This is a genomic window from Janthinobacterium sp. PC23-8, assembly GCF_002250505.1.
Classification (GTDB): Bacteria; Pseudomonadota; Gammaproteobacteria; order Burkholderiales; family Burkholderiaceae_D; genus Janthinobacterium.
Map to the genome: position 1 here is coordinate 235871 of NZ_NJGY01000002.1, position 225626 is coordinate 461496.

The 225626-nt window shown below is 63.1% G+C and carries 208 protein-coding genes and 5 pseudogenes (2 of these 213 running past the window's edge); 96 read left to right on the top strand and 117 right to left on the bottom strand.

The genetic code is table 11. The features are described from left to right. On the bottom strand, nt 1–323 hold the 5' end (the start) of the coding sequence (locus CD932_RS16155) for a polysaccharide deacetylase family protein (protein ID WP_094443828.1). 613 nt of this gene lie to the left of the window's left edge; the window shows 323 of its 936 coding nt (coding positions 1–323); it begins with the start codon at nt 321–323; the stop codon falls past the left edge of the window. Continuing rightward, complete coding sequence (locus CD932_RS16160) at nt 320–1621, bottom strand: putative O-glycosylation ligase, exosortase A system-associated (protein ID WP_094443829.1); 1302 nt, start codon at nt 1619–1621, stop codon at nt 320–322. The genes CD932_RS16155 and CD932_RS16160 overlap by 4 nt, the downstream gene beginning before the upstream one ends. A 152-nt stretch (nt 1622–1773) precedes the next feature. Between CD932_RS16160 and CD932_RS16165 the strand changes: the two genes are divergently transcribed. The 6 genes from CD932_RS16165 to CD932_RS16190 all read left to right on the top strand — a co-directional run bounded on the left by CD932_RS16165 (nt 1774) and on the right by CD932_RS16190 (nt 10230). Next, nucleotides 1774–3840: a glycosyltransferase gene (locus CD932_RS16165; RefSeq protein ID WP_254926628.1), complete on the top strand. Its 2067-nt coding sequence runs from the start codon at nt 1774–1776 to the stop codon at nt 3838–3840. Nucleotides 3841–3855: 15 nt separating this feature from the next. After that, a complete protein-coding gene (locus CD932_RS16170) occupies nt 3856–5331 on the top strand; it encodes a lipopolysaccharide biosynthesis protein (RefSeq protein ID WP_094443830.1) in 1476 nt (491 codons plus the stop codon). Nucleotides 5332–5340: 9 nt separating this feature from the next. Then, nucleotides 5341–6420: a glycosyltransferase gene (locus CD932_RS16175; protein ID WP_094443831.1), complete on the top strand. Its 1080-nt coding sequence runs from the start codon at nt 5341–5343 to the stop codon at nt 6418–6420. Continuing rightward, nucleotides 6410–7939: an MBOAT family protein gene (locus CD932_RS16180; RefSeq protein WP_094443832.1), complete on the top strand. Its 1530-nt coding sequence runs from the start codon at nt 6410–6412 to the stop codon at nt 7937–7939. Before CD932_RS16175 ends, CD932_RS16180 begins: the two co-directional genes overlap by 11 nt. Before the next feature lie 2 nt (nt 7940–7941). Next, on the top strand, nt 7942–9153 hold the full coding sequence (locus CD932_RS16185; protein ID WP_094443833.1) for a hypothetical protein: 1212 nt from the start codon (nt 7942–7944) through the stop codon (nt 9151–9153). A gap of 78 nt (nt 9154–9231) precedes the next feature. After that, nucleotides 9232–10230 (top strand): 2-hydroxyacid dehydrogenase, encoded by a 999-nt coding sequence (locus CD932_RS16190; RefSeq protein ID WP_094443834.1) that lies wholly within the window; start codon nt 9232–9234, stop codon nt 10228–10230. Here the strand turns inward: CD932_RS16190 and CD932_RS16195 are convergent. The 15 genes from CD932_RS16195 to CD932_RS28895 form a co-directional block, all read right to left on the bottom strand. Continuing rightward, entirely contained in the window at nt 10227–10574 is a 348-nt protein-coding gene (locus tag CD932_RS16195; RefSeq protein ID WP_094443835.1) for a TfoX/Sxy family protein, read from the bottom strand. The genes CD932_RS16190 and CD932_RS16195 overlap by 4 nt on opposite strands. Before the next feature lie 118 nt (nt 10575–10692). Then, nucleotides 10693–11505 (bottom strand): class I SAM-dependent methyltransferase, encoded by an 813-nt coding sequence (locus CD932_RS16200; protein WP_094443836.1) that lies wholly within the window; start codon nt 11503–11505, stop codon nt 10693–10695. 22 nt (nt 11506–11527) lie between these two features. After that, on the bottom strand, nt 11528–13972 hold the full coding sequence (locus tag CD932_RS16205; RefSeq protein WP_094443837.1) for a glycosyltransferase: 2445 nt from the start codon (nt 13970–13972) through the stop codon (nt 11528–11530). After that, entirely contained in the window at nt 13969–15216 is a 1248-nt protein-coding gene (locus CD932_RS16210; protein ID WP_094443838.1) for a TIGR04063 family PEP-CTERM/XrtA system glycosyltransferase, read from the bottom strand. Before CD932_RS16210 ends, CD932_RS16205 begins: the two co-directional genes overlap by 4 nt. 30 nt (nt 15217–15246) lie before the next feature. Continuing rightward, entirely contained in the window at nt 15247–17175 is a 1929-nt protein-coding gene (locus CD932_RS16215) for an XrtA/PEP-CTERM system amidotransferase (RefSeq protein ID WP_094443839.1), read from the bottom strand. 10 nt (nt 17176–17185) lie between these two features. Continuing rightward, nucleotides 17186–18391 (bottom strand): TIGR03088 family PEP-CTERM/XrtA system glycosyltransferase, encoded by a 1206-nt coding sequence (locus tag CD932_RS16220; RefSeq protein WP_217907302.1) that lies wholly within the window; start codon nt 18389–18391, stop codon nt 17186–17188. Further along, the gene (gene xrtA / locus CD932_RS16225; protein ID WP_094443840.1) at nt 18381–20009 is read right to left on the bottom strand and encodes an exosortase A; all 1629 of its coding nucleotides are present in this window, start codon (nt 20007–20009) and stop codon (nt 18381–18383) included. The genes CD932_RS16220 and xrtA overlap by 11 nt, the downstream gene beginning before the upstream one ends. Next, a complete protein-coding gene (locus tag CD932_RS16230; protein WP_094443841.1) occupies nt 20006–21301 on the bottom strand; it encodes a TIGR03087 family PEP-CTERM/XrtA system glycosyltransferase in 1296 nt (431 codons plus the stop codon). Before CD932_RS16230 ends, xrtA begins: the two co-directional genes overlap by 4 nt. A 2-nt stretch (nt 21302–21303) precedes the next feature. Continuing rightward, complete coding sequence (locus tag CD932_RS16235) at nt 21304–22398, bottom strand: FemAB family XrtA/PEP-CTERM system-associated protein (RefSeq protein ID WP_094444436.1); 1095 nt, start codon at nt 22396–22398, stop codon at nt 21304–21306. Further along, entirely contained in the window at nt 22398–23246 is an 849-nt protein-coding gene (locus CD932_RS16240; RefSeq protein ID WP_094443842.1) for an XrtA system polysaccharide deacetylase, read from the bottom strand. Before CD932_RS16240 ends, CD932_RS16235 begins: the two co-directional genes overlap by 1 nt. Continuing rightward, the gene (gene wecB / locus CD932_RS16245; RefSeq protein ID WP_094443843.1) at nt 23243–24388 is read right to left on the bottom strand and encodes a non-hydrolyzing UDP-N-acetylglucosamine 2-epimerase; all 1146 of its coding nucleotides are present in this window, start codon (nt 24386–24388) and stop codon (nt 23243–23245) included. The genes CD932_RS16240 and wecB overlap by 4 nt, the downstream gene beginning before the upstream one ends. 9 nt (nt 24389–24397) lie before the next feature. Further along, nucleotides 24398–25921 (bottom strand): TIGR03016 family PEP-CTERM system-associated outer membrane protein, encoded by a 1524-nt coding sequence (locus CD932_RS16250; RefSeq protein ID WP_094443844.1) that lies wholly within the window; start codon nt 25919–25921, stop codon nt 24398–24400. Further along, a complete protein-coding gene (locus CD932_RS16255) occupies nt 25905–26744 on the bottom strand; it encodes an XrtA-associated tyrosine autokinase (RefSeq protein WP_094443845.1) in 840 nt (279 codons plus the stop codon). Before CD932_RS16255 ends, CD932_RS16250 begins: the two co-directional genes overlap by 17 nt. A gap of 19 nt (nt 26745–26763) precedes the next feature. After that, nucleotides 26764–28293, bottom strand: a complete 1530-nt coding sequence (locus CD932_RS16260) for an XrtA system polysaccharide chain length determinant (protein WP_094443846.1) — start codon at nt 28291–28293, stop codon at nt 26764–26766. Then, complete coding sequence (locus CD932_RS28895) at nt 28281–28451, bottom strand: hypothetical protein (RefSeq protein WP_176461012.1); 171 nt, start codon at nt 28449–28451, stop codon at nt 28281–28283. Before CD932_RS28895 ends, CD932_RS16260 begins: the two co-directional genes overlap by 13 nt. 58 nt (nt 28452–28509) lie before the next feature. Between CD932_RS28895 and CD932_RS16265 the strand changes: the two genes are divergently transcribed. Next, nucleotides 28510–29133 (top strand): XrtA/PEP-CTERM system exopolysaccharide export protein, encoded by a 624-nt coding sequence (locus CD932_RS16265; protein WP_094443847.1) that lies wholly within the window; start codon nt 28510–28512, stop codon nt 29131–29133. 196 nt (nt 29134–29329) lie between these two features. Continuing rightward, nucleotides 29330–30076 carry a long-chain N-acyl amino acid synthase gene (locus tag CD932_RS16270; RefSeq protein WP_094443848.1) on the top strand — a complete coding sequence of 249 codons (747 nt, stop codon included), beginning with the start codon at nt 29330–29332 and terminating at the stop codon, nt 30074–30076. Nucleotide 30077: 1 nt separating this feature from the next. Here CD932_RS16270 and CD932_RS16275 read toward each other — a convergent pair whose 3' ends face one another. Genes CD932_RS16275 through prsT form a run of 3 tightly spaced genes read right to left on the bottom strand, consistent with a single transcriptional unit; the run spans nt 30078 to nt 36052 of the window. Beyond that, nucleotides 30078–30848: a serine protease gene (locus CD932_RS16275; RefSeq protein WP_094443849.1), complete on the bottom strand. Its 771-nt coding sequence runs from the start codon at nt 30846–30848 to the stop codon at nt 30078–30080. After that, complete coding sequence (locus CD932_RS16280; protein ID WP_094443850.1) at nt 30845–33286, bottom strand: hypothetical protein; 2442 nt, start codon at nt 33284–33286, stop codon at nt 30845–30847. The genes CD932_RS16275 and CD932_RS16280 overlap by 4 nt, the downstream gene beginning before the upstream one ends. A 3-nt stretch (nt 33287–33289) precedes the next feature. Further along, a complete protein-coding gene (gene prsT, locus CD932_RS16285; protein ID WP_094443851.1) occupies nt 33290–36052 on the bottom strand; it encodes an XrtA/PEP-CTERM system TPR-repeat protein PrsT in 2763 nt (920 codons plus the stop codon). 218 nt (nt 36053–36270) lie between these two features. On the opposite strand from prsT, the gene CD932_RS16290 reads away from it, so the two are divergent. Together CD932_RS16290 and CD932_RS16295 are read left to right on the top strand one after the other, a co-directional pair. Then, entirely contained in the window at nt 36271–37563 is a 1293-nt protein-coding gene (locus tag CD932_RS16290; protein ID WP_094443852.1) for a nucleotide sugar dehydrogenase, read from the top strand. Continuing rightward, nucleotides 37563–38627 (top strand): SDR family oxidoreductase, encoded by a 1065-nt coding sequence (locus CD932_RS16295; protein ID WP_094443853.1) that lies wholly within the window; start codon nt 37563–37565, stop codon nt 38625–38627. Before CD932_RS16290 ends, CD932_RS16295 begins: the two co-directional genes overlap by 1 nt. On the opposite strand, the gene CD932_RS16300 is transcribed toward CD932_RS16295, so the two are convergent. From CD932_RS16300 to CD932_RS16325, 6 genes are all read right to left on the bottom strand, one after another. Further along, nucleotides 38624–40045, bottom strand: coding sequence for a SpoVR family protein (locus CD932_RS16300; RefSeq protein ID WP_094443854.1), 1422 nt, complete (start codon nt 40043–40045; stop codon nt 38624–38626). The genes CD932_RS16295 and CD932_RS16300 overlap by 4 nt on opposite strands. Beyond that, nucleotides 40042–41208 carry a DUF444 family protein gene (locus tag CD932_RS16305; RefSeq protein ID WP_094443855.1) on the bottom strand — a complete coding sequence of 389 codons (1167 nt, stop codon included), beginning with the start codon at nt 41206–41208 and terminating at the stop codon, nt 40042–40044. The genes CD932_RS16300 and CD932_RS16305 overlap by 4 nt, the downstream gene beginning before the upstream one ends. Further along, a complete protein-coding gene (locus CD932_RS16310) occupies nt 41205–43196 on the bottom strand; it encodes a serine protein kinase (RefSeq protein WP_254926629.1) in 1992 nt (663 codons plus the stop codon). Before CD932_RS16310 ends, CD932_RS16305 begins: the two co-directional genes overlap by 4 nt. Before the next feature lie 157 nt (nt 43197–43353). Beyond that, nucleotides 43354–44790 (bottom strand): catalase, encoded by a 1437-nt coding sequence (locus CD932_RS16315; protein ID WP_094443856.1) that lies wholly within the window; start codon nt 44788–44790, stop codon nt 43354–43356. Between the two features lie 76 nt (nt 44791–44866). Then, nucleotides 44867–45559, bottom strand: a complete 693-nt coding sequence (locus CD932_RS16320; RefSeq protein WP_141213273.1) for a tetratricopeptide repeat protein — start codon at nt 45557–45559, stop codon at nt 44867–44869. Between the two features lie 10 nt (nt 45560–45569). Continuing rightward, nucleotides 45570–47666, bottom strand: coding sequence for a bifunctional 2',3'-cyclic-nucleotide 2'-phosphodiesterase/3'-nucleotidase (locus CD932_RS16325; protein ID WP_094443857.1), 2097 nt, complete (start codon nt 47664–47666; stop codon nt 45570–45572). Between the two features lie 150 nt (nt 47667–47816). Between CD932_RS16325 and zigA the strand changes: the two genes are divergently transcribed. Then, nucleotides 47817–49061 (top strand): zinc metallochaperone GTPase ZigA, encoded by a 1245-nt coding sequence (gene zigA / locus CD932_RS16330; protein ID WP_254926630.1) that lies wholly within the window; start codon nt 47817–47819, stop codon nt 49059–49061. Continuing rightward, complete coding sequence (locus CD932_RS16335; protein ID WP_094443859.1) at nt 49061–50119, top strand: GTP-binding protein; 1059 nt, start codon at nt 49061–49063, stop codon at nt 50117–50119. Before zigA ends, CD932_RS16335 begins: the two co-directional genes overlap by 1 nt. On the opposite strand, the gene CD932_RS16340 is transcribed toward CD932_RS16335, so the two are convergent. The 8 genes from CD932_RS16340 to CD932_RS16375 all read right to left on the bottom strand — a co-directional run bounded on the left by CD932_RS16340 (nt 50091) and on the right by CD932_RS16375 (nt 58472). Next, entirely contained in the window at nt 50091–50513 is a 423-nt protein-coding gene (locus tag CD932_RS16340; RefSeq protein ID WP_254926631.1) for a Fur family transcriptional regulator, read from the bottom strand. The genes CD932_RS16335 and CD932_RS16340 overlap by 29 nt on opposite strands. Nucleotides 50514–50610: 97 nt before the next feature. Beyond that, a complete protein-coding gene (locus tag CD932_RS16345; RefSeq protein ID WP_094443861.1) occupies nt 50611–51933 on the bottom strand; it encodes an alpha/beta hydrolase in 1323 nt (440 codons plus the stop codon). A 99-nt stretch (nt 51934–52032) separates the two neighbouring features. Beyond that, the gene (locus CD932_RS16350; RefSeq protein ID WP_094443862.1) at nt 52033–52911 is read right to left on the bottom strand and encodes a proteasome-type protease; all 879 of its coding nucleotides are present in this window, start codon (nt 52909–52911) and stop codon (nt 52033–52035) included. 91 nt (nt 52912–53002) lie between these two features. Continuing rightward, a complete protein-coding gene (locus tag CD932_RS16355) occupies nt 53003–53812 on the bottom strand; it encodes a transglutaminase family protein (RefSeq protein ID WP_094443863.1) in 810 nt (269 codons plus the stop codon). Then, nucleotides 53812–54756: an alpha-E domain-containing protein gene (locus CD932_RS16360; protein WP_094443864.1), complete on the bottom strand. Its 945-nt coding sequence runs from the start codon at nt 54754–54756 to the stop codon at nt 53812–53814. The genes CD932_RS16355 and CD932_RS16360 overlap by 1 nt, the downstream gene beginning before the upstream one ends. Continuing rightward, nucleotides 54756–56198: a circularly permuted type 2 ATP-grasp protein gene (locus tag CD932_RS16365; RefSeq protein WP_094443865.1), complete on the bottom strand. Its 1443-nt coding sequence runs from the start codon at nt 56196–56198 to the stop codon at nt 54756–54758. Before CD932_RS16365 ends, CD932_RS16360 begins: the two co-directional genes overlap by 1 nt. Before the next feature lie 182 nt (nt 56199–56380). Further along, nucleotides 56381–57514 carry a sensor histidine kinase KdpD gene (locus tag CD932_RS16370; RefSeq protein WP_141213274.1) on the bottom strand — a complete coding sequence of 378 codons (1134 nt, stop codon included), beginning with the start codon at nt 57512–57514 and terminating at the stop codon, nt 56381–56383. A 73-nt stretch (nt 57515–57587) separates the two neighbouring features. After that, on the bottom strand, nt 57588–58472 hold the full coding sequence (locus CD932_RS16375; protein ID WP_094443867.1) for a hypothetical protein: 885 nt from the start codon (nt 58470–58472) through the stop codon (nt 57588–57590). Nucleotides 58473–58629: 157 nt separating this feature from the next. Between CD932_RS16375 and CD932_RS16380 the strand changes: the two genes are divergently transcribed. The 3 genes from CD932_RS16380 to CD932_RS16390 all read left to right on the top strand — a co-directional run bounded on the left by CD932_RS16380 (nt 58630) and on the right by CD932_RS16390 (nt 61514). Then, a complete protein-coding gene (locus CD932_RS16380; protein WP_141213275.1) occupies nt 58630–59280 on the top strand; it encodes a hypothetical protein in 651 nt (216 codons plus the stop codon). Nucleotides 59281–59355: 75 nt separating this feature from the next. Then, complete coding sequence (locus tag CD932_RS16385; RefSeq protein WP_094443869.1) at nt 59356–60312, top strand: 2-hydroxyacid dehydrogenase; 957 nt, start codon at nt 59356–59358, stop codon at nt 60310–60312. Between the two features lie 11 nt (nt 60313–60323). Next, the gene (locus CD932_RS16390; protein WP_094443870.1) at nt 60324–61514 is read left to right on the top strand and encodes a low temperature requirement protein A; all 1191 of its coding nucleotides are present in this window, start codon (nt 60324–60326) and stop codon (nt 61512–61514) included. Between the two features lie 4 nt (nt 61515–61518). On the opposite strand, the gene CD932_RS16395 is transcribed toward CD932_RS16390, so the two are convergent. Further along, nucleotides 61519–62418, bottom strand: a complete 900-nt coding sequence (locus tag CD932_RS16395; protein ID WP_094443871.1) for a LysR family transcriptional regulator — start codon at nt 62416–62418, stop codon at nt 61519–61521. Between the two features lie 63 nt (nt 62419–62481). On the opposite strand from CD932_RS16395, the gene CD932_RS16405 reads away from it, so the two are divergent. Further along, nucleotides 62482–64017: an MFS transporter gene (locus CD932_RS16405; RefSeq protein WP_094443872.1), complete on the top strand. Its 1536-nt coding sequence runs from the start codon at nt 62482–62484 to the stop codon at nt 64015–64017. 29 nt (nt 64018–64046) lie between these two features. Here the strand turns inward: CD932_RS16405 and CD932_RS16410 are convergent, their stop codons facing one another. Together CD932_RS16410 and CD932_RS16415 are read right to left on the bottom strand one after the other, a co-directional pair. Then, a complete protein-coding gene (locus CD932_RS16410) occupies nt 64047–65414 on the bottom strand; it encodes a serine hydrolase (protein ID WP_176461013.1) in 1368 nt (455 codons plus the stop codon). A gap of 65 nt (nt 65415–65479) precedes the next feature. Continuing rightward, nucleotides 65480–66382, bottom strand: a complete 903-nt coding sequence (locus CD932_RS16415; RefSeq protein ID WP_094443874.1) for a DUF535 family protein — start codon at nt 66380–66382, stop codon at nt 65480–65482. Between the two features lie 162 nt (nt 66383–66544). On the opposite strand from CD932_RS16415, the gene CD932_RS16420 reads away from it, so the two are divergent. Further along, nucleotides 66545–67195 carry a hypothetical protein gene (locus CD932_RS16420; protein WP_094443875.1) on the top strand — a complete coding sequence of 217 codons (651 nt, stop codon included), beginning with the start codon at nt 66545–66547 and terminating at the stop codon, nt 67193–67195. A gap of 18 nt (nt 67196–67213) precedes the next feature. Here CD932_RS16420 and CD932_RS16425 read toward each other — a convergent pair whose 3' ends face one another. Further along, complete coding sequence (locus CD932_RS16425) at nt 67214–68233, bottom strand: DNA-binding protein (RefSeq protein WP_254926632.1); 1020 nt, start codon at nt 68231–68233, stop codon at nt 67214–67216. Between the two features lie 221 nt (nt 68234–68454). On the opposite strand from CD932_RS16425, the gene CD932_RS16430 reads away from it, so the two are divergent. Then, nucleotides 68455–69465 (top strand): tyrosine-type recombinase/integrase, encoded by a 1011-nt coding sequence (locus CD932_RS16430; protein WP_094443877.1) that lies wholly within the window; start codon nt 68455–68457, stop codon nt 69463–69465. Further along, nucleotides 69462–69707, top strand: a complete 246-nt coding sequence (locus tag CD932_RS16435) for a hypothetical protein (protein WP_094443878.1) — start codon at nt 69462–69464, stop codon at nt 69705–69707. Before CD932_RS16430 ends, CD932_RS16435 begins: the two co-directional genes overlap by 4 nt. Here CD932_RS16435 and CD932_RS16440 read toward each other — a convergent pair. Then, a complete protein-coding gene (locus CD932_RS16440) occupies nt 69691–70128 on the bottom strand; it encodes a PaaI family thioesterase (RefSeq protein WP_094443879.1) in 438 nt (145 codons plus the stop codon). The two genes, CD932_RS16435 and CD932_RS16440, sit on opposite strands and share 17 nt — an antisense overlap. After that, the gene (locus tag CD932_RS16445) at nt 70115–70636 is read right to left on the bottom strand and encodes a MarR family winged helix-turn-helix transcriptional regulator (protein WP_176461014.1); all 522 of its coding nucleotides are present in this window, start codon (nt 70634–70636) and stop codon (nt 70115–70117) included. The genes CD932_RS16440 and CD932_RS16445 overlap by 14 nt, the downstream gene beginning before the upstream one ends. 365 nt (nt 70637–71001) lie before the next feature. Here CD932_RS16445 and CD932_RS16450 point away from each other — a divergent pair, with 365 nt between their 5' ends. The 4 genes from CD932_RS16450 to CD932_RS16465 all read left to right on the top strand — a co-directional run bounded on the left by CD932_RS16450 (nt 71002) and on the right by CD932_RS16465 (nt 74231). Next, nucleotides 71002–71478 (top strand): helix-turn-helix domain-containing protein, encoded by a 477-nt coding sequence (locus CD932_RS16450; protein ID WP_094443881.1) that lies wholly within the window; start codon nt 71002–71004, stop codon nt 71476–71478. A gap of 56 nt (nt 71479–71534) precedes the next feature. Continuing rightward, nucleotides 71535–72179, top strand: coding sequence for a nucleotidyl transferase AbiEii/AbiGii toxin family protein (locus tag CD932_RS16455; RefSeq protein WP_254926633.1), 645 nt, complete (start codon nt 71535–71537; stop codon nt 72177–72179). Nucleotides 72180–72318: 139 nt separating this feature from the next. Further along, nucleotides 72319–72663 (top strand): DUF2946 domain-containing protein, encoded by a 345-nt coding sequence (locus tag CD932_RS16460; RefSeq protein ID WP_254926634.1) that lies wholly within the window; start codon nt 72319–72321, stop codon nt 72661–72663. Nucleotides 72664–72803: 140 nt separating this feature from the next. Continuing rightward, a complete protein-coding gene (locus tag CD932_RS16465; protein ID WP_094443884.1) occupies nt 72804–74231 on the top strand; it encodes a PepSY domain-containing protein in 1428 nt (475 codons plus the stop codon). 184 nt (nt 74232–74415) lie between these two features. Here CD932_RS16465 and CD932_RS29405 read toward each other — a convergent pair whose 3' ends face one another. After that, entirely contained in the window at nt 74416–74550 is a 135-nt protein-coding gene (locus tag CD932_RS29405) for a hypothetical protein (RefSeq protein ID WP_254926635.1), read from the bottom strand. Between the two features lie 101 nt (nt 74551–74651). On the opposite strand from CD932_RS29405, the gene CD932_RS16470 reads away from it, so the two are divergent. Then, complete coding sequence (locus CD932_RS16470) at nt 74652–76157, top strand: MFS transporter (protein WP_094443885.1); 1506 nt, start codon at nt 74652–74654, stop codon at nt 76155–76157. A gap of 13 nt (nt 76158–76170) precedes the next feature. Here the strand turns inward: CD932_RS16470 and CD932_RS16475 are convergent, their stop codons facing one another. Continuing rightward, entirely contained in the window at nt 76171–78507 is a 2337-nt protein-coding gene (locus tag CD932_RS16475; RefSeq protein WP_094443886.1) for a cation-translocating P-type ATPase, read from the bottom strand. Nucleotides 78508–78605: 98 nt separating this feature from the next. Here CD932_RS16475 and cadR point away from each other — a divergent pair, with 98 nt between their 5' ends. Beyond that, nucleotides 78606–79037: a Cd(II)/Pb(II)-responsive transcriptional regulator gene (gene cadR, locus CD932_RS16480; protein WP_094443887.1), complete on the top strand. Its 432-nt coding sequence runs from the start codon at nt 78606–78608 to the stop codon at nt 79035–79037. A gap of 34 nt (nt 79038–79071) precedes the next feature. On the opposite strand, the gene CD932_RS16485 is transcribed toward cadR, so the two are convergent. The 3 genes from CD932_RS16485 to CD932_RS16495 form a co-directional block, all read right to left on the bottom strand. Then, complete coding sequence (locus CD932_RS16485) at nt 79072–79455, bottom strand: hypothetical protein (protein WP_141213276.1); 384 nt, start codon at nt 79453–79455, stop codon at nt 79072–79074. A gap of 93 nt (nt 79456–79548) precedes the next feature. Continuing rightward, nucleotides 79549–80100 (bottom strand): DUF4142 domain-containing protein, encoded by a 552-nt coding sequence (locus CD932_RS16490; RefSeq protein ID WP_094443889.1) that lies wholly within the window; start codon nt 80098–80100, stop codon nt 79549–79551. 96 nt (nt 80101–80196) lie between these two features. Further along, nucleotides 80197–81114 (bottom strand): LysR family transcriptional regulator, encoded by a 918-nt coding sequence (locus tag CD932_RS16495; RefSeq protein WP_094443890.1) that lies wholly within the window; start codon nt 81112–81114, stop codon nt 80197–80199. Nucleotides 81115–81216: 102 nt separating this feature from the next. Here CD932_RS16495 and CD932_RS16500 point away from each other — a divergent pair, with 102 nt between their 5' ends. After that, nucleotides 81217–82653 carry an amidase gene (locus tag CD932_RS16500; RefSeq protein ID WP_094443891.1) on the top strand — a complete coding sequence of 479 codons (1437 nt, stop codon included), beginning with the start codon at nt 81217–81219 and terminating at the stop codon, nt 82651–82653. On the opposite strand, the gene CD932_RS16505 is transcribed toward CD932_RS16500, so the two are convergent. The 4 genes and pseudogenes from CD932_RS16505 to CD932_RS16520 form a co-directional block, all read right to left on the bottom strand. After that, nucleotides 82650–83075, bottom strand: a complete 426-nt coding sequence (locus tag CD932_RS16505) for a DUF2061 domain-containing protein (RefSeq protein ID WP_094443892.1) — start codon at nt 83073–83075, stop codon at nt 82650–82652. The two genes, CD932_RS16500 and CD932_RS16505, sit on opposite strands and share 4 nt — an antisense overlap. A 213-nt stretch (nt 83076–83288) precedes the next feature. After that, nucleotides 83289–84230, bottom strand: a complete 942-nt coding sequence (locus tag CD932_RS16510) for an SMP-30/gluconolactonase/LRE family protein (RefSeq protein ID WP_094443893.1) — start codon at nt 84228–84230, stop codon at nt 83289–83291. Nucleotides 84231–84233: 3 nt separating this feature from the next. Further along, on the bottom strand, nt 84234–84863 hold the full coding sequence (locus CD932_RS16515; protein ID WP_094443894.1) for an MFS transporter: 630 nt from the start codon (nt 84861–84863) through the stop codon (nt 84234–84236). A gap of 172 nt (nt 84864–85035) precedes the next feature. Continuing rightward, a pseudogene (locus tag CD932_RS16520) lies at nt 85036–85263 on the bottom strand (MFS transporter); the annotation flags it as partial. 66 nt (nt 85264–85329) lie between these two features. On the opposite strand from CD932_RS16520, the pseudogene CD932_RS16525 reads away from it, so the two are divergent. Then, nucleotides 85330–85581: pseudogene (locus CD932_RS16525) on the top strand (transposase); the annotation flags it as partial. Between the two features lie 380 nt (nt 85582–85961). On the opposite strand, the pseudogene CD932_RS16530 reads toward CD932_RS16525, so the two are convergent. Both CD932_RS16530 and CD932_RS16535 read right to left on the bottom strand, forming a co-directional pair. Next, a pseudogene (locus CD932_RS16530) lies at nt 85962–86897 on the bottom strand (ArsA-related P-loop ATPase); the annotation flags it as partial. Further along, a complete protein-coding gene (locus CD932_RS16535; RefSeq protein WP_094443896.1) occupies nt 86855–87106 on the bottom strand; it encodes an arsenic metallochaperone ArsD family protein in 252 nt (83 codons plus the stop codon). The pseudogene CD932_RS16530 and the gene CD932_RS16535, both read right to left, overlap by 43 nt. 215 nt (nt 87107–87321) lie before the next feature. Between CD932_RS16535 and CD932_RS16540 the strand changes: the two genes are divergently transcribed. Genes CD932_RS16540 through CD932_RS16555 form a run of 4 tightly spaced genes read left to right on the top strand, consistent with a single transcriptional unit; the run spans nt 87322 to nt 91321 of the window. Beyond that, nucleotides 87322–87684 carry a PepSY domain-containing protein gene (locus CD932_RS16540; RefSeq protein WP_094443897.1) on the top strand — a complete coding sequence of 121 codons (363 nt, stop codon included), beginning with the start codon at nt 87322–87324 and terminating at the stop codon, nt 87682–87684. Next, entirely contained in the window at nt 87681–88151 is a 471-nt protein-coding gene (locus CD932_RS16545; RefSeq protein WP_094443898.1) for a DUF2271 domain-containing protein, read from the top strand. The genes CD932_RS16540 and CD932_RS16545 overlap by 4 nt, the downstream gene beginning before the upstream one ends. Before the next feature lie 10 nt (nt 88152–88161). Beyond that, nucleotides 88162–90381: a PepSY domain-containing protein gene (locus tag CD932_RS16550; protein WP_094443899.1), complete on the top strand. Its 2220-nt coding sequence runs from the start codon at nt 88162–88164 to the stop codon at nt 90379–90381. Next, a complete protein-coding gene (locus CD932_RS16555; RefSeq protein ID WP_217907303.1) occupies nt 90365–91321 on the top strand; it encodes an FAD:protein FMN transferase in 957 nt (318 codons plus the stop codon). Before CD932_RS16550 ends, CD932_RS16555 begins: the two co-directional genes overlap by 17 nt. Nucleotides 91322–91337: 16 nt before the next feature. On the opposite strand, the gene CD932_RS16560 is transcribed toward CD932_RS16555, so the two are convergent. Beyond that, nucleotides 91338–93887 (bottom strand): cation-translocating P-type ATPase, encoded by a 2550-nt coding sequence (locus CD932_RS16560; RefSeq protein ID WP_176461016.1) that lies wholly within the window; start codon nt 93885–93887, stop codon nt 91338–91340. Between the two features lies 1 nt (nt 93888). Then, the gene (locus CD932_RS16565) at nt 93889–94335 is read right to left on the bottom strand and encodes a cation transporter dimerization domain-containing protein (protein WP_094443900.1); all 447 of its coding nucleotides are present in this window, start codon (nt 94333–94335) and stop codon (nt 93889–93891) included. Nucleotides 94336–94428: 93 nt separating this feature from the next. On the opposite strand from CD932_RS16565, the gene CD932_RS16570 reads away from it, so the two are divergent. The 3 genes from CD932_RS16570 to CD932_RS16580 all read left to right on the top strand — a co-directional run bounded on the left by CD932_RS16570 (nt 94429) and on the right by CD932_RS16580 (nt 96292). Next, the gene (locus tag CD932_RS16570; protein ID WP_141213277.1) at nt 94429–94959 is read left to right on the top strand and encodes a hypothetical protein; all 531 of its coding nucleotides are present in this window, start codon (nt 94429–94431) and stop codon (nt 94957–94959) included. A gap of 69 nt (nt 94960–95028) precedes the next feature. Next, entirely contained in the window at nt 95029–95640 is a 612-nt protein-coding gene (locus tag CD932_RS16575; protein WP_094443902.1) for a hypothetical protein, read from the top strand. A gap of 103 nt (nt 95641–95743) precedes the next feature. Continuing rightward, nucleotides 95744–96292 (top strand): autoinducer binding domain-containing protein, encoded by a 549-nt coding sequence (locus CD932_RS16580; protein ID WP_094443903.1) that lies wholly within the window; start codon nt 95744–95746, stop codon nt 96290–96292. Here CD932_RS16580 and fabD read toward each other — a convergent pair. The 5 genes and pseudogenes from fabD to CD932_RS16605 form a co-directional block, all read right to left on the bottom strand. Beyond that, nucleotides 96246–97121: pseudogene (gene fabD, locus CD932_RS16585) on the bottom strand (ACP S-malonyltransferase). The gene CD932_RS16580 and the pseudogene fabD sit on opposite strands and share 47 nt — an antisense overlap. Before the next feature lie 261 nt (nt 97122–97382). After that, nucleotides 97383–98642, bottom strand: coding sequence for a hypothetical protein (locus CD932_RS16590; RefSeq protein ID WP_094443904.1), 1260 nt, complete (start codon nt 98640–98642; stop codon nt 97383–97385). Nucleotides 98643–98644: 2 nt separating this feature from the next. Beyond that, a complete protein-coding gene (locus CD932_RS16595) occupies nt 98645–99427 on the bottom strand; it encodes an outer membrane lipoprotein-sorting protein (RefSeq protein WP_094443905.1) in 783 nt (260 codons plus the stop codon). A gap of 46 nt (nt 99428–99473) precedes the next feature. Further along, nucleotides 99474–100877 (bottom strand): ABC transporter permease, encoded by a 1404-nt coding sequence (locus CD932_RS16600; RefSeq protein WP_094443906.1) that lies wholly within the window; start codon nt 100875–100877, stop codon nt 99474–99476. Beyond that, a complete protein-coding gene (locus CD932_RS16605; RefSeq protein ID WP_094443907.1) occupies nt 100874–101581 on the bottom strand; it encodes an ABC transporter ATP-binding protein in 708 nt (235 codons plus the stop codon). The genes CD932_RS16600 and CD932_RS16605 overlap by 4 nt, the downstream gene beginning before the upstream one ends. Nucleotides 101582–101797: 216 nt before the next feature. On the opposite strand from CD932_RS16605, the gene CD932_RS16610 reads away from it, so the two are divergent. Then, nucleotides 101798–102157, top strand: a complete 360-nt coding sequence (locus tag CD932_RS16610; protein ID WP_141213278.1) for a hypothetical protein — start codon at nt 101798–101800, stop codon at nt 102155–102157. Nucleotides 102158–102253: 96 nt separating this feature from the next. Here the strand turns inward: CD932_RS16610 and CD932_RS16615 are convergent, their stop codons facing one another. The 3 genes from CD932_RS16615 to CD932_RS16625 form a co-directional block, all read right to left on the bottom strand. Beyond that, on the bottom strand, nt 102254–103819 hold the full coding sequence (locus CD932_RS16615) for a diguanylate cyclase (protein ID WP_094443909.1): 1566 nt from the start codon (nt 103817–103819) through the stop codon (nt 102254–102256). Nucleotides 103820–103953: 134 nt separating this feature from the next. After that, nucleotides 103954–104589 carry a pyridoxamine 5'-phosphate oxidase family protein gene (locus tag CD932_RS16620; protein WP_094444441.1) on the bottom strand — a complete coding sequence of 212 codons (636 nt, stop codon included), beginning with the start codon at nt 104587–104589 and terminating at the stop codon, nt 103954–103956. 144 nt (nt 104590–104733) lie between these two features. Next, a complete protein-coding gene (locus CD932_RS16625) occupies nt 104734–106536 on the bottom strand; it encodes a methyl-accepting chemotaxis protein (RefSeq protein ID WP_094443910.1) in 1803 nt (600 codons plus the stop codon). A gap of 252 nt (nt 106537–106788) precedes the next feature. Between CD932_RS16625 and CD932_RS16630 the strand changes: the two genes are divergently transcribed. The 3 genes from CD932_RS16630 to CD932_RS16640 are packed head-to-tail and all read left to right on the top strand — an operon-like array spanning nt 106789 to nt 110505. Continuing rightward, complete coding sequence (locus CD932_RS16630) at nt 106789–108357, top strand: ATPase domain-containing protein (protein ID WP_094443911.1); 1569 nt, start codon at nt 106789–106791, stop codon at nt 108355–108357. After that, the gene (locus CD932_RS16635; protein ID WP_094443912.1) at nt 108354–109598 is read left to right on the top strand and encodes a sensor histidine kinase KdpD; all 1245 of its coding nucleotides are present in this window, start codon (nt 108354–108356) and stop codon (nt 109596–109598) included. Before CD932_RS16630 ends, CD932_RS16635 begins: the two co-directional genes overlap by 4 nt. Nucleotides 109599–109602: 4 nt before the next feature. Then, nucleotides 109603–110505 (top strand): alpha/beta hydrolase, encoded by a 903-nt coding sequence (locus CD932_RS16640; protein ID WP_094443913.1) that lies wholly within the window; start codon nt 109603–109605, stop codon nt 110503–110505. 2 nt (nt 110506–110507) lie between these two features. Here CD932_RS16640 and CD932_RS16645 read toward each other — a convergent pair whose 3' ends face one another. The 14 genes and pseudogenes from CD932_RS16645 to CD932_RS16710 form a co-directional block, all read right to left on the bottom strand. Beyond that, the gene (locus CD932_RS16645; protein ID WP_094443914.1) at nt 110508–110948 is read right to left on the bottom strand and encodes an alpha/beta fold hydrolase; all 441 of its coding nucleotides are present in this window, start codon (nt 110946–110948) and stop codon (nt 110508–110510) included. A 25-nt stretch (nt 110949–110973) separates the two neighbouring features. Further along, nucleotides 110974–111426: pseudogene (locus CD932_RS16650) on the bottom strand (cryptochrome/photolyase family protein); the annotation flags it as partial. Further along, on the bottom strand, nt 111426–111869 hold the full coding sequence (locus CD932_RS16655) for a GNAT family N-acetyltransferase (RefSeq protein ID WP_254926636.1): 444 nt from the start codon (nt 111867–111869) through the stop codon (nt 111426–111428). The gene CD932_RS16655 and the pseudogene CD932_RS16650, both read right to left, overlap by 1 nt. Before the next feature lie 9 nt (nt 111870–111878). Then, nucleotides 111879–112937 carry an AI-2E family transporter gene (locus CD932_RS16660; protein ID WP_094443916.1) on the bottom strand — a complete coding sequence of 353 codons (1059 nt, stop codon included), beginning with the start codon at nt 112935–112937 and terminating at the stop codon, nt 111879–111881. Between the two features lie 82 nt (nt 112938–113019). Beyond that, nucleotides 113020–114783, bottom strand: a complete 1764-nt coding sequence (gene ggt / locus CD932_RS16665; RefSeq protein ID WP_094443917.1) for a gamma-glutamyltransferase — start codon at nt 114781–114783, stop codon at nt 113020–113022. A 91-nt stretch (nt 114784–114874) separates the two neighbouring features. Beyond that, complete coding sequence (locus tag CD932_RS16670) at nt 114875–115324, bottom strand: hypothetical protein (protein ID WP_094443918.1); 450 nt, start codon at nt 115322–115324, stop codon at nt 114875–114877. Further along, the gene (locus tag CD932_RS16675) at nt 115306–115728 is read right to left on the bottom strand and encodes a hypothetical protein (protein ID WP_094443919.1); all 423 of its coding nucleotides are present in this window, start codon (nt 115726–115728) and stop codon (nt 115306–115308) included. The genes CD932_RS16670 and CD932_RS16675 overlap by 19 nt, the downstream gene beginning before the upstream one ends. Nucleotides 115729–115740: 12 nt before the next feature. Next, nucleotides 115741–117795, bottom strand: a complete 2055-nt coding sequence (locus CD932_RS16680; protein WP_094444443.1) for a TonB-dependent receptor — start codon at nt 117793–117795, stop codon at nt 115741–115743. A 65-nt stretch (nt 117796–117860) separates the two neighbouring features. Further along, the gene (locus CD932_RS16685; RefSeq protein ID WP_254926637.1) at nt 117861–118247 is read right to left on the bottom strand and encodes a DUF2946 domain-containing protein; all 387 of its coding nucleotides are present in this window, start codon (nt 118245–118247) and stop codon (nt 117861–117863) included. Between the two features lie 40 nt (nt 118248–118287). Further along, entirely contained in the window at nt 118288–119487 is a 1200-nt protein-coding gene (locus tag CD932_RS16690; protein WP_094443921.1) for a PepSY domain-containing protein, read from the bottom strand. An 8-nt stretch (nt 119488–119495) separates the two neighbouring features. Then, a complete protein-coding gene (locus CD932_RS16695) occupies nt 119496–121895 on the bottom strand; it encodes a TonB-dependent siderophore receptor (protein WP_176461017.1) in 2400 nt (799 codons plus the stop codon). Nucleotides 121896–121995: 100 nt separating this feature from the next. After that, nucleotides 121996–123009 (bottom strand): FecR domain-containing protein, encoded by a 1014-nt coding sequence (locus CD932_RS16700; protein ID WP_094443923.1) that lies wholly within the window; start codon nt 123007–123009, stop codon nt 121996–121998. After that, the gene (locus tag CD932_RS16705; protein WP_094443924.1) at nt 123006–123539 is read right to left on the bottom strand and encodes a sigma-70 family RNA polymerase sigma factor; all 534 of its coding nucleotides are present in this window, start codon (nt 123537–123539) and stop codon (nt 123006–123008) included. The genes CD932_RS16700 and CD932_RS16705 overlap by 4 nt, the downstream gene beginning before the upstream one ends. Before the next feature lie 262 nt (nt 123540–123801). Next, the gene (locus CD932_RS16710) at nt 123802–124746 is read right to left on the bottom strand and encodes a LysR family transcriptional regulator (RefSeq protein ID WP_094443925.1); all 945 of its coding nucleotides are present in this window, start codon (nt 124744–124746) and stop codon (nt 123802–123804) included. A gap of 138 nt (nt 124747–124884) precedes the next feature. Here CD932_RS16710 and CD932_RS16715 point away from each other — a divergent pair, with 138 nt between their 5' ends. The 12 genes from CD932_RS16715 to CD932_RS16770 all read left to right on the top strand — a co-directional run bounded on the left by CD932_RS16715 (nt 124885) and on the right by CD932_RS16770 (nt 134960). Continuing rightward, a complete protein-coding gene (locus CD932_RS16715; protein WP_094443926.1) occupies nt 124885–125661 on the top strand; it encodes an SDR family NAD(P)-dependent oxidoreductase in 777 nt (258 codons plus the stop codon). A 28-nt stretch (nt 125662–125689) separates the two neighbouring features. Beyond that, nucleotides 125690–126676 carry an aldo/keto reductase gene (locus tag CD932_RS16720; protein WP_094443927.1) on the top strand — a complete coding sequence of 329 codons (987 nt, stop codon included), beginning with the start codon at nt 125690–125692 and terminating at the stop codon, nt 126674–126676. Between the two features lie 37 nt (nt 126677–126713). After that, nucleotides 126714–127640, top strand: coding sequence for a Gfo/Idh/MocA family protein (locus CD932_RS16725; RefSeq protein ID WP_094443928.1), 927 nt, complete (start codon nt 126714–126716; stop codon nt 127638–127640). Between the two features lie 66 nt (nt 127641–127706). Then, nucleotides 127707–128282, top strand: coding sequence for a DJ-1/PfpI family protein (locus CD932_RS16730; protein WP_094443929.1), 576 nt, complete (start codon nt 127707–127709; stop codon nt 128280–128282). Nucleotides 128283–128319: 37 nt separating this feature from the next. Continuing rightward, entirely contained in the window at nt 128320–129390 is a 1071-nt protein-coding gene (locus CD932_RS16735) for a serine hydrolase (RefSeq protein WP_176461018.1), read from the top strand. A gap of 306 nt (nt 129391–129696) precedes the next feature. Continuing rightward, entirely contained in the window at nt 129697–130470 is a 774-nt protein-coding gene (locus CD932_RS16740) for a ferredoxin--NADP reductase (protein ID WP_094443931.1), read from the top strand. 210 nt (nt 130471–130680) lie between these two features. Then, nucleotides 130681–131004: a hypothetical protein gene (locus CD932_RS16745; protein ID WP_094443932.1), complete on the top strand. Its 324-nt coding sequence runs from the start codon at nt 130681–130683 to the stop codon at nt 131002–131004. Continuing rightward, nucleotides 131004–131360, top strand: a complete 357-nt coding sequence (gene tnpB, locus CD932_RS16750) for an IS66 family insertion sequence element accessory protein TnpB (protein WP_094443933.1) — start codon at nt 131004–131006, stop codon at nt 131358–131360. Before CD932_RS16745 ends, tnpB begins: the two co-directional genes overlap by 1 nt. A 21-nt stretch (nt 131361–131381) precedes the next feature. Next, on the top strand, nt 131382–133028 hold the full coding sequence (locus CD932_RS16755) for an IS66 family transposase (protein ID WP_141213279.1): 1647 nt from the start codon (nt 131382–131384) through the stop codon (nt 133026–133028). Further along, nucleotides 133025–133534: a hypothetical protein gene (locus CD932_RS16760; protein WP_254926638.1), complete on the top strand. Its 510-nt coding sequence runs from the start codon at nt 133025–133027 to the stop codon at nt 133532–133534. Before CD932_RS16755 ends, CD932_RS16760 begins: the two co-directional genes overlap by 4 nt. Before the next feature lie 459 nt (nt 133535–133993). Further along, a complete protein-coding gene (locus tag CD932_RS16765) occupies nt 133994–134653 on the top strand; it encodes an OBAP family protein (RefSeq protein WP_254926639.1) in 660 nt (219 codons plus the stop codon). A 58-nt stretch (nt 134654–134711) separates the two neighbouring features. After that, a complete protein-coding gene (locus tag CD932_RS16770) occupies nt 134712–134960 on the top strand; it encodes a DUF3297 family protein (protein WP_065308447.1) in 249 nt (82 codons plus the stop codon). Between the two features lie 74 nt (nt 134961–135034). On the opposite strand, the gene CD932_RS16775 is transcribed toward CD932_RS16770, so the two are convergent. The 5 genes from CD932_RS16775 to CD932_RS16795 all read right to left on the bottom strand — a co-directional run bounded on the left by CD932_RS16775 (nt 135035) and on the right by CD932_RS16795 (nt 140879). Next, a complete protein-coding gene (locus tag CD932_RS16775) occupies nt 135035–135871 on the bottom strand; it encodes a DNA-binding domain-containing protein (protein ID WP_176461019.1) in 837 nt (278 codons plus the stop codon). Further along, on the bottom strand, nt 135864–136772 hold the full coding sequence (locus CD932_RS16780) for a DUF692 domain-containing protein (RefSeq protein WP_094444446.1): 909 nt from the start codon (nt 136770–136772) through the stop codon (nt 135864–135866). The genes CD932_RS16775 and CD932_RS16780 overlap by 8 nt, the downstream gene beginning before the upstream one ends. 17 nt (nt 136773–136789) lie before the next feature. Beyond that, a complete protein-coding gene (locus CD932_RS16785; protein ID WP_094443936.1) occupies nt 136790–138844 on the bottom strand; it encodes a ferritin-like domain-containing protein in 2055 nt (684 codons plus the stop codon). Nucleotides 138845–139117: 273 nt separating this feature from the next. Further along, nucleotides 139118–139936 (bottom strand): glutaminyl-peptide cyclotransferase, encoded by an 819-nt coding sequence (locus CD932_RS16790; RefSeq protein ID WP_094443937.1) that lies wholly within the window; start codon nt 139934–139936, stop codon nt 139118–139120. 25 nt (nt 139937–139961) lie between these two features. Further along, on the bottom strand, nt 139962–140879 hold the full coding sequence (locus CD932_RS16795) for a LysR substrate-binding domain-containing protein (protein WP_094443938.1): 918 nt from the start codon (nt 140877–140879) through the stop codon (nt 139962–139964). A 98-nt stretch (nt 140880–140977) separates the two neighbouring features. Between CD932_RS16795 and CD932_RS16800 the strand changes: the two genes are divergently transcribed. From CD932_RS16800 to CD932_RS16845, 10 genes are all read left to right on the top strand, one after another. Further along, nucleotides 140978–141439: a CidA/LrgA family protein gene (locus CD932_RS16800; protein WP_094443939.1), complete on the top strand. Its 462-nt coding sequence runs from the start codon at nt 140978–140980 to the stop codon at nt 141437–141439. Beyond that, complete coding sequence (locus CD932_RS16805) at nt 141436–142125, top strand: LrgB family protein (protein WP_094443940.1); 690 nt, start codon at nt 141436–141438, stop codon at nt 142123–142125. The genes CD932_RS16800 and CD932_RS16805 overlap by 4 nt, the downstream gene beginning before the upstream one ends. A gap of 64 nt (nt 142126–142189) precedes the next feature. Then, nucleotides 142190–143290 (top strand): tRNA 2-selenouridine(34) synthase MnmH, encoded by a 1101-nt coding sequence (gene mnmH, locus CD932_RS16810; RefSeq protein ID WP_094443941.1) that lies wholly within the window; start codon nt 142190–142192, stop codon nt 143288–143290. Between the two features lie 5 nt (nt 143291–143295). Next, entirely contained in the window at nt 143296–144351 is a 1056-nt protein-coding gene (selD, locus tag CD932_RS16815; RefSeq protein WP_094443942.1) for a selenide, water dikinase SelD, read from the top strand. A 33-nt stretch (nt 144352–144384) separates the two neighbouring features. Then, a complete protein-coding gene (locus tag CD932_RS16820; RefSeq protein ID WP_094443943.1) occupies nt 144385–145248 on the top strand; it encodes a putative selenate ABC transporter substrate-binding protein in 864 nt (287 codons plus the stop codon). Nucleotides 145249–145321: 73 nt separating this feature from the next. Further along, on the top strand, nt 145322–146134 hold the full coding sequence (locus CD932_RS16825) for a phosphonate ABC transporter ATP-binding protein (RefSeq protein WP_094443944.1): 813 nt from the start codon (nt 145322–145324) through the stop codon (nt 146132–146134). Beyond that, a complete protein-coding gene (locus CD932_RS16830; RefSeq protein WP_094443945.1) occupies nt 146128–146958 on the top strand; it encodes an ABC transporter permease in 831 nt (276 codons plus the stop codon). The genes CD932_RS16825 and CD932_RS16830 overlap by 7 nt, the downstream gene beginning before the upstream one ends. Beyond that, entirely contained in the window at nt 146955–147752 is a 798-nt protein-coding gene (gene phnE / locus CD932_RS16835; RefSeq protein WP_094443946.1) for a phosphonate ABC transporter, permease protein PhnE, read from the top strand. The genes CD932_RS16830 and phnE overlap by 4 nt, the downstream gene beginning before the upstream one ends. 161 nt (nt 147753–147913) lie before the next feature. Continuing rightward, entirely contained in the window at nt 147914–148555 is a 642-nt protein-coding gene (locus CD932_RS16840; RefSeq protein ID WP_094443947.1) for a hypothetical protein, read from the top strand. Beyond that, entirely contained in the window at nt 148552–149040 is a 489-nt protein-coding gene (locus tag CD932_RS16845; RefSeq protein ID WP_094443948.1) for a GNAT family N-acetyltransferase, read from the top strand. Before CD932_RS16840 ends, CD932_RS16845 begins: the two co-directional genes overlap by 4 nt. A gap of 147 nt (nt 149041–149187) precedes the next feature. Here the strand turns inward: CD932_RS16845 and xerC are convergent, their stop codons facing one another. The 8 genes from xerC to cyoA form a co-directional block, all read right to left on the bottom strand. After that, entirely contained in the window at nt 149188–150285 is a 1098-nt protein-coding gene (gene xerC, locus CD932_RS16850; RefSeq protein ID WP_094443949.1) for a tyrosine recombinase XerC, read from the bottom strand. Between the two features lie 257 nt (nt 150286–150542). After that, on the bottom strand, nt 150543–151079 hold the full coding sequence (locus CD932_RS16855) for a response regulator transcription factor (protein WP_094444447.1): 537 nt from the start codon (nt 151077–151079) through the stop codon (nt 150543–150545). 1 nt (nt 151080) lies between these two features. Then, on the bottom strand, nt 151081–152430 hold the full coding sequence (locus tag CD932_RS16860) for an ATP-binding protein (RefSeq protein WP_094443950.1): 1350 nt from the start codon (nt 152428–152430) through the stop codon (nt 151081–151083). Next, nucleotides 152414–153235: an SURF1 family protein gene (locus CD932_RS16865; RefSeq protein ID WP_094443951.1), complete on the bottom strand. Its 822-nt coding sequence runs from the start codon at nt 153233–153235 to the stop codon at nt 152414–152416. The genes CD932_RS16860 and CD932_RS16865 overlap by 17 nt, the downstream gene beginning before the upstream one ends. Beyond that, nucleotides 153232–153636 (bottom strand): cytochrome o ubiquinol oxidase subunit IV, encoded by a 405-nt coding sequence (gene cyoD, locus CD932_RS16870; protein WP_094443952.1) that lies wholly within the window; start codon nt 153634–153636, stop codon nt 153232–153234. Before cyoD ends, CD932_RS16865 begins: the two co-directional genes overlap by 4 nt. Then, on the bottom strand, nt 153633–154268 hold the full coding sequence (gene cyoC / locus CD932_RS16875; protein ID WP_094443953.1) for a cytochrome o ubiquinol oxidase subunit III: 636 nt from the start codon (nt 154266–154268) through the stop codon (nt 153633–153635). Before cyoC ends, cyoD begins: the two co-directional genes overlap by 4 nt. Next, nucleotides 154261–156264, bottom strand: coding sequence for a cytochrome o ubiquinol oxidase subunit I (gene cyoB / locus CD932_RS16880; protein ID WP_094443954.1), 2004 nt, complete (start codon nt 156262–156264; stop codon nt 154261–154263). The genes cyoC and cyoB overlap by 8 nt, the downstream gene beginning before the upstream one ends. An 89-nt stretch (nt 156265–156353) precedes the next feature. Beyond that, complete coding sequence (gene cyoA, locus CD932_RS16885; protein ID WP_254926640.1) at nt 156354–157337, bottom strand: ubiquinol oxidase subunit II; 984 nt, start codon at nt 157335–157337, stop codon at nt 156354–156356. 216 nt (nt 157338–157553) lie between these two features. Between cyoA and CD932_RS16890 the strand changes: the two genes are divergently transcribed. From CD932_RS16890 to CD932_RS16920, 7 genes are all read left to right on the top strand, one after another. Continuing rightward, the gene (locus CD932_RS16890) at nt 157554–158900 is read left to right on the top strand and encodes an MFS transporter (RefSeq protein ID WP_094443956.1); all 1347 of its coding nucleotides are present in this window, start codon (nt 157554–157556) and stop codon (nt 158898–158900) included. 210 nt (nt 158901–159110) lie between these two features. Further along, nucleotides 159111–162602 (top strand): response regulator, encoded by a 3492-nt coding sequence (locus tag CD932_RS16895; RefSeq protein ID WP_094443957.1) that lies wholly within the window; start codon nt 159111–159113, stop codon nt 162600–162602. Continuing rightward, the gene (locus tag CD932_RS16900) at nt 162602–163504 is read left to right on the top strand and encodes a protein-glutamate O-methyltransferase CheR (protein ID WP_094443958.1); all 903 of its coding nucleotides are present in this window, start codon (nt 162602–162604) and stop codon (nt 163502–163504) included. Before CD932_RS16895 ends, CD932_RS16900 begins: the two co-directional genes overlap by 1 nt. Further along, nucleotides 163494–164684, top strand: coding sequence for a hybrid sensor histidine kinase/response regulator (locus CD932_RS16905; RefSeq protein ID WP_094443959.1), 1191 nt, complete (start codon nt 163494–163496; stop codon nt 164682–164684). Before CD932_RS16900 ends, CD932_RS16905 begins: the two co-directional genes overlap by 11 nt. Before the next feature lie 2 nt (nt 164685–164686). Continuing rightward, on the top strand, nt 164687–167176 hold the full coding sequence (locus CD932_RS16910) for a response regulator (protein WP_094443960.1): 2490 nt from the start codon (nt 164687–164689) through the stop codon (nt 167174–167176). Between the two features lie 134 nt (nt 167177–167310). After that, complete coding sequence (locus CD932_RS16915) at nt 167311–168216, top strand: alpha/beta hydrolase (protein ID WP_254926641.1); 906 nt, start codon at nt 167311–167313, stop codon at nt 168214–168216. Next, nucleotides 168213–168437, top strand: coding sequence for a hypothetical protein (locus tag CD932_RS16920; RefSeq protein ID WP_094443961.1), 225 nt, complete (start codon nt 168213–168215; stop codon nt 168435–168437). The genes CD932_RS16915 and CD932_RS16920 overlap by 4 nt, the downstream gene beginning before the upstream one ends. Nucleotides 168438–168531: 94 nt before the next feature. Here the strand turns inward: CD932_RS16920 and CD932_RS16925 are convergent, their stop codons facing one another. After that, complete coding sequence (locus tag CD932_RS16925; RefSeq protein WP_094443962.1) at nt 168532–169041, bottom strand: SRPBCC domain-containing protein; 510 nt, start codon at nt 169039–169041, stop codon at nt 168532–168534. A gap of 132 nt (nt 169042–169173) precedes the next feature. Here CD932_RS16925 and CD932_RS16930 point away from each other — a divergent pair, with 132 nt between their 5' ends. Genes CD932_RS16930 through CD932_RS16945 form a run of 4 tightly spaced genes read left to right on the top strand, consistent with a single transcriptional unit; the run spans nt 169174 to nt 173809 of the window. Then, entirely contained in the window at nt 169174–169608 is a 435-nt protein-coding gene (locus tag CD932_RS16930) for a MarR family winged helix-turn-helix transcriptional regulator (protein WP_094443963.1), read from the top strand. 59 nt (nt 169609–169667) lie between these two features. After that, complete coding sequence (locus CD932_RS16935) at nt 169668–171173, top strand: DHA2 family efflux MFS transporter permease subunit (protein ID WP_094444449.1); 1506 nt, start codon at nt 169668–169670, stop codon at nt 171171–171173. Nucleotides 171174–171193: 20 nt separating this feature from the next. After that, nucleotides 171194–172627: an efflux transporter outer membrane subunit gene (locus CD932_RS16940; protein ID WP_254926642.1), complete on the top strand. Its 1434-nt coding sequence runs from the start codon at nt 171194–171196 to the stop codon at nt 172625–172627. Nucleotides 172628–172645: 18 nt separating this feature from the next. Continuing rightward, entirely contained in the window at nt 172646–173809 is a 1164-nt protein-coding gene (locus tag CD932_RS16945) for an HlyD family efflux transporter periplasmic adaptor subunit (protein ID WP_094443965.1), read from the top strand. Nucleotides 173810–173874: 65 nt separating this feature from the next. Here the strand turns inward: CD932_RS16945 and fusA are convergent, their stop codons facing one another. Further along, a complete protein-coding gene (fusA, locus tag CD932_RS16950) occupies nt 173875–175980 on the bottom strand; it encodes an elongation factor G (protein WP_094443966.1) in 2106 nt (701 codons plus the stop codon). A 227-nt stretch (nt 175981–176207) separates the two neighbouring features. Here fusA and CD932_RS16955 point away from each other — a divergent pair, with 227 nt between their 5' ends. Further along, nucleotides 176208–177326, top strand: coding sequence for a phospholipase A (locus CD932_RS16955; protein WP_369679841.1), 1119 nt, complete (start codon nt 176208–176210; stop codon nt 177324–177326). A gap of 57 nt (nt 177327–177383) precedes the next feature. Here CD932_RS16955 and CD932_RS16960 read toward each other — a convergent pair whose 3' ends face one another. The 9 genes from CD932_RS16960 to mltG form a co-directional block, all read right to left on the bottom strand. Continuing rightward, nucleotides 177384–177584: a hypothetical protein gene (locus CD932_RS16960; RefSeq protein WP_094443967.1), complete on the bottom strand. Its 201-nt coding sequence runs from the start codon at nt 177582–177584 to the stop codon at nt 177384–177386. A 153-nt stretch (nt 177585–177737) separates the two neighbouring features. Then, on the bottom strand, nt 177738–177986 hold the full coding sequence (locus tag CD932_RS16965; RefSeq protein WP_094443968.1) for a hypothetical protein: 249 nt from the start codon (nt 177984–177986) through the stop codon (nt 177738–177740). A gap of 100 nt (nt 177987–178086) precedes the next feature. Continuing rightward, on the bottom strand, nt 178087–179010 hold the full coding sequence (locus CD932_RS16970) for a methyltransferase domain-containing protein (protein WP_094443969.1): 924 nt from the start codon (nt 179008–179010) through the stop codon (nt 178087–178089). A gap of 240 nt (nt 179011–179250) precedes the next feature. Further along, complete coding sequence (locus CD932_RS16975; protein ID WP_254926643.1) at nt 179251–179910, bottom strand: ankyrin repeat domain-containing protein; 660 nt, start codon at nt 179908–179910, stop codon at nt 179251–179253. 19 nt (nt 179911–179929) lie between these two features. Beyond that, on the bottom strand, nt 179930–180709 hold the full coding sequence (locus tag CD932_RS16980) for a TatD family hydrolase (RefSeq protein WP_094443970.1): 780 nt from the start codon (nt 180707–180709) through the stop codon (nt 179930–179932). A gap of 97 nt (nt 180710–180806) precedes the next feature. Continuing rightward, complete coding sequence (locus CD932_RS16985; RefSeq protein WP_094443971.1) at nt 180807–181322, bottom strand: GNAT family N-acetyltransferase; 516 nt, start codon at nt 181320–181322, stop codon at nt 180807–180809. A gap of 46 nt (nt 181323–181368) precedes the next feature. Then, the gene (locus tag CD932_RS16990) at nt 181369–182397 is read right to left on the bottom strand and encodes a DNA polymerase III subunit delta' (protein WP_094443972.1); all 1029 of its coding nucleotides are present in this window, start codon (nt 182395–182397) and stop codon (nt 181369–181371) included. A 6-nt stretch (nt 182398–182403) separates the two neighbouring features. Next, entirely contained in the window at nt 182404–183057 is a 654-nt protein-coding gene (tmk, locus tag CD932_RS16995; RefSeq protein WP_094443973.1) for a dTMP kinase, read from the bottom strand. Nucleotides 183058–183079: 22 nt separating this feature from the next. Further along, nucleotides 183080–184066 (bottom strand): endolytic transglycosylase MltG, encoded by a 987-nt coding sequence (gene mltG / locus CD932_RS17000; protein ID WP_094443974.1) that lies wholly within the window; start codon nt 184064–184066, stop codon nt 183080–183082. A gap of 178 nt (nt 184067–184244) precedes the next feature. On the opposite strand from mltG, the gene CD932_RS17005 reads away from it, so the two are divergent. From CD932_RS17005 to CD932_RS17015, 3 genes are read left to right on the top strand one after another with little or no spacing between them, the layout of a single operon-like run. Further along, complete coding sequence (locus CD932_RS17005) at nt 184245–185327, top strand: folate-binding protein YgfZ (protein ID WP_094443975.1); 1083 nt, start codon at nt 184245–184247, stop codon at nt 185325–185327. Between the two features lie 7 nt (nt 185328–185334). Beyond that, nucleotides 185335–185625, top strand: coding sequence for a DUF4936 family protein (locus CD932_RS17010; protein WP_094443976.1), 291 nt, complete (start codon nt 185335–185337; stop codon nt 185623–185625). Then, nucleotides 185616–186353, top strand: a complete 738-nt coding sequence (locus CD932_RS17015) for an NRDE family protein (protein ID WP_094443977.1) — start codon at nt 185616–185618, stop codon at nt 186351–186353. Before CD932_RS17010 ends, CD932_RS17015 begins: the two co-directional genes overlap by 10 nt. Nucleotides 186354–186374: 21 nt before the next feature. On the opposite strand, the gene CD932_RS17020 is transcribed toward CD932_RS17015, so the two are convergent. Then, the gene (locus tag CD932_RS17020) at nt 186375–187187 is read right to left on the bottom strand and encodes an ABC transporter substrate-binding protein (protein WP_094443978.1); all 813 of its coding nucleotides are present in this window, start codon (nt 187185–187187) and stop codon (nt 186375–186377) included. Nucleotides 187188–187390: 203 nt separating this feature from the next. Between CD932_RS17020 and CD932_RS17025 the strand changes: the two genes are divergently transcribed. From CD932_RS17025 to CD932_RS17050, 6 genes are all read left to right on the top strand, one after another. Next, complete coding sequence (locus CD932_RS17025) at nt 187391–188398, top strand: LacI family DNA-binding transcriptional regulator (RefSeq protein WP_094443979.1); 1008 nt, start codon at nt 187391–187393, stop codon at nt 188396–188398. Between the two features lie 30 nt (nt 188399–188428). Beyond that, complete coding sequence (gene xylB / locus CD932_RS17030) at nt 188429–189910, top strand: xylulokinase (RefSeq protein ID WP_217907324.1); 1482 nt, start codon at nt 188429–188431, stop codon at nt 189908–189910. A 12-nt stretch (nt 189911–189922) separates the two neighbouring features. Next, nucleotides 189923–190885: a transaldolase gene (gene tal, locus CD932_RS17035; protein ID WP_094443981.1), complete on the top strand. Its 963-nt coding sequence runs from the start codon at nt 189923–189925 to the stop codon at nt 190883–190885. A gap of 76 nt (nt 190886–190961) precedes the next feature. Then, a complete protein-coding gene (locus tag CD932_RS17040) occupies nt 190962–191897 on the top strand; it encodes an ABC transporter substrate-binding protein (RefSeq protein WP_094443982.1) in 936 nt (311 codons plus the stop codon). Between the two features lie 81 nt (nt 191898–191978). Further along, nucleotides 191979–193478, top strand: coding sequence for a sugar ABC transporter ATP-binding protein (locus CD932_RS17045; protein WP_094443983.1), 1500 nt, complete (start codon nt 191979–191981; stop codon nt 193476–193478). A gap of 24 nt (nt 193479–193502) precedes the next feature. Further along, a complete protein-coding gene (locus CD932_RS17050; RefSeq protein ID WP_094443984.1) occupies nt 193503–194513 on the top strand; it encodes a ribose ABC transporter permease in 1011 nt (336 codons plus the stop codon). Nucleotides 194514–194574: 61 nt separating this feature from the next. Here CD932_RS17050 and CD932_RS17055 read toward each other — a convergent pair whose 3' ends face one another. From CD932_RS17055 to CD932_RS17070, 4 genes are all read right to left on the bottom strand, one after another. Further along, nucleotides 194575–195015, bottom strand: a complete 441-nt coding sequence (locus tag CD932_RS17055; protein ID WP_094444452.1) for a GNAT family N-acetyltransferase — start codon at nt 195013–195015, stop codon at nt 194575–194577. A 58-nt stretch (nt 195016–195073) separates the two neighbouring features. Next, nucleotides 195074–196069, bottom strand: coding sequence for an NADP-dependent oxidoreductase (locus CD932_RS17060; protein ID WP_094443985.1), 996 nt, complete (start codon nt 196067–196069; stop codon nt 195074–195076). Between the two features lie 24 nt (nt 196070–196093). Continuing rightward, nucleotides 196094–196396 (bottom strand): Dabb family protein, encoded by a 303-nt coding sequence (locus CD932_RS17065; RefSeq protein WP_094443986.1) that lies wholly within the window; start codon nt 196394–196396, stop codon nt 196094–196096. 74 nt (nt 196397–196470) lie between these two features. Beyond that, nucleotides 196471–197649, bottom strand: coding sequence for an acetyl-CoA C-acyltransferase (locus CD932_RS17070; protein ID WP_094443987.1), 1179 nt, complete (start codon nt 197647–197649; stop codon nt 196471–196473). A gap of 213 nt (nt 197650–197862) precedes the next feature. Between CD932_RS17070 and CD932_RS17075 the strand changes: the two genes are divergently transcribed. Then, nucleotides 197863–199563, top strand: coding sequence for an MFS transporter (locus CD932_RS17075; protein ID WP_094443988.1), 1701 nt, complete (start codon nt 197863–197865; stop codon nt 199561–199563). Nucleotides 199564–199651: 88 nt separating this feature from the next. Here the strand turns inward: CD932_RS17075 and CD932_RS17080 are convergent, their stop codons facing one another. Further along, nucleotides 199652–199852 (bottom strand): hypothetical protein, encoded by a 201-nt coding sequence (locus tag CD932_RS17080; RefSeq protein ID WP_094443989.1) that lies wholly within the window; start codon nt 199850–199852, stop codon nt 199652–199654. 175 nt (nt 199853–200027) lie between these two features. Here CD932_RS17080 and CD932_RS17085 point away from each other — a divergent pair, with 175 nt between their 5' ends. Continuing rightward, entirely contained in the window at nt 200028–200807 is a 780-nt protein-coding gene (locus CD932_RS17085) for a nucleotidyltransferase domain-containing protein (RefSeq protein ID WP_094443990.1), read from the top strand. On the opposite strand, the gene CD932_RS17090 is transcribed toward CD932_RS17085, so the two are convergent. Then, complete coding sequence (locus tag CD932_RS17090; protein ID WP_254926644.1) at nt 200804–201712, bottom strand: LysR family transcriptional regulator; 909 nt, start codon at nt 201710–201712, stop codon at nt 200804–200806. The two genes, CD932_RS17085 and CD932_RS17090, sit on opposite strands and share 4 nt — an antisense overlap. Nucleotides 201713–201810: 98 nt before the next feature. Between CD932_RS17090 and CD932_RS17095 the strand changes: the two genes are divergently transcribed. Both CD932_RS17095 and CD932_RS17100 read left to right on the top strand, forming a co-directional pair. Beyond that, nucleotides 201811–202050, top strand: coding sequence for a DUF2798 domain-containing protein (locus CD932_RS17095; RefSeq protein ID WP_094443992.1), 240 nt, complete (start codon nt 201811–201813; stop codon nt 202048–202050). A 144-nt stretch (nt 202051–202194) separates the two neighbouring features. Beyond that, complete coding sequence (locus tag CD932_RS17100; protein ID WP_176461020.1) at nt 202195–203031, top strand: alpha/beta fold hydrolase; 837 nt, start codon at nt 202195–202197, stop codon at nt 203029–203031. Nucleotides 203032–203056: 25 nt separating this feature from the next. On the opposite strand, the gene CD932_RS17105 is transcribed toward CD932_RS17100, so the two are convergent. Then, complete coding sequence (locus tag CD932_RS17105; protein WP_094443994.1) at nt 203057–205144, bottom strand: 3-hydroxyacyl-CoA dehydrogenase NAD-binding domain-containing protein; 2088 nt, start codon at nt 205142–205144, stop codon at nt 203057–203059. Nucleotides 205145–205297: 153 nt separating this feature from the next. Further along, nucleotides 205298–206944, bottom strand: a complete 1647-nt coding sequence (locus CD932_RS17110; protein ID WP_094443995.1) for a 3-(methylthio)propionyl-CoA ligase — start codon at nt 206942–206944, stop codon at nt 205298–205300. Nucleotides 206945–207133: 189 nt separating this feature from the next. Between CD932_RS17110 and CD932_RS17115 the strand changes: the two genes are divergently transcribed. The 6 genes from CD932_RS17115 to CD932_RS17140 all read left to right on the top strand — a co-directional run bounded on the left by CD932_RS17115 (nt 207134) and on the right by CD932_RS17140 (nt 211782). Next, entirely contained in the window at nt 207134–208612 is a 1479-nt protein-coding gene (locus CD932_RS17115) for a YdiU family protein (protein WP_094443996.1), read from the top strand. A gap of 9 nt (nt 208613–208621) precedes the next feature. After that, complete coding sequence (msrB, locus tag CD932_RS17120; RefSeq protein ID WP_094443997.1) at nt 208622–209023, top strand: peptide-methionine (R)-S-oxide reductase MsrB; 402 nt, start codon at nt 208622–208624, stop codon at nt 209021–209023. 67 nt (nt 209024–209090) lie between these two features. Next, on the top strand, nt 209091–209720 hold the full coding sequence (locus CD932_RS17125) for a septation protein A (RefSeq protein WP_094443998.1): 630 nt from the start codon (nt 209091–209093) through the stop codon (nt 209718–209720). Beyond that, the gene (locus CD932_RS17130) at nt 209717–210022 is read left to right on the top strand and encodes a BolA family transcriptional regulator (protein WP_094443999.1); all 306 of its coding nucleotides are present in this window, start codon (nt 209717–209719) and stop codon (nt 210020–210022) included. Before CD932_RS17125 ends, CD932_RS17130 begins: the two co-directional genes overlap by 4 nt. A 114-nt stretch (nt 210023–210136) precedes the next feature. Continuing rightward, nucleotides 210137–210916, top strand: a complete 780-nt coding sequence (locus tag CD932_RS17135) for a peptidyl-prolyl cis-trans isomerase (RefSeq protein ID WP_094444000.1) — start codon at nt 210137–210139, stop codon at nt 210914–210916. Between the two features lie 89 nt (nt 210917–211005). Next, nucleotides 211006–211782, top strand: coding sequence for a peptidyl-prolyl cis-trans isomerase (locus CD932_RS17140; RefSeq protein ID WP_094444001.1), 777 nt, complete (start codon nt 211006–211008; stop codon nt 211780–211782). Nucleotides 211783–211848: 66 nt separating this feature from the next. On the opposite strand, the gene CD932_RS17145 is transcribed toward CD932_RS17140, so the two are convergent. The 3 genes from CD932_RS17145 to CD932_RS17155 all read right to left on the bottom strand — a co-directional run bounded on the left by CD932_RS17145 (nt 211849) and on the right by CD932_RS17155 (nt 214579). Beyond that, the gene (locus tag CD932_RS17145) at nt 211849–212196 is read right to left on the bottom strand and encodes a nuclear transport factor 2 family protein (RefSeq protein WP_094444002.1); all 348 of its coding nucleotides are present in this window, start codon (nt 212194–212196) and stop codon (nt 211849–211851) included. Nucleotides 212197–212271: 75 nt separating this feature from the next. Beyond that, complete coding sequence (gene eutC / locus CD932_RS17150; protein WP_094444003.1) at nt 212272–213168, bottom strand: ethanolamine ammonia-lyase subunit EutC; 897 nt, start codon at nt 213166–213168, stop codon at nt 212272–212274. Between the two features lie 19 nt (nt 213169–213187). Further along, nucleotides 213188–214579, bottom strand: a complete 1392-nt coding sequence (locus CD932_RS17155) for an ethanolamine ammonia-lyase subunit EutB (RefSeq protein ID WP_094444453.1) — start codon at nt 214577–214579, stop codon at nt 213188–213190. A 265-nt stretch (nt 214580–214844) separates the two neighbouring features. Here CD932_RS17155 and CD932_RS17160 point away from each other — a divergent pair, with 265 nt between their 5' ends. Further along, nucleotides 214845–215006, top strand: coding sequence for a hypothetical protein (locus CD932_RS17160; RefSeq protein ID WP_176460995.1), 162 nt, complete (start codon nt 214845–214847; stop codon nt 215004–215006). Nucleotides 215007–215118: 112 nt separating this feature from the next. Beyond that, nucleotides 215119–216015 carry a neutral zinc metallopeptidase gene (locus CD932_RS17165; RefSeq protein ID WP_094444005.1) on the top strand — a complete coding sequence of 299 codons (897 nt, stop codon included), beginning with the start codon at nt 215119–215121 and terminating at the stop codon, nt 216013–216015. Here CD932_RS17165 and CD932_RS17170 read toward each other — a convergent pair. The 6 genes from CD932_RS17170 to CD932_RS17195 form a co-directional block, all read right to left on the bottom strand. Then, a complete protein-coding gene (locus tag CD932_RS17170; protein ID WP_254926645.1) occupies nt 216012–216752 on the bottom strand; it encodes an ABC transporter substrate-binding protein in 741 nt (246 codons plus the stop codon). The genes CD932_RS17165 and CD932_RS17170 overlap by 4 nt on opposite strands. Nucleotides 216753–216784: 32 nt before the next feature. Then, a complete protein-coding gene (nadC, locus tag CD932_RS17175; RefSeq protein WP_094444006.1) occupies nt 216785–217651 on the bottom strand; it encodes a carboxylating nicotinate-nucleotide diphosphorylase in 867 nt (288 codons plus the stop codon). Continuing rightward, nucleotides 217648–218781, bottom strand: coding sequence for a quinolinate synthase NadA (nadA, locus tag CD932_RS17180; protein ID WP_094444007.1), 1134 nt, complete (start codon nt 218779–218781; stop codon nt 217648–217650). Before nadA ends, nadC begins: the two co-directional genes overlap by 4 nt. Nucleotides 218782–218986: 205 nt before the next feature. After that, the gene (locus tag CD932_RS17185; protein WP_094444008.1) at nt 218987–220585 is read right to left on the bottom strand and encodes an ABC-F family ATPase; all 1599 of its coding nucleotides are present in this window, start codon (nt 220583–220585) and stop codon (nt 218987–218989) included. Between the two features lie 457 nt (nt 220586–221042). Then, entirely contained in the window at nt 221043–221735 is a 693-nt protein-coding gene (locus tag CD932_RS17190) for a DUF3334 family protein (RefSeq protein ID WP_094444009.1), read from the bottom strand. 241 nt (nt 221736–221976) lie between these two features. Continuing rightward, nucleotides 221977–223620: a methyl-accepting chemotaxis protein gene (locus CD932_RS17195; protein WP_094444455.1), complete on the bottom strand. Its 1644-nt coding sequence runs from the start codon at nt 223618–223620 to the stop codon at nt 221977–221979. A 137-nt stretch (nt 223621–223757) separates the two neighbouring features. Between CD932_RS17195 and CD932_RS17200 the strand changes: the two genes are divergently transcribed. The 3 genes from CD932_RS17200 to mntP all read left to right on the top strand — a co-directional run. After that, nucleotides 223758–224627 (top strand): AraC family transcriptional regulator, encoded by an 870-nt coding sequence (locus tag CD932_RS17200; protein ID WP_094444010.1) that lies wholly within the window; start codon nt 223758–223760, stop codon nt 224625–224627. A gap of 68 nt (nt 224628–224695) precedes the next feature. Beyond that, nucleotides 224696–225541 (top strand): undecaprenyl-diphosphate phosphatase, encoded by an 846-nt coding sequence (locus CD932_RS17205; RefSeq protein WP_094444011.1) that lies wholly within the window; start codon nt 224696–224698, stop codon nt 225539–225541. Nucleotides 225542–225600: 59 nt separating this feature from the next. Next, nucleotides 225601–225626 carry the start of a manganese efflux pump MntP gene (gene mntP / locus CD932_RS17210; protein ID WP_094444012.1) on the top strand. The gene runs 547 nt beyond the window's last position, so 26 of the gene's 573 nt are visible here — the first part of the coding sequence; the start codon lies at nt 225601–225603; the stop codon falls past the right edge of the window.

A 225626-nucleotide genomic window follows, 5' to 3' on the forward strand; every position in this document is an offset into this window, starting at 1 on the left:
CGGTCATTCCACATCTGCCCGCCATTGAGGTAGCCGGTGGCGATAAAGAAGGTGGCGTGCAGGCCATATTGTTGCAGCAAGGGCAGGGCATGGTCAGCGTTGTCGGCATAGCCGTCGTCGAACGTGATGCAGGCCGCGCGCGGCGGCAGGCTGCCGTCCTGCAGGCGCTGCAAGGCCAGCGGCAGGGGCAGCACCGCATAAAAACGCTTGAGCAGGCGCAACTGGCGTTCGAACAGCGCACGGTCGACTTCGCCGGGGAACAGCGGATCGGGCCGGGCCAGTACCCGGTGGTAGATCAGGATCGACAGCGCGGCCCCGCTCATGGTTGGCCTGCCATGCTCGATGCTGCCTGCTTGCTGGCTTTGCGCAGCGGCACAGTGCGCTGCGCCTGCACATGCTGCTCGACCAGAATGCGGGTGGCGATCAGCGCCGCCATCAGGTAATACGGCAGGTCGAAATACAGCAGGCTGAGGAAGGCGCCGCCGACCGCAAAGCCGACCATGCTGGCCTGGCACATGGTCGCCAGCCCCAGCGCCCAGGCCAGTTCGGGCTTGCCACGCGACAGTCTGATAATGGCGGCGGCCGTGCGCCAGGTGGCCCAGCCCAGCGCCAGGTAGATCGCCAGGCCCACAAAACCGTGTTCGCCGAGGGCCTGGAAATAAATGCTGTGCGCCGCATGCACGTCCTGCGGGTTGGGCGCATAGCGGGCAAAGATGCCAGGATCGGACACGTCGAAGCCGCCGCCCAGGAAACGGTCGCGCGCCAGGTTCCAGGCCATTTGCCAGGCGTTCAGGCGGCCCTGGGCCGAGCTGTCCTCATGGAAAGTGTTGATGGTGTCCATGCGCTCGGCCCAGCGTTCGGGCATAAAGGCCAGCAACAAGGGGCCGAGCAGGCACAGCAGCGCACCCAGCGCCAACTTTTTGCCGCTCTTGAGCCACATGAACAGACACATGGCGGCAATGGCCAGCAGGCCGCCGCGCGAATACGAGCCGAGCGCGGCCAGGGCGCTGAGCACCATCGCGCCGGTGAGCCCATGGCGCACCCAGCGCTTGGCGCTGCTTTGCTGCAGGTAATACATCAAGGGGATCGTGATGATCAGCGCCAGGGCCAGCGCATTGTTGTCGCCGATAAATGTCGCTTCCGGCCCCCACACCCGCTCCGTGCCGCCGCTGCGGATGGTAAAGATGCCGCCCTTGACGCCGTAAAAGCCGATCGACACCACCAGCACCCACACCAGCCTGACGATATCGGCGCGCGTGCGTATCACCATCATCACCACAAAGCTCATCAGCATGATCTTCATGACCTTGTTCCACTGCACCCATGACGGCCCCGGCAGCAATGCAAACGGCGCCGTCACGTTCATCCACAGCACGAACAGCAGCAGCAAGACGCTGACAGGCGTCATCGGCAGGCTTTTGGGCGTGCGGGACAGCAACATGCTGGCCAAGGTGGTCACGGCAATGATCATCGCGAACGGCAGCTGGGTGGCAAAGCCCCACCCTTGCGTATGGGGATTCATCACGCTGACCCAGACCCACATCAGGGCGCCATAGGCGGGCGCCTTGAAAATGAAGGGGAGGGAGCCGAACACGATCAGGGTAATCAGTATGTCGCGCATGGAGTGTAGTGTTCCTGGCTGGCGGTGTCGCCTAGTGTTATCGCATCGCAGGCACTGAGCATTGACGCCTGTCAACGGCTGGGGAAATTGGCTCAGTACACTGCTCGGTAACCTTGCCTTCCCTGACTACTCTCATCACAGGAGACGCGCGCTTGCTGACCGTACTGATGGCGACCTACAACGGCGCCGCCACCTTGCCTGACGTGCTGCGCGCGTACACGGCGCTGGCCGCGCCCATGGGGGGCTGGCGCCTGGTGATCGCCGACAATGGCAGCGGCGACGATACCGGCGCCATACTGGCCGCCTTCCGCGGGCGCTTGCCCTTGACTACTTTATACGTGGCGCGGCGCGGCAAGAATGCGGCCTTGAACGCCGCGCTGGAACTGGTGTTGCGCGAGGGCGGCGACGGCCAGGAATTATTGGTATTTACCGATGACGATGCGATTCCCCGGCCCGGCTGGCTGCGTCGCCTGCAGCAATGCGCCGCGCGCCAACCCGGCCACGCCCTGTTTGGCGGCGCCATCGTGCCGGCCTGGCGCGTGCCGCCCGCGCCCTGGCTGTTGCAGCACACGCCTGCCGGCTTGACGTGGGGACTGACCGAAGCGGGCTTGCCGGACGGCCCCATCTATCCTGGCCTGGTGTGGGGCGCAAACATGGCGGTGCGGCGGCGCATTTTTGCCGAAGGCCTGCGCTTTGACGACAGCATCGGGCCCAACGGCGCCAGCTACGCCATGGGCGGCGAAGTCAATTTCAACCTGCGCCTGGCGCAAGCGGGCCATCTGGCCTGGTTTTGCCCCAAGGCCTGCGTGGCCCATATCATTCGCGCCCACCAGGTGGCCGAGCCGTGGGTGCTGCGGCGCGCCTGGCTGCATGGACGGGGACGCTTTCGCCAGCAGACATCGGCCAGCGTGCCGCGCTGGATGCTGGGACGCTTCATGCGCGACAGTCTCGGGTGGCTGGCGGCCTGGCTGCGGCGCGACCGGGAACAGGTCTTCGTGCGGCGCTGGGAACTGGCCAATATCGCTGGCTATTGCCAGGAAGCATGGCAAGGCAGGGAGCGGCGCCGCGCGCGCATCCTGATCACCAGTTATTCGGGTGAACTGGGCGGCATGGAGTTGCGCATGGCGCAGGAGGCAAGCATGCTCGACGGCGCCGGTTACCACAGCCTGCTGGCGCTGCGCCGTTTTGCCGGTTTTGAGCGGTGGGCGCAGTTATTGCGGGCCCGGCAGGTGCGCATCAGCGTGTACCAGCCGCCGCTGTTCATCGAGCACTGGCCCTGGCGCCGGTTTAACCTGCTGCGCGCCTGGCTGACGGGCGCCTGGCGCTTGCGGCGCTATCGTGCCGACCTGGTCCATGTGGCGTTTTGCTGGACGGCCTATGGGGCGTCGATCCTGTGGCAGGCCAGCCGCTGCCGATTGCCGGCGGTCATCAGCGTGCACAATGCGTTTCCCCTGGAGCCGTTCAGCGCCTGGCAAAAGCCCCTGCTGGCCAAGGCCATGCGCTGCGTGAAAGGCGTGTATGCGGTGTCGCCGTCGGCGCTCGAGCACTTCATGGACCTGTACCGCGACATGCTGGCCCCTGGCACGCGCCTGGCCGTGATACCGAATGGCGTCGATACTGAACTCTTTATCGTTTCCCCTGCGCGCAGAAGGCAGGCGCGCGAGCAGCTGGGCTTGCCGCAAGACGCGCTGGTGCTCGGTTCGGTGGCCAGGCTGTCGCCGCAAAAGCGCCCCGCCGCGCTGCTGGCGATGTTCTTGCGCCTGCTGCCGCGCTTTCCCCAGCTCTATCTGGTGCTGGCCGGCACCGGGCCGCTGGAGGCGGCGCTGCGGCTGCAGGTGCAGGCGGCCGGGGTTGACGGCAAGGTGATCTTCACCGGCTACCAGGCCCGCATCGAATTGCTGATGCCGGCCTTCGACCTGCATTTGCTGCTCAGTCGCAACGAAGGCTTCGGCATCGCCACCGTCGAGGCGATGGCCTGCGGCGTGCCGGCGGTGGGAACCGATGTGCCCGGCACCCGCGATATCCTGCACGATTGCGCCGGCGGCCTGCTGCTGCCGCTGGACGATGAGTTGGCCGCCTGCGAGGCCGTGGCCGATCTGCTGCAGGATGGGCCACGGCGCGCGCTGATGGCGCTGGCGGCCCGCCAGGAGGCCGAGCAGCGCTATTCGATGCCGCGCCTGGAGCGGCAGTTGCGCCAGTTCTACGCCGGCCTGGTCTGACCGCCGGGATTGACTATGAGCGCCACCCGCCACTCGCTGCTGTTTTCGTTTGCCGAAAAATACACGGTGCTGCTGCTGGGCATCGTTGCCACCATGATCTTGTCGCGCCTGCTCACGCCAGCCGAAGTGGGCGTGTATTCGCTCGGTGCGGTGCTGGTGGCGCTGGCCCAGGTGGTACGCGATTTTGGTGTCGGGCAGTATCTGATCCAGGAAAAGCAGCTCGATATCGTCAAGCTGCGCGCGGCGCTGGGCACCAGCGTGCTGGTCGCCTGGCTGCTGGCGCTGCTGGTGTTGGCCACCAGCGGGCCGTTGGCCGACTTTTACCAGGAACCACGCTTGCGGCTGGTGCTGCAATTGCTGTCGATTAATTTTGTATTGATCCCGTTCAGCGCCCTGGCCATGCCCATGCTGCGCCGGCAGCTGCGCTTTCGCGCCATCTACGCGATCAATGCGGCAAACAGCGTGACCAATCTGGCGGTGGCGGTGGGGCTGGCGCTGCTGGGCTACAGCTACATGAGCATGGTGTGGGCGGCGCTGGCGGGCACGGCGGCATCCCTGTCGGTCAGTCTGTTGCTGCGGCCGCGCGAACTGCCGTGGTTGCCGGGGCGGCAGGGCATGCGCACGGTGGCGGCGTTTGGCGCGTACGCGACCGGAGGCGGGCTGATCGATGAGGCCAGCGTGGCGGCGCCGGACCTGATCATCGGCAAGCTGATCGATATCGAAAGCCTGGCGCTGTTCGGCAAGGCCACCAGCGTGCTCAATATGTTCAACCAGATGATTACCAGCGCCATCTCGCCGGTGGTGTTTCCACTGTTTGCCGCCCACGAGCGTGCCGGCGGGCAGGGCGGTGCCGGGCCGGCCTATCTGCGCACCGTCAGCTATATGACGGCCCTGAGCTGGCCGTTTTTCTTCTTCCTCGCCTGCATGGCTTTGCCTTTGGTCAAATTGCTGTATGGACAGCAATGGATCGCCTGTGTGCCCTTGATCCGCATCATGTGTCTGTCATCGGCCGTCTATAGCATGTTCAGCATGGCACGCTACCTGCTGGTGGCCACCGGCAAGATGCGTGTGCAAGTCGGCATCGATGCCTGGTCCGGCGTGCTGAAGGTGGCGCTGGTGCTGGCGGCGGCGCCGTTCGGCCTGGTGGCGGTGGCGTGGTCGGTGGTGCTGGCGCTGCTGCTGCGCAGCGCGCTCAGCTACCGCTCGCTGCACGCGGCCTGTGGTCTCGACTGGCGATTGCTGCTGCGAACGGTACAAAAAAGCTTGCTGTTGTGTGCTTGCAGTGCGCCGGCGCCGCTGCTGGTGGCGTTCTGGTTGCCGGACGAGCTGCCCCACGCCATGCCCTTGCTGGCGCTGCTGGGCACGGCCCTGGCCACCTTGCTGTGCTGGATCGCCGGCATTTTTCTGTTGAAACATGACCTCGCTGCCGAGTTTTTGCTGCTGCAGCGCAAGCTGGCCGGCAAGATGCTGGCGGCCAGGACACCGCCCTGAAGGAAAACCATGCGAGTCGGCATCCTGTCTTATCCCATGCTGTTCCAGCGCGACGGCGGCCTGCAGATACAGGTGCGCGAAACCGTCGCCGCCCTGAACCGGCTGACGCCCAGCCCCGGGCGGCCGTTGCAGGTGCGGCTGGTGGACGCCAATCACGACCGGCTGGCCGAGTACGATCTGATCCATGTGTTTTCCGCAATTAACGGCAATTTTCGCATCGTTGAAATGGCCCATGAGCTGGGCTTGCCGGTGGTGCTGTCACCGTTGCTGTCGCCGGGCTGGAACCGCGCCACCGCCAGGCGCGCCGAACTGGCGGACCGCCTGGCGGGCCGGCTGACGGACTGGATGGTGCAAACCAGCTATGCCCAGAGCCGGCGCGCGCTGCAGTTGTCGACGCTGGTGCTGGCGCTGGGCGAAGCCGAGCGCGAGGCCATCGTGCAGGGCTTCGGCGTGGCGCACGAAAAGATCCGCGTCTTTCCGAATGGCGTCAATCCGCATTTCTTTACAGCCAATGGCGACCTGTTCCGGCGCGAGACGAGCATTGCCGGGCCGTTCGTGCTGATGGTGGGCAGCATTTCGCCGTACAAGAATCAGCTGGGCCTGGCGCGCGCGCTGGCGGGCGGCGCCTTGCCGGTGGTGCTGATCGGCGCCGCGCCGCGCCACGAATTGCCGTATTTGCAGCAACTGCTGGCCTTGCAAAATGTCACCTGGCTGGGCAGCCTGGAGCACGCCGATCCGTTGCTGGCCAGCGCCTATCATGCGGCCGCCGTGGTGGCCTTGCCCAGCCAGGGCGAGGTGATGCCTTTGTGCGTGCTCGAAGCGCTGGCCGCCGGCACGCCGGTGGTGATGACGTCGCAAAGCGCGCTCGACTTGCCCGATTCGGCCTTTGCGTTGCGCAAGGTGCACTGGGACGACGGTCCCGCCCAGCGACTGGCCATCGAGCAACTGGCGGCCCGGCCGCCTGAACGCGCAACCGTGCAGGCGCTGGTGGGCCAGTTCAGCTGGGACCGGGTGGCCGCGCAGATCGCCGACTGTTATTTCCAGCTGCATGCCAGCAGCGCGCCGGCCGGGAGGCGCCATGCTGTTTAATTCCTTCAGTTTTCTGTTTTTCTACCTGCCCATCGTGCTGGCCGGCTACTTCATGCTGGGGCGATTCGGCAAACCGCTGTTGCCCGCCGCCTGGCTGGCGGCGGCATCGCTGTTTTTCTACGGCTACTGGGATGTGCGCTACTTGCCCTTGCTGCTCGCCTCGATTACCGTCAATTACCTGGCAGGGCGCCTGATCGGCGCGCGCACCGGGCCGGCCAGAAAGCGCGTGCTGGTCGCCGCGCTGGCGGCCAACCTGTGCCTGCTGGCATATTATAAATACGCCAATTTCTTTGTCGACAGCGTCAATGCCTTGACCACTGCGGCTGGCGCTGGCGGGCTGCCGCCGCTCGACATTGTCCTGCCGATCGGCATCTCTTTCTTTACCTTCACGCAGATCGCCTTTCTCGTCGATTGCTACCGGGGCGAGGTGCGCGAATACCGCTTTATCCATTATGTGTTGTTCGTCAGCTACTTTCCGCACCTGATCGCCGGGCCGGTGCTGCACCACCGGGAAATGATGCCGCAATTTGCCGATGCGGCCAATACGCACCCGCATGCCGGCAATTTCGCCATCGGCCTGTCGATTTTTGTCGTCGGCCTGGCCAAAAAGGTGCTGATTGCGGATAATTTATCGCCGATGGCCATCCCCGTGTTTGCCGCCGGCGCCGAACCGACCCTGATCGAAGCGTGGGTCGGCGTGCTGGCCTATACCTTCCAGCTGTATTTTGACTTTTCCGGCTATTCGGACATGGCTATCGGCCTGTCGCGGCTGTTCGGCGTCAAGCTGCCGCTCAATTTCAATTCGCCTTATAAAGCCGTCAATATCGCCGAATTCTGGCGCCGCTGGCACATGACCTTGTCGCGTTTCCTGCGCGACTATCTGTATATCGCGCTCGGCGGCAGCCGCCGCGGGCTGGCCATGCGCTACCGCAACCTGATGCTGACCATGCTGTTGGGTGGCCTGTGGCACGGCGCCGGCTGGACCTTTGTCATATGGGGTGGCTTGCATGGCGTGTACCTGGTGCTGCAGCAAGCCTGGCAGCAGCGCTTCGGCGCGGCGACGGGGCGCTGGTGGCCGCCGCTGTTCACCTTCCTTGCCGTCATGCTGGCCTGGATCTTTTTCCGTGCGCCCGACGTGCACACGGCCTGGGACATCGTCGGCGCGCTGTTCGGCGCCAATGGCGTGAGCCTGCCGCGTGGCCTCGAAACGCTGGCCGCGCCGCTGGCGCGGTGGGGCTGGCAGCCCGCCTTCGACGGCATACGCTGGATACAGCTGGCCGGCCCAGGCCTGCCGGTGCTGTTGCTGGCCATGCTGCTGGCCTTCAGGGCGCCCAATACGCAAGAAATATTTGTTCATTACGAGCCATGTATTGAAAAAATATTTCATGATGGCGGCGTGGGCCGCCGTGCCTGGCACTGGCGCCCCACGCGCCGCTGGAGCCTGGGGTTTGCGGCGCTGTTTGTTGCCTGCATCTTTGGCATGAACCGCGTCACCGAATTTCTCTATTTTCAATTCTGACCATGGATACTGCCGACACCATTTCCGCCCGCCGCTATGTGGCGCTGTTCTGCGGCTGCGCCGGGGCCGCGCTGGCCATCGTCGCCATCCTCAATTACCAGATCGATCCGTATCTGCTGCACCAGTGGGACAGCCCGCTGCTGCAGCGGCTGCAACCGACGCGCGAAAAACTCAGCGTGTGGGGCAAGACCTATGCCGTGGCGCGCTACCGGCCGGCGATCGTGTATATCGGCAATTCGCGTACGGAAATGGGCCTGCCGGCCAGCGTGCACGGGCTGTTCGATGGCAAGACCGTGTTCAACAGCGCCGTCTCGGGCGCCTCCATCGGCGACGCCATGCTGCTGGCACGCCATGCGGCGCGGGTCAGCCATGTCGACACCATGGTGTGGGGCATCGACGCACCCTCGTTTTCCATGGAGCAGGGCTCGGCCGGCATCGAACCGGGCCTGACCGAGGACGGCCCGGCCTTTTTCGTGCGGCGCGCCTTGCTCAATGTCAAGCGCGGCCTGACGGTCGACATGACGCACGACACCCTGCGCTTGCTGCAAGGCAGCTTCGGCAGCGTCTGCCTGTCGAGCCTGGCCTTGCATGGCCAGCGTGACCATCGCTGTTTCAGCGACCGCATCAAGGGCTGGGGCGGCACGGCGCCAGCCATGGTGCCGCGGTTGCAGGAGTTCGGCGCCGGCGCCGGCCCCACGCCGGATGCGCTGCGGGCGTTCGACGCCACCGTAGGCAAGCTGTGCCGCGACGGCACGCGCCTGCGCCTGTATATCAACCCCACCCACGCGCTGACGATGGACGTGCTGTACTGGCGCGGCAAGTGGCCGGCCATGGAACAGTGGCAACGCGACATCACACAGTTGACGGAGCACCACCGCGCCCAAGGTTGCGACCTGCGCCTGCATGATTTTTCCGGCTTTAACAGCATCACCAGCGAAGCGATCCCGCAATTTGGCGGCGCGCGCGAAATGCGTTACTACTGGGAAGCGTCGCACTACCGTGACAATGTGGGCCGCATGATCCTGGCGCGCCTGTTCGGCAGCGGCGATGGCGAGCCCGTGCCGCCCGAGGACTTTGGCATCGAACTGACCAGCGAGAACCTGGCCGCGCATCAACACGCCATGCGCGCCGCGCGCGACCGTTTTCATCAGGAGCATCCACAGGAAACGGCGTTTGTGCGCAAGCTGATCACCTTGCCGCGCGTGCAGCCATAGCCTGTGAACCTGGCGTCGCCGGGCACCGTTGCGCTATGATGGCGTTTTTGTCATCAGTCGCCACAATTGGGAAGCACCATGAAAATCGCCTTCTTTGGCAGCCAGCCCTATGACCGCCGCTTCTTCGATGAAGCCCTGCTGTCACGGTCCGATGCGTCCAGCATCGAACTGGTCTACCACAGCGCCTTGCTCGAAGCGGAGACCGCCATCCTGGCGCAGGGCGCCGAGGCCGTTTGCGTGTTCGTCAACGATGTGCTCGACGCCACCGTGCTGGCGGCCTTGCATGGCCATGGCGTGCGCGCCATCGTGCTGCGCTGCGCCGGCTATAACAACCTGGACCTGGCAGCGGCCAAACGCCTGGGCTTGTTTGTCGCTCGCGTGCCCGCGTACTCCCCGGAAGCGGTGGCCGAACACACCCTGGCCATGGTGCAGACGCTGAACCGCCACACCCACCGCGCCTACGCCCGTGTGCGGGAAGGCAATTTTTCACTGGACGGTTTGCTGGGGTTTAACTTGTACGGCAAGACGGTGGGCATCGTCGGCACCGGCAAGATCGGCCTGGCCACGGCGCGCATTTTCAAGGGTTTTGGCTGCACGGTACTGGGCCATGATCCGTACCCGTCATCGGAATTTTCCCATCTTGGCAGCATGGTCGACTTGCCACGGTTGCTGGCCGAGTCCGACATCGTCTCGCTGCATTGCCCGCTGATGGACAGCACGCGCCATCTGATCGGCGTGGCCACCTTGCCGCAGATGAAGCGCGGCGCCATGCTGGTCAATACCTCGCGCGGCGCCCTGATCGATACGGGCGCCGTGATCGAGGCACTGAAATCGCGCCAGCTCGGCGCCCTGGCGATCGACGTGTACGAGCAGGAAAGCAGCCTGTTCTTCCACGACCATTCGTCCGATATCATCGACGACGATGTCTTCCAGCGCCTGATGACGTTCCCGAACGTGCTCGTCACCGGCCATCAGGGCTTCTTTACCATCGAGGCCCTGCGCGAAATCGCCGCCATCACTTTTCATAATCTCGATTGCTATCGCAATGGCAGCGATTGCGCCAACAGCGTGGACTAGCTTGGCGTCGCTTTCTTTTTCGGTGCAGTTTTCGGCTTGGGCAAAGGCAAGGCGTCGGTGGTGCGCCGTGCCAGCTGGGACAGCCACTCGCGCTCATCCCACTGTTCGCCGCCGATCAGGAACCAGGGCTTCGCTTGTGGATAGGGCGGCGCTTCGTGTGGCGAGCCTATCCAGGCCCGTCCCGCTGCAGTCGGTTTGATGTAGAGCTGGTCGTCGGCGACGATGGCAAACATCTTGCCATCGCAATACAGGCCGGTTTCGCCGAACATTTTCTTTGCCACCAGCGCGCCCGCGCCGGCCATCTGGTCGAGCAGGAAGTCGACCGTGGATTGCTGTGATGCCATCGTTGCTCCTTGAGAGCTTCCAGTGTAGCGTGGAAATCGGCGACACGGCGCCAACATCGTTGCAGGATGAACGCCACCGTCCATCGCCCCATCCAGCGCCGAATGACCATCCTGGCGCTCAGTGCATCTGCGCCAGGATGGTTTGCCGCTGCCGTGGCTCAGGCGGCGCATCGTCGTGCACGGTTTCCTTGACCAGGCGTGCGCAGCCTTTTTCACAGGCCAGCAGCGACTGCCGCAGCAAGGGAAATTCGCTGCGCCAGCGCCGCAGAATGGCTTGCTCGTCGGCGCGCGCGGCGTCGTCGAGGTAGACGGCGGCGCCTGGCGTCAGGCGGGGGAACAGCAGCGGGCCGGCCGGATAGCGGCTCTGCGTGCCGGCCGCCTGCGGCGGGCCGTCGATCACCAGCATGTCGACCGGCAGCCCGTGCGGCAGGTGATCGGTGCTGTACCATGGCCAGGTTTCACCTTGCAGTTGATGCGCGCGCAGCGGCGCGTCGATGACCTGCGCCCAGCCCGACAAGCCGTGGCGCGCCAGTTCGGCGCGCGTGCGCGCCGCATACTCCGGATCGTGCTCCAGGCTGTAGACCTGGCCCGCGCCCTGCAGCTGCATGCAGCGCGCCAGCACCACGGTCGAGGCGCCGCTGCTGCATTCGAGCACCACCTGCGGCCTGGCCGTTTGCGCATGGCGCGCCAGCTCCAGCAGGAAGTCGGGCGAGCCGGCCCAGCCCCGCGTGCGCGGCAGGCTTTTGTCCAGTTTCAGTTCGCGCTGCAAGCCGTCGAGCGCTTCGAGCTGGCGAAACAGGGTGGCCGGCGCGTTGTCGGCCTGGTCGCGCAGCTGGTGCGCCAGCAAATGGATCAGGCGCACCTTGTGCAAGGTCCAGGCGCAGAGCACTGCGGTGAAAGCGAGCAGCAGGACAATGATGTAGTCGGACATGACGGGACCTTTCAGTGAAAAATCAGGTGATCTTGCTGATGACGTAACGGTATTTGCCCGAGGCTTCGGCGGCGATCTCGTCGACCTCTTCGATATCGACCGCCACCTGTGCGCCCAGCCTGGCCTGGAAACCGCTCACGATGGCCGCGCGCGTTTGAGCGTCCAGCGCCGGCAGGCAGGCGAGCTGCACGCGCGTATGGAGCAGGCTTTCCTGGATGATCTTGAAGCCGCGCACCTGCGGCAGTTCGCGCAAGATATATACCAGCGCCAGGCCGTGCATCACGGTGCCGTCGGTGGCAGTGAGAAAATCGGTGCTGCGGCCCTCGATTTTCTGCAGCAGCGGCAAGCCGCGCCCGCAGCGGCAGGCTTCGACACCGAGCGCGCCGACGTCGCCGGTGGCATAGCGGATAAACGGATAGTCGCGCGTGGCCAGATGGGTGACGACGATTTCGCCGAGGCTGCCCGCTGGCAGCGGCTGGCCGGCGCTATCGACGATTTCGACGATGATGTCTTCGGCCGTGATATGCATGCCGCCGTGCGGGCATTCGTGGGCGATAAAGCCGGCGTCGCGCCCGCCGTAGCCGTTGGCCACCGGGCAAGCGAAAGCGGTGGCGATCTGCGCGCGCTGCTCGTCGTAGAGGCGTTCGGAGGTGACGAAGGCGACCTTGACGCCGAGGCCATCGAGCGCCACGCCGTGCGCGCCGGCGTGGCTGGCGAGGCGGCACAGCGCCGAGGGGTAGCCGAACAGCATGCGCGGGCGCAGCCGCCGCAGCCGTTTGACAAAGCCATCGACCGTGGCGGGCGACATGGCGAACGCCGGCAGCAGGGTGCTGCGCAGCAGCCAGTCGCGCAGGCGGCGCAACCGGTCCTGGGCGTGCAGCTCGATGGGCGACCCCCACAACACCACTTCGCGCTCGCCGATATCGACGCCCCACCAGCGCGTGGCGCGCCACTTGGCGGCGATATCGTGGCTGATGCGCCGCCGCCCGAGGAAAAACAGCAGCGGCTCGCCACTCGAGCCGCCGGTGGCAAACGGGCGCAAGCCACTGGCGCGGTCCGACTTGAAGGCCTCGCGCGCGGCGCTGATGTCGCGCTTGCGCAGCAGCGGCAGGCGCGCCAGGTCGGCCAGGCTGCGCACCTGGCGCGGATCGAAGCCGAGGCGCTGGAACAGCGCGCCGTAATAGGGCACGTGGGCGCCGGCATGGCGCAGCAGGCGGCGTAGCCGGGCCAGGCGCCAGCGTTCGAGTTGCTGCGCACTCCACCATTGCGAACGCTCCATGCGGCGCAGCAGGCGCACGCTGTCGTGCCGCTTGAGCTTTTCATGCAGGGGAAACAGCCAGTGGGCCACCAGGCGCGCGTAGCCTGACGGGCGCGGCGCGGCCAGGATGCGCCGGTACAGCGTCGCCAGTTGCGGCGCTACATGCCGCCAGTCGAACTGCGCCGCATGCGCCAGGCCATGATCGACCAGCCGGCGCGCCTGTTGCGGCTCGCGCAGCAGCGCCAGCATGGCCTGCGCCATGGCCGGCGCGTCGCCGGGCGACACCAGCAAGCCCGTCACGCCATGCTGCAGCAAGGCCGGAATGCCGCCGACATTGGTGCTGACCACCGGCACGCCGCAAGCGAGCGCTTCGAGCACGGAAATGGGCATATTGTCGGCCAGGCTGGGATTGAGCACGATATCGCAGGCCTGGTACAGCGCCGGCATGGCGTCGTTGGCCAGCGGGCCGGCAAACCGCACCGCCTCGCTCAAGTCCAGGCCCGCAGCCAGGGCTTCCAGCGCGGCGCGCTCGGGGCCGTCGCCTGCCAGCACCAGGCGCGCGCCAGGATAGGCCTCGCGCACGATGGCAAACGCGCGCACGGCGCTGGCGTTGTCGTACAGCGCCTGCAGATGGCGCGCCACCAGGATCACGGGGCCGCCTTGCGCGCGCTCGTCTTTGGCCGGGGACGGGGCCGGGCTGAATCTGCGCAGGTCGACCACATTGGGCACGATATGGGCGGCATGGCCGCACTGTTCGAAAATTTCCTGCAGAAAGCGCGATGGCACGGCGATGGCGTCGGCGCGCAACAGGCTGGCGTCGACCAGGCGCCGATGGCGGGCAAAGAAGGCGCCGGCCTCGCCGCCACGATAATTGAGCAGCACCGGTTTGCCGCACAGGCTGGCGACCCACAGCGCCGGCGCGCCCTGCAAATGCCAGGACCAGCCCGAGTTGGCCATCACGTGGAACAGGTCGACGGTGCGGCTGGCGCGCCACAAGCGCCACAGGAACACCGGCAGGCGCAGCGCCGCGCGCAGGTAGCGCACGCGCTCGAGCCAGGCTGGCAGCACGCTGGCGTTCACAGCCAGCAGCTGGACCTTGGCCCCCTCGGCGCGCAACAGGGCGGCCAGTTGCGCCGTCTGGTTGGCCATGCCGCCGGCCGGCGGCGCCTGAGGGCCGACCAGGGCGATGCGCATGCCGGAGAGCATCATCTGCTGCGCTCCGCCGGCTGCCGCGCCATGCTGGCGGCCGGGTGCGGCGCCGTCAAGCGTCGGTAGAGCTCGGCGTAGCGCGCCACGCTGCCGGCCCAGCTGCGCTCGCGTTCCACATAGGCGCGCGCCCGGTGGCGCAGCAAGGGCCAGCGGGCCGGCTGGTCAAGCAAGGCCAGCACCGCTTGCGCCAGCGCATCGGTGTCGTTGGCGCGAAACAGCACGCCGGTCTGGCCGTCCCTGATCAGTTCGCGGTGACCGCCCACGTCCGAGGCGGCCACCAGCCGCCCTTGCGCCATCGCCTCCAGCGGTTTCAAGGGGGTGACCAGTTCCGTCAAGCGCATCGGCAGGCGCGGGTACACCAGCACGTCGATCAGCTGATAATACTGCGCCACCAGCTCGTGCGGCACCCTGCCGGCAAACACGACCTGGCCGGCAACGCCCAGTTCAAGGGCCAGCGCGCGCAGCATGGCATCTTGCGGGCCGCCGCCGGCGAGCAGCAGGCGCAGCCGTGGCTGCGCAGCCAGCATGCGCGGCATGGCGCGCAGCAGCAGGGCCAGGCCTTCATAGGCGTAAAACGAACCGATAAAGCCGATCACAAGGTGATCTTCCAGGCCCAGATTGCGTGCCAGGCCCGGCTGCGCCGGTGCGATATTGAACGCTGCGGTATCGACGGCATTGGGAATCACGGTGATTTTGTCGGGCGGCAGGCCGCGCGCGCACAGATCCTGGCGCAAGCCTTCGCAGATGGTGGTGATGGCGTCGGCGCGGCGCAGCGCATGGTTTTCCAGCCAGCGTGTGAGGCGGTAGCGCAGGCCACCGGGCCGGCTGCTGCCATGGTCGGCTGCTGCGTCTTCCCAGAAGGCGCGTACTTCGTAGACCACGGGGATGCCCAGCGCGCGCCCCACCTTCAATGCAGCGAGGGCGTTCAGGGCCGGCGAGTGGGCGTGCAGGATATCGGGCTTCATCTGCTGCGCGAGCTGGCGCAAGCGTTGCGCCAGGCCCCGCACCACGCTCCACTGGCGCAGCACGGGCAGGCGCGCCCACCATTGCCGGCCGGGCGCGGTACGATAAAAGTGCCAGCCGTCCACAAGCTGTTCCTGCTCCTCGGTGCCGCCCTGCTTGGCGCCTGTGAGATGCAGCGTGTCCCAGCCCAGCGCGCGCTGCTGCGCCAGGATGGCCACGGTGCGAAAAGTGTAGCCGCTGTGCAGCGGCAGCGAATGGTCGAGTATGTGCAGGATGCGCATGGGCATTTCCGTGTCAGCGATGGTTGGGTCTCAAGCGGTGGCCAGTTCCCGCACGGTGGCGGCGGGCAGCGGCAGCACCTGGCGCAAAAACGATTCGAACATCAGCAGCGACCATAGCGGCGCGCTATGGTCGCGCCGGCCACTACCATGTTGCTCGATCAGCTGTTGGATATAGTCGATGTCGAACAGCGCGCATTGGGCCATCACCGGGCTGGTCAGCCGTTGTTGCAGGCGTTCGCGCAACGGGCCGCGCAGCCAGTCGGCCAGTGGCACGGAAAAGCCCATCTTCTGGCGGTACAGCAGGTCGTCGGGCAGCAACGGGCGCAGCGCTTTTTTCAGCAGGTATTTGCCGGTGCCGCGGTACAGTTTCAGTTGCGGCGGCAGGCCCGACATCCATTCCACCAGCTCGTGGTCGAGCAGGGGCGAGCGCACCTCCAGCGCGTGCGCCATGCTGGCGCGGTCGACCTTGGTCAGTATGTCGCCGGGCAGATAGGTTTTCAGGTCCAGGTATTGCACTTGCGACAGCGCATCTTGCGCGGGGCTGGCCAGGGCGTGGCGGCGCAGCACCTCTACCGCGCGATAGCCTTGCAGATTGCGCCGCAGTTCCGGGCTGAACAGGCGCGCGCGCATGGCGTCGCCCAGAATGCTGACGCCATGAAAGTAGGCATCGGTGGTGTCGCGCGCCAGGCCCTCGAAGGTGGTCTTGGCGCGCAGGAAGCGTGGCGCCCAGTCGGCCTTCGGGTACAGCCGGCCCAGGGTGCCGAACAGCGACTGGCGCATGCCCAGCGGCAGCATGGCGCGCACTTTTTCTTCGCGCGCATGCAGGTTGTAGCGCCGGTAGCCGGCCAGGCTTTCATCGCCGCCGTCGCCCGACAGCGCCACCGTGACGCGCCGGCGCGCCAACTGGCATACGCGGTAGGTGGGCATGGCCGAACTGTCGGCGAACGGCTCATCGTACAGCGTGGCCAGCAGGTCGATCAGTTCGAAATCGTCGGACTCGACTTTTTGCGCGTGATGCAAGGTGCCATAGCGGCGCGCCACCATGCTGGCGTATTGGGCCTCATTGTAGGCCGGGTCGCCAAACGAAATCGAGCAGGTATTGACGGGGGTGCTGCTTGAGCCAGCCATCATCGCCACCACGGCGCTCGAATCGACGCCGCCCGACAGGAAGGCGCCCAGCGGCACTTCGGCCACCATGCGGATACGCACCGCTTCGCGCAGGCGCGCCAGCAATTCGTCGGCCGCCCGCGCTTCGCTCGCTGGTGGATGTTGCACGAAGGGCACGTCCCAGTACTGGCGTGGCGCCGGCAGTGGCTGGCCGGCGCGGATGGACAACGTGTGGCCCGGGGGCAGCTTGTGCGCGTGGCGAAAGATGCTGCGCGGCTCGGGCACGTAGCCATACGCAAAATAATCCTCTACCGCCAGCGGATCGAGCTCGCGCGGCATGGCCGGATGGGCCAGCAGCGCCTTTAGTTCGGAGCCGAAGGCCAGGGTGCCGTCGGCAAGTTCGCCATAGTACAAGGGTTTCACGCCGAGCCGGTCGCGCGCCAGGAACAGCAGGTGGCGCCGGCGGTCCCACAGCGCGAACGCGAACATGCCGCGCAGGCGCTCCACGCATTGTTCGCCCCATTGTTCCCAGGCGTGCACGATCACTTCCGTGTCGCTGCTGGTGCGGAACTGATGGCCGAACTGGCGCAGTTCGGCCATCAGCGCGCGGTAATTGTAGATTTCGCCATTGAAGACGATGGCCACGCTGCGGTCGGCATTGAACAGCGGCTGCTGGCCGCTGGCCAGATCGATGACGGACAGGCGCCGGTGACCGAGGCCCAGCCCCGGCTCGCGGTGCATGCCGTCCTCGTCCGGCCCGCGATGGCGCAAGCTGTTGGTCAGGCGCGCCAGCAGCTTTGCTTCGATGTCGCGCTGGCCTTGCAGATCAAAGATGCCGACGATGCCGCACATGGAGGTCCTTTCAGGGATAAGTGGAAAGCGAGGAAGGCGCTTCGGCGCCCGTCAAGCGGTCATACACCGCCAGGTAGGCGCCGGCCATGGCGGACAAGCTGTGTTCGGCCAGCACCTGGCGGCGCCCGCGCGCGCCGTGGCGGGGCCCCAGTTCCGGCGAACAGCAGTAATCGAACAGTGCCTCGGCCAGCAGCTCGGGCGCGCGCGGCGGCACCAGTGCGCCGCTCCAGCCCGGTTGCACCAGTTCCGCATTGCCGCCCACCTCGGTCGCCACCACCGGCAAGCCGCTGGCCATCGCTTCGAGGATGGTGTTGGAACTGCCTTCGGCCAGCGAAGGCAGCACGAACACGTCCATGGCGCGCAGCAATTGCGCCACATCGTCGCGCGCGCCCGGCAGCCAGGCCAGGTGTGGCACGCCGGCCTGCGCCAGCAGGTCCAGGCAAGGCTGGCGGCAGGGGCCGTCGCCGATCATCATCAGGCGCAGGCGCGCGCCGTCGCGCGGTTCAAGTTTGCCCAGCAGCAGCAAAAAGGCGCGCACCAGCGACAGCTGGTCTTTCACCGCTACCATGCGGCCCACGCTGCCGATCACATAGGCGCCATGGCACAGGAAGCCGGGGGGGCCGACCAGCGCCGGCGGACCGAGGCGCGGATGAAACCGCACGCTGTCGACGCCATTGTCGATATGGCTGACCCTGGCGGGCGGCGCGCCGATGGCCTGCACCAGCCACTGGCCGAGATCGGCACTGACGGTAATGAACTGCTGGATCAGCGGCAGCATCAGCTTGCGCAGCAGGCGGTGCTTGCGGTTGGCGCCTTGCAGGTCGTTGATCTCGCGCCCGTGTTCGCCATGCACGCGCAGGGGCACGCCGGCGATGGCCGCCAGCAGCTGCGCCTCGATGCAAGCGAGGTTGCGCGTATGTACCAGGCTGGGCCGCAACTGCCGCAGCAGCCGGTACAGGCGCAGATAATGTGCCGGGTCCTTGCCTTCGCGCTTGTCCAGGCTGATGACATCGACTCCCGGCGCGGTCAGGCGCTGGCGAAACGACGTGGCGTTTTTAAGGCAGACGATGGCGTGCCGGTAGCGCCCTGGCGGCATATGGTTGATCAGGTTGACCAGGCCGTTTTCCAGCCCGCCCACGTCAAGCCGGTCGATGACATGCACGATCAACGGCGGCGCGCCGGCCGCCGGAACAGTGGTGTCAGGCTCACGGTGCATGCGGCAACTCCTGTAACGCTTGTTCGATCCCCGGCAGCGCCGCTTGCATGAAAGCTTGCAGCCTGGCGCGTGGCGGCGGCGCCAGCTCGTCGTAGGCGCAGGACACCATGATGTCGGCGCCATCCTGGCGCGTGCCCAGCAGTTTGCCCCTGGCCAGCAGCAGCTTGACCAGCGCCGGCCTGGCCGTCAGCACGCCGCCCTGCTGGTAGCTGCGCCAGACCAGCACCCGTTCGTTGCCGTGCGCCAGCACGGTTTCGCGTAGCTGCAAGCTGCGTCCCGGCAGGCTCAGGCGCCGTATCTGCTGCGCCAGCGGCAGCCAGCGTGTGCCATAGGGTGTCACCTGGTGCGTCAGCAGTTCGGCATGGCGCGCCTGCCGCCCGTACCAAGCCAGTTGCACCGTCACTTGCGCGCTGGCTGGTGTGCTCGTTTGGGTGGTGCTTATTGGCGTGCTCACTTGCGTGCCCACTTGCGCATACGTGGCGTCCAGCCGCAGCGGCGCGCCCGCCAGGCTGGCGCTCCAGTCGGGCGCGGCAGTGTGCTCCAGGCGCCAGCCGGCGGGCGTGGGCATGGCCAGCACCGCTGGCCAGCGTCCGGCCTGCGGCGGCGTTTCTTCGCTGCGCCAGGCCAGCGCCGGCCAGGCGGCGGCGATCAGCACGCAGGCGGCAGCGGCCTTGATGGCGGCCAGCGAGGCGGCGCGCGGTGGTGGCGTTGGCTGGGCGCCAGCGGCCAGGACGAGGAGCGGGGGGTGTTCGCGCCAGCGGCCGGCAAGCAGGAGCAGCAGCAGCATCACCAGGCCGAAGAACAGCCAGCCATACACGAGGTGGTCGACGCCGACTGCCAGGCGCATGTCGCTGTGGTGGCCCAGCATGACGATCAGCCAGGCACGCACGCCGTTGGCCAGGATGGGCACCAGCAGCGCGCAGGCCAGCACGGCCAGACGCCGGCGCATGCTGCGAAAATGCAAATGGGCAAACAACGCGCCCAGGGCCAGCGAGGCGATCACGTAGCGCAGGCCGCTGCACGCTTCGACCACCGACCAGTTGCCAGTCGGTAGTGAAAAGTAATTGCCATCCCTGAATACGGGCACGCCGGACAGATGCAGGGCACCCACCGTGAAGCCGGCCGTAAAGTCGATCAGCGGCGGCAGGAACACTTCGCCAAACGGCACGGCCAGGAAGAGATAGCTTAATGGAAAGGCCAGCAAACGCGCGGCCGGCCAGCCGAGGATGGCCAACACGGCGGCGGGCAGCATGGCGGTAGCCGCGTATTGTTCGGCCACCTGCACATAGGCCAGGTCGGCCAGCAACCAGGCCACTCCAAGCACCAGCAGCAGCAGCCCGCCCGCCAGCGACGGCCGCAGCGGCAGGGCGGCAAGCCGCGCACGCTGGCGCCAGGCCAGCCACAGGCTGATCGGCACGATCAGAAAACCATGAGCAAAGGTCTGCGAGCGCGACCATACCTCCAGCATGCCCCAGAAGGTGGCGTGGTACAGCAGCACGATGGCAGCCAGGGCCAGCAGCAGCGCCGGTACGCCATGCCCGGATGCCGGAAGCGCCGGCGCCGGTGTTGGCGCCGGTGCCGGCATGCTGGTGGCGACCTTGCGCGCGGCCAGCTTCATGGAGCCTCCGGCGCCGGCACCGGCCGCATGCTGCTCGTGGCGGTCGATATGCCGTCGGATACGGCGCCCGGCTTGACGTCGAGCATGGCGCCCAGGTCCTGCAAATTGCGGTCCCAGTGGTAGTCCTGCAAGATCATGCGGCGCGCGCAGGCACCCATCTCCGTGCCCGCAACTTCGCCCGGCCGGGCGGCGGCGGTGCGCAGCACGCGCGATGCATGGTGGATGAATTCGGCCTCGTCGCGCGCCAGCAGCAGCTCGAGCCCCGGCTGGGCGGCGATGCCTTCGAGCGCCTGCGGCGAGGCGAGCACGATTTTTCCCATTGACATCGCTTCAAGCACCTTGTTCTGCACGCCGCGCGCAATGCGCAGCGGCGCCACCGCCAGGGTGGCGCCGGCCAGATAGGGCCGGATATCGTCGACCGCGCCGGTCACGGTCACGCCGTCCACGCTGGCCAATGCCTGCACGCGCGGCGCCGGCCGGCTGCCGACGATATAAAAGGCCAGTTGCGGAAACTGGCGCCGCAGGGCCGGCCATACGTGGCGCACGAACCACCGCACCGCGTCGATATTGGGCCAGTAGTCCATCGCGCCCGTAAACACCAGCACCTGCGCGCCGGGCCGATATGGCGAGGCGGCACAGGCCCCGGGTGCAAAATAGTTGCTGTCGACGCCGTTATTGAAGTGGCGTATCTTGCGCCTGGCCATCGGGGCGCACAGGCGAAACAGGGCTGCTTCGGCTTCCGAGACAAAGCTGGCGGCGGAAAACTGCTGCGCGATATGGCGTTCGTATTGCAGCAGCAAGTGCGCCTCGCGCCGGTACAACTGCGACAAGGGCCACGGTTTGCTGTCGCCATACTGGCGCCATTTGTCGGAGTCGACATCGACAAAGTCGATCACGCGATGCAAATGGCGGCCGGCGCTGCCATCGATGTACTGGGCCATGGGGCCGGAAAACGCCAGCGCGTGGCGAACTTTTCCGGTGGACAGCAGGCCGTTGACCCATTCGAGCAGGCGCGCGTCGCGGTAGTAGTGCACGCTCATGGACTGGCGCGACAGCAATGCACGCGCGGCGCGCCAGCGCGCCGCCATCGGACGCAGGTCGATAAAGCGGCTGCTGGCGCACAGGGCGGCCACCTGGCGCGTATGTTGCCAGTCGGCCTCGTCGTCGATAAAGGCGCCCAGGTGTACGCGGAAATGCCGGCTCAGGTATTGCAGCATGTGCCAGGAACGGATCTTGTCGCCCTTGTTGGGCGGATACGGCAGGCGGTGGGCGAGAAAGAGCAGTTCGCGCATGGCTAGCCCAGCTGCCGCACCAGATGCGGCCCCAGCAGGTTGGCCAGCGGCAGCGGCAGGCGGCGCCAGGCGCGGATGAACAGCGCGTATCTGGGATTGAGCGGATTGACGTCGGGCAGTGCGGCGGCGCCGATCAGCTTGTAGGCATATGGCAGCGGCTGCGCCACAAAGCCCCAGTTCTTCTTGAAGTCAAAGGCGCCGGTACCAACCTTGCTGCGGCCGAAATCGAACTGGCGCACGCCGCGCGCACCGGCGCGGCGCATCAGTTCCCAGTACATGAAGTCGTTGGCGCCGCTGCTGCGCGCCAGCACGCTGCCGGCGCCGTAGTAGGGCAGCACCTCGCCGCGGAAATAAAACGACAGCACGCTGGCCTGCGCCTGCTGGCCCTGGTAGACGGTGAGGATGTCGCAATCGTTGCCAAACACCTTGCGCAGCAGGGCAAAGTGGCGGCGCGCAAACACGGGCGTGCCCAAACGGTGCACGCTGGCCGCATAGAGCGGGAAGAAACGCTCGAGGTCGTAGTCGATGGCGCTGTGCAGGCCGCTCGCGATGGCCTTGCGCACGACGGCGCGCTGCTTGCGCGGGATCGCCAGCAGGTTTTGCTCGTCGTCTGCCAGCAGGGTCTTGCGGAAGGTGGCGTACAGCGGCTTGCCTTGCCAGCCGTCAGGGATGGCGCCGTCGCGCTGGCGGTATTCCAGGTGGCCCACCTGCAACTCGCGCGCCAGGTGCCGGGCCCGCGCGTCGAGCGCCCGCCTGGCCTGCGGATCGACGGCGGCGATGCCGCCATAGACGCAAAAAGGCAGGGAGACGAGCGCCTTGCCGCACAGCAGCCCACGCATGTGCGCCAGCGGCAGCACGCCCAGGATGCGCCCGTTTTGTTCGGCATACAGGAAATGGGAAGCGTGCCCGAAGCCTTGCTCCATGATGGTCTGCCAGCCGGCGCGGTGGAAAAAGGTGGCGTCGGGGCAGCTGTGCACGAAGGCGTCCCAGCGGCCGTGGTCTTGCGGCAGCAAAGTGCGGACCGTGATCGCGCTGCTGCGCTGGGCGGCGGCAATCACTTCCGCCGCGCTGTCGCCAGGGTGCTGTGCCTCATGCATCATGTGCCCTCAAGAAAAATGCGGTCCATGCGGTCCCAGGCAAAATCGCTCGTCAGCCGTGCCAGCCGCGCTTCCATCCGCGCCAGGTTCAGGTAGTGGCGAAAACGGGTTTTCCAGCCCAGGCCGGCGGGTCGCGGTTGCCCGGGATCGAGTTCCCAAGGGTGAAAGTAGAATATGCCAGCTTGCCCGTCGTGCGAATTGATGCGACGCAAAAGCCAGCGCGACAGGGGATAGGGCAGCAGCCGGAAGTAGCCGCCGCCGCCGGCCGGATAGTTGCGGCGGCCCAGGCGCACCGTGCTGACCGGCAATTCCAGCACGCCTTGTACGCCGCGCGGACGCCAGGCAAAGCGCGGCGCGTCGGGCATGCCGTAGTGGTCGTGGCGGATCGGGTAGATGCTGGAACTGTAGCGGTAGCCCGCTTCGCGCAGCACGTCGAAGGCCCACAGATTGGCCGCGCCGATGGAAAAGCTGGGCGCGCGGTAGCCGAGCACGGCCTGGCCCGTCAGTTGTTCGAGGATGGTCTTGCTCAGCACCACATCGTGCAGGAATTCGATGCGCGACTGCTGCGAAGCGCGCAAATGGGCGTGGCCGTGGCTGGCCACTTCATGGCCGGCAGCGGCCACGCGGCGCAGCATGGCCGGATAGCGTTCGGCGATCCAGCCCAGGGTAAAGAAGGTCGCCTGAATGCCCTGTTGGTCCAGCAGCAGCAAGATGCGCTCGACGTTGGCCTCGACCCGGCACGCCAGGTGCGGCCAATCGGCGCGGGCGATATGGGGCGCAAAGGCCGAGACCTGGAAATAGTCTTCGACGTCGATCGTCAGCGCGTTGCGCAATCCGGGCCGCTTCATGGCGCCAGGCGCGCCGCGAACCACTGCGCGGTGGCCGTGGCGATGCGCTCGGCCGCATGGCCATCCCAGTATTGCGGGATGCGCCCGCGCTTGCCGCCCGTGCGCAACACCTGGCGCGCCAGCGAGACAATGGCGACCGGGGCGGTGCCGGCGATGGTATTGCTGCCTTCGTCGACCGTGACGGGGCGCTCGGTATTGTCGCGCAAGGTCAGGCAGGGCACGCCCAGCGCCGTGGTTTCTTCCTGGATGCCGCCCGAATCGGTCAGCACCAGGCGCGCGCCCTGCATCAGGCCCAGCATCTCCAGGTAGCCCAGCGGCGGCAGCGCGACGATGGCGTGCCCGCGCAAGAGCCGCGCCAGCCCGGTCTTTTCCAGCATGGCGCGCGTGCGCGGATGGATGGGAAACAGCAGCGGCAGTTGCGACGACAGCGAGCACATCGATTCCATCAGCGCGGCCAGGCGCGCGCCGTCGTCCACGTTCGACGGCCGGTGCAAGGTCAACAGGGCGTAGGCGGGCGGACAGTCGTGGCCGTGGGCCTGCAGGCTGATGCGCGGCGGCACGGCATCGGGCAGCTGGCGCAGCAGGCTGTCGATCATCACATTGCCGGCAAAATGGATGCGCTCCGGATGGATGCCTTCGCGCAGCAAATTGGCGCGCGCCCCCGTTTCGCTGGTAAACAGCAGCTCGGACAACTGATCGGTCAGCACGCGGTTGATTTCTTCCGGCATGGCCCGGTCACCGCTGCGCAAACCAGCCTCGACATGGATCACCGGCGTGCCCAGCTTGGCCGCCACCAGCGCACAGGCCAGCGTGGAATTGACGTCGCCGACCACCAGCACGGCGTGCGGCGCCAGTTCCAGGTGCACCGGTTCATAGCGGCGCATGATCTCGGCCGTCTGCTGCGCGTGGCTGCCGGAGCCGACCTCGAGGTTGATATCGGGCGCGCGCAGGCCCAGGTCGGCAAACACCCGGGCGTCCATGGCGTCGTCATAATGCTGGCCGGTATGAACCAGGCTGATGCGCACCTGCGGCGCCAGGTGCGAAAAGGCCGCCAGGATGGGCGCCATCTTCATCAGATTGGGCCGCGCGGCCACGATGCACAGCAGATGGGGCCGGATGGACGGCAAGTCGGGGTGTGGCATGGGGCCTCCTTAGAATCGCATGGTGAGCGTGGCGCTGACGCCGTTTTCACGGAAGTCTGCGCCGCGGTTGCTGCGGTGCTGGGTACGGCGCACATCGATGGCTGCCGTCAGGTTTGAACGCAGCACGCGGCTGTAGCCGGCCGAGAACGTCAGGTTGTCGTCGCGCCGCGGCATGCTGAGCGAGCGGGCGCTGGCGTAGCCAGCCTGGACATTGACGCTGCCGCGCGACGAGGCGCGCCAGCTCCAGCCGGCGCTGGCGCCCAGCTGGCGCGTGCGGTCCGACGTACTGAGGTCGATATCGGGCAACAGGCCGCTGTCGACGCCGCTATTGGTCTGGGCGGTGCGGTCGACGGCCGACAAGGCCAGGATCAGCGTGCTTTTCGGCGTGGCGCGCGCCATGTTCAGTTTCAGCTGCTTTTGCAGGTAGTAGCGGTGGCTGAAGTAATTGAAGCCGCCCAGTTGCGGGTCTTGCGCGTTGGCGTAGCGCAAAAAAGCGTCGATGCGCAGGCGCCGCTCTTGCGCGTTGGGAAAAATGCCGCGCCATAGCTGGTCGAGCAGGCCGGCCGCGTCGCTGTCGCCCAGGCGCAAAAACTGCGCCGGCAGGGTGGTGATGTCTTCGCTGTACTGCAGCGACCAGTTGTTATGGCGCTGCAGGAAACGCGCGTCCAGGCTGTAGGTCTGGCCAAAGAAGCGACGGCCCGTGCTGAACGCCACGCTGGTGCGCGGCGACGGCGTCCACACGCCGCCCAGCGACCAGAACCGCCCTTGCGGATTGCGCCCGTTGTTCGCTTCGTAGGTTTCCTTCTCCGTGCCGACGCTGGCCGTGCCCGACCAGGTGCGGCTGAACGGATAGCGCAGGCCAACGCTGGCGCGCTCCTTGCGCTGTGGCGGCAGCATGCTGTCTTCGGTGCGGCGCACGTCATAGCTGGCGTTCCAGGTCCAGCCGCGGCCGCGCGGATCGCCGCCCAGCATCACTTGCAGCTCGTCGCTATGGGTGGACAGCAAGTTGTTTCCGCTGGACACATCGGCGCGCGTATAGCGTGCATCAAAGGTGCCAAGGCCTTTGAAACGGTGGCGCATGTAGGGGCTGACGAGGGTGGCGCGCACGGTGCTCTGGTTGCTGCTGTCGGGCAGCACGTCGATCACGGGTGGGCCGAACGGCGACACGTTCTGGCGGCTGACGCTGGCGTGGCCGTCCAGGTAGAACCAGTCACGCACGAGTTCGGAGTTGGCGCCGGCCTGCAGTTGCACGGTATCGGAATCGGCGCGCTGGCGCGACAGGAACTTGCGCCAGCTGGCGTCGAGGTGCACCTGCAGGCGCGGACCGCTGGCGATGACGGCGATGGCGGGGGCGATTTCGGTGATGAAATCGGATTTTTCCTGGCCGGGCGGGGCCAGCAGGGCGTTGTCGGTATAGCTCTCACGCACGCGCAGCGAGGGTGCCACCAGCCATTCCAGGGCCGACGCCGGTGGCGCCATCAACAGCAGCAGCCACGGCGCCAGCGCGCGGGCCGGGCTAGTCGTAATAGCCATAACCGTAGTAGTCGTTGCCGGGAAATCCCCTGGTCTTGTTATAGATCAGGTTGATATGTTCGCACGATTCGATCTGCCGCAGGGCTTCCTTGACCGCATGCTGGGTGGTGGTTTCCGCCTCGACCACCATCACCACCTGGCCCATCTGGCCCACCAGCGCATGGGCTTCGCTGGTAATGAGCAACGGTGGCGAATCGAAGACGACGATGCGGTCGGCATAGCGGCTGGCAATTTCACTGAGCAGGCGGCTCATGGCGCGGCTGGCCAGCAGTTCCGTGGCGTGCTTGTTGCTGCGCCCGGCCGGCAAAATGCTGAGCGTGGCGACATTGGTTTTCAGGATCACGTCCGACATTTCCAGGCGCTCGTCGAGCAGCACGTCCATCAGGCCCGGTTCGGCCGGCAGGCCCAGCACTTTCAGCACCGACGGGCGCGCCACGTCGGCGTCGACCAGCAGCACCGTCATGTCCATTTCCATGGCGATGCTCATGGCCAGGTTGACGGCGCAATAGGTCTTGCCTTCGCCGGGCATGGCGCTGGTGACGACGATCAGGTTGCCGTGGCGGATGGCGTCTTCGCCCGTGGCGCGGGCGTTGCGCAGCAGCGGGCGCTTGATGATGCGGAAATCTTCGGCCACCGAGGTGCGCCCGCCGTCGTGGGTGACCATGCCCTGCGCCTGCAGCCGGGCCAGGTTCAGCGCGCGGTAGTTGGGCGAGGTTGGCGTGGCGTCCGGCTTGGCGTCGACCTGGTAAGGGATCGCGGCTTCCGCCACTTCCAGCGGGGTGCCGCTTTCAGGTTGCCGTGCGTCGTTGCTGTTGTTATCCATCTTGTCTCCTGTGCAGCATCTAGAATTTGAGCAAGGCGGCCGCCACCACGCCGCCGTACAGCATGAACAGGCTGCCCAGGCAGGTGCTGAAGGCATAGCGGGCGCGGCGCTGGCGCATCTTCTGCTGCTCGGTCCAGTTCATCGCCACCGTGCCCAATACGGTCAGCCCGGTGGCGTCGCGCAATTCGGCAGGGCTGAGGAAAGTCGGCCGGATCTGGCTGATCAACAGGGCGGCGGCCACGCCGGCCACCAGCGCCGCTGCCAGCGCCGCGCTGAACAGCAGCGGGCGGTTCGGGCCGATCGGCGACAAGGGCACGGTGGGCGGATCGATGATCTTGAAGGCCATCATGTCGGTGGTGGAACTGAGTTCGCCCGACAGCTTGGCCGCTTCGCGCCGCCCGATCAGTTTTTCATAGTTTTCCTTGTTGATCACATAGTCGCGGTTGAGCTGGGCCAGTTGCGATTCCACCTCGGGCACGGCGTTGCTGTGCGCCAGCAGGCGTTCGTTGCGCGCCGTATATTCGGCCACGCGCGCCTTGATCGCGGCGACCTTGGCGTCCGCTTCGGTCAGCGCCACTTTCAGCTGCTGCAGCATGGGGCTGTAGTTCTTGCCGGGGTCGCCCGATGCCGAGCGCAGCTTGCTCTCTTCGATCTTGCGCTGTTCCAGCTGGGCCACCAGGCGCTTCGAGGCAACTATGTCAGGATGCAATTCCGTGTATTGCATGCGCAGGCTGTCGAGATTCTTGTTGAGCGTGGCGATGCGCTCGTCGAGCTCGGGATTGCTGATGGCCGAGGCGGTCGGTTCGAGGTCCAGCACCGGCTCGTCGCCCTCGATCTGGCTCAAGATGGCCTTGCGCGCCTGTTCGGCTTCCAGCAGTTCCAGTTTGGCGTTGTCGAGGCTGTCGGACATCATCAATAGCTGGCCGCCATAGTCGATGCCCTGGCGCGGCAGCAGCATATTGTTGCGGATCTTGAAATCTTTCATCAGGTTTTCGGCCGCGCTCAGCTTGTCCTCGTAGTTCTTGATCTGCTCGTCGATGAATTGCACCGCCTTTTGCGAGTCGCCTTTCTTGCCCTGGAAACTGCCTTCGACAAAGATGGTCAGCAGGCTTTGCACCACGTCGCGCGTCACTTTCGGCTGCGCTCCGGTGTAGCTGATGGTGTAGATGTCATAGGCGTTGGTACCGCTGATCTTGATGTTGCGCAGCAGGTCGTCGAGCTGGGCTTCGTGTTCGCGCACGGTGCGCGAATCGAGGTCGAGGTCGACCATGCGCATGACCCGCTCGACATTCGGCCGGCTGAGCAGGGTGCGGCTCATGATGGCCACTTGCTGTTCGGTGTTGGGCACGCTGGTCATGCCGGCCATCAAGGGTTTGAGAATGGTTTGCGTATCGACAAACACGCGCGCCGAGGTCTGGTAGTTGTCGGGCAGGCTGATGACCTTGATAAAGCCGGCGATCGCCACCAGCCAGGCCACCAGCACCGCGTGCCAGCGGTACTTCCAGATGCCTTTCAGGGCCGAGAGCACTTGCTGTATCAAATCCTCCATGTCGCTTCCTTCAGGTAACGGTGCAGGGCGTGGACAAGCAAAAACGGCGTGTTTTCTTGTCGAGTGAACAAAGTATAGGTTGCCGCCGCTACAAAATTTCCCAAGATGATTGCTTCTTGATACTCCTCAAGAGACACCGGGCCGGTTTTCCTAATCATGGGAAGTTCCCGGCCCAGCCTGGATTTTGCACGGCCGCATCTTTTCAAGGAAACCAGCATGAATGCCTTACGTCGCGCCCTGATCACCCGCGTGCTGGCCTGCGCCAGCGCTGCCATTGTGCTTGCCGGCTGCCGCACGCAGCACGCGCTGGCGCCGGCCGAAGACAGTGCCCCGCTGCACGACTACCTGATCGGGCCGGGCGACTCCGTCAATATCCTGGTGTGGCGCAACCCGGAAGTGTCGCTGACGGTGGCGGTGCGCCCCGACGGCAAGATCACCACGCCACTGGTGGAAGACCTGATGGCCAGCGGCAAGACCTCGACCCAGCTGGCACGCGATATCGAGCAGGCGCTGGGCAAGTTCATCCAGCAGCCGGTGGTGACCGTCATCGTCACCAATTTTGCCGGGCCGTATGCGGAACAGATCCGCGTGATCGGTGCGGCGGCCAAGCCGCAGGCCTTGCCTTACCGCCAGGGCATGTCGCTGATGGACGTCCTGATCACCGTCGGCGGCATTACCGATTTTGCCGCTGGCAACAAGGCCAGCGTGATCCGCGTGCGCGATGGCGCACAGCAGCAGATGCGCGTGCGCCTCGATGACCTGTTGCGCGACGGCGATATTTCCGCGAACATCATGATGCGGCCCGGCGATGTACTGCTGATACCGGAAAGTTTCTTTTAAAAACGCAGCCAGCAAAAAAGCTTTTTTATTTTCCAATACATATAAAAAAGAAAATTTATATTTGTATTTAGTCACTATATCGATAACTTCTTCTGGTTTTTCCGTAATTTCAGGGAACTTCTTCAGCTCAGATCTTGTCACATGGCATTGGCATCAGTTCGTCTCACCGGCGAACCGCCGCGACAGTGAGGACAAGATGAGCTTTGAAGATGACCCCATAATTTCCTTTGACAGCCCGGTCGGTCTCAGCGACCTGGTGGTGGGCGAAGGCAAGATCGATCCGGCCATGGAGCATGAAATCGACCTGCAGCGCTTTCATATCCGCATGGCCAACTCGCGCGGCCGGCGCGAGGCCGCCAGCCTGCTGATCCGCAAGATGTACGGCTGGCGCGGCTACGCGGTCGATCCCGGCATCGCCCACGCGCTCAATAAAATCACGCTGTTTGCCGAAACGGCGGGCGACACCGTCGGCACCATGACGCTGTGCCTCGATAACGAGGAAACCGGCTTGCCCGCCGACGACAACTTCCGCGACAAGCTCGACGTCCTGCGCGAGCAGGGCCGGCGCCTGTGCGAACCGTCGCGCCTGGCCATCGACAAGGGCGTGAGCAAACGGGTGTTTGCGGCGCTGATCCATATCTCGTATATCTACGCGCACAATATCCACCGCTTTACCGATTACGTGATCGAGGTCAACCCGCGCCACGTGGTGTTCTACAAGCGCATGCTGGGCTTCAAGGATTTTGGCGGCGAGCGCGAATGTACGCGCGTGGGCGCGCCGGCCGTATTGCTGCGCCTGGACCTGGAGTATATGGGCGAGCAGATCCGCAAATATGGCGGCCTGATGGAACAGCACGGTGGCGAACGCTCGTTTTATCCCTTTTTTTTTCCTACATGGGATGAGCCTGGCATTACCGAACGCCTGCGCCAGGGGCGCAACTGAATTATCGCTGTCGCTGTAGCAAGTCCTGCATGTGGCGCCCTGGAATCGCATAGGCGATGCCGCTCGGCGCGGTAACGGCCGCCTCCTTCAGGCCCTTGACGTAGACCATGTTGACGATGCCGTAGACCAGGCCCGTCTGTGGATCGAACAGCGGGCTGCCGCTGCTGCCCGGATACGCCGTCGCATCGAGCTGGAATACCGTATACGGCGCTTTTTGCAGCTGCGCCAGCCGTTTCGGATCGAGCCGCAGCGCGTTTGCGCTCGGCAGCACCACCGGCGTCAGGGCCGACACTGTGGCGCGGTGCGTCACAGGGTGCAGGCCCAGCAAGGTGCCAAGCGGAAAGCCCGTAAACGCCATGGCCTGGCCTTCGCGTACCTCGGACGCGTCACCCAGCCGCAGGACGGGCAAGGGCGTGCCGGCCAGGCGCAGCAGCGCCAGGTCGTGCTCGGGGTCGAGCGCCTGCACGGTGGCGGCGCGAAACTGCGCCACCTCGCCCTGGCCCGTCAGGATACCGATGGTCTCGCCAGGATTGGCCGCCAGCAGTTTGTCGATCACATGCGCGCAGGTCAGCACGCTGAGGCCATCGCCGGTAACAAAACCGGTGCCGATGAACAGGACAGGCGGCGTGCGCGTTTTCTGGTGGCTGCCGATGCCGACGATGGCCGGCTTGACGCGGGTGATCACCTGCTCCAGCGCTTGCGGCTGGATCTGGGCGTGCACCGGGAGCAGGGCGCATGGCAATAACAAGCTCAACAGCAGAAATGCTTTCATCGTCGTGTTCTTTCCATGGCCGGTGGCGTGGACGGCTGCAGCAACGCGCACAGCAGCAGCATATAAAACAGCAGGGCGATGCGCGGCACGTCGAGCAGGCTGTCGAACACGCCGATCACCATGAAGCCGGCCAGCGCGGCCAGCATGGCGGCAGCGCCATCGGCGTGCGGTCCCTGCGCCGCGCACCGCAGCAGGGACGCGCAGGCCAGCGTAAACAGGCCCAGCACCGAAAGCAGGCCGAACACGCCCGATTCGACATACAAGTGCAGCCACAGGTTCTTGATATGCCAGGGCAGGTGATGGTGGTCGCTGCTGAAAAACCAGTAATCATTGGCCTTGCTAAAGTCGCCATTGGCCAGCAGCTCTTCGCCGTCGGGCGCGCGCAGGCTGAGGTTGTCGACATCGATCAAGGCAGGTTCGGCCATACCGGCGGCCGCCAGTTCCAGTTGCACCGGTGCTCGCAACAGCCAGGCGCCGTCGCCCAGGCGGGCGCTGTCGATGCTCATCTGATAATGCTGCCACTGCGGCTGCCACTGCGGCTGCCAGTGCGGCGCGGCGGTGGCCGGCGGCAGCAAACGCAGGGGAGCTTGCACGCAATATTGCGCGTATAGCAGTTGCCGCTGGCATAACTTCAGCTGCAGCATCGGCATGGGGCCGTGGCGGCGCACGTCGAGCGCCAGCGCGTAGCGGGTGTCGGGTTGGACGCTTACCCGCTGCAGCAGGCGCAGCAGTTCGCCATAGCCGGCGCGGTAGCCAGGACTCGACAGGCGCAGATAGCGATTACCTGCGTCGGCCTCGTCGGCATAAGCCAGGCGCGCCGGCACGTCGCCTACCGTGTTGCGCCAGAAATAGCTGGCCGGAAAAGTTCCAGTACCCATGCCGAAGGCGGTCGTGGCCCAGTCGCCCGGCATCATCGCCAGCGCGCCGCGCCAGTGGCGCAGCCGGCCTTGCCAGTCGCCGGCCGTGGTGGCGAAGCGTTCATTGGCGTAATAGCTGGCCGACACGGGGATGGCCAGCATCAGCAGCAGCCCGGCCGCCGCCGCGACGCTGAGGCTGGCGCGGCCCTTGCGCCACAAGGGCCGGTGCAGCCGGCTGTTAAGCAGCAATAGCAGCGCCATCAGCAGCACCAGCGCTGCCGGGCGCAAGGCGATGGCGCCGGCCCAGTGCCAGCCGATCCAGGCCGTATTGCACGCCATCATGGTCAACGCCATCATGGCCAGCGGCAGCCACTGGCGCCACAGGCTGAATGCTAGCAGCAGGCTCGACAGAAGGAACAGCGCATACGGGGCCTTCAACACGCCATGGACGAGCTCATTCGGCCACAGCGCCGCCAGGGTCGCCTGCGCGGCCAGCGCGCACAGCACGCTGGCCGGCGCCAGGCGCCAGGGCAGCGCTTGCGCGGCCAGCAAAAAAGCGCCCGCCAGCAGCACCATGGCGGCCAGCAAGCCGCGGTAACCGGCGGCATGAAACATCAATGCCAGCAAAGCGGCCGCGCCTGTGCCCAGCAACAGGCCGGCGGCGGCGCGGCGCATGGCGCAGGCCTGCCAGCCTTGCCGGCGCTGCCTGCCTTGCGCCAGCTGCCAGCCAGCCAGGCCGACGATGGCCGCCACGGGCAGGGCCGCATACAGCGCGCGCGAAAACGTGGCCATGGCCGCATGCAGGGCCAGCCCCAGCAGCAGCAAGGCGGCGATGGCCGGGCCGCGGGCGCGGGCGCTGGCCAGCCACAGCACCGCAAACGGCAGCGACATGGCCAGATAACCGTCGAGCGCCGCGCCGCCCGTATGCATGGCCGAAAACGGCGCCGTGATGCGGTAGTCGCTGGCCATATTGAACACACCCGGAAACACGGCCCGTTCCCACAGCGCGCACAAGGCCACCAGTCCCAGGCCGCACAGCATGCCGGGCAGCGCCAGGCGGCGCAAGCCGTCGTTGGCGCAATCGCGCAGCAGCAAGGGCAGCAACAGCATGGCCCAGCACCAGGCCTTGCCCAGGCGCACGGCATTGCAGGGACTCAGGTAATTGTTCCAGGCGTTCAAGCCGTCAGGCGGTGTTTGCACGGACAGCAAGCCGCGCAGCAGCGCCGCCAGCGCCGCCAGGCTGACCAGGGCCAGCCACAGCCGGGCGCCCGGCGCCAGCGTCATCCTTGATGTGCCAGGGCGCCAGCGCCAGTAGCCGCAGGCCACCGTCAGCAACAGCAACAAGTCGATTTCTTCGAAAAAAAACCAGCCGGTCCACGGCGCCAGGTCCAGCACCGGCAGCATGGCGGGCAGGGCGAACAGCCACAGCGCCGGGCGCCAGCATAACAGCAAGAAATAGCATGGCAGCAGGGCGTACAGCAGCCAGACCGGCCAGCCATGGCCCAGCGGATAGTGGCCCAGCGCCCCCAGGCAGGCCAGGCCGGCGGCCAGGGCCAGCAGCCGCGCGGCAAGCATGCTCATGGGCTAGAGCCGGGCCAGCAAGGCCTGGGCCTCGGCGCGCTGCGCAAAGTCCTTGTTGGCGGCCAGCAGTTGTTCGAGCTGTTTGCGCGCGCCCGGCTTGTCGCCGTTGCTGGCCAGCGCCGCAGCCAGGTGGTATTGTATTTCGGCAGATTGCGGCGCCAGGCTGGCGGCGCGCCGCAGCACCTCGGTGGCGCGCTTCGTATCGCCTTGTTCGAGCGCGATCCAGCCCAGGGTATCGAGCACGGCCGGATTGTCGGGCGCCAGCTTGTGTGCTTGCTCGGCGGTGGCCAGCGCGCGGTTGTCCTTGTCTTGCTGGTAAGCCCAGGCCAGGTCATTGAGCGCCACCACATTGCCGGGGTCGCGCGCCACCACCTGCTGGTATTGGACGATGGCGGCGCGGTAGTGTTTTGCCTTCAGCCTGGCGCCGGCCAGGTAGAGCCGCGTCGCCTTGTCGTCCGGCTGCTCCTTGAGCCAGGCCTCGATGCGCGCGTCGGCCTGCTGCTCCATGCCGGCGGCCACGGCGGCGCGGTACAACTGCACCTGCAGCGGGCCGACCTTGCTGATCTGGAAAGCCTGTTCATACCTTTTCAGCGCCTCGCGCGGCTGCTGTTGTTCCATCAACACATCGCCTTCGAGCTTGTAGCCGGCGGCCAGCGCCGGTTGCTGCTGCTGCACCTTGCGCGCCACGGCCAGCGCGTCGCGGGGGCGCTTGAGGTTCAGCAGCAGCGCCACTTCGACCACTTGCGCTTCGAGCAGGCCCGGATCGATCGCCTGCGCGCGCCGCACCGCCTGCAAGGCGCTGTTCGGGTCGCCCAGCGCCAGGTGCAAGCTGGAAATACGCATCTGCAAGGGTGCCGAGGTGGTTTGCAAGGTGGCCAGCTTGTTATAACTGTCGAGCGCGGCGCGCGCCTCGCCGGCGCTGTACTCGACCTGCGCGCGCAGGGCCAGCGCATCGGTATCGGCCGGTTGAACCGCCTGCAAGCTGCGCGTCAGCGCCAGCGCCTTGTCGGTGGCGCCGGTTTTCAGGTAAAAATTGCTGAGCAGCAAGGCCGGCGCGACGGCGTCAGGCTGGTCGGCATGGGCTTTTTCCAGCCAGCGCTGCGCTTCGTCGAGCTTGCCTTGCGAGGCGGCCAGCTTGGCCAGCGCGGCGGCGATATCGGGATTTTTCTTGTCTTTGGCCAGGGCCGCCTCGTAACGCTGCTTTGCGCGTTCCGGTTTTTTCTCGGCCACGTCGATCTGCGCCAGGTTAGTCAAGGCTGGCAGGTAGCGCCCGTCGATGGCCAGCGCCTGCTCGAAGCTGGCGCGCGCGGCGCGCAGATCGTTCAGGGCTAGGTAGACGCCGCCTTTCAGGTTCAGCACCAGCGGATTGCTGCCATGCTGTTTTTCCATCGCCTGCACGGCGGCCAGGGCCCTGGCGTTATCCTTGTTGCGCAGCAAAGTCATCACCAGCATGGTGCCGGCCTGCGGCGTTTTGTCGTCGAGCAGGCTGGCGCGCTCCAGTTCGCTGATGGCGCGCGCGCTTTCGCCCTGGCCCAGGCGGCTCACCCCCAGCGCCGCATGCAGCCTGGCCGTGTCGGGCGCCAGCAGGCTGGCTTTTTCAAAGTAGCCGCTGGCCTTGTCATAGTGGCGCGCGCGCAAATGCGCTTCGCCCACCAGCGACAGCAGTTCCACATCGTCAGGAAAGGCCACCAGCAACGGTTGCAGCAGGTCGATCGCCGCATCGGTGTTGCCACGCCCCATTTCGATCGAGGCCATCATCTTGGTCGCATACAGGTGCCTGGGATGGGCCGCCAGAAACGGTTGCAAGTAATGCTCCGCCGGTTGCGGCGCACCGAGCGCCAGTTGCACGGCGCCCGCCAGCAGCAGCGCCGGCATGTGTTCGGGCGCGGCCTTGAGCACCAGTTGCAGGTTTTCCAGCGCCGCCTTGAATTTACCCTGGCGAAAATCGAGCAAGGCCTGCGCCTGCAGCACGCCAAGATTACCCGGCGCACGCTTGCGCGCGCCGGCCAGTTGCGCGGCCGCATCGGTGAACCTGTTTTCCGTGATATCGAGGTTGGCCAGGTCGATGCGCGCCTGCACCTGGTCGGGCTTGAGCTTGAGTATCTGCTGATAGGCTTGCCTTGCCGCGCCATTATTTCCCTGCAAGCGCTGCACGTCGCCCTGCAGGCGCAGTGCCTCCAGGTTGTCCGGGCTGCCCTTCAATGCTTGCTCGATCAGCAATTGCGCCGCCGCGATCTGGCCCTCGAGCGCGGCCAGCCGGGCCAGGCCCAGCAGCGCCCCGGCCTGGTCCGGCTGGCGTTGCTGCATTCCGGCAAACAGCACGCGCGCCTCGTCGCGGCGTCCCAGGGCCAGCAGGGCGTCGCCGCGCAGGGCCAGCACGGACGCAGGCTGGGCTTGATCGCCGGGCAGCTCTTTGAGCACCCGCTCGAACTGGCCCACCATCAGCCAGGCTTTGCCCAGCAGCGGCAGCACCTCGGCCGGTTTGGCGCCCAGGGTCTGTGCCTTGAGCAATTCTTTTTCCGCCGACAGGGCGTCGCCCGTATCGAGATAGATGCTGCCAAGCAGCAAACGCGCCTGGGCATTGTCCGCTTCCTTTTGCAGCAGGTTTTTCAACTGGATGATGGCGGCGCGCGGTTCGCCTTTTTGCTGGTAGAGCCTGGCGTCGGCCAGCAGGCTCGCGCTGCTCTGGCCGCCGTTGCAGGCGAACAACAGTGCTGAGCTCAGCGACAGCGCGGCGAGACGGATCACGGGATGGGGGTGGCGCATGGAATTCTCCGGTAGCGGCGTTGGCAGGGAAGGGCACAGCACAGGGTAGGAAAGTTGGAGGTGCAGCCTGTTGATGAGGCTCAACACGCTGGCGATTGCATGGCTTGGCGCCGCTCCGGCGCCCGCCATTCTTGTTCCTGCTCAAGAATGGTGCTGGATGCAACCGTAGAATTTCCAGACGGCGGCAGACTGGCCGGCAACCAGATGGAGCGAGAACCATGAACAAGGATGCAGGCGTGGTGGCGGTGGTAGGACTCGGTTATGTGGGATTGCAACTGGCGGTGGCGTTTGGCGCGCACCAGCGCACCATCGGCTTTGATTTGTCGGCCCGCAAGGTGGCCAGCTACCGCGAGGGGGTGGACCCGACCGGTGAAGTGAGCACGGAGCAATTGCGTGCGGCGCAGTGGCTCAGCGTCAGCTGCGATCCTGCCGAGCTGCAACTGGCCGACTTCATCATCATCGCCGTGCCCACGCCCGTCGACAGCGCACACAATCCCGATTTTACGGCCCTGGCCGGCGCCAGCGCCACCGCCGGTCGCCATATGAAACGCGGCGCGATCGTCGTGTTCGAGTCGACTGTCTACCCGGGCGCCACCGAAGAAATCTGCATTCCGCTGCTGGAACAGCATTCCGGCCTGCGCTGGAAGGACGATTTCCATGTGGGTTTTTCGCCCGAGCGCATCAATCCGGGCGACAAGTCGCATACCCTGGCAAGCATCCGCAAGGTGGTCTCCGGCGACGACGCGGCCACCCTGGACCAGGTGGCGCGCCTGTATGAAGGCGTGGTCGAGGCCGGCGTGCACCGGGCCTCGAGCATCCGCGTGGCCGAGGCCGCCAAGGTGATCGAGAACACCCAGCGCGACCTGAACATTGCGCTGATGAACGAACTGGCCATCATCTTCGACCGCATCGGCATCGATACTCTGGAAGTGCTGCAGGCGGCCGGCACCAAATGGAATTTTTTGCCCTTCCGGCCCGGCCTGGTCGGCGGCCACTGCATCGGCGTCGATCCGTATTACCTGACGCACAAGGCCGAAATGCTGGGCTACCACCCCCATGTGATACTGGCCGGTCGCCGCATCAACGATGGCATGGCCAAGTTCGTGGCCGAAAAAACCATCAAGGAAATGGTGCGCGCCGGCTTCAAGCTCAAGGGCTCGCATGTCAATGTGCTGGGCCTGACCTTCAAGGAAAATTGCCCCGACCTGCGCAACTCCAAGGTGGTCGACATGATCCATGAGCTGCAAAGCTACGGCGTGCAAGTCCATGTACACGACCCGGTGGCCGACGGGCGCGAGGCGCTGGAAGAATACGGCCTGGAACTGATGAGCTGGGAACAGTTGCCGCAGGCCGAGGCCATCATCAGCGCCGTGTCGCACCAGACGCTGCTGGCGCGGCCGCTGGCCGATTTCCGCTCCAAGGTGGTCGATAATGGTTGCTTTATCGATATCAAGTCGCATTTCGATCCGCTCAAGCTGACCGAGGATGGCTTGCATGTATGGCGGCTGTAATGTCGGCCAGCGATGTGTATGAGCAGGCCTGTGCGCAGTTGCGACAGGCGCCACGGCGCTGGCTGGTGACGGGCGCGGCCGGCTTTATCGGCTCGCACCTGGTCGAGACCCTGCTGGAACTGGGCCAGACGGTGCGCGGCCTGGACAATTTCAGTACCGGCCACCGGCGCAACCTGGCGCAGGTGCAGGACAGCGTCGGCGAGCAGGCCTGGCGGCGTTTTACCCTGGTCGAAGGCGATATCCGCGATGCGCAAGCGTGTGCGCGCGCCTGCGCCGGCGTCGATATTGTGCTGCACCAGGCGGCGCTCGGTTCGGTGCCACGCTCGCTGCGCGAGCCGCAGCTCTACCATGACGTCAACCTGGGCGGCTTTTTGTGCATGCTCGATGCGGCACGCGCGGCCGGCGTCGGGCGTTTCGTGTATGCCTCGTCGAGCGCCATCTATGGCAGCCACCCGGGCTTGCCGAAGGTGGAAGAGCATATCGGCGAGCCGCTGTCGCCATATGCACTGAGCAAATATGCCAACGAACTGTATGCGCGGCTGTACGGCCGCTGCTACGGCAGCGAGGCGGTGGGCCTGCGTTACTTCAATGTCTTCGGCCCGCGCCAGGATCCGCTGGGCGCCTATGCCGCCGTGATCCCGCGCTGGCTGGCCGCCATGCTGGCCGGCGAAACCGTGCGCATCAATGGCGACGGCAGCACCAGCCGCGACTTCTGCTATGTCGCCAATGCCGTGCAAGCCAATCTGCTGGCCGCCACCACCACTGATCGGCAAGCCGTCAACGAGGTCTTCAACGTCGCCGTCAGCGGGCGCACCAGCCTGCTGCAACTGCATGGCGCCATGCAAGCGCTACTGCTGGAAGCGCGGCCCGGCCTGCACTGCCAAACGCCGCTGCATGGCGATTTTCGTGACGGCGACGTGCGCCATTCTCAGGCCGATATCAGCCGCGCCGCTCGCCTGCTGGGCTACGCTCCCACGCACGACCTGCGCCAGGGCTTGCGGCAGACGGTGGTCTGGTATGCGGCGCAGGAGCTTGCCGCTGCGACAGGTGGCCTGGCGTCCTAACGCGGCAGCGGCGCTGCGCCGCGACTGGCAATGCCGTCTGACTTGCCTTGCAATACGCGCGGCGTGCCGCGAAAGTCTGCCGTGTGCAAGGTGACGGGCCGGCGCCAGACCCTTGTGATATAGCCCAACACCTGTTCCGCCTGTTCCAGCGCCAGACCGCGGCCATCGCGCTGGTGGTCGTGTCGCAGCACCAGGCTGCCGTCGTCATTGAGCAGGGTTGCGGCGATGCACGGCGCGCCATAATGGTATTTGGGCGCCAGGATCGCCTCGCGGATCGCATGCAGGTCGCGGCTAGCCAGCCGGGTTTCGCCATCGTGGCGGCTTTCATGCACAAACAGGCCCAGGCTGTCGGCCAAGGGCGCGTCGAGGTGGTTGCGGACAAAGCTGAAATCGTCGTCGTCGCGGCAGATGCGGCGCGCGCGGTCCAGTCCGTGTTGCGCGATGATCTGTTCCCAGATGGCAAAGCCCAGGTGATAGGGATTGATCGTCAGCGCCGCCTGTCGCTCGCCCGCATGGGGACGCACGACGTCCGAATGCGACTTGAGTGCCGCCAGGTATAGTTGTGGCGGTAAAAAATCTGCTTCGCGCAGCAGTCGCGCATGCCAGTACGAGGCCCAGCCTTCGTTCATGATCTGGCAGGCAAACACGGGATAGAAATAGAACGACTCTTCGCGCACGGCCAGGAAGATATCGCGTTCCCAGTCTTCCAGTTCGGGCGCGTATTGCGCGATAAACCACAGCAGGTCGTATTCCGGGTAAGGCGGCGTCAATGGCCGATCAGGCAGAGCTGCGGGTGGTTCATGTTCGCCCGGCAATTGCCGGTAGCGCGCGGAAAACGGGCCGGTAATGGTTTTTCCAGGCGCAGGCACGGTTGCGGGCGCATACGGCAGGCGATACAGCTCGCCATGGATATCGACATGTTGCTCCAGCGCCAGCGCCGCGTCCAGCACGGCCTCCACCTTGTCCTGTCCATGGGTGTGCCATGCCGCATCGATGCGTTGCGCGCGTGCCGCGCTGTCTTCCAGGATGCGCTTGCCGGTCATGGCACCAAAGCGCGCAAACAGGGCGTTGCGCCTGGCAAAGTCGGCGTGTCCCAGCACATGGGCCGTGACCAGGGTGTTTTCTGCCAGGGTATTGTCCTGCGCCAGATAGGCGTGGCAGGGGTCGCCCGGGAACATGACTTCGAAGATATGCGAGTGGCCCATCTTGCGCTGCATTAGCTGGTGGATGTAGCGCACGCCGAAGGACCAGTGGCGCATGCGCACCGGCAAACCGTAGATGGCGATCTCGGCCAGGAAACTGTTGGGCACCAGTTCGAAGTCGACCGGGTCGAACTCCAGCCCCAGTTGCAGGGCCAGCGCTTCGATGCGTGTGGCGTGGCTGGCCAGCAGCGCGGCATCCGCAGGCCCGGCATTCATGCCATCAGCCCTTGCGCCACCTGTTCATGCTGGAAAAAGCTGCGCAGTGCCGGCCAGACATCGTCTGGCTGGGACAAGGTGCTGGTGTGCAGCGGCGAGCCGCGCCGTGCCTGCTGCGCGCACAGGGCATGGGTTTCCGTTTCCAGCGCGCGCGGCATGCCGGTGACCGTTTCCACATAGCCCATGTAGTTCAACTCGCTTGCCAGCTCGCTCAGCGCCACGCTGGCCGCATTGCGGTCTTCGCTGAAATTCTCGCCATCGGAGGCATAGAACAGATAGGCGTTGTCGCGCCCGCCGCCATGGCGTCCGGCCAGCAACTGGTGGCACAGGCGAAAAGCGCTCGATGCCATGGTGCCGCCCATGCCATGCACCTGGAAAAAAGCGTTTTCCGAAAACGTCCAGGCCCGCGTGGTGTGCGCGATAAAGCGCGTGTCGACGCGCGCATAGCTGCGGCGCAAGCCTTGCAAGGCCAGGAAGAAAAAGGTTTTCGCCAGACGGCGCTGGTCCAGGCCCATGCTGGCCGACACGTCGAGCACAAAGAACACCACCGCGTCAAAGCTGGGCAGCGGGCGCTGCAGCAACTGCCGAAAACGCAGGTCGTCATCCGTGAATGGCACAGGATGCTGCTGCACCGCGCGCCGCTTGATGGCTTCCTTGACGGTGCGGCGGCGGTCGAGGCGCGAGCGGGCACCATGCTTGTCCCAGCCGGCGCGCACCAGTTGCTGCTCGTTGATGGCGCCCAGGCGCCTTGGCTGCAAATAGGGCAGCTTGAAGTAGTCCCACAGCCAGTCGAGGATATCGTCGATGGCAAATTCCAGCAGCAGCCGGATCTCGCCTTCGCCGCCGCCGCCGTCCTGCGCGCCATCGCCTGCAGCTTCATCATCGGCCAAAGCCCGCGCCGGGCGCAGCAGATCGCCGGGCTGGCCATCGCCCTGGCCGGCGCCCGTCACCAGGCGCGGCGCGGCGAGGCGGAAACGGGCATGCTCCAGCAGGCGCACCGGCACTTGCATGTGGCGTCGCCCTTCGCCCGTGATCAGGTCCGGCCCCGCGATCAAGTCGGGCAAATGCGTTTGCACCGCCTCGCGCACCTTCTGGTTGTGGCGCAGCCAGTCGCGCGCGCCGCGCGAAAACAGGTCGTACCAGGGCTGGGTGGCGGCGTTCATTCCTGCGCCAGCAAGGTGGTCACATAGTTGAGCGCTTCGCGCGCGCTATGATCGTCGTAGCCATAGTCGTCGACCAGGCGCCGCTCGACCACCGATATTTTTGCGCGCACATCGTCGTCGGGGCGGCGGCTTGAACTGACCAGGCGCAGCACGTCGCGCCGCTGTTCGAACAGATACTGCTGGACCGCATCGTGCAGCGGCGCGTGACTGGCCAGGCCAAAGGCTTCGCCGCGCTTGAAGGCGCCCATGGCCTTGCGCACCACTTCCTGCCTGAACGACTGCTTGCCCGAGTCGCTGATGTGGATTTTTTCTTCCACTGCGCGCAGGAAGCGCTCGTCGGGCCGGCGCTCGTCGCCGGTGATGGGGTCGCGCATTTGCCGGTTGTCCAGCATGGCTTCGACTTCGTCGAGATATTTTTCCAGCAAGTCCTGCGCCTCCTGCTCGAACGAGACGAACAGGGCCTTGTGTACATCGGCCTTGACCCAGCGGTTATAAAAATCCTTGCGCGCGAGTACCAGGTAATCGATCCACTTGCGCTTGCGGCGCGCTTCGATGCGCGCGTCGTTCTCGATGCTGTCCTTCAGGGCCAGCAGCACATCCATGGTGCTCAGGCTATTGCGGCTGGCGGCGATAATCGCGTGCGACAGCGCATTGATCACGAAACGGGGCGACACGCCCGACAGCGCTTCTTCCTGGCTGGATTTTTCCCGTTCACGCTCGAGCAAGCGCCGCACATCGGCCTGGTTCAGGTCTTCCACGTCTTCGCCGGCATGCAGGCGCAGGCGTTGCACCAGTTCGGTCTCCTTTTCGTCGCCGTCCTGCAAGCGGCTCAGGATGGCGAACACGGCCGCCGCATGCAGCGCATGCGGATCGAGGTGCACGGCGCGAAAGGCGGGCGCCGACAGGACCAGCTTGCGGTAGATGCGCGCCTCGTCCCGGTAATTGAGCGTGTACGGCACTTGCACGATGACCATGCGGTCGAGCAGAGCCTCGTTCTCGCTTTCCTGCACGAATTTGCGAAACTCGGCCAGGTTGGTATGGGCGATAATGGTTTCGTCGAGGTAGATCAGCGGAAAACGCGAGACCTTGACGTTTTTCTCTTGCGTGAGCGTCAGCAGCAGATACAGGAATTCGCGCTTGACCTTGAGGATCTCGATCATTTCCAGCATGCCGCGGCTGGCCGCATATACGGCGCCCGACCAAGACCAGGCGCGCGGATCGCCTTCGTCGCCGTATTGCGCCACCTTGGACAGGTCGACCGAGCCCACCAGGTCGGCCAGGTCGGCGCTGGTCGGATCGTGCGGCGCATAGGTGCCGATGCCGCAGCGGCCAGCCTCGGACAAGACGATGCGCTCGACCGGCATCTGTAAAAAATCGCCCTGGTACTGTTCGTCAAGCCGGGCGCGGCAGTGGGGGCACAGTTCGCCCTGCAGTTCGACGCCATAGCTGTCGCGAAACTCGCTGCGCATGCCCTGCGGCACCAGATGCAGCGGCGACTCGTGCACGGGGCAGCCGGCGATGCCGTACAGCGCGCCATCGTCGCTGCGGCTGTAGGCTTCCAGGCCCCGCTTGAGGAGGATCACCAGGGTGGACTTGCCGCCTGAGGGCGGCCCCAGCAGCAACAGCATGCGCCGTCCCACTTCCGAGCCGGCTGCGGCGGCCTTGAAATAGGCCGCCACCCTGCCGATGGCGGCATCGATGCCGAACAGCTCGTTGTCGAACAGGCTGCAGTGAAATTGGCCGGCGGCGTCTTCATGGCCGCTGGCGCGCAGCATGTCCCAGATATATTGGTGGGCGCTGCGGCCCAGCAGCGCGGCGCGCCCGGGCAGCACCTGAGCCAGGAAGGCGTCGAAGCGGCCACTCCAGCGCACGGCGCGGTGGGCGTCGTTGAAGCCGGCCATGCCACGCAGAAATTGCGCGCGCAGCGCCTCGTCGCCGCTATCCTGAACCGCCACCCCAGCGGCCAGTATCATCCTTGAGCTTGTCATGTTCCCCTTCCATGCGCCATGCATGCGGTCGATGAAAGCAGTATAGGCCGCTGGGCCTGCGGGGATGCCTGATGTCGCTCAATTGAAAAAGCGGAACTATCGTGTCGCGATGATGCCCCGGCGCCGGCCACGACGCGGGCCGGGGCGGGACACGACCTTATTTGCTCAGGCGTGCAATCGCTTCGGCCACGCCCGCGCCATAGGCCGGGTCGCACAGGGTGCAGTTGCCGATATGGCGTTGTTTGACTTCGCTTGATGCGCCCGAGATGGCGCGCGCCGTGTTGTCGAACAGCGCCTGCTGCTGTTCTGGCGTCATCAGCTGGAACAGCGCTTTCGGCTGCGAGTAGTAATCCTCGTCGACCTTGTGATTCCAGTGGTCGGCCGCGCCTTCCAGAGTCAATGGCGGCTCGCGGAAGTCAGGCTGTTCGGCCCATTCCTGCGCGCTGTTGGGCTCGTACGACAGGGTGCCGCCGTGGTTGCCGTCGATGCGCATCTGGCCGTCGCGGTGGTAGCTGTTGAACGGGCATTTCGGCGCGTTGACGGGGATCAGGCTGTGGTTCACGCCCAGGCGGTAGCGCTGCGCATCGCCATACGAGAACAAGCGGCCTTGCAGCATCTTGTCCGGCGAAAAGCTAATGCCGGGCACCACGTTGGCCGGGTTGAAGGCTGCCTGCTCGACTTCGGCAAAGTGATTGTCGGCATTGCGGTTCAGTTCCAGCACGCCCACTTCGATCAGGGGATAGTCGCCGTGCGGCCAGACTTTCGACAAGTCGAACGGGTTGATATGGTAGCTGCCCGCTTCCTGCTCGGGCATGATCTGCACGAACAGGGTCCAGCGCGGAAAATCCCTGTTTTCGATGCTGTCATACAGGTCGCGGTGCGAGCTTTCGCGGTCCTTGCCGACCAGTGCTTCGGCTTCGGCATCGGTCAGGTTCTCGATGCCCTGCTGGGTCTTGAAGGTGAACTTGACCCAGAAACGTTCGTTCTGGGCGTTGAGGAAACTGAAGGTATGGCTGCCGAAGCCGTGCATGTGGCGGAAGGTGCGCGGCAGGCCACGGTCGCTCATCACCACGGTAATCTGGTGCAGCGCTTCGGGCAGGGAACTCCAGAAATCCCAGTTGCTGTTGGCGTTGCGCAAGCCGGTGCGCGGGTCGCGCTTGATGGCGTGGTTCAGGTCGGGAAACTTCAGCGGGTCGCGCATGAAAAACACCGGCGTGTTATTGCCGACCAGATCCCAGTTGCCTTCTTCCGTATAAAACTTCAGGGCGAAACCGCGGATATCGCGTTCCGCGTCAGCCGCGCCGCGCTCGCCGGCAACCGTCGAGAAACGCGCGAACAGCGGCGTTTGCTTGCCAACCTGGCTGAAAATTTTTGCGCGCGTGTAGCGCGTGATGTCATGCGTGACGGTAAACGTGCCGTAGGCGCCCGACCCCTTGGCGTGCATGCGGCGCTCGGGGATCACTTCACGGTCGAAATGGGCCAGTTTTTCCAGGAACCAGACATCCTGCAGCAGCACCGGGCCGCGCGGGCCGGCCGTTTGCGTATTCTGGTTGTCGACGACAGGCGCGCCAAAGGCGGTAGTGAGCTTTTTCATTGGACTCTTTCTTTATTATAAGTTCCCCGATCATACAAGCAGATCCGCAAAAGGGGCCACTCTCCAAAGGTCAGGTTCAAAATCTGTTCCAGTTGTTATGCCGGTGTTCGGTGGCTTCTTTCAGCAAGTGACTGGCGCGCTGCGCATCGCCGGCCTGCACCGTCATCGCCAGTTCCTCGATGGCGGGCGGGTAGTCGTGGTGGGCCGCTTCCTCCAGCAGCGCCAGGCTCTTGGCGGCATCCTGCGCGACGCCACGGCCCTCGCGATACGCGTTATACAGCAGGAACATGGCGTGAGCATTGCCCAGCTCGCTGGAGACGGCCAGCCAGCGCGCCGCTTCGAGCGGGTCCTGGGTCACGCCTTCGCCATTGGCCGCCAGCAGGCCCAGCATCAGCGCCGCCCTGGCGTGGCGCCGCTCTGCCGCCATGCGGTACCAGCCCCAGGCTTCGCCGGGGCTGGCCGGGCGCAGCATCTGGCCCATCTCGTAGGCCGCTTCCGTGTCGCCGGCGCGCGCCGCCTGCTCGAACAGGCGCAGTGCGTCGGTGCGGCGTTCGGGCCTGGTCTGGTAGACCAGGGCAAGTTCGCGCTCGGCCACCGGCATGCCCTTGCCGGCCCAGGCGCGCACGCGCCGCTCGGCCTGCCGGTCGCCGGTCTGGCGCGCATGCATGGCGGCAGCCTCGATTTCTGCCGTCGTCGGCGGTGGTGACGCCTGGCAAGCGGCCAATGCGGCGGCCAGCACCACGGCGGGAAAAGAGAGGGCCGTTTTCATCGTCTGCTCCTTATTTGCTCAAATCGATGGAGTACTTGGCAAAACCGCTCGCGTCCAGAGCGCCTTCGGCCACCACATTGGCGATGCCGCTGCTTTTCGCCAGCGCCAGGTGGCCCGGCGCCGAACGCAGGATCACCGGACCGGCGGTGGCCGTCTTGACAAAACTCCAGCTGCGCGCGCTGCCGTTGTCCAACAAGGTGACCTTGCCGGCACCCTTGCCGGCCAACGCCAGCAGGTAGTTGCTGACCACGGCCTGATTGGCGTCGGGTGACTTGATGATGGTTTTGCTGCCGTCGATGCCGGGCACGGCGCCGCCGCCGCCGGCGCGGTAATCATTGGTGGCGACGATAAAGTCATCGCCGTCACCGACCGCCGCGCCCTTGTAGCGCAGGTTGACGATGCGCTTGCCCACGGGCTTGGTCACGTCGATCTGGTACGTCAGCGCATTGTTTTCCGCATAGAACACGTCATAGTTGTAGATCACGCTGTAGGTGGGCACCAGGTCCTGCTCGGTGCTCAAGGCCGGATCGATCTGGGCGAATTGCCTGGCCGAGGTCTCCAGCCACGCTTTCAGGTCCGAGCCCTTGATTTTGACGGCCTGCAGATTGTTATTGCTGTACAAATACAGGTCACCCGGATTGCGTACTTGCAAGCCGACCGGTGCGGCCGGCGTCGCGCCAGCGGCCACGTCGGTAAAGTCCGACGGCCCGTTGCGGCCCGCCTTGAACGGCGAGCTGCAGGAAATCACGGGGATGTTCTTGTAGCTGGCCAGGGTGGCGTCGGTGCTGGTGGCAATGAAATTTTTCACGTAATCGAGCTGGGCCTGGTTGACCAGCTCGATCGCGCTGACGTCGCCCACCAGTGCGAAATAGGCTGACATCTCGAAATCCGTGCTCACGCCCAGCGGTTTTCTGGCATAGGCGATGGTGGCGTCATGCTCGCTGGCGACCAGTGGCGCGATGGCCGGGTCGGCCTTGACGTTGCTGCCGTCGGCCTGCTTGAAGCCGCGCGACTCGACCGTAGTCTTGTTCTGTTGCACCACCCAGTTGCCGCCCTGGTAGACCATGGTCAAACTGATGATGCCCAGGCGGCGGCCCCAGCTTTGCGCCATGACGGTCGGCACGCCGTTGACAAAACCCTTGTCGCCATCGATTTTCGCGCTGGCCGGGAAGGCCGCGAACGAGGCATCCAGCGCGGCCGCGCCCGCTTCGCGGCCTTTCGGGAAGATCAGGTGCGAGTGGCCGATCATCAGCGCGTCGATGCCGGTGCCGGCCAGGTGATAGCTGCCGTTTTCCATTTTCGGGCTGTAGGCGCTGGGGTCCAGGCCGCCATGCGACAGGGCCACCACCAGATCGGCGCCCTTGGCACGCAATTCGGGTACATATTGCTTGGCCGCTTCCTGCACACCCGTCACGCTGACCTTGCCGGCCAACACTTTTTGATCCCATTCCAGGATTTGCGGCGGCACAAAGCTCATCACGCCGATATTGATCTTGACGTTGAGCTTGCTACCATCGGGCGCCACGGCGGCGAAATCGCGCGGCAGCAGCACATAGGGGTTGAAGATGGGCTTGCCGCTGGCCACTCCGACGACATTGCTCAGCACGGAAGGGATGGTGGGTGCGCCGCAGTTGCCAGCCGGCTTGCTGACGCCGGGAATGCCGAAATCGGTATTCGTGATCTGACTCAAGTAACCGAGGCCATAGTTGAATTCGTGGTTGCCCATGCCGCCCGCGTCGTACTTGAGTGCGTTCATGGCCTTGTGCACGGCCAGGGTCGCGGTGCAGGGCACGGGCGCGGCCACCGCCTGCAGGTCGGCCAGCAAGGTGCCCTGGATCACGTCGCCATCGTCGAGCAGCACATTGTTCGGATTTTCCGCGCGCGCCGCCTGGATCAGGGTCGAGGTGCGTTCCAGGCCCAGGCTGGTGTCTTCGGCCAGCGCGTAGTAATTGTAGCTGAGTACGTTCGAATGGATATCGGTGGTTTCCAGCAGCGCCACGGTGACCGTCGTGCCTTCAGCAATGTTGGCCGGCTTGTTCGAATTGCCGTTGCAGCCCGCCAGGCCCACGCTTGCCAGGGCCGCCATCATGATCCAGTTTGTTTTCATTGCCATTCCCGGAAAGATTCAAAGGACGCGACTGTAGCGCCGCCATATGACGACCGAATGACAGCGGCTGGCGTACCGAGAAAATTTCTTCAAATGCAATTGAGCTGCATTATAATCGCAAAACGCAACTTAACTGCAATAAGGAATATCATGGCCATATCTATGCAGCAACGCAAGCTTCCCGTCACCGTGCTGTCGGGTTTTCTGGGCGCCGGCAAGACCACCTTGCTCAACCATATCTTGCGCAACCGCGAGGGCAAAAGGGTCGCCGTCATCGTCAACGACATGAGCGAAGTCAATATCGATGCGTCCCTGATCCGCGAAGGCACCGATGCGGCCGGCGCAGCCCTCTCGCGCACCGAGGAAAAGCTGGTCGAAATGTCCAACGGCTGCATCTGCTGCACCCTGCGCGACGATCTGTTGCTGGAGGTACGGCGGCTGGCCGAGGAAGACAGGTTCGATTACCTGCTGATCGAATCGACGGGCGTGGGCGAACCGATGCCGGTGGCTGCTACTTTTGATTTCGAGGATGAGGATGGCGTCAGCCTGAACCAGGTGGCGCAGATCGACTGCATGGTCACCGTGGTCGACTGCGCCAACCTGCTGGCCGATTTCGGCAGCGAGGATACGTTGGCGCAGCGCGGCGAGACGGCGGGCGAGGGCGACGAGCGCCAACTGGCCAATTTGCTGACGGAACAGATCGAGTTTGCCAATGTGATCGTGCTCAACAAGGTCGATATGGTGCAGCCAGACGAACGGCTGCGCGTGCTGGCCCTGATCAAGGCGCTGAACCCGGGCGCGCGGCTGATCGAGACCAACCAGTCGGTGGTGCCGCTCGACGCCATCATGGGCACTGGCCGGTTCGACCTGCAGCAGGCGGCCAATATGCCGGGCTGGGCGCAAGAGCTGGCCGGCGTGCACACGCCGGAGACCGAAGCGTACGGCATCACGAGCTTCGTCTACCGCGCCAGGGAGCCGTTTCACGCCCAGCGCCTGTACGACTATATTTCACAGCCGATCTTTGGGGTGGTGCGCAGCAAGGGGTATTTCTGGCTGGCCAGTCGCCCGGAATGGGTGGCCAGCCTGTCCGGCGCGGGCAAGCTGATGAATATTGAACCGGTGGGCTTGTGGTGGGCGGCCGTGCCGCAGGAACGCTGGCCGACGGACTTTGATTCGCTGGAGGAGATAAAGGCAGGCTGGAGCGAGACCTATGGCGACCGCTACCAGGAAATCGTGTTTATCGGCCAGGACATGGACCAAGCCGCCATCGAGGCGGACCTGAAACGCTGTCAGCTCGACCCCACGGAAACGCGCCAGGGCATGGCCGCCTGGCGCGCACTGGCCGATCCGTTTCCGCAGTGGCAGCCCATCGAAGAAATCGAGGAGGTATCGTAATGGACGGCGATCTGATTCCCGTCACCATCATCACGGGCTTTCTCGGCAGCGGCAAGACTACCTTGCTCAAGCGTATTTTGCAGGACAAGCACGGCCTGCAAGGCAACCCTGGCTTGCGCTTTGCCGTGATCGAGAACGAATTTGCCGCCGAAAGCATCGACAACGCGCTGCTGGTGCAGGACAGCGATGAGCAGATCGTCGAAATGAACAACGGCTGCATCTGCTGCAGCGTGCGCGGCGACCTGATCCGTATCCTGGGCGAACTGCAGGCAAAACGCGCGGCCGGCGCGCTGGCCTTTGACCATGTGATCATCGAAACGACGGGCCTGGCCGCGCCGGGGCCGGTGGCGCAGACGTTTTTTGCCGAACCGTCCGTCAGCGCCTTCTATATGCTCGACGCGATCCTGACAGTGGTCGACGCGCGCCATGCCCAGCAGCAACTGAGCGAGCACCGCGAAGCGCAGGAGCAGGTGGGCTTTGCCGACCGTATCTTGCTGTCGAAGACCGACCTGGTCAGCAAGGAGGAACTGGCCGCGCTGCGCCAGCGCCTGCTGGCCATCAATTGCCGCGCCAGCATACAGAAGGTGAGTTTCGGCAATGTGCCGCTGCGCGATATTCTCAATATCCGCGGCTTCAACCTGAACGCCATCGTCGAGCTGGAACCGGATTTCCTTGGCGACATGAAACATCGCCACGGTGACGGCGTGCAATCGTTCGTTTATCACCAGCCACAGCCGCTCGATCTGGTGAAGGTGGAGAATTTTCTCGACGCCATCGTGCAACTGTTCGGCACCCAGCTGATGCGCTACAAGGGGATTTTATATATCGAAGACACGCCGTGCCGCGCCGTGTTCCAGGGCGTGCACATGCTGATGGGCTCGGAACTGGGCGCGCCGTGGCGCGAGGGCGAAACACGGGCCAGCAAGATGGTCTTTATCGGCAGGGGCTTGCCGCAGGACACCCTGATACGGGGCCTGGACCGCTGCGTGGTGGGCTACCAGACGCCGCAAATGGGGGCTGCAATCGCGCCTACTTGCAGCGCGGGCATAGCCCCTTGATCAGGTAATCGACGTCGCCGCCGCTGAAGCCTTCGGGCAGGGCGACGGGGGCGGGCAGCTTGACTTCGTTGAAGCAGGTGACGGTGGCGCATTTATTGCACTGGAAATGAGCGTGCTCGTGCGCCTGGTGGCCGCCGCCGGCGCTGAAGCGCCACACCTGGTCGCCGCCGGCAATACGGTGCACCAGTTCGTTTTCGGTCAGCCATTCCAGCACGCGGTACAGCGTGACGGAATCGATATCGCTGTCCTGCGACAGCGCCTGCTGGATTTCGTGGTGGGTCATCGACTGGCTTTGCGCCATCAGGAAATCGAGCACCTTGACGCGCGTCTTGGTGACGCGGGCATTGGTGCTGCGGATCAGCGATTCAGCTTGTTCGGTAGAAGAAGTCAACATAAGGTTTGCCTGCCTGCGCATGGTCATCAAGCGGCGCGGTCGCCGTGTCTTTGCCATGCCGTAATACCGCATCTTAACATGCCTGCCCGGCTGCCTGTCAGGGCTTGAACGTCCAGTAACGCCCCTCGGGCGTATCGACCGGATCGAGAAAGCGCTGGTCGGCGCGCGCGTTGTTGTGGATCAGATAAAACATGTCGGACAGGGCCGAGCGTTTCTCGGCAAAATAGGAATGCTTGAGAAAACCGGTATCGACGCCGGTGGCGTCGATGGTTTCCACGCCGGCCAGCAGCAGCATGCCGGCGCCGCTGTCGCCCGCGCGCGGGTAGCCATGCACCAGCTTTGACGCCGCCAGCGCCAGGTCCTCCGACGAGGCGTACAGGGTCACCGGATGCGTTGCTGCCGTCAGCCGCGGCGCGATCTCTTGCTTGAATACATCGGCGTCGATATCGGGCGCCGTCAAAATGATGTCGCTGATGCGCCGCGCCAGTTCGGGCTCGCTTTCGATCAGGCCGGCCACGGCGCGCGCCAGGCCCCGGTTGCCCATGCTGTGACCGATCAGATAGACCCTGGTGGCGTGGCTCTGTTGCAGGAAGTCGGCAAGAAACGCCTGCAAATGTGGCGTGCTCCATTCGATATTGTTTTCATCGACCGCATAGTGCGCCACGTCGCCCTGCGAGGGCCAGCTGTAGAACACCGGCGCGCCGTCGAAGCCGAGGTCGTACGCCATCTGGCCCGTGCGCCGCGCTGCATCCTCGAAGCTGACGTTATAACCATGGACAAAGATCAACGCGCTGCCGCTGGCCGACGCCTCGATCTGCGCGCCGACACCGGCAAAGAACTTGGCCTGGTCTTCGACTTCGGTACTGAGCAACACCACATGCCTGGCCGGATCTGAGCGAAATTCCAGTCGCCACAAGGAAGGCGACTCCAGCTCGCCCATGCGGTGGTCGCGCGGGATGCTGATCGCGCAGTGGCCGTAACTGAGGCGCGCGTTATTGCTGCGCTCGTTACTGAAGCGCTGTCCTGCCGGCTTGCCCAGGTCGCGCTGGCGGTCGGTGGCAAAGCCCACCTTGACGACGGCATAATTACTGACGAGTGTGCTTTTTTCGGTCGCTGCAACCGCTTGCGGTGGCGTGTCCTCGGGTGCGTGCAAATGCTGCAGCAGCGCCTGCGCGGCAAACAGCGTGGCCATATCGTCGGGCGCCCCGGCCTTGGCGGCGGCCCTGGACAGCGCCAGGAGCAGCGCTGGCGAATCAGGATGGGTTTCCAGCCGGGCAATCGCCGCCAGCACATCGGTCGCGCCAGCCAGGCGGCCAATGGCCGCTTTCAGGCGCTGGTACAGCTGCTGCACGTCGGCGGGAGCGGCGTCGGGCGCGCCGTTGGCAAGGGCGGCCGCTACCGCCGAAGTGATCAAGTCCATGCGCCACCGGCCTCTCTGTGCAATCTGAATGGTTGTCCAATTCATCTTGCCATAAAAGCACGGCGCGCGCCAGCGTCCGTCAATCTTGTGCGATTGCCGTCAATGCTGCTCGCCGCTGTCGAACTGCTGGGCCAGCGATTGCAGCGGCGCCACGGCGCGGCCATCGCCCCTGGCGTGGTCGGGGATGGCCACGCGCACCGGCTTGCTGTGCATATTGCTTGACGACAGCACATTGCTGGTGGTCTCCGGCGCCGCGTTCCAGACCGGATCGTCGATGCCTTCGAACACCTGTTTCAGCTGCTGGCCCCAGGTGTCGCGGATCATGCGGAAATACTGGTTTTTTTCATCGATGGTGACAAAGCGCGTCACCGCCAGGCGCTCCGTTTCATACACCAGCAAATCGAGCGGCAGGCCGACGGAGATATTCGAGCGCAGGGTCGAATCCATGGAAATAAGGGCACACTTGGCCGCTTCGTCGAGGCCGGTTGCGGGATTGATCACGCGGTCGACGATGGGCTTGCCGTACTTGGCTTCGCCGATCTGGAAATAGGTGTTTTCATCGTGCGATTCGATGAAGTTGCCGGCTGAATAGATCTGGAACAAGCGGCAACGCTCGCTGCCGATCTGGCCACCGAGGATCATGCTGACATTGAAGTCGATGCCGCACTCGGCCAGCGCCTTCGCTTCGCGCTGGTGCACGGTGCGCACGGCGTCTCCGACGATGCGCGCCGCATCATACATGCTGGTCACATTCCAGATGCCGCGCCCGTCGCTGTCCACCTGTTCGGAGACGATCTGGCGGATGGCCTGCGAGATCGACAGGTTACCGGCGGTCATCAGGACCAGCATGCGGTCGCCCGGATTTTCAAACACGCTCATCTTGCGGAAGGTGCCCACCTGGTCCACGCCGGCGTTGGTGCGGGAGTCGGACAGGAAGACCAGCCCTTCGTTGAGGCGCATGCCTATGCAATAAGTCATCGGAAACGATCAATCAAAAGATGCAATTTTACACCAGCCAGGCCGAGCGGCGATAGCGGCAGGCCCCGGCCGGCATCCCCATCTGGCGCATTTATGTCGGTACAATCTGTACGTCCACGCTCATGGTTTCCTTGCCGCCGCCCTGGCGCACGCCGCGCACCGGTGCCGCCGAATCGTAGTCGCGGCCGATGGCCAGCCGGCAGTAGGCGTCCGTCATCAGGCGCGCATGGGTGACGTCGATGCTGACCCAGCCGGCAAAGTCGCTGTCGACCACCCAGGCGTCGACCCAGGCGTGGCTGGCCGCATGGCCGCTGGTGCCGGGATCGATATAGCCCGACACATAGCGCGCCGGGATGCCCCAGGCATGGCAGCAGGCCAGGTACAGATGGGCATGGTCCTGGCACACGCCGCGTCCCAGCGCCAGCGCCGCGATGGCGCTGGTCGTCACCTCGGTGGCGCCGCTTTCATAGGCCACCTTGCCGACGATGCTTTCGGCCAGGTGCAGCAAATGCCGGGTGGTGGCCGGCGTGCCACGGTCGGGCAGGCTGGTGGCAGCCAGCTCGACGATCGTGGGGTCCGCTTCGGTCAGCCGCGTCGGCATGGTAAACAACAGTGGCGAGAGCGTGTCGACCAGGTTCAGCCTGCCCTGGTAAGGGTAAATGGTCTCCACCACGCCATGCACCACCAGTCCCAGCGCCTGATGCTTGCCATTGATGGTCAGCATGTGCGACAGGTTGCCGTAGGCATCCGTGTACGCGTGGCACTGGCCCGGCGTGTTGATGTGCCAGGACAGGGCGCGTTGCTGCGGTTCGATGCGCGGCATCAGGTGCAGCTGCTGTATCGTGTAGGCCAGCGGCCTGCTGTAGTGATAGATGGTTTCGTGACGTATGGTGAGTATCATCAGGCCGCCAATGGAACAAGAAAATCACGGCTGACACGGTTGCCCAGTTCATAGATATTTTCCAGGAACTCGGTCAGGGTATGGTGCAGGCCGGCTTTCAGGATGTCGTCGATATGGCCGAATTTCAGCTCGGCATGCAAGCGGCCGGCGAAACGCTCGGTATCGGCCGACACATCGTTGCGGATATGGTGCAGATTGTCGACCACATCATCCATGCAGGCCAGCAGCGAGCGCGGCATGTCGCCACGTAAAATCAACAGTTCGGCCACGCGCTCGGGCGTGATCACGTCGCGATACACCTTGCGGTAGATCTCGAAGCCCGATACCGAGCGCAGCAGCGCCGCCCAGTAGTAGAAATCGCGCTGGGCGATATCTTTCGAGGCGTCTTTCGCGCCATGGAATTTCACGTCCAGGATGCGCGCGGTGTTGTCGGCGCGTTCCAGGAAGGTGCCCAGGCGTATGAAATGGATGGCTTCGTCTTTCAGCATGGTGCCCAGGGTCACGCCGCGCGACAGGTGCGAGCGGTATTTGACCCATTCGAAAAAGGCGCTCGGATCGGTTTCCAGCAGATTGCTTTTCAGGCGCTTCTGCATGTCGAGCCAGGTGGCGTTCTGGGTTTCCCACACTTCCGTGGTCAAGGTGCCGCGCACGGCACGCGCGTTTTCACGGGCGCCGGTCAGGCAGGCGATGATGGACGACGGATTGTTCGGGTCGCGCACCATGAAGTCGAGCACGTCGCGCGTATGGAAGCGGCCGTACTTCGCATCGTAGGCGCTTTGCAGCTCGGAAATACCCAGGGTGGCGCGCCAGCCTTGCTCGGCGTCCTCCTGCGACTGCGGCAGCATCGAGGTCTGCATGTTGACGTCCAGCATGCGGGCCGTGTTTTCGGCGCGCTCGGTGTAGCGGGCCATCCAGAACAGGTGATCGGCGGTGCGGCTCAGCATTATTTGTCTCCAGCGAAAGATTTTTCCAGTACCCAGGTATCCTTGGTGCCGCCCCCTTGCGAGGAGTTGACCACCAGCGAGCCTTCGCCCAGCGCCACGCGGGTCAGACCGCCCGGCACCATGGAGATGGTCTTGCCGGACAACACGAACGGGCGCAGATCGATATGGCGCGGCGCGATGCCCGATTCCACATAGGTGGGGCAGGCCGACAGGGCCAGGGTGGGCTGGGCAATATAGCCGCTGGGGTTGGCCAGCAGGCGCTGGCGGAAGTCTTCGATCTGCGCCGTGGTCGAGGCCGGCCCGACCAGCATGCCGTAGCCGCCCGCGCCATGCACTTCCTTGACCACCAGCTTGGGCAGATTGGCCAGCACGTAACTCAGGTCGGCCGACTTGCGGCACTGGTAGGTTGGCACATTGTTGAGGATGGGTTCTTCCGACAGGTAGAACTTGATCATGTCGGGAACAAAAGGATAGATCGACTTGTCGTCGGCCACGCCGGTGCCGATGGCATTGGCCAGCGTCACGCGGCCGGCGCGGTAGACCGACAGCAGGCCCGGCACGCCCAGCGAGGAATCGGAACGGAACGCCAGCGGATCGAGGAAATCGTCGTCGACGCGGCGATAGATCACGTCGACCCGTTTCGGGCCGCGCGTGGTGCGCATGTAGACCGAATTGTCATTGACAAACAAATCCTTGCCTTCGACCAGTTCCACGCCCATCTGCTGGGCCAGGAATGCATGTTCGAAGTAAGCCGAGTTGTACATGCCCGGCGTCATCACCACTACCGTCGGATCATCGACGCCCATCGGCGCGACCGAGCGCAGGTTGTCGAGCAGCATGTCGGGGTAGTGGTCGACCGGGGCGATGCGGTTGCGCGCGAACAGTTCCGGGAACAGCCGCATCATCATCTTGCGATCTTCCAGCATGTACGACACGCCGGACGGCACGCGCAGATTGTCTTCCAGTACATAGAATTCACCCTGGCCGGCGCGCACGATATCGACGCCGGCGATATGGGCATAGATGTCGGAGGCGACCGATATGCCCTGCATTTCCGGACGGTACTGCGCATTCTTGTAGATCTGTTCGGCAGGGATAATGCCGGCCTTGATGATGTTCTGCTCATGATAAATATCATGGATAAACATGTTCAGGGCCTTGACCCGTTGCACCAGGCCGGTTTGCATCTGCGCCCATTCATCGGCGGGGATAATTCGCGGTATCGTGTCAAACGGAATCAGGCGCTCGGTACCGGCATCATCGCCATACACGGCGAAAGTGATGCCGACGCGGCGAAACGTCAGGTCGGCCTCGGCGCGCTTGCGCTCGATGGTCTCCGGCGATTGCTGCTCCAGCCATTGATGGAATTCACGATAGTGTTCACGAACCTTGCCTTCCGTGCCCACCGCCTCCGCAGTCATTTCATTGAAAAAAGTCGCCATATTGTTATTTCCCCCTTGAGCCTGATTGTAAGCTTACCTCAGCACTAATGTCAGCAGGAAGTGTGCCAGATAGAAATATCAAAAAAGCCCATTTTTAATGCGCCACTGTGTGCGGCGCACCGCATTGGTGCACTTGCAATGGGCAGGACGGGCGGTATTGGGGATGCGGGAGGGGCAGCAAATCAGGCGGCGGGATCGACGTAGGGACGGCAATCGATGGGCAGATCGAGGATAAACGTGGTGCCGGTGGCGGGCGAACTGTCGACTCCGATGCTGCCGCCATGGCTTTCGGCCACGTTCTGCACATACGGCAGGCCGATGCCCCAGCCCGGCGCGGGGCCGTGGTGTTCGCGCCGCAGATAGTCGAAGATGCGGCTCATCTGTTCGTCGGCGATAAACGAGCCGCTGTTGTGTACGGAAATGCGCACCCGGTCATGCTCGTGCTCGACCAGCACGTCGATGACGCCCTCGTCGCCATACTTGACGGCGTTGCCAAGCAGGTTTTCCAGCGCGCGGCGCAGCGAATTGTCGCACCACCAGCCCGTGACGCCGCTGCCGGTGACCTGGCATTTGTCCGGATGCTGCAGGTTGACCTGGGCGCAGACGGACTGCGCCAGCGGCAGCAGGTCGAACCGCGTCAGCGCCAAAGGCAGTTGCTGGCCCCGGTGGTAGCTGAGCGTATCGAGCAGCTCCTCGATCATGGTGTCGAGCCGCTTGCCGTGCTCGACGATGCGCTGTGTCAGTTCGGTGATTTTTTCCGGTTCCAGCCCGGCGCGGCGTTGCAGCAATTGCGCGCTGATCAGGATCACGGACAGCGGATTGCGCATGTCGTGCGACAGGCCGGCGGCGATGCGGCGCTGGAAGCTTTCATGCATGGCGGTAAATTCGCGTATCGAATCGCGTATGGCGGCGTCGATCGAGGCCTGCAGGATGGCCCAGTCGCGGCGCCGCAAGGACAGGCCGGCCGCCAGCGCCGCCTCGGCAAAGCAGTCGCGGAAGATCTGGTATTCCTGGATCACCTGTTCCGGGCCGTAGTTGGTCATGCGCGCCCGTTCGTTGCCGTGCACGGCCGGCATATTGCTGTTGCTGCCGGCCGTATCGCGCGGATGCTCGCGCGACAGCGCCTCGGCCAGATGGTCGAAAAACGCCGGCAGGGTATTGATCAGTATGGGCGGCAATAATTGCTCGGCACCGCGCACGCTGGCGCGCACGCGGTGCTCCCATTCGTGCAGCACGGCCTCGCGCAGGTCGGCAATGCGCTGTGTGCGCAAGCGTGGCCGCGCCGCAGGGGAAGTTGGGTCGTGGGCAGGTGACAAGCTGGCTCCGCAAGGCTGCACGCAGCGGTGCAGTCCGATGCGCGGTCCTCCAGTATCCTACAAATGCGCGGCCTTATTGGTGCGAGACAGTACCGGCTGGCGGCTCCATGATATTGATCAAATGGGCGATCGATTCTGACCAGGCGGACAGCGAAAAATTCTGCGGATCGTCGTGGCCGTTCGCATAGCCCGTATCGAGCACGGCGTGGAAGGCGGGAATCAGCCAGTGTCCCTTGCGCACGCTGGCGGCGATATACAGCAGAGCCAGCCGTTCATACTGGGCCGGCGTAAAGCCGGGATCGGGCGCCACGCCATCATTGCCGCGCCCGCCGGCAGGATCGGAGCTGCGCGGCTGCACCAGCTCCACATGCAGAAACAGCCCGGTCAGCGAGGGTTTGTCTTTCTCCAGTTTGCTGGCGTAGTTGGCTACCTCAAAACCGTGGACGGTGACCGACTCGCCGAGGCGGTTGACATACACATGGCCTTTCGGACCGCCGCCTCTGGCCGGATTGCGGATGGAGAAATCATTGAAGTCCCAGTCGCGGCTGTCGATGATAGCGGGAATTGGGTCGGCCAGGAAATTCGGATAGCTGGTGTCGTGGATCAGAAAATAGCGCGCGACGGGGGAAGCCAGGCGCCCTTGCGCACGCGACAGCGGCGCCTCGAGCGCGCCGCCCAGGTCGCTTTCGGCGATGTGCTGGCGCGCCAGATAAGCTTGGACAACGCTGCGGCTGAGGGTGGTTTTTTCGCCGACATGGCGATCGAGAAAAGCGGGCAGGGCGCTTGCCTGCCCGATGCGCGCATACCTGCCGACCGGACGCAGCAAGCACGTTGCCTGCGTGCGCGCATTGCCCTGGAAGCCGCTTTTCCAGGCGGCGTAATGGCAAGCGGCCGCCTGTTGGGCGCCGGCGGGCAGCGATAATAGCAAGGAGAGCAGCAGCAATGGACGCGGGTTCATGCTTCCATTGTCGCCGATCAGAAGCCAACATTGGCGGCAAGGGACGCAGTATTTGCCAGGAAAAGGGGCGCCAGACGATACCTTGCCGAATTCTTAATGCACAAAGAAAAGTCTGTCTAGAATGGCGAACCGCGCCCTGGCGCTCACAGGACTGCGCATGCCGCCATTTTCCCGCGTTACCCGCCGCATCAGCCTGAAAAGCGCCGCCGTGGCGCTGATCCTGGCCATGCACGGCCTGGGCCTGTATTTCCTGTTATTGCCGGCCAGGCAACTCCAGCAGTATACGGCGGTGGCCTTCATGACCCTGATCCCGCCACGGCCGCCGCCGCGCAGCCTGGTCTTGCCACTGCCCATGCCCATGCCTATAACGGCGCCGCCGCGCCAAGCTGCCGCGTTGCCGCCAGCGGCCATGATCGTTCCGGCAGCACCGGCCGTAGCGATGACGGCCGCGCCAGAGGCCATCTCTGCCGATACCGCGCCGGCAGCGCCGGCTGACGATCTGCGCAGACGCGTTCTTCTCGCCGCCGGCGCCGTCGACAAGACCCTGCGCGCCGAACGCAAGCAGGGACAGCCGTGGCTGGCGGCGCCTGCGCTGTCCGGCGACAGCAAGTTCTCGACGATGGTAGAGAGCGCCTGGCGTGGCGGACCGTCGATCAGGGTGGAAGACTATATGAGCGCCGACGGCCGGCCCGCCACGCGCGTGGTCTCGCCCACCGGTACCGCTTGCTACGCCATGCAGGCCAATCCGCTCGGCGGCGCCGATCCCGCCGATACGGCCGGCAAGGTGAGACGGGTGCCTTGCCCATAATAACGGCCTGCCCCGGGCGGGCGTCAAATATGCTAAGTTGCGTCTGCCAATGACACCGACCCATTCAGGACCACCATGCTCCCCGACATACTGATACTTGCCGCCAGCCCTAGCGCCGCCGTCAACGAACAGCTCGAACGCGGCTATGCCTGCCATCACGCCTGGCAGGTGGCGCCCGAACAGCGCGCTGCCTGGCTGCGGCAGCGGGCCAGCCGCATCCGCGCCGTCGTCACCACCGGCGCGCTGGGTTTGAGCAGCGAAGCGATGGCGGCCTTGCCGGCGCTGGAAATCGTCGCCGTCAATGGCGTCGGCCTCGATGGGGTCGACCTGGACGCGGCGCGCGCACGCGGCATTGCGGTCACCACCACGCCGAACGTGCTGACCGACGACGTGGCCGACGTGGCGCTGGGCCTGCTGCTGGCCAGCACCCGCCATATCGCCTTGCTCGACCGCTTCGTGCGCGACGGCGGCTGGGAGCGGCGCGAGCCGGTCAAGCCGGCCTCTTGCCTGCGCGGCAAGACGGCCGGTATTTTCGGCTTCGGCCAGATCGGCCAGGCCATCGCGCTGCGCCTGGCCGCCTTTGGCGTGCGGGTACGCTATTACCAGCCGCGCGCCAAGGCCGGCGTGCAGGCGCTGCGCGCCGACTCCTTGCTGGCCCTGGCGCGGGAAAGCGATTACCTGATCGTCTGCGCACCCGGCACGCCGGCCACCCGCCACGCTGTCAATGCCGAAGTGCTGGACGCGCTGGGGCCGCAAGGCACCCTGGTCAATATCGCGCGCGGCGCCTTGATCGATGAAGCGGCGATGATCGCCGCGCTGCGAGAAGGGCGCCTGGGCGCGGCGGGCCTGGACGTCTTTGCCGACGAGCCGCGCGTGCCGGCCGCCTTGCGCGCCTTGCCCAATGTGGTGCTGACGCCCCATGTGGGCAGCCTGACGGTGGAAACGCGCCAGGCAATGGGCCAGCTGGTGGTCGACAACCTGCAGGCGCATTTCGCCGGGCAGCCGCTGCCGACACCTGTAACATTTAAATAAGGAAAAAACTGATGGAATTGAAAACATCGCTGCTGCGCACGCGGGGCAGGGCCGATAGCGGCAAGGTCGGCATGATCGAGCTGTTTTTCGATCTCGTGTTCGTGTTTGCCGTCACCCAGCTGTCGCACGCGCTGCTGGAACACCTGAGCGCCATGGGCTGGCTGCAAACGGCCTTGCTGCTGATGGCGGTCTGGTGGGTCTGGATCTATACCTCATGGATCACCAACTGGCTCGACCCGGAGCGCATGCCGGTGCGCCTGTGCCTGTTCGTGCTGATGCTGGGCGGCTTGCTGATGTCGGCCTCGATTCCCGAAGCGTTCGGCACGCGCGGCCTCGGCTTTGCCGGCGCGTATGTGGCGATGCAGGTCGGTCGGCCGCTGTTCGCGCTGTGGGCCGTGCGCGGAGAAGACCTGGCGCGCCGCCGCAATTTCCAGCGCATCGCCCTGTGGGCGGCGTTCTCCGGCGTGTTCTGGCTCGCTGGCGGCGTCGCCGATCCCGCCGTGCGCATAGGCTGGTGGGCTTGCGCGCTGCTGATCGACCTGGCCGGACCGTGGCTGCTGTTCAAGGTGCCTGGCCTGGGGCGCTCATCGACGGGCGACTGGGATATCGACGGCAACCATATGTCCGAGCGCTGCGGCCTGTTCGTCATTATCGCGCTGGGCGAGTCGCTGCTGGTGACGGGCGCCAATTTCGCCGGCCTGGAATGGAGCGCCGCCAACTGGATTGGTTTTATTTCTGCTTTGCTGGGCAGCATCGCCATGTGGTGGTTGTATTTCGACAAGGGAGCCGAGCTGGGCCATACGAATATCACCGCCTCGAAAGACCCGGGCCGCATCGCGCGCCGCGCCTATACGTATATCCACATGCTGATCATCGGCGGCGTGATCGTCAGCGCCGTGGCCGACGAACTGTCGCTGTTGCATGCCGATGAAACCAGCTTTGCCGGCATTTGCGCCATGCTGGGCGGGCCGATCCTGTATTTGCTGGGCAATGCCCTGTTCAAATGGGCCAGCAGCGGGCGTACCAGTCCGCCGCTGTCGCATCTGCTGGGCATACTGATGATCATGGCCCTGATCCCGATGGCGTTCGGCCGCTTGTACACACCGCTGATCCTGGCGTGCATCACCACCGGCGTGCTGGTCCTGGTGGCGGTCTGGGAACATATGGCGCTGCGCCGGCCGCCGCCGGAACTGGACCCTTGAGTTGTCAAGGCACTGCCGCCGCGCGCAGCTGGGCGATCCAGGCGCGCGCGGCGCTGTTGGCTTCGTGGCGGCGAAACGCCACTGCGATTTCCGATGCAATCGCCGGCCCCGCCAGTTCCCGGTAGCGCACGCCCGGCAGGGTGATGCTGTTCATCACCGCCTGCGGCACGATGGCGCAGCCCGCGCCCAGCGAGACTTGCGCCAGCACCGCCAGCAGGCTGCCCGGGCGCGATGCCACTTGCGGCGCAAAGCCGCCGCGCCGGCCCATTTCCACCGTTCCCCATTCCTGTTCGGGTACGATCAAGGGCAGTTGCGCCAGCGCTTGCGGCGCCACCGCGCCGGCGCCGGCGGCCAGCGCGCCGCCTTCGGGCACGGCCAGCACGAAACGGTCGCGCAGCAGCACCACGCTGTCCAGGCCTTCCGGATAGTGCATCGGCGGGCGCACAAAGGCAAAGTCCAGCTGGCCTTGCTCCAGCATGGCTGGCAGCAGTTCCATCGCCACTTCGCGCGAGCGCAGGGTCACGCCCGGGTGCGTCGCCCGAAAGCGGGCAAACGCCTGCTGCAGCACGCCCGAATACACGGCCGAGCCCACATAGCCGATCTCCAGCCGGCCCAGCTCGCCCCGCCCCGCGCGCCGCGCCACCTCCTGCGCCTGCGCCAATTGCGCCAGCGCGCGCTGCGCCTCGATCACGAACAGCGCGCCGGCACTGGTGATCGCCACGCTGCGCTTGCTGCGCAAGAACAGGCGCGTGCCCAGCAGGCTTTCCGCTTCCTGTATCTGCTTGCTGAGGGCTGGCGGCGAAATGCCCAGCTCAAACGCTGCCCGCGCGAAGTGCAGGCTGTGCGCGACCGCCACCACGCAGCGGTAGTGGCGCAGCTCCAGTTGTTTTTCAGTATTCACCATTGGTGAATTATAAGCTGGTTGAGTTATAACAATAAATAAGCATGGCGCGCTTACACTGGCGCCATGAAACCTGCCGACAAAACCCTGTATGTCTGTTCCGCCGTGTGTGCGCTGATCATGCTCGACACCAATGTGGTGGCCGTTTCGCTGCCCGCCATTGCCCGCAGCTTGAAAGCCAGTTTTGCCGACGTGGAATGGGTGGTCAGCGCCTACATGCTGGCGTTTGCCTCCTGTTTGCTACCGGCCGGCGGCATCGCCGACCGCCTGGGCCGGCGTCGCGTGATGCTGTGGGGCCTGGCGCTGTTTGCGCTGGCGTCCCTGCTGTGCGGCGCCGCCTGGACGCCATTCGTGCTGAACCTGGCGCGCGCCGTCAAGGGACTGGGCGCCGCCTTGCTGCTCACTTCGGCGCTGGCCGTGATCAGCCACACCTTCCAGGGCGAAGCCGAACGCGCGCGCGCCTGGTCGATCTGGGGCGCGGCCATGGGTGTGGCGATGACGGTGGCGCCGCTGCTCGGTGGCCTGCTCACCAGCGCCCTGGGCTGGCGTTGGATTTTCTACCTGAACCTGCCGGTAGTGGCGATCCTGATGCTGCTGGTGTCAAAACAGGTGACTGAATCGCGCAATCCGGCCAGCGCCAAACTGGACCCGCTGGGCGCGGCCCTGTTTTCGGGCGCCCTGTTCTGCCTGATATGGGGCCTGATCGATGGCGCAGTGGCGCGCTGGGCCAGCGCCGCCACCATCACGCGCTTTGTGCTGGCCGCGTTGCTGCTGTTGGCCTTCGTGCTGGTGGAGAAAAGGGGGCAGTCACCGATGCTCGACCTGTCGCTGTTTGGCCGGCGCGCGTTCGTCGGCGCCGTGCTGGGCATGCTGGGCTACGCGGTGTCGGCCCAGGTGATGATGACCTTTTTGCCGCTGTACCTGCAGAACGCCTTCAGCTACTCGGCGGTACTGGCCGGTGGCGCCATGTTGCCGTTTGCCGTGGCGATGGTGCTGGCCTCGCGCCTGGCGCCGCTGCTCGCTCACCGCTTGCATGACCGCGGCATGCTGGTGACGGGCCTGCTGATCGTCGCCATCGGCAATGCGCTTACCGCGCTGGCCGCCGCCAGCCTGGCCTATGGCTCGGTGGCGCTGGGCATGGTGGTGACGGGCGCGGGCGCCGGCCTGCTCAATGGCACCACGCAGAAAGCCATTCTGGCCAGTATCGCCCGCGAGCGCAGCGGCATGGGCTCGGGCATCAGCACCACCACGCGCTTCACGGGCATCGTGCTGGCCGTGGCCGGCCTGGGGGCCGTGCTGGCCCAGCGCACGGGCGCGGCTTTTGAACGCCTGGCCTGGCTGCATGGCGTGCAGACATCTCCGGACATGGTGGGGCGCATCGTGGCCGGCAATGCGATGGAAGCCTTTGCGCAATTGCCGCCCGCCATGCGCGAGGTGGCAGCCGCAGCGGCGCGGCAGGCGTTTGTCGAGGGCTTCGCCGGCGTGCTGTGGCTGGCCAGCGCACTGGCGAGCTTGTCGGCGGCGCTGGTATTGGTATTGGCCAGGCCCGTCTCGAGCATGTCACTGCCCGAGCAGAGCGCGGCGCACCGGCCACGACGGTAGAAGAGTTCGAACCGAGCGCAGTTTGAGTGCTATTTTTTCCGCTGGCCCGGCATCGCCCGGCCGTTCTGGTGCAGCACCAGAGCGGTGATGGCGCCGCTGGCGTCGCGCTGGAACACGATCTGCGCGTCGACCACCTTGTAGAAGAAGGCGTCCTTGCCGCTGGCAAACACCGGCGCTTCCTGCTGGCCGGTGGCGCCCACCAGCAAGCCCTGCGGGCCCTGGCGCACGCTCAGGGAAAAATCCGGCGCCAGCGCGTAGCTGCCCACATATTCGCCCAGCGCTTCCGGTGCGATCGCCACTTCCTGGCTCGGCGTTGGCGCGGTGGCCAGCGGCGCCAGGGTGCCCGGCACCAGGCTGGCCACGCCCAGCGCATCGACGCTGGCCGAGGTATTGGTCAGCACCACCACGCCGCGCTTGCCATCCCGGGTAAAACCGGCAAAGCTGGCGTAGCCGCCGGTCTGGCCGTTATGCCAGACGAATCGCTGGCCCTGGGCCTCGTCGCTTATCCAGGCCAGGCCGATATGCTTGTCGCCGCCAAGGTCTTGCCGCGGCTGCGAGGCCAGCTTGTGGGCCGCATCGGGCCTGTGCATGAACGATTGCAGGTAGGCCACCATGTCGCGCGGCGTCGACAGCACGGCGCCGGCGCCGGCGAGCGCCTGGAAGTTCCAGTGCTGTGCCGGCTTGCCGTCGGCCAGATGGCCGGGTGCCAGCCGCGCGCGCAGGGCCGGCGACAGGATGGTCGAAGTCGAACGCAGGCCCAGCGGGCGGGCGATTTGTGTTTGCAGCAAGCTTTCATACGACTTGCCGGCCTTGGCCGCCAGCGCCGTGCCCAGCAGGCCATAGCCCAGGTTCGAATACTCGAAAGCGGCGCCCGGCGCGCGCGCCAGCACATGGCCCGCCAAAAAGGCGCGCAACTGCGCCTCGCCATAGTCGGCATACGGGTCGTTCAGGTCGGTCGGCGCCGCGTTGTCAGGCAAGCGCGGCAGGCCCGAGTAATGGGTGGCCAGGTCCTGCAAGGTGATGGCGCGGCCCTTTATGGCGGGCATGGTGTAGCCGGGCAACAGGTCTGCCACCGGCTGGGTCAGCGTGACCTTGCCCGCCGCCACCGCCTGCGCCAGCAGCAGGCCGGTCATGGTCTTGGTGACGGAACCGATTTCATAGACGGTATCGGCGCCGGGCAAGGCCCCCTTGCTGGCGCGGCCAAAACCGTAGACGGCGCTGTCCTTGCCCTCGATGACGGCGATCACGATGCTGGCGTGCTGACCATCGCGCGTGAGCGCTTCGGCGCGTTCGCGCACGGCCGGGTCCAGCGTGGGAGCGCCGGCGGCCAGCGCGCAGGTCAGGGGCAAGACGGCGGCGGCCAGCGCGCGCAGGGGCAGGGACGAGGGCAAGGTCATGGACGACTCCATCAGAATGGCAATCAAAATAATCCGGGAAAGTGATGTTACTGGAAAACTTGCAGTTATGTTAATTGTTGTGCCAGGCCTGGCGCCGCCAGCAGCGTGCCGAGCCGGGCGCGCATGGCGCCTGTCATCAAGCCCAGCAATTGTCCGCGTCGGCGCGCATCGGCGCGTTTTCTGGACGGCACATCGGCCAGGTCCGGCATTTGGTACGCCAGGCAGGGCAGATGGTAGTTGCCGTCCGTCATGGCCAGCGCATGCAGTTCGCGCCACGCCTGGTCATAGTCGGCGCCGATCTGGCGCCGGCGGCGGGGATTGAGGGCGACGCGGTTGGCATTGCTGATCAGGAATAGATAATTGCAACAAAAGAAATCGCCGAAGTCGCGCAGCAGGGCCACCAGCAAGTTCTTCGGGCGGCAGCCATGCAGGGCGCGCGTGGTGTCGCGCACCAGTTGCGCGCCCGACTCCGAGCGTAAGCCCTGCAAGGCGCCCAGTTGCAGCGCTACCCCGTCCACGCGCGGCACGAACAAAAAGCCGGCCAGGTAAACCGGCAAGCCATCGCGCAGCAGGCGCAGGCATAGCTCGCCTTCGCGGTAGCTATCGTGAATCGCACTCAGTTGCACCTGGTAGCACGCTCCATCCTTGCCTTCCACCGAGGCCAGCACCAGCGCTTGCCGCGCCGCCTGTTCCACCAGGGCGCGCGCGCCGGCTTGCCACAGGAATCGGTAATGACCTTCCAGCAGGGCCAGCCGGCCGGTGCAGTCGAGCTGGCTGCTGACATAGGGCCGGTACAGCTTGTAGCGCAGGCAGGGATGCAGGCTGGCGAGCTGCGCCATGCCCGGTGTCTGCAGCAGAAAGGCTTGCCAGCGCCTGTGCTGGCGTGGATAAACGAGCGCGCCGAGGGCGGCTTTCAGGCGATGACCGTCGGCGCTGCGGCGCAAGGCGGCCTGGGTGGCATGAATCATCTGGCAAGGCTCCGGTGGGCAGGGCGCAGCACCATGCGCGCCCGGCTGCCTGCATGCTAGTCGCGCAGGGTGAATTTCGCGTGAAGAAGGTGGCAGTTGGTGGCAGAATGCGCTTCAACACAGCCGCCTGCCTCAATCCACCCCATTTCAGGACCTTGTGCCATGTCAAACCGCGTCTATCTGTGCTGCACGCATTTTTCCACGCCGCCCCGGGATACGGACTGGCCGGCGTTTGCCGACGAGTCCGGCACAGAATACGAGGCGGTTTATTGCATCCCGCTGTTCTGGCTGTGCCTGTTCGGGCCGCAGGATGTGCGCCTGGCCCAGGCTGAGGAAGACATGGCCGATACCCCGCGCCATTACGCCTATCTGACCTGCCCGCGCGACGACGGCCTGGCACGGCTGAAAGGGCGCTCGTCGGTCATGCGGCGCGCCCTGGGCGAGGCGCGTCATGTGCTGTACCTCGAGTGGGAGGCGCGCATCGCCCGCGAAAGCTACAACCATGTGCTGGTGCGCACCGAAGAACTCGACATGATGGACGAGGAAGGGCAGTTGCGGCAGGATCTGCTGGCGGCCCTGGCCGACCTCGACGCGGCCTGCGCCAGCGGCACACTGGGCATGAGCCCGGTGCTGGCCAGCCTGGCCGGCTTGCCCTATCCGCCCGAATTGCAGCGCTACAATGCCTTTGTGCTGGCCGGCACGGCCATCAGCGCCGAAGGCTGGCCACCGGCCTTGCCGGAACCGGCGCCCAGAGTGGAGTTCAGTGGTGCCGAGGTCGTTGTCGAAGCGCGGCCATGGTGGAAATTCTGGTAGCGCACGGCGCGCCGCATCTTATTTCTTTTGCGGCTGGCGTTCTTCCAGCAACGCCAGCCGCGCCGCCATGCCCGCGTGTTCGCGCAGCAAAGTATCGCGCTCCTGCTCCAGCTGCCGTGTGCGCTGCACACCCGTTTCGGTCTTGTCGGCCAGCATGGACAACTGCCGATCCTGCGTGGCCAGCGCCACTTTTGACTCGTTAAGGGCCAGCATGGCCGCTTCCAGCTTGGCCAGCAGCGCGTCGGCCGATGCGGCCGCCTGTCCGTACTGATATTCGAACTGGTCGCGCTCGGGGCGCACGATGGCCAGCGCTGCGCGGTCCGCCGCCGCGCTTTGCTCCAGCCGCTGCTGTTCCACTTGTAGCTGGGCCAGGCGCATGTCCTGCTGCACCACGGTGGCCTGCTGGCCTTGCAGGCGCTGCAGCAACTGGGCGTTGTCCTGTTCCAGGCGGCTCAGTTGCTGCTGCTGGCTTTGCCGCTCCTCGCTGCGCTGCGCCGCTGACGCTTCCTGGTAATGGTCGAACTGCGAGCGTACCTGGGCCAGTTGCCGGTTCAGCGCAGCGATTTCCTCGCCCCGGTCGGCCAGGCGCTGCGTCAATCCCGCATTGTCGCTATGCAAGCTGGCGAGGGTCACGGCGCGAAAATGGTGTTCTTCCTTTAACTGCGCCAGCGCCTGCTGGGTGGCGCGCAATTCCTGCGTCAGCGCCGTGCGCACTTCCGTCAGTTTCAGCCGTTCCGCCTCGGTCTTTTTCAATTTTTCCAATGCCGCCTCGAGCTCGACGCGGCTTGCCTGCATCGCCAATTCCAGCTGCTGCGCCACGTCGCGCTGCTGCTTGTGATAGACGCCGCGCATCGCTTCCATCAACTCCGCCGGCAAGCCCGCCTCGGTTTTCACGGCGCCAGCGCCTTGAAACTCTTCCTTCCAGCGCTTGAGCAGGGGCGCGATGGTGCTCTTGCTGCCCGTGCTGCCGAGCGCCTCGCGCACATTGTCGACCGTGGGATTGCGCCCGTCGGCGGTCACGATCTGGGCTGCTTTCATAACATCGGAGTACAAAATGCCGGCGCGAGCCATAAAACCACCTATGAGCGAAATTTAGTAACGTATTACATCATACGTAATATGCGATAATATTACGATATAAATTTCTAAAAAAATGCAGAAAAATATGTCGTGATAAGATCGCTTATCGTGGGTTAAAAGGCCGTTTTACGTGCTATCCTGCGTATCGCCCGGTACACATCCCTGATTTCCCGCATTCCATGGCCCAATACCCCCTGAAACAATCGCCCGCCGCCGCCAACCCTGCCGTGGTGCCGGTACACGGCGCCCTGGTTGACGCCGAACTGGCCGCGCGCCACCAGGCTTTTCTCGCCGCCGCCACCGCCGACAACACGCGCCGCGCCTACCGTTCGGCGATCCGCCACTTTCAAACCTGGGGCGGAGCGCTGCCGGCCGACGAATCGGCGGTGATCCGCTATCTGCTAGCCTACGCGGACACCCTGAATGCGCGCACGCTGGCCTTGCGCCTGACGGCGCTGTCGCAATGGCATGTGTACCAGGGCTTTTTTGACGCCGCCTCGACGCCCACCGTGCGCAAGACCCTGGCCGGTATCGCCCGCCTGCACGGCAAGCCGAAAACGAAGGCCAAGGCGCTGCCTTTGGCCGACCTGGAGCGCATCGTCGCGCGCCTGCATGAGCAGAGCAATGAGCAAGGCACCCTCAAGGCGCTGCGCGACAGCGCCTTGCTGCAACTGGGTTTTTTCGGCGGTTTTCGCCGCAGCGAACTGGTGGCCTTGCACGTGGAGGATGTCAGCTGGGAGCCGCAAGGCATGCTGATCACCTTGCCGCGCTCGAAAACGGATCAGTCGGGTGAGGGTATCGTCAAGGCGGTGCCATATGGGGAAGGATTATGTTGTCCGGCCAGCGCGCTGAGAAGTTGGCTGGCGGCGGCCGGCATCGCCGCCGGGCCGCTGCTGCGCACCGTCAATCAGTGGGGCCATGTCGCCAGCAAGCCGCTGCATGCGGGCAGCATCAATACCATACTGGAAAGTTGCGCCACGCTGGCCGGCCTCGACTATGTGCCCGAACTGTCGAGCCACAGCCTGCGGCGCGGCATGGCCACCAGCGCGCACCGCGCCGGCGCCGATTTCCAGGCCATCAAGCGCCAGGGCGGCTGGCGCCATGACGGCACCGTGCACGGCTATATCGAAGAGGCGGGCCGTTTCGACAGCAATGCGGCCGGCAGCCTGCTGCGCAAGAAAACGGCGTGACGATCTTTTTTGTGATTTCCGGCTACATGATTACCAGCGTTATTCTCCAGCGCTGGGGCAGCTTGTGCAATATCGACATGCGCAGTTTTTATGTGATGCCGTGGCTGGCCTTGTTCGTGGCGGTGTCGGCATTGATCGCCATGCTGGTCAGCCGCCAAGTGTCGGAACCGGCCAACCGGGTCCTGCGCGCATGGTACAGCCGGCGCGCCGGTGCGGCGGTCGCACTCAGGACGGGCGGATAATCATGCAGGTGGCGGTGGCATGTGCATAGATCTTGCCGGCCTCGTCACGGATGGTGCCTTCAGAAATGACCAGGTTGCGTCCCGCATTGATGACTTTCCCTTCGGCAAATAAAACCTGGTCGAACGGCAGCGGCCGGCACATTTTGATATTCAGGTCGGTCGTGCCATAGCTCTCGCCGGCCGGCAACACCGTATGCGTGGCGCACCCGGTGACGGTGTCGAGCACGGTGGCGGCAAAGCCGCCATGCACGCCGCCCATGGGGTTGGTATGGGTCTGGTTGGCAGTGGCAGTAAACATCACGCGGCCATGCTCGATGGATTCCGCCTCCATCGGCATCACGTTGGAAATACCGGGCCGCGGAAACTGGCCCTGGGCGAAAGCCTGCATCAGTTCCAGGCCTGTCATTTCATGTACTTGCATGGTCTTGCTCCTGTGGGGTGGTCGATGGTGGATGATCTTGGTGAAAACGCAGCCCGGCCGCATGAATCAGGAAGCGCGCGACAACGGCCAGCTCTTCTTCGCTGAAACCGTGTTTCAGCTGCGCATTGAGGCTGTCGAGCACGGGCAGGGCGGCCGCCAGCACCTGCTGCCCCCTGGGCGACAGTTGTAACGATCCCGCGCGCGCATCGAGCGCCGACTGGCCACGCACGATCAGGCCGTTCTCTTCCATGCGCGACACCAGGCCCGTGACGGCTGAATTTTTCAGTTGCAACAGCCGCCCCAGGTCCTTCAACTGGCAGCCTTCCTCGCTTTTCAGCACAAACAGCGCGACCACCTGCGTGCCGGAATAGCCAAGTTCGCTGGTAAATACGGCATCGGCCGAACGAAACAGATTCTGGCGCGCCTGACTCAGCAGGTTGAACAGGCGGGGGGAGTGCTTGCCGGTGGGGCCGGTAGAAGCGGCATCAGGGGAAGAGTTGTTACGCATGCGGAGTATACTACTACGCATGTGGAATAAATCAAGTTATATGGAAGTTCAAAAACGACGAAGATACGTACCGAAAATAGTTCTGGGGACAATCAAGGACTGTATCAGAGACGATTTACTGATCTCTTACAGGATGCCAAAACTGGCCGCTGAAGAGATGATGCGGATGGTGCACGAGAAAACTCGGCAGTAATCAGCGACCTGCCGATGATAAATTGTCTTGCCAACACGAGCGCCTGCCTGGTTTCGTACCTGCCGGCATCGGGCTAAAACACCTCTTACACAGTCACAGGCGTAAAACAGCCTTGGAAATTTGGCTATCAGCGCCATAATGTTAAAAATATTTAACATAAATTAGAAAATCCATGAACCTTGCCCAGATCGGTGGTGAAATCCATAGCAAGCGTGTTGAAGCGGGCCTGCTGCAGGAGCACGTGGCCAGGTTTGCAGGGCTCTCCCGTGTGACCATCAATCAGTTGGAAAACGGAACACTGAAGGACCTGGGCTATACGAAACTGAAGGCGGTAATGGATGTGCTGGGCCTCGACATGGAAACCGTGCAGCATTCCGGTCTGAAGAGCGCGCTGGCGATAGCCGCACGCAGTATCAGCACCAGCTATCGGGACGTGATGACGCCCGAGACGTTGTCGATGATACTGCGTTCGGGCATGGCGCCAGAGCAGTTCCAGCCGCACCTGATGGCCTTGCTCGATGAGACGCCGCTGCCGGTGGTCGTCAAAGCGGTCACCGAGGCAGCCACGTCAGAAGTGCCAGCGAAGAAAATCATGAAGCACCTCAGCCTGTGGGCCAAGCAATGGAAAGTATGCAGAACAGTTTGGTGATGGCCGGTGCGGCGGGGATTCCCCGAAATTGAGAAACGCTGTTCTCCCAGGCGTTAGTGGTTATCGGCGAGATAGCCAGGTATGGCCGCGACGATCCTTTCTGGACCTTTGGCGGTGGGACTGTTCTCATGCTGCGCTACGGTCACCGTTTCAGCAAGGACATTGATATCTTCGTTCCCGATCTTCAGTCTCTCGGTTTTGTCACGCCTCGCCTGAGCGACGTTGCCGAGTCGATCACCACGGATTACGTGGAGGCGGCCGGCTACGTCAAGCTGTATCTGCCGGAAGGCGAGATCGATTTCGTGGCCGCGCCGAATCTGACCACACCAGGATTTGAGTTCGAGACGATCCTGGGGCATCCAGTGCGGGTAGAGACGTCGGTTGAAATCATCGCGAAAAAGATGTGGCACCGTGGTGATCGCATCACGGGGCGTGACATTTTCGACTTCGCCCTGATCGCCGAGCGCGAACCTGAAGTGCTTGTGCCGGCGCGTGAATTCATGACCAGGCACGCTGTAGCGGTATTGCAGCAACTTGAGGACCGATACGTCCAGCTGAAGCAACAGTTCGACGCGGTCGATGCACTCAATTTCCATCCGACCTTCCACCAGGCCTGTGACACGCTAAAGAATGCGCTCCTTGCGATGCTCGCATCGCCCGATATGGGGTCCCATGGCGCCGGTTCCAAGCAGACAGTTTGACGCTGGCCTGGATCGCCTGATTGCCCGCCATGAAAAATTGCCCAACGGCATAGCTTGATGATAATCGGTGAGAACTTTCCACTATAATGGCAGGATGATCAGAAAGGCAAAGCGACAAACACTACACATCTGGATCGCCATGCTGGCCATCCTGTTCAGTGCGCTTGCCCCGACGGTTTCGCATGCTTTGAGCGCGATCAACGTCCCATCGGCAACGTTGGAAATCTGTAGTGTCAACAGTTACAAGGCAGTCAAAGCGCCTGACGGCGATAGCAGCAAATCCCCAGCGACGATCAAGCACCGGATGGAGCACTGTGCGTTTTGCGCCACTCACGGCGGCTCTTTCGCACTGCCAGGTTCCCACCCGCTCAGTCTGGTAATGGTTGCCGGCCGCGATATTTATCCGCCACTATTTTATGCTGCGCCGCAATCGCTCCATGCCTGGTCTGCGGCGAACCCGCGCGCGCCCCCCTTGCTCGCCTGAGCTAACCGTCAGCCGCTTGCGCTGACGTGTCCAACTATCCAGTTCCAGTGTGAGTCCGGCGCGCTAATGCCCGCTGCCGCCCCGATCGCTCAAACTTGTTCTCCTTGCCCAGTTACAACATAGACTTTGAAGGTACACCTATGAGTACGGAAAACGTACCCAACACCCTGGCCACATCATCTGGCTTGTATCGGCGCATCTGGCGCTGGCACTTCTTTGCCGGCGTGCTGTGTGTTCCGTTTATTTTTTCGCTTGCCGTTACCGGTGCAATGTACCTGTTTCACCAGCAGATCGACGACCTGGTCTACTCGTCAGAAATGCTGAGGCCGTCGCCGGCAGCGCAGCGGCAAGCGCTGCCGCCGACGGCCTTGATTGCCCAAGCGCTGCTTGCTTATCCTGGACAAGCCAAGGCATACAACGTGCCGCAGGACAGTCGGCGTAATGCCCAGGTCGACGTGATCCGGCCTGACAGCGCCACGCTGCAGGTGTTTGTCGACCCAGTTAGCGGACGAGTAGCTGGCGCGATTGGCGAAAGCGACCGCATCATGACCATCGTCAAGCACGTTCATTCGCTGGCAATCGCCGGTGACGCCGGCAAGGTGCTCATTGAGATCGTCGCCGGCTGGATTATTGTCCTGATGGCCACAGGCGTCTACCTGTGGTGGCCAAGAGGACGAGGCGTGGGCGTGCTGTCGATCCGTCCCAAAGCGGCGGGACGGCTCTGGTGGCGTGACCTGCACGCAGTGACGGGCGCGTTTGCCGGCATCATCATTTTGTTCCTGGCGCTGACCGGGATGCCGTGGTCTGTGTTCTGGGGCAAGAACGTGAACGCCTGGCTGAGCGCACACGATCTCGGCGTGCCCAAGGGCATGTGGAGCGGAGTGCCGAAGTCCACGCTGCCAGCCGCCGAGCTGGGTGAACTGCCCTGGGCCCAGCATCAGGAAGCCGTCCCCGCATCGGATGACCCGCATGCCGAACATCAGGCCATGGCGCGTCGCCACCATGGCCCCGCCAGCTATTCGGTGCTCAACAGTCCAGTGATCGCCAGTCCTGACATGGTGGTGGCCAAGCTTGCCCGCATAGGCATGGTGGGCGGCTACCGCCTGGCACTGCCGCGCGATGCCGGCGGCGTGTACAGCGCGATCCGCATGCCAGGTCAACTGGCTGGCCAGCGCGTGGTGCACATCGACCAGTACAGCGGCAAGGTGCTCATGGATATCGGCGCCGACCGCATCGGCGCCATCGGCCGCATCACCGAATGGGGCGTCAGCGTGCATCAAGGTGGCGAATACGGAACCCCCAACTTGATCGTCATGCTGGCCGGCTGCCTGGCGCTGATTATTCTTTGCTTCAGCGGCATCATCACCTGGTGGAAGAGACGGCCGGCCGGCAGGCTGGCCGCGCCGGCACGCAAAGGCGGCGACCGGCTGGCCAAAGGCGTTCTGGCGATCGCCATGGTGTTGGGCTGTTGCTTCCCGCTGCTGGGCGCGTCGATGCTTGCCGTCTTGCTGTTCGACAGCCTCCTGCAGATGAGGCGCCATTCTTCTGCCCGAGTGAAGTCGCCGTGATGCCTGGCTTGGCCTTGAGCCATCAGCAGCCGATCGGCCTTGCCTCGCAACAGCTTGACCAAGTTGGCAGGCAAATCACACCTCATCTACGGGAATGTTCAATGAAATCCGCATGCAACGGCACCAAAAAAGGCTTGCTTGTGCGGCTTGCTTGCAATGGAAGATTTTCTGTCGACTGTTCAGCTCAGGCGCGCGGACCGTCGCGCAGCAATTCGGCCAGCCGCGTGGTGAGCCACTGGCAAGTGGCGCTCAGTTTCTTGCCGTGCAGGGCCAGCCGCCGCACGGGCAGGCGCGCCAGGGCCAGGGTGGGGCAGGGCACTTCCTGCAGAATTACAGATGGATTTTAACTTGAATGCCTTTCCAGGGCGACATAAACTCGATGCCCTCAATCCATTCGAATAGTTACTTCTGAGCTACAACATGCATCCAGTTAAAAAATGGCTGACCCTGGCCATCGTCTCCAGCGCCCTGTTCCTGATCGTGGTCGACATGACCGTGCTCTATACTGCCTTGCCCTCGCTGACGCGCGAATTGCAGGCATCATCCTCGCAAAAGCTGTGGATCATCAACGTCTATTCCCTGGTGGTCTGCGCCTTGCTGCCTGGCCTCGGTACTCTTGGCGACCGCCTGGGCCACAAATCCGTGTTCCTGGCTGGCCTGGCGGTGTTCGGCATCGCCTCGCTGTGCGCCGCGTTTTCACCCGCGCCGGTGTGGCTGATTTGCGCGCGCATCGTGCTGGCCCTGGGCGCGGCCATGATGATGCCGGCCACCTTGTCACTGATACGCCTGACCTTTGACGATGCGCGCGAACGCTCGTTTGCGATCGGCGTGTGGGCCGCCATTGCCTCGGGCGGCGCCGCCTTCGGCCCCGTGCTGGGCGGCCTGTTGCTGGAACAGTACTGGTGGGGTTCCGTGTTCCTGATCAATGTTCCAGTGGTGCTGCTGACGCTGGTGATGGCGGCCGCCATCCTGCCCCGGCGCGAGGGCAATACGGATAAGCCCTGGGATGTGCTCGGCTCGCTGCAAATCATGCTGGGCCTGTTGGGCGGCGTGTATGCAATCAAGGAAGTGGGCAAGGCCGCGCCGTCGTATGCGGCCGCGCTGCTGGCCCTGCTGGTCGGCGCCGTCTTCATGACGGTGTTTGTGCGCAGCCAGAACCGGCAGGCGCAGCCGCTGATCGATTTCAGGCTGTTTCGCGCCTTGCCGTTTTCCAGCGCGGTGGCCGCCGCCATGGTCGCTTCGGCCTCCCTGATCGGCATGGAACTGGCGCTGAGCCAGCATTTGCAGCTGGTGCGCGCGCTGTCGCCGCTCGATGCGGGGCTGTTGCTGCTGCCCTTGCCGCTGGCCTCCGTGATTGCCGGGCCGCTGACGGGTTTCATGTTGCCGCGCGCCGACAAGGCCCAAGTGCTGTGGGGCTCGTTATTGCTGTCTGGCATCGGCATGGCCAGCTATCTGCTGCTGTATGACGCTGGGCTAGCATGGCAGGTGGCCAGCCTGGTGCTGCCGGGACTGGGCCTGGGCGCCGTGATGACGGCCGCCTCGAGCGCGGTGATGCTGAACGTGCCGCCGCAGCAGGCCGGCATGGCCGCCTCGATCGAGGAAGTGTCATTCGAGCTGGGCGGCGTGCTCGGCGTGACGATATTGGGCACCATCCTGTCGGCCGTCTACAGCGCCACCCTGGTGCTACCAAGCAGCGCCGGAGCCTTGTCCAACGCCCACGACACCCTGGACGCCGCGCTGCAGGCGGCCGGGCAACTGCCGGGCGCGCTGGGGCTGCAGGTGGCGCAACTGGCGCGCGATGCCTTTGACCGGGCATTTGCCACCGTGCTGGCCACTGCTGCCGGCATCTTGCTGGTGGCCGCGCTCGCGATCCGCCAGTTGCACCAGCGCGAGCGCAAGCGTCATGCAGCCAGGGTGATTTTTTGAATTTGCGGCATGCTCAAGCCTTGCTGGCGCGCAACAGCCGCAAGCCATTGGCCACCACCAGCAGGCTGGCCCCCACGTCGGCAAACACGGCCATCCACAAGGTGGCCAGTCCGCCCAGCGCCAGGCCGAAGAAGATGAGCTTGATGCCGAGGGCAAAGCTGATATTTTGTACCAGGATGCGGCGCGTACGACGGCTGAGGCTGATAAATTCCGGCAGCTTGCCCAGTTCATCGTCCATCAGCGCCACGTCGGCCGTTTCAATTGCCGTGTCGCTGCCGGCCGCGCCCATGGCAAAGCCGATCTCGGCTTGCGCCAGGGCTGGCGCATCGTTGACGCCGTCGCCCAGCATGGCCACCACGCCGAACTGCCGCTGCAAAGCAACAATTTCATCGAGCTTGTTTTCAGGCAGCAGTTCCGCCTTGACCATCGTCACGCCCACTTCATCGGCAATGCGCTGCGCCGTCAGGGCGTTGTCGCCGGTCAGCATCACGGTGGTCACGCCCATGGCACTCAAGCGGGCGATGGCGGCGGCCGCTTGTGGGCGCAGCACATCGGCCACCGCAATCACGCCCAGCGCTTCGGTACCGCTTGCCAGCACCATCGCCGTATACGCCTGCTGTTCCAGCCGGGCAATGACCGCTTGCAGTTGCGGCGTCAGCAGCGACAACTCCCGCATCAGCCGCGTATTGCCCAGGTAATAGGTCTGGCCGGCCAGCACGCCTTGCACGCCACGGCCATGCAGCGCGGAAAATTGCGTCACAAGCTGCAACTGGCTGGCCGCCGGCCCGGCCTTGACGATGGCTGCGGCCAGCGGATGGCCGGAGCCGGCCTCCAGGCTGGCGGCCAGCAGCAAGATATCGTCGCGGCTGTAGCCATCGAACGCCAGCACGTCCGTGACGGCAGGTTTACCCATGGTTAAGGTGCCCGTCTTGTCGACAGCGATCGCCTTGATACGGTGGCCGGTTTCCAGGAATTGGCCGCCTTTGACCAGAATGCCGCGCCGCGCCGCCGCCGTCAGGCCGCTGACCACCGTCACGGGCGTGGAAATGACAAGGGCACAAGGGCAGGCGATCACCAGCATCACCAGCGCTTTATAGACCCAGTCCATCAGCGGTTGGCCCAGCAGCAAGGGCGGCAGCACCGCCACCAGGATGGCGCAAACCACCACCGCCGGCGTGTAGTAGCGTGCAAACTGGTCGACGAAGCGCTGGGTCGGCGCCTGCTTGCCCTGGGTTTCCTCGATCACCCTGACGATTTTCGCCAGGGTGCTGTTGCCGCTGTTGGCCGTCACGCGAATGTCGAGCAAACCCAGTTCGTTGATGGTGCCCGCATAGACGACGTCGCCAATGGCCTTGTCCACCGGCATGCTTTCACCCGTGATCGGCGCCTGGTTGACGGCGGACTCGCCGCTGTGAACGATGCCGTCCAGGGCGATACGTTCACCGGGCTTGACGCGCACCAGGCTGCCCACGGCCACTTGCGCCACGGGCTTGCTCAGCCAGTCATTGCCGACCTGCACGGTGGCCACGTCCGGCGCCAGCCGCATCAGGCTGTGTACGGCGTTGCGCGCGCGGTTCAGCGACATGCCTTCGATCAGTTCGGCAATGGCGAACAGGAAGATCACCATCGCCGCTTCCGGCCACTGGCCGATGGCCACCGCGCCGATCACCGCCAGGCTCATCAGGAAATTGATATTCAGTGTAAAACTTTTCAGGGCGATCCAGCCCTTCTTCAGGGTTGGCCAGCCGCCGGTGGCGATCGACAGCAGGGCCAGTGCGATCACCAGAGGGGAATTGTCCTGGTGCGAAGTCCAGGCCAGCGCTTCGGCCGCCACCGCCGCCACGCCGGAGACCAGCAGCAAGCTTTTTTGCATGCCGGACAGCTTGCCTTCATTGGGGTCCGTCACCATGGCCACGCCAGCTTCGACCGGCACGGCTTGCATGCCGATGCCGTGCAGCGCCGCCTCCACCGTCGCCAGCGAGGGCAGGGTATGGTGCACGTCCAGCACCCGGTTCATCAGGTTGAAATCGAGGCCGACCACGCCGTCCATGCCGGAAAGCTTGTTGCGAATCAGCCGTTCTTCCACCGGGCAATCCATATTGGCGATGCGGTATTTGGCAGTCTGCGCGCCGTCTTGCGGCGAACTGGGCAATTCGAATGCTGACGCCGGCGCGGCCACCTCGGCATGGCTGTGGGAACAGCAGCCGCCATGGCCGTGCTCGTGTGCAGGCGCGTGTGGCTGTTTTTCTCCGTGATCCTGGCCGTGATCATGCGAGTGCGAGTGCGAGTGCGCGTTCGACGGCGCGGGCGCGGGCGAGGGCGTAGGGGAGTGGTGGTGATCGTGCGGCATCGCATCATCCTTCAGGGATTGGTGTATGCTTCCATTAGAAACCCTGTAGCCACTACAGGGTCAAGTGGAATTTACACGATTCAATAAAAAGGACTGCCATGCGTATCGGAGAACTGGCCAGGCGTACCCATTGCGATGTCGAAACGGTGCGCTATTACGAGAAAGCGGGTTTGCTGCAGGAGCCGGGCCGCAGCAGCGCCGGTTACCGTGAATACCAGATGGAACACCAGGAACGGCTGCAATTTATCCGCCACTGCCGTTCCTTGCAGATCGGCCTGACCGATATCCGCGCCTTGCTGGAATTTAAGAACAACCCGGCCGAAGGCTGCCAGAGCGTCAATCAGCTGCTCGATCACCATATCGAGCGCATCGCCGAACAGATGGCCACCTTGCAAACCCTGCAGCAGCAACTGGTGAGCCTGCGCCACCAGTGCGACCAGCCCAAGCCGTCACAAGATTGCGCGATTTTGCAGAACCTGTCGGAAGCGGCCAGCGGCAACGATTGCGCCTGCCATACCGAATTGCACTAAGAGAGAGCCATCAAGCAGCCATCAAGCTGTCCACTCACGCGCATTGCGGCAGGGACCAGCCCTCGTAGCCCATGTCGGTGGGATAAATCACGCGCTCCTTGCCCCAGCGGGCATAGTCCTGCAAACCATCTTCATGCAAGTCCAGCACCCATTCGGTGCTTTTCAGCATCTCTCCCTGCTTGTCATAGACGCGGAAAAACGATTGCGTGCTCAGTGAGCGCACGATATTGGAGACCGTTCCGCTGCCGTAGGCAGGCGCGTAGGTGTTGATCACGCATTTGCCGCTGGGACTCCAGGCTTGGGCGTACAGTTTGGCATGCTCGGCGGCATTGATCTTGACCGACAGCCAGACGGCGATCAGCATGGACAGCAGCAGGCCGGCGGCGATCAGCAGGCCTTTCTTGAGGATGGAAGACATGAAAGACATTGAGAACGAGATGGCCACATTGTAAGCCATGCGGGCACCGACCGCGCGCTCGCCGGCACAGCGCCCCCATCTCTTTACCGTCTTTTACTTGCCGAGGCTGGAATGCAGGGCGTTGGCCATGTCCAGGTGATGTTGCAGCGCTGGCAAGATCTTGGCGGCAAAGGCTTTGATATCGGGGTCGGTCGCCTTCTGGCTGGCATCGGTAAACAGCTTGACGGCATCCTTGTGGGCGGCCACGCCGATCCTGGCGGCGTATTCCAGGTCGAACTCCTTGCCTTCCAGGCGATTGAGCTTGGCGATGTCGGCCTTGTGGCGCGCACTGGGCTCGTCGCTGACCGTGATCTGCTTGCTGGCCGCCAGTTGCTTGAGTTCATCGGCGACCTTGGTGTGATCGGTCACCATGGAATCGGCGAATTGCTTCACTTGCGCGTTGGTGCTCCTGGTTTGCGCCACTTTGCTGGCCGCGATCTCGGTGCTGCCGGCATCGGCCGCCTTGGTGATGAAGGTTTTATCGTAGGCGCCAGGAGCATTGGCGGCGATGCTGTTGATCGCCATGCCGCTCAACAGGGCGACGGCGGCGCCGATGGCGATGTTTTTCAGGGCAGGCGTGCGGGAGCTGGTGGTGGTCAGGCGCATAAGAATTCCTTTCGATATGGTTTGTGCAAACTGGCTAAAATAATAAGCCAGTCGCAGAGCCGCACCCATAGGACACACGCGTTACTCCAGGTAGGACTAGTCCTGTACGCTACCGCACAACAGGGCATCCATGATCTGTCCGCGCAGCCAGCGGTGGCCGGGGTCACGGTGCATGCGCTCGTGCCAGACCATTGCCATGTCGTAATCGGGCAGCACCAACGGCGCTTCCCAGGTGCGCAATGCCGTCAGGGCATTTTTCAGCAAGCGCGACGGCAGCAGCGCCACCATGTCGGACTGCGCCAGCAACGGCGGTACAAACAAAAAGTGCGGCACCGACAACACCACACGGCGCTGGCGTCCCTGCAGTGCCAGCGCCGTGTCGACGGCCGTGCGGTAGCCACCGCCATTGGGCGAGACCACCACGAATTCGAGGCTGCAGAAACGGTCGAGATCGGGCTTTGTCTGCAACAGCGGATGGTCGCGCCGGCAAGCGAGCACATAGTGTTCGGTAAACAACACGCGGTGGCGCAAGCCCGGCGGCGCTTCTTCTTGCGCCAAAAATCCCAGGTCGACCTCACCATTTTCCAGCTGGTTGGCCATGCGCGCCGGCACCGCCTCCAGCACGGCCATGCGTGAACGTGGCGCCGATGATCGCAGGCCAGGAAGCAGCGGCAGCAGGATCGCATATTCGGTGGCATCGGCGGCCGCCAGCTTCCAATCCACTTCCGCTGTCAACGGTTCGAATGCGTCTTCCGGCTGCAGCACCTGCTCCAGCTGGGCCAGCGCCGCCTGCAAGGGCGCCAGCAAGGCCAGCGCGCGGGCCGTCGGCAACATGCCGCGCGGGCCGGGCAACAGCAGCGGATCGTCAAATGCAGCACGCAGCTTGCCCAGCTGCACGCTGACCGACGGCTGGCTCAGATGCAGGCGTTCGGCCGCCCGCGTGACATTGCGCTCCACCAGCAAGGCGTCCAGGGTCAACAGCAGATTCAAATCGTGCTTGCGCAAATTGTGCATGACTATACCTGCTATCTTTATTATTCATTTCTACAATAATACCGCAAGCCCTAGAGTAGCTCCTGTGCCTTTGCACGTCTCATCCACTAAAGGAGCAATCTGATGCAACTCCATGACTATGTTCAATATGACGGCCTGGGTTTGGCCGCGCTGGTGCGCCAGGGCCAGGTCAGCGCCGTGCACCTGCAGGCCTGCGCGCTGCAGGCCATCGACGCCGTCAATCCGCGCATCAATGCCGTGATCGAACACTGGCCGGCCGAGCCCGGGCCGTTTGACGCGGCCGCGCCCTTTGCCGGCGTGCCTTTCCTGATCAAGGATATCGCCGTGGCCATGGCCGGCAAGAAAATGGAAATGGGCAGCCGCCTGGCGGCCGGTCATGCAGCCGCCCAGGATACTTTCCTGATGCGCCAGTTCTGCCACGCCGGCCTGGTGACCATCGGCCGCACGACCACGCCCGAAATGGCGTTTGCCACCACCACCGAGGCGGTGCTGTATGGCGCTACGCGCAATCCGTGGAATTTGTCATTCAGCACTGGCGGCTCCAGCGGCGGTGCAGCCGCCGCCGTGGCGGCCGGCATCGTGCCCTTGGCCCATGCGACGGATGCGGCCGGTTCCATCCGCGTGCCGGCCGCGTCCACCGGCCTGTTCGGGTTGAAACCGAGCCGCGGCCGCGTCTCGAACGGCCCGGCCATGGATGAAATTTTCAGCGGCCTGGGCGTGCAACTGGGCCTCAGTCGCAGCGTGCGCGACAGCGCCGCCTTGCTCGATGCCGTGCAAGGGGGCATGCCGGGCGAACCGTATATTACTGCCGCACCCGGCCATAATTGGCTGTCGCAGGTCGACGTGCCGCCTGGCCGGCTGCGCATCGGCGTGATGCGCGCTGCCAGCGACGGCCAGCGTCCCGATGCCGAAACAAGCCAGGCGCTGGACGATTGCGTGCGCCTGCTGGAAAGCCTTGGCCACCATGTGGAAGAGGCTGCACCGAGCCTCGGCGTCTCATGGGAAGCATTTGTTCTGGCCAATGCCCGCATCTGGTGCGCCAACCTGGTCGGCTGGATTGATGGCATGGCGCAAGAGTCAGGCCGCGTCATTTCGCGCGCCACACTGGAACCGGCGACGTTGGCTTGCTACCATTATGGCCAGACAGTCTCGGCGGTCGAGTTCGTTGCTGCGCTGGACGTGCGCAATACCGTCACGCGCCAGGCCGGCGCCTTCTTTGCGCACTACGATGTGCTGCTCTCGCCGACCTTGCCATCGCTGCCATGGCAACTGGGGCGCTATGGAGAAGGCGAGGAATCGATGGACGGTTTTGCCTGGACGGCGCGCCTGTTCCAGCATTCGCCTTACACGCCGCTGGCCAATGTGGCCGGGTTGCCCGCGATGTCGTTACCGCTGGCGATGTCCGGCGATGGTTTGCCGATCGGCATGCAATTCATGGCGGGACTGGGCCGGGAAGGGTGCTTGTTGCAGCTGGCAGGCCAGCTGGAACGGGCCGCGCCTTGGGCGCAGCGCCGTCCGGCCGTATGGGCAGGAAACTAGTTGACTTGCAGCGCGGCGAGACGGATCGCGTCGCGCCGTTCCAGCTTGATGCGCAGGCGCTCCCATACGCCGTCATGGAAAGGCAGCACGATCACATTGCAGATCGGCTCGATCACCGCCAGCACACCGCCAAATGCCGCCGAACCCGTGGCCCAGTACATCAGGGAAAAGGCCACGCCCATGTGCATCAGGGTCTGGCTCAGCTTTTCGCCGGCCAGCGCGGCCACGCCCAGGTGTGCATGACGTTGGCGGATCGCATGCCACAGCTTTTCGTGCAAGGGCAGCAAGGCCACGTTGAGGACCGGCTCGATGATGGCGGCCAGGCCACCAAGGGCGAGCGAGCCTGTCAGCAAGTAAGCGAGGCCAAAGGCGATCGACATGTGGGTGACGACCTGGCTGAATGTTTTGATGGCGGTGAGCAAGGGAGGCTCCTTTCTGAGCTGGCTGATCCTTGACTCATATAGTAATGATTCGCATTTACAATTGGAAGTAAATTCTTTCAACCGGTGCAGTAGCGTGTGGCTATGACTGTTTTTGCGCAATGGGGAGGGGCAGGGAAGCATGCTTGAGACTGCCCCGCCGGCGGGGATGACAAAGCCCGCAATTGCCTTGCGCAATTGCGGCGGATCCGGCAATCAAACGGCGCCGCGGGTGTTCACGTACAGCGAGTACAGCGATGAGCTGGCGGCCATGAAAAGGCGGTTCTTGTGACGGCCACCAAAACATAAATTTGCGCAACGTTCGGGCAAACTGATGTGGCCGATCGCCGTGCCGTCGGGTGCGAAAATACGTACACCGTCCAGTTCGGCGCTACCGGTTCCCCATCCGCACCACAGGTTGCCGTCGATGTCGACACGGAAGCCATCAGTCGTTCCGTCGGCGGCGTCGATCAGCACTCTGCCGTTCTTCAGGGAGTTGCCATTGACCACGTTGTAAGCGACGATGGTGCGGGGCCGAGCCCGGGAGGCGACGACGTACATTATTTTTTCGTCAGGAGAAAACGCGAGCCCGTTAGGGCCGGCGACATCATCGGCGACACAATTGAGAATGCCACTGGCCGGGTCAATGCGGTAGATGCTCGCAGGAAGCTGAGGCGCCGCAATTTGGCCCATGTAATCGCTGACCAGGCCGAACGGCGGACTGGTAAACCAGACCGCACCGTCTGCGGTGACGACGACATCGTTCGGCGAGTTCAGTGGCTTTCCCTGATAACTATCTGCGAGAACGGTAATGCTGCCGTCGTATTCCGTGCGGGTCACGCGGCGGCCGCCATGTTCGCAGGCAATGAGTCGGCCTTGCCGGTCACAGGTCAGGCCGTTGGCTTTGTCGGCAGAGGTGCGGTACGGTGCTACAGAGCCGGTTTCTTCGTCCCATCGCAGAATGTGGCCGTTAGGTAAATCGGTCCACAACAAGGTGCGGCGGTCGCCAAACCATACTGGCCCCTCCCCCCAACGTGAGCCGGTCCACAAGCGTTCGACGGTGGCGTGCGGGAGCCGGTAATGTTCGAACCGTTTGTCCAGGATGCGAATGGCAGGATCGGGTGTGCGCAGGCTGGGCTGCCAGAGTGACGTGGACATGGATTATTCTTCCTTGATGATGGTTTTCAGGATTAGCGTCAGGACGGTGGCGAGTACCAGCATGCTGCCCATACCGATCAGCCCGGCTTTGAAAGAGCCGGTCACATCTTTGAGCCAGCCGACCATATAAGGGCCAAACAGACCGCCAAGACTACCTACTGCATTAATGAACGCCAGTCCGCCTGCTGCTGCCTCTCGGCTCAGAAAGGTGGCGGGGATGCTGTAAAAACACGTTCTTACCGACGATAGTCCGATCAAGGCGACGGTCAGTCCGAGCATCGCCGGCACCAGTGATTCCGACATGACGGAACCGAAGAAACCGATCGCCGCCAGCCCGCAGGTCAGGGCCAGATGTTTCACGTAACGTTGCGATTTGGCAAGAATGCGCGCCCACAACAACATGGCAACGCTGCCAATGATGTAGGGAAGCGCCGTGGCAAAACCGACTTGCGTATCGGAGAGGCGGTAGGTTTTCAGAATGGTAGGCAGCCATACGCCGATGCCAAGAATACCAATGATGTAGCTGAACAGAATGGCGGCCAATAACCAGACGCGAATATCTTTTAGCGATTGCGCGAAGCTGTGCTGCGATCGACCTTGCCGCTCTTTATCGGGCGCATCTTGCAGCGCCAGACGCTCTTGAGGTGTTAAGTAAGTGCCAAGAAATTATTGTGAAATTATGACGAACAGAACCGGATGCGCTGCAAGGCGCCCGATGCGACGCAGTGCGAGCACTGCTAGCAGCGGGCAACGCCGCAGAGCGCCGGTTATGGAAGTCAGAATCCACAAGAATTTATGCGTACTTGCTTAGCCATGCGGCTTTGTCGGGCGTGTCGGTCAGCAATTTCAGGCAAAGCAAGCCCAGAACACAAGCCGGTAATCCCTGAAGAATAAACAGCCATTGCCAGCCATGCAGACCCAGCCAGCCATCCATTTTCAGCATCGATACCGAGAGCGGGCCGCTGACGACGGACGATAAGGGAATCGCCGCCAGGAACCAGGCCATCATGCGGGTCCGGTAATGGGAGGGAAACCTATAGTGGACCCACGGTTTGAGACAGCGGTTTAAGCCATGGTCCTCACGAGAGGATGGCGGCAAATGGCGGAAATAAAGAAGCGAAAAGTGCACAGCGCGGAGTTCAAGGGGAAGGTCGGCCTCGAGGCGGTACGCGGGGTTAAGACGGTGAACGAGATCGCTCAGCAGCATGGCGTTCATCCGGTGATGGTGGCGCAGTGGAAAAAAGAAATTACTTCGCGCGCTGGCACCTTGTTTGAAGGGAAGCGCGGCCCGAAGGCCGAAGCGGAGCACGAAGGCGAGGACCGGCTGTACGGTGAAATTGGGCGCCTCAAGCCGTGCGGCGTCGGAATCAAAGCAGGGGCAGCCATGCGAGTCAAAAAGTACGCGTGGCCAGCAAGTGGCAAAATCGCATTTGCGATTGAGGAAACCGTGAAATAGCAAGTTTTCTCTTTCGATTACTTAACTTCGCATAATTTATATTATGTAAAATAGAGTGTGGGTCAGGTCAGGGGAAACATATTCGATATTGCCGACGTTCGCGTCCATGGTCTTGCTCCTCAATGGTTAATGGCCGCGATGACAACAAGAGACGTACGCCCTCGCTCTTGGTACGCGTCATGCTTTATCTGTGCATGCTGGTATCGATGTCAGGCGTCGTCGCCAGTACCGCCGCCGGTTTTCCGCAGTGGCTGCGCTGGCGCTGTTTGTCAAGGCTATCTGATGGCCTTGTGTTCAGCCGCTACAGCCGGCATGGTCAATTGCTCCAGGTGAGCGACGCCCACAGGATCCTCCGCCAGCAATGGCACTACCGCGTAGCGATGCGCGAGCTGCCGGGCCACTGTCGCGATGTACCCCTGTTCGTTCTGCGCGCGCTGACGCAGCAGAGGCGAGCGCGAGCTGGCCGCGCACAGGCTGTTGTTGATGACCCAGGCCCACGGTTCGATGCCTGCCCTGCGCAGGTCGGCCTGCAGGCCTGTCGCCTCCAGCACCGGGGTCGTCTCGGCCAGTGTGACGATCAATACCTTGGCCTGGTCCTGCAACTGCATCTTGGGCGTTGTGAAGTGCATCTGAGTGTCGGCCATCTGGCGTATCACTTCCCGGTGGTAAGCGCCCGTTGCGTCCAGCAGCAACAGCGTGTGGCCCGTGGGGGCGGTATCCATCACGACAAACTTTCTGCCAGCCTCGCGTATCGCGCGCGAGAACGCCTGAAAGACGGCGATTTCTTCGGTACAGGGCGAGCGCAAGTCCTCCTCCAGCAATGCGCGTCCGGCCGCATCGAGTTTCTTGCCTTTTGTCTCCATCACCTCCCGGCGGTAACGCTCTGTTTCCGCATGCGGATCGATACGGCTCACGCTCAGATGCTCTATTGATCCGCGGAGCGTTTCGGACAGGTTCCCGGCCGGATCCGAGGTCGTCAGATGCACCGCATGGCCGCGCCTGGCCAGCGCCACCGCCACGGCAGCGGCAATGGTGGTCTTGCCGACACCGCCCTTCCCCATCAGCATGATCAGACCGTGGCCGTTCTGGGCAATCTCATCAACAAGGCTGGCAAGCGCAGGCGTGGCGATCGCTGGCAGCGCCGCGACGGCGGGAGAAGCGCTGCCGTTCACGGCCAGCAGCAGGCGGCGCAAGGCATCGAGGCCGACCAGGTACCGGAGCGCTCCAGGAAGCGCTTCACTTGCACGTTATCGGCAAAGGCCGTCGGTTGCTGGGCCAGGTTGTAGCGCTCCAGCTGCACACCGTTGAGCCGCGCCCAATCCGCATCGGCCGAAAACTGGAGCAACTGCGGTTCAATGTCCACTCCGCATACGCCACTGCTGCAGCACATGGCGGGTTCGAATACCTGAATGATTGTCATTGTAAGCTCTCCTGTCTCCCCTGTTACCAGACAATAGGCCCGATATGGCCCGGAAACAAGCGCGGCGGAACAGTGTGCCGCATGTTTTTACAAAAAATTGACCTCACGATGGTTGGCACGCAAATACCCGGATTTTTCATCGTGCGATGCGGATCGGGTAAGTATGATGTCAGCATGAACTGCCATACTCAGGTGGTTATAAAGGAGAGCGAGCGATGTTCTTAGCGCGCACATGCATGGTGCTGTCTGCACTGGCTATCAGCGGCGCGGCCTGTGCTGAGGTCAACTGCACCGATCCGATTGCCGACTGGAAACCTCGCGAGCAATTGCAGCGGGAAGCCGAACAGCGTGGCTGGACTGTCCAGCGCATCAAGATCGATGACGGCTGCTACGAGCTCAGAGCCATTGATCGTAACGGCAACAAAATCAAGGCCAAATACTCCCCGGCGTCGCTGCGCATGCGCAGCCTGGCGGTGGACTTCGGCAACAACGGCGACACCGCCGACTACCTCGGCCCTGTACCGCAGGCTCCCGTCAGGCGGCCTGCAGGTCCGACATCCCAAGGGGAAAAGCAATGAAAAACATCACAGCCTGCGCCTGCCTTGCAGGCGCATTGGCGTTGCCCGGTATCGTCCAGGCGCGCCCGGTCACACTCACCGCGCAACTGAAGAACTACGCCGGCAACGGCGCGTACCTGGCCGTATATGTCACGGATGCCGCCGGCAAGTACAAGAAAACGTTATGGGTAGCTGGAAAGAAGACCAAGTATTACAAGCACCTGAGCGACTGGGCACGCGGTAGCGGCATGAAGGCGAGCGAATTTGACGGCGTCAGCGGAGCGAGCGTCGGCAGCGGCAAAACCCTCAAGGTGACGGTCGAGCTGGCCGACACACTGATTGATGCCGGTTACGAGATCCGGGTTGACAGCGCGGCAGAGGACGGGCGCGATCATCCGGCCGACGTGCACACGCCACTGACCAAACAGGGTGCCGGCAAAGCCGTCGGTGGACGCGGCTACGTCAAGTCCTTCATTTACGACATGTAGCAACCGACGCATGTTACGACAGATACATTCGCTCGCTGGCCTGATCAGCGCACTGCTGGTCATGCTCATCGGTTTGACGGGCGCCGTGCTGTCGATCAACCCCGCGCTCGAGCGGCTTGCGACCAGCGTGCCGGCGGGCGTCAGCGTTGCCGAACTGGCGGGCCGGGTGGCGCTCCACTATCCGGGAGCCGAGCAGATCCAGCGCACGGCCTCCGGAACCATCATCGTCTATTACAGCGCTGGCGACATCTCGGGCGTGGACCGGGTCGACCCGTCCAGCGGCAAGGCGATCGCGCCCTATGCGCCGCCGGCATACGCGCGCTGGTTCAAGGAGTTGCACAGGTCATTATTCCTCGACACGCCCGGCAGCGCCGCTGTCGGCATCGCTGCCCTGCTGATGCTGCTGGTATCAGTCTCAGGGCTACTCCTGCTGGCCAAGCGGGTGGGCGGTTGGCGCCAGCTGGCACGTCCACTGCATGGCAATCGCAGCCAGCGCTGGCACGCTGCGGTGGCCCGTTTTGCTGTCGCCGGCCTGCTGTTGTCCGCAGTGACCGGCAGCTACATGTCGGCGGCGACCTTCACCCTCATTGCCGATGGCAGCCAGGACGAACCCGATATCCCCGCCACCACCTCCGGCGGCACCCCGCTGCCCGCTGCCCGCTTGCCAGCCTTGCTGGCAACCAGTCTGGTCGATCTGCGCGAACTTTCCTTTCCGCTTGCCGGTGACAGCAGCGCCGTCTACACCTTGCGCACCCGGCAAGGCGACGCCTATGTCGACCAGTCCAGCGGCGCGCTGCTGGCCTACCGCGCACACAGCAATGTCCGAGCAGCCTTTGAACTGATCTACCAGTTGCATACGGGCGAAGGCTTGTGGTGGCTGGGCCTGGTACTCGGCCTGAGTGCGCTCGGCGCGCCCTGGCTGGCGGTGACGGGCATTGCCGTATGGTGGCAGCGGCAGCGGGCCAAACCGCGCATCGCCAACAACTCGGCTCCGGCTTCGGCCGACACCGTGATCCTGGTGGGGAGCGAAAACAACAGTACCTGGGGCTTTGCTCGCGCGCTGCACGATGCCTTGCGACAGGCCGGACAACGCGTGCACACGGCGCCGATGAACCAGTTCTCGTCCCGCCACGGCGCCGCGCGACAGGTGTTCATCCTGACGGCGACGTATGGCGATGGCGACGCTCCCGCCTCCGCCCGGCACTTTCTGGCCAATTTGGCCGGTATTTCCCCCAACCAGGCGGCAAGTTACGCCGTGCTCGGTTTCGGCGACCGCCAGTTCCCCACTTTCTGCCAGTTCGCACAGAAGGTCGATGCGGCGATGGCGGCACGCGGATGGCGCCAGTTGCTTGAACTGGCCCTGATCGACCGTCAGTCGCCGCAGGAATTCGCGCGCTGGGGGAGCCAGGTCGGCCCGTTGCTGGGCCACGAGTTCGTACTCGACTATGCGCCGGCACATCCGCACACGCATGCGCTGCAATTGCGCGAGCGCATCGCCTACGGCGAGGAGGAGCACGATCCCACCGTGGTGCTGCGCTTTATAGCCGCCCCACCGCCGGCCAGCGCCGGTTGGCTGAAAAGCCGGCTTGCCTCCCACCGACTGCCCCGCTTTGAGGCCGGCGACCTCGCTGGTGTCATGGCGCCCGGCAGTTCCATGCCGCGCTTTTATTCGCTGGCGAGCGGATCGGGTGACGGCGTGCTGGAAATTTGCGTGCGCAAGCAGCCTGGGGGCGTGTGTTCAAGCTACCTGCACAACTTGCTGCCGGGGGACCGCATCGAAGCCTTTATCCAGCCCAATCCGCAATTTCGTCCGGCCCTGGGCAAGGCGCCCGTCATCCTGATCGGTGCCGGTACCGGGATCGGGCCACTGGCCGGTTTCATCCGCAACAATACGGGCCAACATCCGATGTACTTGTACTGGGGCGGGCGCCATCCCGACTCCGATTTTCTGTATGAGCCCGAACTGCGCAACTATCTGGCGGACCGTCGGCTGACGCAGCTGCACACGGCCTTCTCCAGAGTCAAAAATGGCGTCCACGTGCAGACCCGGTTGATGGACGATGCCGACAATATGCGCCGCCTGATCGCCGACGATGGCCAGGTGCTCGTCTGCGGCAGCCGCGCCATGGCCGCCAGCGTGAGGCAGGCCATGGACCAGATACTCGCACCACTCAAGCTCGATGTAGCGGCGCTGCGGGAAAAAGGAAGGTATCGTGAAGACGTCTTCTGAACCAGCGCTGCGGCGCTACAGCCTGAATGGCGAAACCATGGGCAGCCGCTATACGGCCGTATTCTATGCGGCCGGACAAGCGGACCTGGCCGCCATCGGCGCCAGCCTGTTTGCCGCCGTCGACAGGGTCGACCGGCAGATGTCGACCTGGAATGCCGCCTCGGACCTGTGCCGCCTGAACGCGGCGCCGGAAAACACCTGGCTTGCTGTGCCGCAGGAGCTGGCGCAGGTGCTCGCTGCGGGGCTGCTGGTCAGCCGCGAATCGGGCGGCGCCTTCGACATGGCGGTTGGCCAGCTGGTGGAGGACTGGGGATTCGGGCCGTCGCAACGCACGTCATCGGCGCAGATCGCGGCACAGCACGGCATGACTTACTGCCCGGCCGCCGAGGCACTGGAGCTGAATCTGGCGGCTCTGCAGGTATGCAAGCGCGCGCCGCTGATGCTCGACCTGTCGGGGATCGCCAAGGGTTTTGGCGTCGACCAGCTGGCGCATTGCCTCGATGGCTGGTCCATCGCCAGCTACCTGGTCGGTATCGATGGAGAAATGCGCGCGCGCTCGCTCAGGCCGGATGGCCAGGCATGGACCGTGGCGATAGAAAAGCCGACACCTGGCATCCGTGAAATCGGTGGCGTGATGGAACTGCACGACGTGGCCATTGCCACCTCGGGTGACTATCGCCGCTGGGTCGAGATCGACGGAACGCGCCATGCGCACACCATGCATCCGGCCTTGCGTCATCCGGTATCGAATCGTCTCGCGGCCGTTACCGTGCTGGCCCCCAGCTGCATGCTGGCCGATGCCTGGGCCACGGCGTTCATGGTGCTGGGCGAGGACGACGGTGTCGCGCTGGCCAGAAAACGGGGCATGGACGTGCTGTTCGTCCTGCGTCACGGCGCCTTGCTCGAGGAAATTCTGATCATCGACGGCAAGATGGTCTGATCTGAATGGCCGTGCATCAATGCGCCGGTGCCGCAGCGCGCAGCCAGCACCATTTTGACAAGCCCCACTTGACGCACTCAAACCAGATGATGCCGAGCACGGCGACGAATGTGCACTGCATCAGCAGTGCCATGTCCGGCAGCGCGAAGGCAAACAGCTTGCGGATGGCCTCCACGCCCAGCACCAACAACAGCAACAGCGAGGCCGCCATGCTGATCCAGGCGAACGCCCGGTTCGACTTCAGCCCCCTCCTCCATGACGGCTGGGTCCATTGGCGATTGACATAGATCAATCCCAGGTTCGACGCCACGAGGCTGATGAAGGTCGTCGTGCGCGCCACTTCATCGGAATTGCCCGTCCACAGCACCAGCACGTGGAAGCCGACCAGCATCGCCAACAGCCCTACCCCCTGCAGCAGGCCGCGCAGCAGTATTTCACGGTCGAACAAATGCATGTCCGGCCTTCTGGGTTTGCTCACCATGGCGTCCGCCTCGATCGGCTCGGCCTCGAACACGATCGAGCAGGCGGGGTCGATCACCATTTGCAAAAACAGTATGTGCACGGGCATCAGGAGCATGGGCCAGCCCAGCAGCACCGGCAGGATGGACAGGCCAACGATGGGCACATGCACCGCGACGATGAAGACGATGGCCTTGCGCAGGTTGGCAAACAGGCGCCGGCCATGTTGCACCGCCAGCAGCAGGGAAGAAAAATCATCCTTGAGCAATACCAGCGCTGCCGCCTCGCGCGCGACGTCGGTGCCACGGGCGCCCATGGCCACGCCAATGTTGGCCGCCTTCAATGCGGGCGCATCGTTGACGCCATCGCCGGTCATGGCGACGATATCGCCACGGCTGCGGAAAGCTTGCACCAGGCGCAATTTCTGCTCCGGCGCAATGCGGCAAAAGATGTCGGTATCCCCCAGGCGCGCTTTTAGTGCCGAATCGTCCAGCGCGGCCAGGTCCATGCCGGACATGACTCTGGCCGCCATGCCGGCGATACCGGCCTGCTGCGCGATCGCCAGCGCCGTGGCGGGATGGTCGCCCGTGATCATCACCACGCGCATCCCGGCCGCGTGACATTGCGCCACCGCATCGGGCACTTCCGGGCGTACCGGGTCGTGCAAGCCAAGCAGGCCCAGGAATTCAAAATCGAAGACATGCTGGTTGTCAGGCAAGGGTGGCGCGGCAAAGGTGGCGCTGGCGACGCCAATCACACGCAAACCGCCGTTCGCCATGGCCTGTACCTGCGCCGCGATGGCGGCGGCGCGCGCCGGTGCCAGATGGCACAGATCGATGATGGCCTCGGGCGCACCCTTCGCCGCCACCAGGAACTCGGAATGGTCCGGCGATTGCCATACCCGCGACATGGCCAGCATTTTCCGCGACAGCGGATAATCGTCGATCAGTCGCCAGTCGGCATGCAGGTGCTCGGTATTGGCCAGCAAGCGGGCACCGGTCTGGCTGATGGCCGACTCCATCGGATCGAACGCCCGCCGATGGCTTGCCAGGACGGCATATTCGAGCAAGCGGTGCAGCTCTTCCTGCAAGGCCCTGGCGTGACTGCTGCGCCAATCATGGGCGCAGGTCTCCGACCACAGCCGGGCCACATCCATGCGGTTGACCGTCAGCGTACCGGTCTTGTCAACGCACAGTACCGTCGTCGCGCCCAACAATTCGATCGCGGGTATGCTGCGCGCCAGGATGCTTTCCCGCCCCAGGCGCCAGGCGCCCAAGCCCAGGAAAAGCGTCAATATCACCGGCAATTCTTCAGGCAGGATCGCCATGGCCAGCGTGAGACCTGCCAGCAGGCCTTGCAGGGCATCGCCGCGCAGCCACCAATAGACCAATGCCAGGCCTGCGGCGAGACACAAGCCGCCGATGGCGACATTCCTGACGACGCGGCGTGTTTCCAGTTGAATCGGTGTCAGCTCGCTCCCCATGGTGGCAAGCGAGGCGCCGATGCGACCGAGTGCACTATGGGGGCCGGTGGCGACTACCAGGCCGCTGGCAGTGCCTTGCGTGATCAGGGTGCCGGAATACACGAGGCTGTCCGGACTGCCGCCAGTCTCGCCGCAGCCATGCTTGACTACCGGCACGGACTCGCCCGTGAGCATGGACTCGTCGACCGTCAAATTCGATGCACTGAGCAGTTCCATATCGGCGGGCACGCGGTCGCCCTCGGCCAGCAGCACCAGGTCGCCCAGCACCAAGTCCCTGCCAGCGATGCGCTGCTGTTTTCCGTCGCGTATCACCAGGGCGCGCGGACAGGAAAGGTCGCTTAGGGCGTTCAGCGAGCGTTCCGTGCGCCTGCGCTGAAAGAAAGTGATGCCCATGACGATGCAAACAAAGCCCAGCAGCATCAGCGCTTCATTGCGGTCGCCAAGCAGCAGATAAATGACGCCGCAGGCGACCAGCAGCAGGAACATCGGTTCGGAAACAACATCAAGCAGCAGGCGTCCGGCACTCAAGGGACGCGAGGCGGGCAAGGCATTCGGCCCGTTTTCCAGTAACCGCTGCGCGGCCTGCGTGGCTGTCAGCCCGTACCCCCTAAGATGCTGTGACATATCATCCAGCCCTTTCTAGACTACATGGGCGCAGCTCACTTTCGTGATCCAGATCCGGTCGCCTCCATAGATCGATGTGCGCCATCAGATTGAAAACCGGATGACGCTCGAGCACACGTCGGCGGGCATCGACAGCAATATCATGCCCAGCTTCGACCGTCAAGGATGCCTCGACCTCGAGGTGGACGTCCGCGATATTCATGTCCTCCATTTTACGTGTGCGCAAATCATGCATGCCATTGACTCCGTGAGTCTTTAATAGGGTCTCGAGAATTGCACTGAATTCAATCTCACCGATCCTGGCATCGATTTGGTCCAGCAACGGCGTCACTTGAAAAGCATCTCCCATATCTATGGTCGGACCGGCATCGTACTCGGCCCAGTTCGTTACCTTGAATTTCATCTTCGGTATGTGGTGGCGGCGCTTTTCGTTGTGTTTGTTGGGCATGAGTCGGTACGCATTGTCAGTGGACAACACTTTACCTGATTGCTCTGGCCGGCCTCCGAATCGGCGCGTACCTTCGCCCTGTCGAAGGGGTGCATGATGCTCGGCTACCTGGTGGCCGGCAGCAGCGCCGGGATCGACCCGGCTGACGCGCCGTTCCTGACCAAGGACTTGTTCGTGCCCAGCGGCGCCGGCTATCGCTTCCTGTCGCGCGACAGCGAGCGCGTCAAGGTCACTGGTCAGTGGGTCAGCCCGCAACAGCTGGAAGAATGCCTGCTGGCCGACCGCCGCGTCGAGCGCGCCGCCGCCGTCCCCATTGCCACGCCGGAAGGCCTGGTGCGTCTACGCGCCTACATCGTACTGGGCAGTTGCGCGGAATCGGGCGACGAGGTGGCCTCATCGCTGATGCGGCGCATCCAGCTTGAGCTCAAGCCGCGCGCCCTGCGTCCGGACCGGATCGACGTGGTGCAGCACATCCCCAGTACGTCCAGCGGCAAGCTCAAGCGGCATGACTTGCTCGAACACATTCCTGCCCTGAAATCACCCAAGATCAGATATACTTGGAATTATTTGCAAATAAAAAACATTGCGCAAATAAACATTAAAAACAAGGGGGCCCGGCGGTAGTTACCGCTCTCGGTGCCGCATGGAGGGGCAGTGCAACACAGGGAAAATCGAGCGCACTCATGAATGTCTATGTCAAGCCGTAAGTTCCACCGCCTGTCGGCCTGTTTTCTGGCGATGTATATAGTGCTGCATCTGGGTAACCACCTGGTGGCGGTTGCCGGCGTCCACGCGCACCTCGCCTTCATGCAGGCGATCCGGCCACTGTACCGGAATGCCGTGGTCGAGCCGCTACTGCTGGCGTGCGTGCTGTTTCAATGTGGCAGCGGCATATGGATGGTGCTGCGGGGATGGAAAAAACGCTCCGGGCTGGTAGCCTGGCTGCAGGCGGGTTCAGGGCTCTACCTGGCCCTGTTCCTGCTTGTTCATGTGGGCGCGGTCCTGTTCGGCCGCGCCGCGCTCAGGCTCGATACCAATTTTTACTATGCCGCAGCCGGTTTTGTCCTGATGCCATATGTATTATTTTTTGCGCCATATTATTTCCTTGCCGTCTGCGCCCTGTTCACCCACCTGGGCTGTGCTGCATATTGGCAAGTCGAAGCGCGTTCGCCGATGGTGCGCAGGCTCGCCATCGGCGTACCGGCGGCAGTCGGCCTGGTGCTGGCCGTGCTGATCGATCTGGCTTTGTCAGGCGTGCTGCACCCGCTCGCCATCCCCGCGAAATACCTGATGATTTACCAGTAGGCCGGACGCGAGCCAGCCGGTGGGCAAGGACGGCGAAGTGTCATTGCCGGGCTTATCGAGCATGTCTGTGTTCCCGACAAATTCTTACTAGTCGAGGCAATCAATGGTGAGCGAGCAGCGTAGTTTGCAGGTCGGATTCGATACCCATGTGGAATTAAAAAAATTTCAAGATTTGCGGCAGTGTGAAAATGAAGAGCAGATCAAGATCAAGATCATGATCGAGCGCGTGAGCAATCGGCTCGGTTTTGATTATTATTTTTACCGTGCCCGCTTCGTTCTCGACCATACCCGGCGTATCGACCGGATATTGAGCAATTATCCTGCTGCATGGCTGCAGCAATACAAGCATGATGACCTGGCCCGGATCGACCCTGCGGTGCAGCACGCCCACTCGACATTGACGCCGTTGGTCTGGGATCCCTACGGGCATATCGACGCGGAGCAAGCGCGTTTTGTCGGCGAGGCCCAACGGCATGGACTCGCCACGGGGGTGAGCTTTCCTGTTCATAATAAGGATGGCGACATCGGCGTGTTCAGCCTCGCACTGGGCACACAGGATGTCTATGCGCATGGCCTGATCCAGGAAAACTTGTATTTTGGCGCGTTCATTGCCAATTGCATCCATGACCGGATGCGCTCGCTGGTTTGGTAAGCACCCGCCCGGGCCCCATCTCGGCGAATTCCGACTGCCCCGCCCGGATCAGCCAGGAAACCGATTCGCTCCACAGCACCGGACGGGTGATCTGCGCAGCCAGGAATGCCGGGATCACCTTGGACGGATCACCTGCCGGATAAGGCAGCGCGGTGACGTTGGCTACGACCGGCACGCGCAATGGCTGAAAGACGAAATCCGCCAAAAACCGTGCAAATTGCTGCGCCGCGTCGGCCATGTAGCGGGAATGGAAAGCGGCACTGACCTGCAGCGGCACGTATAGCCTCGCTCCCGCATCGGTGAAATGGGCGCCCGCCCGCTTGATGTCCGCACTCGGGCCCGAAATGACGACCTGGGTCGGGGAGTTGAAATTGGCGACGTCGATCGACGCCAGGCCATGCTCGCTCAGCACGCGCGCGACCCCGGCTGCCGATAACCCAAGCACGGCCGCCATTGCGCCCTGGCGCGCCTGCGCCATCAATTCCCCGCGCCGCTTGACCAGGCGCAGCCCATCGACCAGGCCGAAAGCGCCTGCGGCCGACAGTGCGGAGTATTCGCCGAGACTATGCCCCGCAAAATAGGCCGGGCCCCGTCCGGCAGCGATTGCCTGGAGGTAGTGGAGGCAATTGACGACATACAGTCAAGGCTGCGTGTACTGCGTCTGCTGCAGCAGGTTGTCGCGGTTATCCAGGCAAAGTTCGCGCAGCGAATAGCCCAGGATGTCGTTGATGTCGTTTTCCGCGTCCATGAACTGCTGCACGCTGTCAAACAACTCCCGCCCCATTCCCTTGATCTGGGAGCCTTGACCTGGAAACACAAAGACCGACATTACGAATCCTCGAGTACGGCGCGCACGCGCAAGTGTTGATCTAGTTACCACAAAGGGGAGAGGGTGCAGCAGCGTTACACCACAGGCGGACACAGGCAAGCTGCTATTAGTTCCCACAAGGAATTTAGCGTGGCATCATAATGCACAAAAAGCTAAATTCTTGAAAGAATTATATTGATATATTCACCATGTTGACTAAATGTCGTGTGCGCATTTTGCAACGGGCAGGACACGTGGCGGCCCTCCAAAATTTCCCGACCGTCAATAGAAATGCCGGTAGGAAACTTGCCAGGCCTTGCGCAGAGGTGAAGCGCCGTAATCGCTGAGCAAGCTGCCGCTGTTGCCCTGCCATTGCAACGCGACTTCGTCGCGCGTCCAGCGGTAGCGCAGTTCAACCCAGGCAACGCGGCTATGATCATCGCTATTGCGGCGCATCATTGCCGCCAGGTCGAGATGGCTGATCAACAGGTCTTGCCAGGTGGCGTAGAAAAACACCGCATGGCGGGTCGGCATTTCCTGCGCCGCCTGCGCGAACTGCCGATAACGGGCGTAGGCCGGCAGCGACACGCGCGACAATGCATCCCACTGCGTTTTGTCGAGTCCGGTGCCGTTGTACTGATATTCAAGGTTCAGCGAGAGCTTGTTGCTGGTGGTATAGGTAACACCGGTCGCAACCCGGTTGCGGAACGCCTCGCCGCCCTCTTGCCCCAGGGCTTGTGCCAGCAGCGACGGGCTGCGCCCGCCAGACCACTCGACATAGGCCACCGTCGCATCATTGACCAGCTTGGTCAGGTTCATGCCGAACTGCGGCGCTGCGCCCCGGTCCTTGTACAACAGCCACTGCGGGTTCAAGTCTTCGCTCAGGCGCTTGCTGAAGATCAGCAAGGCGCGGTCGCGCGCATTGGTCGCGCCCCAGTCGGGATTGAAGGCCGATGCATTGGGCGCTTCGCTCAGCGCCGGGGAATACAGCGCCGTCAGCGAGGCGCCGTCCCACAGCGCCTGTCCGCGCAACATCACGCTGCCCTGGCGGTCTTTCTTGATGCTGGCCGGATCGAGCGACACCGGGGAACGCAATGCGCCATCGCGCAAGAAGTCGGTCGGGTTATAGCCGTTGGCGACGCCCGAATACTGATTCACGCGGCCAAAGTCGAGAATGATGTCGTGGCGCGGCTGCCAGCTGAGATAGGCTTCCTTGAGCGTGTTGACCTCTTTGCGCTGTTCAAAGCGGTGCAGCCAATCGACATCGAGCCGGTTGGCCAGGATGCCGCGCAGGCCGGGCGCCAGCGTGGCGTCGACCTGCAGGTCGATCGAGACGCGTTCGGTGGCGCCCGTCTCTTCGGAGAACGCCGCATTGCGTATCTGCGCACGGCCGGCCGCCCCCTCGACGAACAATTGCCAGGCACGCGCGCTTTGCGCCGCCTGCGGCGCCGAGCCGGGCAGCGACAAGGCCGCCGCATCCTGGTCTTGCGCGCAGGCCGCGCCGGCCAGCAGCGTTGTCACCAACGCGACGGTGGCCCGCACGGTTATTGCGGCTTGAAGCGCGGCAGATAGTCGCGCTGCAGCCAGGCTTCCGGCACATCCCTCACTGCCCAGTTGGTGAAACGCAGCACCGTCACCCATTTCGGATCGAGGCCGTCGATGATCACCGTTTCGGTGGGGCGCTCGGCGCCCAGCTGGTTTTCGTACTGGCGGTAATAGGCCGTTTTCAGCAGGCGATTGCTTTCGCTGTAAAAGCGGGCCTTGACCGGGCGATTGTTGGCGCTGTCGATCCACGCTTCGATGTGGTGGTAGGTGACGTCCGGCTTGGTCGCTGCGAGCGTCAGCTTGTAGCTGTTGCGCTTCTGGCGGTCGGCGTCGAGCACTTCTTCCTCGCCAGACAGGGTGGCGTGGTAGTCCTTGGCCAGATTGAAGGTCACCACGTCGCCGTTGGCGGCCTGGCCGAGCAGGCGCTGCTGCGGCGAAATCCGGATGCTGGCCTTGTTGGACGGATCGTAGAACCACAGGTCGTTGCCCGTCTTGAGCATCAGCTTGTTGGCGTCGCGCGCCGGCGCGATGAAGCGGATCAGGCTGCTGAACTGCCCACTCTCCTTGTCCGCCCTCGAATACACGGCCAGCGTGCTGACATCGGTCTGCTTGCCGTCGCGGTACTCGGTCAGCGTGGTCGTTAAACCGAATGGATGATCGGGATTGCGGATGGCATCGCTAGCGGCAAGAATTTCCTGCGCACTGGGTTTGGCAACAGCAGCAGATGCACTGCATCCAAGCACCACAGACAAGACTGCGGTGATAAATTGTCGCTTTTTCATATCAAGTTATTTCCCGAGTAATGAAACAAGAGTACTGACTGGTTCACTATACATGGCGCAAGGCGTCGACGATGTTGAGCTTCGCGGCGCGGTTGGCCGGCCACCAGGCCGAGACGACGGTCAGGAAGGCCAGGCTGAGCGCGCTGCCGAACATCAGCTTGTTGTCGCCCCACACCCGCACCATAACCGGGTATTCGTACGAATAGCCGGGCGGCGCCCAAGTCATGCCGCTGTGATTGATCACATAGGAGATCGGCAAGGCGATCGCGATGCCCAATCCCGCACCGATCAGGCCCAGCAACAAACCTTCGCTGACAAACAGGCTGCGAATGCCGGCGCGCCGCTGGCCGATGGCCCGCAGGGTGCCGATTTCCGTGGTGCGCTCGACCACCGCCGTGCTCATCGTGTTACCGACCGTAAACAGCACGATCATGTAAATCAGGATCGAGATGAAGCCGAACATCGAGTCGAAGAATTGGATCACCTGTTTGTAGATCGGCGATAAGGTTTCGTAATCCAGTACTTCGAGCTTCAGAGTCTTGAATTCGGCTGCCAGCAATTGGTCGAGCCGCGCCCTGGCCGCCGGCATCTGTGCCGTATGCGCCAGCTGAATCTGGATCGCCGTCACCTGCGGCGCGGCGCCGCCGAACACCAGGCGCTGCGCCTGGTCCAGATGCATGACGATCAGCGAGTCGTCGATTTCCTTGACGCCCCAGTTATCGGCCCGCACCACGTTCAGGCCGGTGACGTTGGGCGCACCGCGCACACTGGCCGCCAGCAGTTCGATATGCGTGTCGCCCGCATCGGGCGCGCCGGCCTGCTCGAGCGCCGACAAGGCCGCAATGTGGTCCGGCGCGGCCGGCCCACTTTCGCCCGCGCTGGCCGAAGCGCCCATATCTTCCGCCGTCGGGCAGTCCTTGAGCTTGAGCGGCGCGCACATTTGCAGCAGCCGGGCGACACCGGTACCCATGACGACCGAATCGGCAGGCGTGCCGGCCAGCGCAATCGGGGGGGCATAACTGAGGCTGCCGTAATCATCCCATTTACGCATCTTGTTTTGCTCGTCCACCACCACGCCGGCGGCGACCACGCCCTTCGAGACGCCATTTGAAAAGTTACCCGCGATGCCGTTGAGCCGCAAACTTGGCGTGACGACCGCCAGCATCGGCTGCAATACCGGATCTTTTTTTACCGCATCGATAATGCGCTGATAATCGGTAATGCCGTAGGCGACGGGATTGCCGCTGCCGTACAGGAAATAGCCTTTGTGCTGGATCTGCAGGTGGCCGTGGTATTGCACGTACCCGGTCTGGGTGGCGAGAATGGCATTGCGTGCATAGCCGCCGAATATCAGCATCGACACCAGCCCGACCACCATCGCGGCCAGGGTCGTCATCGAACGCCGCCGATTGCGCAACAAATTGCGCAGTGCGAGTGAAAACACCATCATGAAGACCTTTCCAACACCGTTTCGCGCCGCTCGATACCGGTAATGCGGCCGTCGCGAATGAATACCGCATCGTCGGCCTCGGCCAACACCTTGGGATCGTGGGAAGAAAAAACGAACGAGACCTTGTGCTCGTGCTGCATCTTGCGCATCAAGACAATGATGGCCGCACCGGTCTCGCTGTCGAGATTGGCGGTCGGCTCGTCGGCCAGCACCAGCTGCGGCGACATCACCAGCGCGCGGGCAATGGCCACGCGCTGGCGCTGGCCGCCGGACAGCTGCCCGGGCTGGTTGCCGGCCTTGTCCGCGAGACCCACCGCGTCGAGCAGGGACATCACGCGCTGCTTGCGCTCGCGCGCCGGAATCTTGGCCAGCAACAGTGGATATTCGACGTTTTCATACGCCGTTAATACCGGCATCAGATTGAAGCTCTGGAAAACGAAACCAAGGTGGCGCACCCGGAAATCGGACAATTCATTGTCCGACATGGTGTTGACGGCACGCCCAGCCAGGATAATTTCGCCGGCATCCGGGCGATCGATACAGCCGATCATATTCAACAAGGTCGTCTTGCCGCTACCGGACGCGCCGGATATGACGGTGAAACAATTGGGACGAATTTCGAGATTTATATTCGCCAAAGCCGGCACAGTAACCGCGCCCAGGCGATAGGTCTTATCGACCTGTTTGAGAATGATCGAACTCACGAGACTCCTATAGAAATTCCACGCAGCCGACAAGCGACTTGTTTCATAATGCGCCTTGCGCAGGCGGCAATTGTATCGACTTAACAATTTTACATTGGACCACAAGAAGATACACGCGTCAATGCCATCGGCACTGGAGCAAATCGCCGTGCGTTAGAATGTCGGCGCAATATGAAAATCACATGACAAACGACAGGACAAAAGGATGATGACAAGATGATGGCGTCCAAGCTGCTGCAGCATCATTCCCTCACGGCCAAATACGGCTTTGGCCTTTTCCCTTTGCCGGCCTACCGCCCGGTCAGCCAGGGAGAATGGCGCATCACGACCCATCTGCCCACCATGGCCGACGGCTACCTTGCCACTACCTCCTTTGAAGCGAATGCCGTCCTCAAGAAAGGACGCGCGGTCTGGATGTCGACCTGTCTGCTGGAACAGGAAAGCCACAGCTGGCACGTCCATTGCGCGCAAGGGGTGGTGGTGGTCGCGGGCCTTGGCATGGGCATGTACGCCTATGCCATCGCAATGAAACCGTCCGTTGATCTGGTCATCGTGGATCGAAACATGGCTCTCTGAAATACTTGGGGATGGGGGCGCCGCGATCAGACCAATATCCGTGCAACAACGCCCTAGTGGACAATAAATTGCGGAGGCAAATCAGACCACAATAATTTATGCCTGCGGCAAGACCGCTGCGGTGCCAGTAGCCGATTTTTTACGACGCGATTTCTGTTCATACATAGCCTGATCAGCCATATCGAGCAGCCTCTCAGGGCTCGACCCACACTCAGGGTACGAAGCGTGCCCCACACTCGCCGCAGCGACAAGTGAAACACCATTTATGTCGTACGGCAGCTTCATCATGGCTTCGATGATTGCTATTACTTTTAAAGTATCGCTTGGGTTGCTATTAACCAGCACAATCGCAAACTCATCCCCTCCCATACGAGCTGCGAGGTCAGATTTGCGAAGTCGAGAAATCAAGCGCTCAGCAGCTTGCTTTAATAATTCGTCTCCGACAGCATGACCGTGAATGTCATTGACGAGTTTGAAGCCGTCCAGGTCCAGATAAAGCACCGCAAGCGGCGTACCCATGCGAGAACATAGAGATAGTTGCTGCACGAGGAATGAGTGAAGCATGACGCGATTGGCCAAACCGGTTAGTGCATCGTGATTGGCCTGGTGTGTGGCTGCCAGCAGCATAGCCGAAGCCTTGCTCAGTGCCAGGCCCACCTCGTTAGCTTCGCGCAGCCCATGGTTGATCGAACTTACCTCTTGCCCGGAACCCAATGCCAATGCCGGAGCAATCAACCCTTGCATGGCATCGCGAATTCGCGTACCGATCTTCCAGGCTAAAAATAATCCCGCCCCTAAAGTGACAATCGTAAGGGATACAAGCAACCTGAGTCTGTTTACAGTTTCGTTGTTTAAAACCTGCAGCGGAATACCTATGGCGACAGTCCAGCCAGAATTCTGTGCACGTGCCAGTACCGTGAGCATTGGTTTGCCGTCCAGTGTGCGGGTCTCAAAGGTACCTTCGGGCTGCTCGCGCAGGCGTTTCAACACTTCAGGCATAGCTAACGTGCCTGTATGGCGCTCCATATCTGCGGAGCGAGCAACAATCTCTCCAGTTCTATCCAAAATACTGGCAATCCAATATTCAGGGTAGTTTTGATGCCGCAGAATTTCGCCGAATCGGGTAGCTGGCACTGTTCCTGATAATATGTTTTCCTTGCCCGCGCGATTGACCAAAAGAACCCCGACAGATACCAACTGACGCTTTGATAACGGTCCGGTAAATAAATTAGAAATGTGCATTGTCCGATGTTGATGAATGGCTTTCAACGCTTGGTCATCGCGCTCCAACGGCAGCGGGTGACCTGATGGTATGACCGTGTTCATTAACTGTTGTCCGCGATTGTCTTCCAGGACGATATTGAAGATGTTTTGCCTCACTAACAGATCGGCTGCCTGAGCATGGAATGCCTCCAAATTGTCGGCAGCAAAGCTTGGAGAAGTGGACAGGGCCGATAGTGCTGCAGCAACCGTCGCGAACTCTTTGTCTACCTCCATCGTATTCGCACGCGCTATTGCCATGGCGCTGCGGATGAAATTTGTACGGGCAAGATGCAAATCGTAGGCGATCAAGATTCCGGCCAACAGAAATGCAGGAACAATGCAAGCTGAGACGAGCAGCATGAGCAGAGATCGGATTGAAGGCGCATAGGTTGACTTCATTGAGAACCTGCAAAAAAATTATTTATAAGTATTGCCATACTACAATTCTTTATTGCCACTTTCAATTTTTATAGTTCGGCATTTCCGAAAAAATCGCAATCTTGATACACGGCTGCATGCACCTCATTACATGGTCAAGCACCGCCCGCTTCCGCGCTCCCCACCCTCGCCCGCAATTCCCGCAACTCCTGTTCCAGTTCCGCCAAGCGCTCGCGCAATGGCGCCACCGCCGTGCTGACTTCCTGCTCGGTAAAACGCGGCGTAATGTGTTGCGGGCAGTTCCAGTCAAACGCTTGCAGGCGCAGGCGGTAGATGCGTTCTATTTTTGCGCCATAGGCGGCATCGGTCACCAGCGCCGTCAATGCCGGGTCGGCGCCGGGCGCCAGGATCTCGACCTGCAGGTAGATTTTCAGGCGCGCGCGTCGGGTGTAGTCCATCAGGAACAGGCAGGCGCGGTCGTTGGTGGCCAGGTTGCCGGTGCTGATGTACTGGCGGTTACCCCGGTAGTCGGCAAAGGCCAGCGTTTGATCGTCGATCAATTTGAGGAAGCCGCGCGGGCCGCCGCGGTGCTGGACGTAGGGCCAGCCTGTCTCCGACACCGTCGCCATATAGAAGCTGTCACGTTCGGCAAGAAAGACCGCTTCGTTGTCGGTGAAGCGGTCGAACTCGCGGTGGCCCTTGAAGTCCTGCCAGGCGCGATCGGCGCCCATGGCCGCTTGCGCGGCGCGCACGCCGGGGGTGATGGCGATATCGAGAAAACCATAGGACATGACAGCCTCCGCAAGGATGGGCGCCGGGTTTGGCGCCACTGCATGCATTATCCGTCTTTTCAACAGGCATGATCATCCCGCAAAAGCGGAATGGACCTTGCCAATCAATGCAAGAATCGGCCGGCCGCCTGGATCACCTGCCCTTTACGCCTCCATCTTGAAGCCGCCCACAATCACCGCCAGGTTGGTCGCCTGGTCCTGCAGCGATTGCGCGGCCGCAGCGGCCTCTTCGACCAGGGCCGCGTTTTGCTGGGTGGCCTGGTCCATATGGGCGATGGCGCGGTTGATTTCTTCGATGCCGGTGTTCTGCTCGGCGCTGGCGCCGGCGATTTCGCTGACGATGGTGCTGACGTTCTTGACGCTGCCGACGATTTCCAGCATGGTCTGGCCGGCTTTTTCGACCAGCACGCCGCCATCGGTGATTTTCGATACCGACGAGTCGATCAGCACCTTGATCTCTTTTGCCGCCTGGGCGCTGCGTTGCGCCAGGCTGCGCACTTCGCTGGCGACCACCGCAAAACCGCGACCCTGCTCGCCCGCGCGCGCCGCCTCCACGGCCGCGTTCAGGGCCAGGATATTGGTCTGGAAGGCGATGCCGTCGATGACGCCGATAATGTCGACGATCTGGCGCGACGACTGGTTGATCGCCTCCATGGTGCTGACCACATTACCGACCACTGCACCGCCCTCTTCGGCGATGGTCGACGCATCGAGGGCCAGGCGGTTGGCCTTGCGCGCATTGTCGGCATTCTGCTTGACGGTCGAGGTCAGCTGTTCCATGGCCGAGGCGGTTTCTTCCAGTGCACCCGCCTGTTGCTCGGTGCGGCCGGACAGGTCGAGGTTGCCGCTGGCGATCTCCGACGACGACACCTTGACGGCATCGCTGGTGCGGCGGATTTCCAGCAGGATGGCGGTGATCTTTTGCACGAATACATTGAACGAGCGCGCGATCTGGCTCACTTCATCCTGGCCGTCCTCGGGCAGGCGCATGGTCAGGTCGCCGTTGCCCGAACCGATGCTGTCCATGGCATTGCGCACTTGCGACAGGCGGCGGAAAGCGGCGGCGGTAATCATGCCGAGGATCAAGGCGGCCAGCGCCGCCACCAGCACGATGGTGACCAGCGCCGATTGCGTGGCGTGGCGCATGCCGGCGTTGACGTCGGCCTTGTCCATCGCCAGCATCAGGGTCCATTCCGTGCCCTTGATCGGCACGCCTTGCACCAGCTTGGCCGCGCCGTTCAGCTGCAGCTCGGTCTTGCCCTCGCTGCCGCCCAGTGCAACAAGACGCTCGGCCGTCAGTTCGGCATTCCACTCCTTGGCCGGCTTGTTGATCCATTGCGCATCGGGGTGGGCCAGCATCAGGCCGTCGCGGTCGACCAGGAAGGCGAAGCTGGCCGGCGTCGGCCGCACGGCCTTGACCACGCTGCTGACGCCATCGAGGAACATGGCCGCCGCCACCACGCCCTGCAAGGCGCCGTCCTGCTTGACCTGGGCCGTGAACGACACCATCGGCTTCTTGGTCAGCACGTCGGTATAGGGTTTGGTCACCACGGCCGTGCCGGCCTTGACCGATTGCTGGTACCACGAGCGGCCGGTCGGATCGTAGCCGGGCGGCAGTCCTTCGGGGTTCGAGGTAAAGGCGGTCTTGTCCTGCTTGCCGAGGGTGGTGACGTAGAAGCCGCCGCCTTTTTGCAACTGACGGATGACGAACACCGGGTCCGCTTGCAGCACGCCTTCGGCCGCAGCGGCGGTCATGCTGGCGCGGGAGGCCACCCATTCATTGATGGCGGAGGCATAGCCGTCGGCGATGGAACGGGAATTCTGGTCGATGGCGCGGTCGTTCGAGTTCTTGACGATGACATATGACACGGCACCCACCAGGCCAAGGCTCAGCAGGAGCAAGGAAATACTGAAAAATAAAATGCGCGTTCTGATCGAAGAAAACATGAAAATATGTCCTGTTATTGTGTGTCATTACTTCTCGGCCGCAGCCGCGGAAAAAAGCGCCATCCCAACCATTTACAGCGGGAAATTTATCGTACCGGATTTTTTTCGCCAACCGAAAGGACGGCTCAAAATATTCAGCCTGCCAGCCACAGTCCTTGTTTGCCCCCGCCCTTGGACTGAGTGCGAGCTCTCCTATCCGTAGCCAAACTGCTACACTGTAGGTAACTATGGTCTTTTTACTCTCTATCGCACATGAATAACGTGGAATCGCTGGTCAGGACCGGTATCGCCGGGCTCGATGAAATCCTTTTCGGCGGCATTCCGCGCCATAACAACATCATCGTCGAAGGCGCGCCCGGCGCCGGCAAGACGACCCTGGGGCTGGGCTTTATCCATGCCGGCGCGGCGCAATACAACGAGCCTGGCGTGATTGTGTCGTTCGAACTCGACGAGACCAAGCTGCTGCGCGACGCGGCCGGCTTTGGCTGGAACCTGCAGGAACAGATCGACGGCGGCCTGATCAAGATCGTCCAGACCAGCCCCGCCGTGCTGCTGTCGGAGTTCCGCAATACCGATGGCGCTTTTTCCACCGCGCTGCGCACCATGGGCGCCAAGCGCCTGCTGATCGATGGCCTGACCCCCATGCGGCTGTACGCCGAGGCACACGACCTGGCGTTTCGCGAAGACGTGCATGTGCTGATCGAGGGCCTGAACCGCCTGGGCGTGACCACCATGGTGACGGCCGAGCGCGACGAATCGATCGCCACGCCGGCGCATGAGCGCTTCGTCTTCGACACCATTATCGAATTGTCGCGCGCCGAGCACCGGCGCCGCGTCGAGCGGCGCCTGACGGTGTCGAAGTCGCGCGGCCAGGACTTTATCGCCGGCAGCCACACCATGCGCATCGAAGCGCACCAGGGCATCCATGTGTATCGCCGCGCGCAGTCGCGCCCGGTGGTGCTGAACGACCAGCCAACGTCCGACAAGCGCATCTCGGTCGGCGCGCCGGCCATCGACATCCTGATGGACGGCGGCCTGTACGAGGGTTCGGTGACCATGGTCAGCGGCATTTCCGGCACCGGCAAGACGGTGCTGTCGGTGCAGTTCCTGACGGCCGCCGTCAAGGCCGGCCACAAGACCTTGCTCGTCACGCTCGATGAACATCCGCGCCAACTGGCCCGCAACGCCGCCTCGCTGGGCTTTGACCTGGACGGCATGCAGCAGCGCGGCGAATTGTTCCTGCTGTACGAGTCGCCGCTGGAACTGGAGCTGGACGTGCACTTCGACCGCGTGATCAAGCTGATCGAGCAGGAAGGCATCACTTGCATCGTCTTCGATTCGATCGCCGTGTACGAAATGGCCAGCCGCGCGGAGGTGGCCGACTATCTGTATGCGCTGGCGACCCACTGCAAGAACCGCCTGGCCACCGTGTTTTTCAACTACGAAAGCCCGGAACTGCTGGGTTTGTCGCAGATCAGCGAAGAACTCAAGGGCTCGCATCTGGTCGACAATATCATCCTGCTCAACTACGTCGAGATCTCGACCGTGCTGCGCCGCGCCATCGCCATTCCGAAAGTGCGCGGCAGCCGCAACCGCCAGGTCACGCGCGAATATGTGATCGCTAGCGGCGGCCTGGCGCTGCTCGACGAAGACTGCACCGAAGTGGCGCGCGCCAATGCGGTGCCGCAACTGCCGTTCTCGGCCTATTCTAGCCTGCTGTCGCGCTCGCCCACGCGCCAGAGTCCGGCCATCGAATCGGCCGTCGTCAATGGCGAAGAGCTGCCCGATTCGGTAGTGCTGCCGCAACAAGAGACTTCGTGATCCGCATCGCCGAACCCGATTTTGCCCAGGTCGACTGGGACGAATGGCGCACGCCACTGCTGCAGTTCAGCCAGGCAAGCGGCCTGGTCGTTTCTGCCTATGATATCGCCGGCGCGCGCCAGCTGGGCCCTTTGCTGTCGACGCGCACGGCGCGCTTTCTCGGCACGTCAAGCCTGTGGCAGGACGACGGCCCCGGCACGGCCGTCGAGCGCCGGATCGTGGCCGGCATGGCGGCCGGCCAGGCGAATACTGAAGAATTGTTCCACGGCATGCGCATCTGCTCGCTGCCCCTGACGCGCGCCGGCGAGCGTTATGGCGCACTGGTGTTTGGCTGGTGCATGCGCGACTTCAGTTCGCCCATGGCCTGCGAACAGCTGGCTGCCCTGACAGGCGTGGCGGGCCACGCGCTATGGAACGCAGTGCGGCTGGAGTCGCCGCTGACCGACGCGCGCCTGGCTACCTACCGCGAATTGTTGCGCACCCTGGCCGGCTCGCTGGACCGCCAGCGCGACACCATCGATGAATTGAACCGGGTGAGCCGCACCCGCGACCTGTTCCTGGCTACCGTCTCGCACGAAATGCGCACCCCCTTGTCGGCCCTGTCGATGCGGGTCGACCTGCTGCTGCACACCCTGCAGGACATGGCGCCGGCGCTGCAGGCATCCTTGCTGGCGATGCGCGTGCATGTGCGCCAGGAAGCGGCCATGGTGGAAGACCTGATCGACGCGGCGCGCACCCTGACCGGCACCATGTCGATCGAGCGCTTGCCCGTCTCGCTGGGGCGCATCGTGCGCGACGCCGTGTCGACCGTCGAAACCAGCGCCATTGAAAAACGCATCGTCTTTTCCATCACGCCGGCCAACTACGGCGACCATATCCAGATTGACGCCGATCCACGCCGTCTGCAGCAGGTGTTGTGGAACCTGATACTGAACGCCATCAAATTCACGCCGCCGGGCGGCAGCGTCGGCTTGAACATCGCCAGCGACTTTGATGGCGTGCGTATCCGCGTGCACGACAGCGGCCAGGGCATTGCGCCGCAAGACCTGCCACATGTGTTTGGCGCCTTCACCCTGCAAAGCCACGCCAATGCCAGCGGCCTGGGCCTGGGGCTGTATATCGCGCGCCGCATCGTTGAGCTGCACGGCGGCGCGATTACCGTGGCCAGCGCCGGCAAGGACCTGGGCAGCAGTTTTACCATTTACCTGCCCGGCGCCGCCCCTCCCTCCTTACTTGACTGAAGCAATGCGTTTGAAACCCGTTTCCCTGCTGCTGGCACTGTGCTGCCTGTTCAACCATGCCCAGGCAGCCACCGCGCCTGCCCCCTACGCTTTGCCCAATACGGAAGTACGCGACATCCGCGCGCAAGCCCTGCAGCGCGATTACCAGCTGTTTGTCGCCCTGCCCGACTCCTACCGCGAAGGCGGCAAGCGCTACCCGGTGGTGTTCGTGACCGACGCCGACTATGCGTTTGGCGTGGTGCGCAATATTGCCCAGCGCCTTGCCAGGCATGCGGGCATGGAAGAAGTCATCGTGGTCGGCCTGTCGTACGCGAAGGGCGATGGCGCCGTCTACAGCCGCCGGCGCGACTACACTCCAACCACGCCGCGCAAGCACGATTACCGCTCGGACATGCCGGGCCGCCAGCCGGCCTTTGGCGAAGCGGCCGGCTATGCCAGGTTCATTGCGGGAGAAGTATTTCCCATGATCGCCAGCCGGTACCGCGCCAACATGGGCCGCAAGATCTTCGTCGGCCATTCCTATGGCAGCCTGCTGGGTTTGCAGATCATGCTGACCGAGCCGCGCACCTTCGAGCATTACATCCTCGGCAGCCCTTCGCTGTGGTACGACGCCGGCCTGATGTTCGACCGCGAGCAGGCCTATGCCGGCACGCACAAGGACCTGCCCGCGTCCGTGTTTTTCGGCATCGGCGGCCTGGAGCGCCTGCCGGCCGGCAAGAAGCGTTCTCGGTCGGAAGAGGATGCCGACATGGTGGCCGATCTGCAAGAATTCAACCAGAAGCTGACTTCCCACAAGTTTGCCGGCTTGACCACGCGATTGCGCGTGTTCGATGATGAAGACCATGCCAGCGTGTTTCCGATGGTGCTCACGCACGGCTTGCGCGCGTACCTGAAGTCATCAAAATAACGTCAACGTACATGCGCCAGGTGTTGATCGATCAGGCCCGCCACTGCTGCAGCGTGCGTGTATGCCAGATCGTGATCAGCCCCCTTGATAATGTGAAGGTCGGCACACGGCAGGAGTCGCAGCAGCCGTTCGCCAACATTTACCGGACTGATGGGATCGGCATCGCCCCACAGCAATAACATCGGCATGCGCAGGTCTGACAACTGCCCGCTCAGATCTTCGTGATAGTTGAGGAACCAGTCGGGCAGCGTGGGAAAGTCCTTGCGCACCAGCTCCCGCCAGTCTTGCGCGCCGAGTCCGGCAATATCGAGGCCACCGGAGGTTGCGGCCAAAACCAGATGCGTCACGTGTTCAGGCCGGGCCAGCGCCGCCCGGATGGCGACCACGCCGCCCATCGATTGGGCGATCAGTGCACAGGGGCCGTCAATCTGATTGACGACCATGGCGACCAGGTCGTCGATGCCGTCGACGCTTGCGGCCCTGGAAGATGTCCGCCGCTTCGTGACGGCTGGTATGGAAATGGTCGGTATCGACCATCAGCCACGGCACCGTGGCGGCTCGACCATGCAGGTACAGCTGCCGGTCGAGCCGCCACTCGTCGGGCGCCTGGTATTGCACCGAGGCGGCGCCATATTCAGCCACCAGCGCGTCGAGATTGTCGGTGATCGCCTGCGCGCTTGCGGGCTGGCCGATGGCGATATAGTGGACACGATGGCCGGCTTCGCGCAGCTGGCGCGCAAAGTCGCGCATGGCCGCAAAGATGGCGAGGATCTTTTGCGCATGGTGCAGTACGTAATCGGTTTCCTGGCGCACTTCCATCAACACATGGACGATGGTGTCGTCGACCTCGGCAAACCAGCGGTGCAGCGTGTTGAGCTGGTCGCCGAGTACCAGGCGCAAGGTGGTGGTGGCGCCGTTCATTACACAGTCAGCAGATAGTAATTATCGAATTGCTCTTGCCCGACCAGCTTGAAACCATGGCGCAGATAAAAACGGTTCGAATCGCTGTCGCGCAGCGCGCCCACCTTCAGCGGCAGGCCCTGCACCCTGGCCTCGTCGATCACGCGCATCAGGACGATGGCGCCGATACCCTTGCCCTGGCTGTCGGGGTGGATGTACAGATGGTCAAGCAGCAAGGCGGCCGGCTCCGGCTTGACGACGACAAAGCCGATGCGCTGGCCGGCCAGCGCGACATGGCGCGTGTGTGCGGGCGCATAGCCGGACAGAAAACGTTGGCGCGCACGCTGCGGGTCGAAGCGGCCGATGCGCGTCAGGCTGTCGCGCATGGCGGCGATGCGCAGGGCGACCAGTTGCTCGGCATCATCCTGATGCGCCGGCGCCAGCATGATCGTCGTCTTGTCCATGTTTGACGCCTACTCCGTATGAAATTCGCTGGCCGTGGCAAACAGATCCCAGGCCGCAATAAACATGGCCGCGACGATGGGGCCGATGACGAAACCATGCAGGCCGAACAGGGCCATGCCGCCGACGGTGGACAGCAGCACCACATAGTCGGGCATCCTGGTGTCCTTGCCGACCAGTACCGGGCGCAGCAGGTTGTCGACCAGGCCGATCACCATGATGCCGAAGGCGATCAGGGTCACGCCCTGCCAGATCGAACCGGTGGCCAGGAAATAGATGGCCACCGGCGCCCACACCAGCGCGGCGCCGATGGCTGGCAGCAGCGACAGGAAGGCCATCAGCACGCCCCACAGCAGCGGCGCGCGCACGTCGAGGAACCAGAAGATCAGGCCGCCCAGGGCGCCTTGCGCGATGGCGATCAGGATATTGCCCTTGACGGTGGCGCGGATCACGGTGGTGAAATTATTGAACAGGCGCTGCTTGTATTTGCGGCTCAGCGGGATGGCGCCGCGGATGCGCGCCGTCAGCGCCGCGCCGTCGCGCAGCAGGAAGAACAGCAAGTACATCAAAATGCCCAGGCTGGTCAGGAAGTCGAACGTGTACAGGCCTATATTGATGGCTTTGACGGCCACCGCCTGGCTGACCTGCGAGGCGCCGGCCGTCAGCTTGTCCTGCAGGCTGGCGAGGTTGGCGAGGTTGAAGCGGTCCAGCAGGCTGACCACCCAGGCCGGCAGCACGTCCATCACCTTGCCGAAAAAACCGGCCACGGTAATGTCGCCAGCGCGCACCATGTCCACCACCGACGCCATCTGGTTGACCAGGGCGCCGGAAATGAGCGACAGCGGCAGGATCACGATCACCAGGATCAGCAGCAACACCAGCATCGAGGCCAGGGTCGCCCTGCCCCTGGTTTTCAGCAGGACCCAGCGATACACGGGGGCGAACACGATCGCCAGGATCACGCCCCAGAAAATCGCGCCCGCGTAGGGCAGCAAGATCCAGCCAAAGGCGATGGTGACGATGGAGAGCAGGAGCAGGAACACCTTTTGTTGGAGTGTGAGCTGGTGCATGGAAGGTGGCTGATTGATAAGTGAAGTTGCACCATGATAAGCCACTCACGAGATATTGCCTCACACAACTGTCACCAGTGCTTCAATATCCCAAAGCCGAGCCCGCCGGACGCCGGCCGTCGTTGGCGCCGTAGATATAGCCGGGCAGCACTTTGCCCGATACACCGGCGTCATTGCCCGCGCTGGCCGGCCCGACGCCGGCCGCATTCGGCAGGCCCATCATGATCAGCTCGGTCGCACCCCAGGTGGATTGTTCCTTCATCGTGTAGCCCATGCCGGTGAGAATGTTGAGCGTGTCCGGCGACAGGCCGCGCCGCTCGTAATACACCTGGTCGGGCAGCCACTGGTGATGGATGCGCGGCGCGTCCACCGCTTCCTGCGGCTCCATGCCGTAGTCGATAATGTTCAGCGCCGACTGCAAGGTGATGGTGATAATGCGCGAGCCGCCCGGCGAGCCGGTGACCAGGAATACCTTGCCGTCCCTGGTAACCAGGGTCGGCGCCATCGACGACAGCGGCCGCTTGCCCGGCGCAATCGCATTGCGCTCGCCCTGCACCAGGCCGTACATATTCTTCGCGCCGATCTTGGTCGTGAAGTCGTCCATCTCGTCGTTCAGGAAAAAGCCGGTGCCCGGCGCGATCACCACCGCGCCGAAGCGCCCGTTCACCGTATAGGTGGTCGAGACGGCGTTGCCTTCCCGGTCGACCACCGAGTAATGCGTGGTTTCCGGCTTTTCGCCTTGCGCATTGGGCTGCACCTGGGCCGACGGCGTGGCCTTGTCGGGCAGGATCTGGCTGCGGATCTGCGCCGCATACGACTTGCTCAGCAGATGGTCGAGCGGGTTTTTCACAAAGTCCGGGTCACCCAGATAGGTATTGCGGTCCTTGTAGGCGTGGCGCATGGCTTCGGCCATATAGTGCACAGAGGCGGCCGAGTTGTAGCCCAGCTTTTTCATGTCGTAGCCTTCCAGGATATGCAGAATCTGGCACAGGGTGACGCCGCCCGAACTCGGCGGCGGCGCCGAGACGAACTGGTAGCCGCGATAGCCGCACGTCAATGGCGCCATTTCCGTCGTCGTGTAGGCCGCAAAATCGGCCGCCGTGATCACGCCGCCACCCTGCTTCGCCGCTTTTTCCACGGCAGCCGGAATCGCGCCTTTATAAAAGGCGTCAGGCCCGCGCCGGGCGATTGCTTCCAGGGTATTGGCCAGGTCCTTCTGCACCAGCCGGTCGCCCGGCTGCAAGGGGCTGCCGTCCTTGCGCAGGAAGATGCGCGCCGCTTCCGGATCTTTCCTGAAATACGTCACGGTGGTGTCGAGGATGTCGGTGTCGCCGCGGTTCAATATATACCCCTCGCGCGCCAGTTGGATGGCCGGGGCCAGCACCTGGGCGCGCGTCAGCTTGCCGTACTTGCGCTGCGCGTAGTCGAAGCCCGCCACCGTGCCGGGCACGCCGACGGCCAGGTAGCCATGCAGGCTGGCGCCCGGCTTCAGATTGCCGTCGGCGTCCTGGTACATGGTGGCGCTGGCGGCGGCCGGCGCCTTTTCGCGAAAGTTGATGAAGGTATCCTGGCCATTGGCCAGGTGGATGGTCATGAAGCCGCCGCCGCCGATATTGCCGCAGCAGGCATTGACCACGGCTTGCGCATAGCCGACGGCCACGGCGGCATCGATGGCGTTGCCGCCTTGTTTCAAAATATCGACGCCGACCTGGCTGGCCAGGTGCTGGGAAGAGACCACCATGCCATTTTTGGCTTCCACGGCGGGCAGAGAGGCGGCCTGTACGGCGGAGGAAATGGCCAGGGCCATGATGGTGAGAGCGGCTGGAGCCAGGTGGCGGAGAGACATCGCGGTATCCTTGGTGCTTGAAGAAAGGATAATGGTACAGCAGCGCCGTGTTTATGCCCACGCCGCCCCGGCGGGCGCACGATCATGTCGATCAGGTCGGCTTCAGTGTCCGCCGCCGGCCCATCTTGCGATTCCGGCACGCCATTTCGTGCGCAGCCGCTGCCAGCCGATCACAATGCCGGTGGCGCTCAAGGCCAGGCCGCCCAGACCATTGCTCGCGCACCAGCAACTGGCCGTCTTGCCGCATCAGCAGCCGGGTGCGCGCCGCCCCATCGCGCGCCAGCAGGTAAGGCTGGCCATCGAGCACCCGCCATTCCAGTTCCACCGCGTGAAAGCCCTGGGCCGCCAGCACGCTCAAGGCTTGTTGCGGCGTCACATCGAGCTGGCGTGTCGCCGGCGTGCCGCCCTGCCAGGCGGCAAGATCCGGCCGCTGGCCTTGCGGCTCGAAGATGCGCAGCGGATTCATCGCCATCAGGCCGCTGAAGATCCAGGCGCATACGAAGCCGGCAAACAGCAGCCCCGTCACATGATGCCAGCGCATCGACGATGCGCGGTGGCGGCGCTGGCCGGTGGCAACAACTGGCCATTGGCAGCATCGAACAGCCGCAAGCGGGCGCCGCCATCGCGCACACGGTAGACAGGCGCGCCGGCCACCGTGGTCAGCGCGATCTCGCGCGCATCAGCCGGCATCGCCACCTGTGCCACCTGTGCCAGCGGCAGGCGACAGCAGGCCGGCGACAAGGCTGACGCCAGGGCTGGCAAGGCCCCCAGCCGCTCCCAGGGCGTGAGCTTCGGATAGCCGACAAACAGCATCACCATGCCGCTGATAAACCACAGCAGCATCAGCACGCAGGCGGCCACGCCGGTCCAGCGGTGCAACTGGTATAACAAACGATTGATGCGCAGACGATCGATGCGCAGGCGTTTCAGTGTCAAGCCCATCATATGGGTGGGCGATCAGAAGCGCAGGCTGGCCGAGGCGGTCAGCGCGCGGCCGTCGCCCGGCGCATGGCGGGTCACATCGTTGATCCACACGTACTCGACATAGCGGTCGGCCAGGTTGCTCAATTGCAGGTCGAATGACAGTGTCGGCGACACCCGGTAGCTGGCGCCCAGATTCAGCAACACATAGGCGCCGTACTTGCGGCCCGTATTGGCGCTGGTCAGAAAGTAACTGCCCTGGCCATTGGCCCAGGCCGACAATTTGACGGCAGAAGTCATGTTCCAGTCGTAGCCGGCGGAAAATACGTGGTTCGGCACATGGTCGATCTGCTTGCCCAGGGTGGCAGGCGCAGCCGGGTCCGGTTCGACGATGCGCGAGCGCTGGCGCGCATACGCGATCCAGGCCGCATGGTTGCCGCCATGGGCATTGAGTTGCAGGTCGATGCCTACACGGCGCGTCTTGCCGACATTTTCCGAGTCGCCGGCAGGATCGTTGAGCTTGCGCTTGACTTCATCGCTGGCGTCCTGGCGCCAGGCGGCCAGGCGGCCGTCCAGCCAGGACGTTGGCATCCATTTCAGGCCCGTTTCCCAGCCCTCGTTGATCGAGGGGCGCAACTGGTTGGCATTGCTGCGGTAGGCCGCCGCGCCCGCGCCCACCTGGAAGGTGCGGCCCCAGTTGGCGTAGACGGTGGCGCTGCGCCACGGGCTGTAGGCGGCGCTGAACTTGGGCTGCCGGATCAGGCCATAGTCCTGGATCGGGAAGTGAGTGTTTTTCGACGCGTCCGAAAAGCTGCCCAGCACCTTGTCGACGCGGTAACCGGGCATCAGCTTCAGGCCCTCCAGGGGCGTGAGCACGGCCTGCAGATAGCCGCCATAGGTGTCGAAGTCAAAATACTGGTCGCGCGTGGTGGCCGTGCGCACCTTGTCGATCGTGCTGTAGCGCGGGCTGCGGTCGTTCTGGTGTTCGGCGTTGACGCCCGTTTCGAGCGACATGGTGCGCAGCCATTGCGGGCGATAGCTGAGGCTGGCCAGCACGCCGACATGGGTTTCGTCGATGATGCGCTCCTGCTGGCTGGTGCGCTGCGAATAGCGCAGCCAGCGCTGGTCGCGCACGGCGTTGGCCCAGGCTTTGGCGGACAGCGACAATGTCGGCGACAAGGTGGTGTCGAGCGCCAGGCCCAGCTGGCTCATGTCGCGATTGCCGCCGGTGCTGCGCGCATACGGATAGGACCAGCTCGGCGCACGGTGGGCATCGGCCTCTTCCAGATAGCCCGCCTCGTCGCCATCGCCTTGCGTGTGGCGCGCGCTGGCCACCAGGCGCGTGCCGCCGTCGTCGGTGGTATAGCCCCATTTGCCGGCCAGCGAGACTTTCTGGAAAGCCGCATTCTGGCGGTAGCCGGCCGAACGCAGATAGCCGGCCGAGTAGTTCTGCGTCCAGTTGCCGCCCTCCACGCCCTTGACGAACTGCGCCTGGCGCGTATTGAAGCTGCCGTAGCTGAGCCGGGCCTCGTCATAATTGCCGCCGGTGCGCGTGTTGACGGTGGCGTTGCCGGCGATATTGTGCAGGCCGTAGCGCGGGTCGTTGGTGCCGCGCACCACCTCGATATTGCTGATCTCCAGCGGAAACAGCATATCAAGAAAAGGCATGCCGCCGGCATTGTCGTTGGCCGGCATGCCGTCGATCAGCAACTTGACGGCGTTGACCTCGCCTTCGCCATTAAAGCCGCGAAACGACAGCTTGCCTGACTCATTGCCTTGCCGAAATTGCGTGAGCGTCACGCCAGGCGCGCGGGCAAACAGCTGCCAGCCGTGGCTCACTTGCTGCTGTTGAATCTGCTCTGGCGCGACGATATCGACCGAAGTGAGCATATCGCGCGCGGACAGCGGACCGCTGCGCCGGGCGGACACATCGACACTGCCGATCTGCAAGGCTGGTGCCGGTTCGATATCGGCATTTGCCTCTGGCAAGGCTTGCGCAAACGCGGGAGCGCAGCACAGCAAGGCGGAAAACAGGCACAGCGGCGCGACGCCGCCTGCCCCGGTCGGAACATGGAATGACTTGGATAACATAAAAAAAACCCGTCTGAACAAGCTGATGATCAGGGCGACGGTCAGGCCGCCCGCAGAGTAAAAAATCAGGACAGGACGGGCGGCGCGCGGGGATTGCCGCTGGACCACAGGAACAGGGGCGCCGGCGCGCGGTAGTACAAGGGAGGGTAACTATCGTGGCCGCCGCTGACGGCAAAGTTCGGCGACAGGCCAGGCAGCAAGGCGAACGAGCCGGCATGGGTGCTGCAATACGGGCAATGCTCGAAAGCATGGACGACAGGGTCCACGCCCGGCTTCTTCTCGCCAACATCAACGCCCACATCCACCATGCCATCGACGGTACAGATCTGCATCAGCAACGACGAGGGCACGGAAACGGCGGGCGCGGCCAGCGCATGCGAAATCGACGGCGCAATGGCGGCAAACAGCACGGCCAGGATGGCCAGCCAGATCTGCAGCGTTTGTCGTTTCATCAATCTCAACATGCGGGCATTATAGCCAGGAAGATATCTTTCAGCCAGTGGCCATCCGCCCTGCCCGCCTTTTTGTTCGCCATTTCTTCAGCCACACATGCACACCCGTCACGCTCAGCGCCGTCACCACCAGCCCCATCAGGCAAACCAGCAGCTGCAGCGGCCAACCCCACATGGCCGCCATATGCAAGGTCGCCATCCAGGTCGACAGCGTATCGCCGGCCGCCGCCCCGGTCGGCAGCCACAGCCCCACAAATGCCCCCGTATCGGCGTCCATCACCAGCCGGGTATGGCCGCCCTTGTGGCGGATATCGTGGCTGCTGCGCACGTCATAGCGGTAGATTGCGCGCTGCGGATCGTACAGCAGCGCTTTTTCCGCCACCACGGCAAAACCGCCGGCTTGCGCCTGCTGCGCCATCAGCCGGCGCACGGCGGGCAAGGCCTGTTCCCAGGGCAACGCAGGTTGCAGCCTGGGCCTGGCCAGTTTCGGTATCGATTCGAGGCCGCGCTGATGGGCAAAGGTCGCTTTCATGACGGGTTCATACACTTGCGGCAAATTGAAGGCGACGCTGCTCCAGGCCAGCACGAACAGCATGGCCCAGGTCCACAGGCCGCCGGCGCGGTGCAGATTGAAGCTGATCTTGTAGGCGCTGCCGCGGCGAAACTTCCACGCCTGCCACCAGCGCACCGGCCATCGCCGGGCCGGCTCGCCGCTTGTGCGCCTGTTCGGCAAGGTCAGCCAGGCGCCGACAAAGCAGTCCAGCGTCCACAGCAAGGCGACGATGCCGAACAGCAGCGTGCCGATAACGTCCAGTGCCAGAGAGTAATGCAGGCGATAGACAAATGGCATCAGGTTCTTCATGCCCTGCTTGACATCGCCCCAGCGCCGCTCGCCCAGCGTGTGCGCCGTATAAGGATCGACAAATACCTGGTCGTTCGCCAACTTCTGGCCCTTGGACAAGGGCCGCAAGGCAAACAGCACCGAGCGGCCTTCCGTGAATTCCAGCGGCAGGCGCGCCACCAGCGCGTCGGGGTAGCGCACCTGCACCCGCGCATGCAGCAGCATCGGCTCCAGCCTGGCCGCGCCAGGCGGCGCCGTCACGCGAAACAGCTGCGGGCTGATGGCCGCTTCCAGTTCCTCGTTCCAGGCCAGCAAGCTGCCGGTGATGCCGGCAAGCACCAGGAACAGGGCCAGCAGCAAGCCCACATAGCGGTGCACCAGCAGTATCACGGCGCGCATGGCGCCCCTTACCACTGGTAGGACAAGGTGGCAGTGGCATGGCGCTGATCGCCATAGGTGCAGATAGCAAATTCGCAATAGGTATATTGCTTGTTGCCCAGGTTGCTGACATTGGCCGTCAATTGCCAGTTGCGGCTGAGGCGGTAGCTGAGCATGGCGTCCAGCACGGTATAGGCCGGCATGGAACGGCTCATGCCCGACGGTTGCGTGGAACCCTTGTAGCGCGCGCCGGCGCCGGTTTTCAGTTGTGGCAGGCCCAGGCTGGCGAAGCTGTAGTCCAGCCACAGCGCAGCCTGGTGGAATGGCGTGTCTTCGCTGCGCTGGCCGATTTCGCTGGCAATCGTGCTGCGCGTGGTGCGCGCATCGGTATAGGCATAGGACGCGATCAGGCTGGCGCCACGGCTCAGCTCGGCCTTCGCTTCCAGCTCCAGCCCTTTCGAGCGCACCTGACCGGCCTGGCGATACACATCGTTGCCGGCGTCATATTTGAGCACATTGGTTTGCGTCAGTTCATACACAGCCGCGCTCAGCAGCATATTGCTGTCGGCCGGCTGGTAGCGCACGCCGGCCTCGTATTGCCTGCCGCCGGTGGGCTTGAAGGACTGGCCGTTGGCGGCCGCCGCCGTCACCGGGAAGAACGATTCGCTGTAGCTGACATAGGGCGCGAGGCCGCTGGCCGTCTTGTAGACCAGGCCGGCGCGCCAGGTGGTGGCGGAATCATCCTTGTCGAGCCTGGCGCCATTGCGGCGCAGGGTCTGCTCCTGGCTGGCCCAGTCGTGGCGCGCGCCCAGCAGCACGGTCCAGGTCTCGCCCAGGCTGACCTGGTCCTGCAGGTAGATGCCTTTTTGCAAGATCGCTATGCGCGAACCACGGTCGACGCTGCGCGCGCGGTTCACCGTCACCGGCTGGCCATAGTTATAGGTCAGCAGGTTCAAGGTGGGCGCGTTGCCGCGAAAATTGCGTGAATCATAAGTGGTCTGGTAGGCGTCCACGCCAGCGAGCACCGCATGCTCCATGCCCAAAAGCTGCCAGTTGCTGGTGACATTGGTGTCGCTGACGATGCCGCGCACCTGTTCGCGCCGGTCGCTGTACTGGCGCGCCAGCAAACCGCGCTCGCTGGCGTTGCGCAGCGCCGCCGCCGTGGTCTGCACCTGCAGGTAGTTCCAGGCCACGTCCGCCTCGAAATAGCGCAGCTTGTGGCTCACTTTGACCTTGTCGCTGAAACGGTGCTCGAACTCATAGCCGATCGCATGCATGTCGCCGTTCATCTTGTCGTAAGCGGGCTCGCCGATAAACGCCCCGCGCCCTATGCGCACGGGGCCGGTGCCGACGCCTTCGACCAGCTGGTACGGCAGCGGCGCGGAAAAGCGCGTCGCCGTTTTCTGGTAAAACGACAGAACGGTCAGCGACGTATCAGCGTTCGGGCGCCAGGTCAGCGCGGGCGCGAGATACAGCTTGTCGTCGTTCAGGTAATCCTGGGACGTATTGCTTTTGCGGTCCAGCATGGTCAGGCGATAGTCGAGCGTATCGCTGCCGGGCACCCTGCCGCCCACGTCCACGGCCAGTTGCTTGCGGCCGTGGCTGCCCGTTTGCAATTGGACTTCGCGCACCGGCGCGCTGCCCGGGCGCTTGCTGACGGCATTGATCACGCCGCCCGGCGACAGCTGGCCGTACAGCACCGACGCCGCGCCGCGCAGCACTTCCACCCGCTCCAGGCCGAACGGCTCCTGGGTGCCGTCATAGGAATTGTTTTGTAGCCGCATGCCGTCGCGCATCGAGCCGCTGGTGGCGGATTCCACATCCATGCCGCGGATGCGGAAACGGTCGGCCGTGCGATTGAAGCTGGTGGGCTGGCTGGTAAAGCCCGGCGTGTAATTGAGCGCCTGCGACAGGGTTTCGGCCTGGCGGTTGCGCAATTCGTCGTTGGTGACAACCGAGATCGACTGCGGCGTGTCGATAATCGCCGTATCGGTCTTGCTGCCGGCCGCCGAGCGCTTCGCGACATAGCCGGTCACTGGGCCGGTCGGCGTTTCGCGCTCGGCGCTGGCCGTGACGCTGATACCGGCCAAGGTCACGGTCTCAGCCTTGGGGACGGGCTTGACCACCACCACCCGGCCTTCCTGGGCCGCCTGCAAACCACTGCCGGCCAGCAGGCGTTCGAGCGCCTGCTGGGCGCTCAGGCTGCCCGACACGGCCGGCGCATGCTTGCCGGCCACCAGGTCCGGGTGCACCATCAACTGGAAACTGGCCTGGCGCGCCAGCTCGTTCAGGGCGCTGCCCAGCGGCTGGGCCGGCAAGGCGATGGCGAAGGTGGCGGCGTTCTGTGCCTGCAAGGGCGCGGCGGCCAGGGTGGCGGCGATGGCGGCGACGATGGTCAGGGGAACACAATAAAAACGGGGTTGCGGCATGCGGTTAATCTCCAGGGTCAACATGGTAAATAAGAATCACTACCAATGCAGACGCGCGAGCTGGCCGCTGGTTGAGGTGCCATTTCAACTTTTTTTGCATTTATTTTGCGTTCTTGCCCGCCGCCACGATTTCCGTCACCGCGCCATACTTGCGCAAGCGCACCGGTAACACGAGCGGCAAGGTGCTACCGAAATCGGCTGCCAGGCGCGTGTCAAAACTGCCATTGACGCGCATGGCGGCCACCCCGGCATCCTTGATGACCAGTCCGGTATCGCCATACCGTTCGAATTCGGCCAGCGCCTGCGCCAGCGGCGTGTTGTCAAAATTGATGCGGCCTTCGCGCCACAGCAAGGCGCCGTGGGCAAGCCGGGTGTCGATTGTGCCCAGCGCGCCAGCGCGGCTGGCCTGTACCGATTCACCGGCCGTCAGTTCCACCGCGCCGGCGCCGCCGGCCGTGGCGTGCAGGGGCGCCACCCTCACCCGGCCGTCTTCCACCGTGACGGCTTCGCCGCCCTGGCCCAGTCCCGCATGGGTATTGCGCACGGCAAATCGGGTGCCGACCACGGTCACGCGCAGGCTGTCGGTCATCACATCGAAGGGGCGCGCCCTGTCGGCCCGCACATAGAAATTGGCCTGGCCTTCGGGCAGGCGTACCTCGCGCCGCTGGCGGTATAGCGTCACTTCCACCCTGGTGGCCGTATCGAGCTTCATCACGCTGCCGTCGGGCAAATGGACATCGAGCAGCTCGCCGCGCGCGCTGGCAAAGCTTTCATGGAAGATGGGCTGCTGTTGATAATAATTCCAGCCAAACCAGCCGGCGCCGGCCGCGCTGATGGCCAGAGCAGCCGTGACCAGCGGCAGGCGGAACGCCCGTTTTTTGTGCTCCGGTATCGCCTTGGCCAGTTGCGCCACGGCCGTCGGATGCAGTTCGCCAAGGCCGCTCCAGACGCCTTCCATGCGCGCATACGCTTGCCGGTTTTCCATGCCGGCGGCCAGCCAGGCCTGGAACTGCGCTTCTTCCTGCGCGCTGACGCCATCCTGGCGGCGCACCTGCCAGCTGGCTGCGGCCAGGTCGAGCTCGACGGTTTGTCCTGCGGTATTGTGCTGGTTCATGCGGATCGCCCCCGCTGTGCCGACTGCGGCCAGATGGCGGGTACGCCCAGCCTGTCCTCGCACGCCTTGCAGGCCAGCACCGCGCGGATAATGTGCTGCGCCACCATGTTTTTGGAAATGCCCATATGTTCGGCCACCTGCAGGTGCGACATGCCTTCGAACCGGTTCAGCACAAAGGCTTCGCGGCAACGCGGTGGCAGCGCCTCGATCACGGCGGCAAAGGCCAGCGCATGTTGTTCGTGGGCGTACACGGACTCCGGTTCCAGATGCGCGGGCGCGGCCGGCTGCTGCGCCTCGGGCAGACTGTCGAGATCGTCATGCTGGCGGATGGCCGCGCGCCGGTGGCGGTCGATGATCAGGCGCCGCGCCGTCTGGTGCAGCAAGGCGCGCGGTTCCGGGATCGCCTGGCCGGCATTGCGCACGGCCAGCACGCGGGCATAGCTTTCCTGCACCACGTCGGCGGCCGCATCGCGGTCGCGCACCATGCGCGCGCAAAAATTCATCAGCTCTCGGTAGTAATGCTCAAGCACAGGGGTTGCACAGCCGTGAAAAAAGAACCGTCCAGATATCGCGGCGGCTGATCTGTAGGTATAGTGGTAAATAGGAAGTATTCGCATTATGCCGGGCACGGCCTGGGCTGTCGAGCTAAATCGGCGCCGGCGCGGTGCGGTTCAGTATCAGCAATTGCCCGACATTTTCCTCGTCCCCCGGCAGCGGATACAGCACCAGCGCACAGGACCGCTCCGCCGTGCGGTTGAGGCTGGAAACAAGCAGTTTGTCCTGCAGCAGAATTCATCCTCGAAGGTGGTCAAGTTGAGCGAGTGACTGCTGGCGCCGGACAATATCGACCAGGGTTCTCAACGCCGGGTGATTGTGGCGCCGGCTGCTGTAATACAGATGAAAAGGCTCGCCGCGCGCCGCATGCTCGTCCAGCACCACGCGCAAGCTGCCCTCGTCCAGTTCCTGGGCAATGCGGCTTTCCAGCAGATAAGCCAGGCCCACGCCGGCTTTGGCGGCGGCGATCGTGGTGGCCGTATCGTTGATGGTGATCAGGCCGGGCACGCGGATGCCGCGCTTGGCCGGCTTTTGGTCGCCGCTGCCACTGCTGAGCTCCCAGCGATAGCTGGAATTGTCGCCCAGCAGCAATTGCAGACAGCTGTGCTGCACCAGGTCGTCCAGTTGCAAGGGCACGCCGTGGCGCGCCAGATAGGCGGGCGAACCGGCCACCACCCAGCGCTGCGGGCCGGACAAGGGCACGGCGATCATGTCTTCCGGCACATAGTCGCCATAGCGGATGCCGGCGTCATAACCGCCGGCAACGATATCGATGGGCCGGTCCTCCACCACCACAGTCAGCTTCACATGCGGACACAGGCGGGCAAATTCGGGCAGTGCCGGCGCGATCATCAGGTGCGCAGCATCGGCAAACACATTGATGCGCAGCTCGCCAAAGCGGCCGGCGCCGGGCGCGTCGATCTCGGCCAGGGCGTGGCCGATGGTATCGAAACCTTCTTCCAGGCGCGCCGCCAGGGCCAGGCCGGTGTCGGTCGGCGCCACGGCGCGACTCGACCGGTTCAGCAGTTTTGCGCCGAGGCGCTCTTCCAGGCGGCGCATGGCGTGGCTGGCCGCCGATGGCGTCAGGCCCAGTTGGATGGCGGCCGCCTTGAAGCTGCGCGTGCGCATAATGGTCAGAAAAACCCGCAGGTCGGCAAGTTCGATACGGTCAAAGACGGACATGGGTTACGAAAATAAGTGAAAAGGTATGGATGAAAATTCGTAATCATTTCAGTGAATCAGCTTCATCTCAAATCTTATCATGACCGCCTTCATCCAAAGTACGATGGTGCCCACAATAATATCGACACCGGAGCGGCAATGAAGCTATCTGCAAACATGACACTGGGCGACCTGGCCGGCAAGCGCGTCCTGATCACGGGCGGCTCGACCGGCATAGGCGCGGCCGTGGCGCTGGGCTTCGCGGCGCAAGGCGCCCGCCTGGCGCTGCATTACAACGCCAGCGTGGACGCGGCCGAGGCGCTGCGGGTGCAGTATCCCGACCAGATCACCCTGCTGCAAGGCGACCTGGCCGAGCCTGGCGCGGTGGCGCGCGTGGTTGACGAAGCGGCACGCCTGCTTGGCGGCCTGGACGGGCTGATCAACAATGCGGGCAGCATGCTGGGCCGCATTCCCACCACCGAGGCGTCGGACGCGCACTTCGACGAGGTGCTGAACCTGAACGCCAAATCGGTGTGGCAGGCCAGCGTCGCCGCCCATCCGCACCTGAAAGCGGCCGGCGGCGGCTTTATCATCAACACCACCTCGATCGCGGCCAGGAATGGCGGCGGCAACGGCGCCGTGCTGTATGCGGCGGCCAAGAGTTTTGTCAGCAACCTCACACGTGGCCAGGCCAAGGAATTCATCGCCGACAAGATCCGCGTCAATGCGGTGGCGCCCGGCCTGATCCTGACGCCCTTCCATGTGCGCGACACGCCCGAGCACACGATGGCCGCGCAAAGCGCCACCATCCCCATGGGCCGCGCCGGCTTGCCGCAGGAATGCGTGGGTGCGTTCCTGTTCCTGGCGTCTGAAGCGCTGTCCGGCTATATCACCGGACAGATCATTGAAGTTAACGGCGGCCAGTTGATGCCGTGAGTTGATGTTTTAAATAGAAAGAGACAGCATGAAACAACGCGTATTCGGCCGTACCGGCCACAGCATTTCCGAAATCGGTTTTGGCGCCTGGGCCATTGGCGGCGCCTGGGGCGACGTGAGCAGCGAGGACGCCAAGGCGGCGCTGCATGCGGCGCTCGACGCCGGCACCAATTTCATCGACACGGCCGACGTCTACGGCGACGGCCGCTCCGAGCGTTTTATTGCCGAGGTGCTCAGGGAGCGTGGCGGTGCAAAACCGTATGTGGCCACCAAGGCCGGGCGCCGCCTGTCGCCGCATGTGGCCGACGGCTACAACGAGCAAAACCTGGTGGCGTTTGTCGAGCGCTCGCTGGTCAACCTCGATACCGACTGCCTGGACCTGGTGCAACTGCACTGCCCGCCGCCGGACGTCTATTACCGCCCGGAAGTGTTCGACGCGATGGATCGCATGGTAAAAAGTGGCAAGATTCGCCATTACGGCGTGTCGGTGGAAAAGGTCGAGGAAGCATTGAAGGCGATCGAATACCCGAACGTGGCTTCGATCCAGATCATTTACAACATGTTCCGCCAGCGCCCGAACCAGCTGTTTTTCGCGGAGGCGAAAAAGCGCGATATCGGCGTGATCGTGCGCGTGCCGCTCGCCTCGGGCGTATTGACGGGCAAGATGAACGCCAATACGGCCTTTGCCCTTGATGACCACCGCGCCTTCAATCGCAATGGCGAGGCCTTCGACAAGGGCGAAACCTTTTCCGGCGTGCCCTATGAGGTGGCGCTGGACGTGGTGGAAGAGATCCGCCGCCTGGTGCCGGGCAACGCGACGATGGCGCAGTTCGCCTTGCGCTGGATCTTGATGGAAGAGCACGTCAGCACCGTGATTCCCGGCGCGCGCAATGCGCAGCAAGCAAAGGCCAACAGCGCGGCCAGCGGCTTGCCCGCCTTGAACGCGGAAACCATGGCCGCGCTGCGGGCCATTTACCAGCATCGCATCGCCCCATTTGTCCATCAGCGCTGGTAAGATTGCGGCTCCTGTGTGACCTAGAAGAAAGAGAAACATGTCAGCCATCAAACTGGGTATTGTCGGCGTCGGCAAGATTGCTACCGACCAGCATTTGCCCGCCATCGCCGCCAATGGCGACTTTCAACTGCTGGCCTCGGCCAGCCGCAACGCCACCATTGCCGGCCTGCCAGGCTTTGCGTCGATCAACGAAATGCTGGCGCAGCAGCCAGAAATTGAAGCCGTGGCCCTGTGCATGCCGCCCCAGCACCGCTACCAGGCCGCGCGCGCCGCGCTGTTGGCAGGCAAGCATGTGTTCATGGAAAAGCCGCCCGGCGCGACCTTGTCGGAAGTGGCAGACCTGGACCAGCTGGCCCAGTCCATGGGCGTGACCCTGTTCGCCAGCTGGCACTCGCGCCACGCGCCGGCGGTGCAGGTGATCAAGGCCTTCCTGGCCAAGCATGCGCCGCGCCAGGTGCACGTGATCTGGAAGGAAGACGTGCGCCACTGGCATCCGGGCCAGGAATGGATCTGGGAAGCGGGCGGCCTGGGCGTATTCGATCCGGGCATCAACGCGCTGTCAATCGTCACGGAAATTTTGCCAAACGCCATGTTCCTGAAATCGGGCGCGCTGGAGTTCCCTGCCAACCGCGACGCGCCGATCGCCGCCGACCTGCGCTTTACCGACGCCAACGGCCTGGACGTGCACGCCGAATTCGACTGGCGCCAGACCGGCAAGCAAAGCTGGGACATCATCATCAGCACTGACGCCGGCGTGCTGCGCATGGCCGATGGCGGCGCCAAACTGTGGCTCGATGACGTGGCGCAGGAACTGGGCGACGAAGGCGAATACCCTGCCCTGTACCGCCATTTCGCCGGCCTTGTACAAAACGGCAAGTCCGACGTCGACCTGTCGCCGCTGCGCCATGTAGCCGATGCCTTTATGCTGGGCAAGCGCAAGGTAGTGGACGCGTTTGAAAGCTGATCGCTGCTGACAGGAACTGACAGGCGCGCGGCTTATCTTATCCATCTGATTTGACAGGAGACTCTTATGCCACGCGCCATCACCATCCTCACCGAGCAATTCGCCGACTGGGAAACCGGTCTGTTCAACGCCACCGCCCGGCTGTATTACAGTTTTGATACGCGCTTTGCCACGCCGCAAGGCAAGAGCGTGCTGTCGTCGGGCGGCATGCTGGTCACGCCACAGCTGGCCATCGAGGAGATCGACCTCGACGGACTCGACGTGCTGCTGCTGTGCGGCGGCCCCGGCTGGCAGAGCGCGGACGCCCCCGATGTCCAGGCCCTGCTGCGCGAGGCGCAGCGGCGCCAGGTGGTGCTGGCCGGCATCTGCGACGGCACGCGCGTGCTGGCGCAGGCGGGCCTGCTCGACCAGCTGCGCCACACCTCCAATTGCGCCGACAACCTGGCCTCGCTTCCCGGCTATGCGGGAGCTCCCCTGTACCAGGACGTGCCGCATGCGGTGGCGGACCAGCGCGTGATCACGGCGCCCGGCACGGCGCCCGTGACGTTCGCGGCGGCCGTGCTGGCGGCGCTGGGCATCGCCGACGATGGCCTCAAGGGCTATCTGGCCTTGCACGCGGCGGAACACGGCCAGCAAGCATAAGCGCCGGCTCAGGCAAGCCAGCGCAGACCATTCGCCCATGAACACTCCTGAAAGCCACGGAAAAATGACTTTATTGCTGAAAGTATCCGCGAGTTTATTGGTCCTTTGCATGTTCATAACAGCGCAGGCGCAGACGGATGACTATTCCGGCAGGATCGACGACTTGATAAAGACAACGAGCCCAAGAAGTTTCAATGGCGTCATTCTCATCACGCAAAACGGCAAAACAAAGTATTCAAGAGCGTACGGCTATGCTGATTTCGAGAAAAGAACAGCATTGAAGCCGGATGACAATTTCCGGATTATGTCGAACAGCAAGCAAATCACGGCGGTGTTGATCCTCAGAGAAGTGGAAAAAGGCAGAATCGACTTGCAAAGTCCCGTCAGACGATATTTGCCGTACCTGCCGCAGGCGTGGGCAGACACGGTGACGGTGCATCAATTGCTCAATTTTTCGGCAGGCATCACTGATATCGATCAGCCTTTGAGCTTTCCGCCTGGCACGGATTTTTTATATGGCGTGACAACGTACAGCATGCTGGGTGCCATCGTTGAGAAAGTGAGCGGGCAGAAATATATACAGGCGGCAAATGAACTGTTCCACGAACTGGGGATGCACAACAGTTTTTGCTATGAGGAGGATAAACACAATGATGTCATCAGGGGCTATGTCAATTCCAGCAATGGCTACACATTGAAAGAGCATCCGGTCCAGGGATCAGGCTGGATAGACTTCATCCCTGCTGGCGGCATCGTATCGAATGCAAAAGACTTGAATCTATGGGACGAAAAACTTCACAAGGGAAAAATCCTGACGCCAGCATCCTACCAGTTGATGACAAGTTACAACATCTCGAGCCGGCATGTGGCGTTTGGTGATGAAAAAATTGGTTACGGCTACGGCGTGTATGTGAACGACAAAATCCCGGCCAGCTATATCGGCCACTCCGGGAAAGGCTTGGGTTTTGCCTCCATCAAAGTCTATTTTCCTGAAAAAGATGTCGACATGATCGTGCTGGAAAATCAGTTCAGCGAAGACAGCGCCCTTCATTACCACTTCGAAATAAAAATAAGAGAAATAGTGATGAACAGCAGTCTTTTAAGGTAAGCAAGACCAGATCACCGGCACGGCGGCCACGGCGCTTGCACGCTGACACCCAGGCTGCGGCAAGTGGCGCCAAAACTGCCTCAGATCAAGATTTTCGCGCTGTCCACGCCCCCATTTTCGTGCTTTCGCAGCCGGATCTTGTCATCGGCACTATAATGTCGGCACCGCGTGCAGCGACATTGGTGGCGATAGACGGTAACAATTTCGCGTGCGGGCCAGTACAATAGCGGCTCGGCCAACACGGGGTAACACTCTAGCCAGCAGTTGCCAGCACCTAACCATTTTTTTGACCAGCAAACCAATACTATGAGTTCGATGAATGAAGAGCGCGTCTTAAGCGTGCACCACTGGACGGATACCCTGTTCTCCTTTACCACCACGCGCGATCCTTCGTTGCGTTTCTCGAATGGTCATTTCACGATGATCGGCCTGCGCGTGGACGGCAAGCCGCTGCTGCGCGCCTACAGCATCGCCAGCGCCAATTACGAGGAACACCTGGAGTTTTTCAGCATCAAGGTGCCGGGCGGCCCGCTGACCTCGCGCCTGCAGCACCTGCAAGTGGGCGACACCGTGATCGTCGGCCGCAAGCCGACCGGTACGCTGGTCTCCGACTACCTGCTGCCAGGCAAGCGCCTGTACATGCTGTCGACCGGCACCGGCCTGGCGCCGTTCCTGTCCATCGTGCGCGATCCGGACATCTACGAGCGCTTCGACCAGTTGATCCTCGTGCACGGCGTGCGCCACGTCGATGAACTGGCCTACCACGACCTGCTGGTCGAGCACCTGCCGAAGGACGAGTTCCTGGGCGAGATGGTGACCGACAAGCTGCGCTACTACCCGACCGTCACCCGCGAAGAATACCGCAACATGGGCCGCATCACGTCCCTGATCGAAAGCGGCAAGCTGTTCGAAGACCTGGGCGTGCCCGCGCTGGACCCGGCCGTCGACCGCGTAATGATCTGCGGCAGCTCCGAGATGCTGCGCGACCTGAAGGACATGCTGGAAGAGCGCGGCTTCAAGGAAGGCAATACCTCCACGCCGGGCGACTTTGTTGTCGAGCGCGCGTTCGCCGAGAAGTAATCTTTCTCACGCTACCAGGGGCCTGGCCTTGCCGCATGCGGTGACGCCGGGCCTCTGGCGTTTATGGCACTGTATCCAGGCGTGCGCGCCCAGGGCAAGATTGGTTCTTTGGGAGATCGTTGTTCGGATGTAAGCGCTCCATAAACCACAGCCTTGTGACGTGATCCCGATTTGCGCATGCTTGCCGTTTCAATTTGAACGGGAGCAAGTATGGAAGGCGACACCGAATTCTGGACCTCACATATCGAGGCCTGCCGCCGTGAAGGCATGGCGGCGAGCGTATATGCACGGCAGCATGGCCTGACGCTGGCGTCGCTGTACTACTGGCGGCGCAAGTTGACGCGGGTCGCAGCAATCGGCGCCGATGGCGCGGCGAACCAATTTGTCGCCCTGCGCGTGGTTGATACGGCAGTTGGCGCCGCAACCGGCACGTGCACCCTGGTGCTGCGTTCCGGTCTGCGCCTGGAGCTGGCCGCGCTGCCGTCGCCAGCCTGGCTGCTGGCCCTCGACCAAGCCCACGCGGGAGTGCGCTGATGCACCCGGGCTGCCGCATCGACCAGGTGTTTTTATGCCGCGACCCGGTCGACTTCCGCAAGTCCATCGGTGGTCTGTCGGTGCTGGTCGAGCAGGCGCTGGGACTTGATCCGTTCGGCAGCGCGCTGTACGTGTTCATCAACCGCGACCGCAACAAGATCAAGGTGTTGTACTGGCACCGTAACGGCTTCTGTCTGTGGCTCAAGCGGCTCGAAGCGGAGAAATTCGCGTGGCCGCGCGACGCCGACGGCGCCACGCAAGGCGTCACGCTGCAGCAGTTCGAGTGGCTGCTGGAAGGCTTCGATGTCTGGCAGAAGCCACCCCATAAAACCCTGCATTTCAGTTCTGTTTCATAGGAGAATTTGGTAAACTACGGCATGTCTGCCACCACCGCCAAACCGTCCAACCTGCCGCCGCGCTACAGCCTGCCAGAACTGGTGCTGCCGGCCGTGTTGCCGACCGATGCGGCAGCGCTGACGGCGTTGCTGCACTCGGTCATCGCCGCGCACCACGACGTCAAGACGCAGGCGATGAACCACATGCAGCACATGCTGGAACAGTTCGTCCTGGCGCGCCACCGCATGTTCGGCGCCAGCTCGGAACAGTCGTCAGCCCAAGGCCGCTTGTTCGACGAGGCCGAGGCGTTGGCCGCTGGCAGTGATGCAACGCAGGATGTAGCACCGCTGCCGCCGGATACCAAGCATGATGCCAAATCGAACAGCAAACCGGGGCGTGGCAAGCGCAGCCCGTTGCCGGCCGAGTTAAAACGCGTCGATATCGTGCACGATGTACCAGCCGCCGAACGTACTTGCCCGTGCGGCACGCCGATGGTGGAAATCGGCGAGGACGTCAGCGAGCAACTCGACCTGGTGCCAATGCAGGTGCGCGTGCTGCGCCACATCCGCAAGCGCTACGGCTGCCCCGGCAGTGCCCACGCGCCGGTGACGGCGGCGTTGCCGCCCCAACCCCTGCCCAAGAGCAACGCCAGCGCCGATTTGCTGGCCATGCTGCTGGTGGTCAAGTTCATCGATGGCCTGCCACTGGCGCGCTTTGAACATATATTGGCTCGCCACGGCGTGATGGTGCCGCGCCAGACGCTGGCGCGCTGGGTCATCGGCGCGGCCGGCGTGCTGCAGCCGTTGCTCAACCTGATGCGCGACGCCTTGCTCGACGGCCCGTTCCTGCACGTCGACGAAACGGTGGTGCAGGTGCTCAAGGAAGCGGGCAAGGCGCCGACCTCGAACAGCTATATGTGGGTGCAGACGGGCGGGCCGCCGGGGCGGCCGGTGGTGGTGTTCGACTACGATGCGAGCCGCAGCGGGCAGGTGCCGCTGGGCCTGCTGCACGACTACCGGGGTTACTTGATGACCGACGGCTACAGCGGCTATAACGAGTTGATGCGTACCGATGGCATCGAGCAGCTCATTTGCTGGGCGCACGTGCGTCGCCGGTTCGTCGAGGCCGTCAAGGTGCAGCCCAAGGGCAAGCGCGGCCTTGCGGACGAGGCCGTTGCCATGATAGGCAAGCTGTACGGCGTCGAGCGCGACCACCAGGACGCCGATGACGCCACGCGCCTGCTGGCACGGCAAGCCCGCAGTGTGCCGGCGCTGGCGGCGCTGCGGACCTGGCTCGACCAGACGCTGCCGGGTGTGACGCCGAAGAGCGCGCTCGGCACGGCGCTGTCGTACCTGCGCGATTACTGGCCGCGCCTGACACGCTACACGGAGCGCGGGGACCTGCCGATCGACAACAACCGCGCCGAAAACGCGATCCGCCCGTTCGTCGTCGGCCGCAAGGCCTGGCTGTTCAGCGACACGGTGGCCGGCGCCAACGCCAGCGCGGTCATCTACTCGGTGCTGGAGACGGCCAAGGCGAACGGGGTGGAACCTTACGCCTGGTTGCGGCGCGTGCTGCGCGAGCTGCCGGCGGTGAAAAACGTCGAAGACGTTGAGGCGCTGCTGCCGTGGAATGTGAGCGCACTCGACCACGGCCAGAGCGTGACACCGATGGGCGTGCTGCAATGAGCCGGATCTCATCGCCGACGCTCGCCGACGCCATCAAAGTCGTAAGGGCCATGGGCATCGAGCAAAAAGAGGTACTGGCCAACGAATTGTTCGAGCGGCAGCCAAACCTGTTCGGCTCGGCGCTCGCACTCCACCGCATGGGTGTCGCCCCGGCAAAAATCGAGGTGGTGCTTGATCTGCTGTTCATCTGCTTCCAGTCAATGAAGCAGTCGGGGTTAAGCTGGCCATTGATCACCGAGGCTGACCTGGACAAGCAATTAGGACGCTATGTCTCCACGGTGCGGTTTGGTGAAGACCTGGCCTTGGCACAACGCCAGCGCGCCATGACGCAATATCTCGAATCCCATCCGGAAAAACCGCTGCTCGCCCATGTCATCGACGAGCTCAACAAATGGTTGGTCGGCATCACACCCGAAGCAACCGACAACTACGTCATGCTCGCCGCCATGAACTTCGTCAACTGTATCGCATTCACCCCGATCCCGAAGCCGGCGAAGCGAACCTGAACGACCTTGCCTGGTTTGTGAGGCATGGACTTCAATGCCATCATCATGCCGGCCAGAAGATTAGCGGGCAAGGTTGGGGTTTATGGATCGCTTACGTTCGGATCGTAAACGTTGATGGCATCTGCGCCAGTCAGCGCGTCAGTGTTCCAGCGTCCGTCCGGTATCGTCAAGCCAGTAAGCCGAATTTGGCGCGCAGCTGTGCTTGTCTGTGGTTTATGGTTGTCATCAGGAACCGATCTGCTTCCAGCCGCGTGAGAATGACCGCATTATAATTCCCTGCAGTTCTGGCACACGCACATTCCTACATCAAAACAGGACGCGGCCTATTTCCAGCGCTGGCAGCCAGGCCGACAATGGTGTGTCGCTCAATGATGAACAGGCCACGCCATGCAGCTTGCCCGTATTTTTCTCCTTTGCTCTCTGCTTGCCGCCTGCGGCGACCAAGCCACGCAATCGCCCGTGCAAGCCCCCGGCAAGCCTGCCACCATCGCCACGCGCGGCCTGGAAGCCGGCGCGGCCATCTTGCAGGACAAGCCACCGATCGAGGCGCTGAACGCCTACCTCGACGGCTTTCATTTCTACAGCGGCAACATGAAGGCGCAGATGGAGGCCCATCATTATTGCGCCATTGTCAATGAGGACGTGATCCAATGCGTGATCTACGATGGTAACGTCGGGGACGCGAAATTGATGGGTGTCGAATATATTGTCAGCGGCAAGCTGTTCCAGGCTCTGCCGCTGGCCGAGCAAGCCCTGTGGCACAGCCATGTGCATGAAGTCAAATCGGGCCAGCTGATTGCACCCGGCATTCCCGCTGTCGCCGAAAAGGCGCTGATGCAAAAGCTGGTGGGCACCTATGGCAAGACCTGGCATATTTGGCATACGGATCTGCACAAGCAATTGCCGCTGGGCGTGCCGCAGCTGATGATGGGTTTTACGCAAGATGGGCAGGCCGACGCGGCCATGGTGGTGGCGCGAGATGCGCGTTTCAAGGTGCAGTCGCTGGAAAAACGCCGCCAGCGCGCCGATATTGCCGCGCCGGCGATCGATCCGGGCGCCGATGCCTGGCAGCATGGCAAGTTACTGCAGTTGCAGGACCCGACTGGCGCCGCGCATTAGTCGCCACGCACTAGCTGCCCTGTTGTCGTTCAGCGCATTCTGGGCGATAATTGCGGCCATGAACGATACCACCACCTTACCCCCATTGCCCGATCGCCTGTCGATCGACCCCAGCAGCCCTTATCACGTCGCCGCCGTGTTTGAAAACGACGTGGGCATCAAGTTCAACGACAAGGAACGCCTCGATGTCGAAGAATATTGCATCAGCGAACGCTGGATCAAGGTTGCCTCGACCAAGTCGCTGGACCGCCGCGGCCGTCCGCTGCAAATCAAACTGAAAGGCAAGGTCGAAGCGTTTTATCGCTGATTCTTGCGCTGCTCCCTGTTCCTGTCATTGCAAAAGGCCGACGTGATCGGCCTTTTTTGCGCCTGGCACAAGGTTCAATCTGCACCGCATGTGATACCGGCGGCGCTCGCCAGCGGCAGCCACAGCAGGGCGTCGGCCAGCACCTGGGCGACCGGCAAGGCGCACTCTCTGGCCGCATGCAGCGCGCAGGCTTGCAAGCCATGTGCTTCATGCTCGGCCGCCTGCAGCAAGTGAAATTGCCACGGCAGCAATACGTGCATGTTCAGCCGGTACTGTAATCTGGCAATCGCCAGATAATCCGCGCCCGGCGCGGGCGGCGGCGGCATGGCTTGCTCCGATGCGGCCTGTGCTTGACGCCAGAAAGCCTGCACCGGAAACGACAGGGCCAGCAAGCGCGTGCAGGGCGCCAGCCGTATCGCTTCTTCGCCACCGGTCAGCCAGCCAAGGTCCGGCGTCCCGGGCGGGCGGCGCTTTTCCAGCCCCGGCGCCCTGCCCGCCTCGCTGCGCGCCCTTTCCAGCCGGGCCAGTTCGACGGGGAAACGCAGCTGCCCGCCGCTGCCTGGCGGCTGGCTCGCTGCCAGGAAATCGGCAAAACCGCCGCCCAGGTCGTACAAGGTGGGCGAGCGCGACGGGTGGCGCCAGACATAGGCGCGGGCGAAAAAGTCGAACAGTTCATCGCCCATGGTTTTGCGCAACACGGGAAAGTCGGCCTGCAGGCATTCGAGCAGGCGCTGCACATAGCCGTCGGCGTAGATATGCAAACGCCCTTCATTCTTGAGCACCTCGCCCTGGCTCAGGCCATGGTGCTGCTGCGCCAGTTCCATGCCGCGCCGCGCGCCGCCGGGCGCCGTCATGGCGGTCAGAAACCAGGCCTGCAGCCGCGCCAGCGGTAGATGCTCGGGTTCATGCATGGATATCTCCCAGGTGAAAGCTGAGCGGACTGGACACGGCGCCGCGCGCCACCGCCGGCACATCGTCGCCAAATTCGCCCCGCTCGGCCGCGCGCGCCTTGGCCAGTTCAGCCAGCAACTGCGGATACGGCGGAATATTGGCGTCCCATTCCAGCAGGGCCGACACGCCGCCCGTCAGCCTCTGCGCCAGCGCGTACAGCCGCCAGACGGCCGCCGGCACCGGTGCGTCGTGGGTATCGATCAGCACCTCGCCGCAATCGGTGGGGCCGGCCAGGTGCAGTTGCACGATATGACGGTGCGGCAACTGGCGGATATAGTGAACCGCATCGTAACCATGGTTGTGCGCGCTGACATGCACGTTATTGACGTCCAGCAGCAGGCCGCAGCCCGTTTCCGTCGCCAGTCGGCCCAGGAATTCCCATTCCGGCATGCTGGACGATGCGAACTCGACGTAGGTGCTGGGGTTTTCCAGAACCAGCGGGCGCCCCAGGAAATCCTGCACCTGGCGCACCCGCGCGGCCACATGGCGCAAGCTCGCTTCATCGAGCGGCAGTGGCAGCAGGTCGTGGCTGTTGACGCAGGCGACGCCGGTCCAGCACAGATGGTCCGATACCCAGGCGGGTTGCAACTCGTCAGCCAGTTGGCGCAGCTTGCGCAAATACACCAGGTCGAGCGGATCGCTGCTGCCGATCGACAGCGACACGCCATGCATCACGATCGGCACTTGCGCGGCCACCGTTTCCAGCACATGGCGGCCGTAGCCATGGTTGTCGATAAAGTTCTCGCTGATGATCTCGAACCAGTCCACCTGCGGCCCGTGTTCGAGGATGTGCTGGTAGTGTTGCGGGCGCAGCCCGACGCCCAGGCCCAGATGCGGCAGGCCCAGGCGGGGAGCCGCCATGGTGGTGGCGGCCGTCATCAGGTCGACGGTGGCAGGGCCATGCGCAGATCGGTCGGCGCCGGCTTCGGCCCAGGTGTCGCGCCGCGCGCGGCCATCACCTTGCCATACGCTTCCCAGGCCTTGTCATACACGCTGTCGCCGAGCGCAAAGCTGAGCGTTTCGCCCAGCGATTTCGCCTTGTGGTCGGGAGCGGGTCCGAAGTTGTACAGGGTCATGGTGCCTGGCGTGGCGTTGGGGAACAGCTGGGAGGCCGAAATCGGCACGGCGCAGCCGCCGAAGCTGGCGCATTTGTTGTCGCTCGGTGCGCTGTAGACCTCGTCTGCCGGTACCGGTGGCGTCGGCTTGGGCGCGCCGCACAGATTGCCGGCCACCTTGGTGACCTTGGCCGAGTGCCCGCAAGACGATGCGGCAGCGCCGCAGCCAGCAGCGGAGCCGCCGCACTGGCCGCCGCCCGTATCGAGTTGGGCAAAGCCGCAGCCGCCCTGGGCATGGCAGCCATTGGAGCCGCGGCAGGTATGGTAGACGGCCAGCGCCGCGCACGTCGCTTCGGCCTCGCCTTCCAGGTGCATGCCCTGGCAGGCGTGATACAGCACGTCTTTGTCGCGCACCGGCACGCCTGTCGCGAGGTCAGGCGCCTGGCCCAGCACGGCCCAGCACAGCGCCATGCGGTCGCCAGCGCCGACCATCGACGGATACGGAAACGCCGTGCTCTGGTCTTGCCAGTAGGTATCGAGCACCGAGGTGATGCCGTAGATGGCGCCATTGGCGACCGTGCTCAGCATGTTCAAGGTGTCGTGATTGTCCTTCAGGCGGTTCAGGGCGCCCGCCACGTCGTCGGGGCCGGGGATATTCTGCGGTGCCGTGGCCGGATTGTAGCGCTCGTTCGTCAGCAGGGCTGCGCTCCAGCTATTGCCTTGCGCATGCCATTGGGCCCAGGTCATGACGGGCAGCATGGCCCTGACCTGCTCGAAACGCTCGTAGTGGTCATATTTGGCGCTGTCATGGCGGGCCGCCGCGTCGCGCGACTCGGCATCCTTGCCGTCGTTGGTGTAGGACGGATAATCGACTTTCAGCGCGGCGTCGTCCTCGCGGTAGTCGGGCTGCACGGCCATCAGCATGGCTGCAGCGCTGCGGCGGTAGCGCTTGATGGCGCTGTCACTGCCTTCGCCCTGGTCGGTAATGGCGGCCATCATGTCGATCGCCTTGTTGAACGAGGTGGTGAGGCCGCCGTCCTGGTCCTGCGGGCCGAAACAGGTGTCGAAGCGGGGGAATTCGGCCTTTTCATGGCCCTTGACTGTGGTATTGAACATGTCCTGCTGCACCGAATCGTTGACGAACAGCTTTTGCCACAGCGTTTCGCCATCGGTGTATTCGATGCTGATATAGGCCGCATAGCATTCGTACATATAGCCGATGGTGCCGAACAGCGGCAGGTCCTGCACATGCTTTTCCGGCGTCCAGCCCGCCAGTGGCACTTGCGGGAAATACTTGCTGTGGTCGATCTTGTCGAAGGCGCGCAATTGCTCCCTGGCCTGCTCTTCCGGCTGCTCGATGGCGCAGAACAGCTCGCACTGGTTGGCGTTCAGTTCTTCCAGGTTGACGCGCACCTGGCTGTAGCCCGAGGTATCTTTCAGGTCGACGATATGCGGAATCATCGACAGGTCCGGCCCGTAACAGGTCCAGCCATGCTGCAGGTTCTGCAGTTCGGTACCTGTGAAGCACGGCGCCGCGCCGATGGCGGTGGCGATATTCGAGGCCATCTGCAGATGCAGCATTTCCTGGATAAACACGCTGAAAATGATATTGAAGGCCTTCTGCTCTTTCGATTCCGGCTTTGCGGTGGTGCTCATGCCCGGCCATTGCCGGCCTTCGTAATAGCGCACGCCCTTGGAATTGATCTGGTGCGTGCCATAAATCGAATACATGGTGGCCATGTACAGCGGAATGGTAAACAGCTCCACGCTGACTGCCGCCTGGGCAATCGCGCGCACGGCCGCCGTATCGGTGGCCAGCATGTCGAGCGGACGGTTGGTGATGGGGGCTTGGGTACTGCCTGATGCGGGCATTTTCATGCGTATCTCTCCACGGAAAGGAAGCGTATCGGACGCCGGACATGGGCATGGCGCCCGTATCCGGCAAAAAGATCATACGCCGGGAAAAGATACTGATGTGACAATAGTTGTTGTCTGAAGAAGGTATTGCACCAAAGCAATAAATCTCATGAAAAGCACTGGAAAAAGTGTTTTTCACAGTATCAATCATGACAATTGAATAGATTTTGCCACTGGCGGCGCGTGTATAAGACGCCAGCCAGAGCAACTTGCCATTCGATAGTGATACGCTGATCAGTGGCGCTGGATCTCGATCAGCTCGATCTCGAACAGCTTGGGCCACAGCTTGCCGGTGACAAACAGACGCTTGCCGTGCTTGTCCCAGGCGATGCCGTTGAGCACGGCATCCGGGTTTTCCGTGCCGCGCTGATCTGGCGGCAACAAGCCCGTCAGGTCGATCCAGCCCACCACCTTGCCGCTGGCGGGGTCGATGCGGGCGATCACGTCGGCGCCCCACACATTGGCGAACAACTGGCCGTCGACCATTTCCAGTTCGTTCAGGCGTTCGATGGGCTTGCCCTCGGCCTTGACGTCGAAACGGCGCACTTCCGCCAGGGTTTTGGGATTGAGTACGCGGATGGCGGCGCTGCCGTCGCTCATGTAGACATATTTGGCGTCGCTGGCCAGGCCCCAGCCTTCGCCCTTGTACTCGAACTTGCGCTTGAGCTTGAATGTTTTCTGGTCGAACACGTAGCCGGTCTGCGAAGTCCAGGTCAGCGCCACGATGTCATCGCCCACATCGGTAATGCCCTCGCCAAACACACTCTGGTCCAGCATTTCGCGCTGCAACACCCTGCCCGTCTTCAGGTCCACCTTGCGCAACGAGGACTGGCCGTTCTGGCCCGTGCTTTCATACAGATGGCCATCCTTGAACAGCAAACCCTGGGTAAAGGCGCGCGGATCGTGCGGATAGGTATGCTTGACCAGATAGCCGTAGACGGGAATGGCGGCCTGGGCGTAGCCCATTTCGCCCATCAGCCCGACCGTGCATGTCAATCCCAGCAGCAAGGAAGTGGTGATGCGCTTGAGTTTGGTCGTGACGGTGGTATTCATGTTCGGATGGAATGGTTGCGGTCGCCTATTGTAATCGCACTGGCGGGACGCCATGCGGCATATGCGAGCGCACCAGGTCGAGCCAGGCACGCGCCGCAAACGACAGCCGGCCGGCGCGGCGCCAGGCCAGCATCAGATTCCATTCCACCACCGGCTTGGCCAGCGGCACGATGGTAAAGTCACCGGCGTTCAAGGTGTCGCAAAACATCTTCGGCAGCAGGCAGACACCCACGCCCAGGCGCACCAGCGAGGCGATAAAGTCCCACTGGCCGCTGCGACTGGTAATGCGCGGCGCGAAACCGGCCCGCTGGCAGGCGTCGAGCACGATCTCGTTGAGTGCAAACGCATCGCCGTAGAACACGAAGGGACTGTCAGCCAGCTCGGCCAGGGCCACTGTCTGCCGCCCTTGCCAGCGTGAGTCGCGCGGTGCAAGCAGGCACAGAGGCGAGCGCACCAGCGGCAGCGCTTCAAAATCTTGCCAGGTCGCCGCATTGCCGGGGTAGTCGAGCATGGTGCCGAGCTCGACGGTGCCCTTGCGCAAATCGCGCTCGATGGCCTGGGTGCCGCTCTCGACCATTTTCAAGGCGATGCCCGGATAGCGCTGGTGATATTCGGCCAGCCAGGAATCGATCGCCATATGGGTCTGCGGCGACACGCCCACGCGCAATTCGCCGCGCTCAAGGTGTTGCAAGTCGCGCAGCTCCACTTTCAGTTCTGCATGCAGGGCCAGCAATTCATGCGCGCGCGACAGCACCACCTGGCCCGCATCGGTCAGGGTAAAGCGCTTGCCCACCCGGTCGAGCAAGGCCAGGTCCAGCGACTGCTCCAGTTGCGCGATCATCTTGCTGACGGTGGGCTGGGTGACGTGCAGCCGGCTGGCGGCGCGTGTAAAGCTGTTTTGTTCCACCACTTCCACGAAGTAGCGCAGCGAGCGGATATCCATCTTGTATTCCAATATCGAATGAACTTCATAAGTTTAAGTCATTTTATCTTTTAATCAGACCAACCTACAATGCAATCTTCCACCTATGAAAGCCTGTTATGCACGCCAGTTGCTCCCCTCATGCTTTGTCCCTTGCCGCGCCGCCGGCCTGGCGCCGTCCCGCGCAAACGCTGTGGCAGGTGGGCCTCCTGATTGCCGCCTGGTGGGCCTTCGATCATGTGGCCGCAGCCTTGCATCTGCCATTTTCGGGCGGCGTGGTGGGCCTGTTCGTGCTGCTGCTGTTGTTGGCGACAGGCTGGCTCAAGCCTGCCGCCATCGAACTGGGCGCCAACTGGCTACTGGCCAATATGCTGCTGTTTTTTATTCCGCTGGTGGTGTCGGTGGTGCAATTTACCGAGCTGATCAAGGCCAAGGGGCTGATTTTGCTGCTCGACATCGGCCTTGGTTTTTCCTGCGTGATGCTGGCGACCGCCTTCACGGTCGAATGGGTGTGCCGCATCGAACGCCGGCGGCGCCTGAAAAAGCTGCTGCGCCAGCGCGCGGCAAGGACGGCGCCATGAATACCCTGTCATTGTCGCTGCTGTTCCTGCTGCTGACCCTGGTGCTGTTCTATGCCAACCAGGCGCTGCACCGGCGCCATCCGCACGTGTTGCTGACGCCCGCGATCTGCACCTCGGCCATCTTGATCATCATCGTGCAGACCACCGCCACGCCGTTTTCCACGTATTTTGGCGAAACGCGCTGGCTGCCCTGGCTGCTGGGGCCGGCCACCGTCGCCTTTGCGCTGCCGATCTTCCAGGAGCGCAAGCTGATCCGCAAGCACTGGCTGGCCCTGTCGCTGGGCAGTTGCGCCGGCATCGTGGCCTCGATCGCCGCCACCTTGCTGCTCGACCGCCTGCTGGGCGTGCATGGCGACATGGCGCGCAGCCTGCTGGCGCGGTCGGTCTCGACGCCATTCGCGCTGGAAGCGTCGCGCCAGATGGGGGGCTCGGCCCAGCTGACCGGCATCTTCGTGGTGATGACGGGCCTGTTCGGGCTGATGCTGGGCAAGCCGCTGCTGAAACTGTTGCCGCTGCGCATGCGCATCGCCCGCGGCGCCCCGTATGGTGCGGCCGCCCACGGCTTTGGCCTGTCGGTGGCGCGCAGGGTCGGTACGGAAGAAGGCGCGGTGGCCAGCCTGACCATGATTTTCTCGGGCGTGGTCACGGTGCTGCTGGCGCCAGTCATCGGGCACGTGCTGGGCTAAGCCCGCACACCGGCGGCGGTTATCGGGGATAATACGGCTTCACCCGTTTCCCGGCGCCGCCACGATGAAATACCCCGCAGTTTTGCCCTTTGCCGAAATCCTGCCGCAACTGGGCCAGTTCGATGCCATTATCGACGTGCGCAGCCCGTCCGAATTTGCCGAAGATCACTTGCCGGGCGCCATCAACCTGCCGGTGCTCGATGATGAAGAGCGCATCAAGGTCGGCACCCTGTACAAGCAGACCAGCGCCTTCGAAGCGAAGAAGGTGGGGGCGGCGCTGATCGCCAAAAATATCGCGCACCATATCGAAACCCATTTTCTCGGCCATCCGCAAGCGTGGAAGCCGCTCGTGTATTGCTGGCGCGGTGGCAACCGCAGCGGCGCCATGGCACATATCCTGGCGCGCATCGGCTGGCCCGTGATCCAGCTCGACGGCGGCTACAAGGAATACCGGCGCCATGTGAATGCCGAACTGGCCACCCTGCCTGGCGCATTCCATTTCATCAATGTGCTGTGCGGACCCACCGGCAGCGGCAAGAGCCGCTTGCTGCAGGTGCTCGACCGGCAAGGCGCGCAGGTGATCGACCTGGAACAGCTGGCGGCCCACCGCGGCTCGGTGCTGGGCGGCTTGCCCGAGGCAAACCAGCCATCGCAAAAAGCATTCGAAAGCGGCCTGTGGCGGCAGCTGCGCCATTTCGACGCCGGCAAACCCGTGTTTATCGAGTCCGAAAGCAAGAAGGTGGGACGCTTGCGCGTGCCCGACGCGCTGATGGACAAGATGCGCGCCGCCGACTGTACCAACGTGCAGCTGTCCACCAGCGACCGCGTGCAGTTGCTGATGGAAGACTACGCGCACTTCGTTGGCGACCCGGAAAAACTCAATGTGCAACTGGCGCTGCTGACGCAGCTGCATGGCCGCGAAAAAATTGCTCACTGGCAGCAGCTGGCCCTGGCCGGCCGCATGACTGAATTGGTCGAAGAACTGCTGGTGCAGCATTACGACCCCGGCTATTTGCAATCGATCAGGCGCAACTTCAGCCGCTACCAACAGGCCGCAGCCCTGGTGCTGCCCGATATTTCCGATGCTGCGTTCGAGCAAGCTGCGCGCGGCTTGTGTGCTATCGTCAGCACCAACACCAACAACACCCCCATCAGCAGGAATTAACTCTTATGTCAGATAGCATTGCAGCACCGATCCGATTGACCGAATTTGCCCATGGCGGCGGCTGCGGCTGCAAGATCGCGCCGGGCGTGCTGGCCGATATTCTGAAAGGCAGCGGCGGTTTTCCCATCCCGAAAGAGCTGCTGGTCGGCATCGAGACGGCCGATGACGCCGCCGTCTACCAGCTGAACGACGAGCAGGCGCTAATCGCTACTACCGATTTCTTCATGCCCATCGTCGACGACCCGTTCGACTTTGGCCGCATCGCCGCCACCAACGCCATTTCCGACGTCTACGCCATGGGCGGCACGCCCATCATGGCGCTGGCCCTGGTCGGCATGCCGATCAACAAGCTGCCGGTGGAAACCATCGGCCTGATTCTGAAAGGCGGCGAAACCGTCTGCGCCCAGGCCGGCATTCCGATCGCCGGCGGCCATACCATCGATTCGGTCGAGCCGATCTACGGCTTGGTCGTGCTGGGCCTGGTGCACCCGTCGCAGGTCAAACGCAATGCGGGCGCGCGCGCCGGCGACAAGCTGGTGCTGGGCAAACCGATCGGTGTGGGCATTTTGTCGGCGGCCCTGAAAAAGAATGCGCTCGACGCCGACGGCTACGCGGCGATGATTGCCAACACCACCAAATTGAATACGCCAGGCAAGAAACTGGCCCTGCTCGACGGCGTGCATGCGCTGACCGATGTGACCGGCTTTGGCCTGCTGGGCCACACGCTGGAACTGGCGCGCGGCGCCGCTCTGCTGGCGCGCATCGCGTTCGCTGACGTGCCGCTGCTGCCGCAGGTCCGGCAACTGGCCGACCTCGGCAATATCACGGGTGCCTCGGGACGCAACTGGCAGGGTTATGGCGCGCAAGTGCAGCTGGCCCCATCCCTGAACGCGGTCGACCAGGCCATCCTGACCGACCCGCAAACGGCCGGCCCGCTGCTCGTTTCGTGCGCGCCCGAGGCGGTCGAACAGGTGCTGGCGATTTTCCGCGCCGAAGGTTTTGCGGAAGCGACCGTGATTGGCGAGATGCAGGCAGGCGCCACCGGCGTCGCCATTTATTGATTCAATTCGTTCCTATTTATAGAAAGCAAGCTCATGAACTTCTCCAAATTCCCCGCCATCCTGGCCACCGTCGCCGCCACCCTGGCCATCCACAGCGGCATCGCCCAGGCGCAGCAAGTGTTGCGCGTGTCGGCGATTCCCGACGAAGCGCCGACGGAATTGCAGCGCAAGTTCAAGCCGCTGGGCAGCTACCTGGAGAAAAAGCTGGGCATGAAGGTGGAATTTACGCCCGTCACCGATTACGCCGCATCCGTCGAAGGCCTGATCAACCACAAGCTGGACATGGTGTGGTTCGGCGGCTTTACCTTCGTGCAGGCAAACGTGCGCAGCGGCGGCAAGATCGTGCCGCTGGTGCAGCGCGAGGAAGATACCAAGTTCCGCTCGGTATTCGTCACTACCAGCAAGGACATCAACAGCCTGGCCGACCTGAAAGGCAAGAATTTCACGTTTGGTTCGGAATCGTCGACCTCGGGCCACCTGATGCCGCGCTACTACCTGCTGGCCGCCAAGATCAACCCGGATACCGACATGAAGCGCATCGCCTTTTCCGGCGCGCATGACGCCACCGTGGCGGCCGTGGCCGGCGGCAAGGTCGATGCGGGCACCCTGAATATCTCGGTATGGGAAAAACTGGTCGAAGCGAAAAAAGTCGATCCGGCCAAGGTGCGCGTGTTCTACACCACGCCTGGCTACTACGACTACAACTGGAGCGTGCGTTCGGACATGAACCCCGTCATGCGCCAGAAGCTGACCGACGCCTTCCTGGCGCTGGACCCGTCCACGCCCGAAGGCAAGGAAATCCTGGAACTGCAGCGCGCCACCAAATTCATCCCGACCAAGGCCGAGAACTACAAGGAAATCGAAGCGGCTGCGCGTGATGCGAAGTTGTTGAAGTAATTTTTCGTTCAATCGTTGTACCTCAGGTCGGATGACGCCCTTCGGCCTAATCCGACCTACTTATCTTATAAGCATGACACTCCAACTGCACAAGGTCAATGTCCACCACGCGGGCGCCGCTGGCAATGCGCTGGCGCTGCGCGAACTGAGCCTGGACGTGGCGCAAGGTGAACAGATCGCCCTGATCGGTCCCTCGGGCGCCGGCAAGACCAGCCTGCTCCATACCCTGGCCTGTGCGCTGCGCCCCGCATCCGGCACACTCCATATTCTGGGTGCCGCGCCTTGGCAACTGGCCAGCGGCGCGCGCCACGCCCTGCGCGCGCGCCTGTTCCTGGCGCCGCAAACGCCGCCCTTGCCGCCGCGCCAGCGTGTGGTCAACGCCGTGCTGGCCGGCCGCCTGCCGCAATGGAGCTTGTGGACCGCGATCCGTTCGCTGGTGGCGCCGACGGACCCGCGCGCCGCCTGGGAAGCGCTGGGCAGGTTCAATCTGCAGGACAAATTGTATGCGCGGGTCGACCGCCTGTCCGGCGGCGAACGCCAGCGCTGCGGCATGGCGCGCGCGCTGGTATCAAACGCCGAAGTGTTCCTGGTCGATGAACCGCTCTCCGCGCTCGACCCCACGCTGGCCTTGCAGACAATTGCTGTATTGCAGGAAGAAGCCACGGCGCGCAACGCCACCCTGATCTGCAGCCTGCACCAGGTCGAGATCGCCCGCGCCTGCTTTGCCCGCATCGTCGGCCTGCGCGACGGCCAGGTAGTGTTCGATGCGCCGGCCACGCAAGTGACCGACGCGATGATCGCCGCGCTGTACAAGAACAAGATGGACCCCGCCCCCGAATTCGATGCCGTGGCGGCTGAACCCGAAGCGGCGAGGCCCCATTGCTGACGGCGCCACCCTTGCCGCGCGACCCGGCCTGGCGCGGGAGGCTGATCACGACCGCCGTGATACTGATCGTGCTGTGGCCAATGCTGGTGCAGGCCGAATTCAAGCCCTGGATCTTGTGGGACGCGCAAAGCCTGGCAGCGACCTGGAACTTTCTCTCCAGCTTTATACCGCCGGCCCATACACCGGAGTTCCTGCAGCTGGTGCTGGTGTCGAGCTGGGAAACCATCGCCATGGCCACCGCCGGCATGGCGCTGGCCATGCTCGGCGCCATACCCCTGACCCTGCTGGTGACGGAGCGCCTGTCGATCTCGCGCATCGGCTCCGGCCAGGTGTCACCCTTGGCGGCGGCCCTGCGCCATGGCGTGCGCAGCTTGCTGGTGTTGCTGCGCAGCGTGCCGGAACTGGTGTGGGCGCTGTTGCTGGTGCGTATCGTTGGCCTGGGCCCGACGGCCGGCGTGATCGCGATCGCCCTCACCTATTGCGGCATGCTGGGCAAGGTCTACGCGGAAATCCTCGAGTCTTCCGACGCCTCGGCCTGCAACGCCCTGCTCAACAACGGCAGTGGCCGCCTGGCCGCCCTGCTGTATGGCGCCCTGCCCGAATCGGCCGCCGAACTGGTGTCGTACACGATTTACCGCTGGGAATGCGCGATCCGCGGTTCCGTGGTGATGGGCTTTGTCGGTGCGGGCGGCCTGGGCCAGCGCATGGATGAGTCGATGAAGATGATGGCCGGCGGCGAGCTGGCCACCATGCTGATGGTGTTCGTGCTGCTGGTCGCCGGCGCCGACGCCGTCTCGGCCATGCTGCGACGCAGGCTGGCATGAAAACACTGCCGCCCCTGCCAGTCGCCACACCGGTACGCTGGTCCACCTGGACCTTGCTGGCCGCGCTGGTGCTCCTGATCGTCGCCAGCTTTGCCAGCCTGCCTTTGAAATGGGGCGAGTTATTCAGCGCGGACGCCATCCGCACCACCCTGGACTTCCTGCACGGCTTCGCACCGCCGGAACTGGCGAGCGCTTTTCTTGCCAAAGTCGGCGTCGCCACCTTTGAAACCCTGGCCATGTCGGCCATCGGCACGATGATCGCCGCCGTGCTGGGCGCGCTGCTGGCCCTGCCCGCCAGCGGACGCTTTGGCCTGCTCGCGCGCAACAGCACGCGCGGCATGCTGAACGTGCTGCGCTCGATCCCCGAACTGGTGTGGGCGTCGATCCTGCTGATCGCCGCCGGCCTGGGGCCATTTGCCGGCACCCTGGCGCTGGCCCTGCATACGGTGGGCGTGCTGGGCCGGCTGTTTGCCGATGCCTTCGAGAATTGCCCGCCGCTGCCGGCCGCCACCTTGCGCATCAACGGCGCGCGCCCGGCCGTGGCCTTTCTGTACGCGACCTTGCCGCAATGCAGCCCGCAAATGATGTCCTACACCCTGTACCGATGGGAAAACAATATCCGCGCCGCCGCCATCCTCGGCGTGGTGGGCGCCGGTGGCCTGGGGCAAATGCTGAAATACCATTTGTCGCTGTTCCAGATGCAACAGGCGGCCACCGTGATTATCGCCATGCTGCTGATGGTGGCGGCCGTCGACGCGCTCAGCTATCTGCTGCGCCGGGCGATGACCAGATAAGGACGTTTTTGCCTGCGGCGCAAGGGCGGAATTGTTCCTGAGTGACACGGCCAACATAACGGCCAGGTCTGCGCCAACATCTGCCGGTGGAAATGCTAATATTGCCCAGGCAATGCAAGCACACTCGCGGCATTTACACAGACCAGACAAGGAACAACAGCATGGGATTGGCAATATCCGTCGGCGCACTGGCCGAACTGCAGGAAGAAGACCCGGAAGACGCACAATGGCTGCAGGACGCCATCGGCCAGGCGAACGCCTTGCTGCAACAGGCAGGGCTGCCGCTGCACATGGAGCCGGCATCGCTGCCGCAACTCGATACGCGCGCGATGGCCGATTCCTTTCCTTACAGCTGTCTGCATTATCTGCGCCGTGCCTATGCGCATGCGGCGCTCGATGGGCAGTGGCGCGCCACGCCGCTGGCCGAAGGCGAGGATCCGACGGACGATCCGGTGCTCGACGAGGCGCAGAGCATGTTTGACAGCCACCTGATCTGCCACTCCGACTGCGAAGGGTTTTATTTCCCCATCGTCTTTGACGACGTCATTTTTGCCGACGATGACCATCCTCTGCCGGGCGGCATGCTCGGCTCTTCCTACAAGCTGCGCGAGGAACTGGCGACGGTCGCCCCTGCGCTGGGTATCTTCCTGCTGGGCGATGAGCTGGGCGACGAGGAAGCAGAACGCATCAATACCCGCATCGATGCGGAAGACGGCTTGCAGCGCGAGCTGTTGGCCTGGCTGGCGGCGTACGAAGCGTGCCGGCTCAGCATCGCGCACAAGACGGCCATCGTATTCAATTGAACGTCGTCATCCGCGCTACCGGACTGGCCGACTGGCGCGCCCTGAAAACGACGCGCCTGGCCGCCCTGCTCGATGCGCCGACCGCGTTTGGCGCCAGTCATGCCAGTGCGGCCGCCTTCACGGACGAGGATTGGCAAGAACGCGCGGTGAGCACGGCGCAGCGCACTTTCGTGCTGGCCTATGCCGGTGGCCAGCCCATCGGTATTGCCGCCCATGTGGTCGATGGCCAGGGCGAGTGCAGCCTGCAGGCTATGTGGCTCAAGCGCGAATATCGCGGCAGGGATATTGCGGCAAGATTGGTCGATGCCGTCAAGCAATGCACCGTGGCTGGCGGCTACCGGCGACTGGTGCTCGATGTGTCGCCCGACAATGCGCGCGCGGCGGCGTTCTATCGCAAGCAGGGGTTTGTGTTCCTGCCGCAGTGGCAGCCGCTGGACAGCCACCCGCATATCCGGGTGCAAACAATGGCGTGGCTGGCGGCGTAGTTTTAACCCAATTGCAAAGTGCTGCGGTTAAGGGTCAGTTGCGTCTCTTCGGGTTTTCACAGTAACCGCACCGGATGCGCGGGCCGGTTGCATCTGTTTGCGGTGCCACCGCGTCAAACCAGCACGTTTTTTTCCAGCATCCGACGTCTATTGCGCACGCCTGGACAGCTCCTGGTAAAGCTGTGTCGACCGTTCCAGTGCCAGTCCAAGCGACTCGGTCACTTCGGCAACTGGCGTGCCTTTCTGAAATTCCTGGACCGCGAACGTGTTACGCAGCGTTCTGCCGCCAGTGCGTGACACGTCCGCCATGCCGGCGCGCTGAAACGTCGCTTTCACCTGTCGATACACTGTGGCTTTGTTGAGCCTGGCCCCTTGCCGATCGGCGGGAAATACGAGCGTTCCGGGTATGTCGAGCATGCGGCGTTCAGCGAGCCAGTTCAATAACTCACGCGCCGCGATCGGCGGCAAAACAGCAGTGTGATCGTAGCTCGTGTCGTGCTTCGCCACCGGGGTGATATGAATCTCAAGAGCGCCATCGATCCGACTCTGTTTGGCGACTTCTTCGACGAGCAGACCGATCGTTTCCGCAACCCGCAACCCGCCCAGCAGCATGACGATTTGCATCGCCCGGTCGCGGCGCCGTTTCCAGCTGGCATAGCCGCGGCCGGGAGGAACGTCGATTGGCGGAAGGTGCGCTAAAAATGCCGCGATTTGAATGTCGTCGAGCGCGATCGTTCGTCCATCGCTGGCCACTTTTCCTGTCTTGAACGCATCGAAAATGGCGCTTTGTGCCGCGTTCGGACTGATTTCCAAATGCGTCAGGCACCGCTCGATCAGTCGCAGGTAACGATAGGCGATTTTGCTGTTGAGGTCCTTGGATTCCGGCGCATCGCCGTAGTCGAGAAATTGCAACAGATCGCGCGCAGTGATCCGCGAGAACACCTTGTGCTGATCGTTCATCCACAGCGCGAATTTCCCAAACATATAAACGTACACCGACGCGGATGCGTCGGAGATCGGCGGCCTGTCGTTGGCGCCGGCATGTTTCGAAATCCTGACGAAGTCGGTACTTTTAACAAATTGCTTAAAAGCATCTAAAGGATGAGCATCCCATTGAGTCGAAAGTGGCATGATTCGATTACCTGCAAAGGGGCGCTCCATCTTACCTATAAATGCCACTAACTGACGAAAATTTGCAGATGATTTGTAGATGAGGGGCGGAATCGTTACGCAGAGGTCGGCCATTTTTTGCAGACGCTTTCCGGTGATTATCGTTCAATTTTTTGTGACCGTCGGCACCTCTGACATCCTGTTGCTTTTTATTTCCTGTCGGTTAGTTGCATTTTGAGTGCATCGAGCGCCCCCTTTTTTAGGGTTTCGGCTGCTTGTTTGTGCGTAATGAAAATGGCGGTGGATTTGCGATGCCGCTCGCTTCGCGACCGTATTGCGCCCCATTGGGGCGCACCGCCCTGCAGGGTCCAACCCTGTCCTTGCTCCTGGGCCTACTTCACCCTTTGCTTTTCCAGCTTTCTCGCCAGGGTGCGCCGATGCATTCCCAGCCGCCTTGCCGTTTCCGAAATATTGAAATCGGTCTCGGCCAGCATTTCGTGGATGCGTTCCCATTCCAGGGTCTTGATATTGGTGGCGCGGCTGCTCAGTTCGATTTCGGCCGCCCCGGCCACATGGCCGAAGGCCGCTTCGATATCGTCGGTGTTCGACGGCTTGGCCAGGTACTGGCAGGCGCCCAGCTTGATCGCTTCGACGGCCGTGCCAATGCTGGCGTAGCCGGTCAGCACGACGATCAGCATTTCCGGATCGTGCTGGTGCAGCATCTGCACGCAGGCCAGGCCGGAAGTATTGCCGTTCAGTTTCAGGTCGACCACGGCGTAGTCGGGGCAATGTTGTTCCAGCAAGGTGCTCGCTTCGTCGAAGTTGGTGGCCAGGATCACCTGGTAGCCGCGCCGTTCGAACGAGCGGCCCAGGGTGCGCGCAAAGGCGGCGTCGTCTTCGATGATCAGCAGCAGCCGATCGGCAGCCAGTTCAGTTGACATGGTGGTCGCTTTCACTTTCCAGTTTGATGGCCGCCAGCGGCAGCGCCAGGTGCACGGCCGCCCCACCCTGCACCCGGTTGCGCGCCGTTACCGTGCCGCCCAGGGTACGCGCCACGTTGACCACCAAAAATAGGCCCAGGCCGCTGCCTGGCTTGCCCTTGGTGGACTGGTAAGGCTTGCCCAGGTGGCTCAGCATCGACGGCTCGAAGCCGGGACCGGCGTCCGTCACCACCAGGTGCAGCGCATCGGCTTCGCGCGTCGCTTCAAAGCGCAGCCAGTCGGGCGAGGCTTCCAGCGCATTGTCGAGCACATTGCAGATGGTCTGCTTCAAGGTGGAATCGAACACCACCGGCACGTCAATCTCGATACGGTTGTCGTATTCGAAATGGTGGATGGGACGGCTGCTGCGCCACTCGAGCGCCAGTTCGTCGAGGAAGGTATTGATGGTGGTTTTCACGGAAGATTCTCCGCGCGCCTCGCCGGCCGACAATAAAATGCCGCTGACGATGCTTTTGCAGCGCTGCAGTTGGGCCTGCATTTCGGTGATTTCTTCCAGCAACTCGCTGTTCTTGCTCAGTTCGGGCATGCGGCGCCAGTCCCCCAAAATCACCGACAACGTGGCCAGCGGCGTGCCCAGCTCATGGGCAGCACCGGAAGCGAGCAGCCCCATGCGGATGATATGTTCTTCTTCGGCCGCGCGCTGGCGCAAATCGGCCACCTTGGCGTCGCCGGCGCGCTGGTTGCGGTTGATGCGGGTGATGAACAACACCAGCAAGGCGGCGTTGAGCATAAAGCAGATCAACAGCCCCTGCACATACAGGCTGGCAAAACCGCGTTCGGGGTCGATCGGCAAAATCAACGGGCCGGGCAGCAAGGCCAGGCCGGCCAGGCACAGCCCGGTAATGGCCACCATGATCCAGGTCGAGCGCACCTCCAGCAGCACGGCGCTGAGGATCACTTGCAGCAGATACAGGAAGGCAAACGGGTTGCTGATGCCGCCGCTCAGGTAGAGCTGGGCCGTCAGCACGGTCACGTCGACCAGCAGCGCCAGAAACAGCGCCGTATTCGACACCGGCTGGCGTTCATGCCAGCGCAGCAGGCTGGCCAGGTTGAAAGCGATCAGGCAGGACAGCACTTCGAGCATATACGGCACCGGCAGGGCGATGCCCAGCCCCAGGCCGACGCCGAAGATGGTGCTGATCTGGCCGATCACGGCCAGCCAGCGCAACTGGATCAGCAGCTTCATGTTCTGGTGGCCGGCCGGATGTTCCATCTCGGCTGCCACCGCACCGCGCTCCAGGACTTCGCGGTTGGGCACTATTTCAATCCTGCCCGGCATGGTAATGAGGAGCATTAGCAGCAAGCGGACGCCGGCGGCGCGCTTCGCGCACGATCCACCAGCTGATGCCCGCCACCATCAGGGCCAGCGCATACCAGGTCAGCGCATAGACCAGGTGGCTGTTATGGAAGGAAATCACGGTCAGCCCGCCCACCGGGGCGTCCGGCGCGCTTTCCTGGGCCCTGGCCGCATCGACAAAGTATGGCGCCAACCCGGTGAGCATATGCGAGCCGCCGATGGCGGCCACGTCGCGCGAATACCAGAGCTGCCTGACAGCGTCGTTCTCGCGCAGGAAGCCGCCGCGCGGTTCGCTGATGCGCAGCAGGCCCTCGATGGTGACCGTGCCCGGCGGCGTGCTGACGGCGATGCCCTTGCGATCCTTCACGAAGCCGCGGTTGACCAGCACGGTCGTGCCGTCGGCCTGGCGCAAGGGCGTGAGCAGCCAGAAGCCGCTGCCAAGGTCGGTGCTCGCCTGGACCAGGGTATTGAACAGGGGAAGATAAATGCCGGAGAGGCGCACATGGCGGTACTCGTCCGTTTGCTGCGTGACACTGGCCCAGCGCTCGGGACCAGGGGCCTGCGTTGCCGGCGCATGTACGCGTTGTTCGACGCGCTCGATCAGGTCAAGCTTCCATTGCAGGCGCATGACTTGCCAGGTGCCCAGGGCACAGAAGCCGGCAAAAACCATCCCCGCAAGCAGGGCCAGCGCAGTGCGCATGGCCTTGCCGCGTGGGCCTGGCACGGCATCTTGCGATGCCGCGCCAGGGGCGCGCCCGGTGTTGCCTGGGCGCGGTTGGTGCATCATGGCGCCGATTGCATGTGCGTGGCGTCAGGCATCATGCTTGGCATCATGTTGTGGTTCATGTGGTACATGACCCACAGCGAACCGGCCATGGCGATGACCACCACCATGATGGTGAAGATCAGGGCCATCATGTTCCAGCCGCCTTCCGACTTGCTGTTCATGTGCAGGAAGTACACCATGTGCACCACCACCTGCACCGCCGCAAAGCCGAGCAGGACCAGGCCCATGGTGCCGGAACTGGTGATGGTTTTGTTCATCACCAGCCAGAACGGGATGGCCGTCAGGATGACCGACAGGATAAAGCCGATGGTATAGCTTTTCAGGCTGCCATGGTCATGCTGGTCATGGTGCGCACTGTCGTGGCCGTGACCGTGGTCGTCGTGTGTGTGGTGGCCGCTCATGGCAGAACTCCCATCAGGTATACAAAGGTGAAGACGCCGATCCAGATCACGTCCAGGAAGTGCCAGAACAGCGACAGGCACATCATGCGACGGCCGTTTTCCGGAGTCAGGCCATGCTTTTTCAGCTGGAACATCAAGGTCACGAGCCAGATCACGCCGAACAGCACGTGCATGCCGTGGGTGCCGACCAGGGCGAAGAACGAGCTCAGGAAGGCACTGCGCTGCGGGCCGGCGCCTTCATGGATCAGGTGCACGAACTCGTACATTTCCAGCGACAGGAAGGCCACGCCGAACAGGCCGGTGATGGCCAGCCACAGCAGGGTGCTACCCAGTTGCTTGCGCTGCATCGCCAGCATGGCGAAGCCATACGTGATCGACGACAGCAGCAGCATGGCCGTATTGAGCGCGACCAGCGGCAGGTCGAACAGCGCGGCGCCGGTCGGGCCGTCCGCGTAGTTGCGGCCCACCACCGCATAGGTGGCGAACAGACAGGCGAAGATCAGGCAATCGCTCATCAGGTAGAGCCAGAAACCGAGCAGGCTGCCGTTTTCCGGGTGGTGCTCGCGCACAAAATACTGCTTGCGAACTGCGGCGCCCGGGGCGCCGGTGTTATGGACGATGGTTTCAGACATGGCTGTTCAGCAATTTAGTGTAAGCGTTTTCGGTACGGACCACTTCTTCCGCCGAAATATAGTAATCGCGCTTGTAGTTAAAGGTGTGGACGATGATGGTGATCAGCATCACCAGGAAGCCGAGACCGGCGACCAGCCACATTTGCCAGATCAGGCCGAAACCGACCACGGCGGCCAGTGCCGAGATCACGAAACCGGCCCAGGTGTTTTTCGGCATGTGGATCTTCGTGAAGCCCGAGGTCGGACGCTCGTAGCCATGTTTCTTCATGTCGGTCCAGGCATCGAGTTCATGCACTTGCGGCGTGAAGGCGAAGTTGTAGTCTGGCGGTGGCGACGAGGTCGACCATTCCAGCGTACGGCCACCCCATGGGTCGCCGGTGAAGTCGCGCAAGGCGGCGCGGTTGCGGAAGCTGACGTAGAACTGGATCACCAGGCAGGCGATGCCCAGTGCGATCGAGACGGCGCCGAACCAGGCGATGATGGTCCACACTTGCAGCGATGGATCTTCAAAGTGGTTGAGACGACGCGTCACGCCCATCAGGCCCAGCACATACAGCGGCATGAAGGCCAGGTAGAAACCGACGAACCAGAACCAGAACGAGCATTTGCCCCAGAAGGTGTCGAGCTTGTAGCCGAAGGCTTTCGGGAACCAGTAGTTGATTGCGGCAAACACGCCGAACACCACGCCGCCGATGATGACGTTATGGAAGTGGGCAATCAGGAACAGGCTGTTGTGCAGCACGAAGTCGGCCGGTGGTACGGCCAGCAAGACGCCGGTCATGCCGCCGATGGTAAAGGTGACCATGAAGCCCACGGTCCACAGCATCGGCAACTCGAAGCGGATACGCCCGCGGTACATGGTAAAGAGCCAGTTGAAGATCTTCGCGCCGGTCGGGATCGAGATGATCATCGTCGTGATGCCGAAGAAGGAGTTGACGCTGGCGCCCGAACCCATCGTGAAGAAGTGGTGCAGCCATACCAGGTAGGACAGGATCATGATGACGCAGGTGGCGTAGACCATCGACGCATAGCCGAACAAACGCTTCGAGCAGAAGGTTGCGACGACTTCGGAGAAGACGCCAAAGATCGGCAGCACCAGGATGTAGACCTCGGGATGGCCCCAGATCCAGATCAGGTTGACGTACATCATGGCGTTGCCGCCCAGTTCAGTGGTGAAGAAGTTGAAGCCGGCCATGCGGTCCAGGCCCAGCATGGCCAGCACGGCCGTCAGCACCGGGAAAGCGGCAACGATCAGGATGTTGGTGCACAGCGCGGTCCACGTAAAAATCGGCATGCGCATCCAGGTCATGCCTGGCGCGCGCATCTTGACGATGGTGGCGATCAGGTTGACGCCGGACAGCAAGGTGCCGACCCCGGCAATCTGCAAGGACCAGATGTAATAGTCTACCCCCACGTCCGGACTGCCGGCGATGCCCGACAGCGGCGGATACGCGAGCCAGCCGGTACGGGCGAACTCGCCGACGAACAGCGAAGCCATCACGAGCACGGCGCCCATGGTGGTCATCCAGAAGCTGAAGTTGTTGAGGAAAGGGAACGCCACGTCGCGCGCGCCGATTTGCAGCGGCACCACGTAGTTCATCAGGCCCGTCACGAAGGGCATCGCGACGAAGAAGATCATGATCACGCCGTGGGCGGTGAAGACCTGGTCGTAGTGGTGCGGCGGCAGGAAGCCGGCGTTGTCGCCAAAGGCGATCGCCTGCTGGGTGCGCATCATCAGCGCGTCGGCAAAGCCGCGCAGCAGCATGATGATACCGAGGATCATGTACATGATACCGATTTTTTTATGGTCGATACTGGTGATCCAGTCGCGCCACAGGGTGCCCCAGACGCGGAAATACGTCAGCGCCGCAACCAGTGCGATGCCGCCCAGGCCAACCATTGCAAAGGTCGCCAGCAGGATAGGTTCGTGAAATGGAATTGCATCCCAAGTCAGACGGCCGAATATAAGCTTCGTCAGATCAATATGGTCTAGCATTGTTACTCTCAGAGAAAAAAGGGAGGCGCCAGGCGAACGGCGCCAGTATCTGCCGCGCTGAACGACGCGCGGCGGGATTCATGCAGTTGTTACTTGGCTTGAACGCCCTTTTCAACCACCGCATTGCTGGCCACTACTGCCGTGGCAGGCGCTACCGGGCTTTCTGCCAATGCCACTTTGTATGGCTGCACCGGCGTCACGCACAGCGCGTCGGAAACGATGGTGCGATTCAGGATGGCCTTGTACAGATCGACCGGCACGTTGCTGTAGCGGCGCACGGGATCGCGCTCGCTCGGCTGGGCAAGGGTCAGGTAGTCATCGCGGTTCAGCGCGCCGCCGCCGGCACGGGTGGTCGCCACCCATTTGTCGAAGTCCGCATCATTGACGCCATGGAACTTGAAGCGCATGCCCGAAAAGCCCGCGCCGCTGTAGTTGGCCGAGAAACCATCGTAGACGCCCGGCTTGTTCATTACAGCGTTGAGCTTGGTCTCCATGCCCGGCATGGCGTAGATCTGACCTGCCAGTGCCGGAACGAAGAACGAGTTCATCACCGACTGCGCGGTAATCTTGAAGCGGATCGGACGGTCGACCGGCGCATACACTTCATTGACCGAGGCGATGCCCAGCTCCGGATAGATGAACAGCCATTTCCAGTCCAGCGCCACCACTTCGACGATCATCGGCTTGGTGCTTTCTGGAATCGGACGGTTGGCGTCGATGCGGCTCAATGGACGATACGGGTCCAGCGTGTGGGTGCTGATCCAGGTCAGGAGGCCGAGCACGATGATGATCAGGAGCGGCGCGCCCCAGATGATCAGTTCCAGGCGCGTCGAATGGTCCCAGTCCGGCTCATACTTGGCCGCGGTGTTGTTTTTTCTGTAGCGCCAGGCGAACAGCAGGGTGAGAGCGATTACCGGAACGATAATCAGCAGCATCAGCAGAGTGGAAATGACAATCAGATTGCCTTGCTGGACTGCGATATCACCGGACGGATTGAGTACCACCGTATTGCATCCTGCCAATAAGGTAAGAGGTAACAGCGCCAGTCCGTGACGAACTTTGAGTGAAAACATACAGGAAAGTCCAGTACAGGGGATAAAGATATGGTACTTTATTCTTACTGGAGCACAATGGCAATTGGACGTTTTGTCCACCCCTTGGGCCCGGACTTCATTCAGTAGTAAAGGACTTGTCCTACAGCTACTGTCTGAATGGTCCTACTTCAGGTTTGAGACGCCTGGGGTAAGTTATACGTGTTGTCGAACTCGAAACTATGAAAGAGGCTCATCATGTCCAGCACGCGCATACATAGCGGAGACGTACCCGCTGATTTTTCCCCCCACTCCCTGCGCGACGCACGCGGCGCCGGCACGGTCGAATCCCATATCGACCCCGGTGAGATCGCCGTCGGCGTGATCATCGGCCGCGCTTCCGAATATTTTGACTTTTTTGTCTACGCCATTGCCTCGGTACTGGTGTTCCCGCAGGTCTTCTTCCCGTTCGAAGAGCGCCTGGAGGGCACCTTGTACGCGTTCCTGATTTTCTCCTTTGCCTTTATCGCCCGTCCTTTCGGTACGGTGATCTTCATGGAAATCCAGCGCCGGCTCGGACGCAGCGCCAAGCTGACCATGGCCCTGTTCCTGCTCGGCGTCTCCACCGCCGGCATCGCGTTCCTGCCGACCTACGCGCACCTGGGCTTTGCCGCCATCATCTGGCTGGCCGTGCTGCGCGTCGGCCAGGGTGTCGCGCTTGGCGGCTCATGGGACGGCCTGCCGTCGCTGCTGGCCCTGAACGCGCCCGAAAACAAGCGCGGCTGGTACGCCATGCTGGGCCAGTTGGGCGCCCCGCTCGGTTTCCTGATCGCCGGCGGCCTGTTCTGGTTCATGCTGACCAACCTGACGAGCGAAGAATTCCTCGACTGGGGCTGGCGTTATCCCTTCTATGTGGCCTTCGCCATCAACGTCGTCGCCCTGTTTGCCCGCCTGCGCCTGGTCTCGACCAATGAATACGCCAAGCTGCTCGACGAGCGCGAACTGCAACCGGTGAGCGTGTTCGAAATGAGCCGCGGCCAGGGCCGCAACGTGATGATCGGCGCGCTCGCCGCGCTGGCCAGCTACGCACTGTTCCACCTGGTGACGGTGTTCCCGCTGTCGTGGGTGTCGGTGTACCAGACCCGCGCCGCCTCGGACTTCCTGCAGGTGCAGATGGTCGGCGCCGTGCTGGCCGCCATCGGCATCGTGCTGTCGGGCCTGCTGGCCGACCGCTTCGGCCGCCGCACCACGCTGGGCACGCTGGCCGTGCTGATCGCCATCTTCAGCGCCTTTATTCCCAGCCTGATGGGTGGCGGCAATACTGGCCAGGACGCCTTCATCCTGGTCGGCTTCAGCCTGCTGGGCCTGTCGTACGGCCAGGCCGCCGGTGCCGTGACAGCCAACTTCCCTGCCCGCTTCCGCTATACCGGCGCGGCCCTGACGTCGGATCTGGCGTGGCTAGTCGGCGCCGGCTTCGCCCCGCTGGTGGCGCTGGGACTGTCGGCCAACTTCGGCCTGGCCTATGTCAGCTTTTACCTGCTGTCGGGCGCGGTCGCCTCGCTGGCGGCGCTGAGCCTGAATCGCGCGCTGGAGATCCGCAACTAGGCTTTATTGAGTGGCAGACAAAAACGGGACCCGGTCGGGTCCCGTTTTTTTATTGCCTGTTGATTCCTCGTCTTTTTGACCGCGACACACGCGTGCGCCACTGCAGCGTCCGTACCGCCTGCTATGCTATCGCCTGCCGCACGATTGCGCTTCAGAAATATTGCTTTTCATTTAAAATTATTTACCCCTGATTATTCTTCCACGGACCCGATGAATACCAAGACTCCGATCGACACTTTCAGTTTCCGCCGCATCCTCGCGCGCAACGTGACCCTGCCGCTGGTGGTCGGCGTGCTGACGGCGCTGGTGTTTGTCGGCCTCATCGCCTATCTGCTCAGTGCGCTGCGCTCGGTCGAGCATTCCGAACGGGTGATCGGCAACGCCAACGAGGTAATGAAGCTGTCGGTCGACCTGGAAACGGGCATGCGCGGCTATCTGCTGACGGGCGACGAAACCTTCCTGGCGCCCTATAAATCGGGGAAGGCCAAGATCGCGGTGGAAATGACCACTTTGCTGGGCCTGGTGGCCGACAGCCCGATCCAGGAAGACCGTTTGCGCCGCATCGGCGCGCTGCAAAACCAGTGGACGCAGTATGCCGAAACGATCATCGACCAGCGCCGCAATAACCAGGAATACCTGGCGCGCGTGCGCCAGGGCGAGGGCAAGCTGGAATTCGATGAAATCCGCCGCGAATTTCTCGCCTTTCTGGGCATGGAGCAGCGCTTGCGCCAGGAGCGCGGCGACTCGGCCGAGGCGCGCACCGTGATGGCGGTGGTGGTGTTCCTGGTGCTGAGCCTGGGCTTGTCGGGCCTGCTGGCCTTGCTGGGCCGGCGTGAACTGATGCGCTTGTCCGATATTTATAATGAGGCGCTCGAGCAGCGCGGCAAGGATAACGAGGTGCTGCAGGAACAGGCCTGGCTGCGCACGGGCCAGACCGAACTGGCCGCCTACACGAGTGGCCAGCTGGCCCTGCCCCAGCTGGGCCGCCAGGTGCTGGACTTTTTGGCCAACCGGCTTGACGTGGCGGTGGCGACCATCTACGTGACCGAAGAAGACGCTAGCCTGCGCCGCACGGCCGTGTACGGTTTCAGCGACCAGCATATCCAGGACAAGCAGGTCTTCAAGCCTGGCGAAGGCCTGGTCGGCGAGACGGCGCGCGAGAAAAAACTCAAGCATTTGAAGCAAGTGCCCCACAATTACCTGATGGTCAGTTCCAGCCTGGGCCACGGCGCGCCGCTGGAACTGGTCTTGATGCCAGTAAACAACGAAGGCGCCGTCAATGGCGTGATCGAACTGGGCTTTACGCGGCCCGTGGTCCAGCGCGAGCTCGAACTGCTGCGCCTGATCGCTTCCAACGTCGGTACTTCGCTGGAAGCGGCGCTGTATCGCCAGCGCCTGCAAAACGTGCTGGAAGAAACCCAGCAATTGAACGAAGAGCTGGAAGTGCAGCAGGAAGAGCTGCGCACGGCCAATGAAGAGCTGGGCGAGCAGTCGCGCGTGCTGGAACAATCGCAGTCGCACCTGGAACAGCAGAAAGCGGCGCTGGAGCAATCGAACGAACAGCTGGCCATGCAGGCGCTGGCGCTGGACCAGAAAAACGTGGCCATCGGCCAGGCGCACGACCAGTTGGAAGCGCGCGCAGCAGAGCTGCAGCGCGCCAGCCGCTACAAGTCGGAATTTTTGGCCAATATGTCGCACGAGCTGCGCACGCCGCTGAATAGCTCGCTGATCCTGTCCAAGTTACTGGCCGACAATAGCGACGGCAATCTGACGCCGGAGCAAGTGACGTTTGCGCAAACCATTTATTCGGCCGGCAATGACCTCTTGACCCTGATCAACGACATCCTCGACATTTCGAAGGTCGAGGCTGGCAAGCTGGACCTGACGCCGGAAGCCATCCCCTTCAGCGAACTGCTGAGCAGCCTGCGCATGCTGTTCGGCGCGCAAGCGCAGCAAAAAAAACTCGACTTTTCCGTGTCGGTGGCGCCGGACGCGCCGCCCTCGTTTGTCAGCGACCGCCAGCGCCTGGAACAGATCCTGCGCAATCTGCTGTCGAACGCCATCAAATTTACCGATACGGGCACCGTTTCGGTGCAGGTGATGGCGGACGCGGCCGGCCATGTCCGCTTCCAGGTCCAGGACAGCGGCATCGGCATCGCCGACGACCAGCAGCAAAAAGTGTTCGATGCCTTCCACCAGGCCGATGGCACCACCAGCCGCCGCTATGGCGGCACGGGCCTGGGCCTGTCGATTTCGCGCGACCTGGCGACCTTGCTGGGCGGCACCATCGAACTGAGCAGCACACCCGGCCATGGCAGCACCTTTACGCTGGTGCTGCCGATGGCCTGGCAGGAACGCGCCGTGCCGCAAGAGCAGGCGCTGGCGCCTGTCAGGGCCGCGCCGCCTGCGCATATCCGTACCAGCTCGGCCGCCATCGCGCCGCTGGCGGCGCCGAAACCGGTGCCGGTCGCCACCTTCAAGGACGACCGCGAAAGCGTGCCGGCCGCGCGCACCGGCGAGCGCTCGGTGCTGGTGATCGAGGACGAACCGGCGTTTGCCGGTATCCTGTTCGATCTCGCGCATGAAATGCATTACAAGTGCCTGGTCGCACACGGCGCCGAGGAAGGCTTGCGCCTGGCGGCCGAATTCCTGCCCGACGCCATCCTGCTCGACATCGGCCTGCCCGACCGTCCGGGCCTGCTGGTGCTGCAAAAGCTCAAGGAAAACCCGCTGACCCGCCATATCCCCGTGCATATCGTCTCGGGCAATGACCAGGTGCAGGCGGCCATGCAGCTCGGCGCCATCGGCTACGCCACCAAGCCGCGCACGCGCGAGCAGCTCAAGGACGTGTTCCTCAAGCTCGAATCGAAGTTTACGCAAAAGATGAAACGCATCCTGCTGGTCGAGGACGATGAACGCCAGCGCGAAAGCGTGGTGCACCTGATCAGCGACGACGATGTGGAAATCACTGCCGTGGCGCTGGGTGAAGAAGCGCTGGCCTTGCTGAAAACGCAGATTTTCGACTGCATGATCATCGACCTGAAGCTGCCCGATATCCAGGGCAACGAATTGCTGGAACGCATGGAGCATGAAGAGCTGTGCTCGTTCCCGCCCGTCATCGTCTATACCGGCCGCAACCTGAGCCGCGAGGAAGAAGCGGACCTGATGAAGTATTCGCGCTCGATCATCATCAAGGGCGCCCGTTCGCCCGAACGCCTGCTCGACGAAGTGACCTTGTTCCTGCACAAAGTGGAGTCGGAACTGTCGACCGAGCGCCAGGGCATGCTGCAGCAGGTGCGCAGCCGCGAACGCGTGTTTGAAGGACGCAAGATCCTGCTGGTTGACGACGATGTGCGCAATATCTTCGCCCTGACCAATGCGCTGGAGCAAAAAGGCGTGGTGGTGGAAATCGGCCGCAACGGCTTTGAAGCGATCAGCAAGCTCAACAGCGTCAACGATATCGACCTGGTGCTGATGGATGTCATGATGCCGGGCATGGACGGCCTGGAAGCGACGCGCCAGATCCGCGCCGACGGCCGCTACAACAAGCTGCCGATCATCGCCATTACCGCCAAGGCCATGAAGAATGACCAGGAAGAATGCCTGCAGGCCGGCGCCTCCGATTACCTGGCCAAGCCGATCGACCTGGACCGATTGTACTCGCTGCTGCGCGTCTGGATGCCGAAGATGGAACGCATCTGATGCTGGTCGATTACACGGAGGTGCAACTGCAAGCGCTGATGGAGGCCATCTACCAGCGCTACAGCTATGATTTCCGTGATTATTCCGCGCCCTCGCAGCGGCGCCGCCTGAACCATGCGCTGGCGCGCCTGCATTGCGCCAGCCTGGAAGAACTGCAACGCAAGGTACTGAAAGACCCTGGCGCCTTCGGGCAGCTGCTGCAGACGCTGACGGTGCCGGTTACCGCCATGTTCCGCGATCCGGGGTTTTTCCTGGCCCTGCGCGAGCAGGTGGTGCCGGTGCTGAAAACCTATCCGTCGCCAAAAATCTGGGTGGCCGGCTGCTGTACCGGCGAAGAAGCGCTGTCGCTGGCCATTATCCTGCACGAGGAAGGCATGCTCGAACGCAGCCTGATCTACGCCACCGATATCAATCCGGTGGTGCTGGACAAGGCCCGCCTCGGCGTTTATCCCCTGCCCCCCATGGCCGGCTACGGCGCCAATTACACGGCGGCCGGTGGCCTGGGCAAGCTCGACGAGTACTATACGGTGGAACATGGCACGGCGCGTTTCGACAAGCGCTTGCTCGATCGCATCAATTTTGCCGACCACAGCCTCGCAACCGACAGCGTGTTTGCGGAAACGCAGTTGATTTGCTGCCGTAATGTGCTGATCTATTTTAATAAAGCCCTGCAGGACCGCGCGCTGGGCTTGTTCCATGAATCGCTGTGCCACCGGGGTTTTCTCGGTCTGGGCAGCAAGGAAAGCACGAATTTCAGCGCCTTTGCCAGCCACTTCGAAGCACAGCCCGGGCTGGACAAACTGTACCGCAAGCGCTTGTCCCTCGGCGCCCAGCGACATGAGACGCGGCACAAGCCGCGCCAGGGAGGCTTGGCAACACCAGGAAACAGCCATGATAAATGACACACAGACCCGCACCAAACTGCTGATCGTCGACGACCTGCCGGAAAACCTGCGCGCGCTCAACGCCCTGATACGCGAAAACGACCGCAGCGTCTACCAGGCGTCGTCGGGCGAAGAAGCACTGGCCTTGCTGCTCGAACACGACTTCGCGCTGGCCATCCTCGACGTGCAGATGCCGGAAATGGACGGCTTCGAGCTGGCCCAGCTGATGCGCGGCACCGACAAGACGCGCCATATTCCCATCGTCTTCGTCACGGCGGCCGGCAAGGAAATGAATTTCTCGTTCCAGGGCTATGAAAGCGGCGCCGTCGACTTTTTGCACAAGCCGCTCGACATCAACGCCGTGCAAAGCAAGGTCAATGTATTTGTCGCCCTGCACCAGCAGCGCGCCGAAACGCGGCGCCAGGTGCAGGCGCTGGAGCACAGCCGCCAGCAGCAGGACGCGCTGCTGCAGCAATTGCGCGCCACGCAAGCCGAGCTGCAGCGATCCTTGCGCATGCGCGACGAATTCATGTCGATGGTGGCGCATGAACTGCGTACGCCCCTCAACACCCTGTTCCTGGAGACCCAGATGCGCACCCTGAACCTGGAAAACGGCAACCTGGCCGCCTTTGCGCCCGATAAACTGCCGAAGATGGTGGCGCGCGACGCGCGCCAGATTCGCAGCATGGTGCGCCTGATCGACGATATGCTCGACGTGTCTCGCATCAGCAGCGGCAAGCTGTCGATCCGGCGCGAACCGGTCGACCTGGCCGCGCTGGTGCGGCGCGTGGCCGAAGATCTGGCGCCCTGCCCGGACCAGCTGCGGGTGCAGGTGCAGGCAGAGGCGCAGGTCGAAGGCTACTGGGATGGTTACCGGGTCGAGCAGATCGTCGTCAACCTGATCAGCAACGCGCTGCGCTACGGCGAAGGCAAGCCGGTCGACATCAGCCTGGCAAAGACGAAAAACAGCGCCGTGCTCGAAGTGCGCGACCATGGCATCGGCATCGGCCCCAAGGACCAGGAACGCATCTTCGACGCCTTCGAGCGTGTGGTCAACCAGGACAGTACCGGTGGCCTGGGCCTGGGGCTGTTCATCACCAAGCAGCTGGTCGACGCCCACGGCGGCGCCATCACCGTGCAAAGCCAGAGCGGCCATGGGGCGCTGTTCAGCGTGACGCTGCCGCTGGCGGGATCGTGATCATGGCCGGCATGCACACCCCCGCGCCTGTCCCCGAATTTCTGCTGCGACTGGACCGCACCCTGCGCCAGCTGGAAGACAGCGGCGAGATCCTGTCCGTCTCGGCGCAACTGCTGGGACAGCAATTGCAAGCCCAGCAAGTGGCCTGTTTCGATATCGGCCAGCAACTGCATTACCCGACCTTGCGCCACGCCTGGAACGACGGCCTGGCGCCGGGCGCCGTCGGTGAATATTTCCTTGGTGAATATGCGGCCGGCCTGGCCGCAGAACTGGAAGCGGACCACCCGGTGGCCGTCGACGATATCCGCCTCGACCCGCGCACGGCGACCCCTGACGCCCTGGCCACCTTCGGGCGGCTGGGCATCCGCGCGTTCCTGAATATCCCCATCGTCAAGCAAGGCCGGTTGGCCGCCCTGTTCGTCGTGCACAGCCGCGCGGCGCGCGCCTGGCAGGCAGACGAGATTACGCTGGCGGTGCAAGTGGCCGAACGGGTGTGGGCCAGCTTGCTGTGCGCCCAGGCGCAAGCCCAGGTACGCTCGCTGAACGCCGACATGGAGCGCCAGGTGGCCGAGCGCACGCGCGAATTCGGCCTCACCTGGCGCGTCAGCCCCGATTTGCTGGGCGTGCTGAACCTGGAAGGCCGCTTCGAGCATATCAACCCCGCCTGGGAAACCACCCTGGGCTGGACCGGGCACGACATCCGCACCACGCCCTTCATGAGCCTGATCCACCCCGACGACCAGGAGTCGACCCTGGCGGTCTGGCAGGCCTTGCTGCAGGGCCAGCCTGCGTTGCGCTTTGAAAACCGCTACCGCGCCAAGGGCGGCCGCTGGCACTGGCTGCAATGGGTGGCCGTGCCGGAAAATGGCAAGATCTATTGCAGCGCGCGCGACGTCAGCGACGAAAAGGCCGCGGCGCAAGCCTTGCGCGCGGCCCAGGCGTCGCTCGACCATAGCGTGTCGGCGTTGCTGCAATCGCAAAAGCTCGAAGCGCTGGGCAAGCTGACGGGCGGCGTGGCCCATGATTTCAACAATGTGCTGCAAATTATCTCGGGTAATCTGCAACTGTTGCAGATCACCGTGGGCAGCGATGCGCTGGCAGCCAAGCGCATCGCCAGTTCCAGCGCCGCCGTCGAACGCGGCGCCAAGCTATCGGCGCAACTGCTGGCGTTCGCCCGCCGGCAACCCTTGAAACCGCTGGTAACGGACTTGAAAGCCCTGCTGCGCTCGACGGAAGACCTGTTGCGCCGCGCCGTCGGCGAAACGGTTGACACGCAAGTGCAGATCGCCAGCGACGCCTGGCAGGCGCTGGTCGACCCGAACCAGCTGGAAAACGTGATCCTGAACCTGGCCATCAATGCGCGCGACGCGATGGAGGGCCAGGGCCGGCTGACGGTGGCCCTGTTCAATTGTTCCGTGGCTGGCGGCGAAGATCTGGCGGCCGGCGAGTATGTGCAACTGGCCATCGGCGACACCGGCAGCGGCATCGCCCCCGAGCTGATCGACAAGATTTTTGAACCGTTCTTTACCACCAAGAAAGAGGGCGAAGGCTCGGGCCTGGGTCTGTCCATGGCGTATGGCTTTCTGAAACAAAGCGGCGGCCATCTGCGCGTCGAAAGCACGCTGGGTACGGGCACCACCTTCCGCATCTATCTGCCGCGCTCGCTCGACGGCGTGACGGAACTGCCTTTGCAGCTGACAGGCCCCGTGCTGGGCGGCACGGAAACCATTTTGGTGGTGGAAGACGATCCGCACGTGCAAACCACCGTGGTCGACATGCTGCGCGGCCTCGGCTACAGCGTGCTCAAGGCGTCCGACGGCCAGGGCGCCCTCAATATTGTCGCTGGCGGCGTGCAGGTCGACCTGTTGTTTACCGACGTAGTGATGCCCGGTCCGGTGGCCAGCACGGAACTGGCGCGCCAGGCGCGGCAGCTGTTGCCCGGCCTGGCCGTCTTGTTTACCTCGGGCTACACGCAGGACGCCATCATGCACGGCGGACGGCTCGATGCGGGCGTGGAGTTGCTCAGCAAGCCGTACCGGCGCGAAGATCTGGCGCGGCGCCTGCGCCATCTGCTGGCCAACCGCCAGCATGTGACGCTCTTGCAGCAAGAACTGGAGCAACCATCGCCAGCGGCCAACGCGCGCGCGCGAGGACGCAACATCCTGCTGGTGGAAGACAATGAGGACGCGCGCGCCATGACCAGCGAATTGCTCGACATGCTGGGCCATGAGGTGACGGCGGTGGGTTCGGCCGAAGCAGCGCTGCCGCTGCTGGCCATGCCGGGACTGGAAATCCTGCTGACCGACATCAGCCTGCCGCGCATGTCTGGCACGGAACTGGCCGCGCTGGCCGCCCGCGATCATCCTGGCCTGCAAGTGGTGTTTTCCACCGGCCATGCGCCAGCCAATTCCGGCGTGCGGGACCCGGCGGCCCGTTTCCTGCTCAAGCCGTTTTCAGTCGAGCAGTTGCAGCAGGCCTTGCAGCCGGATTAAGGTTTTTCAGGGCATAAAATTTCTTAAAACACAATAAAGAACGGTGTTTTTTAAAAGTATGCCCCTCCGGCATGGTTTTGCAGGATGGCCACCATGCTAGAGTATTGCTTTCTATCCATCTGCCAGACTCCCCGATGACCTTGCCCTCCTCCCTGATCGCCACCGCCTTGCTGGCCGCCGTCCAGGGTGCCGTCGCCGCCCCCATGACGCTGGACGACTACCTGGCGCTGAACGGCCCGCAAGCCACGGTCCAGATCGCTTACGGCCCGGCGCCGTCGCAATACGCCCAGCTGTTCCGCCCCAGCGGCACCGGTCCGTTTCCGGTGGTGGTGCTGGTCCATGGCGGCTGCTGGACAGTCCAGTTCGGCGGCATCAAACAGATGCGCAACGTCGCCAATGCCTTGAGCAGCCAGGGCATCGCCGTGTGGAACGTCGAATACCGCCGCGTCGACGAGGAAGGCGGCGGCTATCCCGGCACCTACCAGGACATGCATGCGGCCATGGACAGCCTGCAAAGCCATGCCGGCCAGTACCAGCTCGACACCAGCCGCATCCTTGCCATGGGCCATTCGGCCGGCGGCCAGCTGGTGCAATGGATCGCCGGCCGCAGCGAGCTACCGAAAAGCAGCCCGCTCTACCGCGAGCATCTTCTGCCGATCAAGAACATCATCAGCCTGGGCGGCCTGGCCGACCTGCGCCATGAAGCAACGCTGATCCAGTCCAGCTGCGAGCGCGACATCGCCCAGCTGGCAGGCAGCGCCAGCCTTGAGCGCCCCGACATCTACAGCGACACCAACGCCGCCGACCTGATGCCCAACGCCAGCCGCACCGTGCTGATCACGGGCGAGCTCGACACCATCTCCCCGCCGCGCGTGGCGCATGATTACGCAGCCAAAGCCATGCAAGCCGGCGACCATGCGGAAGTGCTGATACTGCCAGGCGCCAGCCACTACGACGAGATCGCGGCGACCTCGCCGGCGTGGAAGCTGATTTTGCCGGTGATACGGCAAATGCTGGGCCTGCAAAGCGAGCGCCAATGAAAACCCTGAAATTCAATATTTTCGGCACCCTGATCGCCGTCAACGGCGCGCCCGGCGCCTGGCAGGCTTATTATCTTGGCGCCGAAGGCAAACGCCGCCCCGCCGACTTCATCATACCGAACGACATTGCCGAACCAGACCTGTGCGACTACCTGGCCGACCTGTTCCATGAAGAAGCCACACCGCGCAACAACACGGCAAGCGAGATCAACCATGCTTGACTTGCTTGCAAAGCATGAACACCGATACAGCGCGAACCAGCCCGCGCCGCAGGCAAAGGCCCCCCGGGCGTCTCCGGCCCGCTTTTTTCAGGTCTTACTGCACGCGTGCAAGATAGGCTGCCAACTGCGCAAAAGTCGCCCCAAACCCCTGCTTCATCGACTCATGCCCTTCCTTGAAGGTTGCCTGTTCAAGCTCTGAATCCCCCTGCGGCACCGACCGCAACGTCATCATCGTCTTCCCGTCCTCCACCGATAAAGTCATGGTATTAAGCGACGTCAAAGGCCAGGTCGCGCTCACCGGATGCCGCACCACATTGCCTTCCTGATCCGCAAACGACGAAACGAAAACCACCTTCTCCGGCGCTGCGATGGCCTGGTATACAAACTTCCCCCACATCTCATAGCCATTATCGGCTCGCATACCGTAGTGGAACATGCCGCCCGGCTTGAACTCCAGCGCCAGCACGCTGAGTTCAAAGCCCACCGGGCCCCACCACTGCAGCAGACGTTCCGGCTCGCGCCACGACTGGAACACCAGCTCGCGCGGTGCCTCAAACGTCTGGGTAATCACAAACTCGCTGCTTGCCTGTTCTTTTGTCGCCATGACGATACTCCCCGATAAAGTGGACCAGCCCTGAATGTAGCAGCGTACGGAAAAATCACAAAGCCCTACACATTCAGCATTTCTCAGTGTTAAAATATTAGTTCGATACCTAACTATTAGACGACTTACCTTATGCTTGATATTCAAGAGCGCTTCTCCACCGCACTCCACAAGACGGCGCGCGGCTGGCGGCACGCCATCGACCGGCGCCTGAAAGACCTCGACCTGGGGCAAGCAAGCTGGATGTGCATCGCCATGATCGCCAAATCGCCGCAAGCGCCGTCGCAAAGCGAGCTGGCCCATCAGCTGGGGGTGGAAAACCCGACCATGGTGTCGATGCTGGACCGGCTGGTGAAATCAGGCTTCGTGCAGCGCCAGCCGTCCGCGCTGGACCGGCGCGTGAAACTGGTGGTGCTGACCGAGGCTGGCATGCAAGTGTTTGAAACGGTGCGCAAGGAAGCAGACAGTTTCCGCAGGGAGCTGCTGCAAGGCATAGACGCGGACCAGTTGCTGGCCGCCACCGAATTGCTGGAAGCGTTGCAGGCGGCGACGGAGAAATCCGCGTGAATGCCGTCACCACAGCCTCACCGCTGCCCGCGTCAAGCGACCCCACGCTCAACCGGCGCATGATCACGATATCGATCATGCTGGCCACCATCATCCAGGCGCTCGACGGCACCATCGCCAACGTGGCCCTGCCGCACATGCAGGGCAGCCTGTCCGCCTCGCAAGACCAGATCACCTGGGTGCTGACGTCCTTTATCGTGGCCGCCGCCATTGCCACGCCACTGACGGGCTGGCTGTGCGACCGTTTTGGCCAGAAAAAGACGTTTCTGGTGTCTGTTGCGGGTTTTACCATCGCATCGGTGCTGTGCGGCCTGTCGGCGACCTTGTCCGAAATCGTTGCCGCCCGCCTGCTGCAGGGCGTGTTCGGCGCGGCGCTGGTGCCGTTGTCGCAAGCGGTGCTGCTGGACATCAATCCGCGCGAAAAGCATGGCTCGGCCATGGCCATCTGGGGCATGGGCGTGATGATCGGGCCTATCCTCGGGCCGACGCTCGGCGGCTGGCTGACAGACAGCTACAGCTGGCGCTGGGTCTTCTTCATCAATATCCCGATTGGCGCGATGGCCTTCTATGGCATCTGGCGCTATATCCGCAAGGATGCGCCGAATCGCCGCATGAATTTCGACATGTTCGGTTTTGCAACGCTCAGCCTGTCGATCGGCGCGCTGCAGATGCTGCTGGACCGGGGCGAGCAGAATGACTGGTTTTCGTCGACGGAAACCTGGATCGAAGCGATCGTACTGGCCATGAGCTTGTGTTATTTCATCGCCCATACGGCCTTGCGGCCCGCCGGCAAGTCCTTCCTCGATTACCGGCTGCTGAAAAACTCGAACTATGTGAGCGGCCTGCTATTCATCTTTATCGTCGGCCTGGTGCTGTTCGCCACCCGTGCGCTGACGCCCTCGATGCTGCAGGGGCTGATGAATTATCCGGCGGCGATTGCCGGCCTGGTGACGGCGCCGAGCGGCCTGGGCACCATGATGGCGATGCTGGTGGTGGGCAAACTGACGGGCAAGTTCGATACGCGGCTGCTGCTGGGCGTGGGCTTTTCGATCACGGCGTTTTCGTTGTGGCAGATGGCCAATTTCACGCTGGACCTGGTGCCGCAGACCGTGGTGTGGAACGGCATTATCCAGGGCATCGGCCTGGGCCTGGTGTTTGTCCCCTTGAGTGCGGCCACCTTTGCCACCTTGTCGCCGCAAATGCGGGCGGAAGGCACGGCGATTTATAGCCTGGTGCGCAATATCGGCAGCAGTATCGGCATCGCGCTGGTGCAAACCCTTTTGGTGCGCAACACGCAGATCGCCCATGCGTCGCTGACCGAGCACATCAATATCGCCAACCCGGCCCTGCACGAGCCGGCGATCGCCAGGGTATTTGATTTGTCCACCGGTCCCGGCATGGCCGCCCTGAATGGCGAGATCAACCGGCAAGCCTCGATGATCGCCTACCTCGACGACTTCTGGATGATGATGTGGCTGACCATTTTGGTGCTGCCATTGCTGCTCCTGATCAAGCCACCGAAGAAAAATGCGCCTGTCGTGGTCGACCACGCGGCGATGGAGTAACCCTGATGAAGAAAGTGACCATGAAGCTCCCCCTTGCCGTGCTGGCCTTCAGTATTGCCCTGGCCGGCTGCGCCAGCATTCCGCCCGACACGCAGGTATTGCCGCAGCAAGACCTGGCGACAACGCAGCTGGCCGCCGATATCCATCTGGCCAGCGAAGGCTGGCCAGCGGCCCAGTGGTGGCGCCAGTTCCAGGATGAGCAGCTCGACGGCCTGGTCGAACAGGCGCTCTCCAGCAGCCCCAGCCTGGACGTGGCCAATACCCGCATCGCCTCGGCCCTGTCCGCTTTTGACTACCAGCATGCGGACCGCGATCCCCGTGTGGATATGAACGCCAATCTCAACCGCCAGCGCTATTCGGGCAACGGCCTCACGCCCGCGCCCATCGGCGGCAATTACTACACCGAGGCGACATTCAAGGTGCAAGCCCATTACGACCTCGACTGGTGGGGCAAGCACAAGGCGCAGATCGCCGCCGCCCTGGGTGAAGTCAACGCCCGCCGCGCCGAGTATGCGATGGCCGAGCAGATGCTGGCCGCCGAGATTGCTCGCCATTACTTCAGCATGCAAAATGGCTGGGCCCGCATGGACAATCTGCATGCGCTGCTGACCTTGCAGCAGTCGCTGGTCACGGACAAGGACAAGCGCATTGCCAACGGCCTGGGCGTCAACGACGACCATCTGTCCGCGCAAACCCGCTTGAGCTTGCTGGAACAGCAGATCGCCTTGCTGGAAACCCAGATCGTCACCGAGCGCGAAGCGCTGCGCGCGCTATTGGGTGCGGACAGCACCGCGCTGGCCCATCTGCAGCCGCACGCGGTGCTGGCCTTGCCGCACAGTCTGCCCGGCAAGCTGGGCATGGAGTTGCTGGCGCGCCGTCCCGACCTGCAGGCAGCGCGCTGGCGGGTGCAAGCGTCGATGAACCGGATCGAGGCTGAGCAAGCGGCGTTCTATCCCGATATCGACCTGGGTGCGTCCATCGGCCTGGACACGGTCAGGCTCGGCAAGTTGCTGCAAGCGGGCAGCCGCACCCTGTTTGTCGGGCCGGCCCTGTCGCTGCCCCTGTTCGACAGCGGCCGCCTGCAAGCCCGGCTCGATGGCGCGCGCAAGGAGCGCAACGAACTGATCGCCGACTACAACCAGAATGTGTTCAATGTGGTGCGCGACGTGGCGCAGGCCGGCGCCCGCGTGCAGGGCGTGGAGCACCAGTTGCGCCTGCAGGGCGAGAGCCTGCGCGCCAGCGAAGCGCAGCTGCGCAACGCCAACGCCCGCCTGAAACAGGGCCTGGCCGACCGCGCCACCGTGCTCAATGCGGAAATGACCGTGCGCGGCCAGGTGGACCTGGGCATGCAGCTGCAAAACCAGCGCCAGAACGCGGAAGTCAATTTGAACGTGGCACTGGGCGGCGGCTATCGCGGCGCCAGCGATTTTGCTTCCACCACAACGACCAAATAATTCATCAGAGAACCGACCATGAGCAACGACAACACCGCTGTTTCCACCGAAAACCCCGGCAAGCGCAAGACCGTGCTGATCGCCATTACCGCCGCCTTCGTGCTGGCCGGCCTGGGCTGGGCCGCCTATTACAAGCTGGTGCTGTCCAAAGAGGAAGTCACCGACAACGCCTATGTAGGCGGCAACCTGGTGACCTTGTCGGCCCAGGTAACGGGCAATGTCGACGAAATCCGCGCCGACGAAACGCAGATGGTCAAAGCCGGCGCGCCGTTGATTACCCTCAACGCCATCGATGCCGACCTGGCATTGCGCCAGGCCGAAGCGCGCCTGGGCAATGTGGTGCGCCAGGAACGCGAGCGCTATGCCAGCGTGGCGCAGTACGACGCCGTGATCGAGCAGCGGCGCCTGGCGCTGGTCACCGCCCAGGGCAATCTGGCGCGCCGCGCGCCGCTGGCACTCGATCACACCATTTCCGGTGAAGACCTGGCCCATGCCAAACAGGCGGTCGACGACGCAAAAGCAGCCCTGGCGGTGGCGCAGCGCCAGGCCGACTCGGCCAAGGCCGGCGTGGCGGGCGTGGGCCTGGTCAGCCATCCGGCGGTGCTCTCTGCCAAAGGCGATGTGCTGCAAGCGTGGCTGGCCGTGCGCCGCAACGCCGTACTCGCGCCGGTGTCCGGTTATGTGGCCAAGCGCAGCGTGCAGCTGGGCAGCCATGTGACGCCGGGCACGCCCCTGATGTCCATCGTGCCGCTGGACCAGCTGTGGGTCGACGCCAACTTCAAGGAGTCGGAACTGCGCAATATCCGTATTGGCCAGGCGGCAACCATCGAGACGGACTTGTACGGCAGCAAAGTCGTGTATCACGGCAAGGTGCTGGGCATGTCGGCAGGTACCGGCAGCGCGTTTTCGCTGCTGCCGGCGCAAAACGCCACCGGCAACTGGATCAAGGTGGTGCAGCGCGTGCCGGTACGCATCAGCCTGGACCCGAAAGAGCTGGCAGCCCATCCGCTGCGCATCGGCCTGTCGACCACGGTGACGGTGGACACCAGCCATGCCGAAGGGGCGACGCTGGACCAGCCGATGCTGGCCAGCGCCTTGTATGCGACCCAAGCCCTGAGCCAGCCGGTGGCGGAAGCGGAGAAGATTGCCGATACGATTATTGCGCAGAATCTGGCTCGTTAAACCCAGGGGCAAGAACCGGGGTCAGACGGTCTGACCCCGGCATCTGCTTCACGGGTTTGGTTTGGCTACTTTGTCTTGCCAGCGGCGACCTGGTCGAGAATATGCCTGGGCACCGCCGCATAATGCTTGAACTCCATCGTATAAGTCGCCCGGCCCTGCGTCAGCGAGCGCAAGGTGGTCGAATAACCGAACATCTCGGCCAGCGGCACCAGCGCGCGCACGATGCGCCCCGAGCCGCCGGGGATATCGTCCACGCCCTGCACCATGCCGCGCCGGGCCGTCAGGTCGCCCATCACATTGCCCATGAAGTCTTCCGGCGTTTCCGCCTCGACCTGCATCATCGGTTCGAGCAAGACGGGCGCGGCGCGGCGCATGCCTTCCTTGAAGGCGATCGCGCCGGCCATGCGGAAGGCATTTTCGTTGGAATCGACGTCGTGATACGAGCCGAAGGTCAGGGTGGCCTTGACGTCCACCACCGGATAGCCGGCCAGCACGCCTGACTTCAGGGTTTCAAGGATGCCCTTGTCGACGGCGGGAATGAATTCGCGCGGCACCACGCCGCCCTTGATGGCGTCGACAAACTGGTAGCCGCTGCCCGCTTCCAATGGTTCGAGCTTCAGGACCACATGGCCGTACTGGCCGCGTCCGCCCGACTGCTTGATGAATTTGCCTTCGATATCGGCCACCGGGCGCGTGATGGTTTCGCGGTACGCCACCTGTGGTTTACCCACGTTCGCTTCGACGCCGAATTCGCGCCGCATGCGGTCGACCAAAATTTCCAGGTGCAGCTCGCCCATGCCCGACATGATGGTCTGGCCCGACTCTTCATCGGTATGCACGCGGAACGACGGGTCTTCCTGCGCCAGACGATGGAGGGCGACGCCCATCTTTTCCTGGTCGGGCTTGGTTTTCGGCTCCACCGCCTGGGAAATCACCGGCTCCGGGAAAATCATTTTTTCCAGCACGATGACATGCTCGGGCGCGCACAGGGTATCGCCGGTGGTCACCGCTTTCAGGCCGACGGCGGCGGCAATATCGCCCGCATACACTTCCTTGATTTCCTTGCGCTCGTTGGCATGCATCTGCAGGATGCGCCCCAGCCGTTCTCGCGCGCGCCTGGTGGGGTTCCAGACCATGTCGCCCGAGTTGACCACGCCGGAATAGACGCGGAAAAACGTCAGCTGGCCGACAAACGGGTCGCTCATGATCTTGAAGGCCAGCGCGGCAAAGTGTTCGTCGTCGGCCGGATGGCGTTCCACCTCGTTGTCGTGCTCGTCATGGCCCATGATGGGCGGCACTTCGACGGGCGACGGCAGGAAGTCGATCACGGCGTCGAGCATCGCTTGTACGCCCTTGTTCTTGAAGGCGCTGCCACACAGCATGGGCACGATTTCATTGCGGATGGTGCGCGCGCGCAAGGCTTGTTTCAACTCGTCTTCGGAAAACTCCCCGCCGTTCAGGTAGCGCTCGGTCAGTTCCGGCGTGGCTTCGGCCGCCTGCTCGACCAGCTTGTCGCGCCATTGCCGCGCCTGGCCTTGCAGTTCGGCCGGGATAGCGCCATAGCTGAACTGCACGCCAAAGCTGGCGTCGTCCCAGGTAATGGCGCGCATTTTGAGCAGGTCGATCACGCCCGTGAAATGTTCTTCGCTGCCGATCGGCAGCTGGACCGGCACGGCCACGCCTTTCAGGCGGTCGCCGATCTGCTGGCGCACGCGCAGGAAGTCCGCCCCGACCCGGTCCATCTTGTTGACGAAGGCGATGCGCGGCACATGGTATTTGTTGGCCTGCCGCCATACCGTTTCCGACTGCGGCTGCACGCCGCCGACGGCGTCGTAGACCATCACGGCGCCATCTAACACGCGCATGGAACGCTCCACTTCAATGGTGAAGTCGACGTGTCCCGGGGTATCGATGATATTGATGCGGTGTTCGGGATAGTTGCCGGCCATGCCTTTCCAGAAGGCAGTGGTGGCGGCCGAAGTGATGGTGATGCCACGCTCCTGTTCCTGCTCCATCCAGTCCATGGTGGCGGCGCCATTGTGCACTTCGCCGATCTTGTGATTGACGCCCGTATAGAACAGGATGCGCTCGGTGGTGGTAGTCTTGCCGGCATCGATATGGGCGCTGATGCCGATATTGCGGTAGCGCTCGATGGGGGTTCTGCGTGTCATCACACTCTCCTTGCCTGGGCCGGGAAATTCAACACTGTGGGTATATATCAGTGTAGCAGAGCGCGCGCGCAGGGCCAGTTTTACCATGCGTACAACAAACCGTGGGCCACGCACGCCACCGCGCCTGAATATCGGGGGCTTTCCGCTATACTTTCCGGTGAATAACATTAACAGAGTTTAATCTGGATCAAAACGCGCCGCACCCACAGAAATGTTCCTATAGTCCTATGAAAATCGACCCAAGAAAAATAATCCTTGCCACCTTGCTGGCCTCGCCAGTGTTTGCCATGGCCGGCGAACTCGAGCAGCAGCTGCAGCGCTGCGCCGTGCTCGGCGACGCCAGCGCCCGCCTGGGCTGCTTCGATGTACTGTCCAAGGCCGTGGAAGCGGCGACGATCGGCACCGGCGGCAATGCCCACGCTACCGGCGCCACCCTGGCCGCAGCCGAGGCCGTCTCACCCAGCACGGCGGCCAATCCGGCCGGGGTGGCCACGCCGGCCGCCGTCAACGCGGCCTTGCCTGCCGTCGCACAAAGCGGCGCCACGCCGCCGGAAGCGCCGATCTCGCGCGTGACGCAAGCGTGGGAGCTGGACGAACCATCGAAGCGCGGCCTGTTCAACCTGCGCCCGCACCGCGACAATTATTTGCTGCTGGCCAACTACAGCAGCGCCTCGAACGACCAGCCTTTCAAGGAATTCACGCCGGGCGGCGTCAAGTCGCAGCACGTGGAGCTGACCTACCAGCTGAGCTTCAAGATGAAGATGCTGGAAGATATCGCCGGCTCGCCGTTCGATCTGTGGCTCGGCTATACCCAGCAAAGTTTCTGGCAGGCGTATAACCGCAAGGCCTCGAGCCCGTTCCGCGAAACCAACTACCAGCCTGAAGCCATGCTGATCTTGCCGATCAACAAGTCGATTGCCGGCCTGGACTTCAAGTATGCCAACTTCGGTCTGGTGCACCAGTCGAATGGCCAGACCTCGACCCTGTCGCGCAGCTGGAACCGCCTGTATGCGGAACTGGGCATGGAGCATGACAACCTGGCCGTCACAGCCCGCGTCTGGAAACGCCTGGACAACAGCAAGTCGGACAATGACAATATCGACATCACCGACTACCTGGGCCACGGCGATGTGCGCGTGAGCTACCGCAATGACGGCCACGAGTTCTCGGCCACCATGCGCCGCAACTTCAGCAAAAAGCACGGCTCCATACAGGCTGGCTGGGCGTTTCCCCTCAAAGCCAACCTGAAGGGCTATCTGCAAGTGTTTTCCGGTTACGGCCAGAGCCTGATCGACTACAACTATTCGCAGAAGTCGATCGGCGGCGGTTTCCTGGTCGATTACTGATTGTTGCTTGCAACGTAAAAATGGCGCCAAGGGCGCCATTTTTCATGCCTGACCGGATTAACGCCGGCTACCGCCACCGAGCACCCGCGCCGGCAGCATCACGATGGCGCGCAGCAACTCGAACACGCCATCGACGCCGATGCCGATCAGGCGGAAGGGCAACAGCAGCAACCATGCCAGCGGATACAGCAGCAGGGCCAGCAAGGCCAGCGGCCAGCACACGATCAACAGCAGCAGCCACAGCACGAATCCAAGCATTGTCGTCTCCCAGAATAAATGTGCGGAGCAAGCCGTGCTTGCCCCGCTACCGAGCTGCCACTATAAAACATGCTGGCGTTGCGGCAATGGCAATGCGATGAACTGCGAACTGGCGTGACGGGGAGACGAAAAACGGGAATGAACGGTGTTTACTTATTGCCCGACGCAGATCACTTTGGTGATGTATTCATGCGCATTGGGCTTCTTGCCGGTGGCCCATTTGATAGCCTGGTTGGCGTCGGCGATGGTCATCACCGTGGCCTTTTCCTTTGATTTGATAAAGGACACGCCTTCGAAGACGCCTTCCTTGCTGCGCATGACCTTGGCAAACACGGGCGGCCGGGTCTGGCCGTCGCTGATTTTGTTTTGCTGCACGAGGTAGCGCTGATCGTTCTGTTCCATAGTAATAAAGCTGTCCGTTGGGTAAAACACGGAATATACCCTGAATGGCGCAACGCCGCAGGAGCAAATGCCGCAGCGTTGCCATGAAAGCGATGAATCTTCAGGCGTAGACGACCGACTGCGTGGCCGGCTGCAGGGTGACGTCGTACAGCACCTGCACCTTCATCGACGCTTCCAGCGAAGGAATCGAGCCGCCGGCGCGGTACTGGAAGCTCACTTGCAGCACGTCGCCGGCCTTCACCGCCATCGCCTGCGGCAGCGGCAAGCACATGTAATGGTTGAGCCAGTCGATGGTGCTCGAACGCTCGGGCACCACGGCCAGGATATTTTTGGTGACGAAACGCAGCGCGTTCAGGGTGCCGCTGCGCTCGACCACGAACTTGCCGTCAAAACCGAACAGACTGTCGGTCGGCTGGGTAAAGTCGATGATGCTGTAGACGGCCGGCGGCGCCAGTTCCAGCACGCCGGGATGGATCGCCGTGGTTTCCTGGAACTGCACGATGGGCGCATAAAACCCTTCGAAATCATATTCCTGCTGCATCGGCTGCACCGCCATGATCACCGCTTCGGGCACGAACAGCGGCAGTGGACCGCCGAAGCGGGCCAGGTAGCGGCGCTTGAACGATTCGATCACCTCGACCTGTTTTTCGCGCAGCATGCCGACATGGATCATTTCGCAGATGACCACATCGACCGGCTCAGGCGGCAGGTATTCAAAGGCATCGGCGTGCACGACTTCGACTTTTTCGCCGTTGGCATTGAGCGCGAGCATCTTGCGCGCTTCCTTCACCATATCGGGATTGAACTCCACGCACCAGACCTTGTCGGCTTTGGCAGCCGCAAAACACGACAGCACACCCGTGCCGCCGCCCAGTTCCAGCACCTTCATGCCCGGCGTGACCGCATAGTCGATGGCCGACTTGAAGCCATGCATGCGGTTCTGGTCCATCAGCATATTGTGATGGTAATGCACGGGGATGAATTGCCCCAGGTAACAACTCTCGATCTCGCGTTCATTCAGCATGGGTGTCCTCGTGGGGGCTGGTTCCGTGTTCCGTTCGATTTTGTCGTTCCAGAAAGCAGTGACATCGCATGGGCTGGGTGCGGGCCGGCGGCAAAACAGCCGGCGCCTGGCGTAAAAGGGACTGCCCATTGCATTACTCCTGATTAATGCGACACCAGCATTATCATCAATCAGAGGCCAGCACCATCTGTGGAGATGAGGGGCAATTGCGTGCCAGTTCGGAAATGGTTGCAGGTCACGTCAGTTGCGGCGGCTGCGCTCTTGGGTGCGCGCCTGCAGGAATTTGTCGATGATGGCCGCCACGCCGGGCTTGTCGGCGGCCAGCGCAAATTGCGCGGCGGTCCAGCCGTGGCTGCTTTTCAAAGCGGGATCGGCACCCGAGGCCAGCAGCAGTTTGACGGCCTCTTCCTGTCCTTCGCGGGCGGCAAACATCAGCGGCGTGATATTCGTCGGTGCGTAGGCGTCGACTGTTGCACCGCGCGCAAGGAACACTTGCATGATAGGAATATCGCCGGCCGAGGCCGCATAGTGCAGCGCCGTCCAGCCGCTCTGGTTGACCCTGGCGCCCTTGGCCAGCAAGGCGTCGACCGCCTCGCGCTTGTGCTTGTAGGCGGCCATCATCAGCGCCGTATTGCCATTGGCCGAGCGCGCTTCCAGGTCGATGCCCGGCGTTTCCAGCAGGATCTTGAAGACCTTGTCGGCGTCGTCGCGCAAGGCAATCACCAGCGCCGTGTCGCCGCGCTGGTCGTCAGGCAAATTGGGATTGACGCCTTCCTGCAGCATCTTGCGCACGCCGCTGGCGTTGTCGATCGACACGGCGCGATAAAAACCGGCCTGGTCTGGCGCCGCCTGAGCCAGTCCAGCACAGCAGAACAAGACGGCTGCAGCAGTTTTACGCATTATGTTTTGCATGAGGTTGTTACGCTATCTGCTTGAAAAGCTTGAAGAAATTGCTGGTCGTCTGTTCCGCGACCTGGGCCAGCGCGATGCCTTTCAGGCTGGACAGGTATTCCGCCACATGGGCCACATAGCCGGGCTCGTTCATGCGGCCGCGAAACGGCACCGGCGCCAGGTAAGGCGAGTCGGTTTCGATCAACATACGCTCCAGCGGCACTTCCAGCGCGACGGCCTGCAGGTCTTTCGCGCTCTTGAAGGTGACAATGCCCGAGAACGAAATATAGAAACCCATGTCGATGGCCGCTTTCGCCACTTCCAGAGATTCCGTAAAGCAATGCATGACGCCGGCCACGCCGCCGTCGGCCACGCCAGCGCCCTCTTCGCGCAAGATGCGGATGGTATCTTCGCTGGCCGCTCTTGTGTGAATAATCAACGGTTTACGGGTAATTCTTGACGCTTTGATATGCGTGCGAAAGCGCTCGCGCTGCCATTCCAGGTCTCCCGTCAGACGAAAATAATCGAGGCCCGTCTCGCCGATGGCGATGATTTTCGGATGATCGGCCAGACGTACCAGCTCATCGACCGACGGCTCGGGCGTGTCCTCGTAATCGGGATGCACGCCGACCGAGGCGAAAATATGCGGATACTCTTCAGCCAAGGCCAGCACTTGCGGAAAATCGGGCAAGTCGACCGACACGCATAGGGCGTGCGTCACCTTGTTCTCGGCCATTTTGGCAAGAATTTCAGGCATGCGAGCAGCCAGCTCGGGGAAATTGATATGGCAGTGGGAATCGATATACATAAAGAGAATTGTACCGGACGCAGAGGAACCACGTAGAGCATGAAGCAGCAAAAGACGCCAGCAGGGGCCCGCGACTGTGGCCCGCCGTTTTTAAAATCTAAGCAACACGCTTGCCGAGAATAATCAGATCCCGCTCCACACCATCCAGATTGGCCACCTTCGGCAAATTGGCCCACGGCTCAAACCCGAACTTGCGAAACAACCCCAGCGAAGGCGCATTGTGCCCAAAAATAAATCCCAGTACAGTATGCACGCCGACGGACGGCGCATGCGCAATCGCCTCGCTCAGGCCATAAGCGCCTATCCCCTTGCCCCTTGCCTCGGGAGCAATATACACCGACAACTCCGCCGTGCCCGAATACGCCGGCCGCCCATAAAAATTCGAGTAAGACAACCACCCCAGCACAGCGGGCGTAGCAGACTCATCATTGGCAGACTCGATGACCCACAACGGCCGGCGCTCCGGCGTATGCTCGTGAAACCAGCCCAGGCGCGACTCGACCGTCACCGGTTCCGTATCGGCGGTAACTTCGCGCGAGGCGATGGTGGTGTTATAGATGGCGACAATGGCAGGCAAGTCGGCAAGCGTGGCAATACGGTGGCGATAGCTCATGTGATGAATGAATAATGATTTACAAGTATTTGTTTTAAAAGATAATTTACTGGCAATTTGCAGTATAGTCGAGCAGCATGTCTTCAAGAAAAAGCTTGGGCGACAGCGGATGGTCGGCGATCGCGCGGCGCTCGTTGGCAGCCTTGATGGCGGCCATCAGGCGGCCGATATGGATGCGTCCCGCCAGGGCTTCCAGTTCGCGCCGGTGGCGCGGATAGTAGCGGATGGTGCCGGCCAGCTTCATCGAAAACACATCATACAGCCAGCGCTGCAAGGAGGCCACCAACGGCGCCAGGGGGGACTTTTGCAGCTTGTCGGCCGCCTTCAACGCCGCTTCCACGCCCGGATGGGCCAGCACCTGCAGCAATTGTTCGGTTTCTTCGCGGCCGCCCGACTCGGACTGGGCCAGCGCCGCCAATGGCGCGCCGCCCTGCTCGCGCAGCCAGCTGTCGGCGTCGTTCAAACCCCGGGTTTTCAGCCAGGCCAGCGCCTGTTCGTGGCTGGGCATCGGCAAGGCGAACTTGCGGCAGCGCGATAAAATGGTCGGCAGCAGGCGGTCCAGGCTGTTCGAGGCCAGCAGGAACAAGGTGCCCGGCGGCGGCTCTTCCAGGGTTTTCAGCAAGGCGTTCGAGGCCGGCGTATTGAGCGCCTCGGCCGGATACAGCACCACCACGCGCAAGCCCTGGCGGTGCGTCGAGATATTCATGAAGTCGGCGAGGTTGCGGATCTGCTCGATCTTGATGTCTTTCGACGGCGTTTTGGTTTTGGCGCTTTTCTTGCTAGTTTCTTCGCCTTCGCCCTCGTCAGGCACCTCGTCTTCCAGCGCTTCCGGGCGCACGCGGCGGTAATCGGGATGGTTGCCCTGCACAAACCAGCCGCAGGAAGCGCAGGCGCCGCAGGCATGGCCGTCGGCGCGCACGTCTTCGCACAGCAAGGCCTGCGCAACATGCTCGATGAAGTCGGCCTTGCCGATGCCTTGGGCGCCATGGAACAAAATGGCGTGCGGCATACGTGGGCGCAAGGCCTGCAGTTGCAGCCACGCGTCCTGCTGCCAGGGGTAGAGAGAACTAGTCATTTTCAATCAATCACTTGCGAAACCATTCTCAGGCAAAGCATCCAGCAGGACATCCAGCAATCCGGCCAGTTCGATTTGAATATCGGCAATGCTTTGCGTGGAATCGATGATGCGAAAACGCTGCGGGAACTGCGCGGCGCGGCGCAGGTACTCGTTGCGCGTGGCGGCAAAAAAATCGGCCTGCTCCTGCTCGAACTTGTCGAGCGAGCGCGTGGCGTCCAGGCGGGCGCGGGCGACGGCCAGCGGCACGTCGAACAGGAACGTCAGGTCTGGCTGCAAGCGCGGATGGACCCAGTCTTCCAGCGCCTCCAGCTTGCGCAGGTCCATGCCGCGTCCGCCGCCCTGGTAGGCGAAGCTGGCGTCGCTGAAGCGGTCGGAAATGACCCACTCGCCGCGCGCCAGGGCGGGCGCGATCACTTGCGCGATATGTTCGCGGCGGCTGGCGAACATCAGCAAGGCTTCTGTTTCCAGGTGCATCTTTTCATGCAGCAGCAGTTCGCGCAGTTTTTCGCCCAGGCTGGTGCCGCCCGGTTCGCGCGAGCAAACCAGTGGCACGCCGCGCTGGCGCAGGTAATCGGCAACAAAACCGATATGGGTCGATTTGCCCGCGCCATCGATGCCTTCGAAGGTGATAAAGCGGGCTGAATAAGATGATGTCATGATACTTTTATTGTGTTGGAGATTAACGCTGGTATTTGTTGACGGCGCGGTTATGGTCGGGCAAGTTGTCTGAAAATTCGCTGGTGCCATTGCCGCGCGCAACGAAATACAGGGCTTGCGTGCGGGCCGGCGCCAGTGCGGCCGTCAGCGACTGTGCGCCGGGCAAGGCGATCGGGGTGGGCGGCAAGCCGCCGCGCGTATAGGTATTGTACGGGGTGTCCGCCTCCAGGTCGCGCTTGCGGATCTTGCCCTGGTAGGCCTCGCCCATGCCATAGATCACGGTGGGGTCGGTCTGCAGCAGCATGCCGGCTTTCAGGCGGTTGACGAATACGCCGGCGATCATGGCGCGCTCGGATTTTTGCCCGGTCTCTTTTTCCACGATGGAGGCCATGATCAACGCTTCATACGGGTTCTTGTAGGGCAAGGCCGGATCGCGCTTGTCCCATGCCTCCGACAGGCGGGCGATCAACGCCACGTGGGCCTGCTTGAAGATCTGCAGCTCGCTGGCGCCCTTGGCGAACAGATAGGTGTCCGGAAAGAACAGGCCTTCGGGCTGCGCATACTCGGGACTGATCCTGGCCATCAGTTCGCGGTCGCTCAGTTGCGCCGTGTCGTGCTTGAGGCCGGGGTGTATCGCCATCACCTGGCGCATCTGCTTGAAGGTCCAGCCTTCGATGATGGTCAGCGATTCCTGCGCGAATTCACCACGCACCAGTTGCGTGATCAGGCGCTGCGGCGAGGTGCCGGGCTTGAGTTCATACGACCCCGCCTTGAGCTTCGAGGTCTTGCCCTCGATGCGGGCCAGCAGGTTGAACAGCAAGGGCTCGATCGGGATGCCGGCATCAAGAATCTGCTGGCCGGCCGCATGGGCACCGCTGCCGGGCGCGATGGCGAACGGGATCGCCTCGCCTTCGGTGGTGATCGGCTGCCGGGCCCAGTACACAAAGGTGGCACCAAAGCCGATGGCGGCGAGCACGGTACAAACTACAAGTTTTTTAAAGAAAGCCATTGTTCCGATTCTTGTGATGCGCGCCAGCTCAGGGCAACAGCCGGGCGCGCCGAATATGATCGTCGTGAATAACACCGGCTGAAAGCGCCGCTAAGCGGACGATTCCGGCTGCCGCCGACGCGTTTGACGCGAGATCACTATAATGAACCCGTAATCATAATGCTTAATTGCTGATCTAATGGAAATTATGAATAACTGGAATCAATTTTTACTGGCGCAAGGCGCCCGCAGTGCCGATGGCGGCGAAGCCGCGATCGCCGATTTTGGCAACGCCTTGAGCGTGGCCCACTTGCAGGACGGCTTTGTCGCGCCCGTCACCGACCAGGGCCTGATCGCCGTCAATGGCGACGACGCCGCCAGCTTTTTGCACGCCCAGCTGACCAATGATGTGGAACACCTGAACCAGGAGCAAGTGCGCCTGGCCGGCTACTGCACGCCGAAAGGCCGCCTGCTGGCCAGCTTCTTAATGTGGAGAAACGACACCACCGTCTACCTGCAGCTCGCACGCGACCTCCAGGCGCCGGTGCAGAAGCGCTTGCAGATGTTCGTGCTGCGCGCCAAGGCCAAGCTGCACGACGCCAGCGACGACCTGGCCAACCAGGTGGTCCTGGGGCTGGGCGGCCGGCAGGCCAGCACCCTGCTGGCCCAGTGGTTCGACAGCCTGCCGGCCACGCCGTTCAGCAAGGTCGACAATAGCATGGGCACCCTGCTGCGCGTGGCCGATGCGTTTGGCGGCGCGCGCTACCAGTGGCTGACCTCGGTCGAGAATGCCCTGGCCGTCTGGCCAACCCTGGCCGCCACCCTCGCCAAGGGTGGCAACGACGCCTGGCGCCTGTCGGAAATCCACGCCGGCGTACCGCAGATTACGCAGGCGACGCAAGAGCAGTTCGTGCCGCAGATGGTCAATTTTGAGTTGCTCGGCGGCGTCAATTTCAAGAAAGGCTGCTACCCTGGCCAGGAAATCGTCGCGCGCAGCCAGTATCTGGGCAAGCTCAAGCGGCGCACCACCCTGGTCAGCATCGACAGTACAGAGGCCAGGGCCGGGAGCGAACTGTTTGCCAGCAGCGACCCGACTCAGCCTTGCGGCATGATCGTCAACGCGGCACCGAATGGCGGCGGCGGCGTCGATGCGCTGGTGGAAATGAAACTGGCGGCCATCGAAGAAGGCGCAGCCGCAGGCGCGGTGCGGCTCGGTTCCACCGAGGGCGCCCCGCTGCGCTTGCTGGCCATGCCCTATGTGCTCGACGCACTCGACCTGTGAGGATGCCATGAAAGACTTGTATATCTATTACCAGGTAAAAGAAGAGCACGCACAGGCGCTCGAAGCGCGCGTGCGCTCGCTGCAGGCAAAACTGGCTGCCGATTCCGGCGTATCGCCCCAGCTCAAGCGCCGCCCAGAAAGCCGCGACGGCTTGCAGACGTGGATGGAAATCTATCCGGTGGTCGGCGAAGGCTTTGCCGGGCAACTGGCGACCGCCGCCGACGAGGCCGGCTTGCTGAGCCTGACGGCCGGCGGGCGCCATGTGGAAACCTTCATGGACTTGCCCCCATGTGCCTGATCGTTTTTGCCTGGAAAGTCAATCCGCACGTGCCACTGATTGCCGCCGCCAACCGCGACGAATTCTATGAACGCGCCAGCGCCCCGGCCGGCAGCTGGCCGGAACATCCGCACGTGTATGCGGGGCGCGACCTGCAGGCCGGTGGCAGTTGGATGGGTATCACGCGCGTTGCCGGTGGCGCGTCGCGCTTTGCGGCCATCACGAATATCCGCAGTCCGCACGACTATCGCGCCGACGCGCCCTCGCGCGGCGCGCTGGTGGCCGATTACCTGGCCGGCGCCATGTCGGCCGAGGACTATATCGCGCAGATCCGCCCCGGCTGCGCCACCTACAACGGCTTTAATCTGGTGCTGGGCGATGCCCACACCCTGATCTGGTTTTCCAACCGCGGCGACGACGACCCGCGCAATGGCCTGCCATTGGAGCCGGGCATCTATGGCCTGTCGAACGCCCTGCTCGACGCACCCTGGCCGAAGGTCTTGAAAACCAAGGCACAGTTCGCCAGCCTGATGTGCCTGGGCGCACCGGACGAAGCGTATTTCGAAATGCTGGCAGATACCACCCGCGCGCCGGACTTCCGCTTGCCGGACACGGGCGTGCCGCTGGACCTGGAACGGGTCTTGTCGGCCGTGTGCATCGACACGCCCGGTTACGGCACCCGCACCTCGACCGTCGTCAAGCTGTTCCCGGACGCGCCGGGCGAGTTGCACGAACTGCTGGTCCAATAGCTTGCTGCTGCAATAAACCGGCTATCGCAGCGTCACATGGTAGCGCGCGGCCAGCTGCTGCAAGTAACTTGTGCCGCGCAGTTGGCGGTACTGCTCGCGCAAGCGCTCGACGGTGGCGCTCGGCGTGCCCAGGCTGGCCGCCACGTAATAGTCGGAATCATCGGACAGCAAGATGGCGCGCCTGACGACGCTCTCGGACACGCCGGCGCTGGCGCACAGGGCGCCGATGGAATGCGGATTGCCGACGATCAGGTCAACCCGCCCTACCAGCAGCTTGTTCAGGCCCGACAGCGCGTTGTTGGTCAGGTCCAGCCGCCCTTTCTGCGCCAGGCCCATCTGCGCCAGTTGCGTGTGCGCGATATCGTCGCGGTTGACCGACGTGATATAGCGCGCCAGGTCGTCCAGGCTGCGCACCTCAATATCATTGCGCTTGCTTAACTGGTACAGATAGACCTGGCGTCGCGCCAGCGGTGCGATCCATTGAAACTGTTTTTCGCGCGCCGGCGTGCGGGCCAGGCTGAAGATCAGCACATTGGGCAATTGCTGCGCCATGCGGTAGGCGCGCGCCCACGGATAGGCCGCAAGGCTGTAGGCGATGCCCGCGCGCTCGACCAGGGCGCGCGCCACTTCCACGCTGTAGCCGGTCAGCTTGCCTTGCTCGATATAATTGAACGGCTTGAATTCCTCGGTCACCAGCATCAGGCGCGGCGCCGATGGCGCGGCCTGGGCACCGGCACGGCCGATACCAGCCAGTCCCAGCAACGCCAGGATGGCCGCCGCCGTGGTCCGCCGCCGGCCCTGTTTTACTGCATCGATCACCAGATTGCTCTCCATAATGGCCTCGCCCGCCCGCCGCGCGAATAACTGCCACGATACACCATTGCCTTCCAAAAACAATATGGAAACAAGTTGGAGAACGCGCGTCCCGTAAAAAGAAAGCGCTTGCGCAAGCGCTTTCTTTTGTTTAGGATGGCATCAAACGCGGCAAAGCCGTGCATTAAATGATAACAATAAAAAAAAGTACACCAGGAGACACCATGGCCACCATGGAAGATGTAGCGCGGGCAGCGGACGTATCGCTGTCGACCGTTTCGCATGTAGTCAATGGCACCCGCAAGGTCAGCCCGAAAACCGTCGCCGCCGTCAACGCGGCCATGCAGCAGATTGGCTATGTGCCCAATATGCTGGCGCGCGCGCTGGCCGGTTCCTCGTCCGGCACGATCGGCGTGGCCATCTCCGCCTTTACCAATCACTATTTCAGCGAAACCGTGCGCGCCATCGAGGCCGCCTGCACGCGGCACGGCATGATGATGCTGTTTTCCGATACCCATGACGACCCGGAGCAGGAACTCAAGGTGGTGCAGAACCTGCACCAGCGCCGGGTCGACGGCATCGTGCTGGCGCCCTCGGGCGACCCACAGGGCCGCGCGCTGGAATATCTCCAAAGTAACAAGATCGCTTCGGTGCTGGTCGACCGCATGTCGGCGCAGGCGTTTGACCAGGTCGGTGTGGAAAATGTCGAAGCCACCTGCGAGCTGATCAGCCATCTGATCGTGCGTCACGGCCACCGCCGCATCGGCTTTATCGCCGGCGCGCCCGGCCTGTCGACCACCGAGGAGCGCATCACCGGCTACCGCCTGGCGCTGGCCCGCGCCGGCCTGCCCTTCGATGCCGCCCTGTTGCAATGGGGCCATTCCAATCTCGAGCGCAGTGGCGCGGCCACGCGTGAACTGCTGGCGCTGCCACTGGCGCAGCGGCCGACAGCCATTGTTGCCGGCAATAACCTGATGACCATCGGCACCATGCATGCGCTGCGCGATGCGCAAGTGGCCGTGCCGCAAGACATGGCCCTGGCCGGCTTCGATGATTTCGACTGGGCCGATTACTTCAGCCCGCGCCTGACCGTGATGGCCCAGCCGCTGGAAGAATTGGGCGCGATGGCGGTCGACCTGCTGATCGAGCGCCTGACCCATCCACAACGCGCGCAGCATGTACAGCGCTTGTCGCCGGTGCTGCGCGTGCGCAACTCCTGTGGCTGTTCCTGAGTCCTTTCATTGAAAACCATGACGAACAAGATTTCCCTCGGTATCGATCTCGGTACCTCCGAACTGAAAACCGTGCTGATGGACAGCCACGGCGCCATCCGGGCCCAGGCCTCGGTGCGCCTGGCCGTCTCGCGCCCGCACCCTGGCTGGTCCGAGCAGGCGCCGCAGGACTGGTGGGACGCCTGCGTGTCGGCCCTGGCGCAGTTGCGCAGCAAGCACGCCGACGACTATGCGGCGATTGCCTGCATCGGCCTGTCGGGCCAGATGCATGGCGCCGTGTTGCTCGACTGCAATGACGCCTGCATCCGCCCGGCCATCCTGTGGAACGATGCGCGCGCCCATCAGGAGGCAGCGCAGCTGGCGCACGCCTATCCGGCGTTTGCCGACGTGACGGGCAGCCTGGCGATGGCCGGCCTGACCGCGCCGAAGCTGCTGTGGCTGCAAAAACACGAGCCGCAGGCGTTTGCCGTGCTCGACTGCGTGTTGTCGCCCAAAGACTACCTGCGCCTGCGTTTGACGGGGCAAAAAATCACCGACATGTCCGATGCGGCCGGCACCCTGTGGCTGGACGTGCCGCGCCGCGCCTGGTTCGCGCCGATGGTGGAGGCCTGCGGTCTGCGCCTGGCGCAACTGCCGCCGCTGGTCGAAGGGATTGCGGCCACCGGCACCGTCACGCGCGAAGCCGCTGCCGTGCTCGGCTTGAGCACCGAGGTGGTGGTGGCCGGCGGTGGCGGCGACAACCCGGTCTCGGCCGTTGGCATCGGCGCCGTCAACGCGGGCGACAGCTTCATTTCGCTCGGCACCAGCGCCGCCATCGTTTCGGTCACCGAACAGCCGCTGGGCAATCCGAACGGCGGCGTGCACAGCTTTTGTCACGCCCTGCCCGGCCGCTGGTACGCCATGGGCGCCATTCTGTCGGGCGCCAGCTGTTTGCGCTGGGCCACAGGCGTGCTGAACCAGCCCGACGAAGCGGCGCTGCTGGCGCTGGTCGAGGCCGGTTTGCCCTTGAGCTTGCCGGTGGCCGCCGACGCACCGCTGTTCCTGCCGTATCTGTCCGGCGAGCGCACCCCCTACAACGATCCGCAAGTGCGCGGCGCGTTTTTACAGTTGGGCCATGATAGCAATCCGGCGCAGCTTGGCTACGCTGTGCTCGAAGGCGTGGCGTTCGCCTTGCGCGACGCCATGGCGGCCGTCATCTCGACCGGCGCCACCGTGCCGCATTGCCTGCTGGTTGGCGGCGGCGCGCGCAGCCAGTACTGGGCGCAATTGCTGGCCAATGTGCTGGGCCGCGAAATGCGCACCTTGCACAACAGTGAGTTGTCGGCGAGTATGGGCGCGGCCAAACTGGGCTTTGCCGCCATCGGCGAGGCCCGGCTGCTGGCCAGCGGCCTGGAAGTGAAAAACACCTTCCTGCCAGACAGCGAACAACACGCGGCGCTGAGCATTCGTTACCAGAAATACCGCAGCCTCTTTCCTGCCGTTCAGGCACTGCATCAACTGTCGTCTACCTAAGGACAAGTCACGATGAATCAACTGCAACAATTGAAACAAGCCAGCACGGTGGTCGCCGATACCGGCGACTTCCTGCAACTGGCCCGGTTTGCGCCGCAAGACGCCACCACCAACCCGTCCCTGATTTTGAAAGCCGTGCTGCAGTCCGACTATGCGCCGCTGCTGGCCGACACCGTTGCCGCGCACAAGAGCGCCGCGCTCGACGATATCGTCGACCAGGTGCTGGTACGCTTCGGCCTGGAAATTCTGAAAGTGGTGCCGGGCCGCGTATCGACCGAAGTCGACGCCCGCCTGAGCTTTGACCGCGCCGCCACGGTGGCCAGGGCCCGCCGCCTGATCGCCCTGTACGAAGCGGCCGGCGTCAAACGTGAGCGCGTCCTGATCAAGATCGCCGCCACCTGGGAAGGCATCGAGGCTGCGCGCGAACTGGAAGCGGACGGCATCTTCTGCAACCTGACCCTGCTGTTCGCTTTCTGCCAGGCCGTCGCTTGCGCCGACGCCAAAGTGCGTCTGATTTCGCCTTTTGTGGGCCGTATCTACGACTGGCACAAGAAATCGCTCGGCGCCTCGTGGGACGAAGCGGCCCGTTCGCTGTCCAACGATCCAGGCGTGCAGTCGGTCACCCGCATCTACCAATATTACAAGCAGCATGGCATCGCCACCCAGGTGATGGGCGCGAGCTTCCGCAACACGGGCCAGATCACCGCCCTGTCCGGCTGCGACCTGCTGACCATCAGCCCCGACCTGCTGGCCAGGCTCGAAGCGTCCGAAGAGCCGTTCGAACGCGCGCTGGGAGCGGACACTGCGGACCATGGCGCGCCGCAAGCGGCCATCACGTATGACGAAGCCGCTTTCCGCTACGCCCTGAACGAGGACGCGATGGCGAGCGAAAAGCTGGCCGAAGGCATCCGCGGCTTTGCCGTCGATGCTGGCAAACTCGACAAGATGATCGAGGACCTGCGCCAGGCCGCTTGAAAAACAGTTTTTACCCCGTAGCAGTTTTATCGCGTAGTACCGTTGTTTTTGACTATAAGAACCCTTGGAGATTCTCATGAAAAAAGTAATTACCGCCACCCTGCTGTTGTCCGCCGCCTGCAGCGCTTTTGCTGCCGACAAACCGTTGAAATCGATCGGCGTGAGCGTGGGCGACCTGGCCAACCCGTTCTTCGTGGCAATTGGCCGCGGCGCTGAAGAAAGCGCCAGGAAAATCGGCGGCGCTGGCGTGAAAGTGACCACCGTATCGAGCAAGTACGACTTGAACACCCAGGTCGACCAGATCGAAAACTTTATCGCCAACAAGACTGACATCATCATTCTGAATGCGGTCGACTCCAAGGGCATCGCACCGGCCATCAAGAAAGCGCGCAATGCCGGCGTAGTGGTGATCGCGGTCGACGTCGGCGCCGTCGGCGCTTCGGCCACCGTGATGTCCGACAACACCATGGCTGGCGACGTCTCGTGCGCCTACCTGGCCAAGCAGATCGGCGGCAAGGGCAATGTGGTGATCCTGAACGGCCCACCGGTGACCTCCGTGATCGACCGCGTCAACGGTTGCAAGAAAACCCTGGCCGCCTTCAAGGACATCAAAGTCCTGTCGGACAACCAGAACGCCAACGGCAGCCGTGACGGCGGCATGACCGTGATGTCGAACCTGCTGACGGCCCATCCGAAGATCGATGGCGTGTTCGCCATCAACGATCCTACCGGCATCGGCGCCGAACTGGCGATCAAGCAAGCCAAGCGCACCGACGTGAAACTGATCACCGCCGTCGATGGCGCGCCCGATGCCCAGAACGCCCTGAAAAACAAGGCGGGCCTGTTCGCCGCCACCTCGGCGCAAAACCCTTACCGCATGGCCACCGAGGCAGTGCAGATGGGTTACGACATCATGAATGGCCGTACGCCGAAACAAACCATGGTGCTGCTGCCGACCCCGGCCATCACCAAGGAAAACGTCGCGACCTACACGGGCTGGGTAAAGAACTGATCTGGCTGACCTGAACCACGCGTCGTCCGCTCCGGCTTCGGCCGGTGGCGGGCGGCAGTTTCAAAGCAAGGAAGGACAGTCATGAGCGACGAAATCATTTTTGAAATGCGCGGCATCGAGAAGCGCTTTGGCGCCACGCGCGCGCTGCGCGGCGTGCACCTGACGGTGCGCAGCGGCGAAATCCATGCCGTGATGGGCGAAAACGGTGCTGGAAAAAGTACCCTGATGAAAATCCTGTCAGGCGTGTACACCCCCGACGCCGGTGAAATCATCCTGGATGGCAAGCCGATCAGGATCCGCAATCCGGGCGAGGCCCGCGCATTGGGCATCAACCTGATCTACCAGGAACTGAGCGTGGCCAAAAACATGACGGTGGCGCAGAACGTCTTCATGGGCAGCGAGCCCAAGGGACCGTTCTTTACCGTCAGGGGCGGCGAAATGCGCGCCCGTACCAATGCCATTCTGGCCGACCTCGGTTCACGCTTCAACGCCGACACCATGGTCTCGACGTTATCGATCGCCGAGCAGCAGCAGGTGGAAATTGCCCGTGCCCTGGTGCACGAGAGCCGCATCCTGATCATGGACGAACCGACGGCGGCCCTGTCCGACCGTGAAACCGAACAATTGTTCCGCATTATCGAAGAACAGCGCGACAAAGGCCTGGCCATCCTCTACATCAGCCACCGCATGGCCGAGGTGGAACGCCTGGCGCGCCGTATCACGGTGCTGCGCGACGGCGCCTATGTGGGCGAGCTGGGCAAGGACGAACTCGATCAGAAAAAAGTCGTGCAAATGATGGTCGGCCGGCCCGCCGACGACTTTTATTCGCACGAGCGGCGCACCGCGCGCGGCGCCGAGCGCCTGCGCGTGGAAAATGTCGGCGCAGGCAAGGTCAAGCCGGCCAGCTTCGTGCTGCACGCCGGTGAAGTGACGGGACTGGCGGGCCTGGTCGGTGCCGGCCGCACGGAACTGGCGCGCCTGATCTTTGGCGCCGACAAGAAGCAGTCGGGCCAGGTCTGGCTCGACGGCCAGGAAGTGCATATCGGCGAGCCTTTGGCCGCGATCCGCCACGGCATCGGCTACCTGCCGGAAGACCGCAAGAGCCTGGGGCTGTTCATGCAGTTGTCGGCGATGGAAAACATGTCGATGAACATCCTGTCGCAGAACGCGACGGCCGGCGTGGTCGACCGCCGCGCGCTGACCCGCCTCACGCGCGAGGCGATCAGCAGCCTGAACGTGAAAGTATCGGGACCGGAAGGCATCGTCGGCGGCCTGTCGGGCGGCAACCAGCAAAAAGTGCTGCTGGCGCGCTGGCTGGCGATCAAGCCGAAAGTGCTGATCCTCGACGAGCCGACGCGCGGCGTCGACGTCGGTGCCAAAAGCGAGATCTACAAGATCATCCACCAGTTGGCGGACTCGGGCACGGCCGTGCTGTGCATTTCCAGCGAACTGGCCGAACTGGTCGGCATCTGCGACCGCGTGATGGTGATGTGCGAAGGCCGCCTGACGGGCGAAGTAACGGGCGACGATATCACGCAGGAAAAAATCCTTGCCTATGCCACCCATCTGGACGCCGCTTAAAAAATCAATACAGGGAGAACTATCATGACTACCACCACCACCGGCGGCGCGGCCAACGCCCGCCAACCTTTCAATGCCTCGAACCTGATGCGCCGCCTGGGCATGCTGCCCGTGCTGGTGGTGCTCTACCTGGCCATGTACGGCCTGACCGTGTATTTCTCGGCCAGTGGCGAGTCGACCTTCATGACCAGCAACAACACCATGAATATCTTCCGCCAGGTGTCGATCAATATCGTGCTCGCCTCGGGCATGACCTTTGTCATTCTCACCAGCGGCATCGACCTGTCGGTCGGCTCGGTGCTGGCGGTGTCGGCCGTAGCCGGCATGCTGATGTCGCTGTCGGCGCAGTTCGCCGGCTTCTCGATCCCCACCTTCCTGATCGTCGGCCTGCTGCTGGGCGCCCTGAACGGCGTACTGGTGGCGCTGGTCGGCCTGAACCCGTTTGTGGTGACCTTGGGTACCATGACGGCGCTGCGCGGCGCGGCCTATTTGCTGGCCGACGGCACCAGCGTGCTGAACACGGAGATCCCGAGCTTCGAATGGATGGGCAACGGCAGCTTCCTGGCCATTCCCTGGCTGATCTGGCTGGCCGCGCTGGTGGTGATCCTGACCTGGTTTATCCTGCGCAAGACCACCCTCGGCCTGCATATTTATGCTGTCGGCGGCAATATCCAGGCGGCCCGCCTGACCGGCATCAAGGTCGGCCTGGTACTGATGTTTGTCTACACGATCAGCGGCCTGTTCGCCGGCCTGGGCGGCGCCATGTCGGCCAGCCGCCTGTATGCGGCCAACGGCAACTGGGGCACCGGCTATGAGCTCGACGCGATTGCTGCGGTGGTGCTGGGCGGCACCAGCCTGATGGGCGGCGTCGGTTCCGTCTGGGGCACCGTGATCGGCGCCCTGATCATCGGCGTGATGAACAACGGCTTGACCATCCTGGGCCTGTCGTCGTTCTGGCAGTATGTGGCCAAGGGCGTGGTGATTGTTCTTGCGGTGATTCTCGATAAATGGCGTCAGAGCCACGCGCAGAATTAAAGTCCGGGGTCAGACCCTCAACACCGCTAACGGTGACGGGGGGCTGACCCCAGCAGTTGCTTTACTTGATCACCAGGCGCATTTCAATATGCGCTATCCCCGCCTCCTCGAACTCCTCCCCCTGCTGCACAAAACCATGGCGCGCATAGAATGGCGCGGCCACGCTCTGCGCATTGAGCACCACGGCGGCGTCGCCGCGTTCGCGCGCCTGCGCCATCAGCAATTGCAAAATGGCGCCGCCGACACCGCTGCCGCGGCCAGGCTGGCGCACGGCCATGCGGCCGATATGGCCGTCCGGCAGCAAGCGGCCGGTGCCGATGGCGCTACCAACAGCGTCATAGGCAACGGCGTGCAGGCAGACGGCGTCCATCTCGTCGAGTTCGATCTCGGCGGGAACCTTTTGTTCATCAACAAAGACTGCAAAACGGATGGTGGACGCGTCGGGGCCCAAGGTGGCCCAGTCGCCGAGGCGGATGGTGTAGTTGCTTGTATCGTGATTCATGATGGCATCGGAGTGGAAACAGGCCGCCATTGTCGCACGGCCCGCGATGCCGGGAAAATCAGCTGAGCTTGACCAGCTGCTTGCCGAAGTTACGGCCTTTCAACAGACCGATGAACGCTTGCGGCGCGCTGGCCAGGCCGTCGGCGACGGACTCGCGGAATTTCAGCTGGCCCGACGCCACCAGCTTGCCCAGCTCGGCCAGGCCTTCCGGCCACAGTTCCGGCTGCTCGCCGACGATAAAGCCGCGCACGGTCAGGCGGTTGATCAGGATCAGGCGGAAATTGTCGATGGGGGTCGGCTGGCCGTCATAGCCGGCGATCCAGCCGCACAGGGCGATGCGGCCAAAGGCGTTGGTGCGCGCCAGCGCCGTGTCAAATACCTTGCCGCCGACGTTTTCAAAGATGGCGTCGATGCCGCTTGGGGTAGCCGCTTCCAGGTCGGCTTCCAGCTTGCCCGCCTTGTAGTCGACGCAGGCATCAAAGCCCAGCTCGTCCACCACATAGGCGCATTTTTCCGGGCCGCCGGCAATGCCGACCACGCGGCAGCCTTTGAGCTTGGCCAGTTGGCCCACCACGCTGCCGACGGCGCCGCTGGCGGCCGACACCACCACCGTTTCGCCCGCTTTCGGCGCCATGATATGGTTTAAGCCGTACCAGGCCGTCATGCCGGGCATGCCGACCGACCCCAGGTAGGCCGATTCCGGCACATCGCTGGTATCGACCTTGCGCAGCATGGTGCCGTCGGACACGGCCACTTCAGTCCAGCCCAGGGCGCCGACGACGGTGTCGCCCACCGTGAATTTCGGGTGTTTCGATTCGATCACTTCGCCGACGGTGCCGCCGATCATGGTCTCGCCCAAAGCCTGCGAGGCCGCGTAGCTCTTGCTCTCGCTCATGCGGCCGCGCATATAGGGGTCCAGCGACAGGTAATGATTGCGTACCAGCAGCTCGCCATCCTTGATGGTGGGTATCTCGACAGTTTCCAGGCGGAAGTTATCGGGCTGGACTTCGGCTGTAGGGCGGGAGGCGAGGACGATGCGTTGGAAGGTGGTCATGGCGTTCCTTTGATGTTGGTGACGTTAAATCTCGTAATCCATGCATTGCCGTGACTCGCGCACGGCGCCAAAAAACGGCTTGATCTTCACGTGTTCGGGATGGTTCTGGTAGGCGTCGAGCGACTCGCGGCTGTCGAACTCGCTGTACAGCACGATGTCATAAGTCGCTTCCAGGCCGCTCTGGGCCACGGCCGCTTCGAATTTCAATATGCCGGGCACCAGCGAAGAACAGCTGTCGAGCAGGGCCTTGAGCTTCACGGCGTTGGTGGCGCGGTCAGCGCCTTCGGCGTGTTCCTTGAGTTTCCAGAAAACAATGTGCTTGATCATGATGGGGGCAATGGAGTACGAGAGAGCCAATACTGTAACCGCTATCGGCTCGCTGTGCAGCACGCTAGCCCGGGCTAGAGCACTTCGAACAAGCCGGCCGCGCCCTGGCCGCCGCCGATGCACATGGTGACCACCACGTATTTCACGCCGCGCCGCTTGCCTTCGATCAGGGCGTGGCCCGTCAGGCGGGCGCCCGATACGCCGTAAGGATGGCCGACGGCAATCGCGCCGCCATTGACGTTCAGGCGCTCCATCGGAATGCCCAGCGTGTCGGCACAATACAGCACCTGCACGGCGAACGCTTCATTGAGTTCCCACAGACCGATATCGGCCACCGTCAGGCCGGCTTTTTTCAGCAGCTTCGGGATCGCGAACACGGGGCCGATGCCCATTTCATCGGGTTCGCAGCCGGCCACGGCAAAGCCGCGGAAGATGCCCAGCGGCTGCAGGCCTTTCGCCTCGGCCACTTTCGCGTTCATCACGATGGCCATCGATGCGCCGTCGGAAAACTGGCTGGCGTTGCCGGCACTGATGACGCCGCCTGGCACGGCCGGGCGGATTTTCGACACGCCTTCGTAGGTGGTGTCGGCACGGATGCCTTCGTCGGCGGCAATCGTCACTTCGCGCGTGGTCAGCATGCCGCTGGCCTTGTCGGCCACGCCCATGGTGGTGCTCATGGCAACGATCTCGGCGTCGAACCGGCCGGCGGCCTGGGCGCTCGCCGCCCGCAGCTGGCTTTGCGCGCCGTACTGGTCCTGGCGTTCGCGCGAGATGCCATAGCGCCGGGCGACGGTTTCCGCCGTTTGCAGCATCGGCCAGTACAGGGCCGGCCTGTTTTCCTGCAGCCACACTTCGCGCAGCATATGCTTGTTCATTTCGTTCTGCACGCAGGAAATCGACTCGACCCCGCCGGCAGCATAAATATCGCCTTCGCCGGCCATGATGCGCTGCGCGGCCATGGCGATCGCCTGCAGGCCAGAGGAACAGAAACGGTTGATGGTCATGCCGCCAGTGGTGACGGGACAGCCTGCGCGCAGGGCGATCTGGCGCGCGATATTGCCGCCGGTGGCGCCTTCGGGAGAGGCGCAGCCGGCCAGCACGTCTTCCACTTCGCCCGCCTCGATGCCGGCGCGCGCGATGGCGGCGGCCAGCACATGGCCGCCCATGGTGGCGCCATGCGTCATGTTGAATGCGCCTTTCCAGGATTTGGCCAGGCCGGTGCGGGCGGTCGATACGATGACGGCTTCATTCATGTTACGTCTCCTGGGTGATAGTAAGTAGGTGGCTGAGAATAGCATATTTAAGTACGGTCGTTCGCTATCTGCAAAGGCCTTGCAAAGCGTTTGCAGAACGTCGATATTGTAAGCGCCGCGTAAGGTTGCAGGGACAGACTGCCCTTAGCTGTTGCAAGAATGGTCAGCAAGACCTCGGCAACGGTTCACTATAAAACATAGGGAGACAACACCATGGCAACACCATCCGGCTCGGCCGACGTGCGGAAATTTGCGGCCAAAGGGGCGCCGATGACCAAGGAGGAACGCAAGGTCATCTTTGCTTCCTCGCTCGGCACCGTCTTTGAGTGGTACGACTTTTATCTGTACGGTTCGCTCGCATCGATTATCGCCAAGCAGTTCTTTATCGGCGACCCCACCACCACCTTCATTTTCGCGCTGCTGGCCTTTGCCGCCGGCTTTATCGTGCGTCCGTTCGGCGCACTGGTGTTTGGCCGCCTGGGCGACATGATCGGTCGTAAATATACCTTTTTGATCACCATCCTGATCATGGGCGGCTCGACCTTTATCGTCGGCCTGCTGCCGGGCCATGCCTCGATCGGCATCGCCGCACCGATCATCCTCGTCATGCTGCGCATTTTGCAAGGCCTGGCGCTGGGCGGCGAATACGGCGGCGCAGCCACCTATGTGGCCGAACACGCTCCCGAAGGCAAGCGCGGGGCCTTTACCGCCTGGATACAGACCACGGCCACGCTGGGCTTTTTCCTGTCGCTGATGGTCATCCTCGGTACCCGCCTGGCGACCGGAGAAGCAGCGTTCGAAGCCTGGGGCTGGCGCGTGCCGTTCCTGGTGTCGGTGGTGCTGCTTGGTATTTCTGTGTGGATCCGCCTGGCCATGAATGAATCGCCGGCGTTTTCCAAGATGAAAGCCGAAGGCAAGACCTCGAAAGCCCCGCTGACCGAAGCCTTCGGCCAGTGGCGCAACCTGAAAATCGTGATCCTGGCCCTGATCGGCCTGACCGCCGGCCAGGCCGTGGTGTGGTACACGGGCCAGTTCTACGCCCTGTTCTTCATGATCCAGACCCTGAAAGTGGACCTGGCCACGGCCAATATCCTGATCGCCGTCGCCCTGCTGCTCGGCACGCCATTCTTCCTGTTCTTCGGCAGCCTGTCGGACCGCATCGGCCGCAAGTACATCATTCTCGGCGGCTGCCTGATCGCCGCCCTGACCTACTTCCCGATCTTCAGCGGCCTGACCCACTTCGCCAATCCGCAGCTGGAAACGGCACTGAAGAATTCGCCGGTGGTGGTGGTGGCCGATCCGGCGTCCTGCCACTTCCAGTTCAACCTGACCGGCACCAAGAAGTTCCCATCTTCGTGCGACATCGCCACCGGCTTTTTGTCGAACAGTTCGGTGAACTACACCAAGGAAGACGCACCGGCCGGCAGCCTGGCCAAGGTGCGCATCGGCGCCAAGGAGTTTACGTCCTTTAACGCCGTCATGACGGCCGACGGCCTGAACTTCGATGCCGACAGCAAAGCGAAAGAAGCGGCCTTCAAGAAAGAAATCGGCGCCGGCGTCAAGGAAGCGGGCTACCCTGCCAAGGCCGACCCTGACCGCATCAACAAGCCGATGGTGGTGCTGCTGCTGTTTATCCTGGTGCTGTACGTGACCATGGTGTACGGCCCGATCGCCGCCATGCTGGTGGAAATGTTCCCGACCCGCATACGCTATACCTCGATGTCGCTGCCTTACCATATCGGCAATGGCTGGTTCGGCGGCCTGCTGCCGACCACCGCGTTTGCGCTGGTGGCCTTCAAGGGCGACATCTATTATGGCCTGTGGTATCCGATCGTGGTGGCCCTGGCCACGGTGGTGATCGGCACCCTGTTCGTGCGTGAAACCAAGGACAACAATATCTACGCCGACGACTGATGCAGCGCCGCACCGGCCAGAGCGCCGGTGCATCAAAAAAACGCCGCCGGGAAAGCTCCCGGCGGCGTTTTTTCATGCCGGACCCGGCTTATTTTTCGTTCGCGCCCTTCTTCTGGTCGCGCTGCTGCACATATTCCTGGTAGCTGGTCTGGTTGCGCTTGCGGCAGGCGTTGCGGTCGTCAAAATTGTTGAGACTGTTGCAGTACTCACCGATCTTGTCCCGATTCGCATCATACAAAACCTCGCAGCCGGTGATGGCCAACAAACAGGGGACGATCAGATATTTCATTGCATCTCTCATGGCATGGTGTGAATGAACTGCGAAAGGACTGCACGACAAAGAACGCTCGACAGCTTTATCTTAACGCGATCATGACGAAAAGTACAAGCGCTCGGTTTTACATTTTGGAAAGGTGAGCGCTGCCGCATGCTACAGTCCGCCTTTTCAAACACCCGCCCATAGCATGACCGTTAGCACGCACACCATCCCCCCCGCTCCCTGCGGCCCATTCCAGGCGGCCTATCTGGACCTGATCGACGACCTGCGCACCGCCTTGCACGCGCAGGCCGGCGAGCTGCTCGATGGTATTTATTTGTACGGCAGTGTGGCGCGCGGCGACGCCGTGCCGGGCGTGTCGGACCTGGACGTGACCCTGATCCTGCGCCACCGGCCTGCGCCGCGCGACACCAGCATGCTCGAAGCGCTGCGCCTGGCGCTGGCGGCGCGCCATCCCGAAGTGAGCAAGATCGATTTCGATATCGGCACCCGCATCGACGCGCTGGCGCCGCGCCACCTGCACAGCTGGGGCTACTGGCTCAAGCACCACTGCCGCTGCATCTGGGGCAACGACCTGTCCCGCTGCTTCACGCCGTTCCCGCCGTCGCGCACCATCGCCCTGGCCATCAATGGCGACGCCGTCGAGGTACTCGGACGCCAGGCACGGGAGATCGAGCAACTGCGGGAACAGCCCCCGGATGCGGCAAAAATCGTGCGCCGGCAACGCGAAGCGGCGCGCAAGCTGATCCGCGCCACCAGCGTGCTGCGCGCGGAACATGAACCGTCGTGGCCGCAAACCCTGGAACAGCACGCAGCCTTGTTCTTGAGCCGCTATCCGGCGATGCGCGAGCAGATCGATTTTTTCATGGTGCATGCGGGCCCGGGCGGTGAGCCGGACGCGCAACTGCCGGCGCGCCTGCGCGCCTTTGCCACCTGGCTGGCGCAGCAGTTGCAGGATCGGCGTTAGGTCGGTTCGTTGAGCGCCGGACAATCTTGCGCAAAACGCGCCAGGTGTTCCAGCAACACCCTGACGCGGGCCGGCAAGTAGCGGCGCTGGGTCCATACGGCATACACATGGCGCGGCTGCGGCATCCAGTCGGGCAGCACGCGCACCAGGCGACCGTCGGCTACCTCCGCGCGGCATTGCAGCAGCGGGCACAGCAGCACGCCGATGCCCGCTTCGGCCATCTCGACCGCGAGGCGCATTTCATTGACCCTCAGGCGCGCCTGCGGCTGCAACACCATCTCGGCGCCGTCGCCGGGGCGGCGCAGGCGCCAGGTGCGCAGCGGCTCGGCCACGATCAACTCATGCTGTGCCAATGACGCCAGGTCTTGCGGCGTGCCGGCGCGCGCCAGATAAGCGGGCGCGGCCACCATCACCAGCGCGGCGCTGCCGAGGCGGCGCTGCATCAGCGACGAATCGTCGAGCGCGCCGACGCGGATGGCCAGATCGGCGCCGCTGCTCACCATGTCCTGCAGCCGGTTCGACAATTCCAGCTCGAGCCGGATGGCGGGATACTGGCGCATGAAGCTGATCCAGGCCGGCGTCAGCAGGCCACTGGCGAAATTGACGGGCGCCAGCACGCGTATCGAGCCCGACACGGCCGACAGGCTGGCATCGAGCTGGCGCGTGGCCTGCCGCAAGGCGTGCACCAGGGGACGGCACTGCTCATAGTATTGCCAGCCTTCCGCCGTTGGCTGCATGCGCCGTGCGCTGCGGTTGAGCAAGCGGTAGCCCAGCTGGCTTTCCAGCTTCTGCAGCCGCCGCGTGACGGTGGCTGGCGGCAAGTCTTCGGCTGCCGCCGCAGCGTTCAGGCTGCCCGCCTCCACGATGGCGACAAACAGGGCCAGGTCATCTAACATAGCGGACATTATTCCATTCCTGGAATTTCAGATTAAAAATATGCATCTAGTATAGATTGTTGCAAGTGCTTAAGCTGTTGCTCTGTTCACTTTTTTGAAAGACCGCCATGTCCGAAGCCCTGCGTTTGCGTTTTGTATTTGCCATCATCATGTCGCTGCTGATGACCTTGCTGATGAGCGCCTGGGTGACCTGGCTCAATATCGGCCTGCGCGAAGATTTTCTGGCGCGCTGGCGCCATGCCTTCCTGGCAGCCTGGCCGGTGGCGTTTTGCGCCGTGATGCTGTTCGCGCCGCGGGTGCAGGGCATCAGCCGCCAGTTGCTGCTGCGCTTCAAGCGTGGTGGCTGACAGGAGGCCGTGACGGCCCAGCGTGTGCCAGCGCACGCTGGGCGGAAAAGCATGGGAATTTCCTTCTGTTCAATGTTTTCATCACCGTATGATGTGCCTATAATGGCTGTCGTCATACCGATCCGTGAACCAAGAAGGAGCTCCATGCAGCATCTATCCGCCGTCCGCCCCGCGCGCGCGATTTTCCTCGGCAGCGTTGCGCTGTTGCTGTCCGGCTGCTCCATGCTGCCCTCGTCCGCGCCAAAGCCGGCTCCGCCCGCCAGCGCCACCCTGCCCGACGCCACCATCGCCTACACCCTGACCGGCCAGGGTGCGCTGCCCGTGGTGTTCCAGTCGGGCCTGGGCGACGGCAAGGAGGTGTGGGACGGCGTGGTGCAGGAAGTGGCAAAACAGCACAGCGTACTGGCATATGACCGGCCCGGCTATGGCGCCAGCCAGAAAACCACCACCCCGCGCGACCCCTGCACCATCGCCGCCCAGCAGCGCGCGCTGCTGGCGCAGGCGGGCCTCAAACCGCCGTATATCCTGGTCGGACAGGGCTTGGGCGGACTGTATCAGTATGTGTATGCCAGGCTGTATCCGCAGGACGTGGCCGGCCTGATCCTGCTCGACCCCACGCATCCGCAGCAATGGCAGCGCATGCAGACGGAGGCCACCACCTACGCCATGCTGCTCAAAACCCGGCGCAAGCTGATGTTCAACAGCACCGAAACGGCCGAATTCGACGCGCAATCTCAATGCCTGCAGCATGTCGACCTGAAAACGCCGCTGCGCACGCCAGCCATGCTGCTGGTGCGCGACAAGTTCGGCATCGAGGAAATGGGTTCGTACGAGACCCTGGTGCGGGCCCTGGAAAAAGACTGGCAGCGCCTGTCGGGTGCGCCCGCCATCGAGCGCATCACGGGCGCCGGCTATTACATCCAGAAGGACAATCCGGTGATCGTCAACGAGGCGGTCAAGATGGTGGTTAAAAAGAAATAACCACCCCTGATGGCAGGCACTGGGTTTAACTATTAAATCCCTTGCCTTCGGCAACGAGCCTGGCCAGCAACGGCGCCGGCACCCACGCCGCGCCATGCCGCCCCTGGGCATAGCCGGCAATCGCATCGAGCACATTCGGCAAACCTACGGTATCGGCGTAGAACATCGGGCCGCCGCGGTACAAGGGGAAGCCGTAGCCGGTCAGGTACACCATGTCGATATCGGAGGCGCGCAAGGCGATGCCCTCGTCCACGATGCGCGCGCCCTCGTTGACCAGCGCATAGACCAGGCGTTCGACGATTTCCCGGTCGCTGATCTTGCGCCGTTCGATGCCGATATCGTGCGCATGCTGGACTATCATGGCGTTGACCTGTTCCGATGGATACGCCTTGCGGTCGCCCGCCTTGTAGTCATACCAGCCGGCGCCCGTCTTCTGGCCGTAGCGTCCCAGTTCGCACAGCAGGTCGGCCGTCTTCGAATACGTCACGTCGGGCTTTTGCACGTAGCGCCGCTTGCGGATGGCCCAGCCGATATCGTTGCCGGCCAGGTCGCCCATGCGGAACGGGCCCATGGCAAAACCGAATTTTTCCACCGCCTTGTCGACCTGCTCCGGCAAACAGCCTTCTTCGAGCAGGAAGCCGGCCTGGCGGCTGTATTGCTCGATCATGCGGTTGCCGATAAAGCCGTCGCATACGCCCGAGACGACGCCGGTCTTTTTCAGCTTCTTCGACAGCGCCAGCGCGCTGGCCAGCACCTCCTTGCTCGTTTCCTTGCCACGCACGATTTCCAGCAGCTTCATGACATTGGCGGGGCTGAAAAAATGCGTGCCGACCACGTCCTGCGGGCGTTTGGTAAAACCGGCGATCTGGTCCAGGTCCAGGGTCGAGGTGTTCGACGCCAGGATGGCGCCCGGTTTCATGACCGCGTCGAGTTGCCTGAATACCGCTTGCTTGACGCCCATCTCCTCGAACACGGCTTCGACCACGATATCGGCCTGGGCGATGTCGGCATAGTCCAGCGTACCGGTGACAAGCGCGATGCGCTGCTCGGCTTTTTCCTGGCTCAGCTTGCCCTTCCTGACGGTATTTTCATAATTCTTGCGGATCGTCGCCAGGCCCTTGTCCAGCGCGTCCTGTTGCGTTTCCAGCAGCTTGACGGCAATGCCGGCATTGGCAAAATTCATGGCAATGCCGCCGCCCATGGTGCCGGCGCCAACAATGGCGGCCGAGGCGATCGCGCGCACCGGCGTATCGGCCGGCACGTCCGGCACCTTGCTGGCCACGCGCTCGGCAAAGAAGGCGTGGCGCAGCGCTTTCGATTCAGGCGACTGCACCAGCTGCATGAACAGCTGGCGCTCGAACTTCAGGCCATCGTCGAATGTCATCGTCACGGCGGCGGCCACCGCTTCCACGCATTGCAAGGGCGCCGGGAACGGGCCGGCCATGGCCTTGACGGTATTGCGCGAAAACTGCAAAAACGCTTCATGATTCGGATAGTCGACCTTGCGCTCGCGCACTTTCGGCAATGGGCGCACCTCGGCCACCTTGCCGGCAAAGGCCACGGCGGCTTGCAACAGGTCGGCGCCAGGCGCGGTCACTTCGTCGAACAGGGCCGTGCCGGCCAGTTTTTCGGATGCTACCGGCGTGCCCGAGACGATCATGTTGAGCGCCATTTCCAGGCCCAGCACGCGCGGCAGGCGCTGCGTGCCGCCGGCGCCCGGCAAGATACCCAGTTTGACTTCCGGCAAGGCCATCTGCGCACCGGGCGAGGCGACGCGGTAATTGCAGCCCAGCGCCAGCTCCAGCCCGCCGCCCATGCAGACGCTATGGATGGCGGCGACCACCGGCTTGGTCGACTGTTCCACCACATTGATCAGGGTATGCAGGCTAGGCTCGGCGAGCGCCTTGGGCGAATTGAATTCCTTGATATCGGCGCCGCCTGAAAAGGCCTTGCCGGCGCCGGTAATGACGATGGCCTTGATGGCGTCGTCGGCCAGCGCCTGCCTGATGCCGGCCACGGCGGCCGTGCGGGTGGCCAGTCCCAGACCGTTGACCGGTGGATTGGCGAGGGTGATCACGGCTACGGAACCGTTGACTTGATACTCGGCGCTCATTGTCTCTTCCTTGTTGGTGTGGGGTGTCTCGGAGATGGCTTTACTATACCGCATAAAAGAACGCTCGTATTATTCCCATCCTGGCCAGCGGCAGCTGGCCGCATGGTACAGGACTGCGGAACGCCAGCGACAAGACAGGCAGGCTGGCTGGCGCTACCCCAGACGATGCCCCTTGAACTGCTCGCGCAGCTTGTTCTTCTGGATCTTGCCGGTCGCCCCCATTGGCAGCGCGTCGACGAACAGCACGTCGTCCGGCGTCCACCATTTGGCGATCTTGCCGTCGAAAAACTGCAATAGTTCGGTGCGCGAGACCGCCATGCCGGGCCGCAGCACCACCACCAGCACCGGGCGCTCATCCCATTTCGGGTGGAACAGGCCGATGCAGGCCGCCTGCAGCACGGCCGGGTGGGCCATGGCCAGGTTTTCCAGGTCGATGGTGCCGATCCACTCGCCGCCCGACTTGATCACATCCTTGCTGCGGTCGGTGATCTGCATGTAGCCGTCAATGTCGATGGTGGCCACGTCGCCGGTGGGGAACCAGCCGTCCTGCAGCACGTCGCCGCCCTCGTTCTTGTAGTAGGAAGCGATGATCCACGGCCCCTTGACCAGCAGATGGCCGTAGCTGACCCCATCCCACGGCAGTTCCTTGCCGTCGTCGTCGACGATCTTCATGTCCACGCCGTAGATCGCATGGCCCTGCTTTTGCAGGATCTTGCGCTGCTGTTCTTTCGGCAAGGCGAGGTGCTTGGCCTGCAAGCCGCCGGTGGTGCCCAGCGGCGACATTTCCGTCATGCCCCAGGCGTGGATCACCTGCACGCCAAGCTGGTCGATCAGGGTGTCCATCATGGCCGGTGGACACGCCGCGCCGCCGATCACGGTGCGGCGGAAGGTCGAGAACGTCAATTTATTCTGCACCACATGGTTGAGCAGGCCGAGCCAGACGGTGGGCACGCCGGCCGAAAACGTCACTTTTTCCGCCTCGAACAGTTCATACAGCGACTTGCCGTCCAGCGCCGCGCCGGGAAACACCAGGCGCGCGCCGCACAAAGGCACCGCATACGGCAGACCCCAGGCGTTGACATGGAACATGGGGACGACCGGCAACACAGTATCGGAGGCGCAGACATTCAGGCTGCTGGGCAAGGCCGCCGCGTAGGCGTGCAGGACCGTCGAGCGGTGCGAATACAGCGCACCCTTGGGGTTGCCGGTGGTGCCCGAGGTGTAGCACAGGGTGGCGGCCGCGTTTTCGTCGAACAATGGCCACTCGTACTGGTCGGAATGGGTGGCGATCAGGTCTTCATAGCACAGCAGGTCGGGGATGCTGGTGGCCGCCGGCATGCGGTCGCGGTCGCACATCAGCACAAAGTGACGCACAAACTGGCAGCTGGCGGCGATCTTTTCGACCACCGGCAGAAACGTCAGGTCGAACAGCAGCACCTGGTCTTCGGCGTGGTTCGAAATATAGGCGATCTGGTCGGGAAACAGGCGCGGATTGATGGTGTGCAAGACGGCGCCCGAGCCGGACACGGCGTAATACGCTTCCAGGTGGCGGTAACCGTTCCAGGCCAGCGTCGCGACACGGTCTCCCATGCCCACGCCAAGGCCGTGCAGTGCATTGGCCAGGCGCCGCGCGCGCTGGTGGCAATCGCGATAATTGTAGCGGTGCATGTCGCCTTCCACCCGCCGCGACACGATCTCGCTGTCGCCATGATGGCGCGCTGCGAACTCGATGATGCTGGAAATTAACAAGGGCTGATGCATCATCTGCCCCATCAATGGACTGACCTGGAATACCGACATCGCGTCTCCTCGAGTGTGAGTGTTTAAGCAAGCAGATGCAGTTTCGACCGATCGTGCTATTTTGGTCAACGCATTTCGATATTGCGCTGCAGCATGGCACCAGGGCTTCGATTGCGCTGCGCGCCGCAGAGAAGCGCGCGCTGCGGTAAAATCGCCGTTTCGGCCCTCGGCCGGGCTTGCGAGCTCAACATGACTGGAACTGCCATCCGCGCCCTCACCCTCCCCCTGAACAATGGCTTTGCGGCCTTGCCGCCCGCGTTTTACACGCGCTTGATGCCAACCCCGCTGGCGGCGCCGTATTTCGTCGCCGCCAGCGCGCCGGCGGCAAGCCTGATCGGCCTCGATCCGGCACGCCTGGCCGAGCCCGATTTTGTCGAGCTGTTGAGCGGCAATGCCGTCGCCGGGCAGTCGCAGCCGCTGGCGGCCGTGTATTCGGGCCACCAGTTCGGCGTCTGGGCCGGTCAATTGGGCGATGGACGTGCCATCTTGCTGGGCGATATCGCCACGCCGAACGGCGCCATGGAGCTGCAACTGAAAGGCGCCGGCGCCACGCCATATTCGCGCATGGGCGACGGACGCGCCGTGCTGCGCTCGTCGATCCGCGAATTTTTGTGTTCGGAAGCGATGGCGGCGCTGGGCATACCCACCTCGCGCGCGCTGTCCATCATGGGCTCGCCGCAAGGCATCATGCGCGAGACGGTGGAAACGGCCGCCGTCGTCACCCGCATGGCGCCCAGCTTTATCCGCTTTGGCTCCTTCGAGCACTGGTTCTCGCGCAAGCGGCCCGAGGAACTGAAAATCCTCGCCGACTACGTGATCGACCATTTTTACGCCGAACTGCGCGCGCACGACAAGCCTTATCAGGCCTTGCTGGCCGAAGTATGCCGGCGCACGGCGCACATGATCGCGCAGTGGCAGTCGGTCGGCTTCATGCATGGGGTGATGAATACGGACAATATGTCGATTCTGGGCCTGACGCTCGACTACGGCCCGTTCGGTTTCATGGAGGCATTCGACGCCGAGCATATCTGCAACCATACCGACAGCCAAGGCCGCTATTCCTATGCGAATCAGCCGCAGGTGGGCCACTGGAACTGTTATGCGCTGGGGCAGGCGCTGCTGCCTTTGATCGGCGAAGTGAGCCTGGCGCAGGTGGCGCTCGACAGCTACGAGCCTGCTTTCGCCGCGAAAATGAACGAATTGCTGCGTGCCAAGCTCGGTTTGCGCACGGAGCAAAGCGGCGACAGCCAATTGTTCGACGCCATGTTTGCCGTGATGCAGGCCAATCACGTCGACTTCACCAATTTCTTCCGCTCCCTCGGCAATCTGCAGGTCGCCGCTCCCGAGCACGACACGCAGTTGCGCGACATGTTCATCGACCGCCCGGCGTTTGATGGCTGGGCGGCGCAATACCGCGCGCGCCTGGTGGCCGAACAGAGCGACGACTTGCCGCGCAAGCTTGCAATGGACCAGGTCAACCCCAAATACGTGCTACGCAACTACCTGGCCCAGGTCGCCATCGACAAGGCGCAGCAGCAGGACTACACGGAAGTGGCACAATTGCTGGCGGTTTTGCAAAAGCCATTTGACGAACAGCCCGAACACCAGCACTATGCGGCCCTGCCGCCCGACTGGGCCAGCCATCTTGAAGTAAGCTGCTCATCCTAAGGAGCCCCCATGACCACCACCAAAGTACAAAAAACCGACGCCGAATGGCGTGCCATGCTCGATACCATGGAGTATCAGGTCACCCGCCATGCGGCTACCGAACGCGCTTTCACGGGCAAATTCTGGGACCACCATGAGCACGGCATCTATACCTGCGTGTGCTGCAACACGCCGCTGTTTGCGTCCGATACCAAATTCGACTCCGGTTGCGGCTGGCCCAGCTACTTCCAGGCGCTGGACCCGGCCAATGTAAAGGAAATCGTCGACCGCAGCCACGGCATGCAGCGCACGGAGATCATTTGCGCCGTCTGCGACGCCCACCTCGGTCACGTATTCCCGGACGGTCCGCCACCGACCGGCTTGCGTTACTGTATTAATTCCGCCTCGCTGCGTTTCGATCCGCAGCCATAAAGCCGGGGAATGGCCTGTCCAAGCCATTCCTAAGCTGATTTTTAGTTGACCATAGTAAAGTCTTACCATGAAATTTCTCTTCGACCTCTTTCCGCTGATTGCCTTCTTCACCGCCTTCAAACTGGGCGGCATGTATGAAACGGCGACGCACGACTTCGTGCAGCAATACTTGTCCGGCATTGTTTCTGGGGGCATGATCCAGGCCGAACAAGCGCCATGGGTACTGGCAACCCTGGTCGGCATCATCGCCACCGCCTGCCAGGTCAGCTATCTGCTGCTGCGCGGACGCAAGGTTGACGGCATGCTGTGGCTGTCGCTGTTCATCTTCGTGGTGTTCGGCGGCGCCAGCATCTATCTGCATGACGACTTCTTCCTGAAGTGGAAGCCGACCCTGATCTACTGGCTGTCCGGCCTGGCCCTGCTGATCGCCCACCTGGGCTTCAGGAAAAACCTGATACGCAAGACCATGGAAGCGCAGGTACAACTGCCCGACGCCGTGTGGAACCAGTTGCTGGCGGCCTGGATCATTTTCTTCGGCTTGCTGGGCGCGCTGAACCTGTTCGTCGCTTTCGTGCTGTACAAGGGCGATCTGGCGGCCTGGGTCAGCTTCAAGGCGTTTGGCGCCACCGGCATCTTCTTTGCCTTTATCGTCGCGCAAACCCTGTTCCTGTCCAAACATATCAAGGAAGACGCATGAGTACCGAACTGAACACTGCTGGAGACACGTCACCGGCGACGCGCCTGGAACGCATCCGCGCGCGCCTGGAAGCGGCGCTTTCCCCTGTGCAATGCGTGCTGGAAGACGACTCGGCCAGCCACCGCGGCCATGCCGGCGCCGCCTCTGGCGGAGGCCACTACAATGTGCGCATCATTTCCAGCAAATTTGAAGGGCTCAGGCTCGTCATGCGTCATCGTCTGGTGTATGATTCCGTGCACGATATGATGCATAATGAGATACATGCATTGGCTATTGTCGCATTGGCGCCGTCCGAGGCATGATATGGATGGCGTTTTTGGCGTCCGCCGGTGCTCCGGCATGATGCTGCAGCAAACGCGATAAATCCAACAATTTTGATGCGTTTTTTACGAAACTTTCCCTAACAGGATTTAATAATGACTTTTAAGCCAGCCCGCTTGCTGATCGCACTACTCGCCGTAGCCGCTGTACCTGTTTTTGCGCAAAATGTTGCCGTTGTAAATGGCAAGGCTATCCCAACGTCGCGCGTCGATGCGGTTGTCAAGCAAGTCGTCGCCCAAGGCCAGCAGCCCGATTCGCCGCAACTGCGCGAAGCGATCAAAAAGGACCTGATCGGCCGTGAAGTGCTGATGCAGGAAGCGGAGAGCAAAGGTTTCGCTAAAGATGCAGCTGTCAAGCAGCAGATCGAAAACGCACGCCAGGCCATCGTCATCAACGCCCTGGTTGGCGACTACCTGAAAAAGAATCCGGTCAGCGACGCCGACATCAAGGCCGAGTACGACCGTTTCGTGGCCCAGACCGGCGACAAGGAATACCATGTGCGCCATATTCTGGTCGGTACCGAAGCCGAAGCGAAAGATATCATCGCCAAGCTGAAGGGCGGCGCCAAGTTCGAAGACCTGGCCAAGCAATCGAAAGATACGGGCTCGGCCGACAACGGCGGCGACCTGGACTGGGCAGCGCCTTCGTCGTTCCCGAAAGTATTCTCGGACGCCTTCGTGAAACTGCAAAAAGGCCAGGTCACCGACACCCCGGTGCAAACGCCTAACGGTTTCCACGTGATCAAGCTCGACGACACCCGCGCGGCAAAACTGCCGACCCTGGAAGAAGTCAAGCCACAGATCGCCGAAGCATTGCAGCAGAAAAAGCTGCAGGCTTACCAGGAAGACATGATCAAAAAAGCGAAAGTTCAATAAGAACTGACCACCCCGGCGCCCCTTTCGGCGCCGGTCGTGTATTGTGCGTTTGAATAAGCTATCGTTATTGTATTTTTATAGGAATAAACATGATTTTGAAGCCAGCCCGCCTGATCCTCGCCTTGGTCGCCGTCGCGGCAGTTCCAGCTTTTGCGCAAAACGTCGCCACCGTCAATGGCAAGGCCATCCCGGCGTCGCGCGTCGACCAGGTCGTCAAGCAAGTCGTCGCCCAGGGCAAGCAGCCAGATTCGCCGCAACTGCGCGAAGCGATCAAGAAAGACCTGATCGGCCGCGAAGTGCTGATCCAGGAAGCCGACAAGCAAGGCTATGGCACCCGTCCTGAAGTCAAGGCCCAGCTTGACAACGCGCGCCAGAGCATCATCATCAACGCCCTGCTGGCCGACTACGTCAAGAAAAACCCGGTCAAGGACGCTGAAATCAAGGCCGAGTACGACAAGTTCAAGGCACAAGCCGGCGACAAGGAATACCATGCCCGCCACATCCTGGTGGCCACCGAAGCCGAAGCGAAAGACATCATCGCCAAGCTCAAGGGCGGCGCCAAGTTCGAAGAACTGGCCAAGGTCTCGAAAGACGGCTCCGCAGCCAATGGCGGCGACCTGGACTGGGCTAGCCCGAACTCCTACGTCAAGCCATTTTCCGACGCCCTGGTGGCCCTGAAACCAGGCCAGATCACGCAAACGCCGGTGCAATCGCAATTCGGCTTTCACGTGATCAAGCTGGAAGAAACCCGTCCGACCAAACTGCCATCGCTGGAAGAGGTCAAAGGCCAGGTCGCTGAATCGATTCAACAGAAAAAACTCGCCGCTTACCGCGATGAGTTGATGAAGAAAGCCAAAGTGCAATAAGCCTCACTTGCATGTAAAAAAGCGCTCTACGGAGCGCTTTTTTGATGTCGACTGCGTTGCAAAACCCTATGCAAAACTGAACCAGGCCCGTGCAATGCGGCCATCGACCACCTCGTAGGTCGCCACCAGTTCCTGTTCCAGCGTGCCCTGCTCCGTCACGCTGGTGACGATCTCATGGTCGATCACCAGCTTGCCGCAGGCGATGCGGTTGAGCAACCGCGCCTGCGGGCGGCTGGCGGCAAAGCGGTGTGTAAAACGCTCGGCGATCTGCGCGCTGCCTTGCGCCAGCAAGGTGTCGGGATGCTGGAACTGGCGCACGTCGTCGGCATAGATGGCGACCAGGGCGGCCACGTCGTGGGCGTTATAGGCGTCGAGCTGGGCCTGCACGACGTCAAGGGGGGTGGCAGTATGCATGGTTCTCCTGTAAGAATGCAAATTCTGCAATTCTAGCCCATCAGCAGGACTAGCCGGCCGGTGCGGCTCATGTCGTCAATCGTGGTCGAGCAGGAAGTTGCGCCGTGGCGCGTCCAGTGGGTTGTTGTCGCTCGCCGTTTCGTCTTTCAGCGCGACGCCGGACAATTGCCGTTTGCGCGCCTCGGTTAACAGGTAGTGAAGCTTGAACGCCGCCTCGTCATAGCTCAAGCCCGCAGGGCGCACATTCGAGATGCAATTGCGGCTGGCGTCCGTCAGGCCGGTCTTCGGCGCCCAGGTCAGGTACAAGCCCATGCTGTCCGGAGAGCTCAGGCCGGGCCGTTCGCCGATCAGCACCAGCACCGCGCGCGCGCCGAGCAGTTCGCCCACTTCGTCGCCTACCGCCACCCGCCCCTGCGCGACGATGGCCAGCGGCGCCAGCGTCCAGTTGTCGGCCGCCAGGCGCGCCATCAGCGCCCGCAGGAAGGGTGCGGCGTTCTGCTCGATGGCCAGCGCCGACAGGCCGTCGGCGATGACGATCGCCAGGTCATGGCCCGCCGCTGGCGCCGCCGGCCGCTGCAGCAGCGCCTGGCGCGAGGCGTCGTCGAGCCGCCGGCCCAGGTCCGGCCTTTGCAGATAGATGTCGCGGCCGGGGGCCGCGCTGTGCAGCGACAGGCATGGCAGGGCGCAGGCCGCTTGCAGCGCGTCCGCCAGCGCGGCCGGGTCCAGCGCCAGGTGGACGGCGTCGCGCGCGCGCGCATGGGCCAGCTGGAACGCCAGTTGCGGCGCCGTTGGCTGGCTCACGCCGCAGCGCCCCAGCGCGATGCGCGCGGCCGTGAAACGCCGCAGCGACTGCCATGGATTGGCGGTCACCAGGCCGTTGCCGGACTCGTCGGCGTCAGGGTTGGCGTCGGCACCCTCCGCCGCGTCTTGCGGCACGTGGCCGGCTACGATCTTGTTCTCGGTGTCGTTCATCGGATTGCTTTATTTTCCTTTACGTCAGGCTCGCCAGCGCGCGCTGGAATGCCGGCGGCATTGCCTTGCCCAAGGTTGCGCATTCGTCGGTGGTGAAGATGTGCATCGCCTTGAGCCAGGCTTCGAATTCGGGCGCGGTCTTCAATCCCAATACGCGCCGGGCGTACAGCGCATCGTGGAACGAGGTGGTTTGATAGTTGAGCATGATGTCGTCCGAGCCCGGGATGCCCATGACGAAGGTGCAGCCGGCCGTGCCCAACAAGGTCAGCAACATGTCCATGTCGTCCTGGTCGGCCTCGGCGTGGTTGGTGTAGCAGACGTCACAGCCCATCGGCAGGCCCAGCAACTTGGCGCAGAAGTGGTCCTCCAGCCCGGCGCGGATGATTTGCTTGCCGTCGTACAGGTATTCGGGGCCGATGAAGCCGACCACCGAGTTCACCAGCAGCGGCGCGAACTTGCGGGCGACGGCGTAGGCGCGCGTTTCGCACGTTTGCTGGTCGACGCCGTGGTGGGCGTTGGCCGACAGCGCGCTGCCCTGCCCCGTTTCAAAATACATGACATTGTCGCCGACAGTACCGCGTTGCAGCGACAGCGCCGCTTGCCGCGCCTCGTCGAGCAGCGCGAGGTTGATGCCGAAGCTGGCGTTGGCCGCCTCGGTGCCGGCGATCGACTGGAACACCAGGTCAACCGGCGCACCGCGCTCGATGGCGGCGATGGTGTTGGTGACGTGGGTCAGCACGCACGATTGGGTGGGAATGTCGTAGCGGGCGATGATCTCGTCGAGCATGGTGACGATCCTGATCACCTGGGGCACATTGTCGGTGGCCGGGTTGATGCCGATGACGGCGTCGCCGCTGCCGTACAGCAGGCCGTCGAGCACGCTGGCGGCGATGCCGGTGGCGTCGTCGGTCGGGTGGTTCGGTTGCAAACGCGTCGCCATGCGCCCTTCGAGCCCGATGGTGTTGCGGAAACGCGTGACGACGCGGCATTTTTTGGCAACCAGGATCAGGTCCTGGATGCGCATGATCTTGGAAACGGCTGCGGCCATCTCGGGCGTGATGCCGGGCGCGACCGCCGCCAGCGCCGCTGCGTCGGCGTCGTCGCCGAGCAGCCAGTTGCGCAAGTCGCCGACCGTCAGGTGGGCGATGCGACCGAAGGCGGTCTGGTCGTGCTCGTCGATGATCAGGCGGCTGACCTCATCCTGTTCGTAGGGGATCACCAGTTGGTTCAAAAACAGCGTCAGCGGCAGCTCGGCGAGCGCCATCTGGGCAGCCACGCGTTCTTCCGCGCTGGCGGCGGCCAGGCCGGCGAGGCGGTCGCCGGAGCGGGCCGGCGTGGCTTTCGCCATCAGCTCCTTGAGGTCGCGGAACTGGTAGGTTCGGCTGCCGACGGTGTGGGCAAAGCTGCTCATTGGCTCTCCGTTGCTGGTGCTGGTGCGGCGCAGGGCGCGCGCCATTGGTTAAAACGTGCGCATGGCAGTGACGAGCAGGCGTTTTTGCACGACGTTCTTGCCGCTGCCGTCGGCGTTGAAAAAGGTCCATGCCTGGCCTCCTGCATATGGTACTTGATGTCCTTGCCGCCCGTGGCGGAATGCGCGCCCGGGAAGCAGCAAGTGAGCAGGCCGGCCCATGCGCGCGAGGTGCGCACCGTGCCGCCGTTGTGCGGCGATCGGAGATGTGGCCGACGCCTGGGGCTTGAGCAATTTCAGCCAGTTCTCCAGCGACTACCGCAAGCTGTTCGGCCTGTGCCCGTCGGCGTCGTTGAAGGCGCGGCGCGCAGTAGCGCCGGTCAACAGGGGCAGCCGCACGGCGCCGCCGCTGAAAAAAGCCTGGGCGTGAGCGGAACACAGGCGGCCAGGATTTGCGGAGATAATAGCGACCTGAAATCACACAACATGCTGGCGCGTCTTGCGCAGCATCAACAAATACCAGGGTAACAGGAGCAGAAATCATGAAATGGGAAGGCAACCGCGAAAGCGATAATGTGGAAGACCGCCGCGGTGAAGGCGGCGATGGTGGTGGTGGTGGCTTCGGCTTTGGCGGACGCACGATCGGCATCGGCACCATCGTCATCGCGCTGGTCGGCGGCTGGGTGCTGGGCGTCAATCCGATGACCATCCTCAGCATGCTGAGCGGCGGCGGCGGCCAGGTCGGCACCCAGCAAAGCCAGGCGCCGACACGGCAGACCCGGCAGCCGCCCGAGTCCGACGAACTGGCGCGTTTCGTGAAAACCGTGCTGGCCGATACGGAAGACACCTGGACCGCCCTGTTCAAGGCCGAAGGCGGCAACTATGTGCGGCCCAAGCTGGTGCTGTTTGCCGGCAGCACGCCGACCGCTTGCGGCACCGGCCAGAGCGCGACCGGCCCCTTCTACTGCCCCGGCGACCAGAAGGTCTATCTGGATCTGGACTTTTTCAACCTGATGCAGCAGCGCTTCAAGGTATCGGGCGAATTTGCACAGGCCTATGTGATCGCGCATGAAGTGGGCCACCACGTGCAGAATCTGATGGGCTTGTCCGAAAAGGTCGACAACGCACGCCGCACGGCCACCGAACGCCAGGCCAACGCCATGTCGGTGCGCCTGGAATTGCAGGCCGACTGTTTTGCCGGCGTATGGGCCTATCACGCCAATGCCGAGCGCAAGATCCTGGAGCAAGGCGATGTGGAAGCGGCCCTGAAGGCGGCCACGGCGATCGGCGACGACGCGCTGCAGCGCCAGGCGCAGGGCCATGTGGTGCCCGACTCGTTTACCCACGGCACCTCGGAGCAGCGCGTGCGCTGGTTCAGCCGGGGCATCGAATCGGGCCGGATCGCGCAGTGCAATACGTTTGAAGCGAAGCAGCTCTAGGGAGTGGTGACATCGAAGCGCCTGCCAAGGCGCTTCAGTTCGCCGCTGTCGACCAGGGTAGTCAGTTCCTGGTCGAACTGCAGCCGCAAGCGGTCGAACTCGGGCGAGCGGGGAAAGGCAAAGTAGCCGTTCTGCGTTTCCAGCACGCGCGGCAAGATCCGCACCTGGCGCTCCAGACCCAAGCGGGCAATCACCGGTTCCGTATTGCGCCGGTTGCTGACAAACAGGTCGACATGGTTGTGCACCAGCATCTTCAGGCCACTTTCCACACTGTTGGCCACGCTGACCTGCAAGGTGGACCGGGCTCGCTCCAGGTCCGTGCCATAGGCCCAGCCATTGAGCATCACCAGGCGGCGGTTTTTCAGGGTGGCATAGTCGCCATCCCAGATCAAGCCCGGGTGCTGGCGCGTGTAGAACACGATCTGGTCCTGGTAGAAGGGTTGCTCCGAAAACGCCATGCTGGCAAAGCGCTCGGGCGCCTTGTAAGGGCCGATCAGGATATCGGCCCGGCCCTGGGCCAGCATCGCTTGCGCACGCGCCCACGGCACCATGCGAAAACGCACGGTATTGCCCGTGCGCACGGCCATGATACGCACCAGTTCGGCGCCCAGGCCCACGTAATTGCCACTGGCCTGGTAGTCAAACACGCGCTCGAACTGCGCGCCGACGGCCAGCAGCTCACGCGCAGGCGCCTGCGCCGGCCAGACCCAGGCTGGCAAAAACATCAGCCAGAACAAGCCCACTCCGGGCAAGCGGCCCGCCAGCCCCATCAGCCGACGATGCGCAAGGAGTAGTCGGTGGCCCGCACATCCTTGGTCAGGCTGCCGATCGAAATGCGGTCCACGCCGGTCTCGGCAATCGCGCGCACGGTCTCGAAGTTGATGCCGCCCGACGCTTCGAGCAGCGCGCGCCCGTTCGTCACCGCCACGGCTGCGCGCATCATGTCGTTGCTGAAGTTGTCCAGCAGCACCGAGACGGCACCGGCGTCCAGCGCTTCCTGCAATTGCGCCAGCGTTTCGACCTCGATCTGCACCGGCACGCCGGCGTCGAGGGTGCGCGCATTGTCGAGCGCCTGTTTGACGCCGCCGGCGGCGGCGATATGGTTTTCCTTGATCAAAATGCCGTCATACAAGGCCAGGCGCTGGTTCTGCCCGCCACCGACGCGCACCGCGTATTTTTGCGCCAGCCGCAGGCCGGGCAAGGTCTTGCGCGTGTCCAGGATAGCCGCTTTGGTGCCGGCGATCAGGTCCACATAACGGCGCGTGGCGGTGGCCACGGCCGACAGCAGCTGCAAGAAGTTCAACGCGCTGCGCTCGGCCGTGAGCAAGGCCCGCGCCGGCGCGGCAATGGTGCACACCACGCTGTCGGCGGCCATCATGTCGCCTTCGGCGTAATGCCAGTCGATCCGGATGCTGCGGTCGAGGCTGTTCATCACGCCTTCGAACCACGGCGCGCCGCACAGCACGGCCGCTTCACGCACGAGCACGCGCGCGGTGACGATATCGTCGGGCGGCACCAGCTCGCCCGTCAGGTCGCACTGGCCTACGTCTTCCAGCAAGGCGGCCAGCAAATTGGCTTCGAAAGCGCGCGCCAGGGCGGCGTCGAACGGGGCGAAAGCATTGACGAGAGTACTCATGCGGGACCAATTCCTTGAAACAATGCCGCTTCTTTTGCCAGGTCGGCGCCTGGGCGCACGCCGGCCTTTTTGGCGGCGGCGAAGTCGAGCATGCGGTTAATCGAACGCACGGCCAGCTGGCCGATGGCCGGATCGACCTGGATTTCGTTGTGCAGGTTCTCCAGGGTCTCGGCCAGGTTGCGCAGGCCGTTCATGGCCATCCAGGGGCAGTGCGCGCAGCTTTTGCAGGTGGCGCTGTTGCCGGCCGTGGGCGCCTCGATAAAGCGCTTGCCGGGCGCGGCGGCGCGCATCTTGTGCAAGATGCCGTTGTCGGTGGCAACGATAAAGGTGTCGGCATCCATGCTCTGCGCGGCGGCGATCATCTGCGATGTCGAGCCCACCATGTCGGCCAGCGCCACCACATTGGCCGGCGACTCCGGGTGCACCAGCACCCTGGCCTGCGGATACTGTTCCTTGAGCAGGTCGAGTTCGATGCCCTTGAATTCGTCATGCACCAGGCACGAACCCTGCCACAGCAGCATGTCGGCGCCGGTTTGCTTCTGGATATAGGAGCCCAGGTGCTTGTCGGGTGCCCACAAGATCTTCTTGCCCTGCGCATGCAGGTGGGCGACGATATCGAGGCCGATCGAGGACGTTACCATCCAGTCGGCGCGCGCCTTGACGGCCGCGCTGGTGTTGGCGTAGACCACCACCGTGCGGTCGGGATGCTGGTCGCAAAAGGCCGTGAATTCATCGACCGGACAACCGAGGTCGAGCGAGCAAGTCGCGTCCAGGTCGGGCATCAGCACGGTTTTTTCCGGGCTCAGGATCTTCGCCGTTTCGCCCATGAAGCGCACGCCGGCCACCACCAGCGTTTTTGCAGGATGGTCGCGCCCGAAGCGCGCCATTTCCAGCGAATCGGAGACGCAGCCGCCGGTCGCCTCGGCCAGGTCCTGCAGGTCGGCGTCGACATAATAGTGGGCGACCAGCACCGCCTCGCGCTCGACCAGCAGGCGCTTGATACGGGCAATCAGTGCGGTTTTTTCAGAGGGGGACGGCGTTGCCGGCGTGCGCGCCCAGGCGTGGGCGGTGCAGCTGGCGCCGTCTTGCGGGTGTTCGTACTCGACGGCTTTGATGGCTAGAGTTTGCATGGCTGTGTCAAACAAAAACGGGATAGTGGATGAGATGGCCGCAACACGGCAGTTCGGCTTGAAAAAGGCACACCACCGGCTTTTCAAACACCTGAAAAAACCGTAGCGAGCGGCAGTGAGTTGCGGCTAAGAAGCGCAGCCGTGCTATAGCACGGTGAGCATCGCAGGCCGCAAATCGCGACGCGCAGTAGGTTTGGTCAGGTGTTTAATCGATGCCTTGGCTTTTCAAGTAATCTTCGTAATTACCGCTGTAATCGACAATGCCGTCTTCCTTGATCTCGATGATGCGGTTGGCCAGCGAGGAGACGAATTCGCGGTCGTGCGAGACGAAGATCAGGGTGCCGGCGTATTTTTCCAGCGCGATGTTGAGCGATTCGATCGATTCCATGTCCATGTGGTTGGTCGGCTCGTCGAGCAGCAGCACGTTGTGGCGGCCCAGCATCAGCTTGCCGTACATCATGCGGCCTTTCTCGCCACCGGACAGCACCTTGACGGCCTTTTTCACGTCGTCGCCGCCGAACAGCAAGCGGCCCAGGATGGAACGCACGGCCTGGTCGTCGTCGCCCTCCTTGGTCCACTGGCCGATCCAGTCGGTCAGGTTGGTATCCTTGGCGAAGTCTTCGGTCGGGTCCTGCGGCATATAGCCGACGTTGGCGTTTTCGGCCCACTTCACGCGGCCCTGGTCAGGCTGCAAGCCGGCCAGGTCGCCCGCAATGCAGCGCAGCATGGTAGTCTTGCCGGCGCCGTTGGCGCCGATGATGGCGATGCGCTCGCCCGCTTCGACCATGATGGAAAAATTCTTGAACAGCTGGCGATCAAACCCTTTCGAGATGTTCTCGACTTCCACCGCCAGGCGGTGCAGCTTTTTCTCGCCGTCAAAACGCACGAAGGGATAGGCGCGCGACGACGGCTTGATGTCATCGACCTTGATTTTTTCGATCTGCTTGGCGCGCGAGGTGGCCTGGCGGGCTTTCGATTTGTTGGCGGCGAAACGGCGCACGAATTCCTGCAACTCGGCAACCTTGTCTTTCGCCTTGGCGTTGTTGGCCAGTTGCTGGTTGCGCGCCTGGGTCGAGGCGAACATGTATTCGTCGTAGTTGCCCGGATAGATCTTCAGGGTGCCGTAGTCCATGTCGGCCACATGGGTGCAGACCTGGTTGAGGAAGTGGCGATCGTGGGAAATGATGATCATGGTGGAATTGCGCTCGTTGAGCACGTCTTCCAGCCAGCGAATGGTGTTGATGTCCAGGTTATTGGTCGGCTCGTCGAGCAGCAGGATGTCCGGGTTCGAGAACAGCGCCTGCGCCAGCAGCACGCGCAGCTTCCAGCCTGGCGACACATTGCTCATCGGCCCCTGATGCAGGTCGATGGCCACGCCGGCGCCCAGCAGCAGTTCGCCGGCGCGCGATTCGGCCGTATAGCCGTCGTATTCCGACACTTTGCCTTCGAGTTCGGCCGCCTTCATGTAGTCGTCGTCGGTCGCCTCGAGGTTGGCGTAGATCGCATCGCGTTCCTGCATTGCCGCCCACATTTCCGTGTGGCCCATCATCACCACGTCGAGCACGCGCATGTCTTCGAAGGCGAACTGGTCCTGGCGCAACTTGCCGAGGCGCTCGTTGGTGTCGAGCATGACGTTGCCGCCCGACGGTTCCAGGTCGCCGCCGAGGATTTTCATGAACGTCGACTTGCCGCAGCCGTTGGCGCCAATCAGGCCATAGCGGTTGCCGTCGCCGAACTTGACGGAGATATTCTCAAACAATGGCTTGGCGCCAAACTGCATCGTGATGTTAGCTGTACTGAGCATGTGGTATCGGGTCTTTATCCAGTGAAAACAGGGTATTAAGTAAGTGCCAAGAAATTATTGTGAAATTATGACGAACAGAATCGGATGCGCTGCAAGGCGCCCGATGCGACGCAGTGCGAGCACTGCTAGCGGCGGGCAACGCCGCAGAGCGCCGGTTATGGAAGTCAGAATCCACAAGAATTTATGCGTACTTGCTTAGGTACTTTCCTCCATTATACCGCACCTGTCACGCGGCATTCCCGGGCAGCCATGGTGGCGGCGCTGGTCAACATGAGCGGGGTCGGTGGCGAAGTGAAAAGCGGCGAGGCGCAGGCCGGCAGCTGCGCGGCCGCCAGGGCGGACAGCAAGGCCCCTTGCACGGTGTCGCATGCCGGCCGGGACTGCTGCGTGATCAGCCCCACCAGGGGGCAGTGCGATGGCGGCCCGGTCACTGGCGGGCCGCCATCGCCGGGCAGGCCTACATGCCCAGGGACTTCAACAGGTCTTCGTTATCGTCGTCCGCCGGTGCGGGCGTGGGCGCGGGGGCCGCATCCCTGGCCTTGTTGGCAAATTCGGAGTCCATCAGCGAATCGGTGTCGACTTCCTGCGAGTCGAAATCGTGCAGCTTGATGAATTCGGTACGGTCGATGGCCAGTTCCAGGTAAAAGATATTGTTCTTTTCCGTATAGAACGTCACGCGGCGCATTTCAGGGCGGTCCAGCGGCGTATCGACGCTGAGCATCACCTGTTTGTTCAGCACCAGCATTTTCGGTTGGCTTTGCGTGATATTCGTTTGCAGCTCGCGCCGCACCTTGCCCGTGAAGTCGCCGACGATCTGGTTCATCAGCTCGCCCATAATGTTCGACACTTCATCGGAAGTATAGTAATTGGCCAGCTCCGACTTCGGCATGCCCATGTGCAGCATGTAGCGCTCGTAGATTTCCATCGCCGTGTCGGCCGCGAAATTGAGCACCACCAGGCCGGTGAAGCCGCCGTCGAACATGACGAAACAGCCTATATCAGGTTTCAGGCCGGTCTTGGTAATGCGCTGCACCATGCCGGAATAATTGACTCTGCTTTGCGTTGCGACGTTCAGCACCCGGACTACCGAGTTGCACAAACTCATCAACAAATCTTCTGTACCGTACACAACATCCTTTTCTGCGTTCATGGCTACCTCTCGTACTTTTTGTATTGATATTTCTATGTAGAAATAAGTATCAGATGGGCAGAATACCGGGGCGCGTCATGTCCGTCCAGCCATACCTGCATTTACTTGAGGATGTGTCGGGAAATCGCCCACCCGCCAGTCACGGGCGATCCGGCCAGCTTCAGGCATCATATGCTTTACAGGCAACAAAATAAAGGCGGCGATGGCCGCGATGGTTGCGGACCAACGCCCCCTATCGGCCTCAGCCCTCCATCAGCAGCACCTGCTGTTGACGGCGCGAGCGCTGCGGCTCGGACATCGGCAGGGCGGGCTGGCCGGCTGCGGGAGCGAGTGCCTCTTGCAAGCGGAATACCTGTACCGATTGTGACAGCAGCCCGGCTTGCTCCTGCAGTGCGTTGGCGGCGGCGGCGGCTTGCTCGACCAGCGCCGCGTTTTGCTGCGTCACCTGGTCCATCTGCGAGATCGCTTCATTGACCTGTTCGATGCCCATGCGCTGCTCTTCGCTGGCGTCGGTGATGTCGCCTATGATGGTGGAGAGGCGCTGCACGCTGTCGACCACCTGCTGCATGGTGGCGCCCGCCTGCTCGACGAGAATGTTGCCGGTGCCGACCTTGTCGACCGAGTCCTCGATCAGGCCCTTGATTTCCCTGGCCGCGCTGGCGCTGCGCTGGGCCAGGTTACGCACTTCCGTGGCGACCACGGCAAAGCCGCGGCCCTGCTCGCCGGCGCGCGCCGCCTCGACGGCGGCGTTCAATGCTAGGATATTGGTCTGGAAGGCGATGCCGTCGATGACGCCGATAATATCGGCAATCTTGCGCGATGATGCGTTGATCGAACCCATGGTCCGCACCACGTCGGCGACCACCGCGCCGCCCTGCACCGCCACCGCCGAGGCCGATGCCGCCAGGGTACGGGCCGCCTGGGCATTGTCGGCATTCTGCTTGACGGCCGAGGTCAGCTCCTCCATCGACGACGCGGTTTCCTCCAGCGAACTGGCTTGCTGCTCGGTGCGCGCCGACAAGTCCATATTGCCGGCCGCGATCTGCGCCGACGCCGTGGCGATGGTGTCGGTGCCGCCGCGCACGTCGCCGACGATGGTGACCAGCGCCGCATTCATGTCGCGCAGCGCGGCGATCAGTTCACCGGTCTCGTCTTTCGAGCGCACGACAATATGGCTACTCAGGTCGCCTTTGGCCACACGCTGGGCAAGGTTCACCGCGACACGCAGCGGCGCCGTGATATTGCGGTTCAGCAAAAAAGCCAGCACGCAGGCCAGCAGCGCGGCAAGCGCGCCGCCACCCAGCAAGACCACGGTGGTACGCGTTCTCAGGCTGGCCGCCGCTTCGGCGCGCTGTTCCAGCAAGGCCGCTTCGGCCTGGCTGATTTCACCGAGCAAGGCACGCATGGCGTCCATGTCGGCCTTGCCGTTGCCGGCCTGCTGGGCTGCCATCACGGCCTCCATATTGCCATCGGCGAGCGCAGCGCGGCGCAGCGCGATGACCGGTTCGACGGCATTGGCCAGCCAGCGCTGCTGGGTTGCCTCCAGGGTCGCCAGCCGGGTTTGCTGGGCAGGATTGTCGGACGTCAGTTCGCGGACCTTTTGCAGGTGTTCGCGGAAAATGCGTTTGCCGTACAGCAGCGGTTCGAGCGACGTTTCCTTGCCCGTCAAGGCAAAGCCGCGTTCGCCTGTTTCAATATCGACCAGGCCCTCGAGCAGGCCGCTCGCTTCGCCCATCACTTCATAGGTATGGACATTCCAGCGATTGGCTTCGCCCAGGCTGGCAAAATTGGCTTGGGCGGAGACAATCAGTATCGCCATCAGGGCGATCACAGCGGCGAACGCCAGGTAAAGACGCGTGCCTATTTTCAAGTTCGATAGAACCATATCATTCTCCATGTATTCGATAGAACACGACAATATGTTGCCAGGGACGGCGACATTGGCGACGATCATAGCGATAAAAATGACATCATTAGTTGCCCGCAGTCTACAATTTATATCTTTCCGTCTTTTTCTTTCTTATGGGCATTCTTTCCGTCTTGTTGCAGCGTCTGGACTTTTCCGCCGAGGTCTTTTTTCGCGGCGCCTTTTGCGGCAGCAACCATTTTCCTGTGCAGCCCATGTACGGTCATTTACATCTGGTGCGCCAGGGCGCGGTGACCCTGACGCAGAACGACGGCATTGCCTTGCAGCTGCAAGGCCCCGCTGTGGCCTGGTATCCGCGGCCGCATGCGCATGGACTGTCAACCGGCGATGGCGCTGCCGAACTGCTGTGCGCCCACATCCACCTGGCTGGCGACGACGCCATGGTGCGGGCCTTGCCGTACTGTTTGCACCTGGCGCTGGTGCCGTTGCCGGCCCTGACCGCTACCTTGGCGCTGCTGTTTGACGAAGCGCATCAGGCGCCATTGGGACACGACCTGGTATTGAAGCGCCTGTGTGAAGTGCTGATCGTCCAACTGCTGCGCCATTCCTTGCAGCACAAGCTGATATCGTCCACCACGCTGCCAGACATGGCCGACGGCGCTCTGTGCAAGGCTATGCACGCCATGCAGGCTCATCCTGGAGTCAAATGGTCGGTGGCCGAACTGGCGGCCCTGTGCGGCATGTCGCGCAGCCGCTTCGCGCGCCAGTTCCATGCGGTGCTGGGCTGTCCGCCGGCCCAGTACCTGAACCAGCTGCGCATTGGCCGCGCCCAGGAATTGCTGCGGCAAGGCAAGCGGGTACAGGATATCGCGCTGGAAGTCGGCTACAGCAACCAGCCCGCTTTTACGCGCGCCTTTCGCGCCGCCACGCAGTGGTCGCCGCGCGACTGGCTGGCACGCAATGGCGGCGACTCGCCTGGCTGGCAATCCGGCCAGGCATTGGCGCCAAAGATGGACAAACTGTAATCGTTCACGGCGGCCGGGCAAAGGGGGCCGCCGGTAAAATGCAGGCCCGTCCCACAGCGAAGACTTCCATGACCTTATTGCAGCTGTTTATCCTCTCCATCGTCCAGGGCTTTGCCGAATTGCTGCCCGTCTCAAGCTCCGCCCACGTCATCATGGCGGAAAAACTGATGGGACTGGACCCCACCTCGCCCGAGCTGACCATGCTGCTGGTGATGCTGCATACCGGCACCATGTTCGCCGTGATCGTGTATTTCTGGGCCTCGTGGCGCAAGACCTATTTCAGCTCCGGCGCCGCCCTGCGCAGCAATGTGCTGCTGCTGGCGGCGGCCACCTTGCTGACGGGCATCATCGGCTTTGGCCTGCTGAAACTGATCACCCATGTGGTGATGGCCGGCACGCCCGGCTTCGAGATCGAACATCTGTTCGGCAACGCCAGGCTGATGGCCGCCGCGCTGGCCGCCGCCGGCGTGCTGATCATGGTCTCGTCGCGCATGAAACCGCGCCATGACGGCGCGCTGACCTTGCCGCGCGCCATGCTGGTTGGCGCGGTGCAGGGGCTGTGCCTGCCCTTTCGCGGCTTTTCGCGCTCCGGCGCCACCATTTCCACGGCGATCGCCGTCGGCGTGCCCCAGCGGCGCGCCGAAGAGTTCAGCTTTGCGCTGGCGGTGGTGCTGACGCCGGCCGTGATCGTCAAGGAAGGCTGGCGCTTTTACCAGGCGGTCCACACCGGCGCGGTCGGCCACGGCGCTTCCCTGGCGCAGCTGCTGGCACCGAGCTTGCTCGGCATGTGCCTGTCTTTCCTGGCTGGCTTGCTGGCGTTGCGCTGGCTGTCGAGCTGGCTCGAACAGGGCCGCTGGCACTTGTTCGGCTTCTATTGCATCGCGGCCTCGGCAGTGGTGCTGTGGGTAGGGTAAAATCGCGGCGGGCCGCTTCCGGCCATCCCATCCCAGCCCTGTCCCACTGAAAGACAACGATGAATTTTGCCGCCACCGCCGCCCT

What these genes read in the sequence shown, in the direction of transcription:
- CD932_RS16320 (WP_141213273.1), bottom strand. Translation starts at nt 45,559, where the DNA reads ATGAAAACGGCCCTCTCTTTTCCCGCCGTGGTGCTGGCCGCCGCATTG.
- CD932_RS16255 (WP_094443845.1), bottom strand. Translation starts at nt 26,744, where the DNA reads ATGGATAACAACAGCAACGACGCACGGCAACCTGAAAGCGGCACCCCG.
- CD932_RS16270 (WP_094443848.1), top strand. Translation starts at nt 29,330, where the DNA reads ATGAGCTTTGAAGATGACCCCATAATTTCCTTTGACAGCCCGGTCGGT.
- CD932_RS16745 (WP_094443932.1), top strand. Translation starts at nt 130,681, where the DNA reads ATGGAAGGCGACACCGAATTCTGGACCTCACATATCGAGGCCTGCCGC.
- mltG (WP_094443974.1), bottom strand. Translation starts at nt 184,066, where the DNA reads ATGGCTTTCTTTAAAAAACTTGTAGTTTGTACCGTGCTCGCCGCCATC.
- CD932_RS17090 (WP_254926644.1), bottom strand. Translation starts at nt 201,712, where the DNA reads ATGTCCGCTATGTTAGATGACCTGGCCCTGTTTGTCGCCATCGTGGAG.
- CD932_RS16575 (WP_094443902.1), top strand. Translation starts at nt 95,029, where the DNA reads ATGTCAAGCCGTAAGTTCCACCGCCTGTCGGCCTGTTTTCTGGCGATG.
- CD932_RS16685 (WP_254926637.1), bottom strand. Translation starts at nt 118,247, where the DNA reads ATGAAACGACAAACGCTGCAGATCTGGCTGGCCATCCTGGCCGTGCTG.
- CD932_RS16485 (WP_141213276.1), bottom strand. Translation starts at nt 79,455, where the DNA reads ATGTCTTCCATCCTCAAGAAAGGCCTGCTGATCGCCGCCGGCCTGCTG.
- CD932_RS16570 (WP_141213277.1), top strand. Translation starts at nt 94,429, where the DNA reads ATGATGCTCGGCTACCTGGTGGCCGGCAGCAGCGCCGGGATCGACCCG.
- CD932_RS16500 (WP_094443891.1), top strand. Translation starts at nt 81,217, where the DNA reads ATGCAACTCCATGACTATGTTCAATATGACGGCCTGGGTTTGGCCGCG.
- CD932_RS16340 (WP_254926631.1), bottom strand. Translation starts at nt 50,513, where the DNA reads ATGTTGACTTCTTCTACCGAACAAGCTGAATCGCTGATCCGCAGCACC.
- CD932_RS17195 (WP_094444455.1), bottom strand. Translation starts at nt 223,620, where the DNA reads ATGGTTCTATCGAACTTGAAAATAGGCACGCGTCTTTACCTGGCGTTC.
- msrB (WP_094443997.1), top strand. Translation starts at nt 208,622, where the DNA reads ATGACCACCACCAAAGTACAAAAAACCGACGCCGAATGGCGTGCCATG.
- CD932_RS17040 (WP_094443982.1), top strand. Translation starts at nt 190,962, where the DNA reads ATGAAAAAAGTAATTACCGCCACCCTGCTGTTGTCCGCCGCCTGCAGC.
- CD932_RS16175 (WP_094443831.1), top strand. Translation starts at nt 5,341, where the DNA reads ATGCGAGTCGGCATCCTGTCTTATCCCATGCTGTTCCAGCGCGACGGC.
- CD932_RS16220 (WP_217907302.1), bottom strand. Translation starts at nt 18,391, where the DNA reads ATGCACCGTGAGCCTGACACCACTGTTCCGGCGGCCGGCGCGCCGCCG.
- CD932_RS16380 (WP_141213275.1), top strand. Translation starts at nt 58,630, where the DNA reads ATGCCGCCATTTTCCCGCGTTACCCGCCGCATCAGCCTGAAAAGCGCC.
- CD932_RS17070 (WP_094443987.1), bottom strand. Translation starts at nt 197,649, where the DNA reads ATGAATGAAGCCGTCATCGTATCGACCGCCCGCACCGGCCTGGCCAAA.
- CD932_RS16355 (WP_094443863.1), bottom strand. Translation starts at nt 53,812, where the DNA reads ATGATACTCACCATACGTCACGAAACCATCTATCACTACAGCAGGCCG.
- CD932_RS16755 (WP_141213279.1), top strand. Translation starts at nt 131,382, where the DNA reads ATGTCTGCCACCACCGCCAAACCGTCCAACCTGCCGCCGCGCTACAGC.
- prsT (WP_094443851.1), bottom strand. Translation starts at nt 36,052, where the DNA reads ATGCGCCACCCCCATCCCGTGATCCGTCTCGCCGCGCTGTCGCTGAGC.
- zigA (WP_254926630.1), top strand. Translation starts at nt 47,817, where the DNA reads ATGGCCATATCTATGCAGCAACGCAAGCTTCCCGTCACCGTGCTGTCG.
- CD932_RS16375 (WP_094443867.1), bottom strand. Translation starts at nt 58,472, where the DNA reads ATGAACCCGCGTCCATTGCTGCTGCTCTCCTTGCTATTATCGCTGCCC.
- tnpB (WP_094443933.1), top strand. Translation starts at nt 131,004, where the DNA reads ATGCACCCGGGCTGCCGCATCGACCAGGTGTTTTTATGCCGCGACCCG.
- CD932_RS17020 (WP_094443978.1), bottom strand. Translation starts at nt 187,187, where the DNA reads ATGGAGAGCAATCTGGTGATCGATGCAGTAAAACAGGGCCGGCGGCGG.
- cyoC (WP_094443953.1), bottom strand. Translation starts at nt 154,268, where the DNA reads ATGTCTGAAACCATCGTCCATAACACCGGCGCCCCGGGCGCCGCAGTT.
- CD932_RS16265 (WP_094443847.1), top strand. Translation starts at nt 28,510, where the DNA reads ATGAATGCCTTACGTCGCGCCCTGATCACCCGCGTGCTGGCCTGCGCC.
- CD932_RS16560 (WP_176461016.1), bottom strand. Translation starts at nt 93,887, where the DNA reads ATGTCACAGCATCTTAGGGGGTACGGGCTGACAGCCACGCAGGCCGCG.
- CD932_RS16955 (WP_369679841.1), top strand. Translation starts at nt 176,208, where the DNA reads ATGAAAATCGACCCAAGAAAAATAATCCTTGCCACCTTGCTGGCCTCG.
- selD (WP_094443942.1), top strand. Translation starts at nt 143,296, where the DNA reads ATGTCAGATAGCATTGCAGCACCGATCCGATTGACCGAATTTGCCCAT.
- CD932_RS16510 (WP_094443893.1), bottom strand. Translation starts at nt 84,230, where the DNA reads ATGTCCACGTCACTCTGGCAGCCCAGCCTGCGCACACCCGATCCTGCC.
- tmk (WP_094443973.1), bottom strand. Translation starts at nt 183,057, where the DNA reads ATGACATCATCTTATTCAGCCCGCTTTATCACCTTCGAAGGCATCGAT.
- CD932_RS16565 (WP_094443900.1), bottom strand. Translation starts at nt 94,335, where the DNA reads ATGCCCAACAAACACAACGAAAAGCGCCGCCACCACATACCGAAGATG.
- CD932_RS16345 (WP_094443861.1), bottom strand. Translation starts at nt 51,933, where the DNA reads ATGGACTTGATCACTTCGGCGGTAGCGGCCGCCCTTGCCAACGGCGCG.
- CD932_RS17010 (WP_094443976.1), top strand. Translation starts at nt 185,335, where the DNA reads ATGAAAGACTTGTATATCTATTACCAGGTAAAAGAAGAGCACGCACAG.
- CD932_RS16660 (WP_094443916.1), bottom strand. Translation starts at nt 112,937, where the DNA reads ATGCACCAGCTCACACTCCAACAAAAGGTGTTCCTGCTCCTGCTCTCC.
- CD932_RS16420 (WP_094443875.1), top strand. Translation starts at nt 66,545, where the DNA reads ATGTCAAACCGCGTCTATCTGTGCTGCACGCATTTTTCCACGCCGCCC.
- CD932_RS16230 (WP_094443841.1), bottom strand. Translation starts at nt 21,301, where the DNA reads ATGCGCGAACTGCTCTTTCTCGCCCACCGCCTGCCGTATCCGCCCAAC.
- CD932_RS17095 (WP_094443992.1), top strand. Translation starts at nt 201,811, where the DNA reads ATGTCCGAAGCCCTGCGTTTGCGTTTTGTATTTGCCATCATCATGTCG.
- mnmH (WP_094443941.1), top strand. Translation starts at nt 142,190, where the DNA reads ATGAAATACCCCGCAGTTTTGCCCTTTGCCGAAATCCTGCCGCAACTG.
- CD932_RS17130 (WP_094443999.1), top strand. Translation starts at nt 209,717, where the DNA reads ATGAGTACCGAACTGAACACTGCTGGAGACACGTCACCGGCGACGCGC.
- CD932_RS16805 (WP_094443940.1), top strand. Translation starts at nt 141,436, where the DNA reads ATGAATACCCTGTCATTGTCGCTGCTGTTCCTGCTGCTGACCCTGGTG.
- CD932_RS16775 (WP_176461019.1), bottom strand. Translation starts at nt 135,871, where the DNA reads ATGCATGAACCCGAGCATCTACCGCTGGCGCGGCTGCAGGCCTGGTTT.
- CD932_RS16690 (WP_094443921.1), bottom strand. Translation starts at nt 119,487, where the DNA reads ATGCGCGCCGTGATACTGCTGGTGCACCGCTATGTGGGCTTGCTGCTG.
- fusA (WP_094443966.1), bottom strand. Translation starts at nt 175,980, where the DNA reads ATGACACGCAGAACCCCCATCGAGCGCTACCGCAATATCGGCATCAGC.
- CD932_RS16890 (WP_094443956.1), top strand. Translation starts at nt 157,554, where the DNA reads ATGTCCAGCACGCGCATACATAGCGGAGACGTACCCGCTGATTTTTCC.
- CD932_RS16645 (WP_094443914.1), bottom strand. Translation starts at nt 110,948, where the DNA reads ATGGTCGTCAATCAGATTGACGGCCCCTGTGCACTGATCGCCCAATCG.
- CD932_RS16385 (WP_094443869.1), top strand. Translation starts at nt 59,356, where the DNA reads ATGCTCCCCGACATACTGATACTTGCCGCCAGCCCTAGCGCCGCCGTC.
- CD932_RS16960 (WP_094443967.1), bottom strand. Translation starts at nt 177,584, where the DNA reads ATGCTTGGATTCGTGCTGTGGCTGCTGCTGTTGATCGTGTGCTGGCCG.
- CD932_RS17200 (WP_094444010.1), top strand. Translation starts at nt 223,758, where the DNA reads ATGGGCATTCTTTCCGTCTTGTTGCAGCGTCTGGACTTTTCCGCCGAG.
- CD932_RS16235 (WP_094444436.1), bottom strand. Translation starts at nt 22,398, where the DNA reads ATGCATGAGGCACAGCACCCTGGCGACAGCGCGGCGGAAGTGATTGCC.
- CD932_RS16215 (WP_094443839.1), bottom strand. Translation starts at nt 17,175, where the DNA reads ATGTGCGGCATCGTCGGCATCTTTGATCTGCAAGGCCAGCGCGACATC.
- CD932_RS16170 (WP_094443830.1), top strand. Translation starts at nt 3,856, where the DNA reads ATGAGCGCCACCCGCCACTCGCTGCTGTTTTCGTTTGCCGAAAAATAC.
- CD932_RS16695 (WP_176461017.1), bottom strand. Translation starts at nt 121,895, where the DNA reads ATGCCGCAACCCCGTTTTTATTGTGTTCCCCTGACCATCGTCGCCGCC.
- CD932_RS16715 (WP_094443926.1), top strand. Translation starts at nt 124,885, where the DNA reads ATGAAGCTATCTGCAAACATGACACTGGGCGACCTGGCCGGCAAGCGC.
- CD932_RS17190 (WP_094444009.1), bottom strand. Translation starts at nt 221,735, where the DNA reads ATGAACGCAGAAAAGGATGTTGTGTACGGTACAGAAGATTTGTTGATG.
- CD932_RS17005 (WP_094443975.1), top strand. Translation starts at nt 184,245, where the DNA reads ATGGAAATTATGAATAACTGGAATCAATTTTTACTGGCGCAAGGCGCC.
- CD932_RS16640 (WP_094443913.1), top strand. Translation starts at nt 109,603, where the DNA reads ATGCGTTTGAAACCCGTTTCCCTGCTGCTGGCACTGTGCTGCCTGTTC.
- CD932_RS16600 (WP_094443906.1), bottom strand. Translation starts at nt 100,877, where the DNA reads ATGATGGTGTTTTCACTCGCACTGCGCAATTTGTTGCGCAATCGGCGG.
- CD932_RS16840 (WP_094443947.1), top strand. Translation starts at nt 147,914, where the DNA reads ATGGGATTGGCAATATCCGTCGGCGCACTGGCCGAACTGCAGGAAGAA.
- CD932_RS16260 (WP_094443846.1), bottom strand. Translation starts at nt 28,293, where the DNA reads ATGGAGGATTTGATACAGCAAGTGCTCTCGGCCCTGAAAGGCATCTGG.
- CD932_RS16540 (WP_094443897.1), top strand. Translation starts at nt 87,322, where the DNA reads ATGTTCTTAGCGCGCACATGCATGGTGCTGTCTGCACTGGCTATCAGC.
- CD932_RS16405 (WP_094443872.1), top strand. Translation starts at nt 62,482, where the DNA reads ATGAAACCTGCCGACAAAACCCTGTATGTCTGTTCCGCCGTGTGTGCG.
- CD932_RS16965 (WP_094443968.1), bottom strand. Translation starts at nt 177,986, where the DNA reads ATGGAACAGAACGATCAGCGCTACCTCGTGCAGCAAAACAAAATCAGC.
- CD932_RS16430 (WP_094443877.1), top strand. Translation starts at nt 68,455, where the DNA reads ATGGCCCAATACCCCCTGAAACAATCGCCCGCCGCCGCCAACCCTGCC.
- CD932_RS16440 (WP_094443879.1), bottom strand. Translation starts at nt 70,128, where the DNA reads ATGCAAGTACATGAAATGACAGGCCTGGAACTGATGCAGGCTTTCGCC.
- CD932_RS16930 (WP_094443963.1), top strand. Translation starts at nt 169,174, where the DNA reads ATGCTTGATATTCAAGAGCGCTTCTCCACCGCACTCCACAAGACGGCG.
- CD932_RS16620 (WP_094444441.1), bottom strand. Translation starts at nt 104,589, where the DNA reads ATGTCCTATGGTTTTCTCGATATCGCCATCACCCCCGGCGTGCGCGCC.
- CD932_RS16720 (WP_094443927.1), top strand. Translation starts at nt 125,690, where the DNA reads ATGAAACAACGCGTATTCGGCCGTACCGGCCACAGCATTTCCGAAATC.
- ggt (WP_094443917.1), bottom strand. Translation starts at nt 114,783, where the DNA reads ATGTCTCTCCGCCACCTGGCTCCAGCCGCTCTCACCATCATGGCCCTG.
- CD932_RS16970 (WP_094443969.1), bottom strand. Translation starts at nt 179,010, where the DNA reads ATGCTGAATGAACGCGAGATCGAGAGTTGTTACCTGGGGCAATTCATC.
- CD932_RS16335 (WP_094443859.1), top strand. Translation starts at nt 49,061, where the DNA reads ATGGACGGCGATCTGATTCCCGTCACCATCATCACGGGCTTTCTCGGC.
- CD932_RS17065 (WP_094443986.1), bottom strand. Translation starts at nt 196,396, where the DNA reads ATGATCAAGCACATTGTTTTCTGGAAACTCAAGGAACACGCCGAAGGC.
- CD932_RS17100 (WP_176461020.1), top strand. Translation starts at nt 202,195, where the DNA reads ATGCAGCATCTATCCGCCGTCCGCCCCGCGCGCGCGATTTTCCTCGGC.
- CD932_RS16700 (WP_094443923.1), bottom strand. Translation starts at nt 123,009, where the DNA reads ATGAACCAGCACAATACCGCAGGACAAACCGTCGAGCTCGACCTGGCC.
- CD932_RS16495 (WP_094443890.1), bottom strand. Translation starts at nt 81,114, where the DNA reads ATGCACAATTTGCGCAAGCACGATTTGAATCTGCTGTTGACCCTGGAC.
- CD932_RS16550 (WP_094443899.1), top strand. Translation starts at nt 88,162, where the DNA reads ATGTTACGACAGATACATTCGCTCGCTGGCCTGATCAGCGCACTGCTG.
- CD932_RS16735 (WP_176461018.1), top strand. Translation starts at nt 128,320, where the DNA reads ATGAACACTCCTGAAAGCCACGGAAAAATGACTTTATTGCTGAAAGTA.
- CD932_RS16295 (WP_094443853.1), top strand. Translation starts at nt 37,563, where the DNA reads ATGTCGGCCAGCGATGTGTATGAGCAGGCCTGTGCGCAGTTGCGACAG.
- CD932_RS16825 (WP_094443944.1), top strand. Translation starts at nt 145,322, where the DNA reads ATGACACTCCAACTGCACAAGGTCAATGTCCACCACGCGGGCGCCGCT.
- CD932_RS17105 (WP_094443994.1), bottom strand. Translation starts at nt 205,144, where the DNA reads ATGAGCGCCGAGTATCAAGTCAACGGTTCCGTAGCCGTGATCACCCTC.
- CD932_RS16945 (WP_094443965.1), top strand. Translation starts at nt 172,646, where the DNA reads ATGAGCAACGACAACACCGCTGTTTCCACCGAAAACCCCGGCAAGCGC.
- CD932_RS17205 (WP_094444011.1), top strand. Translation starts at nt 224,696, where the DNA reads ATGACCTTATTGCAGCTGTTTATCCTCTCCATCGTCCAGGGCTTTGCC.
- CD932_RS16240 (WP_094443842.1), bottom strand. Translation starts at nt 23,246, where the DNA reads ATGAAGCGGCCCGGATTGCGCAACGCGCTGACGATCGACGTCGAAGAC.
- CD932_RS16410 (WP_176461013.1), bottom strand. Translation starts at nt 65,414, where the DNA reads ATGACCTTGCCCTCGTCCCTGCCCCTGCGCGCGCTGGCCGCCGCCGTC.
- CD932_RS17145 (WP_094444002.1), bottom strand. Translation starts at nt 212,196, where the DNA reads ATGCATACTGCCACCCCCCTTGACGTCGTGCAGGCCCAGCTCGACGCC.
- CD932_RS16300 (WP_094443854.1), bottom strand. Translation starts at nt 40,045, where the DNA reads ATGAATGCCGGGCCTGCGGATGCCGCGCTGCTGGCCAGCCACGCCACA.
- CD932_RS16200 (WP_094443836.1), bottom strand. Translation starts at nt 11,505, where the DNA reads ATGTCCGACTACATCATTGTCCTGCTGCTCGCTTTCACCGCAGTGCTC.
- CD932_RS16795 (WP_094443938.1), bottom strand. Translation starts at nt 140,879, where the DNA reads ATGGATATCCGCTCGCTGCGCTACTTCGTGGAAGTGGTGGAACAAAAC.
- CD932_RS16450 (WP_094443881.1), top strand. Translation starts at nt 71,002, where the DNA reads ATGAACCTTGCCCAGATCGGTGGTGAAATCCATAGCAAGCGTGTTGAA.
- CD932_RS16460 (WP_254926634.1), top strand. Translation starts at nt 72,319, where the DNA reads ATGCTGGCCATCCTGTTCAGTGCGCTTGCCCCGACGGTTTCGCATGCT.
- cyoD (WP_094443952.1), bottom strand. Translation starts at nt 153,636, where the DNA reads ATGAGCGGCCACCACACACACGACGACCACGGTCACGGCCACGACAGT.
- CD932_RS17115 (WP_094443996.1), top strand. Translation starts at nt 207,134, where the DNA reads ATGACTGGAACTGCCATCCGCGCCCTCACCCTCCCCCTGAACAATGGC.
- nadA (WP_094444007.1), bottom strand. Translation starts at nt 218,781, where the DNA reads ATGCAAACTCTAGCCATCAAAGCCGTCGAGTACGAACACCCGCAAGAC.
- CD932_RS16390 (WP_094443870.1), top strand. Translation starts at nt 60,324, where the DNA reads ATGGAATTGAAAACATCGCTGCTGCGCACGCGGGGCAGGGCCGATAGC.
- CD932_RS16725 (WP_094443928.1), top strand. Translation starts at nt 126,714, where the DNA reads ATGTCAGCCATCAAACTGGGTATTGTCGGCGTCGGCAAGATTGCTACC.
- CD932_RS17085 (WP_094443990.1), top strand. Translation starts at nt 200,028, where the DNA reads ATGACCGTTAGCACGCACACCATCCCCCCCGCTCCCTGCGGCCCATTC.
- CD932_RS16655 (WP_254926636.1), bottom strand. Translation starts at nt 111,869, where the DNA reads ATGGACAAGACGACGATCATGCTGGCGCCGGCGCATCAGGATGATGCC.
- CD932_RS16860 (WP_094443950.1), bottom strand. Translation starts at nt 152,430, where the DNA reads ATGCCGGGCAGGATTGAAATAGTGCCCAACCGCGAAGTCCTGGAGCGC.
- CD932_RS16250 (WP_094443844.1), bottom strand. Translation starts at nt 25,921, where the DNA reads ATGGCTATTACGACTAGCCCGGCCCGCGCGCTGGCGCCGTGGCTGCTG.
- CD932_RS16940 (WP_254926642.1), top strand. Translation starts at nt 171,194, where the DNA reads ATGAAGCTCCCCCTTGCCGTGCTGGCCTTCAGTATTGCCCTGGCCGGC.
- cadR (WP_094443887.1), top strand. Translation starts at nt 78,606, where the DNA reads ATGCGTATCGGAGAACTGGCCAGGCGTACCCATTGCGATGTCGAAACG.
- CD932_RS16365 (WP_094443865.1), bottom strand. Translation starts at nt 56,198, where the DNA reads ATGGCGACTTTTTTCAATGAAATGACTGCGGAGGCGGTGGGCACGGAA.
- CD932_RS16190 (WP_094443834.1), top strand. Translation starts at nt 9,232, where the DNA reads ATGAAAATCGCCTTCTTTGGCAGCCAGCCCTATGACCGCCGCTTCTTC.
- CD932_RS16625 (WP_094443910.1), bottom strand. Translation starts at nt 106,536, where the DNA reads ATGTTTTCTTCGATCAGAACGCGCATTTTATTTTTCAGTATTTCCTTG.
- CD932_RS16780 (WP_094444446.1), bottom strand. Translation starts at nt 136,772, where the DNA reads ATGGCGGCTCCCCGCCTGGGCCTGCCGCATCTGGGCCTGGGCGTCGGG.
- CD932_RS16465 (WP_094443884.1), top strand. Translation starts at nt 72,804, where the DNA reads ATGAGTACGGAAAACGTACCCAACACCCTGGCCACATCATCTGGCTTG.
- CD932_RS17140 (WP_094444001.1), top strand. Translation starts at nt 211,006, where the DNA reads ATGATTTTGAAGCCAGCCCGCCTGATCCTCGCCTTGGTCGCCGTCGCG.
- CD932_RS16310 (WP_254926629.1), bottom strand. Translation starts at nt 43,196, where the DNA reads ATGACAAGCTCAAGGATGATACTGGCCGCTGGGGTGGCGGTTCAGGAT.
- CD932_RS16680 (WP_094444443.1), bottom strand. Translation starts at nt 117,795, where the DNA reads ATGTTATCCAAGTCATTCCATGTTCCGACCGGGGCAGGCGGCGTCGCG.
- CD932_RS16290 (WP_094443852.1), top strand. Translation starts at nt 36,271, where the DNA reads ATGAACAAGGATGCAGGCGTGGTGGCGGTGGTAGGACTCGGTTATGTG.
- CD932_RS16305 (WP_094443855.1), bottom strand. Translation starts at nt 41,208, where the DNA reads ATGAACGCCGCCACCCAGCCCTGGTACGACCTGTTTTCGCGCGGCGCG.
- CD932_RS17045 (WP_094443983.1), top strand. Translation starts at nt 191,979, where the DNA reads ATGAGCGACGAAATCATTTTTGAAATGCGCGGCATCGAGAAGCGCTTT.
- CD932_RS16280 (WP_094443850.1), bottom strand. Translation starts at nt 33,286, where the DNA reads ATGAGCATGCTTGCCGCGCGGCTGCTGGCCCTGGCCGCCGGCCTGGCC.
- CD932_RS17155 (WP_094444453.1), bottom strand. Translation starts at nt 214,579, where the DNA reads ATGAGCAGCTTTGCCCACACCGTCGGCAGCCGAACCTACCAGTTCCGC.
- CD932_RS16760 (WP_254926638.1), top strand. Translation starts at nt 133,025, where the DNA reads ATGAGCCGGATCTCATCGCCGACGCTCGCCGACGCCATCAAAGTCGTA.
- CD932_RS16195 (WP_094443835.1), bottom strand. Translation starts at nt 10,574, where the DNA reads ATGGCATCACAGCAATCCACGGTCGACTTCCTGCTCGACCAGATGGCC.
- xrtA (WP_094443840.1), bottom strand. Translation starts at nt 20,009, where the DNA reads ATGAAGCTGGCCGCGCGCAAGGTCGCCACCAGCATGCCGGCACCGGCG.
- CD932_RS16315 (WP_094443856.1), bottom strand. Translation starts at nt 44,790, where the DNA reads ATGAAAAAGCTCACTACCGCCTTTGGCGCGCCTGTCGTCGACAACCAG.
- CD932_RS17135 (WP_094444000.1), top strand. Translation starts at nt 210,137, where the DNA reads ATGACTTTTAAGCCAGCCCGCTTGCTGATCGCACTACTCGCCGTAGCC.
- CD932_RS16180 (WP_094443832.1), top strand. Translation starts at nt 6,410, where the DNA reads ATGCTGTTTAATTCCTTCAGTTTTCTGTTTTTCTACCTGCCCATCGTG.
- CD932_RS16580 (WP_094443903.1), top strand. Translation starts at nt 95,744, where the DNA reads ATGGTGAGCGAGCAGCGTAGTTTGCAGGTCGGATTCGATACCCATGTG.
- CD932_RS17080 (WP_094443989.1), bottom strand. Translation starts at nt 199,852, where the DNA reads ATGAAATATCTGATCGTCCCCTGTTTGTTGGCCATCACCGGCTGCGAG.
- CD932_RS17185 (WP_094444008.1), bottom strand. Translation starts at nt 220,585, where the DNA reads ATGCTCAGTACAGCTAACATCACGATGCAGTTTGGCGCCAAGCCATTG.
- CD932_RS16990 (WP_094443972.1), bottom strand. Translation starts at nt 182,397, where the DNA reads ATGACTAGTTCTCTCTACCCCTGGCAGCAGGACGCGTGGCTGCAACTG.
- CD932_RS16275 (WP_094443849.1), bottom strand. Translation starts at nt 30,848, where the DNA reads ATGAAAGCATTTCTGCTGTTGAGCTTGTTATTGCCATGCGCCCTGCTC.
- CD932_RS17110 (WP_094443995.1), bottom strand. Translation starts at nt 206,944, where the DNA reads ATGTCGGTATTCCAGGTCAGTCCATTGATGGGGCAGATGATGCATCAG.
- CD932_RS16670 (WP_094443918.1), bottom strand. Translation starts at nt 115,324, where the DNA reads ATGCGCTGGCATCATGTGACGGGGCTGCTGTTTGCCGGCTTCGTATGC.
- CD932_RS16980 (WP_094443970.1), bottom strand. Translation starts at nt 180,709, where the DNA reads ATGTATATCGATTCCCACTGCCATATCAATTTCCCCGAGCTGGCTGCT.
- cyoB (WP_094443954.1), bottom strand. Translation starts at nt 156,264, where the DNA reads ATGCTAGACCATATTGATCTGACGAAGCTTATATTCGGCCGTCTGACT.
- CD932_RS16395 (WP_094443871.1), bottom strand. Translation starts at nt 62,418, where the DNA reads ATGGTGAATACTGAAAAACAACTGGAGCTGCGCCACTACCGCTGCGTG.
- CD932_RS16985 (WP_094443971.1), bottom strand. Translation starts at nt 181,322, where the DNA reads ATGAGCTATCGCCACCGTATTGCCACGCTTGCCGACTTGCCTGCCATT.
- CD932_RS16610 (WP_141213278.1), top strand. Translation starts at nt 101,798, where the DNA reads ATGATGGCGTCCAAGCTGCTGCAGCATCATTCCCTCACGGCCAAATAC.
- CD932_RS16545 (WP_094443898.1), top strand. Translation starts at nt 87,681, where the DNA reads ATGAAAAACATCACAGCCTGCGCCTGCCTTGCAGGCGCATTGGCGTTG.
- CD932_RS16800 (WP_094443939.1), top strand. Translation starts at nt 140,978, where the DNA reads ATGCACGCCAGTTGCTCCCCTCATGCTTTGTCCCTTGCCGCGCCGCCG.
- CD932_RS17025 (WP_094443979.1), top strand. Translation starts at nt 187,391, where the DNA reads ATGGCCACCATGGAAGATGTAGCGCGGGCAGCGGACGTATCGCTGTCG.
- CD932_RS16630 (WP_094443911.1), top strand. Translation starts at nt 106,789, where the DNA reads ATGAATAACGTGGAATCGCTGGTCAGGACCGGTATCGCCGGGCTCGAT.
- eutC (WP_094444003.1), bottom strand. Translation starts at nt 213,168, where the DNA reads ATGAACGACACCGAGAACAAGATCGTAGCCGGCCACGTGCCGCAAGAC.
- CD932_RS16595 (WP_094443905.1), bottom strand. Translation starts at nt 99,427, where the DNA reads ATGAAAAAGCGACAATTTATCACCGCAGTCTTGTCTGTGGTGCTTGGA.
- CD932_RS16210 (WP_094443838.1), bottom strand. Translation starts at nt 15,216, where the DNA reads ATGCGCATCCTGCACATACTCGACCATTCGCTGCCGCTGCACAGCGGC.
- CD932_RS16790 (WP_094443937.1), bottom strand. Translation starts at nt 139,936, where the DNA reads ATGAATACCACCGTCACGACCAAACTCAAGCGCATCACCACTTCCTTG.
- CD932_RS16770 (WP_065308447.1), top strand. Translation starts at nt 134,712, where the DNA reads ATGAACGATACCACCACCTTACCCCCATTGCCCGATCGCCTGTCGATC.
- CD932_RS28895 (WP_176461012.1), bottom strand. Translation starts at nt 28,451, where the DNA reads ATGATTAGGAAAACCGGCCCGGTGTCTCTTGAGGAGTATCAAGAAGCA.
- CD932_RS16935 (WP_094444449.1), top strand. Translation starts at nt 169,668, where the DNA reads ATGATCACGATATCGATCATGCTGGCCACCATCATCCAGGCGCTCGAC.
- CD932_RS16160 (WP_094443829.1), bottom strand. Translation starts at nt 1,621, where the DNA reads ATGCGCGACATACTGATTACCCTGATCGTGTTCGGCTCCCTCCCCTTC.
- nadC (WP_094444006.1), bottom strand. Translation starts at nt 217,651, where the DNA reads ATGAGTACTCTCGTCAATGCTTTCGCCCCGTTCGACGCCGCCCTGGCG.
- CD932_RS17015 (WP_094443977.1), top strand. Translation starts at nt 185,616, where the DNA reads ATGTGCCTGATCGTTTTTGCCTGGAAAGTCAATCCGCACGTGCCACTG.
- CD932_RS16915 (WP_254926641.1), top strand. Translation starts at nt 167,311, where the DNA reads ATGACCTTGCCCTCCTCCCTGATCGCCACCGCCTTGCTGGCCGCCGTC.
- phnE (WP_094443946.1), top strand. Translation starts at nt 146,955, where the DNA reads ATGAAAACACTGCCGCCCCTGCCAGTCGCCACACCGGTACGCTGGTCC.
- CD932_RS16425 (WP_254926632.1), bottom strand. Translation starts at nt 68,233, where the DNA reads ATGAAAGCAGCCCAGATCGTGACCGCCGACGGGCGCAATCCCACGGTC.
- CD932_RS17125 (WP_094443998.1), top strand. Translation starts at nt 209,091, where the DNA reads ATGAAATTTCTCTTCGACCTCTTTCCGCTGATTGCCTTCTTCACCGCC.
- CD932_RS16415 (WP_094443874.1), bottom strand. Translation starts at nt 66,382, where the DNA reads ATGATTCATGCCACCCAGGCCGCCTTGCGCCGCAGCGCCGACGGTCAT.
- CD932_RS16535 (WP_094443896.1), bottom strand. Translation starts at nt 87,106, where the DNA reads ATGACAATCATTCAGGTATTCGAACCCGCCATGTGCTGCAGCAGTGGC.
- CD932_RS16675 (WP_094443919.1), bottom strand. Translation starts at nt 115,728, where the DNA reads ATGATGGGCTTGACACTGAAACGCCTGCGCATCGATCGTCTGCGCATC.
- CD932_RS16975 (WP_254926643.1), bottom strand. Translation starts at nt 179,910, where the DNA reads ATGCGTAAAACTGCTGCAGCCGTCTTGTTCTGCTGTGCTGGACTGGCT.
- CD932_RS16185 (WP_094443833.1), top strand. Translation starts at nt 7,942, where the DNA reads ATGGATACTGCCGACACCATTTCCGCCCGCCGCTATGTGGCGCTGTTC.
- CD932_RS16445 (WP_176461014.1), bottom strand. Translation starts at nt 70,636, where the DNA reads ATGCGTAACAACTCTTCCCCTGATGCCGCTTCTACCGGCCCCACCGGC.
- CD932_RS17055 (WP_094444452.1), bottom strand. Translation starts at nt 195,015, where the DNA reads ATGAATCACGATACAAGCAACTACACCATCCGCCTCGGCGACTGGGCC.
- wecB (WP_094443843.1), bottom strand. Translation starts at nt 24,388, where the DNA reads ATGCCACACCCCGACTTGCCGTCCATCCGGCCCCATCTGCTGTGCATC.
- CD932_RS16205 (WP_094443837.1), bottom strand. Translation starts at nt 13,972, where the DNA reads ATGATGCTCTCCGGCATGCGCATCGCCCTGGTCGGCCCTCAGGCGCCG.
- CD932_RS16905 (WP_094443959.1), top strand. Translation starts at nt 163,494, where the DNA reads ATGATAAATGACACACAGACCCGCACCAAACTGCTGATCGTCGACGAC.
- cyoA (WP_254926640.1), bottom strand. Translation starts at nt 157,337, where the DNA reads ATGTTTTCACTCAAAGTTCGTCACGGACTGGCGCTGTTACCTCTTACC.
- CD932_RS16740 (WP_094443931.1), top strand. Translation starts at nt 129,697, where the DNA reads ATGAGTTCGATGAATGAAGAGCGCGTCTTAAGCGTGCACCACTGGACG.
- CD932_RS17165 (WP_094444005.1), top strand. Translation starts at nt 215,119, where the DNA reads ATGAAATGGGAAGGCAACCGCGAAAGCGATAATGTGGAAGACCGCCGC.
- CD932_RS16470 (WP_094443885.1), top strand. Translation starts at nt 74,652, where the DNA reads ATGCATCCAGTTAAAAAATGGCTGACCCTGGCCATCGTCTCCAGCGCC.
- CD932_RS16785 (WP_094443936.1), bottom strand. Translation starts at nt 138,844, where the DNA reads ATGAAAATGCCCGCATCAGGCAGTACCCAAGCCCCCATCACCAACCGT.
- CD932_RS16475 (WP_094443886.1), bottom strand. Translation starts at nt 78,507, where the DNA reads ATGCCGCACGATCACCACCACTCCCCTACGCCCTCGCCCGCGCCCGCG.
- CD932_RS17060 (WP_094443985.1), bottom strand. Translation starts at nt 196,069, where the DNA reads ATGACCACCTTCCAACGCATCGTCCTCGCCTCCCGCCCTACAGCCGAA.
- CD932_RS16360 (WP_094443864.1), bottom strand. Translation starts at nt 54,756, where the DNA reads ATGCTGAGCCGCACCGCCGATCACCTGTTCTGGATGGCCCGCTACACC.
- CD932_RS17075 (WP_094443988.1), top strand. Translation starts at nt 197,863, where the DNA reads ATGGCAACACCATCCGGCTCGGCCGACGTGCGGAAATTTGCGGCCAAA.
- CD932_RS16350 (WP_094443862.1), bottom strand. Translation starts at nt 52,911, where the DNA reads ATGACTTATTGCATAGGCATGCGCCTCAACGAAGGGCTGGTCTTCCTG.
- CD932_RS16895 (WP_094443957.1), top strand. Translation starts at nt 159,111, where the DNA reads ATGAATACCAAGACTCCGATCGACACTTTCAGTTTCCGCCGCATCCTC.
- CD932_RS16710 (WP_094443925.1), bottom strand. Translation starts at nt 124,746, where the DNA reads ATGTCCGTCTTTGACCGTATCGAACTTGCCGACCTGCGGGTTTTTCTG.
- xerC (WP_094443949.1), bottom strand. Translation starts at nt 150,285, where the DNA reads ATGGCCGACCTCTGCGTAACGATTCCGCCCCTCATCTACAAATCATCT.
- CD932_RS16490 (WP_094443889.1), bottom strand. Translation starts at nt 80,100, where the DNA reads ATGCGCCTGACCACCACCAGCTCCCGCACGCCTGCCCTGAAAAACATC.
- CD932_RS16865 (WP_094443951.1), bottom strand. Translation starts at nt 153,235, where the DNA reads ATGATGCACCAACCGCGCCCAGGCAACACCGGGCGCGCCCCTGGCGCG.
- tal (WP_094443981.1), top strand. Translation starts at nt 189,923, where the DNA reads ATGAATCAACTGCAACAATTGAAACAAGCCAGCACGGTGGTCGCCGAT.
- CD932_RS16910 (WP_094443960.1), top strand. Translation starts at nt 164,687, where the DNA reads ATGGCCGGCATGCACACCCCCGCGCCTGTCCCCGAATTTCTGCTGCGA.
- CD932_RS16900 (WP_094443958.1), top strand. Translation starts at nt 162,602, where the DNA reads ATGCTGGTCGATTACACGGAGGTGCAACTGCAAGCGCTGATGGAGGCC.
- CD932_RS16920 (WP_094443961.1), top strand. Translation starts at nt 168,213, where the DNA reads ATGAAAACCCTGAAATTCAATATTTTCGGCACCCTGATCGCCGTCAAC.
- CD932_RS17050 (WP_094443984.1), top strand. Translation starts at nt 193,503, where the DNA reads ATGACTACCACCACCACCGGCGGCGCGGCCAACGCCCGCCAACCTTTC.
- CD932_RS16925 (WP_094443962.1), bottom strand. Translation starts at nt 169,041, where the DNA reads ATGGCGACAAAAGAACAGGCAAGCAGCGAGTTTGTGATTACCCAGACG.
- CD932_RS16820 (WP_094443943.1), top strand. Translation starts at nt 144,385, where the DNA reads ATGAACTTCTCCAAATTCCCCGCCATCCTGGCCACCGTCGCCGCCACC.
- CD932_RS16615 (WP_094443909.1), bottom strand. Translation starts at nt 103,819, where the DNA reads ATGAAGTCAACCTATGCGCCTTCAATCCGATCTCTGCTCATGCTGCTC.
- CD932_RS16325 (WP_094443857.1), bottom strand. Translation starts at nt 47,666, where the DNA reads ATGAAAACAAACTGGATCATGATGGCGGCCCTGGCAAGCGTGGGCCTG.
- CD932_RS16730 (WP_094443929.1), top strand. Translation starts at nt 127,707, where the DNA reads ATGCCACGCGCCATCACCATCCTCACCGAGCAATTCGCCGACTGGGAA.